Raw genomic sequence first — 226,841 nt, 5'->3', positions numbered from 1 at the left:
CCAGTTCGGTCTCCAGGAGCTGCTTGCCGAGGAGCTCGGGGTCGGGAAGCTCCATCGGGTACTCGCCGTCGAAGCAGGCGCGGCACAGGTTCGGCTTGGCGATGGTGGTCGCCTCGATCATGCCGTCGATGGAGATGTACGCCAGCGAGTCGGCGCCCAGCGAGGTGCCGATCTCGTCGATGGTCATGCCGTTGGCGATGAGCTCGGCGCGGGTGGCGAAGTCGATGCCGAAGAAGCAGGGCCACTTCACGGGCGGCGAGGAGATCCGGATGTGCACCTCGGCGGCACCCGCCTCGCGCAGCATACGGACCAGGGCGCGCTGGGTGTTGCCACGGACGATCGAGTCGTCGACCACGACCAGGCGCTTGCCCTTGATGACTTCCTTGAGCGGGTTCAGCTTCAGGCGGATGCCGAGCTGCCGGATGGTCTGCGAGGGCTGGATGAACGTACGGCCGACGTACGCGTTCTTGACCAGGCCCGCGCCGAAGGGGATGCCGGAGGCCTCCGCGTAGCCGATGGCGGCCGGGGTGCCCGATTCCGGGGTCGGTATGACCAGGTCGGCCTCGACCGGGGACTCCTTGGCGAGCCGGCGGCCCATCTCGACGCGCGAGAGGTACACGTTCCGGCCGGCGATGTCGGTGTCCGGGCGGGCCAGATACACGTACTCGAAGACACAGCCCTTGGGCTTTGCTTCCGCGAATCGGGAGGTGCGCAGACCGTTCTCGTCGATGGCGACGAACTCGCCCGGCTCGATCTCGCGTACGAAGCTCGCGCCGCAGATGTCGAGGGCGGCGGACTCGGAGGCGACGACCCAGCCGCGCTCCAGGCGGCCGAGGACCAGCGGACGGATGCCCTGCGGGTCGCGGGCCGCGTACAGGGTGTTCTCGTCCATGAAGACGAGACTGAAGGCACCCCTGACCTTGGGCAGGACCACGTGCGCGGCCTGCTCCACGGTCACCGGTTCGCCGTCGGCGGCGCGCTGGCCGGCCAGCAGGGCGGTGATCAGGTCGGTGTCGTTGGTGGCCGCCACCTTGGGGGCGCGGCCGTTCTCCTTGGGGAGCTCGGCGACCATCTCGGCGAGCTGCGCCGTGTTGACCAGGTTGCCGTTGTGGCCGAGCGCGATGGATCCGTGCGCGGTGGCTCGGAACGTCGGCTGGGCGTTCTCCCACACGGAGGCACCGGTGGTCGAGTAGCGGGCGTGTCCGACCGCGATATGACCCTGGAGCGAACCGAGAGAGGTCTCGTCGAAGACCTGGGACACGAGGCCCATGTCCTTGAAGACGAGGATCTGGGAGCCGTTGCTGACCGCGATTCCCGCGGATTCCTGGCCCCGATGCTGGAGGGCGTAGAGCCCGAAGTACGTCAGCTTGGCGACCTCTTCGCCCGGCGCCCAGACACCGAAGACGCCGCAAGCGTCCTGGGGGCCCTTCTCGCCGGGGAGCAGGTCGTGGTTGAGTCGTCCGTCACCACGTGGCACGTCCCCGAGTGTAGGCGAGAGCGGCCACTGGTCCGAATGCGGGATATGACCCCCGAGGTGGATCAGCGTTGCGCGACGGCCCGCACACTGGTGCCGTTTTCGCTGGTCAGCGTGAGGCTCTGGCCTTCGATTCGGTAGCTCACGGTGCCGTTGAACAGCTGTGTCAGGGCCCGCTCGCTGTCCATGAGTGAGTCTTCGCACATCATTCGGGTCAGTCCCGGCACGCCGAGGGTGATACGGCCGTCGCGCACGGTGGCCTCGGCGTTCACATGGTTGCAGCCGAGGCTGCCGGCGACGGTGCCCTCCTTCTTGTCGAAGGTGAGGTGGGCGCGCCGGTCGACGGCGGGGGTGGTGACGGTCCACTCGGTGCCGTACAGCGGGCTGTCCTCGGCCCTGCTGAGACGTACGGTGTCGCCGCCCTCGGTGGTGAGGGTGAGGCGGCCGTCGTCCACCTCGGTCCTCAGGGCGCCGTCGCCGAGGGTGCGGGCGAGGGTGCCTTCCAGGTCCATGACCTGCTTCTCGCAGGCCCGCAGAGTGGTGTCCCGGTCGGCGAGCCGGATCCGGTCGCCCTCGAACGTGGCCCGGCCCTTGAACAGGTTGCATCCGTAGGTGCCCTCGACGCTGCCGTCGTCGTCGACGGTGAGGTTCGCGCCGTCGGGAGCGCGCCGCGTGGTGCCGTCGACGGTGACGCTGTCGATGCTCCAGCGGATGCCGGTGACCGGCTCGGCCGGCTCGGCGGCGCCGCTGCCCGCCCCCGCCTTCTCGCTGCCACAGGCCGCCGCGAGCGGGACGGCGAGCACGGCGACGGCCGTCAGGGTCATGCGCTGCTTGTGCTTCTGCCTGTACATGACGATTCGACGGACCCCAGGAGCGGACGGTTCCCCTTCCGTCCGGGGCTCAGCCCAGCAGCGGCAGATACGGTCCGAGGTCCGCCCGTTCCCCGCTGGCGCCGACCCGGGCGCCGGCCACGGCGTCCCGCCAGGCCGTCCGCCCCGCGGCCAGCCGGATCCAGGTGAGCGGGTCGGTCTCGACGACGTTCGGCGGGGTGCCCCGGGTGTGCCGCGGTCCCTCCACGCACTGCACGACCGCGTACGGCGGCACCCGCACCTCCGTGGAGCCGCCGGGCGCCTTCGCGGCGAGCGCGTCGGCCAGCAGCCGGGTGCAGGCGGCCAGGGCCTGACGGTCGTACGGGATGTCCAGGCCGGGGACGGCGGCGTTCAGGTCGTCGGTGTGCACGACGAGCTCGACGGTGCGGGTGACGACGTAGTCGGCCAGCGTCAGGGCGCCCGCGCTGGTGGGGAGCAGCCTGCCGCCCGGGTGGGCGTCGAGCCGGGCGGTGAAGCGCCGCTCGACGTCCGCGAGGTGGGCGTCGAGGTCGGGGTGGTCCGCCGCGAGCCGGCGCGCGGTGCCGGCGATGGCGTCCGCGTCGGCGGCGATGGCGGACGGCCAGTCGGTCGCCCGCGCGTCCTGGCGCGCGGGCTCGGGCTCGTCGAGCAGCCGGTCCACGGCCGTCAGCGCCATCCCGATGTGCGCCACCAGCTCCCGTACGGTCCAGTCGCCGAGCCGCGTCGGCAGGGCGAGCTGCTCGGGGGTCAGGGTGCGGACCGCCGCGCGCACGTTCCCGAACTGGACCAGGACGGCGGCGCGGGTCCTGGCGGGGTCGTAGGAGCGGGTGCGCTTCTTGGCCGGTGGCATGACGGCAGCCTATGCGGGGAGTGGAAGTGCGGGTGCGGCTCGGTGGAGTTGCCGGAGTTGCCGACGCGGGCGACCGGAAACGCCGCAGCCCCCGCCCGGCGGACCGGAACGGGGGCTGTGAAGCGACGCAGGTGCCGGCGTGGGTGCCAGCCGGGGGTGGGTTGCGCAGCCCGGCGCGGGCGGGGTGCCGTCGCCCGTGCTGCCCTGGGGGTACCTCCCAGGCCCTTAAGGCACTGAGGGAGGCACGACTGCCCGCGGATGGCGGCGGCAGGTCGCCTACGGCGCGCCTACGCCAACAGGGTTGGGATTGTCTGCTCGTGGGCTGTGCGGAGCTGCTCCAGGGTGAGGGTGAACTCGCCCTGGACATCGATCGTGTCGCCGTCGACGACGCCGACGCGGGTGGTCGGGAGGCCGCGTGCGCCGCACATGTCGTTGAAGCGGAGCTCCTCCGAGCGCGGCACGGCGACGATCGCGCGGCCGGCCGACTCCGAGAAGAGGAAGGTGAACGCGTCCAGGCCGTCCGGGACGACCAGGCGTGCGCCCTTCTGCCCGAGCAGCGCCGACTCGACGACCGCCTGGATCAGACCACCGTCGGACAGATCGTGCGCGGAGTCGATCATGCCGTCCCGGGAGGCGGCGATCAGGATCTCGCCGAGGAGGCGTTCGCGCTCCAGGTCGACCTTCGGGGGCAGCCCGCCGAGGTGGTCGTGGATCACCTGCGACCAGGCCGAGCCGCCGAACTCCTCGCGGGTGTCGCCGAGGAGGTACAGCAGCTGGCCCTCCTCCTGGAAGGCGACCGGGGTGCGGCGCGCCACGTCGTCGATGACACCGAGGACCGCGACCACCGGCGTCGGGTGGATGGCCGCCTCGCCCGTCTGGTTGTACAGCGAGACGTTGCCGCCGGTCACCGGGGTGCCGAGCTGCCGGCAGCCGTCCGCCAGACCGCGTACGGCCTCCGCGAACTGCCACATGACGGCCGGGTCCTCCGGGGAGCCGAAGTTCAGGCAGTCGGAGACGGCGAGCGGCTTGGCGCCGGTCGTCGCCACGTTGCGGTACGCCTCCGCGAGCGCCAGCTGCGCGCCCGTGTACGGGTCGAGCTTGGCGTAGCGGCCATTGCCGTCGGTGGCGATCGCCACGCCGAGGCCGCTCTCCTCGTCGATGCGGATCATGCCGGAGTCCTCCGGCATCGCCAGCACGGTGTTGCCCTGCACGAAGTGGTCGTACTGCTGGGTGATCCACTGCTTGGACGCCTGGTTGGGTGAACTGACCAGCTTCAGGACCTGGTCCTTCAGCTCCTCGCTCGTCGCCGGGCGCGGCAGCTTGTTCGCGTCGTCCGCCTGGAGCTCGTCCTGCCAGGACGGACGGGCGTAGGGGCGCTCGTAGACCGGCCCGTCGTGGGCGACGGTGCGCGGGTCGACGTCGACGATCTTGCCGCCGTGCCAGAAGATCTCCAGCCGGTCGCCGTCGGTCACCTCGCCGATGACGGTGGCGATGACGTCCCACTTGTCGCAGATCTCGAGGAAACGGTCGACCTTGTCGGGCTCCACGACGGCGCACATGCGCTCCTGCGACTCGCTCATGAGGATCTCCTCGGGCGAGAGCGTCGAGTCGCGCAGGGGGACGTCGTCCAGCGTCACGCGCATGCCGCCGGAGCCGTTGGAGGCCAGCTCGGACGTGGCGCAGGACAGGCCGGCCGCGCCGAGGTCCTGGATGCCGACGACCAGCTTCTCCGCGAACGCCTCCAGGGTGCACTCGATGAGGAGCTTCTCCTGGAAGGGGTCGCCGACCTGGACGGCGGGGCGCTTCGACGGCTTGGCGTCGTCGAAAGTCTCGGAGGCGAGGATCGACGCGCCGCCGATGCCGTCGCCGCCGGTGCGGGCGCCGTACAGGATGACCTTGTTGCCGGCCCCCGAGGCCTTGGCGAGGTGGATGTCCTCGTGCCGCATGACGCCGATGGCTCCGGCGTTGACCAGCGGGTTGCCCTGGTAGCAGGCGTCGAAGACGACCTCGCCGCCGATGTTGGGCAGGCCCAGGCAGTTGCCGTAGCCGCCGATGCCGGCGACGACACCCGGGAGGACGCGCTTGGTGTCGGGGTGGTCCGCGGCGCCGAAGCGCAGGGGGTCCACGACCGCGACCGGGCGGGCGCCCATGGCGATGATGTCGCGGACGATGCCGCCGACGCCCGTGGCCGCGCCCTGGTAGGGCTCGACGTAGGAGGGGTGGTTGTGGGACTCGACCTTGAAGGTGACCGCGTAGCCCTGCCCGACGTCCACGACGCCCGCGTTCTCGCCGATGCCGACGAGCAGGGCGTCGGACTCGGGGGCCTTCTCGCCGAACTGGCGGAGGTGCACCTTGCTGCTCTTGTACGAGCAGTGCTCGGACCACATCACGGAGTACATGGCGAGCTCGGCGCCGGTCGGGCGGCGGCCGAGGATCTCCACCACCCGCTTGTACTCCTCCTTCTTCAGGCCCAGCTCGGCCCAGGGCAGCTCGACGTCGGGGGTCGCGGCCGCGTGCTCGACCGTGTCCAGGGGCGTCTTGCTCATGCGTTGACCAGCTTCTTGAGGATCGACGTGAAGAACGGCAGGCCGTCGGTACGGCCCGTACCGATCAGCGACTCGACGGCGTGCTCGGGGTGCGGCATCAGGCCTACGACGTTCCCGGCCTCGTTGCTGATGCCTGCGATGTCGTTGAGCGAGCCGTTGGGGTTGAAGTCGAGGTAGCGGAAGACGACCCGGCCCTCGGCCTCCAGCTCGTCCAGCGTCCGCTGATCGGCGACGTAGCGGCCGTCCATGTTCTTCAGCGGGATGTGGATCTCCTGGCCGGCCGTGTAGTCGGTGGTCCAGGCGGTGTCCGCGTTCTCCACCCGCAGCTTCTGGTCGCGGCAGATGAAGTGCAGATGGTCGTTGCCCAGCATGCCGCCGGGGAGCAGGTGCGCCTCGGTGAGGATCTGGAAGCCGTTGCAGATGCCCAGCACCGGCAGACCGGCCTTCGCCTGGTCGATGACGGTGTCCATCACCGGCGAGAAGCGCGCGATGGCGCCGGCGCGCAGATAGTCGCCGTACGAGAAACCACCGCAGAGCACCACGGCGTCGACCTGTTTGAGGTCCTTGTCCTTGTGCCAGAGGGCGACGGGTTCGGCGCCGGCGACGCAGATCGCGCGCTGGGTGTCCCGGTCGTCGAGGCTGCCCGGGAAAGTGACGACGCCAATACGAGCGGTCACTTCACGGCCTCCGCGACTTCCTCGACCCGTACGGTGAAGTCCTCGATCACGGTGTTGGCGAGGAAGGATTCCGCAAGATCGTGGATACGGGCGAGCGCGGCCTCGTCGACCGGCCCGTCAACTTCCAGTTCGAATCGCTTTCCCTGGCGGACGTCCGAGATCCCTTCGAAACCCAGTCGCGGCAGTGCGCGCTGCACCGCCTGGCCCTGGGGGTCGAGGATCTCCGGCTTGAGCATGACGTCGACTACGACGCGTGCCACTGGCACTCCCGGTGTGTGGTGCTGAGCAGGTTCCTTCAGACTACCCGTACAAAATTTCTACGCGGGTAGAGTTGGAGGAATCTACGTGACCCCCATCACGATTCGGCATCGCGGGCAGGCGTCAGCGAAAAGATCCGGGAAAGATCCGTGTTCGCTCGTACATCTCTATTGCGCACCGGACACGCGGACAGATTTAGTCGGGCTTCACATTGCAATGCCGGGCACTGTACAAATGAATTGTCATTAGCAGGTACTTTGCCCGATTAGGGGCGGACAGCCGACATCTCGGCGACGTACCGGCACGTCATCACGGACGTCCGGACGAGAGGTGTCGCACGAAGGGACCGATATTCGTGGCGCAGAAGGTCGTGGTCACTCTCTTTGACGACATCGACGGCTCGGAAGCGGCGGAAACGATCGCCTTCGGACTGGACGGCAAGTCGTACGAGATCGACCTCAATGAAACCAATGCCAGGAAACTGCGGAAGGCCCTCGAGCCCTACGTGGACGCCGGCCGCAAGCGGTCGCGTTCCGGCAAGGCCTACCGGCAGACGGAGGTCGCCCCCGACCCGTCCGCCGTGCGCGCCTGGGCGCAGGCGAACCGGATGGACGTGCCCGCGCGGGGCCGGATCCCCAAGAGGGTGTACGAGGCATTCGCCGCGGCGCGGTGAGCCGACCGGGTGACCGTCCCGAGCCGGGTGCCGGCGATCCGCCCGACGGCCGGTCACCCACCCCCCGCGTCAACCGACTTGCGCAGCACCCCCGCTGATCAGCTAGAGTCTGGAGCACGCCGAGGGGCGAGGCCGAAAGGTCCGGCCCACGGAGTACATGCGGGTGTAGTTCAGTAGTAGAACGTCCCCCTTCCAGGGGGAAGGCGCAGTGTGCAATTCCTGTCACCCGCTCTGCATCGCCGTACCGACGACCCCGGTCGATCGGGTAGGCTGGTGCCCGCGCCGATCGGTGAGAGCCGGTCGGAGGCAATGCGGACGTAGCTCAGTTGGTAGAGCGCAACCTTGCCAAGGTTGAGGTCGCGAGTTCGAGCCTCGTCGTCCGCTCGGTAGTGAGACCCCGGTCCCTCGGACCGGGGTCTTTCGCATGCCCGGACGCGCCCGTCTGACATTTGTCATGTCCGGTGGTGACAGCACGCACTGCCCCCGCGCCCCGGTGACCGGGATGCTCGAGGCGTGGAAGCGAACGAGCACGAACACGTGATTGAGGTCACCGGCCTGCGACGTGTCTATGGGGGCGGCTTCGAAGCGGTGTGCGGCATCGACTTCTCCGTACGGCGCGGGGAGGTCTTCGCCCTGCTGGGGACCAACGGCGCGGGCAAGACCTCCACCGTCGAACTGCTGGAGGGGCTCGCCGCCCCGGCCGCCGGACGGGTCCGGGTCCTCGGCCACGACCCGTACAGCGAGCGCGCCGCCGTACGGCCCCGCACCGGCGTGATGCTCCAGGAAGGGGGCTTCCCCTCCGAGCTGACCGTCGCCGAGACCGCCCGGATGTGGGCGGGCTGTGTCAGCGGCGCCCGGCCCGAGCGGGAAGTGCTGGCGCTGGTCGGCCTGGAGTCCAAGTCCGGTGTGCGGGTGAAGCAGCTGTCCGGGGGCCAGCGGCGCCGTCTGGACCTCGCGCTCGCGCTGCTCGGTGACCCCGAGGTGCTCTTCCTCGACGAACCCACCACCGGACTCGACCCCGAAGGCCGCCGTGAGGCCTGGGACTTGGTCGCCTCCCTGCGCGACGCCGGTACGACCGTGCTGCTCACCACGCACTACCTGGAGGAGGCCGAGCAGCTCGCCGACCGGCTCGCGATCATGCACGAGGGCCGCATCGCCGTGACCGGCACACCGGCCGAGGTGACCGCCACCGAGCCGTCCCGCATCTCCTTCGACCTGCCCGACGGCTATCACCTGGGCGATCTGCCGCCGCTCGCCGAACTGGGCGTGAGCGACCACACCACCGACGGCCGGACCGTCCGGCTGCGCACCCGCGAACTGCAGCGGGCTGCCACCAGACTGCTGGTGTGGGCGCAGCACGCCGGGGTGGAGTTGCACGGACTGGACGTGCGGTCCGCATCCCTGGAGGAGGCCTTCCTCTCCATCGCCAAGGACGCCTCCGCGGACGCGGCGGCCACGAAGGAGTACGCGGCATGAGCACGACCGTGACCACACCGATGAGCCGGATGGCCGCGCTCGCCCGCGCGGAACTCACCCTGCTGGGACGGAGCAAGGGCACACTCGTCACCGCTCTGTTCGTGCCGCTGGTGCTGCCGGTCAGCGCCCACGAGGCGGCCAAGGAGATGGACCTCGCCGAGGCCGGGCTCACCATCGGCGAGATGGTGCTGCCGGCCGCGATCGGTTTCTCGCTTCTGTTCGCCGTCTACGCGGCGCTCGTCGGGTCCCTCGTCGCCCGCCGCGAGGAACTGGTCCTCAAGCGGCTGCGCACCGGGGAGCTGCGGGACACCGAGATCCTGACCGGGGCCGCGCTGCCCGCCGCCGCGACCGGTCTGGCCCAGTCCCTGGTGCTGGCGGCCGGCTGCGCGGTCCTGCTGGACATGAAGGCCCCGCCGGCCGTGCATCTCTCCGTGCTGGGGCTGCTCCTGGGACTGGTGATGTGCGCGGGACTCGCCGCCGTCACCGCCGCCTTCACCCGGACCAGCGAGAGCGCGCAGGTCACCACGCTGCCGCTGCTGTTCCTCTCGATGCTGGCCTCCGGGATGATGGTCCCTCTCGAAATCCTGCCCGACCGGATCGCCTCCTTCTGCGAACTGCTGCCCCTGACGCCGGTCATGACGCTGGTGCGCGGCGGCTTTACCGGCGACCTGTCGGCGTCCGAGACACTGGAGGCCGTGGCGGTGGCGGTGGGCTGGGTCCTGCTGTCGGTGTACGCCGTACGACGCTGGTTCCGCTGGGAGCCGAGGCGCTGACACGGGCGAGAGCAGGGGACGCGAGGACATGAGCAGGCCGGGCGGCTGGTGGGAGCGCAAGAGCACACCGGCGAAGTTCGAGACGTACACGCGGTGGTCGTTCCACCTGCTCGCGCTGACCGAACTGTCGGTGGCCGGCGGGATGCTGATCGGTCAGGTCGGTCCGCGGCTGGCCGTTCCGCTGGTGTCCATGGCGGCCCTGCACAGTGTGGTGTGCGGCGTCACCGCCTCGCGCGCCCTGGACTGGCAGCGCGGGCAGCGGGACCGTCCGGTGCGGACCCTGTGGGTGTTCGGTGTGACGACGGCGGTGATGGCCGTGGCCGCGCTCGTCGTCGCCCGGCACGGCCAGGGCGACGACGACGTCGCGGGCGCCGCCGGCGGGGTCTACGGGATCGTGATGATCTTCGGTGCGGGTGCGGCCGGGGTCTGTGTGCGCGGGCGGCGGCGGGTGTCCGCCGTGACGGTGGGCTTCGCGGCGGCGGCGGGAGCCACGTCGGTCGGCGTCGGACTGCCGTGGCTCGTCGCGCTGGTCACGAGCCTGTTCGTGCTGGCCGGCGGCGGCTTCTTCGCCTTCACTTACGCCTTCTCCGCGTGGCTGCTCAACGCTGTCTACGAACTCGACGACGCCCGTGAGACCCGCGCCCGGCTCGCCGTCGCCGAGGAGCGGCTCAGGTTCGGACGCGACCTGCACGATGTGATGGGGCGCAACCTCGCGGTGATCGCGCTCAAGAGCGAGTTGGCCGTCCAGCTGGCCCAGCGGGAGCGGCCGGAGGCCGTGACCCAGATGGTCGAGGTGCAGCGCCTCGCGCACGAGGCGCAGCGGGAGGTGCGCGAGGTGGTGCGCGGCTACCGCGAGGCGGACCTCGCCGGCGAACTGGCGGGCGCGCAGGGGGTGCTGTCCGCCGCCGGTATCGACTGCACGGTCACCGGACCGGCGACCGGATTCCCCGCACCGGTGCAGTCCGCACTCGCGTGGGTGGTGCGGGAGGCGGCCACGAATGTGCTGCGGCACGGCGACCCACGGCGGTGCGCGATGGAACTGCGGGTACGGGAGGGGCATGTGGTGCTGACCGTGGAGAACGACGGGGCACCGGCGCCCGGCGGTTCGGGCGCCCGGGGATCCGGGCTGATCGGGCTGCGCGAGCGGCTGGCGGAGATCGGGGGGACGCTGCGGGCCGGACCGGCCGGCGACGGGCTGTTCCTGCTGACCGTCGAGGTCCCGCTGCCCGCGCATCCCGGCGAGGCCCCTCCCGCCGCCGTACCGGTCCCCGCTCCCGCGCGTGAGGCGACATCCGTTCCTGTGAGCGAGGCGACAACGTGACCGGTCCCCGGCAGGTGCGGCTGCTGCTGGCCGACGACGAGCACCTGATCCGGGGCGCGCTGGCCGCGCTGCTGTCGCTCGAGGACGATCTGACGGTCGTCGCCGAGGCGGCGTCCGGACCGGAGGCGCTGGCGATGGCACGGGCGCACGCCCCCGATGTCGCCGTACTGGATCTGCAGATGCCCGGCGCCGACGGTGTGAAGGTCGCCACATCCCTGCGGGCGGAGCTGCCCGGCTGCCGGGTGCTGATCGTGACCAGTCACGGGCGGCCCGGCCATCTGAAGCGGGCGCTCGCGGCGGGGGTGCGCGGGTTTGTCCCCAAGACGGTCAGCGCTCAGCGCCTCGCGGAGATCATCCGCACGGTGCACGAGGGAAACCGTTACGTCGACCCGGAGTTGGCCGCCGACGCGATCGCCTCCGGTGACTCGCCGCTGACCGCGCGCGAGGCCGAGGTGCTGGAGTTCGCGGCGGACGGGGCACCCGTGGCGGAGATCGCGGAACGGGCCGCGCTGTCCCAGGGGACCGTGCGCAACTACCTCTCCTCCGCCGTCTCGAAACTCGGGGCGGAGAACCGTCATGCGGCGGTGCGCCTCGCACGGGAGCGAGGTTGGGTATAGTGGGGGCCGCGCTATGGCGCATGCGAACGTAGCTCAGTTGGTAGAGCGCAACCTTGCCAAGGTTGAGGTCGCGAGTTCGAACCTCGTCGTTCGCTCAGGAACAAGGCCCCGGTCATCGACCGGGGCTTTTGTCGTGGGCCGAGCCACGAAGGTCAGGGGGCCGGGCCCACGGAGGTCGTGGGGCGGCGCCCCCGCGGGCCCGCCCCTCCGGCGGGTGCTCAGCTCCAGGTCGTGCCGGTCAGCCGCTCGTACGCCTCCACGTACTTGGCCCGGGTGGCGTCCACCACGTGCTCCGGCAGCGGCGGCGGGGGCTGCTCGCTCCTGCGGTCCCAGCCCGACTCGGCCGAGGTGAGCCAGTCCCGCACGAACTGCTTGTCGAACGACGGCTGCGGGCGGCCCGGCTCCCACTGATCGGCCGGCCAGAAGCGGGAGGAGTCCGGGGTGAGCACCTCGTCCGCGAGGACCAGGTTCTCCCCGTCGAAGCCGAACTCGAACTTGGTGTCCGCGAGGATGATGCCGCGGTCACGGGCGATGGTCCGGGCCCGGAAGTAGGCGGCGAGGGTCGCCTGGCGCAGCCGGGCCGCGGTGTCCGCGCCGACCTGGCGGGCGACCTCCTCGTAGGGGACGTTCTCGTCGTGTTCGCCGACGGCGGCCTTGGTGGCCGGGGTGAAGATCGGGGCGGGCAGCTCCGAGCCGTCCACCAGGCCCTCGGGGAGGGCCAGACCGCAGACCGTGCGGGACTCGTCGTACTCGGCCAGGCCCGAGCCGGTGAGATAGCCGCGGGCCACGCACTCCACGGGGACCATGTTCAGCGACTTGCAGACGAGGGTGCGGCCCGCCCAGTCGTCGGGGGCGCCGGGCGGCAGCTCGGTGCTCAGCACATGGTTGGGGAGCAGGTCGGCGAGCTGCTCGAACCACCACAGGGAGAGCTGGGTGAGCACCCGGCCCTTGTCGGGGATCTCGGTCGGCAGCACCCAGTCGTAGGCGGAGATGCGGTTGCTGGCGATCATCACGAGGTCGCCCGCCTCGTTCCGGTACAGCTCGCGCACCTTGCCGGTGTGCAGATGCACCAAACCCGGAACCTGGATCGGCTCGGGCTTTTCGACGAATCCGGACACGGTTCCTCCCCGTGGTTCTGTCTGAATGACTTGATTCTCCCGCACGGAGGGAAGAGTCGCGGCCGGGGGTGGGTCAGTCGCGTTTGCAGATGCGGTCCAGAAGGTTGGCGGTGGCGCGCTGCACGCGGGGGTCGACATGGCCCGGCCGGTCCAGGGCCGGGGACCAGGCGAAGGTGCCGGATGCGAACACCCAGGCGCCGGAGGGGGCGCGGTAGAGGGAGGTCTCCTGGTGCCGACGGGCGCCCGCCCGGTCGGTGTACGGGGAGTGGGCGAGCAGGACGCGCTCCTCGTAGGCGGGCAGCGGGGTGCGCGGGTAGTAGCGGTCCGCCTCGCCCGCGACCAGGCCCTCGATCCGGTCGCCCTCGCGGGCGCCGGTCGCCTCCCACATCCAGTGGTCCGCGTTGCGGACGATCAGCGGGTGCGGTTCCGGGACGTGCCCGGCGTACTGGATGCCTAGCAGCTGCTGCTCCGCCCGGTCGATCTCCCGCCAGAGCGCCGGTTTGCCCGGGCCCTGGCGTTTGCGGCAGGTCAGCAGGCGGTCGGGGCCGGACGGGGAGGGGGCGAGCTCCACCTGCCAGTACAGCGTGTTGGCGGAGAGGAAGACCAGGGACGTGCCGTGCTCGCGGGCGCGCTCCACGGCGGTGCGCATGGACACCGACCAGTACTCGTCGTGGCCGGGGAAGATCAGGCCCCGGTGGCGGGTGGGGTCGATCCGGCCGGCGTGCAGATCGCGGGCGTCGGCGTAGGCGAGGTCGTAGCCGTAGCGCTCGGCCCAGCGGATGACGTCGTAGGCGTGCCCGACGTGCAGCGGGAGGCCGGCGCCCGCGTAGGGGCGGTCGAAGGAGACGGTGGTGGCGGCGTCGGACTCGCCGAGCAGCCGGCCGTCGTCGTCCCACGCGTGGTAGAGGCTCGCGCCGGTGCGGCCGTCCTCCGGATAGAGGTTGTAGGCCTGCCAGGTGATGTCGGGCAGGACGAGGAGGAGGTCCGCGGGGCGGTCGTCGCGGACGGTGAACGGGACGTGCGAACGGTAGCCGTCGGCCGTGGTCAGCACGGCGACATACGCGCCGACGCTCCAGTACGACGGCACCGGTAACCGCCAGGACAGCCACCAGTGGTGACAGGAGACCGTGCGGTCGGCGGTGAGCGGCGGGGGCTGCACGATGCCGGACAGCCGGGGGCTCGAGGTGATCTTGATGGCGCCGTCCCCGGCGTAGTGGCCGATGCGGTAGACGTCGACGCCGAACTCCTGGGGCGGGTCGACGGTGATGTGGAAGTCGATGGCCTCACCGGGGGCGACCGCGCCGGTGGAGGTGAAGCCCTTGATCTGGCGGTGCACGTCATCTGCGGCGCGGGGGCCGCCGGAAGACCGGGGGGCGGGCACCCTGGGGCCGCCCTGCCGGGGGAGGCGGGGGGCGGCCGCCCGGCCCGTGCCCGGTCCGGTGTCCGGGTGCGCCGGGTCGGGGTCCAGGTACCACGGGACGACCTGGCCGGTGTCGCCGAAATAGGTCTCACTGCCGCGCAGCCACGGGAGGGGGCCCAGCCCGAAGGGATCGTCCACGGCGTGCGCCAGCGCTCCCGACTCCCAGCGGCGGATCTGCTCCGAGCCCATGATCGCTCCCCTCCCTCATGCCCCCGTTGCGATGCGGTGCGTGGTGCTGTCCGGCAGGCGCCTGACGGGTGAGGCCCGGCGACGTTTATGTGCTTGTCGTATGTCCCGAGCCCTTGCCCACGGGTCCGAACGGTCCAAGCACATCACATAACGCGCGCACTCCGTCACCGTTCGTTTTGAATTGACCGAAAGCGGAAGGGTCTGCTCCGGGCGGGGTGGCGGGGCCGGTGGCTCAGACGAGCCGTACCGGCTTCTCGGCGCGTATGCCGTGCTCGGTCAGCCATCCGCGGAGGGCCGAGGGATCGCCGTCCTCGATCAGGGCCAGGACCTGGCGTGACAGATCCGCCGCTCGTACGCCGCCCAGCACCAGGGCCGGGCCGTCGAGCCAGTCGAGGCTCGGGGTGGCGCCCGCGGTGTCCATCGCCGCACAGCACACCATCGCCGTGATGTGGTCGGCGAGCAGCTCACGGCCGGTGCGCGCGGGCTGGAGGGGGAAGAGCGGGAGCGCGCGGTCGTCGCGGTGGGAGGCCGGGTCGGCCGCACCGGGGGCGGCGGTGGTCGGCCCCGCCTCCTCGCGCGCCAGCTCGGCCGTCAGCCGGGCGGCCAGGGCGGCACTGCGCGCCGTGGTGCCGGACAGGTCCTCGTCGTCGCCTGCGAGGGGACACGGAGGTGGGGCCGGGGGCGGGGCGAGCGGTTCCCCGGGGCCGGGGCGGGCCGCCAGGTGGGTGAGGACGCGGGTGAGGGTCGGACCGTCCGGGGCCGGGGTGTCTCCGGGGGCCGGGGGCGCCTGGAGGGCGTCCAGGACCCGGTGCAGGCGGGCGGCGTCGGTGCGCCACTTGCGGTCGACGACCTCCTCCGCATAGCCGCCCCAGTGGACCGGGGCCCACTCGGGTCGCGTCTCCGCGGGCTCCCCGTGGAACAGACGGGCGGCGAGCAGCGAGGCGGCCTGGTCGACCGCGCCCGGCTCCTCGAGCAGATCACAGGCGGGACGCTCGCCGAGACGGGAGGCGAACCCCTCCGCCAGCCGGTCCCGGCGGGACAGCTCGGTGAGCGCCGCCACCACGCCCGCGTTGAGCCGGGAGGGCCAGCGGCCCATCCGCCAGGCGGGCAGCGCGACCCGGGTGAGCAGCCGGTCCCAGCCCGCGTACGCCAGGCCCACCTGCTCCTGGGCGACGATCCGCAGTCCGTAATCCACAGCCTGTGCACGCTCGGCGGCCGCCGCGGCGACCCCGCGCTCCATCTCCGCGGCGTGTATCCGGCAGCCGCGGAGCAGCAGCCGGGCCACCCGGCCGACGGTCGCGAACACCCAGCGGGTCACCGGCCCGCGGTGCGGGGCCGACGTCACGGCCACCGCGGCGTCCAGCCCCTGCACAAAGCGCCGCGCGGCGGCTATGTCCGGGTGCGCCGACGGTCCCGTACCGGCGACGACCGGGGCGAGGACCGCGCGCAGCTCCCCGACCCGCATCCACCACAGGAACGGGGAGCCGATCACCAGCACCGGCGGCACGGGCGTCCGGCGCGGGGGCCGCCCCGCGCCCGCTATGTCGTCGTACTTCTCCGCGGGCGGAGGGCCGTGGGCCGGATGGGTGCGGTCCTCCAGCCAGCTGTCGCAGTCCGGGGTGAGCGCTATGGCGGACGGCGGGGGAACGTCGAGACGGTCGGCGAGGTCGCGCACCATCCGGTACAGGTCCGGGGCCGCCTCCTCGGCGATCGGCACGGTGGGGCTCATCGCGGGCCGCGCGCGGGCGACGACCAGGGCGACCCCGGCGGCGAGGAGCAGGACGAGCACCGCGGCCGGGGTGACGAGCCTGCGGGCCACGTCCCAGCCGGTGCCCGGCAGATGCCCGGTGGAGCCGCCGACGAGCAGGATCACGGCGACGGCGGCCGGCAGCAGCGCGACGGCCAGGGCCCGGCTGCGGACCCGCAGCACGGCAAGCGCACGGGACCGTGCGCTCTGTCCGCCCGCGTGAGCTCCCATTCCGCTTCCGCTCATGGCCCGACCTCACCCCCTCCCCGCTCCGGACGCTGTCCTGGCGTTGCCCATGCCCCCCACTGTGACACCGGCCACTGACATCGCAATGCCGATGGGCCAAGTGCCGGACGCCTGCGCGGCACCCTAGTTGGGGCCCCGGGTCACGTCAGCCGGATGGGATATCGCTCACTCGATGGAATGGCTTTGGGGAAAGGTGGATGACGGACGGCAAGGGTCAGGCCCCGAATCCTGAGACGGGGCCTGCGGGGTTCATCGGCGCCGGGCGAACGGACCGGCCGTCCGGCGGACCGGCTAGCTATCCTGCGCAGCCTTCGCCGCGATGTCCGTGCGGTGCTGGGAGCCGTCGAGGCCGATGCGGGAGACCGCGCGGTAGGCCCGGTCGCGGGCCTCGGTGAGGTCCTTGCCGGTCGCCGTGACGGACAGCACCCGCCCGCCCGCGCTCACGATCGTCTCGCCGTCGCGCTTCGTGCCCGCGTGCAGGACGTACGCGTGCGGGCCGTCCTGGGCGGCGATCTCGTCCAGGCCGGTGATCGGGTCGCCGGTGCGGGGGGTGCCGGGGTAGTTGTGCGAGGCGACGACCACGGTGACGGCGGCCTCGTCGCTCCAGCGGGTCGGCTCCAGATGGGCGAGGTTGCCGGTCGCGGCGGCCATCAGCAGGCCGCCCAGCGGGGTCCGCAGCCGGGCCAGCACCACCTGGGTCTCGGGGTCGCCGAAGCGGGCGTTGAACTCGATCACGCGGACACCGCGCGAGGTGATCGCCAGACCGGCGTAGAGCAGACCGGAGAACGGGGTGCCACGGCGCCGCATCTCGTCGACGGTCGGCTGGAGAACCGTCTCCAGGACCTCGTCGACCAGCTTCGGGTCGGCCCACGGCAGCGGGGAGTAGGCGCCCATGCCGCCGGTGTTCGGGCCCGCGTCGCCGTCCAGCGCGCGCTTGAAGTCCTGGGCCGGCTGGAGGGGCACCACGGTCTCGCCGTCGGTGATCGCGAAGAGGGAGACCTCGGGGCCGTCGAGGAACTCCTCGATGACCACGCGCTCACAGCCGGCGGCGTGCGCGCGGGCCGCCTGGATGTCGTCCGTGACGACGACGCCCTTGCCGGCCGCGAGCCCGTCGTCCTTGACGACGTAGGGGGCGCCGAACGCCTTGAGGGCCGCGTCGGTCTCCTCGGCCGTCGTACAGACGTAGCTGCGGGCGGTGGGCACACCGGCCGCCGCCATGACGTCCTTCGCGAAGGCCTTGGAGCCCTCGAGCTGCGCGGCCTCCTTGGAGGGGCCGAAGACGGGGATGCCCGCGTCCCGCACGGCGTCGGCGACACCGGCGACCAGGGGCGCCTCCGGGCCGACCACCACGAGGTCCGCGCCGAGCCGCACGGCCAGCGCGGACACGGCCGCGCCGTCGAGGGCGTCGACCGGGTGCAGCTCGGCGACCTCGGCGATGCCGGCGTTGCCGGGCGCGCAGTGCAGCGCGGTGACATCGGGGTCGAGGGACAGGGAGTGGCACAGGGCGTGTTCGCGGGCGCCGCTGCCGATGACGAGGACCTTCACGGGGTCAGCCTAACGGGAGGCGGCGGGTTCCCTTTGTGCGGGCTGCCGAAGGCGCGGGGCGAAGGGGTTTGTGGCTTCCTCCATACGCCCCCTACGCCCTACTCGTTCGCGATCTCCTCGACGACCGTCGCGCCCAGCTCCCGTACGAGCAGGTCCTGGCCCGAGAGGGCGGACTCGTCCAGGTCGGGGTCGTCGTCCTCGGGGATGTCGTCCTCGGGCGAGACGGGCGGCGGCGGCTCCGGGGCGGAGGGGCGGGGGGCCGCCGGGGCGGGGCTGGGCGCGGGTGCGGGCGTCGGCTGCGCGGGGGCGGGCGGGGGGGCCGCCTGGGGTGTGGAGGGGCGCTGACCTCCGCCGGAGCCGCCGTACCCGCCGCCACCGCCACCGCCGTACCCGCCGCCGTTGCGACCGCTGGACGGTCCGGATGGTCCGGACGATCCGGACGGCGCGGGAGCCGCCGCACCGCCGCCGGACGGGTCGACGACCGCCTCGATCTTCCACTGCACATGGAACTGCTCGGCCAGCGCCTGGCGCAGGACGTCCTCGCTGCCACTGCTGAGGAAGTTGTCCCGGGCGCCCGCGTTCACGAAGCCGAGCTGGAGGGTCGTGCCGTCGAAGCCGGTCACCTGGGCGTTCTGGCTGAGCAGGATCCAGGTGAAGCGACGACGGTTCTTGACCGTTTCCAGGATGTTCGGCCAGAGGTTGCGGGGGTCGAGGCCACCGCCGCCGCCCGAGGGGGCGGGTGCCGGTGCGGGTGCGGGCGACGGGGCGGTCGGCGGTGCCGCGGCGGCAGGCCGGCCGCCGGCCGGGGTCGCCGTAGGCCAGCCGCCGGGCCGGCGTCCGCCACCGCCACCACCGGCGGAGGCGGCGGTGGGCCAGGCACCGGGGGCTCCCGCCGCCGGAGCGGCCGGGCTCTCGGCGGGCGCCGGTGGCGGAGCCTGGGCGGGAGTGGGCGCGGGCGGCGCAGGGGTGGGCGCGGGGCCGGGACCCGGGGCGCGCACCGCGGCCCGGGCGGCGGCGGCACCGCCCCCCGGCTCGATGTCGCCCTGCCCCTGCGCTCCTCCGTGGGCCTCCGGCCCGGGGACGTATCCCATGGCGGGCGCACCGGCGCCGCCGGCCCCGGCGGAGAAGTTCACGCCGCGCTCGATCCGGTCCAGCCGGGCCATGACCGAGCGCTCGTCGCCGTACGCGGCGGGAAGCAGCACACGCGCGCAGATCAGCTCCAGCTGGAGACGGGGCGAGGTGGCGCCGCGCATCTCGGTCAGCCCCTCGTTGACGATGTCGGCGGCACGGCCCAGCTCGGCGGGGCCGAAGGTGCCGGCCTGGGCCTGCATCCGCTCGATGACGTCGGCGGGGGCGTCGATGAGCCCCTTCTCTGCGGCATCGGGGACGGCGGCGAGGATGACAAGGTCCCGCAGCCGCTCCAGCAGGTCCGCGACGAACCTGCGCGGGTCGTTGCCGCCCTCGATCACCCGGTCGACGACCTCGAAGGCGGCGGCGCCGTCGCCGGTCGCGAAGGCCTCGACCACGGAGTCGAGCAGCGAGCCGTCCGTGTACCCGAGCAGGGAGGTGGCCATGGCATAGGTCACACCCTCGGCCCCGGCACCGGCGAGCAGCTGGTCCATGACGGACATCGAGTCACGCACGGACCCGGCACCGGCCCGCACGACGAGCGGCAGCACACCCTCCTCAACGGGGATGTTCTCCTTCCCGCACACCTCGCCGAGGTACTCCCGCAGGGTGCCGGGCGGGACCAGCCGGAACGGGTAGTGGTGCGTACGCGACCGGATCGTCCCGATGACCTTCTCGGGCTCGGTGGTCGCGAAGATGAACTTCAGGTGCTCCGGGGGCTCCTCGACGACCTTGAGCAGCGCGTTGAAACCGGCCGACGTGACCATGTGGGCCTCGTCGATGATGTAGATCTTGTACCGGCTGGAGGCGGGCCCGAAGAACGCCTTTTCTCGCAGGTCACGGGCGTCGTCCACACCACCGTGGGACGCGGCGTCGATCTCGATGACGTCGATGGAACCAGGTCCGTTGCGCGCGAGGTCGCGGCACGACTGGCACTCCCCGCACGGAGTCGGCGTGGGCCCCTGCTCGCAGTTCAGGCACCGCGCGAGGATGCGGGCACTGGTCGTCTTGCCACAGCCACGCGGACCACTGAACAGGTACGCGTGATTGACCCGGTTGTTCCGCAGCGCCTGCTGCAACGGGCCGGTGACATGTTCCTGCCCGATGACCTCGGCGAACGACTCCGGGCGATAGCGGCGGTACAGCGCGAGAGACGACACGCATACGAGGTTATAGGCGTCCACTGACAACCGGACCGGCCGCCGGAAACGCAAGCGCCCCCCACGCACCCGCCAGAGCCAACTTACCCTTGCTGCCTTCCGGCCCTGGGGGAGTTCAGTCAGATAGCGCCGCGTGGGGGGCTACACAGAGGCTACCGCATGTCGCGGGCAAGGAACGAGTTCGCGAGCACTCCTCTCGGTCATGTAATGTTTCCGGCGGAGGATTCGCCTAGAGGCCTAGGGCGCACGCTTGGAAAGCGTGTTGGGGGCAACCCCTCACGAGTTCGAATCTCGTATCCTCCGCCTCAGCCCATCAGGGCAGATGAAGGCCCCGACCGGTTCGCCGGTCGGGGCCTTCATCGTGCGTGGTCTCACTTTTGGTCTCTTTCGGCGCCGGGCGAGCCCCACAGCTTCTCGCCGACCTGATCCGCGACCTTCCGGAGCATGAGCCCTGTCACATGCATGTAGCGAGCCCGCATCCGTGCGGCGCCACCCGGCTCCCAGCCCATAATCGCGTCCACGATGACATCCGGAACACCGAGCACGAGGAGAACCGTGGCCGCCGTGTGGCGAGCGTCATGAAGGCGCCCATCCCGCACGCCCGCGTCCCGGAGAAGCCGCTTCCACACGTGGTAGTCGGTGTTCGGGCTCAGCGGCCCACCAGTCGACGACGTGAAGACGTAGCCCTTGTCCTCCCAGTCGGCTCCGGCTTCCGCGCGCTCCCGGTCCTGCTCCTCCTTGTGCTTGCGAAGCAGTTTGATCAACGGGTCGGGCAGGCCGACCGTCCGGCGACCGGAGCGTGACTTCGTGCTCTTGTGCTCACGCCGGGTCTGCTCACGCTTGGGGCAGTAGCCCGGCTTCTTGCCGCACGACTCGTTTCCGCAGCCATGCCGGTACCTGGGCCGGAGCCGGTTCCGCCGGATGCGCAGGTACCAGGCGTTCAGGTCCACGTCATCCCACTGGAGCGCGAGTGCTTCTCCCTGACGGAGGCCGAGTGCGAGAGCCACGACCCAACGCGCGCTGTTGCGGAGCTTGGATGCCTCCAGGAGCAGGCTTTGCACCTCCTCGATGGTGTACGGCTCCACCTCCTCCTCTTCGATCCGAGGAGCCCGGGCGATCTCGGCAACGTTCCGGGAGACGTGCCCGCGCCGCCTGGCCTCGGCGAGCGCCACACGCACGGTTCGGTGGACATGATGCGCCGTCCCGGCCTTGCTGCCCTCGCGCTGCATCTTGGCGTAGAAGGCTTCCAGGTGCTCCGGCTCCAGGCGGTCGAGCCGGTGAGCGCCGAGGCCCGGGACCAGGTGCACGCGTACGTCCACCTCGTATCCGGCGTACGTGTTCTCAGAGACGTACTTCTTCGCGATCTCGTGCACCCAGTGCTCCAGCCAGCTCCCAAGCGTCCACTTCTCGCCCGGCTTGCTGAGGTTCCCCGAGTCGCGCTTGTGCTCGATGTCCCGAACGGCTTTGACGACTTCAGCCTTGGTCTTACGGCCGACGTGCCGCCGGTCGGGTTTGCCGTCCGGACGGATGCCTACGGTCACACGACCGTGCCACCGGCCATCGGCACCCTTGTAGATCGAGGCCGCCCCGTTCGGCTCACGACTCCGCTTCGCCATCACGCATCCCTCATCGAGGAGGCAGGGGCGCCACGAAGGCGACCGACGTACGCAACGAGGGCATCCGCGGGGACACGCCGCAGGCTGCCGACCTTGACTGACTCCAGTTCGCCCGAGGCGATGAGCGCAAAGCACGTAGTACGGCCGATGCCCAGTCGGCGGGCAGCTTCCTCGACCGTGAGGAGAAGGAGCGTCGGATCAGCGGACGTCGGGGCAAGTGTGGCTGCGGCAGTGGTCACTTCTCCTCCTTGGAATCCAGACCGAGCAAGATCAAAACGGGGCGAGCCGGCACGATCGTGGAGCCAGCGCAGACGGGGCACGGGAAGCGCAGCTCGGTCGAGTGACGCCCGGACCCGCCGCACTCCAGGCAGGCCGTCCACTCGTTGACCGCGAAGGCGGCCCAGCAAGCGGCACAGTCGGCACAAGACAGTTCGTGGCACACCGGGCAGTCCGAGCCCGGCACCCACCGCAAGCGTTTACGCATGGTCGACTCCTCCCGAAGCGGCCAGTTCTTCACGGGCGGTTTGGCGATTGAGCTGGAGATCACGAGCGATCGAGGCGGCGAGGGCCGACTCACCGGGGGTGTGGCCGTGGCCTGCGTACTGCCAGTCGGCGAGGACCAGGACGGTGTCCGGCTCGCGGTCGTCCAGGCCGAGAGCGGCGTGTTCCTGGGCGGCGCGGTAGTCGGCGCGGGCCTGCCGGAGCTCCCCGAGCGTGGTGGAGTAGCGGCGGGACTTGGAGGAGAAGTGGCCGCGGAAGCCGAGCATGTGCGCCCAGGCCCACAGCCGCCGGTCGGGGTACAGCTCGTCGAGGTCGCGGCAGGCTCGGATCAGTCGGCGGGTGTGGTCGGGGACTCCGTGGCGGTCGAGTTCGGGCAGCTCGCCGATGCGGCGGTCGAGGGTGCCGGTGTTCTCGGCGGCTTTGGTGGCGTACTTGGCGACGTAGGAGGCGACGGCCTGTTCGGTGATGTCGGAGCCGTCGCCGAACGCCTTGACGGGGCGGATGTCGAGTTGCCGCCCCCATTGGAAGGTGCGGGCGGGTTGGTCCCCGGCGGCGGGCACGCTCACGCTGCTGTAGGAGTGCGCGGCAGCCGTGCGGATGGCGTCCGTGAGCAGGTTGGTGGTGGCCCAGGCGGGCGGTAGGGAGTCGGGTCCGTCGGGTCCGTCGAGGCGGATCACGGCGTGGAAGTGGACGGCGCCGCGCTTTTGGAACTCGGCGACCTTGCCGTAGGAGACCCGGCAGGCTTCTTTCAGTTCGCGCTGGGTCAGTCCGGCGCGCCTGGCGATTTCGCGGCGCAGCCGGTTGGCGAACCGCATCCAGAGCTCCCCGGCGTGGTTGTTGAAGAGCGCCGCGCCCGCGTAGTCGTATGTCGCCGGGTCCAGGGCCGTGCCGAGGGCGGGGTCGTCTTCGGCGTGGCGGGTGCCACAGCGGCAGGTCCCGCGGTCGGGCCGGTTGTGGACCGGGCCGAACGAGGGGGCGGTGAAGGTGGCGAAGACGCGGGGATGGTCGCGGACGGTGGCGGGGATGTCCTTGTCGTCGTCTCCGGCGAGTCCGGCGCGGATGAGGTGGTAGGTGTCGCCCGCGTAAGTCCAGGCGCAGGCGGGGCAGCGGGAGGCGCGCCGGTTGCCGCAGGCCACCCGGAGGCATCCGCCCGGTTCGTTCTCGGTGCTGTAGTGGTGCAGTACCTCGCCGGTGGTCTTGTCCTTGTGCAGGATCCAGCCGCGCAGGTGGATGGGGTCGGCACAGCCGCCGGTGCGGCGGATCTGGTCTTCCCACCGGTGGTAGTCGAGGGCCGAGGCCACCCGCAGCAGGTCGCTGAGGGTGGCCGGGTCGAGCAGCGTCTCAGGCACGGGCGCCCTCCCGGTCGCGGCGGGCGGGGGCGGTGCCGGTGCCGTGGCAAGCCGGGCAGTCGACGGTGAGCGTGTGCAGGTGGCCGCGGTCGTCGCGGCCGCCGGAGGAGATGGCGGCGGTGGCGAAGCCGTCGCAGTTGGGGCAGATCCGTGCCGTGGTGCGGGTGGCCGGGGTGGGACCAGTCATGATGGAGGTTCCTTCCGGTTTGGTGATCGGACAGGGACGGCACCCGGGCAGCGGATGCTTGGCGGTATCGAGGCCGCCCGTGGGCCGGTCAGCGTCGCTTGGACTCGGAGGCGAGCAGGGAGCGCAGGACGACGGCGCAGACGGCGACCGAGGTGGCGGTGATGGCGACCGCCAGGAGCATGGAGACCAGTACGGCGCCGACGACCAGGACCACGGCGGTGCCGCCGCCGACCAGGGCGAGCGCGGTGCCGGGGGTGAGCTGCACGACCGGCCGGGACGGCGCCGGGGCCGCCGGGGCGGTAGACGGGATCTGGGCGGCCGGGGTGATGGCGGTCGGCTCGACGACGGCGGGCGGGGTGACCGTGCCGGTGGGCTGGGGCATGGTCGGGAGCTTGGGCCGGAGCATGGCGTTTCTCCTTTCGCGGGTTACTTGACGGCGGTGTCGATGACCGGGGCCATGAGGCTGTCAGCGAGGAGGTATCCGCCCAGGAGGAGCACGGCGACGAGCCACCAGGGCGGGCGGATGAGCTTGACGCCGAGGACTCCGACGACCAGCAGGGCGAACCAGAGCGGGACGTCCACGGGTGGCCTCCTAGCGGACCTTGCAGCGGTGGGTGCGGGCGGCGAGCTGGGCGGCGGAGGCGCTGGTGTAGTCGGCGGACCAGCCGCAGCCGTCGGAGCTGCACACGGCGGCGTGCTTGGTCTGGCCGTGGCGGTCGCGGTGGGTGCCGATCTGCACCGGGCCGATCCGCATCACGGAGTGGAAGAAGTCGCGGGCGGGCATGTCAGTCGGTCTCCTCTCGGGTCGTGGCCGGGTCGGGAAAGGCGGCGCGGATCCCGGCGGCGGTGGCAGGGTCGGCGGTGCGCCGGGCGGCCTCCTCGGCGAGCAGGTGCGCGAGGAAGGGCCGGTCGGCCGCGGTCATCTCGCGGGCACCGTCGAGGTAGTCGGCGGCGGTCAGGTCGGCCGGGTCACGCGTCATGGCGGCGGTCTCCTTCCGGGTCAGGCGAGCTGGGCGGCGATGGCGTCGGCCAGGTGCGGCGGGACGCCGAGGCGGGCGCGCAGGGTGTCGGTGTCGATCCGGGTCCCGGTGCGGGCGTGGTGGTCGTCGGCGACCTTGCGGGCGTGGTCGACCAGTGCGGCCGGGACCGGCACCGCCGGTGCCGGGGTGGGCAGGGCCGGGGTCTCCTCGGGCGCCGGGACGGGTTCGGGCGCCGGGTCCGGCTCGGCGACAGCGGCCGGTTCGGGCTGCACCTCGGGCGCGGGGTCCGGGGCCGGGACGGAGGATGCCGCCGGGACCGGGGAACGGCCCGCGGGTGAGTGGGCGAGCAGGGTGCCGCCCATGAAGGCCAGGGCGGGCCAGGCGGCGACGAGGATGCGCAGCCAAGCGGGAACGTCGTTCAGGTCGAGCAGTCCGGCAGTGGCGACGTTCGCGCCGAGCGAGGCCGCCAGGGCGATCAGGAACCAGCACCAGGCCAGCCGGGACGGCCCGTAGGTGCGCAGCCGCCGCCAGGCGGCGACCAGCAGCAGGTCCACGCTGACCGGGTAGGCCCAGGCCTTCCAGCCGGTCTGTCCGGCGGCGGCAGCGAGGTCGTGCAGGTGGGCGAAGGACAGGGCTCCGGCGATCACGGCTTGGATGAGGACGGCGTCCGGGCGGATCGAGCGAGCCATGGGTGTTCACCTCCCTTCGGGTCAGAACAGGGGCAGCTGGGCGTGCGAGGCGTCGGGGCTGGTGGCCGGGGCGGGGCGGATGGCGTCGAGGACGCGGGTGCGCCAGCGCAGGGCGTAGTCGAGGCAGTTGGCGCAGTTCTTGTGCGGGTGGCCGGGCAGGGCGGGCCGGTGGCGGGCGTGGGAGCTCCAGGCGGCGGAGTCCGCGGAGGCCAGCAGGTGGCCGACCCGGGCCAGGCCGAGGGTCTTGAAGCCGAAGCCGTGCAGCTTCAGCCCGTGGGCGGCCATGGCGGTGACGATGGCGGCGCCCTCGCGGGTGGACTGCAACCGGCACACCGAGCCCAGCCCGACGACCGGTTCTCGGCGCAGGTCGACTCCGGCCCGCTCGTACAGGGCCAGGCAGCGTTCGTAGTCCGGGATGGTGCGGCCCTGCAGCACGGGGATGATCCGCAGGTCGGGGGCGAGGGAGCGCAGGTCGAGGAAGTTGGCCACGGTGCGGCGCTGGTGCTCGAGCACGCTCAGGTGGGTGCCGGTGAAGTGCAGCGGTCCGGCCGTGCCGCCGTGGATGATCAGGTCCTCGCACATCCAGTCCTGCGGGGCGGCCCAGTCGTACGGGCCGACGTGCTCCCAGATGCGGCACAGGTCGTCGACGTACTGGCGGGGGGTGCGGGTCCACCGGCCGTGGCGCTGCAGTTCGGTGAAGCCGCCGGAGTCCACCGCGTACGGGCCGAGCGCCTCGGGAAGGGTGCGGGCGGTGGCGAAGTGTTCCGACTTCAAGAACAGCGGGTGGCCGGTGAGCTTGATCCAGTGCCGTTTGTGGGTGGTCAGGTAGAAGCGCATCGCGGGAGCTCCCTCACACGGCCGGGTTCGGGTCGAGGCCGGAGCCCCAGCAGGTGGGACACAGACCGGTCTGGCGGTTCTCGGTGGCGCGGCCCTTGCGGGCGCCAACGCGGACGGCCTCGGTGGTCTCGCCGGTGCCGTCGCAGTCGGAGCACTTCGGCGGCTTGGGCGCCGGGCGGCGAGTGCGCTTGCCGGTGGCGGCCATGGCGATCACGCCTCCAGCTGGGGGTAGCCGTGGCCGACCGGCGGGTAGACGCCAGCCGCGCGGTGGGCGAACTCGGCGTCGAACGCGCTGCTCAGGGTGGTGACGAAGGCGTCCCGCTCGGGGTGGTGGTGCAGGTGGTTGAGCAGGGTCTCGAACAGGACACCGAGCCGGTTGGCGTCGTCCCGTTCGGCCGGGTCGTACTCGTACCAGGGCTTGCGGTGCATCGGGGTCCTCCCGGTTTCGGCATGGGCGGGGCAGGGACCTGGCGCGAAGGCGGTCGCGCCGACCGTGGAGCGGGGAAGGGTTCAGGCGGCGGCCGGGGCGGACTCGACGGCCGGGGCCGCAACCGGCTTCGGGGCGTCGAGGGCGGGCCGGAACGGGGCCAGGGCGGGCAGGTCCGGGACCAGGTCGGCGTGCCGGTTGCAGGTGTTCACGGCCTGCCGCAGCGAGGTGTGCGGGGCGCGGATGCGGGCCCAGCCGCCGCTGGAGTCGCCGGTGATGGCGACGCCCGGGGTGTCGGTGGGAATCTGGATCGCGGCCAGCACGGCGTCCGGGGCGATGTCGCCGAAGGCCATCTTGGCGCTGGTTTCGTCGTTGACCCGGTGGGCGGTGCGGCCGGTGAGCTGGGCGCGCAGCATGGTGATGCCGTCGCCGAGTTCGGAGCCGAAGCGCTGCCCGCAGACCTCCAGGTAGATGCCGGCGGCGCGGCCGAGCTGGGCCAGGCGGACCAGGGCCTTGACGATCTGGTCCCGGCGCGGGTCGTTCTTCTTCGTGCTCAGCGCGAGTTCGGCGACCTCGTCGACCAGGACCACGACCGGCACCGGCCGCACCTCTGCGGGCAGGTCCCAGATGTCGGCGGCGATCTCCGCATCCGGCACGTCGGCGGTGATGCGCTGCTCAGCGCGGATGAGCTGGTACACCTCCTCCATGTGGGACACCAGCGCGTCGAGGAGCTCGGCGGCGGTGTCGGGGTTGTCGGCCAGCGCGGAGAACCGGCGGGCCAGCGGGAACAGCTCCACCCCCTGCTTGCAGTCGATGCCGACCAGGGCCACCCTCTGCGGGGCGAGCGCGGCCACCAGGTTGCGCTGATAGACGGACTTGCCGGACTCGGTGGCGCCGATCGTGAGCGCATGCGGCACCGCCCGGTAGTCGCGGTAGTGCACCGCGCCGTCCTCGCGCAGGGCGACCGGGACCCGCATCGGGGCCGTGTCGGTCCGGGCGGGCATCTGCACCCGCTTGAGCACGTCGTAGCCGGTCATCCGCACCTCGACCACCCCCGAGCGGAGCTCCCGGGAGGTGACGCCGTACATCCCGAACGAGTGCCGCAGCCGGTCACACGAGGCGGCCACGTCGAAGGCGTCCTGTCCGGGGCGGAGCTTGAGCCGCAGGACCAGGCCGGTGCGGGTCGGCCGCAGCCGCAGGATGCGCGGCGGGCGGGACTCCGGTACCGGCCGGTTAGTCAGCCGGGCCAGCCGCAGACGCCAGCGCGAGGGCGGGACCGTCAGGCCGCAGGCCTCCATCACGGAGGCGTAGCGGGCCAGGACCCGTAACGTGGCCAGGGCAACGCCGAAGGTCAGCCAGTACCAGGCGGGGCGCCGCCACCGCAGGAGACCCGCAGCGGCGGCGACCAGCACCAGGGCGACGATCAGCCACGTCATGGCTCAGGCCGCCTTCGGCTTCGACGCGTCGGCCATCAGCGACGTGACGGCGACCGCGCGGAAGGCGATGCCGTGCCGCTTCTGGCCGTTGAACTCGTTCTCCCACGCCGAGGCGACCAGGCCGGTCAGCGCGACCGGGGTGCCCATGGTCAGGTCCTCGGAGACGCCGGGCTGCGGGACAGTGAGCTTGAGGATCTCGACCTCGTCGGGCGTGGAGAACATGACCTCCACGACCATCAGCGTGACGCCGTCCTTGTCGGTGGCGATCTCACCGGTACGGCGGTCCTTGACCTTGGGCTGCGGAGCCTTGGCGACCATCACGGTCGCGTTGGTGGTGTCGACAGGGATCTGACGCATGATGGAACTCCCTTTCCGGGGGCGGGAGCGGCGTACTTGCTTGGCGGTGGGTCGCCGCTCCTGTGCGTTGTCGGAAGCCCGTGGCAAAGCCACAGGCGCTTGCGCCTCCAACTGGTGCGCACCAGTAGGCTGCATCTGGTGCGCACCAGTTGTCAAGCGATGTCGCCGGATCGGCGCTTCAACTCGCCTGCCTGCGACGTTTCTAGGGAAGCGCTCACGGCAACGCCCCGGTAGACAACAGGGGTTAACAGCCGACCGGTTAACCCCTGCCGACCTGCGTTGATGTGAGGCATGCTGCTGATACGGCTCAACACCCATACGCAGGGCGGCACTACGTGATGAGTGGACTCAAGACGGCAAGGAGCGCACGGGAGTGGTCGCAGGAGCGTCTGGTTCGAGAGATCGAACGCTACGCGCGCCAGCACATGCTCATCGTCGCGTCAACAGCGAGCCTGCGAGTCTACGTCTCGGAGTGGGAGAACGGTCGACGAACGATCTCCGCCCATTACGCGAAGATTCTCCGTGCCCTGCTCGGGATCACGGATGACGAGCTGAACGGTAAGCCAGCGTCGTTGCCCGAGCTTGCAGTAGCCGACGGATACGACGAACTCATGAGCCGGATCGACGCGGCTCGGAGCGTCAGCCTGACCATGGTGAAGACGCTCATGGATCAGACGGAACTTCTCCGGACCATGGACCGGCAGATGGGTGCCGCAAGCCTCGTCGACCAGATGACCGCCCACCTGGCCACTCTCGAAGACGCCCTCACATTCGCTGTGCTCCCCGAGACACGCCGTCCGGTCGCCCTGGCATTGGCCGGAGCGGCGACCTTGGCGGCCTGGCAGGCACTCGATGTGGGAGCGGTCGAGCGGGCCTGGCGGCATTATGAGCTGGGCAAACGTGCGGCCCAGGAGGCCGGCGAACCGATGTACTTGGCGCACGCCACGGCCGAGCAGGCGTACGTGCTCTGCGATGCCGGACGCGCAGGTATGGCAGTGGAGCTGGTACGGGACGCGCAACGACTCGGAGGTAAGGCCATGTCCCCGCGTCTCACTGCCTGGCTGTACGCAGCTGAATCCGAGATCTGTGCCAGAGCTGGTCGCCAAGACGAATGCCGCCGGGCTCTAGAACAGGCGGCGCGACACTTGCCCGGCGGGACAGAGGCCCGAGACCCCGACATGCTGAGCATCTTCCTCAACGAAGGCCACCTTGCCAGGTGGCGCGGAAACGCGCTCGCGCTGATAGGCGACGACGAAGCAGTGGGCAGCCTCTACACCGCGCTCGAATCAACCGATCCGACCTTCATCCGCGCATCGGCAGGCCTGCGCTGTGATCTGGCACAGGCACACTTAGCGCGCGGCGAGTACGATCAAGCACACGAACACCTGCGGCAAGCCCGGCTAGTTGCAGGCCGCACCGGATCAGTTCGTCATCGGCGGCGGATCGAGCAGCTCACGCAGCGGTTGTAGGCGACACTCCGGGACTCCTCATGGCAAGTACATGCAGTAGGGCAACGAGGGTTCCAGAGCCCATCAGTTCACCGCGGGCCATCAGGCCGGGGATGTCGGAGAGAGGTACCCACGCGACGTGCCCGGCCTCTTCTGCGTCAGTGGGTTCGCCAACAAGCTTTGCCCCTCGGCCCACGTAGATCTCGTGCGGCGAGTCGACCATGCCGACCATGGGTTGATAGGTCACCACATGCTCCAAGGCGTGCGGCCGCCAGCCGGTCTCTTCCTCCACTTCACGCATCGCCGTCTGGAGGGGGTTTTCACCCTCGTCGACGATGCCGCCAGGGAGCTCCCACCCAAACGAGTCGGGAACGAAGCGGTAGCGCCACATCATCAGCACCCGGTCTTGGTCGTCGATGACGGCGGCGATAGCCACGTGGTGCAGCCGCACGACGTGATGCTCGAAGCGGTCGACTCCAGGCGGCTCGACATCGACGAGGCTGAGCTTTACCCACCGGTTGTCGTACAGCGTCCGCTCGCCATGGATCTGCCAGGGCTCGACATCGGTCGGTGCCTCAGTGGTCACGGTCCGATCCGGCACCCGGTAGGAGCTCCGTCCATGCACCTCCACGACGCCCTCGGCAACGAGCTTGTTCAGGACCTGACGCAGAGCTGTGCGGCCAATGCTCAGCTCTTCGGACATGGTCCGCTCGGACGGGAGTTTGGAACCTGGCGAGTACTTGCCCGCCGCGATCCACTCGCGAATCGTGCGGTAGACCCGCTCCGACTTCGGTCCCATCCGATGAGCACGCTCCTGAGGTTGAGTTGCAGTGACCGGCACCAGCGTAGCCGTGAAGCTACTCACGTGAGTAGGTTCGTGCCGATCTAGACGATCACCAAGAGAGCGCGGTGGAACTTTCTCTACCTCATCAAGGCCCGCGCACGGCGCGGGCGCGCGCCGCCTCTGCGGCGCGGCCTGCCTCCTGTCTTCGCCCCGGCTGGCCGCGCCCGGCGGCGCGCTGCGTGCATGCGGGCGGAGGTAGGAAACCCTCTGTGGCTGAGGCCGGTCGGCTCCACGGCTTTAGGCAGCCACTTTGGCGCGAGCCTCGAAGATCATGGCCCAAGATCGGACACTAACGGGCAGGCTCACAAACCTGCCCGATCCGCGGGCCAGCGTAATGGGCCATGATCACTCGCGCCAAAGCAGCTCCAGCCCAAAGCCGTTCCACCGACCTGCATGCAACTGACCCGGCGTCACACATCCGGAGAAGTTGTGGCATCCTGAGCCCCACAACTGAGGGGTCCAGGGGAGGGCAGGGGCAGCTATGCCGCGCGATATTCACCCACTCAACACGCTTACCAAGGCCGACACGCAATCCTGGATTAAGCAGCGGGTGATAAACGTCATCAAGAGCTACCACAACGCTGCAGACGTAATTGCAGAACCCATTCAAAACGCCGTGGACGAGGTACTGTCAGCCGAAAATATTGAAGGCACCGGTGAAGTAAGGGTAACTCTCGACACGGACGAAAACACGATCTCGGTTCGAGACAATGGCCGCGGCATTGCCAGCTCAGAAATCGAGAAATGGCTCGCCCCTGACGTGGGAAGCAAGCGCGCAGACTTTCTGGCTGGCCTCGTCAGAGGCCACAAGGGTGTTGGCTTGACATTCCTTGCATACGGCTTCAATTTCTTCGAGATTGAAAGCCGGACAGCGGAGGAGCACTACACCGTCCGCCTCGAGCATGGTCGATCATGGGTTGAAGATCCTGAAGACGTTACACCGCCAGTAGGGAAACTGGCGGAAATCACCGACGGAGGACGCCTTCAAGGCGCCGGAACCATCGTTACGATCAGGCTCAGCCCTCAGACTGAACCTCGCAGTCTGCGCCACGCCTTCCCTACGGTTGATTACGCAGCCACCGCAATCAGAAACCAAACGGCTGCGGGATTGGTTGAGCCTCCAGCGGTGCTCAAGAAGCGACAACTGAGCGTGACGCTCGAGTACAGGGCCAACGCAAAGACTACGTCAGTCGTCATTCCGGCCACTTACCGATACCCCCATGAAGACCTCGCTAAGGGGATTCGCGCACTCAACCTTGGCCAGTGGCTTAAATCCAACAAGAACTCCGAGCCTCAGGCCAAAGAGCGAAAAGCCTATCACGCGTGTTACTGGATCTTCACACCAGATGACCTGAAAGAGCTGATTGGCACTCGCGTAGGTGAGCAACTTACCGAGCCTGAGGAAGTAGCCGCTTTTCTAGACGAACATCAGGTGCATGTATACGCCCTCTTTTCATACAGCGCCTCATACCGGGATCAACTCGGTGAAACCTGGAAGATCCCGAAAAACCGAAAGCTGCTTCACTACCCGAGCCTGCGCGTGGCAACTGACGGGATGATCTCTTCCTGGAGTCGCGAGATCACACTGACGCACCGAGGATTCAACGTCGATAGGACGTGGCTGCTCTACAGCATGCAGGGCATTGAACCCGACCTCGGCAGGAAAGACTTCCCGCCAAAGGTGCACGATTTCCTGAGAATCTCGGAGGAGATCATTGCGAATCGAGTAGCGGAGCAGAGTCAGCCCTTCCTGAGGGTTAGCCCTCCGCGTACGGCTCCGACACCTACCGGCTATGTCGATCCCTCTGTTAAGGCGCACCTTCGTCGACAGGAACCCCTCTCTCCGAAGTTGCTGGTTGGGTTTGATGAGATCACACTTCAGACCCGTCCGCAGTCCGAGCAAGACGTCATCGCTCTTTACAGTGAGCTCGTTGGCTTGGGGGCCTTTCGGCACCTCCAGCCAGTGTTTTACAGCGGCTTCGACTTCTACGACTCCTACTTCCAGTACGTCCCTAGCCTCACGCATCTAGACGTCAGGGATAGGCTTCCAGGAATAGATGATGTCGACATCCGAGAAAAAGAGGGTGTGACTGAATTCAAGCTGACCGCTGACTCGATCCTCACGGATGTCGTTGCCGGAATCAAACAGTGGACCGACATGAAGTTTTTGGTCTGTTGGGAGGTCGGCAAGGACAAAAAATCCGGCGGAAACGAGGTGACGTTCACCGCGTGCGAGGAATCTGTTGAGCGCAAGTATCATGGCGTGACTCACCTCGCACGTCTCCAAAGCGGCGGTGACCATACCATTTTCGTGATCTCCCTCAGCGATTTCCTGCGAATCATGGCTGCCGAGGATTAATGCACTGAAGGGATCCTTCCGCTGAAATGGGTTTGAGGTCCCTTAGAGAAGCTGTCGGCTGGTTCAGGGGGGCCGCGACTGTGACATCATCGCGGCTCTCCTGCAAGGTGTGAGATCGACGGCCTACAACACCGGCAAGGTACGGGTAGCTGCATGCTAGTTAGAGTGCGGATCATGCCCCGACCTGTGGGTATAGGGGCTAAGCTGCCTGCACGATCTTGCCGGCCTGTGGGGAGGGCGCTGTGGCAGCGAAGGTGGGGAAGGATCCCAGAGCCGCTCTGTCGGACGTAAAGGTGACCGCGCAGCGGTACCTGAAGACCGTCGAGCAGATGCAGGACACCGAGCTCGACCAGGACTCATGGCTGGAGTCCGCCGCGGAGGCCGGTGTCATATCAGGGGAGATGCGTGAGGCGCTCTCACAGGTGAACCGAGCGTTCGGGATCACGTCGGGACGCGACGCCATACTGCTCTACCTGAGGAAACACATAGGCCAGTCGGTTCCGGCCGATGCACTTGCAGGAGTGGCGTGTATCGCGGAGTGGGCCCGGCGCGTCCGTGAACTCCGGGTCGAGTATGGCTGGCCTATCGAGTCGGGCATCACCCGAGACGACATGCCACACGATCACTACGTGCTCACCGCAGATCAGCCCGACGAAGACCTGGCCAAACGATGGAAGGTCGCCAAAGAGGCACGAAATCTGAAGGTTTCCGGGAAGAACCGGATTCTTCACTACCTTAAGGCCATCAGTCCACAACCGGCCGATAAAGAGCAATTGTCCTATGTCGGCCGAATCAAGTCCTACGCACGCAGAATCCGCGAGTTGGACGAAGAGGGTTGGCAGATCGTCTCGAGCATCGATGACCCGACCCTTCCACCCGGCTCGTACCAACTCCCCACTCTGAACAGGCGACCACCCCGAGCACGTGAGGCCATTAAGCTTCGGTACAAGATTCTGGAACGCGACGACATGACGTGTCAGGATTGCGGCCGGATTCCCGGCCAGGGAGCCACGCTCCAGGTCCATCACATCCTGCCCGTGCACCAAGGCGGGAAGAATGACATGGAAAACCTCGTGACCTTGTGCTCTGAGTGTCACGGCGGCCGCCATGCCCTGATGGGCACCAGCGTGAGGGATGAGCTACTCAATCCTGACCAGGAGCCGGACGTTCACACAGGCTGAGCGCCAGTAGGGGTGCCGCGAGGTTCAGGCCGCGGCACTCCAAGCCGTTACAGGTAGTTAAGCAGGTGGCGCGCTATGGCCTCAGCGAGGCCCGCGGGGACGGCATTGCCGATCTGCCGAGCAATCTCGATCTTCGACCCACACCAGAGATAGTCCTCGGGGAAGTCCTGCAACCGCGAAGCCTCGAAGTGCGTGATCGGCCTATTCACACGGTTCTCGGGGCTGTCCGCTTCCCACTGAGGGTGCAGGTACTGCCCCTTCTCCGGCTTGAAGAACTCTGTACGGATGGTAAGCGACGGGCGATCCCAGGCCATCCGTCCCATGACGTCCGTCGTACCAGACTTCTTGTTACGCCAGCAGTTCGGCAGAAGGTGGTCCGGAAGATTGAACCGGCCGCCGCCCGGAGGGATGTGGTTGTACCGCTCCAAGGACAACTGGGTGGGACGTCGTCCAAGGTGGATGTCGAGGCCCTTGAAGACCCCAGGAATCTTCTGGCCGAAGAACTCGACCTCAGAGTCCGGAAGGTCCGTAGTAGCCGGAACCTTCGGCAGACCGTCGATTGCATTCCGCACCGTGCGCCAGGGCAGCACCTCGTGCTCCACGCTGTCCAGCGTGAGGTCCTTGGCGTGGGTCTGCCGAGGGATCGGGATCACACCGACTCGTGAGCCGATCACGATCGTGCGCAGACGCCGCTGTGGCACTCCGTAGTCCGCCGCCAGCATGTGGGCATGCTGAAGCCTGTAGCCCTCCAGAAGGCCACCCGGCTCAACCTCCTTGAGAAGGAGCTCGAACTCGCTGGAAGACCGGAACCTGTCCACGTTCTCGATGACGAAGGCCTTGGGCTTCGCGCGCCGTACGAAGCGGATGTACTCCTTCCAGAGTGTGTTCCGCGGGTCGTTCACATCGCGACTGCCCAGGTTGGAGAAGCCCTGACATGGCGGGCCGCCGATGATGACGTCAGCTCGGGGAATCTCGGAGTTTTTGATCTCCGCGATGTCGCCCCACCTCATGTGATCCTCGCCGAAGTTGGCGGCGTAGGTCGCTGCGGCATGCAGGTTCCACTCGACTGCCATGGTCGGCTGGTAGCGACCCGTCCGCACGAAGCCAGCGGTCATACCGCCGCATCCAGCGAACAAGTCGATCATGGTCAAAGGCTGAGTCACGCCGGCAAGCTTACGTCCCAGCACTGACAAAGCCCCCAGTGCGACTACGTCATACCTTGGGCAACTGTCGCCGTTGCTGCACCACCTCAGCGACTTTGCGAGCGGCCACGGCCGGGTCCTCGTGCTCCCAGACCCTCACCGGAACCCAGCCAGCATCGATCAGCTTCCGATCAGTATCGCGATCCCGTTCCTGGTTGCGAGTGATCTTCGTGCGCCAGAAGTCAGCGTTGGTCTTGGGCCACGTCGCATGCTCAGGGCAACCGTGCCAGTAGCAACCGTCTACGAAGACAGCCACACGCGCAGGGCCGAAGACCACGTCGGCCTCTCGACGCAGGTTGGGCAGAGGCCGCCGATGCACCCTGTAGCGCAGCCCAGCGCGATGGAGCTCCTTGCGGAGCAGAACCTCCACCTCGGTGTTTCGGCTCCGCTGACGACTCATGCGGCGACTCACCGTGGCAGTCGTGGTCAAGGGCTGCATCAGAGCGTCCCGTCCTCCAGAAGGGAGCGCATGGCGTCCTCGGCCCGCCTCAGGACGATCCGTCCGTCCCCGTCGCTGTAGGCCAGTAGCGAGCTCCCCGGCGATAGGCCCGCCTCGGCCAACAGCCCGAGCGGCAGGACGACCGTGCCGTTTTCTCCGATGGTCAGCTGCGCAGGCTCTCTGATCACGAGACCAGCCTCCCACAGCAGGGAAGCAGGTACGAGAAAAGCACCTCAGCCCTGGACAGCGCGAGTGGTCGCGGTCTCATTTCTGGTCTCATTCGCATGCGTCCGCCTCCGTGCGGATGCGTCGTGCCCCAGTCCGGGACTGCGGGAAGCGGGCCGCCGCGAACGCGGACGATCGAGCCCGTACGCGGAAAGGAGACGCACCAACACACTTGGAAAGCGTGTTGGGGGCAACCCCTCACGAGTTCGAATCTCGTATCCTCCGCCAGTGCCTCACCGGGCACGATGTCGAAGGGCCCCCTGGAAACAGGGGGCCCTTCGACGTTGTCCCTACGCCTCGCTGTCCTGGTTTTTGTCCACAGCGAGGTTTTCCGCAGCTCCCCAGATGGCGCGCTCCATCTTCCGGACCGCCTCCTTGCCGCATGAGGTCGGTCACATGCAGGTACCGCGCCCTGATCCGGGCGGCGCCGCCCGGATCCCAACCGCCGGTCGGGGGCGGGTTCCGTCGGTGGGGGGTGGGGTGCAAGCTGGAAGGGAGGCCGGGTCGTCGTGGCGGGCGCGGGCTCGTGGGCGTGCGGTCTTGCCACTCCGAGTGAGCCCTCCGGCTCGGCAGGAGGGGAGCGAGATGACCGATCAAGTCACTACCGGTACCCGCTGGCATCTGACCGGCGACTGGTTCGACGTGTGCAAGTGCGCCATACCGTGCCCCTGTACGTTCGCCCAGCCCCCGACCTACGGCGACTGCGAAGGCGTGCTCGTCTGGCACATCCGGGAAGGCAGCTTCGGTGACGTGCGGCTCGACGATCTGAACGTTCTGATGCTCGGCTCCTTCACCGGCAATCCCTGGGCCGGTACCCATACCGATCCGTATGCCGCGGTGTTCCTCGACGAGCGGGCCGACGAGCGGCAGCGTGCCGCGCTCGGCGCCATTTTCGGCGGTGAGGCGGGCGGATGGCCGGCGGAGTTCGGGGAGATGTTCCACCCGGAGATGCGCGGAATGGACGTCGCCCCCATCCATGTCGAGATCGACGAGGACCTCGCCACCTGGCGGGCCGAGATTCCCGGCCGGGTCACGGCCACCGCCGAGGCGCTCACCGGTCCGACGACGCCACAGGGCGCCCGCGTCCAGGTGCACAACGCCCCAGGGGCCGAGGTCGGACCGGGGCAGGTCGCCACCTGGGGACGGGCCACCGCCGACCGCGCCGACGCTTTCGGCTTCTCCTGGGAGCGCTCAGGGAAGTCGAGCAAGCACTTCCCGTTCGAGTGGAGCGGTCCCGATTCGTGAGGGCGCGCCGCCCGCGTCACATGTCGTCCGTCATCGGCATCGTCCCCTGCAGCCCCGGCAGCAGCCAGTCCTGGAACGGTGCGAGCACGGCCAGCACGAGGAACGCGATGCCCACGGCCCGGGCGAGCAGCGGGCCGCGGGACCACAGCTTCTCGACGAAGATCACCACAGCCAGCCCGGCCATCGCCGCCACGTTCATCACGCCGAGCGGCACCAGGACCACCATCAGTCCCGCGCAGCAGCCGACGCAGTAGGCGCCGTGGTGCAGGCCCACCCGGAGGTCGCGGACCGGTCGGCGGAACCCGGCGTAGCGCACCAGGTGGCCCATGGGATCGCGGCAGTGCCGCAGACAGACGTTCTTGAGGGGGCCGAGCTGGTACAGGCCCGCGAGCAGGAAGGCCGCCGCGCCGATCCAGCGCCCGGCGGTCGGATGGTCCTCCACCAGGTCGCCGGTGAGGGCCAGGGCCGCGTAGGCGAGCAGGCCGACGGCGGTCCACAGCAGCAGATATCCGCCCACGAATTCGACGGTGCGCGCGGTCCGCGTCCAGCCGGAGGACCGGCGGCCGATCGCACGGACCCAGGTGACAGCCACCGGCGCCATGGACGGCAGCATCATGGCCGCCATCATCGTCACCCACAGCAGCAGGAACAGCGGCAGGGCCATGCCCATGGTGCCGGGCCCGACCCCCATGTCCCGGGCCTGCCCGATCGTCAGCGCCCAGGCGGGCACCGCGATCAGCACGATCAGCAGCCAGGCGGCGGCGAGTTCCCGGGCCGGCAGCAGGCCTCCGCCCGCTCCGGTCGGCGCGGGCGGCGGGGCGGAGGTGACGGTGGTGGTCCGGCTCTGACGCATCGGCGCGTACTCCTGCGACTGCTTCCAGCACAGCACGGATGCCGCGGCGTCGCGACCGCGCGGATCATGCGGTTGGCGGGCAGTCAGGTGATCAGCGGGTGATCCTCACCTGCCGGGTCTCGCTCACCTGGTCCAGTTCCGAGACCCGGATCGTCAGCTTCATGGTCCAGGTGCCCTCAAGAGGGAGGTTGAGGTCGTTGGTGGCCCAGTAGCCGCCGCGGTCGGTCACCTTCGCGTCGAGGGGGCCGATGTCCTCGGCGGCGAGGGTGAAGGAGATCCGGACCTCGGGTACGAAGGTCAGGGCGCCGTTGGGGCCGAAGACGACAGCCTGGATGCCGTTCTCGCCGACCCGGCCCGGGTCCATCGTGATCTGCACCGTGCCGCGACCGCCGGGGGTGCCGACGTCGTAGGGGACGGTGAACGCCTCCGCCCCGGGGAGCCCGGCCACCTGGGGCCGGGGCGCGCCGGCGGCCTCCGCCTCGGCGCGGGCGGGGAGGGTGCCGGTGAGCACCGTGGTGATCAGCAGGACGACGACGGCGACGAGCACCTCGGCCAGCACGGACCGGCGCAGGGCGCGGCGGTAGTGACCGGCCGTCGGTTCCGGCGGCTCCGGCGCCGTACCGGGCGCGCCCGGTCCGTCCGAACCCGGCGCGTCGGGAGTGTCAGGTCCGTCCGTCACCGTCTCCCCCGCCCCCTGCCCGGGAGTGGCGGCACCGGACACGCCCACCAGCTCGGGCACCCGCGCCTCCACCGTCGCCGGGTCCTGCGCCGCCCTGCGCACCAGGAGTGCCGTCCAGCGGCGCGACAGGCCCGCCGCCAGCAGCAGGAAGACCGTCGCGGTGAGTTTGGCCGTCAGGGTCCGGCCGTACGACGAGTCCGTGAGGGCGGTCCAGGAGCCCAGGCCGCGCCAGGACTGGTAGACGCCGGTGACCACGAGGACGGTCACCGAGAGGAAGGCCAGGCGAGAGAAGCGGGCCACCGTGGCGGGCGGCGGCGGGGTCTTCGCGCGGTACAGGGTGAGGAGCAGCGCGGTCAGGCCGCCGAGCCAGCATGCCATCGCCAGCAGGTGCACGACGGACGACGTCATCGCGAGCGGGACCTGGATCCCGGCGGAGGCGTGCTCCGCCGCGGCCCAGGTCAGGGCGAGCGCGACGGACACCGCGGCGCCGGTGGCCAGGCGGGACCGGGGGCCGCCGCGCCGGGCGAGCGGTACGAGGACCACCGCGGTCAGCAGGAGCAGGGCCAGCCGGGTCAGCAGGGCCAGGCCCGGGCGGCCGGTGAGGGTGCCGGTGAACGCGGAGAGGTCGAGGGCGGTAGTGGGTGACGTGCCGTTCTCGTAGGGGGCGCGCAGGACGAGCAGCGCGACGGTCGCCGTCAGCAGGGTCCACCAGCCGGTGAGCAGCGGCAGCCGCAGCGGGGAGGTGTCCGGGGGGCGGCACAGCCCGGCGAAGGCGGCCGCGCCGATGAGCAGGGCGGCGGCGATGTACGCAAGATAGCGGCCGGTGTCGTAGAGGCTCTTGGTGACCGGGTGCTCGGCGTGGTCCGCGGGCGCCGCGGGCGGGTTTGGGGAGGGCTCGCCGATGGAGAAGGTGAAGGCTCCGGAGACCGGGTGGCTGTCCGCCGACACCACCCGCCAGGCCACCGTGTAGGTGCCGTCCTCGAGGCCGCCGGGCAGTTCGGCGCGGGCGGTGTCGGAGGCGCCGTCCGCGTGCCGCGGCTCGCCCAGGTCGACACGGCGGTTGTCGGGGCTGTAGACGCGGAAGGAGTCGTCGAGCAGGCCGACGGACTCGGTGAAGGTCAGGGTGATGTGCCGCGGCGCGGACTCGACGACGCTGTTGTCCCCGGGGTCGCTGTCCGCGAGCGCGGCGTGGGCGCTCGCCGGGGCGGCGCTGCCGAGGAGGAGCAGGACCAGCACGGTGCCCAGCAGCACCAGCCCTTGAAGTCGCCGGGTTCCGCGGCCCGCGCCCTCGCCTCGTCGGCCATCGCCCGCGGCCCCCTTCCGCCGTCGCTCCACGTCGTACCCGCCTCCCGGCAATCCGGCTACGGGTTATGTACGGATACGAACACCGGACTGCTCACCGGCCCCCGCGCGGATGTGCGACGAACGCCGACCCCTGCACGCGGGGCGCGCCCCAATCAGCACCCCACAGGACCGCCACCCGGACCGGTCACCGCTTCCGCCCACGTGATGCGCCGTCCCGGCCGCGACGAGGCCGTCCGACATGCTGCCTCCGGCTCTCCGGCGCTGCCGTCGACCGTTCGGGGCGCGGACGGCGGATGTGTGGGCCAGGTGTCGGCCCTGCCGATCGCAGCGAGCACCGGGCTCGGGCCGCTCACCAGGTCGGGCGGGTCGAGGCTCCTCCGTCCACGAGGAGGTCGTGGCCCGTCACCCAGGACGCGAGCCGGGAAGCCAGGAACACGCAGGCGTCCCCGATGTCCTCCGCGCGGCCGAGGCGGCCCACGGCGGACGCCTCCCGCCATCGGCGTACGCCTTCCGGCCAGGCGTCGTTCAGGCCCTCCCGTTCGATCAGCCCGGGCGAGACGGTGTTGATGCGGACGCCCCACGGCCCGTACTCCGCGGCCGCCGCGCGGGCGTGCATCACCACCGCCGCCTTGGCCGCGCTGTAGTGGGCGTGGCCGGGTGCCGGACTGCGGCCCTCGACGGAGGCGATGTGGGTGACGGAGCCGCCGCCTTCCTGGTCGCGCATGTGCCGGGCCGCCGCCTGGGTGCAGGCGAAGACACCGGTGAGGTTGGTGTCCACGACCGTGCGCCACTCGGCCGCGGTCATCCCGGCGAGCTGCTGGACGGGCTGGATTCCGGCGTTGTTGACCAGCGCGGTCAGCCGGCCGCCGCCCCACTCGGCCGCCTCGGCCACCACGCGGTGGCAGGCGTCCTCGTCGGTGAGGTCCGCGCGGAGCACGACGGCCGCGCCGCCCGCCTCCCGGATGCGCTCGGCGGTGTCCCGCGCGGACGCCGCCGACGTACGGCAGTGCAGCGCGACGGCCGCGCCCTCCTCGGCGAACCGCAGCGCGATGCCCCGGCCGATGCCGCCGCCCGCGCCGGTGACCAGGGCGACCTGCCCCCGGAGCAGTCCCTGACCGCTCATGGGCGGCACAGCTCCGCGATGAGCGCCGCCCGGTCGGGGTGGCGTGCCGTCAGTTGCGCCGCGTCGCCGTGCTCGTAGCCGTCGAAGGTGAACCCGGGCGCCATCGTGCAGCCGAAGAACGTCCAGGAGCCGCCCGCCGCCACCCGCGCGCCCATCCAGGTACCGGCGGGGACGGTGAGCTGGACGTGCTGGCCGCCGAGGACGTCCGGGCCCAGGACGGGAGTGCGGGAGGTGCCGTCGGGGGCGAGGAGGAGCAGGTGGAGTGGGTCGCCGAGGTAGTGGTGCCAGATCTCGTCGGAGGGCAGCCGGTGCAGGGCGGAGTGGTCGCCGGGGGCGTCGGTGAGCAGGGCGACGATGGCGGTGCCCTCGGGCCGGCCGTCGGGGAGCTCGGGACCTGCCCAGGTCTGGCGGAACCGCCCGCCTTCCCGGGGGAGCGGCTCCAGACCGTAGTGGGCGACGAGGTCGTCGGGGGTCACCCGCCGAAGGCTACCTGGCGGGTGAGGAGGGCGAGCTGCGCCTTGTTCTCCGGGATGTGCACGTCGTGCACATCCAGCGCGTAGGTGGTGATGGCGGCCAGCAGCCCGCCGTCCAGCCGGGGCGCCGGCCCTCCGGGTCCGGCAGGGGCGAGGAGGTTGGAGGGCACCCTCGACGGACTGCCCTGCCGCGCCGCATCCCGTCGGCACGAGGTGCGCCAGGTGCCCCGGCGGCAGGCGGGGCACCTGGCTCGGCGAGCGGGTGCGGGCCGGACTGCCCGTACTGCTGCAGGCCGGCCCCGACCCGTACGTGTGGATCGCCTGCGACACCACGACCACCCGGGTGCTCTCGGCGTTCGTACGCAAGGAGCTCGGCGTGCCCAAACAGCGGCTGCAGGGGTACTGGCGCGCGGCCCGAGCCGCGACGCGCGATCATCGGGGCATGGACGTCACTCTTCACCTCGCCCAGGACCCCGACGCCGACGCCCTGCTGGGCCGCAGCCCGCTCGCCGCGCTGACCGGGATGCTGCTGGACCAGCAGGTCCCGATGGAGTGGGCGTTCAAGGGCCCGGCGACGATCGCCGAGCGGCTCGGCGCGGACGATCTGGACGCGCACGAGATCGCCGCGTACGACCCCGACGCCTTCGCGGCGCTGCTCTCCGACAAGCCCGCCGTGCACCGCTACCCGGGCTCCATGGCGGGCCGTATCCAGCAGCTGTGCCGGTACCTCGTCGAGCACTACGACGGTGACGCCGAGGCCATCTGGCGGGACGTCGACGACGGCAGGGAGCTGCTGAAGCGGCTGCAGGACCTGCCGGGGTTCGGCAAGCAGAAGGCGCAGATCTTCCTCGCCCTGCTCGGCAAGCAACTCGGCGTCCGGCCCACGGGCTGGCGGGAGGCCGCGGGGGCGTACGGCGAGGAGAAGGCATTCCGCTCCGTCGCCGACATCACCGGGCCGGAGTCGCTGTCCAAGGTGCGGGCGCACAAGCAGGAGATGAAGGCCGCGGCCAAGGCGGCCAAGGCGGCGAAGAAGCCGGGCGCCTAGCACCGAACCCTTTCGGGGGAATGGGCGGCGGGGGGCATGCGATGGGGCCCGGAACACCGCGGAGGCGTCGCCGAACAGCGGACGCGCCCGACCTCGGAAGCCCGTTTCCACCCGTTTTCGCGTGCCTTTTCCGGCGTCGCACTGCGTCGCCATGGCTGCGCCCGGAACGTCTTGACCGGTAGGCTTTCCGTGTGATCTTCAAGCGCATCGGAAACGGCCGGCCGTACCCCGACCACGGCCGGGAAAACACCCGGCAGTGGGCGGACGTCGCGCCACGCCCGGTCCGCCTCGATCAGCTCGTGACGACCAAGCAGCAGCTCGATCTCGAGACCCTGCTCGCCGAGGACTCGACCTTCTACGGCGACCTCTTCGCGCATGTCGTGAAGTGGCAGGGCGATCTCTACCTCGAGGACGGGCTGCACCGCGCGGTGCGGGCGGCGCTCCAGCAGCGCCAGGTGCTGCACGCGCGCGTGCTCGAACTGGACTGAGGCCCCCGCGGAACCGGTCCGCCTCATACCCGCCCGGGGTCCGTTCCGCCCGCCCAGACGCCCGTTCGGGAGCCTTCCCACGGCCGGTTTGGCCCTTTCGGGTCGGACTGCACCCAGTCGAATGATCATCTGGTAGGCACGGACGCCCAGGCGCACTACGCTGCGCTCATGAGCATGCTCACTCCACCTGGCATGGGCGGCCAGTACCGGATCACGGGCGACAGATATCCGCGCATGCGCCGGCCCCGGCGGCGCGGGAGGATCGTCGCGCTGGCCGTCGCCTCCGTCGCCGTACTCGGCGTCGGCGGCTGGGGCACGATGCAGCTCATCGACGTGTTCACCAGCGGCGACGACTCCGTGTCCGCGGCCGGCACCAAGGCCGGCTGCGCCACCGGGGCGACCCCCGCGGCGGCCCCCGCGGCCACCCCCAGGGCGTTCCCGGTGCCCGGCACGATCACGGTCAACGTCTTCAACGCCACGACCCGCAGCGGACTGGCCCAGCAGACGGCCGACGAGCTCAAGAAGCGCGGCTTCAAGGTCGGCAAGGTTGCCAACGCGACCGAGGAGTACGACAAGAAGGTCAAGGGCACCGGTGTGCTGCTCGGCCCCTCCTCCGCGCTCGACACCTCGCTGCCGGTGCTCGGCACCCAGCTCCCCGGCGCCGAGCGCCGCACCGACCCCGCCCGCACGGGCGGCGAGATCGACCTCATCATCGGTGACGGGTTCCGGGAGCTGTCGAAGAAGGCGGACGCCGACCGGGCCCTGACCGCACTGGCCACCCCCGAACCGACGCCCGCCCCGAAGAAGAACTGCTGACGGGACCGCGGTCTACTCGGCCGCCCCGTACATCCGGTCCCCCGCGTCGCCGAGGCCCGGCACGATGTAGCCGTGCTCGTTCAGCCGCTCGTCGACCGACGCCGTCACGACCGTCACCGGCGTGCCGGCCAGCTCGCGCTCCATGACCTCGACGCCCTCGGGCGCGGCCAGCAGCACCACGGCGGTCACATCGTCCGCGCCACGCTTGATCAGCTCCTGGATCGCCGCGACCAGCGTGCCGCCCGTGGCGAGCATCGGGTCCAGGACGTAGACCTGGCGCCCGGAGAGGTCCTCCGGCATCCGGGTGGCGTACGTCGAGGCCTGCAGCGTCTCCTCGTTGCGGATCATGCCGAGGAAACCCACCTCGGCGGTCGGCAGCAGCCGGACCATGCCGTCCAGCATGCCGAGACCGGCCCGCAGGATGGGCACCACCAGCGGGCGCGGGTGGGAGAGCTTGACGCCCGTGGTCAGCTCCACCGGCGTCCGGATGTCGACCTGTTCGGTGCGCACGTCACGCGTGGCCTCGTAGGCGAGCAGGGTGACCAGCTCGTCGGCCAGGCGGCGGAAGGTCGCGGAGTCGGTGCGCTGGTCGCGCAGCGTGGTGAGCTTGTGGGCGACCAGGGGGTGGTCGACGACGTGGAGACGCATGCCGTCAACAGTAACCGGGCCCCGAGAGCTCGATGTCCCCGCGTACGGCAAGCGCACCGGGGCCCGCGTCACTCCTTCGCTGGCGTCAAACCGCCCGTCCGGGGAAAGTGGGAGGGACGGACTGGGGTGATGAACCAATGCCTGAGCAGGAAGAGCGGGATCCGTCGCCGCGCGAAACGCCCGGCCGGGCCGGGAACGGGACCGGCCGTGCGGCCGGTGCCGAGACCGAGCCGGAGGCCGAACGACGACGGCGCCGCGCCCGGTTCCTGCGTGACCTCGCCGAGGCCCGCGCGCTGCGCGACCGGGTCCAGCCGCGCCGCGCCAAGGCCGCCCGGCTGCGGCACGCGATGCGCATGCGCACCTTCCGCTGGTAGATGCGGATGCGCGCCTTCCGCTGGTAGAAGGCACCTCCCGAGTGCCGCGCGGGTGCGGCGGGCGGGGCCGCGTACGATCCGCACGTGGCCGCAACGAGCATGCCGGTGAGCCCTTTGGGTGCGCACATGGCGTACTGCGATCAAAACTGGCGGACACAGGGAGTGGAAGGCATCCCCTGATGGCCTTGTTTCTGCCACGATTCCGAGTGGGCGGGGCTCGGCGCGCCGACCTCGCCCGCACACCTCCGCCGGGGGGATTCCCAACCGGCACGCCTATGACCAGTGGGAGAGTCACGGTGTACTTCGCCGCACTGCTCGCGCGCACCGAAGACGGGTGGGAAGCGAGCGACACGGAGCTCGACGATGTGGAAACCCTGTCGGATCTGGCTGACCTGGCCCGGGAAGCCTCTCCCGACGAGGACACGGTGCTCGTGCTGATCGAGCAGGAGGAGGGCTGGTTCGGCGTCGTCCGCGTGGACGGCGAGGAGGACCCTCGGGTGTACGTCTCCGACGCCGCCGCGGCCGCCCGCAGCAGCTACGGGGAGATCCTGCTCACCGACGAGCTGCTCGGCCGTGAGCCCGGGGACGACGGCACCGACCTGGACGCCCTCGACCTCGACGGCACGGAGGACGGTGAACCGGACGACGAGGACGCCGACGACGGCGCCGCGACGGCGGGCTCCGCCGACGCCGTACCGCACGGACCGGTCGGTGACGCCCAGGTCCTGGAGGACCTGGGCGTGAGCGAGAAGGAGTTGCGTTCGATGACCGGGGACGCCGTCAACGAGATCGCCGAGGCCCTGGGCGCCTCGGAGGTCCTGGAGACCGTCCGCTGACCGTGCCGACCACCACCACCGTGTCCGGACCGCCGGATCCGGTACGCGACCGCTGGCGGCCGGCGATGCGGCTCGCCCTGGAAGAGGCCGCACGGGCCGTCCCGGGCGGGGACGTCCCCGTCGGCGCCGTCGTGCTGGCCCCGGACGGCAGCACCCTGCTGGCCGCCGCCCACAACGAACGCGAGGCCGCCGGCGACCCCACGGCCCATGCGGAGGTCCTCGCCGTGCGGCGGGCCGCCGCTCGGCTCGGGGAGTGGCGGCTGGCCGGCTGCACCCTGGTGGTGACGCTGGAGCCGTGCACGATGTGCGCGGGCGCGATCCAGCAGTCCCGGCTGGACCGGCTCGTCTACGGCGCCCGGGACGAGAAGGCGGGCGCGGTCGGCTCCCTGTGGGACCTCGTCCGCGACCGGCGGCTCAACCACCGGCCCGAAGTGATCGGGGGAGTGCTGGCCGAGGAGTGCTCCCGGCAGCTCACGGACTTCTTCCGCAAGCGCTGAATACCGATTTCAAACCACGCGCCACCTTGCTGTAAGGTCTCCCTCGGTAGCGTGTCCGAGCGGCCGAAGGAGCTCGCCTCGAAAGCGAGTGTGGCGCAAGTCACCGAGGGTTCAAATCCCTCCGCTACCGCTGGTGAAGGGCCCCGTCGTCGGACGGGGCCCTTCGTGCGATCATGGGCCCGCTCGACGTGTGTGACGACAGCACACATCTGCGACAGGGAGGGCCGCGATGGCGGTGAACGCGAAGAAGGCCGCCGTCTACGTCGTCGTGGTCTTCGTGCTCTATCTGATCATCACGGACCCGGAGAAGGCCGGCGACTACGTCACGGTCGGGTTCCAGGGCATCTCGGACGCCGCGCAGGCCATCGGCGACTTCATGACCTGGCTCGCCAACGGAGGTAAGTGATGATCCGACATCTGGTGCTCTTCCGGCTGAACGACGGCGTCGGGCGCGACGATCCGAGGGTCCTGGAGGGCGTGGAGGCCTTCCGTTCGCTCGGCGGCAGGATCCCGGAGATCCGCTTCTGGGAGTGCGCCTGGAACATCAGCGACCGTCCCAACGCCTACGACTTCGCCATCAACTCGGCGTTCGACGACGCGGGCGCCCTGCGCCGCTACGTGGAGCACCCGGAGCACCAGGCGGGTGTCGGACTGTGGCGCGAGTTCGCCACCTGGGTGATCGCCGACTACGAGTTCTGAGACTCCGCCCGGTCGCATCCCGGACGTCTCCCGAGGCCCCCTGTGGTGACGACAGGGGGCCCCGGTGCGTCCGAGGGCCGATGTCCTCTCTCACCCTCACCCAACACGGGATATGCGGTGCTTGCACACAGTGAGTCAGTCTTGTGATGCTATGACCGCTTTTGACGGATGTCGACGGACGATGTGAGCGATGAAGAGGTGGCGTTGACCGATGTCGGCCAGTACTGCGCCGCCCCAGGACGAGGTGCCCCCCGACACGATCCAGACGCCCGCCAAGCGACGCGGCGCCGACACCCGGGCGCTGACCCAGGTGCTCTTCGGCCAGCTCAAGGATCTGGAGCCGGGCACGCCGGAGCACACCCGCGTGCGCGCGGCGCTCATCGAGGCGAACCTCCCGCTCGTGCGCTACGCGGCCGCCCGGTTCCGCTCCCGCAACGAGCCGATGGAGGACGTCGTTCAGGTCGGCACCATCGGACTCATCAACGCCATCGACCGCTTCGACCCGGAGCGGGGCGTGCAGTTCCCGACGTTCGCGATGCCGACGGTGGTCGGCGAGATCAAGCGGTACTTCCGCGACAACGTCCGCACCGTCCACGTGCCGCGCCGACTGCACGAGCTCTGGGTGCAGGTCAACAGCGCGACGGAGGACCTCACCACCGCCTTCGGGCGCTCCCCGTCGACTGCCGAGATCGCCGAGCGGCTGCGCATCAGCGAGGAGGAGGTGCTGTCCTGCATCGAGGCGGGGCGCTCGTACCACGCCACCTCGCTGGAGGCCGCGCAGGAGGGCGACGGGATGCCCGGCCTGCTGGACCGGCTCGGCTACGAGGATCCCGCCCTGGACGGCGTCGAGCACCGCGATCTGGTCCGGCATCTGCTCGTCCAGCTGCCCGAGCGGGAGCAGCGCATCCTGCTGCTGCGTTACTACAGCAATCTCACCCAGTCGCAGATCAGTGCGGAACTCGGCGTATCGCAGATGCACGTGTCCCGCCTACTGGCGCGTAGCTTCCAGCGGCTGCGGTCAGCAAACAGGATCGACGCGTAACCGGAACGAGTGAATCACTCAAGAGTGCCGTTCTGTGCACTTCTGGTCCGAAACCCCGTCAGACCCCTTGCTTGCAGGGCTGATTCGTATCTCAGATGTCGACATGTCACTACAGCGCGTTGCCGACATGTGACATTCTGCGGGAAGCGCGTTTGCCGGGGCTTCGGCGCCGGTATTCAGGGTGAAGGCTGCGTTCCTCGGATCGGGAGCGTTCGCCGCGACCGTCCCGCGACCCAAAGGGGGTGGCATGTCCGCAGAACAGGGCAGCTCGAAGGTGCTCACGCTCGCGGAGAGCGAGGCAGCTCCCCATGCTCTCGACGCACTCGGCCCCATCGACGAAGGCCCGGCCACACCGGTCCCCGAACTCCCGGACACCACGGAGCTTCCGGACACGGCGGCCCTCGACACCCGCACCCTGTCCCGCTCCCTGTTCCTGCGACTCGCCGTACTCGCCGAGGACAGCCCCGAGCGTGCCTACGTCCGGGACACGCTGATCGAGCTCAACCTCCCGCTGGTGCGGTACGCGGCGGCCCGGTTCCGCTCGCGCAACGAGCCGATGGAGGACATCGTCCAGGTCGGCACCATCGGCCTGATCAAGGCGATCGACCGCTTCGACTGCGAACGGGGCGTGGAGTTCCCGACGTTCGCGATGCCGACGGTGGTCGGCGAGATCAAGCGGTTCTTCCGCGACACGTCGTGGTCGGTGCGGGTGCCGCGCCGGCTGCAGGAGCTGCGGCTGGCGCTGACGAAGGCCAGCGACGAGCTGTCCCAGAAGCTGGACCGCTCCCCGACGGTTCCCGAACTCGCCGCCGTGCTGGGCGTGTCCGAGGAGGACGTCGTCGACGGTCTCGCGGTCGGCAACGCGTACACGGCCTCCTCGCTGGACTCCCCCACCCCCGAGGACGACGGCGGCGAGGGCTCCCTCGCGGACCGCCTCGGCTACGAGGACACGGCGCTGGAGGGCGTGGAGTACCGGGAGTCGCTCAAGCCCCTGCTCGCCAAGCTGCCGCCGCGCGAGCGGCGGATCATCATGCTGCGCTTCTTCGCCAACATGACCCAGTCACAGATCGGCGAGGAGGTCGGCATCTCCCAGATGCATGTCTCGCGGCTGCTCACCCGGACCCTCGCCCAGCTGAGGGAGGGCCTCATCTCCGACTGAGGCACCACGCGGCGCGGGGCGTCCCCCGGACGCTCCGCGCGTGAACTCCCCGTATCCGGGATGCGGTTTCGTGGCCGCCGGGGCGCCCGCAGGGGCGCAACGGCGGCCGCCGTGCTGTGCGCGGGCGCGCCCGTTACTTGAGCGCGAGCCAGGCCACCGCGGCCACGACCGCCACGGCCACGACGATGCCGACGATCAGCCCGATCCGGGGCCCGCCGCCCGTGGACGCGGCCTGCCGGCCCTGGGGTGCCTCGTCGACGAACGCGCGGAACATCTGGGTGCTGCCGGCGGGGTCGTGCTGGCCCTGCGGGCCCTGGGTGTCAGCCATGGCACGAGACCCTAGCGAATCCCCGACGGGCGGCCCAAGCGGGGCGGTGCAGGGGCGGGGTAGGGGTGCACGGGCGGCGGCGGGGGAGCACGGCCGGAACCGGCCCGGCCCGCCCCACCTGCGCGTTTACTCTCGCGATTACTTGCCTTTGCCAACTTTTTGAGCCTTCCCGCCGGTTTTTATTTGCCTGTGGCAACCATCAATCTCTACGGTTGCTTTAAGCAACGAAATGGGAGGTGCCATGGCCCAGTCGGCGCAGTACGAGGAGCTGGTCCGGCAGTTCAGCGCCTTCGGCGCCGTCAGGCGCGAGATGAACCGGCTCATGCCGGCCGACTGCCACGGCGGCTCCGCGTCCGTGCTGACGCTTCTCGGCCGCCACGGTGCCATGCGTATGAGCAGACTCGCCGAGCTGCTCTCCGTGGACATGTCCGTCACCAGCCGCCACGTCGCCCATCTGGCCGAGCGCGGCTGGATCGAGCGCTCCCCCGACCCGGCCGACAAACGGTCCCGCATCCTGCGGCTCACCCCCGCCGGCCAGGAGCGGCTCGACGAGCTGTTCCGGCGGACCACCGAGCTGCTCGCCGAGCGCCTGGGCGACTGGTCCGACGAAGAGGTCGGCCGCCTCACCCAGCTGATGGCCCGGCTCAGGGACAGCTTCGGCGAGGGCCGCACCGTACCCCGGCCGGCGCCTCCCGCAGGCGAAGAGGCCCTGCGTACACCCGCAAGCACATAAGAGAAGGACGCCCATGGCAACGACCACACCCACCGGTGTGCGGGCTCATGCCAAGCACGGGGGAGGCTCCTTGGGAGACGCTCCGATGACCCACCGGCAGATCATGGAGGCGCTGTCCGGGCTGCTGCTCGGCATGTTCGCCGCCATCCTGTCGTCGACCATCGTCACCAACGCCCTGCCCGAGATCGTGGGCGACCTCGGCGGCGGCCAGAGCGCCTACACCTGGGTCGTCACCGCCTCGCTGCTGACGATGACCGCTTCCACCCCCCTGTGGGGCAAGCTCGCCGACCTGTTCAGCAAGAAGGTCCTGGTCCAGATAGCCCTGTGCGTCTTCGTCCTCGGCTCCGTCGTGGCCGGACTGGCACAGAACCCGGCGATGCTGATCAGCGCGCGTGCCATCCAGGGACTGGGCGCCGGCGGTCTGTCCGCCCTGGCCCAGATCATCATGGCCGCGATGATCTCCCCGCGTGAGCGCGGACGCTACTCCGGCTACCTCGGCGCCACCTTCGCCGTCGCGACCGTCGGCGGCCCGCTGCTCGGCGGTGTCATCACCGACACCAGCTGGCTCGGCTGGCGCTGGTGCCTCTACGTCGGCGTGCCCTTCGCGCTGGTCGCGCTGCTCGTGCTGCAGAAGACGCTGCACCTCCCGGTGCTCAAGCGCCAGGTCAAGGTCGACTGGGCGGGCGCCTTCTTCGTCACCGCCGCGGTCTGCCTGCTGCTCGTGTGGGTCACCTTCGCGGACGACAGGTACGCGTGGATGTCCTGGAGACCGGTGCGATGGTCGGCGGCTCGATCGTGCTCACCCTGGTCTTCCTGTTCGTCGAGAGCAGGGCCGCCGAGCCGATCATCCCGCTGCGTCTGTTCCGTAACCGCACCATCACCCTGGCCTCGCTGGCCTCGCTGTTCGTCGGTATCGCGATGTTCGCCGGCACCGTCTACTTCAGCCAGTACTTCCAGCTGGCCCGGGACAAGTCCCCGACGATGTCGGGCGTCATGACGATCCCGATGATCGGCGGCCTGTTCGTGTCGTCCACGGTCTCCGGAATCATCATCACGCGGACCGGCCGGTGGAAGCGCTGGCTGCTGGCCGGCGGCGTGCTGCTCACGGCGGGCCTCGGCCTGCTCGGCACCATGCGCCACGACACCCCGTACTGGCAGATCGGCGTCCACATGGCGCTGATGGGGCTCGGCGTCGGCATGATGATGCAGAACCTCGTGCTGTGCACGCAGAACCAGGTGGCGCCCGGCGACCTGGGCGCGGCGTCCTCGGTGGTGACCTTCTTCCGGTCCCTCGGCGGTGCGGTGGGCGTCTCGGTGCTCGGCTCGGTGATGTCCGGCCGTATCAGCGGCTACGCCCAGGACACCATCGGGCAGCTCGGCCCGCAGGAGCGGGCGGCGGCCGCCAAGGCCTCCGGCAGCGGCGCGATCCCCGATATGGATCTGCTGCCGCCGTCCATCCGCACCTGGCTGGAGAGCGCCTACGGGCACGGGATCGCCGACATCTTCCTGTACGTCGCCCCGGTCGCCCTGCTCGCCTTCCTGGTGACCCTGTTCATCAAGGAGGTCCCGCTGCGGACCACGGGGGCGCTCGCCCAGGCGGCGGACGAGAATGCAACGGCGCCGTCCGGGGAGAGCGAGAGCGCTGTGTCCGCCGGCGGCTTCGCGGTACGCGGGATCGTGCGCGGCGCGGACAGCGCGCCGGTGCCCCAGGCGGCCGTCACGCTGATCTCGCTGGGCGGGCGTCAGCTGGGGCGCTCGGTGGCGCAGGCCGACGGCTCGTACGCGGTGGACGCACCCGGAGCCGGGTCGTACGTCCTGATCGCCGCCGCCGGCGGCCACCAGCCGCAGGCGTCCACGGTCGTGGTGGACGGCGCACCGGTCGCCCACGACATCCTGCTCGGCGGCACCGGCGGGCTGACCGGTCCGGTGCGCACCGCCGGCACCGGAGCGCCGGTACCGGACGCCATGGTGATCGTCACCGATGCGCGCGGGGACGTGCTGGCCACCGGCGGCACCGGTGAGCAGGGCGAGTTCTCGTTCACCGGGCTGGTGCCGGGCGCGGTGACCGTCGCGGTGAAGGCCGCCGGTCACCGTCCGCGCGCGCTGCCCGTCGAGGTGGGCGGCACCGGCGTGACCCGGGTCGAGGTCGACCTGGAGACCGGCGCCCGCGTACAGGGCGTGGTCCGCGGCCGGCACGGCCCGCTGGCCGATGCCCGGGTCACCCTGGTCGACGCGGCGGGCAACGTGGCCGGCACGGCGACGACCGGTGCGGACGGGGCGTACGCCTTCGCCGGTCTGGACGGCGGCGAGTACACAGTGACCGCCACGGGCTACCCGCCGGTGGCCACCACCGCGACGGTCACCGACGGCGGACCCGGCGACCACGACATCGAGCTCGCCCATCCCGGCGACCAGGTGGAGTGACCCGCAGGGCTGATCGGTCAGACGGCCGCGAAGTCCGGCCGTCTCAGGAACCGTCAGGGGCCGTCGACGGTGCCCGTCTCAGGGCTTGTTGGGGGCGCCGACGATCCGCCGGGCGAGGTCGCGCAGCTTGACGTTCTCCCGCTGCGAGGCCCGTACCAGGCTGTCGAAGGCGCCGGCCGCGTCGATGTCCAGGCGCTCCATGAGGATGCCGGTGGCCTGGCCGATCAGGTCCCGGGTGCGCATCGCCTCGGTGAGCTGCTGGCGCACGGTGGCGGAGTCGAGGGCGATGCCGACGTGCGCGGTGAACAGCCGGCCCACCCGCAGCGCGGCCTCGTCGAAGGCGTGCGGCTTGCGGGCGTACGCGGTGAGCACGGTGAGCCGGCGGCGGTCCTCCCGCAGCCGCAGGGACAGCACGGACCGCAGGCCCAGCCCGGACAGGGCGTCCTCGCCCCTGTCGCCCCCGCTGTCCTCGACCTCGGCGACCGGGGCGGTCCACAGACGGTGCCAGTACGGCTGCTGCCCGGCCGGGGGGTCGCCGTTCTCGGCGGCGCGGACCACCTCGTCGGTCCAGGCGAGCGTGGTGCGCCGGTTGTCGCGCTCTATCACCGAGATGGCGGCGTGGTCGGCGCCCGGCACCAGGTCCACCGCGAGCCGGACGGCCGTGTCCAGGGTGCTGTCCGGGGTCGACGTCTGGTGCAGTCGGCAGGCCGCGGCCGTCAGCGCTTCCGCCAGCTCCCCACCGGCAGGAAAACGGGGCAAATCAGAAAACCGGGACGCAGCCACCACGAACCTCTTCGGCATGCACGGCCTAACGGCCGTGCGCAGGAGAGCTCCGCAGCACATTCCTGACTGCGAGCACAGGACGTACAGAACCTTAACCGCTTTTCACGGACGTGCCTTCACGTGGTGCGGGGGTGGACGGGTGAGGCAGCGGCCCGGGTCCGCCCCGCCCAAGCGAAGGCGGCCTAGGCTGACGCCATGGCAGCGAACATCGCGACGAACACCCGTGTCTCCCTCGACGAGTTGCTGGACTTCGTGCGGCCCCGGCACCGGGCGGTCCTGCTGACCCGGCGGGCCGACGGCGGCCCCCAGGGCTCTCCGCTGACCTGCGGGGTCGACGACTCGGGCCGGATCGTGGTCTCCACCTATCCGGAACGCGCCAAGACCCGCAACGCCAAGCGGGACTCCCGGGTGAGCCTGATCGTCCTCAGCGACGAGTGGAACGGGCCCTGGGTGCAGATCGACGGGACCGCGGAGGTCGTCGACGCGCCCGAGTCCGTGGAGCCGCTGGTGGAGTACTACCGGAACATCGCGGGCGAGCATCCCGACTGGGACGAGTACCGGGCGGCGATGGTCAAGCAGGGCAAGTCGCTCATCCGGATCACTCCGGAGCGCTGGGGCCCGGTCGCGACCGGCGGGTTCCCGGCGCGGCTGGCCGAGAGGGAGTAGCCGGGAGGCCGGCCCTCCCGGCCTCAGTCCCGGTCGCGGGCCACCATCGCCTCGATGCCCGCGATCAGCAGGTCCAGGGCGAAGACGAAGTCCCGTTCCAGCATCTCCTCAACGGTGTCGCCGCCTCGGGCCTTCATCATCCTGGCCGACTCCTCAATGACCTCGGAGGCGTCCGGCGCCTGTGTCACCTCGCTCATGGCGTGCCGGTGGTACTCGTCGGCGGTCATGCCGGTGGCGGCGACGCGGGCGTGGAAGTGGCCCTCGATGGTGCCGTAGCCGTACACGAACTGGAAGACGGCCGAGATGGCCCCGGTCACCCCGTGGGCGGGCAGTCCCGTCTTGCGGATGACCTGCTGGATCACCCGCGAGAACGCCAGGGCGTTGGGCCCGATGTTGAGGAACCGCCCGGCCAGCGGCGACAGCCAGGGGTGGCGCACCAGCAGCGTGCGGTACTCACGGGCCAGGGCGCGCAGTTGGTCGCGCCAGTCCTCGTCGGCGCCGGGATCGGGCAGGGTGAGTTCGCCGAAGGTGCGGTCCAGGGCGAGTTCGAGAAGGTCGTCCTTGGTGTCGACGTACCAGTAGACGGACATCGCCGTCACGTTCAGTTCGGCGGCGAGGCGGCGCATGGAGAACTTGGCCGGGCCCTCGGCGTCCAGCAGCCGTACGGTGGCCTCGGTGATCCTCTCCCGGTCCAGTCCCGACGGCTGCCCGCCGCCGCCCCCGCGGGTCCTGCCCTCCAGCCAGACGCTGGTCCGCGGCGCACCGCCGGACCGCTGGGCTGCCCTCACCATGGCGCACCTTCCTCGACGTGCCGATACCGGTTCCTGCCGGGCGCGTGCCCGGGTCCGCGGGGATCCGGCTCTCAGGCCTTCTCCCCCGAGTCTGCCCGGTCCGCCCGGTGCAGCAACGCGGCCGCGATCAGTCCGCCGAGCAGCACGGCCACCGACCCCACCAGCAGACTCGTCTCCAGTCCCGCGGAGAACGCGTCGGTGATCCGCGCTCGCCCGCCGTCCGAGCCCGCCGCCGCCAGCGCCGCCGGGAGGGAGCCCGCTGCCACCGGTACCAGTGCCGCGAACCGCGCGTTGAGCACCGCGCCCAGGACGGCGACCCCGAGCCCGTTGCCGAACTCGGCGAGGGTGCCGTTGATCCCGGCGCCGACGCCCGCCTTCTCACGGGGCACGGAGCTCATCACCGCGTGCGCCATCACCGGGCTGCCGATCGCGGTGCCCGCCCCGATCAGGACCAGGCCGAGCAGCGTACCGGCGTAGCCGTGCTCGGTGAGCACCGCGATCGACACCAGCCCGGCCGCCATCAGCCCCATGCCGAGGGCTATGGCGAGCGGGGTGCCCAGCTTCGCCGCCCACTTGGTGCCCAGGCCCGTGAAGTTGAGGGCGACGACGGTCAGGGCCATGGGCGCGGTGCGCAGTCCCGCCTCCAGGGGGCCGTAGCCGAGGATGAACTGCAGGTACTGGGTGAGCAGGAAGAGCGCCCCGCCCATGCCGAAGGTGATCAGCACGAGACCGCCGACCGCGCCCGTGAACCGGCGGTTGCGGAAGAAGTGCGGGTCGAGCATGGGGTAGGGGATCCGGCTCTCCCAGTACGCGAAGGCGCCGAGGACCGCGGCCGCCACGGCCGCCGTGCCCAGGACCCGGCCGGAGGTCCAGCCGTGTCCGGGGCCCGAGATGATCGCGTACACCAGCGCCGCCATGCCGATGGTGGAGAGCACCGCGCCGACCAGGTCGGGACGGTCGCCCTGCCGGTTCCTGGACTCGGGGACGTAGGCGGCGACGGCGGCCAGGCCCAGGACCACCACGGGCAGGTTGACCAGGAAGATCGCGCCCCACCAGAAGTGGTTCAGCATGAACCCGCCGACCAGCGGACCGGCCGCGAAACCCAGCGAGTTGACGGCGCTCCAGATACCGATCGCCTTGGGCTGCTCCTCGGGCGTGAAGATCTGCATGACGACGGCGAGGGTCGTGGTCAGGAGCAGCGCACCGCCCACCCCCATGCCGGCCCGCGCCGCGATCAGCTGGCCCGACGACTGGGCCAGCCCGGCGACCAGGGATCCGGCACCGAACAGGGCCAGGCCCACGAGCAGCATCTTCTTACGGCCGTAGCGGTCGGCGGCGTTCCCCGCGGTGAGCAGCAGACCCGACTGCACCAGGGAGTACGCGTTGATCATCCACTGGATGTCGGCGGTCGACGCGTCCATCTCCCGGGTGAGCGAGGGGATCGCCACGTTCAGGACGGTGTTGTCCAGCAGCACGGTGAGCTGCGCGAGACAGATGACGCCGAGGATCAGCCAGCGCCGCGCATGGCCCTGTGGCGGCCGGTCCGTCCGGTCGGGGGTCCGGCCGGGGGCGTGCTTCTGGGGGGACGCGGTCATGTCGTACACCGTATAACGACCCTCGTACGGCGTACAGCGCGACCGGGTGCCCGTCAGTCGTCGGTCTCTCCTCGTCCGGGGCGCGGTCGTCGGCGTCCGGTCACGACACCGCGGGCTTGAGCATGTAGCCGGCGCCTCGCCGGGTGTGGATCATCGGCTCCCGGCCCGCGTCGATCTTGCGGCGCAGATAGGAGATGTACAGCTCGACGACGTTCGCCCGCCCGCCGAAGTCGTACGACCAGACGCGGTCGAGGATCTGGGCCTTGCTGAGCACGCGTCGCGGATTGCGCATGAGGAAGCGCAGCAGCTCGAACTCGGTGGCGGTGAGGTGGATGCCGTCCCCGCCCCGGGTCACCTCGTGGCTGTCCTCGTCGAGGGTGAGGTCGCCGACGACCAGCATCGACGCGGAGCGGCGGTCGGCCGTCACTGAGCGGCGGATCAGCCCGCGCAGCCGTGCGACGACCTCCTCCAGGCCGAACGGCTTGGTGACGAAGTCGTCGCCGCCGGCCGTCAGCCCGGCGGTACGGTCCTCGACGGCGTCCTTGGCGGTCAGGAACAGGACGGGTACGTCCGGCAGCTCGCGGCGCAGCCGCCCGAGGACGGACAGCCCGTCCATGTCCGGCAGCATCATGTCCAGGACGACGGCGTCGGGCCGGAACTCGCGCGCGGTCCGGACGGCGCCCTGCCCGTCCCCCGCGCTGCGGATCTGCCAGCCCTCGTACCGGAGGGCCATGGAGAGCAGTTCGGTGATCGACCGCTCGTCGTCCACCACCAGCACGCGGACGGGGCCCCCGTCCGGCCTCAGCGGTTCGATGCGCGTTCGGGGCGAGGTCGTGGTCATACCGCACACGGTGTCGACGGCCTCTGAGAGCACCCTTTCGGCAACCTGTGTTTTCGCTGAGAAACACGTCGGCGGCGACGACCTACGCCGTGCGCCCCGGCAGCACGGCGCCACCGGGCGGCACGGCCCCGCCCTCACCGCCCCGAAGGCCGAAGAGTGCCGCCGCGTTGTCGTGGCACACCCTGCGCAGCCACTCCTCGCCGAGCCCCAGCCGCTCGAGCGCGTGCAGCTGGTGGACGTAGGGATAGGGGATGTTGGGGAAGTCCGAGCCGAGCAGGATCCGGTCGCCGAGAGCGGCCAGCCGGGGCAGGGCACGCCGGGGGAACGGCGCCATGCGTTCGCTGAAGTCGGTGAACGCCATCGTGGTGTCCAGCCGCACCTCGCCGTACCGCTCGGCGAGGTCCAGGAAGTCCTCGTACTCCGGCATCCCGAGGTGCGCGACCACCAGCCGCAGCCGGGGGTGCCGGGCCAGCACCCGGGCGACCGGCTCGGGGCCGGTGTACTTGCCGGGCGCGGGGCCGGAACCACAGTGGATCACCACGGGGACCCCCGCCTCGGCGAGCAGTCCCCACGCGGCGTCGAGCGCCTCGTCCGCCGGGTCGTACGCGCCCACCTGCACATGCGCCTTGAAGACGCGCGCGCCCGCCTCGACGGCGTCCCGCACGTAGTCCGTGACGCCCGGTTCGGGGAACAGCGTCGAGGTGTGCAGACAGTCGGGCGTGCGCCCGGCGAAGCCTGTCGCCCAGTCGTTCAGCCAGCGGGCCATGCCCGGCTTGTGCGGGTACAGCATGGCGGTGAACGCCCGCACGCCGAACGTGCGCAGCATCGCCGCCCGTTCGCCCTCCTCCTTCCGGTAGGTGATCGGCCACTCGACCCCGCCGGTCAGCGGACCGAGCGCGTCGAAGTAGGCCCACACCTTGTGGAGCACCCGTTCCGGCATGAAGTGCGTGTGCACGTCGATGAGCCCGGGCAGCCCCAGCCCTTTCCAGAAACGCCGCACGTCGTCCGCTTCGGCACCCGTGTCGCGGTGATCGTTCATCCCGACACGATCACCCGTGACCCCGCCCGCCGTCCAGGGGCCGGGTCAGAACAGCCCGTCCTGCGCCGCCGCCGTCTCCTTCAGCGCCCTGACCGGCACGGCGAACTCCAGTCCCCCGGCCGGGACCAGGTCCCACCCGGTCAGCAGCCGGGTGTCCAGCGCCACGACCCCCTTGTCCGTCAGCAGATGGAGATCGGGCCCGGCCGCGGCCACCAGCTCACCGCTGACCGCGCCCCCGGCGACCAGTCCGGCGACCTCCCCCACGGCCGCCGACGCCCCCGTCAGGCCGAACACCTCCATGTGGTCGGCCGGCCGGCACGGCGCCGGGTCGAGCGACTCCGGCCACCCGCTCAGGGCAACCGCCCGCGCGTGCAGCCCGACGATCTCCGCCGCCCGTTCCTCCCTCGTGGCCGGGAGAGCCGCCCTCGCCGCCCGCTTGCCCGCATAGGGGATCCGGTCGGGCACCCGAAGCGCGGCGCGCAGCAGTTCCTCGGTGCGCCGCGCCGCCATCAGCGGTCCGGTGCCCAGCCAGGTGAAACAGACCGCGCCCTGTTCCAGCAGCCGCGCCGGCCCCCGCTCGGCCGCGGTGATCCCGACCTTGACCATCCCGGGCCCGAACCACGCCAGGTAGACGCGGTAGGGCCGCGGATCGTCCGCGAGGGTGTCGGCGGCCACCGAGTGCGCCCGGTCCAGCCGGGCGCACTCCTCGCAGCGCGCCCCCGTGCTCCGCGCCGGCACCGGCGCACCGAGCGGACAGGCGTGCCCCCGCGCCCCCACGCAGGTCCGCACTCCCCCTTCCGCGACCGCGAAGGCCACCCGTTTCCCCCAGGTCAGCGCGGAGCGCCGGCCGCCGTCCCACAGCAGCACGGGACCCTCCGCCGACCACCGCAGCCCCGAGCAGCTCCATGCCTGTCCCATCCCTGCCGAGACTAGAGGGCACCACTGACAACGGGTCCGCCCCCGACGGTTCAGCTCCCTCTATTACGTCCGCAGCACCGCGCGCTTCGCCGACTACGCCCCCGAGGAGAACGCCGTACCGCACGACTCGTTAACCCGCACCGGCGCGGTCGCGGCGGACTACCCGGAGGAGCACTGCCGCACCGGCTGACGGCGGGCACGGGCCGAGGTGCCGGATGCGATCAGGGGTGCCAGTCTGGATGAGGCAGCGCACTGCTCGGGGACGTCCGAAAGGCCGACAACATGACGAGCAATGTCAGCGGTACGCACCACCGGTCCGGGTGGGAGGCGGAGAGCCCCTGGGCGACGAGCTGGACGGCCGCCGCCGCGGTCCTGATGACGTTCGGTGGGATCATGGCGATCTTCCAGGGCATCGCCGCCATCGCCAAGGACGACGTCTTCGTCGCCACCCGCAACTTCACGTACGAGTTCAGCCTCACCGGCTGGGGCTGGGTGCATGTGATCCTCGGCGCACTGGTGGCCGTCGCCGGTCTCGCCCTGTTCACCGGGGCCACCTGGGCCCGCGCGGTGGGCATCGCGCTGGCGGGACTCAGCATGATCGCCAACTTCGTGTGGCTGCCGTACGCGCCGGTATGGTCGATCGTCCTCATCGTCATCGACGGCTTCATCGTCTGGGCCCTGTGCGCACCGCGTCGCGGAAGCCGCGAGTCCCGCGCCTGAGGCGCGCGTCCACGGCCTGGGACGCCCTCTGGCCCTGGCTGCTCCAGGTGGCCGGGGTGACGGTGATGGTCACCGCCTACTTCCTGCTGCCCCTGGACGGGCTGGGCCCGCGGCGTCCGGTGCTGAGCTGGCTCCTCTTCGGACTCGCGCTGGGAGTGATCGCCCTCCTGCTGCTGCGCCAGGTCGTGCACGTGCTGCTGTCCGTCCCGGGCGTCCGCCCGGGGATGGTCATCCCGCCGTTGATGTGCCTGTCCATCCTGGTCTTCGCGACCGCCTACCAGGGCCTGGCGCAGCACCCCGGCGAAGTCGACGGCATCGCCACCCGCCTGGACGCCCTCTACTTCACGCTCGTCTCCCTGGCCACCATCGGGTACGGCGACATCACCCCCCGCGGCCAGGCGGCCCGTCTGGTGACCGTCCTGCAGATCCTCTACACCTTCGTCTTCCTCACCGCGGCGGCCACCTCCCTGACCCGCTACCTCCGCGACGAGCTCCGCCGCCGCGAGACCCCCCGCCGGCCGGGCTGACCCCCGCCATGTCGCGAGCCAGTGTGACGCGCGTGACACTGAATTGAGGGGGGTTTCGATCCCTGGACGCCGTCGGCCGGGACGCCGGTTCCGTCCGCCGCGGCCATCCGGTTCCGCCATCTTCCCGAGGGGTGTCCGTTCATGAGCGGCCTGGACACAACTGCTCTCGACAACCTCCGTACCGCCCTGCGAGGACGTGTCGTCGCACCGCAGGACCCGGACTACGACGAGGCCCGCAGCATCTACAACGCCATGATCGACCGGCGTCCCGCCGCCATCGCCCAGTGCAGGGGAGTGGCGGACGTACGGACCACCATCGCCTTCGCCCAGGAGACGGGCGTCGATCTCGCCGTACGCGGGGGCGGGCACAGCGGGCCGGGCCTGTGCCTGATCGACGACGGGCTCACGCTGGATCTGGCTCCCATGCGCTGGGTGCGGGTCGACCCGTTGACCGAGACCGTGCAGGTGGGCGGCGGCAGTCAGCTGGGCGACCTGGACCACGAGACCCACGCCTTCGGACTCGGCATCCCCTCAGGCATCAACTCGACCACGGGCGTCGGCGGTCTCACCCTGGGCGGCGGACACGGCCATCTGACCCGCAAGTACGGGCTGACGGTGGACAGTCTGATCGGCGCGGACGTCGTCCTGGCGGACGGCAGCGTGATCAGCGTCTCCGAGAAGGAGCACCCGGATCTGCTGTGGGCGCTGCGGGGCGGCGGCGGCAACTTCGGCGTCGTCACCTCCCTCACCTACCGGCCGCACCCGGTGGACACGGTCGGGGTCGCGGCGACCGTGTGGCCGGTCGACCGCACACAGGAAGTGCTGCGGTGGTACCGGGAGTTCCTGCCTGCCGCGCCGGACGACCTCAACGGGTTCTTCGCGATCATGGCCGTCCCGCCCGGGCCGCCCTTCCCGGAGCCGATCCACGGCCGGAAGATGTGCGCCGTGATCTGGTGCTACACCGGTGACCTCACGGACGGGCGCCTGGAGGACGTGCTGTCCGTGGTCAACGACCCGGCCCCGCCGGCCTTCCACTTCACCACGCCCATGCCGTACCCGGCCCTGCAGAGCATGTTCGACGAGCTGGTCCCCAAGGGTCTGCAGTGGTACTGGCGCGGCGACTTCTTCGACAGCATCCCCGACGAGTCCCTCCCGGTGCACGAGCGGTACGGCCGGGCCCTGCCCACCGCCCTGTCGATGATGCACCTGTACCCCGTGGACGGGGCCGCCCACCGCGTCGACCCCGGCGAAACGGCCTGGGCCTACCGGGACGCCATGTGGTCCGGTGTGGTCGCCGGCATCGACCCCGACCCGGCCAACGCGGACGTGATCCGGCAGTGGTGCGTCGACTACTGGACCGATCTGCACCCGTTCTCCATGGGCGGTTCGTACGTCAACTTCCTCGGCGAGGCCGAGGGCCCGGAACGCGTCCGTTCCACATACCGCGACCAGTACGACCGCCTCACCGCGGTCAAGCGCACCTACGACCCGCACAACTTCTTCCGCGCGAACCAGAACATCCCGCCGTCCGCGGCCTGAGACCTCCGAACCGGATCAGGTTGGCCAGGGCAGCTGCGGCGGCAATGATCGCCACCCATATCTCGGTCACGGGGATCATCCTCCGAGGCGAGCAGGAGAGCTCTCCCCACTTCTCCAAGAAATCACGCGCCCGGGTGACTCTCTCAGTCGGATGTCTCGAAACAACTAAGAGCAGAGGCCCTGTGGATCACTCCACAGGGCCTCTGCTCCACTGTGCACTCGGCAGGATTCGAACCTGCAACCTTCTGATCCGTAGTCAGATGCTCTATCCGTTAAGCTACGAGTGCTTGTCTCTTCAGTTTTCTCGCCGCTCCCGGCCCTTCCGGCCCGCTCGCGGCGACAGGAAGAACATTACATGACTGCCGCCGCCATGTGAAATCCGTTTCGCCCACCCCTTGTGACCTGCGCAAACGCGGTTTCGGAGGGAGTGCGACGAAGCCCCGGCCGCTGGGGCCGGGGCTTCGTGATGAGGGCGGAGGCGGAGGGATTTGAACCCTCGATGGGCTTTAAGACCCAAACCGCATTAGCAGTGCGGCGCCATAGACCGGACTAGGCGACGCCTCCATGCACAGGCCTCCCGCGCGTGAGCGCGAGCGGGTCAGTGCGTGCCGATGATGACACAACCATGTGGGGTGTCACCAATCGGTCCCCACGGTACTAGGCAGGAAGCCCGCAGGGCAAAGCCCTTCCGGTCGGCACGTCGGCGTGGCGCACCATCCCGCGCGGTGGCGCGTTGATCAGGTGATGCCTCAGCTCGCCGTCGCTGCCTAGGTGCGCTGCCGGCCAGGCCCCGGCGGCAGCCATCCCGACCCCGCCGGGGCCTGCGCGGCCGTCGAGCGGAACCTCCGGTGGGGGGAGGACCCGTTCGCCCCGGTGCCGCGCGGTGCCGTCTGCACCATGTAGTACGGCGGACCCGCCACCGCCCGTGTCACCGGCACCCGGGCCATACGTCCCGTCGACGCGACGTATGACCGTACGAACGGATGCGCGATCGCCCGCTGGGACCGGCTCGTCCCCCTGGTGCCCGAGGCGCGGCGGCGAGTCGGGGCACAGGGGACGTAAAGGTCCCGCGAAGGTTCCGGTCGCGTCGGTGCAGGCAGCGCGCGTTCGGGGCGTACCGGGCGTCACATTGCGGTCACTTCCTGATGCGATGTCCGTCCGATCCGGCGCCGCGGGCGCAACCCCAGCCCTTAGACTCCCTCGCGTGACACGCTGCGGGCAGGTTGGCAAGATGGCCCGAGCGGTCGGCACGTCGCGGTAACAGGGAGGAAGCGTCTCGTGAGCAGCAGGCCATCCCGAGGCGCTGCTCGCCTCGCAGCCATACTGGACGCGCTTCCCGACGCCCTGGTGCTGGTCAACGCCAACGGGACCGTCGTCAACGCGAACACCATCGCACTGGAGGCCTTCGAGGCCCCGGGCACGGCCCTGGTGGGGCGGGGGCTGCTGGATCTGCTGCCGCAGTTCGACAGCAAGCTCATCCCGGGATCCATGCGGCGTCCCGACCACATCGACCCCCGCGGGCGCACCAAGCCGACCCGGATGATCGCGCGGCGGACCGACGGCAGCGAGTTCCCGGTCGAGGTCACCAGTGCCAATCTGGAGACCGGCCAGCAGGCGTACGACAATTACGGCTACACCGCCGACGAACTGCTGATGCTCGTCGTCCGCGACCTCTCCGGCACCGTCGACACCGAGGCCGAGCTGGCGCGTTCGCAGCGGCAGACCGAGATGATCCTGCGCGCCGCCTCCGAGGGCGTCGTCGGCACCGACACCGACGGACGGATCGTCCTCGTCAACCCGGCCGCCGCCCAGATCCTCGGCTACCGGGCCGGCGAGCTCGGGGGACGCGAGCTGCACACCCTCGTCCTGCACTCACGCGCCGACGGCTCCCCCTTCCCCTACGACGAGTCCCCGCTCGCCGACACCCTGCGCTCCGGGCGCAAGCACCGGGTGCGCGGGCAGGTGCTGTACGCCAAGAACGGCGACAAGCTGCCCGTCGACCTGACAACCGCGCCGGTGCGCGATGGCGACCAGCTCGTCGGCGCCGTCATGACCTTCCTCGACCGCCGCCCCTACGACGCCCTCGCCACGGAGAAGGAGGAGGCCGAGCGGGAGCACGCCGAGGCACTGGAGCGCCTCGCCGAGGAACACGGCTCCGAACTCACCGCCCTGCGCCAGAGCCACGTCACCGAGCTGGAGCAGCTCAAGGAGCGCCACGCGGAGGAACTCGCCGCCAACGAGGAGCGCTACGCCGCGCTCGGCGAGCGGGAGAAGGACCGCTACGAGGCCCTCGCCGCCCGGCACGACCAGCTGCTCACCCTGCTCGGGCAGTCCCTGCGGGGCCCGCTGGACGAACTGCGCCGCGAACTGTCCGCCCTGGCCGCCGACGACGCCGGACAGCTGTGGCCCGAGGCCAACCAGGTGCTCCACCACCTGTCGGCCGGTTACTCCCGCATCACCACGCTGATCGACAACGTCCTCGGCTACCAGCGGCTCGACGTCGGCGCCGAGCAGATCACCCGTACGAAAGTGATGCTCGACGCCGTCGTCACCGCCGGGGTCGACGGCGCCGTGGAGCTGATCGGTCCCGGCCGGGTGCAGTTCGCCGTGCACGCGCCGCCGATCGAGGCAGAGGTCGATCCGCGGCTGCTCGCGACCGCCCTCGCGCATCTGGTCGCGGACGTCGCGGGCGTCGACGCGACCGGCAACACGCCCCTGTCGACGGGCGGTTACCTCGACAACACGGTCGTGGTGGCGGCGGCGCAGCGCGGCGAGGTCGTCCGCATCGAGGTGCGCGGGCCCTACAGCGGCGGCGACCCGGTGCACGAGCCGATTGTGCGCGGGATCGTCCGGGCGCACGGCGGTGTGCTGCAGACACACGAGGTGCCGGGCATGAGCGGCAGCGCGTTCGTCCTCGAGGTGCCGATCGGTGCCGGGGCGGGGGCCGTGGCGGCCCCCGAGGCACCGGCCCCGGCCGAGGAGCCGGCTCCCGCCGCTCCGGCTGCCGCCGGCGGACGGCGCCGGGCGCGGCGTTCCTCCGTGGACGCCTTCCTGGAGAGCGAGGTGCCCGGCGCGCACGAGGACGCAGGGACCGGGACCGGGACGGGGACCGCGCCGACCGGCCGGCGCAGGCGCCGCGCGGCCCCCGCCGAGCCCGCGCAGGCACAGCTTCCGGCCCAGGCGTCCGCCGAGGGCGCGGTGGTGTCGGGCGGTACCGGACGCCGGCGTGGCCGGCCCGCCGAGGACGTGCCGGCCGGCACCGCGCTCGAGCTCGCCGGTGCCGGGGTGTCCGAGGGGGCCGTCGTCACCGCCGCGGAGCACGCGGCGGGGGCCGCCGCGTCGAACACGGGGCTGGGCGGGACCGTACCGCCGCAGGGGGTGCCCGCGCCCTCCGGGCGGCGTGCCCGGCGCGCGTCCGGCGATCAGCACGCGCTGCCGCCGGCGCTGCCCGCGTCGGCCGGCGGCGGGGACGGGGCCGCTGAGGTGGCTGTGCATGTCCCCGCCCAGGGTCAGGCGCCGGAGGAGGGCGCGGGGCAGCCGACGGGACGGCGGCGGCGTGCCCTGGCCGCCGCCACCGAGCGCGCGGCGGCCCAGGAGGCGGCGCCCCGTACGGTGTTCGCGCTGCCGCCGGCCGAGGCGGATCAGCCGGAGCGGGCCGGGCAGGCCGAAGCCGTCGGGCAGGCCGCGCAGCCGGGCACGGAGGCATCCGTGCCGCCCGGCGACGTTTTGGTCGACCAGGGCCGCCACGACGCCGTACCCCACGACCAGGCCGGTGACCACACGCCGCCGCAGCCGCATCCCACCAGCGCCCCGACGGGTCGCCGGCGGCGGGCCGTCGCCTCGCCGGCGGAGGCCGGGCAGGCGCCGGGGGCTCCGGAGCAGTGGGCGGCGGCAGCTCCGCAGGCGGGTCCGGTGGCACCGCAGGGTGCTCCCGTCCCGCCGCACGGGGCGTCCGTGCCCGGACAGGGCACGCCGGGGGCCGTCCCGGCGCAGGTGCCGCAGAACCAGCCTCAGGTCCAGGCCGCCGACGCCCCGGCACAGGCACAGGCAGCAGCAGCACCGGCACAGCGTCCCGCCGCCCAGCCGCTACCCGCCGAGGCCGCGCCCGGGCAGGGCACTCCCGCCGAGGGCACCCCGGCCCCGCAGTCCTGGCCCGCGGCCGGTGATCCCTCCGGCGCCGGTACGCCCGTACCGCAGCCGCAGCCGCAGGCTCCCGCACCGCCACAGCCGACGCCCGCCTCCGGCACCCCGCTGCCGCCCGAGGGCGCACCGGCAGCGGCGCAGCGGGCCGCCCAGCCGCTGCCCGCGGAGGCCGCGGCGCCGGCGGACGCGGACTCCACGCAGGGGCGGGCGATCAGCGTGCGGACGCTGGGCCAGGGTGTGCCGTTCAACCGGCAGGCCGCCCAGGTGCAGCAGCCGCTGCCGTCGGCCACGCCTCCTCCGCAGCAGCCCGGCGGCTCCGGCCGGCGCCGCAAGCTCGGTACGCGGCCCGACCCGGCCGCGGGCAACGAGCAGAACGGGCGCCCGCACCCGGCGGCCGAATCCGCGCCCGCCGCACCGGCACCGGCCCAGCGGAACGGGACCCCGGCACCGGCGGTCGCCCAGGCTTCCGCCCCGGCGCCGGCAGGGCCCCAGCCGCAGCACTCGCTCGCCGGTCAGTCCCGGCTCGCGCCCGCCACCGAGGCCGCCGGACGTTCGTACGCCATAGGGGCGCCCGACGCGGACGCCGCCGAGGGTCCCGAGCCGCTGGACGGCCCGGGCGGGGCCGTGGAGGTTTCGGACACGCCGCGTCCGCAGCCGATGGACGACGAGCTGCCGCCGGAGCCGCTGGACAACCCGCGCCGGCTGCTGGTGTGGCCCGCGCCGGACGTGGCGACCCAGCAGGCGCTGAGCGACCGGGGCTACCGGCCGGTGATCGTGCACTCGCGCGAGGAGGTCGACGCGCAGATCGCGGCGTTCCCCGCCGCGCTGTTCGTGGACCCGCTGACCGGGCCGATCACGCGCACGGCGCTCCAGTCGCTGCGCCAGGCGGCGGTGGCCGCCGAGGTGCCGGTGCTCGTCACGGCCGGGCTGGGACAGGCCTCGCGCGATGCCGCGTACGGCGCCGACCCCGCCGTACTGCTGAAGGCGCTCGCGCCGCGCGACAGCGAACAGCACCCTCCGCGGGTGCTGCTGATCGAGGAGCACGCGGAGATCGCGCTGGCGCTGACCGCGACGCTGGAGCGGCGCGGGATGCAGGTCGCGCGGGCCGCGAGCGACGCCGACGCGGTGGCGCTGGCGGGGCAGTTCCGGCCGAACCTCGTGGTGATGGACCTGATGCAGGTGCAGCGCCGGCAGTCCGGGATCGTGGACTGGCTGCGGGCGAACGGGCAGCTCGACCGCACGCCGCTGGTCGTCTACACGGCCGCCGTCGACCAGGCGGACCTGCCGCGGCTGGCCTCGGGCGAGACGGTGCTGTTCCTCGCGGAGCGGTCCACCAGTGCCGAGGTGCAGGAGAGGATCGTCGACCTGCTGTCGCGGATCGGCACCAACTGACCGGCGTCCGCCCCGCGAACGACGCGCGCCGGGCGGTGAGGGGGCGTTTCCCCGCTCATCGCCCGGCGCGGCGCCGTACGGGCGTCAGATCTGTGTGACGTCCAGCGAGCCCTCGGCGTACTGCCTGCGGAGCACCTTCTTGTCGAACTTGCCGACGCTGGTCTTCGGCACCGCCTCGATCACCGTCCAGCGCTCGGGCAGCTGCCACTTGGCGATCTTGCCCTCCTCCTGGAGGAAGGCGCGCAGCGTGGTGAAGTCGGCGGTGGAGCCCTCCTTGAGGACGACCGTGGCCAGCGGGCGCTCGCCCCACTTGTCGTCCGGGACGGCGACGACGGCCGCCTCGGCGACGTCCGGGTGGGCCATCAGCGCGTTCTCCAGCTCCACCGAGGAGATCCACTCGCCGCCGGACTTGATGACGTCCTTGGCGCGGTCGGTCAGGGTCAGGAAGCCGTCCGGGCTGATGGTGCCGACGTCGCCGGTCTTCAGCCAGCCGTCCTCGCTGAACTTGTCGGCGGGGCGGAGCGGCTCGGCGTCGGGGCCGTTGTAGTAGGCGCCCGCGATCCATGCGCCGCGGACCTCCAGCTCGCCCGCCGACTCGCCGTCCCAGGGGAGGCGTTCGCCGCCGGGGCCGGTGAGGCGGGCCTCTACCGCGGCCGGGAAGCGGCCCTGGGTCAGCCGGTAGGAGAGCTCGTCCTCGGTGCCGACGGCGGCGGCCGGCGGGCGGGCGATGGTGCCGAGCGGGGAGGTCTCCGTCATGCCCCAGGCGTGGCAGACCCGCATGCCGAGCTTGTCGAACGCCTCCATCAGGGAGGGCGGGCAGGCGGAGCCGCCGATGGTGACCTGGGTGAGGGAGGAGACGTCGCGGGGCCTGGCGGTCAGCTCGGCGAGCAGGCCCTGCCAGATGGTGGGGACGGCGGCGGCGTGGGTCGGCTTCTGGCCCTCGATCATCTCGGCGAGCGGGGCGGGCTGCAGGAAGCGGTCCGGCATCAGCATGTTGACGCCGGTCATGAAGGTGGCGTGGGGCAGGCCCCAGGCGTTCACGTGGAACTGCGGGACGACGACCAGCGTGGTGTCCTGGTCGGTCAGGCCCATCGACTGGGCCATGTTGACCTGCATGGAGTGCAGGTAGATGGAGCGGTGGCTGTAGACCACGCCCTTGGGGTCGCCGGTGGTGCCGGAGGTGTAGCACATGGCGGCGGCGGCACGCTCGTCCAGCTCGGGCCAGTGGTAGGCGACGGGCTGTCCGGCGAGCAGGTCCTCGTACTCGTGCACCCGGACGGTGGCGTCCGCCAGCGCGGAACGGTCACCGGCGCCGGAGACGACCACGTGCTCGACGGTCTTCAGGTGCGGCAGCAGCGGGGCGAGCAGCGGGATCAGCGAGCCGTTGACGATGATCACCCGGTCGGCGGCGTGGTTGACGATCCACGCGAGCTGCTCGGGGGGCAGGCGGAGGTTCAGGGTGTGGAGGACGGCTCCCATGGACGGGATCGCGAAGTACGCCTCGACGTGCTCGGCGTTGTTCCACATGAGGGTGGCGACCCGGTCGTCGCCGGTGACGCCGAGGTCCTCGCGCAGGGCGTGGGCCAGCTGGGCCGCGCGGGCGCCGATCTCCGCGTAGGAACGGCGCTGTGGCTCGCCCTCGCCGGTCCAGGTGGTGACCTGCGAGGTGCCGTGGATCGTCGACCCATGGGTCAGGATCCTCGAGATCAGCAGCGGTACGTCCTGCATGGTGCTCAGCACGGCGTCCTCCTGGGCGACATCGCCTACGCGTCGGTAAAGGTTGCGCTGATTCTGCGCACATACCGCGTGGTATGTCACTAGGGGAGCGGATGATCGATCACTCCGCACCGGAGGACTTCCTCGCTCACATACCGCTCATTTTCGAACAAGTCCCAGCTCAGCGTCGTCGCGGAGTTTGCCGAGCGCTCTCGACACGGCGGACTTCACCGTACCCACCGATACGCCGAGCACCTCGGCCGTCTGGACCTCGCTCAGGTCCTCGTAGTACCGCAGCACGACCATCGCCCGCTGCCGCGCGGGCAGCCGCATGATCGCCCGCCACATCGCGTCGCGCAGCGCCTGCTGCTCGGCGGGGTCGTCGCCGCCGGGCACCGGGTCGGGCTCGGGCAGCTCGTCACAGGCGAACTCGTCGACCTTGCGCTTGCGCCACTGCGACGTGCGCGTGTTGAGCAGCGCCCTGCGCACATAGCCGTCGAGCGCGCGGTGGTCCTCTATGCGCTCCCAGGCGACGTACGTCTTGGTGAGCGCGGTCTGCAGCAGGTCCTCGGCGTCGCTCGGGTTCCCGGTCAGCGACCGGGCGGTACGCAGGAGCACCGGGTGGCGGGCTCTCATGTACGACGAGAACGACGGGTACGGGACGGTCTGCGTCGGTGGAACAGCGGCGTTCGAAGCGCTGGTGCAGACGGGTGTGGTCATGTCTCAACGCTAGAAGCGGGCCCCCTCCGGCGGATCGGCCCCAGGTCCCGAAGCCGGATCCCCCTCAGGTTGTAGGGGTGGGGTCCGCCGCACCTCCTGTAGGTGGACGAGCGGATGAGGGGTACTGCGGGTCGGCCCCCTGAGGAAGCCGCGCGGGAGGCGGGCCGCCGGCCAGAGTGCCGGGAGGCCGCGGGAGCGGCGGGCATCGCGGCGAAACGCCTGCGCGGCGGCACCGGAGCACCGCCGCGCAGTCATCTTGCACCCCACGAAGCACACACCCGGACGGTCAGGGGGCCGGCCTCATCACCACAGCGGGCTGAAGGTGATGGCCACGTTGTCGGTGCCCTGGTTGATGGCGGTGAAGGCGGAGCCGTTGACCTGGGCGGTGTTGCTCTGGTTCGTGGCGCCGGACCCGGTGGCCTGCTGCTGCGTGGTGGCCGAGTTGCCGAAGTTGTCGCCGCCGACACCGCTGCCGAGGGCGTCGGCCGCGGAGCTCGTCGCCGTCGCGTTCGATCCGTCGTCCGCGACGGCGCCGTTGTCCGCCGTCGCGACGCCGGTGAAGAGGGCGGCCGCGAGCGGAAGTGCCGAGACCGCGGCGATGACACGGGCGGTACGGATGCTTGCCATGTTGTGTTCCCTCCAGAACAAGGACGCACCGGCTCAGGGCCGTCTGTGCGTGAAGTACGGCTGTGACCAGGGACGTTGCCCCCCGCCCTGGTGCTGTTCACGACGTCGTCGAGATCAGACTTGCCCACCGGTTCACCACCGAACCGCCCCGGAAGCCGCCATCCCACGCAAGCGTGACGACCGGCCGATAAACCCCCAGACAACCTCCGAAGCGCGAAGTCCCCTCAGCGCGGACACCGGCATCCCAAGCACCGCAAGGGATGAAGCGTTCCGGCACCGGGCTCGTTTTACTGCCCTGCCCCGGCGCGTCGCGGCGCGCCCCTCTTCCCATACTCGAACATTTGTACGAACATAGAAGCATGGCCACCACCGACCGGCAGGCCACGACGCTGGCCCTCGCACACGCCCTGTCAGCCGCCGAACGCGGACTGGCCGTCATCCCCCTGTCCCGGACGAAACTCCCGGCCCTGCGCTCCCCGCACCGCGACACCCCCGACCCCGACCAGCCGCCCTGCCACGGCGAGTGCGGCCGCTTCGGCCACGGGGTCCACGACGCCTCCACCGACCCCGCCCGCATCCGCGCGCTGTTCGCCGCCGCCCCGCGCGCCACCGGATACGGAATCGCCTGCGGCCTTCCCCCGCACCACCTGATCGGCGTCGACCTGGACACCAAGACCGGCACGGACTCCTCCGCCGCCCTGCGCGAACTGGCGCTGCGCCACCTGTTCACGATCCCCGCCACGGTGGTCGTCCTGACCCCGAGCGGCGGCCGCCACCTGTGGCTGAGCGGCCCGCCGGACGTCGTCGTCCCCAACTCCGCCGGCCGCCTGGCCCCCGGCATCGACATCCGGGGCGCCGGCGGCTACCTCGTCGGCCCCGGTTCCCGCACCGCCCACGGCACCTACACGACCGCGCCCGGCACCGCACACCTCGCCCCGGCCACCTGCCCACCCGCCCTCCTGCGCCTGCTCCTCCCGCCGCCCCGCGCCCACCACCCGACGCCCCCGTCCACCGGCCGACACGGCCAGGGCCTGGTGCAGTTCGTCCTCGCCGCCCACCAGGGCCAGCGCAACACCCGCCTGTTCTGGGCCGCCTGCCGTGCCTACGAGGACGGCATCGGCCCCGCCCTGGTGAACCCCCTGGTCGACGCCGCCGTCAGCACGGGCCTGTCCGAACGCGAGGCCCGCGCGACGATCGCATCGGCGGCCCGCATGACGTCCCACCACCTCTGACCGCTCGGTCGACCTCTTCGAGCTGCGGATTCGTCGACGTACGGCGGACTCCTCGAGGGCTACCCGTGCAAGATCATCAACGACCGACGGATTGCTGCGCACGGCCGGACAGGCCTTCCCCGGCACCCCCGTCCACCTGATCCCGCCCCCGCGCGACGCCGTCCGTACCGTCGGGCTACGACGCGACGCGGAGCCCGTCCTCCGGGACCTGCCCTGGGACCAGCTCGCCACCGACGAGGAGCTGTGACCACGCCTGCGCCCGCCACGTTGACTCCTGAACGGTGCGCCGGTCCCCCGAGGGCACGTGGGTCCCAGACTGGGCGGACACCGACCCGACCCCGTACCCGTACCCGTGCCGACCACCGCCTGGCTGCGCACCCTGCGCACGGAATGGCCGGCGCCCCTCAACGGCCTCACGGACGCCGACCTGGACGCCACGGGCCAACGCGGAACTGATGAACAACGCCACGGAAATCGGCAGCTCTGCCTCCTGCTTGCAGCCTCCTGACCCAGCCTCCGACCCGCTGTCAGTGACGGCTGCGATGCTGCCTGCATGTCACCGTGGAACCTGCTCGACCTGGACACGGCCCTGAGGACCTGCTGGGCGGCCGACACCTGCTCACCCGACGACCTGCCCGACTGGCACCCGGACAACCCCGCCCTGGGCCACTGCGACATCACCGCCCTGGTCGTCAACGACCTCCTCGGCGGCGAACTCGTGGTCGGGGAGGTGCACCTGGACGGGACCCAGCGCGGCTACCACTGGTGGAACCGCCTCCCCAGCGGCATCGAACTCGACTTGACCCGCGAACAGTTCCGGCACGGCCAGACCATCACTGCCCCCCGCACCGTCGAACGCCCACCCGGCCCTCTCCCACGCCGCTGGCCCGAATACCTCCTCCTCCGCACCCGCCTCACCCCTCACCTCGGCCCCCTCCCACCTATCCGCTGACCACCCGGATCAGCGGGACACCGACAATTTCGTGTGAGACGCGGTGCACACAGGCCGAAGTCGTCGTTGCCGTGCCCGCTCCGTGCGCAGTGAGCCATCCGGCAGCGACTGTCCCAGTCCATCCGCGCGGTACACCGAAGGGTCAGCATGCTGTAGCCGACGAGCGCGCCCTGGCCCTTTGTCATAGGCACAGCATGCCGCCCCCGACCATCGAGGCAGGCAGGTCCCGAAGCTACTGGGAGCCGCTACGTCGCGGTCCGTCAGATGCACAACGCCCGTTCGAGCACATGGCGCGATATTTGTAGCGGGACGCTGCTAGAAAATGTCCCACCTACAGGACCCACAAGGATAGCTAGGCCATGTCCACGTTTGTTGACCAACGTATTCGTATCCGTTCTCCGTCTCCACCCATCCATCGCAGTGCTCTACATCTGTGCAGATCATTGTGCCGTACTCGCAGTTCGAGAAAGTTTCAGTCCGGCAATTTCCCAAAATTGTGGCGGGCCCAACTTCCACACCGTACGGGCTTACTCTCGATGCGGTTCTGGGATTCCGTTTCGGGAGGCGGTGCAACGGACTACCCGGCCGGGGTTTCGGCCAGTGTCGCTCGCAGGGACTGCCCTTGCCAGTGCGCAACGATTGCCCGCTAACTTGGGACCCGCAGTGCTTGCACTTGGTGGCGTCGGGCTTGATCTCTTCCTTGCAGTACGGGCAGATGCCCCCATGACCCGGTTCCTCGGGTAGGAGAAAGGAGCCGCAGTGCTTGCACTTGGTGGCGTCGGGCTTGACCTCTTCCTTGCAGTAGGGGCATTCACGGCCACTCGATGGGCTTGCATGTTGCTTCATGGGAGGCCTATAGACCTAGGTGAATTTGCTTAGGCTGCATTCGCCGCAACGTCACTCGATCGAATTAGCCCCAGTGGCTGGCCACCGAGCAACGAGTGATCGATATGCAAAAGGCGGTGGCCAGCCAGCCGTGCTGTACAGCAGCCAAATACGTCAGCCTGAGGTTCCCGTGCCACTCACCTGCCAGTTGGGAAGGGGAGTCACGGTCGCGGGCAGCGCCCACGACAACGACCCCTGACCGTTCGTGCTGGTCAGAGGCCGTTGATCTGCGGAGGCGGTGGGATTTGAACCCACGGTGACATCGCTGCCACGACGGTTTTCAAGACCGTTCCCTTAGGCCGCTCGGGCACGCCTCCCCGCGCCCGCCTGTGATCGGTGGCGCGGGGACAAGGGTAACGGGTCCGGGGTGCGGGGGTGTGGTCAGTTGTCGCCTACGCGGGCGCCCAGGGTGAGTTCCGTGGTGCGCTCCTTGCCGTCGCGCTCGTAGGTGATCGTGACCTTGTCGCCCGGCTTGTGGGTCCAGATCTCGCCGATCAGGGTGGGGCCGGAGTCGATGACGCGGTCGTCGAGCTTGGTAATGACGTCGCCGGGCTTCAGGCCGGCCTTGTCCGCGGGGCCGCCGGGGTCGACGGGCTCGGAGCCGCCCGCTCCCTGCTCGGTGATCTTCGCGCCGCCCGTCGTCTCCTCCAAGGAGACCGACGCGCCGATCTTGGCGTACACCGGCTTGCCCGTCTTGATCAGCTCCTGGGCGACGTACTTGGCCTGGTTGATGGGGATGGCGAAGCCCAGGCCGATGGAGCCGGCCTGGCCCGTGCCGAAGCCGCCGTTGCTGGTGGACTGGATCGCGGAGTTGATGCCGATGACGTTGCCCTGCGCGTCGAGCAGCGGACCGCCGGAGTTGCCGGGGTTGATGGAGGCGTCGGTCTGCAGGGCGCTCATGTAGGAGGCCTGGCTGCCGCTGCCGTCGCTGGAGGCCACCGGGCGGTTCTTCGCACTGATGATGCCCGTGGTCACCGTGTTGGACAGGCCGAAGGGCGCGCCGATCGCGATGGTCGAGTCGCCGACGACGACCTCGTCGGAGTTGCCCAGGGGGAGGGGTTTCAGGTCCGAGGGGGCGTCGTTCAGTTTGATGACCGCGACGTCGTAGCCCTGTGCGTGGCCGACCACCTCGGCGTCGTACTTCTTGCCGTCCTGGAAGGTCGCCGTCACCTTTCCGCCCTCGACGGCCTCCGCCACGACGTGGTTGTTGGTGACGATGTGGCCCTGCTTGTCGAAGACGAAGCCCGTGCCGGTGCCGCCCTCGCCGCTGCTGCTCTCGGCCTCGATGGTGACTGTGCTGGGCAGCGCCTTCGCGGCCACGGCGGCGACCGTGCCCGGTTCGCGCTTGACGTTGCCGCCGCTGGTGGAGGACGAGACGGTGGTCGAGCCGTTGGTGTCGTTCTCCTTGGCCAGCGTGTAGCCGAGGCCGCCGCCCGCGCCGCCCGCGACCAGCGCGGCCGCCAGGACCGCGGCGACCATGCGGCCGCGTCCGCCGCCGTTCTTCGGTGCCGGCTGCTGGTACGAGGAGCCCCATCCGCCGTGGCCCGCGCCGCCGTCGCCGTACGTCGGGGTGGACGGCGGCGGGGGCGGGGGCCAGGAGGCGTCGGGGGTGGAGGAGGAGTGGGCCCCGGACGGGGGGCCGGCGGGCGCGGCGCCGTGGGAGGCGGGGTCCTGGGCGCCGTCGCCGTCCCGGGGGCCGTACGCGTTCTCCGCCGCCGGGGTCTGCGGGGCTGCCGTGCCGTGGTACCCCTGGTGCGCCGAAGCAGCGGGAGCATCCACCGGCGCGGGCGGCGGTGCGGACGGGGCCGGGGGTACCGCGGTGCCCTCGTTCTCGGTGCTCACAGCTTCTCTCCTCGATCCACGGCTGTTGTTCTCGGTCGCACTCGGTCCCGCTCGTTCACGCACGTCCACGAGTCCGGCGCGATGCAGCTGTGCATGTCCCTTTGTATGACGTCAGCTTTTCCCACGGGCCGTCAGGGCACGATAAGCCGTTCCTGTGGGTCCGGGGCCATCCTTTATATAGGGCATTTCTCACATAAGGCGCGCTACATCGATGCCTCCGACCGGACGCCGACCCCGTGCACGCCACTCCGAGCGCCCGTCCCCGCGCGCGCGGTGGCACCATGACGCGGTGACCCACGCACATCAGCACCCGACCCAAGTCATCGCGCACCGCGGGGCCTCCGAGGACGCCCCCGAACACACCCTGGCCGCCTATCGCAAGGCGATCGAGGACGGCGCGGACGCGCTCGAATGCGATGTGCGCCTGACCGCCGACGGCCACCTTGTGTGCGTTCACGACCGTCGCATCAACCGTACGTCCAACGGGCGCGGTGCGGTGTCGGCGCTCGAACTCTCCGACCTCGCCGCCCTGGACTTCGGCTCGTGGAAGAGCCGTGACCCCGCCGAAGGGCCACGCGTCGAGGAGCCCGACTGGGAGCACCGCCCGGAGGACCGGGAGGCCACCTCCGTCCTCACCCTGGAACGGCTGCTCGAGCTGGTCTCCGACGCCGGGCGCCGGGTCGAGCTGGCGATCGAGACCAAGCACCCCACGCGCTGGGCGGGGCAGGTGGAGGAGCGGCTGCTGCTCCTGCTCAAGCGGTTCGGCCTGGACGCTCCCGCGACGCCCGAGGACTCGCCGGTGCGCGTGATGAGCTTTTCCGCGCGGTCGCTGCACCGGGTGCGGGCAGCGTCGCCGACGCTGCCCACGGTCCACCTCACCCAGTTCGTCACACCGCGGCTGCGTGACGGACGGCTGCCCGTCGGCGTGGGGATCGCGGGCCCCTCGATCCGCATCGTGCGCAGTCACCCGGCGTGCGTCGAACGCCTCAAGCGCTCCGGCCACCAGGTGCATGTGTGGACCGTGAACGAACCACAGGACGTGGACCTCTGTGTGAGCCTCGGCGTCGACGCCATCATCACCAACCGTCCCCGCGCGGTGCTCGACCGGCTCGGACGCTGACCGCGCGGTGGTCCCCTCGTGTCACATCCTCCCCATCCGCCCCGGAAATTCCCCGCAGGTGTCTTGACCGTGCGCTTCGGCGGGGAGCATCCTCACATCTCGGCCACACCGACGAATTCCAGCCACACGGCTACAAGGAGTGCTCCGGCGCGTTCGGCGCGTATTCGCTCGTTTCGTGTGCGTCACCGCTCATGGATTGGCCGGTTTCCGGTTCAGGCCAATGGGGCATCCACACCGTGGCGTGGGGCGAAGGAGGTCTCGGGGGTGGCGTTGGTGGTGGCACAGGAGGTGCCCACGTCGTCGAGCATGGCCGTACCCCATGGCCCTGCGGGCGTGGGGCAGGCGAGGCGCCGTATGCGCACGCAACTGCGCGACGGGGGCGTGCCGGACTCGGTCGTCGACGATGCCGTACTGATTCTTTCGGAACTGCTGAGCAACGCGTGCAAGCACGGCCGGCCCCTGGGCGACGCCCTGACCGGGGACGGCGACGTGCGGGCCGCCTGGCGGGTGGATCCGTGCGGCCGGCTCGTCGTCGAGGTCACGGACGGCGGCGGTCCGACCCGTCCGGCACCGGCCACCCCGTCGGTGACGGCGCACGGCGGCCGCGGGCTCAACATCATCACCGCGCTGGCCGACGACTGGGGCGTGCGCGACGAGGTGCCGGGCGAGGTCACGGTGTGGGTCGTCGTCCACGACGACGTCCACGACCCGGACGCCGGCGCCGGCCACCGGCGCGAGGACTTCGCCGCACGGGTGACGGCTCCCCCGGTCTCCCGCATACCGGGACTGGACTTCGCGGACGTCTTCGACGACCTGGGCTGACGGCTCACCGGCCACGGGAGAGGGCAGTCCGGCGCCCGCCGGTCACCGCGCCTGCGGGGACCACGGTCCGGCACGTTGTCCACAGGTTCCCGACGGTCGTGGCGCGAACGGCTAGGCTCGCGCCCGTACGAGACGAGCCGTAACCGGGAGACACCCACGATGGCCAAGAAGCGACCCCAGACGAAGGCCAAGCGCCCGCAGCTCACGGACGGGCAGATCCCGGTCGTCGGCGCCCGCGAGCCCTGCCCCTGCGGCAGCGGCCGCCGCTACAAGGCCTGCCACGGCCGCGCCGCCGCACACGCCGTGACCGAGCTGGTGCACCGCCCCTTCGAGGGGCTGCCCGGCGAGTGCGACTGGGTGGCGCTGCGCGAGCTGGTGCCGGCCGCCACTGCGGAGCTGACGCTCAAGGACGGACTGCCCGAGGGCATCCCGTCGGTCACTCTGGCCACGGTGCTGCCGATGGCCTGGCCGGCGCTGCGCCGCGACGACGGCTCGGTCCTGCTCGGCCTGCAGAACGACACCTCCTCCGGGGACATCAGCCGCGATCTCGCCGACACCCTCCAGCGCGCGCTCGGCGCCGACCCGGGCACGCCGGTGCAGGCCCGGCGCGCCCCCGCCGACGGTCCCCGGCTGCAGGACCTGCTGGCGCCCGGGAGCGCTTTCGAGCCGGTGGTGCACAGCGGGTTCGAGTTCTGGGTCCCGGACCCGGAGAACGCCACGCCGGACGTCACCGCCTCCCTGGAGCGCGCCAACGCCGCCGCCATCCCGACGGTCAAGCTGTCGGGTGTGGACTCCGCGTACTGGTGCGAGACGCCCGAGAAGAACCATCTGCGGTGGGTGATGCCGCATCCCGAGGAGCAGCTTCTGGACGCTCTCGCGCGGCTGCACGCGGCGGGGCGGTCCTCCCTCGGCGAGGGCACCCGTCTCGTGGGCTCCTTCCGCGCTCACGGGCTCACCGTGCCGGTCTGGGACCTGCCCAGCGGGGTCGGCGCCGAGGACGTGGAGAAGCCGGCGGCCGAGTTCGCCGAGCGGCTCGCCGAGGCCCTGGCCACGGACGCTCCGCTCACCGCCGACGAGCGCCGCGCGCGCGGAGGTCTGACGAACCGCCAGGTCACCCTCAGCTGAGGCACCGGCGGGACCAGCGGGTTCCGCCGGCGGCCGGCCGGCGGAACCGCCCGGGCGCGCACTGCCCGCCCCATGCGTAAGTCCCGGTGCGGACAAGCCAGTCGGTGACCGGAAACGCCGAGATCGAATTTGCGAACCGCGGATCTCTTGTTACCGTTCCAGTAGCCCGGTTGCTGGTGCATCCCCCGTCGCCAGCAACCGGGCCTTCGCATGCCGGTCTCCGGTCACTGCATACCGGTCTCCGCTCACTCGGCGCGACCATGGCGCGACCGCTCGTTGCCGGCCAGCCGGAATCGCCTTCCGGCTGGCCGGCGGGCCGCTGCCCCCACCGGCCAACCGCCCGTCCCGGCCGTTCAGTTGCTTCCGGAACGCAGCAGCAGCCCCCGCCCGGCGCGGTACGCGAACTCCGCGACGGCCGTGTGGCGAGCGAGGCCTCCGCGCTCGCGCGGCGTCTCGCACAGGGCCGGCTCGTCGCCGGCGTCCACGGCACAGTGCGTCCGCACGGTGCGGCCGCCCGGCCCCATGAAACTCAAGGCGGCGGCCCGCGGCTCACCCGTGGCGTTGCGGTAGTAGGTCCGCGACCAGACCTCCTCCCCCTGCGCGACCACGCAGGTCTGCGCCTCGATGCCGTCGGGGGAGGAGACCGCGGGACCGCAGCGCTGGGCGGTGGACAGGTGCGGGGCGGGTGACGCCGGGGCGCCGGCGGTCGGCGTCCGCGCGGTGCCGTCGCCGGGCGGGGCGGACCGTCCCGCAGGGGGGTCCGCGGGCCCGGAGGCGGAACGACGGCCGGCCGTACCGGCGGACTCCACCTTCAACGGCAGCGCGAACGCGCAGGCCGCCGCGACGCCCGCGACGCCCGCCAGGACGAGCGGACGAGCTCTGCGGAAGGCCGGGGCGCGGTCCCCGGCGTGGCGCGGCATGCCCCGGGAAGATAGCCACCCGGGCGCGGCACGCGCCTGCACCAGCTACATCTCGGGCGCGCTCACACCCGTACGAGTGAGGGCCTCGACCACGGCGTCCACCACGGCCTCGACACCCGGCACCCAGGGAGTGGCCGAGCCGGGCAGCGGCGCGCGCTCCCAGCGGACCCCGCCCTGTGCGGTCTCGGACGGGGGCAGGGCGAGGTAGCCGCCCTCGCCGTGGAAGCGCAGGGAGCCGGGGACGAAGTCCTTGGCGTACAGCAGCTCGCCCAGCTGCTCCATGGAGTACGGCTGCACGAGGATCGACCAGCGGTCGGGGGAGGCGACGACCGGGCCGAGCCGCATGCCCCGGCGGTCGAGCGCGGCCAGGGCGCGGGCGGCCGGCACGGCGGGCAGCGAGACCGCGCACGGGGCCTTGCCACCGGTGGCGAGGATGACGGGAGCCGTCGGCCGGTTGCTCCACCACCAGCGCACCATGCGGGCGTCGGTGGTGGCGGCGAGGAGGCCGGGGTCGAACGGGTGGGCGCCCGGCACTGTGCACTCGGGGTCGGGGCAGCAGCAGCGGGACCGGCCCTGCGGGTCGGCCGCCACGCCGGGGAGTACGGGCCACTGCCACTGCGCGGCGTAGGTGAGGGCCGCGCTCATCAGCTCAGGCCCTCCGTCGCCGCGTCGGGACAGGAGCCTGCGTCGCCTTCCGAGGATCTCGCGCATCAGCGCTCGTTCCTTTCCGTTGCACGCCTGGCAACACCGTGGTCCAGATCACGTCATGTGTCGATCACTTCACTGTGCGTACCTGTTGGCGCATCACACCCCCGCGCCGGGCAGGGGGAACCCCTAGGGGCCGAGCTTGGGCTGCCTCCGCGGCCGTTCCGCCCATACTGCGTGTATCAGAAATACGGGCGTGGCGTGGGGGTGGCGAAGTCTGGCGTTTACCGTCGCGCGTGTTTCTCTCCGCCTCCGCCACGGGAGGATGGGGCACGGTCGTCGGTGGTTAAGACGCCCGGGTCCGTCGCCAGGTTCCCGAGCGGTTTCCCACCAACCCTGGCCTTCACCGAGTACGTACCCATCACGACCGCTGTGACGCTTCCGTCGAGCAAGGCCAGTCGACCGCAATATGCCTCCCCCTGAGGCAGTTTCAAGCCAACTTCGCTTTTCGGCAAGGGGTCTGCGGGGAGTTCCCTTCAGTCCCACGGACACCAGGAATCCCAGCAGGACAATGCTGGACATCTCGTCACGAGTACGTGTACATGTGGAGACACTGCCGGCGACGCAGAATGACATGGGGGTTTGCGATGCTTTTGAGCAGTACGTACCGGTCGGAAAGCCGGACGCCATGAACGCCCCGCACCCTCCGAAAGTGGCCGGAATCGATTCTGTGGTTCCCGCACCGGCACACACTGTCGCGCCCGTCGCGGGTACCTCTCTGGCCCCATCGGCAAACCCCCAGCACGCGCCGGGCGCACTGCTCCAGGACCGTCTCGCCGGCTGGGTCTCCGACCTGACCACCCTCCATGAACTCACCGAACGCCTGGTCCGCGCCGGCACGCTCGACCAAGCGCTCCAGGAACTGCTGCGCGCGGGAGCCGCACTGGTCGGCGCGCGGCGCGGCCTCGTCGCCCTGGAACCCGCCGACGGACTCGGCCCGGTCACGACCATCGGCCTGGGACTGGCCCGCTCGGACCTCGGCCACATCGAGACGGTGCCGCGCAGCTGCCTGTCGCACGGCAGGATCCTCGACGGACTGCCCGGCGCCGACGACGGCATCGCCGAGCCCGACCTGCTCGCCGAGAAGGGGCTCGACCCGCGGCATCGCGCGGTCGCCGCCCGCCTCGGCTACGCCGCCAGCTTCGCCCTCCCCCTCACCACCGCGGCCGCCGGCCGGCTGGGCGCCGCGGTGTGGCTCTACGACGAGCCCGCCGAGCCGTCGGAGCGCCGGCGCCACCTCATCGGTCTGTACATCCGCCACGCCGCCGAGCACCTGGCCCGGCTCCTCGAGCTCGAGCGGACCCGCACGCGCATGGCCACGATGGCCGAGGAACTGCTGCCCTCCCGCCTCCCCCGCGTCGCCGGCGTCCAGCTCGCCGCGCGGCACCGCACCTCCCCGAGCGGGGGCGGCGACTGGTACGACGCGCTGCCGCTGCCGGACGCCGCGCTCGGCCTCGCGGTCGGGTCCGTCACCGGGTCGGGGCCCAGCGCCGTCGCCGCGATGGGACGGCTGCGGGCGTCGCTGCGCGCGTACGCCGTGATGGAGGGCGAGGATCCGGTCGCCGTCCTGTCCGACCTGGAGCTCCTGCTGCGGCTTACCGAGCCGGCCCGTTCGGCCACCGCCCTGTTCGGCTACTGCGAACCCGCGCTGCGCCGAATCACGCTCGCCGGGGCCGGGCACAGTCCGCCGCTGCTGCTCGGGGAGCACCGCACGGAGTTCGTCGAGACCTCGGTCTCCGCCCCGCTGGGCATGCTCGCCTGCTGGGAGGCGCCGAGCGTGGAGGTCCAGGCGGAGCCGGGCGAGACGGTGCTGGTCTACACCGACGGGCTGCTGCACCGTACGGGCGACCCGACGGACCGCGCCTTCGCGCGGCTGCACGCCGCGGCGGCCGGGGTGCCCAAGGCACTGCGCCGCGACCCCGGCGCCATCGCCGACCACGTCCTACGCGCGGTGCTGCCGGAGGGACCGGAGGGAACGGGCACCGGGCACTCGACGGAGGACGTGGTGCTGCTGGCGGCACGGTTCGAGTAGCCGCGTCCGGCCGCGGTCCGCGCGGCCTCTCTGCGTCCTCCGTAACAGGCCCTTCACCGATTCGTCCGTTTCCGCCCGACCGTACGATGGGGGTGGTCCAGTGCCCGTATCGAGGAGGATGACCGTGGCGGAGGAGCTGCCGGAGACCCCGGAGATCGCCGAAGAGGAACCCGTCAAGCAGCGCAAGAACGGACTGTACCCGGGCGTGTCCGACGAGCTGGCCGAGAACATGAAGAGCGGCTGGGCCGACACCGAGCTGCACGACCTGGAGCCGGTCGCGCAGGCCGCCGAGGCCGCCGCCCGCCGCGCGGCGCTGTCCGCACGCTTCCCGGGTGAGCGTCTGGTCGTCCCCGCGGGCAACCTGAAGACCCGCTCCAACGACACCGAGTACTCCTTCCGCGCGTCGGTCGAGTACGCCTACCTCACCGGCAACCAGACGGAGGACGGCGTCCTCGTCCTGGAGCCCACGGCCGACGGCCACCAGGAGACGATCTACCTCCTGCCCCGCTCGAACCGCGAGAACGGCGAGTTCTGGCTGGACGGCCAGGGCGAGCTGTGGGTCGGCCGCCGGCACTCCCTCACCGAGGCCGAGAAGCTGTACGGCATCCCCGCCTCCGACGTGCGCGAGCTGGCCGGGGCGCTGCGCGAGGCCACCGGCCCGGTCCGGGTGGTGCGCGGGTACGACGCCGGGATCGAGGCGGCGCTGACCGACAAGGTCACCGCCGAGCGGGACGAGGAGCTGCGCGTCTTCCTCTCCGAGATGCGGCTGGTCAAGGACGACTTCGAGATCGGCGAGCTGCAGAAGGCCGTCGACTCCACCGTGCGCGGCTTCGAGGACGTGGTGAAGGTCCTCGACAAGGCCGAGGCGACCAGCGAGCGCTACATCGAGGGAACGTTCTTCCTGCGCGCCCGGGTGGAGGGCAACGACGTCGGCTACGGCTCCATCTGCGCCGCCGGCCCGCACGCCACCACCCTGCACTGGGTGCGCAATGACGGCCCGGTCCGCTCCGGTGACCTGCTGCTGCTCGACGCGGGCGTGGAGACGCACACGTACTACACGGCCGACGTCACGCGCACCCTGCCGGTCAGCGGCCGCTACACCGAGCTGCAGAAGAAGATCTACGACGCCGTGTACGACGCCCAGGAGGCCGGCATCGCGGCGGTGAAGCCGGGCGCCAAGTACCGGGACTTCCACGACGCCGCCCAGCGCGTGCTGGCCGAGCGGCTCGTGGAGTGGGGCCTGGTCGAGGGCCCCGTGGAGCGGGTGCTGGAGCTGGGCCTGCAGCGCCGCTGGACGCTGCACGGCACCGGTCACATGCTCGGCATGGACGTCCACGACTGCGCCGCCGCGCGGACCGAGACATACGTCGACGGCACGCTGGAGCCCGGCATGGTGCTCACCGTCGAGCCAGGCCTGTACTTCCAGGCCGATGACCTGACTGTGCCCGAGGAGTACCGGGGCATCGGCGTCCGCATCGAGGACGACATCCTCGTCACCGAGGACGGCAACCGGAATCTGTCCGCGGCGCTGCCCCGGCGGTCGGACGAGGTGGAGGCGTGGATGGCGGCCCTGAAGGGCTGACGCACCGCACGACGACGGCCGGGTACGCGCGCGTGCCCGGCCGTCGCGCTACACCGCCACCAGCGGCGCGTTCTTGCGCCACTTCAGGATCTTGTCGAAGCTCACCACCGCGCCGCCCCGTCCCGGCTTGTTGCCGAAGTGGACGTGGTCGGCCAGCTCCTGGATGAGACACAGCCCCCGGCCGTGCTCCGCGTCCGACGACGCGGGGCGGGCCGCCGGACGAGCGTGCGCCGCTGCCACGGCCGGGAAGCCGGGGCCCGCGTCGGCGACCTCGATGCGGCACTTCTCCCCGTCGAGATAGGCGGTCACCCGGTACGCCTCCGAGGTGCCGCCGCACGCGGCGTCCCCGCCGTGCTCGACCGCGTTCGCGCACGCCTCGCTGAGGGCGACGGACAGGTCGTAGGAGATGTCGGGGTCGACGCCCGCGGTCTCCATGGTGCCGAGCAGCAGGCGCCGGGCGAGCGGCACGCTGGCAGCATCGCGCCGCAGATGGAGTGACCACCAGATGCTCATGCTCCAGCCTCCTGGCTGCGGCTCGACATACCGTTACGTATTGCCCTCAGTCGTCGCTCGTAAGCGTGGAGTTGACGTGACACCGCCCATATGGCGGGTGCGCGATGGATCCGAACGGTGTATGTGGGACGGCAGGTGGCAGAAGTGATCTACCGGTCGTAGCTCATCTTGCGGACCTGCCGTACGACGGCCGGGGGGCCGGTGCGATGATGAGGCCGCCATGTCTGCCCCCCACACGATGTGCTCCGGACCAGGGCTCCGGATTCTGCGGGCCGCGGTGTTCGCCGTGGTCTGCGTCGTGCTGGCCGGGGCAGGTCACTCGCTCGCCTCCTGCGACGCCGTTCCGCTGTGGACGCTGGGCGCGGGATTCCTCGGGACAGTCGCGGTCGCCGCGCCCCTCGCGGGACGCGCCCGTTCACTGCCGGGCATCGCGGCGACGCTGGCGTTCGGCCAGACGGCACTGCACACACTGTTCGGTCTGGGGCAGCACGGCGCACCCGGCACGGGTTCGTCGTCCGCGCTCTCCGATACCGCGCTGGTCGAGCAGGCCGCGCGGCTGCTGTGCGGGACCACCGCGGCGGGAATCAGCCCCGCCCGGGCCGAGCGCATCCTGGCCAACGCGCGGATCCACCCTGGCGGAGCGGACGCCCACGCGGCGGACGCCCTGTCGGCCGCCGGAGAGTCCCCGGCGGTCCTGCTGCCGTCGCTGCCCATGCTGCTCGGCCACCTCCTCGCCGCGACGGCCGCGGGATGGCTGCTGCGCCGCGGCGACCTGGCCCTGCTGCGGCTGGCCGAACTGTCGGCGCACGGTGTCGCCGAAGGCACCCTCATGCGGTCCCTCCGCGCGGCGCTCGCCCTGGTGCGTGCCCTGCGCGCCGGGCTCCCGGGAGCACCCGACTGGAAGCTGCGCACCCCGCGTACCGCGCTGCTCGCGGCCCCCGTACCCCGGACTCCCGTACTTCAGCACACGGTGATTCGCCGGGGCCCGCCCGCCGCCGTCACCGCACTCGCTCTCGCCGCCTGACGCGACCACCACTCCGCCACTGCCGGATCCCCCGGGGGAGGAGCGGGGCGCCGGCGTGCGGCACGCGCGGGTGCGTTCCGTCGCCGGTGTGTGTCCGGGCCGTCCGCGTGAGGACCCCTTCGGCCGCACAAAGGCGCCTCCCTCACCGTCAGTGAAAACCTCAATCGAAGCGGAGTGCTTCTGCCCATGAAGGCTTCCCGTATCGCCGCCGCCGGTGCCGTCGCCGGTGTCACCGTCCTCGCCGTGTCCTCCCCCGCCCTCGCCCACGTCAGCGTGCAGCCCGAGGGCCAGGCGGCAAAGGGCGGTTACGCGACCGTCGGCTTCAAGGTCCCCAACGAGCGGGACGACGCCTCGACCACCAAGCTCGAAGTCACCTTCCCCACCGACCACCCCCTGGCGTCGGTGATGCCCCAGCCGGTCGAGGGCTGGGACGTCAAGGTCACCACGTCCAAGCTGGACAAGCCACTCGAGATGCACGGCAAGAAGATCAACGAGGCCGTCTCCAAGGTCACCTGGACCGCCAAGGGCGACGGCATCGAGCCCGGCTTCTTCCAGAAGTTCCCGGTGTCCGTGGGCACGCTGCCCGAGGACGCCGACGAACTCGTCTTCAAGGCGCTGCAGACGTACTCCGACAAGGAGGTCGTCCGCTGGATCGAGGTGCCGCAGGAGGGCCAGGAGGAGCCGGAGCACCCGGCTCCCGTGCTCGCCCTCTCCGAGGCCTCCGGGGACCACCACGGCGCCTCGGGCGACGACAAGGCCTCCGACGACACCGCACAGGCCGAGAACGCCTCCGCCGAGACCACCGGCGCCTCAGACGAGGCAGACTCCGGCGGTACCGACACCACCGCCCGTGTCCTGGGCGTCGTCGGCATCGTGGTCGGTGCCGCGGGCGTCGCCTACGGCGTCCTCGCCGGGCGCCGGCGCACGACCGCCTGATCCTCCCCGCTCGTTCGACGGCGCGCACCGGGGCGTCCACGGCCCGCGTGGCCCCCGGTGTGCGCCGGAGCACTCACCTTCAGGAACTTCCATGCGCAAGAAGACCTTCGCGGCGGCGGCCCTGCTCGCCGTCGCCTCCCTCACCCTCTCCGCCTGCGGCAGCGGCGACAGCGGCCAGCCCGTCTCCGTGGTGTCCGAGGAGGCCGGCTCCGAGAGGGCGGCCACGGTTCTCGACAAGCCCTTCGAGAAGCCGGACCTCGTCCTCACCGACACCCAGGGCAAGAAGTACGACTTCCGCGAGGAGACCGCGGGCCGGCCCACGCTGATCTACTTCGGCTACACCCACTGCCCCGACGTCTGCCCACTGACCATGAACAACATCGCGGTGGCCAAGAAACAGCTGCCCCGGGACCAGCAGGACAAGCTACGGATCGTGTTCGTCACCACCGACCCGGAGCGGGACACCCCCGCCGCGCTCGGCAAGTGGCTCAAGGGCATCGACTCCCAGGTCGTCGGCCTGACCGGCGACTTCGACACCATCCAGGCCGGCGCCCGCAGCATCGGCATCTCGATCGATCCGCCGCGCAAGGAGGACAACGGCAAGACCGTCTCCGACCACGGCACCCAGGTGATCGCCTTCTCCCCGAAGACCGACGGCGGCTACGTCCTCTACGGCGAGGACGCCACCGTCGACGACTACACCAACGACCTCCCCAAGATCATCAAGGGGGAGAACCCGTGAGACGTCCGGCGGCCGTGGCCCTGGCCGTCGCCGGAGCGCTGGTCCTGGCCGGATGCGGTGGCTCGGACGGCTCGGGCTCCGGCGACGGCACGGCGGACCTGTCGGTGGGCTCGGCGTACATGCCCCAGCCGGTGTCGGACATGGCCGCCGGCTTCCTCACCATCACCAACGACGGTGACGCCCCGGACCGGCTCACCTCGGTCAGCAGCGACGTCGCCGGCCAGGTCACTGTGCACGAGACGGTCGACGGCGCCATGCAGGAGGTCGAGGCCCTCGACATCCCGGCCCACGGCAGCCTGGTGCTGGAGAGCGGCGGCAACCATCTGATGTTCGAGCAGCTGAAGAAGAAGCCGAAGCAGGGGCAGAGCGTCTCCGTCCAGCTGCGTTTCGAACGGTCCGACCCCGTCACGGTCGAGATTCCGGTGAAGCCGGCCACCTACACCCCGAAGACCGGACACTGAGGGAGACACCCCTGTGACCCACACCATCGCCCCCCGCGTGCGGACCCTGGTGCTGCTGTTCCTGGCCGTCACCGGCGCGCTCCTCGCCGGGGCCGCTCCCGCGTCGGCGCACGCCGCGCTGACCGGCAGCGACCCCGGGCAGGGCGCGGTGGTCGACACGGCGCCCAGCCAGGTCTCGCTCACCTTCTCCGAGCAGATCGCGGTCAGCGACGACGCCGTGCGGGTGCTCGACCCCAAGGGCAAGCGGGTCGACAAGGGCGACCCCGCCAGCCCCAGCGGCACGACCTACACCGTGGGTCTGGTCGGCGGGCTCCCCGACGGCACGTACACCGTGGCCTACCAGGTGGTGTCGGCGGACAGCCATCCTGTCGCCGGGGCCTTCACCTTCTCCGTCGGCGCACCCTCCGAGACGTCGGTCTCGGTCTCGGCGCAGGGCTCCGACGACGGGCTGGTGGGCCTGCTGTACGGCTTCGGCCGGTACGTGTCCTACGCCGGCTTCGTGGTCATGGCCGGCGGGGCGGCGTTCGTGCTCGCCTGCTGGGGGCGCGGTTCAGGGGTCCGGGCGGTGCAGCGGCTGGTGGTCTCCGGGTGGCTGGCGCTCACCGGGGCCACGCTGGGGCTGCTGCTCCTGCGCGGCTCCTACACCACGTCCGGGAACGCCGGCGACATCTTCGACCTGTCGCTGCTCGGGGACGTGCTCCAGACCAAGACGGGCGCGGCGCTGGTCTCCCGGCTGCTGTTGCTCGCCGCGGCGGCGCTGTTCATTGCGGTTCTGTTCGGGGCCTACGACAAGCGGGGGGACGAGGAGAAGCGGGACCTGTCCTTCGGGCTCGCGGTCGGGGGCACGGTGGTGGCGGCCGGGCTCGCGGCGAGCTGGGCCATGTCCGAGCACGCCTCCCAGGGACTCCAGCCGGGGGTCTCCATGCCTGTCGACGTGCTGCATCTGCTGGCCGTCGCCGCCTGGCTCGGCGGGCTCACCGCGCTGCTCGTCGCGCTCTTCCGGGCGCCCGCCGAGATGCCGGTCGGCCGGGACGCCGTCCAGCGGTTCTCGCGGCTCGCCTTCGGCAGCGTGGTCACCCTGGTCGTCACCGGGAGCTACCAGAGCTGGCGGCAGCTGGGCTCCTGGTCGGCGTTCACCGACACCCGGTACGGGCAGCTGCTGCTGGTCAAGATCGGGCTCGTGGTGGTGCTGGTGGGGATCGCCTCCATCTCCCGGCGATGGACCGCACGACTGGCGGAGGCACCCGCGGACGCCGTGCCCGCGCAGGATGCGGAGCAGTCCGAGGCGGAGGCGTCCGGAACGCGGGCAGGCGTGGCCTCCGCCGGGCGGACCGCGGAGGGCACACAGGCGGGGTCCGGGGACGGTGAGGCTTCGGGAGCGGGGTCCACACGGACCGCTCAGCTCGCCCGGCAGCGGGCCGCGATGGAGACCGCCCGGCAGAAGCGGCTGCGGGACGCCGATCCGCACCGGTCCGGTCTGCGGCGCTCCGTCCTCGCCGAGGCGGGCGTCGCCGTCGTTCTGCTCGCCGTCACCACCGTCCTGACGCAGACGGAGCCGGGACGCACAGAGCAGGAGGCCAAGGCGGCCGGCTCCGCCTCGTCCTCCGCGTCCAGCTCCACCGGCCAGGGCACCGGAGCGGTGACCCTGACCATGCCCTTCGACACCGGCGGCAGGAACGGCAAGGGTGTCGTGTCGATCGACCTCGATCCCGCCCGGGCCGGCGACAACGTCATGCACGTCTATGTCGACGGCCCGGACGGCCGTCCCGTCGACATTCCTGAGGTGAAGGTCGCCTTCACCCTCTCCGCCAAGGACATCGGGCCGCTGCCCGTCGTTCCCGACCACATCACCACCGGACACTGGTCGGCGAGCGGAGTGCAGCTCCCCATGACGGGCGACTGGACAGTCGAGGTGACGGTGCGCACCTCCGACATCGACCAGGTGACCGTCTCGAAGAACGCGCAGATCGGCTGAACGACCATGGCTGACCAGTCCATTTCGCAGACCCGTCCTCCGCAGGCGCCCCCGGAGGAGTCCGTCCGGACCGCCGGGGAAGGCATCTCCCGGCGCCGGCTGCTCGGCACGGCAGGCGCCACGGGGCTCGTCCTGGGGGCGGCGGGCGGGGCCGTGGGATATGCGTCGGCGCCCGTCGGGGCCACTCCGCTGTCCTCGGTGGGCGAGGGCCGGGTGCCGTTTCACGTGAAACATCAGCCCGGCATCACACAGCCGCTCCAGGCCCGGGGTCATCTCATCGCCTTCGACCTGGCGCCCGGCGCCGGTCGCAAGGAGGCGGCCGCACTGCTGCGCCGCTGGTCGGACACGGCCCGCCGCCTGATGGCGGGTGAGCCGAGCGCACAGGGCGACACCGGGGTGGCCCGCGACGCCGGTCCCTCCTCGCTGACCCTCACCTTCGGCTTCGGCCACAGCTTCTTCGGGCGCACCGGGCTGGAGAAGCAGCGCCCGGCCGCCCTGGATCCGCTGCCGGACTTCTCCTCCGACCACCTCGACAAGGCGCGGAGCAACGGCGACCTGTGGGTGCAGATCGGCGCGGATGACGCCCTCGTGGCCTTCCACGCCCTGCGTGCCGTCCAGAAGGACGCCGGCTCGGCGGCCAAGGTGCGTTGGCAGATGAACGGCTTCAACCGCTCACCAGGAGCCACCGCTCACCCCATGACCACCCGCAATCTGATGGGACAGGTCGACGGCACCCGCAATCCCAAGCCCGCCGAATCCGACTTCGACCGGCGGATCTTCGTACCGGAGAATGGCGAGCCCGCCTGGATGGCGAACGGCTCCTATGTGGTCGTACGCCGTATCCGCATGCTGCTGGACGACTGGGAGAAGCTGTCCGTCAAGGAGCAGGAGGGCGTCATCGGGCGCCGCAAGTCCGACGGGGCTCCGCTGTCCGGGGGCACCGAGACATCGGAGATGGACCTCGACAAGACCGACGCCCAGGGGAATCCGGTCGTGCCCATCAACGCGCACGCGAGAATCACCCGGCCCGACCAGAACGGCGGCGCGGCGATGCTCCGCCGCCCGTTCTCGTATCACGACGGCATCGGCGCGGACGGGGTGCCGGACGCGGGTCTGCTGTTCATCTGCTGGCAGGCCGATCCGCTGCGCGGCTTTGTGCCGGTGCAGCGCAAACTGGACCGCGGCGACGCCCTGACGCCGTACGTCCGGCACGAGGCGAGCGGTCTGTTCGCGGTTCCGGGCGGCGCGGCGCGGGGAGAGTATGTGGGCCAGGCGCTGCTGGAGGGGTGAGAACGGCCCCGGGTCACCCCTGAGGGTCTTCGGGGGGTTGCTCCCGGCGCGGGCCCATTAGGGTGAGGACATGCCAGCGAGCTACGCGTATCTCGGCCCTGAGGGCACCTTCACGGAAGTCGCCCTGCGCACGCTTCCCGAGGCGGCGACCCGTGAGCTGATCCCTTATGTGTCCGTGCAGTCCGCGCTGGACGCGGTGCGGGCGGGCGAGGCCGAGGCCGCTTTCGTCCCCATCGAGAACTCGGTCGAGGGCGGGATCACCACCACCCTCGACGAACTGGTCGCGGGCGCCCCGCTGATGATCTACCGCGAGGTGCTGCTGTCGATCACCTTCGCGCTGCTCGTCCGTCCGGGCACCAAGCTGTCGGACATCAAGACGGTCACCGCCCACCCGGCCGCGCAGCCGCAGGTGCGCAACTGGCTGAAGAGGCACCTCCCGCACGTCGTCTGGGAGTCGGCCGCCTCCAACGCGGACGGTGCGCGCCTGGTCCAGGAGGGCCGGTACGACGCCGCCTTCGCCGGTGAGTTCGCGGCGGCCCGGTACGGCCTGGAGGCGCTGGAGACGGGCATCCACGACGCCGAGAACGCCCAGACCCGGTTCGTGCTGGTGGGCCGCCCCGCCCGGCCTGCGGCACCGACCGGTGCCGACAAGACCTCGATCGTCCTCTGGCAGCGCGACGACCACCCCGGTGGGCTGCGCGATCTGCTGGGCGAGTTCGCCACGCGGGGCATCAACCTCATGCTGTTGCAGTCCCGGCCGACCGGTGCCGGCATCGGCAACTACTGCTTCTGCATCGACGCCGAGGGCCATATCTCGGACCGCAGGATGGCGGACGCGTTGATGGGGCTCAAGCGGATCTGCCTCCAGGTGCGCTACCTCGGTTCCTATCCGCGTGCGGATGTGCGGCCGGGGGAGGTAGGGCCTCCGTTGCCCGGGACGTCGGACAAGGAGTTCGGGGATGCGGCGGATTGGGTGGCCCGCTGCCAGGACGGCCGGTTCTGAGGAGGACGGCGCCCTTGGACGCCGCCCGGTCCTACCTGCCGATTGTCGTTATCCACAGGAGTTATCCACAGGTCCGCTTCTCGACCTGGGGACAAGTCGACACCAAAGCCCGATTCGGTCGACAAATCGCCCTGCAGGCCATGATCGCATTCATCGCCGCACACCTCACCCTTCGTTCACGCTTTTCCTTTGGTCAACCCTTTAGGGGGAACTCTTTCCACCCAAAAGTAGGGATCGAGGGGGTTTGTGCTGGGAATCCTCGGCAGATGCCCGGCGTTTCGGAGTGATCAATTCCGAAGTCCACAGATCTTCCCCACACCCTGTGGATAACTTTCGCCACGGCGGGGACTCCTGTGGACAAGGAACCCCAAGTCCCGGTCCGCACAAGGGATTGCCAGTCAACCGGAAGCCCGTGACCGACCCGTTTCAGGGGAGGCGCGTCCCTTATTGACCCCGAGATCGATCTCAGGGGACACAATGCGCATTTCCCCCATAGCGGAACGTGAGCCGGTCCCTGGCAATAGTCAGTCGTGGGTGGTCATCCCGCACCGGTAGCCTTGACCGCGTGATTGACCTTCGCCTGCTTCGTGAGGACCCTGACCGTGTGCGCGCTTCCCAGCGCGCCCGTGGAGAGGACGTCGCGCTCGTCGACGCCCTCCTGTCTGCCGACGAGCGGCGCAGGTCGTCCGGCGTCCGCTTCGACGAGCTGCGCGCCGAGCAGAAGTCGCTCGGCAAGCTCATCCCCAAGGCGACCGGTGACGAGAAGGCCGAGCTGCTGAAGAAGGCCGAACAGCTCAAGGCCGATGTGAAGGCGGCCGAGGCCGACCGCGACGCCGCCGCCGCCGAGACCCAGGACCTCCTGCTCAGGCTGAGCAACCTCGTCCACCCCGATGTGCCCGTCGGCGGCGAGGAGGACTTCGTCACGCTGGAGACGCACGGCACCGTCCGCGACTTCGACGCCGAGGGCTTCCGGCCCAAGGACCACCTGGAGCTCGGCCAGATCCTCGGCGCCATCGACGTCGAGCGCGGCGCCAAGGTCTCCGGCTCGCGCTTCTACTTCCTGACCGGTGTCGGCGCGCTGCTCGAGTTCGCCCTGGTGAACGCCGCGATCGCACAGGCCACCGCGGCCGGCTTCACACCGATGCTGACCCCCGCGCTGGTCCGCCCCCAGTCCATGGCGGGCACCGGCTTCCTCGGCCAGGCCGCGCAGGACGTCTACCACCTCGAGAAGGACGACCTGTACCTGGTCGGCACGTCCGAGGTGGCGCTGGCCGCCTACCACAGCGACGAGATCATCGACGCCGACCGGCTGCCACTGCGGTACGCGGGCTTCTCGCCCTGCTTCCGCCGCGAGGCCGGCTCCCACGGCAAGGACACCCGGGGCATCTTCCGCGTGCACCAGTTCGACAAGGTCGAGATGTTCTCGTACGTGATGCCCGAGGACTCGCAGGCGGAGCACCAGCGGCTGCTGGAGTGGGAGAAACAGTGGCTGACGTCGCTGGAGCTGCCGTTCCGCGTGATCGACGTCGCCTCGGGCGACCTGGGCGCCTCGGCCGCCCGTAAGTACGACTGCGAGGCGTGGATCCCCACCCAGGGCAAGTACCGCGAGCTGACCTCGACCTCGGACTGCACCGAGTTCCAGTCGCGCCGGCTGTCGATCCGGGTGCGTGAGGACAAGAAGGTGCGGCCGCTGGCGACGCTCAACGGCACGCTGTGCGCCGTACCGCGCACCATCGTGGCGATCCTGGAGAACCACCAGCAGGCCGACGGCTCGGTCCGCGTGCCGGAGGTACTGCGTCCGTATCTGGGCGGCCGGGAGCTCCTGGAACCGGTCGCCAAGTGAGCGCCGGCTTCCCCTACCGGCTCCTCGCCACCGATCTCGACGGCACGCTGCTGCGGGACGACCACTCGGTCTCCCGCCGCACCCGTGACGCGCTCGTCGCGGCCACCGCGGCGGGCGCGGCGCACATCGTCGTCACCGGCCGCGCGGTGCCGTGGGCGCGTCCCATACTCGACGACCTCGGCTACACCGGTCTGGCCGTCTGCGGCCAGGGCGCCCAGGTGTACGACGCCGGGGCCCACCGGCTGCTGACGTCGGTGACGCTGGACCGGCAGCTCGCCGGGGTGGCGCTCGCCAAGATCGAGGCCGAGGTGGGACCGCTGTACCTGGCGGCCAGCCGCGACGGCCTGAACGGCGAGGTGCTGGTCGGCCCCGGTTACGAGGTCGTGGGCGCGCTGCCCGCGACACCGTTCACGGACGCGTCGGACCTGTGGACGGCTCCCCTGAACAAGCTGTACATCCAGCACCCGACGCTGACCTCCGACGAGCTCGCCGAGGCCGCCACCCGCACCGCGGGCGGTTTCGTCACCGTCACCATGGCGGGCGAGGGCATCGTCGAGCTGCTCCCGCTCGGCCTGTCGAAGGCGACGGGGCTGTCACTGGCGGCCCGCCGGCTGGGCGTGAAGGCCTCGGAGACGATCGCCTTCGGCGACATGCCCAACGACCTCCCCATGTTCGCCTGGTCCGCGTACGGCGTGGCCATGGCCAACGCCCACCAGGAACTGCGTGCGGAGGCCGACGAGGTGACGGCCTCCAACGAGGAGGACGGGATCGCGGTGGTCGTGGAGCGGTTGCTGGGCTGACGCCCCGCGCTGTGCGGAGGATGCACGGATCGAACGTGCGCGGGCCGTTACGCCCGACCACGGCTTGAGCCAAGCCGGTGCCTTACCACTCGGCCAATCCTCCGGGTGGGCGGCCCGCGCGACACGAATGCGCGCGCTCGAAGCGGCCGCCCCGGGCAGCTCCCCGTGCGGGGCGGACTCGACGGAGCAGTAGGGACTACTCCGGAGTCCGCCGCGGGCTGCCCTGACGGGAGCTGGACGTACTGCCGTGCATGGACATCGTCCCGCTCCCTTCCCGGCACCTGGTCGCCGGACGTTCCCGGCGATGCGGACACCCTCACTCTGCCCGGCCGACCGTGCGAACGCCACCGAATAAACCGCAGGCGGCGCCGCTGACAGCGGCGCCGCCACCCCGCGTCGGCGGGCCTTGCGGAGTGGAAGCTCACTCCTCGCCGGCGAGCGTCAGCGAGCGCAGCTTCTGGCCGGCGTACCAGGTGGCCAGCACGGTGACCGAGGCGAGCAGGACCGTCGCGGTCGTCAGGCCCACGTCCGAGGTGACCAGGTCGGCGCCCGCCACCTTCTGCGCCACGGCCAGCGACCACTGCTGCACGCTCAGCGTGCGCGCGCCGGGCACCAGGGAGCCGAACAGCGCCTCCCAGACCAGCGCGTAGACCAGGCCGAAGACCACCGCGTGCCGCGAGACCGTGCCCAGCAGCAGGAACAGCGCCGCGTACGCGATGGAGGCGACCAGCGCGGCCACCGTGTAGGCAACCCCGACCTGCTGGCCGTTGCCGTTGAGGACGAAGCCCGCGACCAGAATGGGCAGCGCCGAGAACACCATGGTCACGGCGATGGCGACGATCAGCTTGGTGAAGATGATCGTGGGCCGCTTGATCGGCTTGGACAGCAGGTACACGACCGAGCCGTCGTCGATCTCGGGGCCGATCGCGCCGGTGCCCGCGATGACGCCGATGATCGGCACCATGGTGGCGAGCGCGAGCCCGCCGAGGATGTCGGCGGCGGTCTGGTCGTCCGCGCCGACGAGGGCGCGCACCGCCAGGGAGATCGTGATCAGCAGCAGGGGCAGCGCGCCCAGGATGAGGGCCCGGCGACGGCCGAGCAGGGCCCGGTAGGTGAGCCGGGCGACTGTGGGGTCGTACATCAGGGGCCTCCTACGCCGCGACGAGATACGAGAAGACGGACTCGAGGGACTCGTCGGACGGCGAGACCGTGAGCAGCCGGATGCCGTGGTCGCGCGCGACCTTGGGCAGCAGGGACGTGAAACGGCCGAAGTCGACGGCCTGGATGCGCAGCGCGCCCTCCGCCACATCCACCTCGATGCCGGATGTCGACGGGTCCGCGATCAGCGCGGCCGCGAGCGCGCGGTCGTCGCTGGAGCGCACCAGGTAGCGGTGCGGACGGTCCGTCATCAGACGGCGGATCCTGCGGAAGTCACCGCTGGCCGCGTGCCGGCCGGCGACGACGACCTCGATGTGCCAGGCGAGCTGCTCCACCTCTTCGAGGATGTGGGACGAGAACAGCACGGTGCGGCCCTCGTCGCCCATGCGCCGCAGCAGGTCCATCAGCTGCATGCGCTGGCGCGGGTCCATGCCGTTGAAGGGCTCGTCCAGCAGGAGCAGCGACGGGTCGTGGACCAGCGCGGAGGCCATCTTCACGCGCTGCCGCATGCCCTTGGAGTACGTGGCGATCCTGCGGTCCTGCGCGTACTCCATCTCGACCGTGGCCAGTGCCTTCTGGGCGGCGTTGGCGCCCAGGCCGTGGAGCTCGGCGTTGGCGAGGACGAACTCGCGGCCGGTGAGGAAGTCGTACATCGCCTCGCGCTCCGGGACGATGCCGATGTGCCGGTAGATGGCCTCGTTGCGCCACACCTGCTGTCCGTCGAGGGTGACGGTGCCGGTGGAGGGGGCGAGGAAGCCGCCCATCATGTTGATGAGGGTGGACTTGCCGGCTCCGTTGGGGCCGAGCAGGCCGGTGACCCCGGGGCCGATGGTCATGGTGACGTCGTTGACGGCGACCACGTTGCCGAACCAGCGGGAGACGTGGTCGATGCTGAGCGTGGTCACAGGCCCACCTTCTTGTAGCGGCGCGTCAGGAGGCCGTAGCTGGCGGCGATCACGCCGAGGGTGAACAGGATGTAGACGACGCCCTCGGCGTCGGTCGGGCCCCTTCCGCCCGGGAAGGCGGAGGTCGCGCCCAGGAAGGCGGACTGCACACCGTCGATGAGGGTGATCGGCGAGAACAGGCCGATCCAGGCGATGCCGTCGCCGGTGTTCTCCATATGCGCGATCGCCTGGAGGGTGGAGACCGCGCCGTAGGAGATGGTCAGCACGGCGATGACGGCCGCGATGCCGAAGCCGCGGCGCGGGGTGACCGAGGCGATGACCAGGCCGATGCCGGCGAAGAGCAGCGAGAGCAGTGCCACGGAGACGAGCCCCTGTGCGAATCCCTTGGTCTGGTCGGAGAAGTCGAGCTTGGCCAGCAGCGCGCCGATGTACAGGACCAGCAGGGGAGCGGCCGTGAGGATGAACAGCGCCGAGGCCAGCGCGGCGAACTTGGCGCGCACGTAGTCGGCGGTCTCGATGGGCCGGGAGAAGTACAGCGGCACGGTCTTGAAGCGCAGGTCGCGCGAGACGGACTGGGGCGCCTGCGAGGCGACGTACAGGCTGACGACGGCCTGCATGATGATCGCGTAGCGCGTGTAGTCGATGGGCAGCTCGTTGGCCTTGGTGGCGACGGCGACGGCCACCATGATGGCGGCGGGCACGCACATCACCACGAACAGCAGCATCGGCAGCACCTTGGACTTCACCGAGCGGCCGAGGCCGTAGGAGCCGCGCAGGGACTGCGTGTACAGCGACAGCCGGGCGTAACCGCGACCCAGGCGGGGGCCGTCGTAGGAGCGGTAGCCGATGTTGTGGATACGGGTGTCACCCGGTGCAGTGGCTGGTGTCTGCATGGACTGCTCAGCTGCCATGGCCGACCGCCTCCTTCCGCGCCTCGTCGCTGATCGGGTCGCTGTTCTCGTCGCTGTTCTCGTCGCTGTTCGTGAAGACCTCGGAGATGTGGTGCCGGCGCTGCTCCATGCGCACCAGGCCCAGGCCGAGGTCCGCGATCACGTCGCGGACCAGGTCGTACGTCTCCTCGCCCTGTGCGGTGAGCAGCAGGACGTGTCCGGCGCCCGGCAGCCCGCTGCCGTCCTCGACGTCCACCCCGCGCGCGTGGAGCGCCTCGCGCACCGCGCGGGTGCCGTCCGGGTGCTCGTCGGTGTCGGTGACCTCGATGGCGAGGGTCGTGGTGATCTGGGTGAAGTCAGTGGTGGAGCTGGAGCGCAGCAGCTTGCCGCCGTCGATGACGACGACGTGGTCGCAGGTGCGCTCCAGTTCCCCCAGCAGATGCGAGGTGACCAGGACGGAGATGCCGAAGTCGGTGTGGATCCGGCGGATCAGGCCGAGCATCTCGTCGCGGCCGACCGGGTCGAGGCCATTGGTCGGCTCGTCCAGGAAGACCAGCTGGGGGTCGTGCACAAGGGCCTGAGCGAGCTTCACGCGCTGCTTCATGCCGGTGGAGTAGCCGCCGATGGGGCGGTAGCGCTCCTCGTACAGGCCGACATGGCGCAGGGTGTCCGCGGTGCGCTCCCGCGCGGCGGTGGGCGGCAGGCCGGACATGCGTGCCATGTGAACGACGAACTCGGTCGCCGACACGTCCGGTGGCAGACAGTCGTGTTCCGGCATGTAGCCGACCCGCTCGCGGATGGCGGCGCCCTTGGTGGCGACGTCGAGGCCGAGCACTTCGGCGCGGCCCTCGGTGGCGGGGGACAGACCCAGCAGGATCTTGATCAGTGTGGACTTGCCGGCTCCATTGGCTCCGACGAGTCCGGTCACACCGGGCCCGACGTCCACGGAGAGCCGGTCAAGGGCGGTCACCCTGGGGAACCGCTTGCTCAGGCTTTCGGTCGCGATCACAGTCACGTTCATGACATTAGTGACCCCTGCCACGCCGGTCGTCAGACCGGAGAGCCGTCTTGGTGTCCACCTGGAGTCGTACGGGCCCGTAAGGGAAGCCCTGCCTGAGAGTTATGCACAGGGATCGAGGCACTGTTGACGGGCTCTCTCACCACTGCCAGATTCGCCGGTGTGACGGGACTGAAAGGCGCGCGAGAGCGCCGGGTGCGTACGGGCGGGGTCGAACTCTGCGTGGCCGAACTGGGCGACCCCGGGCGGCCGACGGTCGTCCTGGTGCACGGTTACCCGGACAGCAAGGAGGTGTGGTCCGAGGTCGCGCCCCGGCTCGCCGGCCGATTCCATATCGTGGCGTACGACGTCCGCGGCCACGGCCGGTCCACGGCGCCGCGTCCGCTGCGCGGCGGGTTCACCCTGGAGAAGCTGACCGACGACTTCCTGGCCGTCGTGGACGCCGTCAGCCCCGACCGGCCGGTGCATCTGGTGGGGCACGACTGGGGGTCGGTGCAGTCCTGGGAGTTCGTGACCGTCGGGCGCACCGCGGGACGGATCGCCTCCTTCACCTCGGTGTCGGGCCCGTCGCTCGACCACTTCGGGCACTGGATCAACCGCCGGGTGAAGCGGCCGACCCCGCGCCGGGTCGGCCAGTTGCTGGGCCAGGGCGCCAAGTCCTGGTACGTGTACCTGCTGCACACGCCCGTGCTGCCGGAACTGGCCTGGCGCGGGCCGCTCGGCAGGGCCTGGCCGCGGATCCTGGAGCGTCTCGAGAGAACGCCCGGGGACGGTTATCCGACCGCGTCCCTGCGGTCGGACGCGGCCCACGGCGCCTGGCTCTACCGGGACAACGTGCGGCGCCGGCTGCGCAGCCCGCGTGCGGACGCCTACGCGGACGTGCCGGTGCAGCTCGTCACGCCCCTGGAGGACGCGTTTCTCTCGGAGGGGCTCTCCGAGGATCTGGAGCAGTGGGCTCCGCGGCTGACCCGGCGGACGCTGCCGACCCGGCACTGGGTCCCGCGCAGCCGCCCCGATCAGCTGGCGGCATGGATCTCCGACTTCGTGACGTCGGTGGAGGCGGGCAGGCCGGAGGCGTCCGCCGCGGGTCGGTACGCCGACCGGTTCGGCGGGCAGCTGGTCCTGGTCACGGGGGCCGGCAGCGGCATCGGGCGGGCGACCGCGCTGGCGTTCGCGGAGGCGGGTGCGCGCGTGCTGGCGGTAGACCGGGACGCGGAGGCCGCGGTCCGTACCGCAGGGGAGGCGCGTCGTCGCGGCGCGGCGGCGGCCTGGGCGGAGACGGCGGACGTGTCCGACGAGCAGGCCATGGAGAAGCTGGCCGAGCGGGTGACCACCGAGCACGGGGTGGTGGACGTCCTGGTGAACAACGCCGGCATCGGGCTGGGCGGATCGTTCTTCGACACCACCACGGAGGAGTGGAAGAAGGTCCTGGACGTCAATCTGTGGGGTGTGATCCACGGCTGCCGGCTCTTCGGGAAGCGGATGGCGGAGCGCGGACAGGGCGGTCACATCGTGAACGTGGCCTCGGCGGCGGCGTTCCAGCCGTCCAGCGCGCTGTCCGCCTACGGCACGTCCAAGGCCGCGGTGCTGATGCTGAGCGAGTGCCTGCGTGCGGAGCTGGCGGGTCGGGGGATCGGCGTCTCGGCGATATGCCCCGGGTTCGTCGACACCGCCATCACCTCCACCACGCGGTTCGCGGGCGTGGACGCCGAGGAGGAGCGGCGCCTGCGGCGGCGGATGGCGCGCCTGTACGGGTTGCGCGGCTACCCGCCGGAGAAGGTCGCGGCCGCGATCCTGCGGGCGGTGGTGCGCGACGAGCCGGTGGTGCCGGTCACCCCGGAGGCGAGGACTGCGTATGCCCTGTCGCGGTGGATGCCGGGCGCGTTGCGGAGGATCGCGCGGGTGAAACCGCCGCTGCGGTGACGCCGTTGGGAGGCGGCGGTTGTCCACAGGATCCCCAAGTCCCCTGTGGATAAACGCACTTAGCTGTGGATCAAACTTCCGGGGCAAAAGCGATCGCATGATGCGCGTCTCTCCCGGCAGTCTGGACGGATGGACGAAAGACGCACCGTCAAGGTGTCGAAGTACCTCGCCCGGCATCTGCGCCATCAGCCCGGGAGGATCGGACTCACTCTCGACGAGGGAGGCTGGGTCGAGATCGATGCGCTGATCGCGGCGGCGTCCGCGCACGGCTTCCGGTTCACCCGGGAGGAACTGGACCATGTCGTCGCCACCAACGACAAGCGGCGCTTCGCCGTCGAGGGCACCCGGATCCGCGCCAGCCAGGGGCACAGCGTCGAGGTCGACCTCGAACTGCCGACCGCCACCCCGCCGCCGTATCTCTACCACGGCACCGTCGCCCGGAACCTGGAGGCGATCCGCGCCGAGGGGCTGCGCCCCATGAACCGGCACGCCGTGCACCTCTCGGCCGACCGCGAGACGGCCACCCGCGTCGGGGCCCGCCGGGGCAGGCCGGTCGTGCTGTCCGTGGACGCGGGTGCCATGCACCGCGACGGCCATGTCTTCCACGTCAGCGCGAACGGCGTGTGGCTGACGCAGGCCGTACCGAGCCGGTACCTGCGTTTCCCCGGCAGCCGCTGACCTGCATGATCCGCGGGCGCTGACGGACGCGTGGCCCAGGTGTTTCACGTGAAACATGCGGCGGCGGCATAGGCTCAGGGCCATGAGTCTGCGCCTGAGCACCGTGATCCTCCCCTACCGCCGCTGGCACGAAGGCAGCCGTATGGCATGGATGCGCGCCGAGGAACTCGGCTTCCACACGGGCTACACCTACGACCATCTGTCCTGGCGCAGCTTCCGGGACGGCCCGTGGTTCGGCGCCGTCCCCACCCTGACCGCCGCCGCGGCCGTCACCGACCGGATGCGCCTCGGCACGCTCGTGACCTCGCCGAACTTCCGGCACCCGGTCACCCTCGCCAAGGAACTGATCTCCCTCGACGACATCTCCGGCGGCCGTGTCACCCTCGGCATCGGCGCCGGTGGCACCGGCTTCGACGCCACCGCGCTCGGCCAGGAGCCGTGGACCCCGCGCGAGCGTGCCGACCGCTTCGCCGAGTTCGTGCCGCTGCTCGACCGGCTGCTCACAGATGACTCGGTCTCCTACGAGGGCGACTTCTACGCGGCGCACGAGGCACACAACATCCCGGGCTGTGTACAGCGGCCCCGGCTCCCCTTCGCGGTGGCGGCCACCGGACCGCGCGGACTGCGGCTCGCGGCGCGCCACGGGCAGGCGTGGGTGACCACGGGCGATCCCAAGCTGTACGAGAGCGGCACGCCCGAACAGTCTGTTCAGGCCATTCGCGGTCAGGCGGAGAGGCTGGCCGACGCGTGCGCCGCAATCGGCCGGGACATGACCGGACTGGACAAAATCCTGCTCACCGGATTCACCCCGGACCGGAACCGTCCGCTGGAGTCCCTGGACGCCTTCGTCGACTTCGCGGGCCGCCACATCGAGCTGGGATTCACGGAGATCGTTGTCCACTGGCCCATCCCGGACACGGACTTCGCCGCGGACCAGAAGGTCTTCGAACGCATCGCCATGGAAGCACCGGCACAGCTGCGGTGAGCCAGGACGGCAGCCCGCCCCGCCGCACCAGCGAGAAGACCGCTGGTGACGGCGGTAATCACTCAGATGCGCGGAGTCCCGAACGGTCGTGCGGGCATATGCGGGACAATGGCCGGGTGACTTCAGCGACCCGACAGCCCGAGACCCCGGCAGCCCTCACCCCACCGCGGCTCATCGCGACCGACCTCGACGGCACCCTGCTGCGCGACGACAAGTCGGTCTCCCCCCGCACCATCGCCGCACTGGCCGCCGCCGAGGAGGCCGGCGTCGAGGTCTTCTTCGTCACCGGCCGCCCGGCCCGCTGGATGGACGTCGTCAGCGACCATGTCCACGGCCACGGCCTCGCCATCTGCGGAAACGGTGCGGCCGTCGTCGACCTGCACGGCGGCCCCGGTACCCACCGGTTCGTGAAGGTCCGCGAGTTGCCCCGCAAGAACGCCCTCGACGTGGTCCAACTGCTGCGCGACGCAGCCCCCGGCACCGTGTACGCCGTCGAGCAGACCTACGGCTTCAACCAGGAGCCCGACTACCCGAAGCTGCACATGGAGATCCCGGACACCCTCGCCCCCGCCGAGGACCTGCTGGCCCCGGACTCCCATACCGCGGGCGAACCGGTGCTCAAGATCCTCGCCTACCACCCCGAGCTGGATCCCGACGCCTTTCTCACCCTGGCCCGGATCGCCATCGGCGACCGCGCCGACGTCACCCGCTCCAGCCCCAGCGCACTCCTGGAGATCAGCGGCCCGGGGGTGTCCAAGGCCAGCACGCTGGCCTTGTGCTGCGCCGAGCGCGGCATCTCCCATGAGGAGGTCGTCGCCTTCGGGGACATGCCGAACGATGTCGAGATGCTGACCTGGGCGGGCCGCTCCTACGCGATGGGCAACGCGCACCCGGACGTGCTCGCCGCCGCCTCGGGCCGCACCGTCGCCAACAACGACGACGGTGTGGCCGTGGTGATCGAGCAGCTGATCGACGGGCGCCTGTAGCCGCTCAGAGCGCCACCCCGTGCCGGGCCAGCCACGTCACGGGGTTCACGGCCGAGCCCATCTCGGGGGTGACCCGCACCTCGAAGTGCAGATGCGGCCCCGTGGAGTTGCCACTGGTACCGGACTGCCCGATCCACTGCCCGGGCGTCACCCGGTCGCCCTGGTCGACGGCGACCGCGGCGAGATGGGCGTACTGGGTGTAGTAGCCGCCCGCGTGCTGGACCACGATCTCGATGCCGAAGGCCCCTCCGCAGGACACCTTCACCACCTTGCCGGTCCCCACGGCCCGCACCGGCGTGCCGATCGGCACCGCGAAGTCCTGCCCGGAGTGCCGGTTCGCCCACCGCGCGCCGCCGCTGCCGTACGACGCGGACAGCGCGTACGTCTCCACCGGCGCCACCCAGCTGCGGTCGAACCGCGTCTCCGGCTGGTCCAGCCGGACCGCGCCGCGGCAGGCGCCCGCCGCGACCGAGGCGTCCGCCTGCCCCTGCAGCTTCCACCGCGCCGTTTCGAGCTTGGCCTCGATGCGCTGCTTCAGGCCGGCGAGTTCCTCGTTCCGCTTCTCCAGCCTCCGCCAAGCCGCCGCGGCCTTCGCCTCGTCCCGGACCAGCCGGGCCTCGGCCCGCTCGCTCCTGTCGATCGCCTTGTCCAGCGTCACCTCGGCCTGTGCGACCGCCCGCTGACTGCGCATCAGTTCGTCGGGATCGTCCGCGAGCAGCATGTGCGCGGTGAGGGGCAGCCCACCGCCGTCCCGGTACTGGGAGCTGGCGATGCGGCCCAGGCCCTTGCGCAGGCCGGCCATCTCCTGCCGCTCCCGGTCGATCCGCTTTTCCAGCCGCTGGGCCCTGGCCCGCTGCTGCTCCGCCTCACGGCGGCCGGCCTCGTACCGTTCCGTCGCCGTGGCCGCCTCCTCGTACAGCCGCGCCACCTCCGCGCCGATGCCGGAGGCGGAACCGTGGCCGGGGGCGTGGGAGCCGTCGCGGTCGGCGGGCCGGGCGGCGAGCACGGCAAGCGCGCACAGCAACACGGCGACGAGCAGCGGATGGCGGCGAGTGAAGCGCATGACTGCGATCCTGGACCCCGTCCCGGCACGCGGTCCTGTTCACGTCGTACACATGGGGGAGCACTCACCCCGGACGGCCCATCCATACCGCCGAACAGCCTTCGCCGGTAGGAGCTTGACGTCCTGTCACACACAACCGCCCTGTGACGCCGTCTGTCTAACGGGCCGCCACCAGCAGTTCCGCGTCCTCCTCCCGCCGCGCCATCTCCCGCAACGGGCCGTCCACAGCGCGGAGTTCCGCGTACGGTCCGCGCTGGACCACCCGTCCCCCGTCCAGCACGACGACCTCGTCCACCGCCTCCAGGCCGGCCAGCCGATGGGTGATGAGCAGGGTCGTGCGGCCCTCGGTGGCCGCGAGCAGATCGGCGGTGAGCGCGTCGGCGGTCCGCAGGTCGAGGTGTTCCGCGGGTTCGTCCAGTACCAGCACGGGGAAATCCGCGAGCAGTGCCCGGGCGAGCGCCAGCCGTTGCCGCTGTCCGCCGGACAGCCGCGCCCCGTGCTCACCGACGAGCGTGTCGAGCCCTTCGGGCAGGCCGTCGGCCCATTCCAGCAGCCGGGCCCTGCCGAGCGCGTCGCGCAGCTCGTCCTCGGTCGCGTCCTTCCGGGCGAGTAGCAGGTTCTCCCGTATCGAGCTGTTGAACAGGTGCGCGTCCTGCGCACACAGGCCGACCAGCCGCCGTACGTCGTCGCCGTCGAGGGCGCACGCGTCCACACCGGCCAGCGTGTACGAGCCCGCGCCCGGGTTCAGGAACCGCAGCAGCACCTGGGCGAGTGTCGTCTTGCCCGACCCGGAGGCGCCGACCACCGCGACACGGCGGTCCCGTTCCAGGGTCAGGTCCAGCCCGGCGAGTGCGTCCCGGCTCTGCCCGGCGTGCCGGGCGGCCAGCCCCTTGACGACGAGCGGGAACGGGGACACGGGCGCCTGCCGGGGCGGCTCCGGCTCCCGTACCGGCACCGGGGCGTCCAGAACCTCGTACACGCGCTCGGCGCTCCGGCGCACCCGCTGCCGGTATTGCACGGCGAGCGGCATTCCGAGGACGGCCTCGAACGCGGCCAGCGGGGTGAGGATCACGACGGCCAGGGCCACACCGTCCAGCCGCCCGGTGGCCACGGCCCCGACGCCGGCGACCGCGGCGGCCGCGACGGTCAGCCCCGAGATCAGTGCGGTGAGCCCGTCGCCGAGCGCGGTGGCGGTGGCCGCGCGCGAGGCGATCCGGGTGAGTGCGCCGTCGGCCCGGTGCGCCTCGGCGGTCCGTGCGGGCAGGGCACCGGCGACGGTCAGTTCGGCGGTGCCGGTGAGCACATCGGTCACCCGGGTCGCGAGGACGCCTCGGGCCGGTGCCAGCCTGCGTTCCGCACGGCGGGCCACGGCACCGGTCAGCAGGGGCACGCCGGCGCCCGCCGCGAGCAGCCCGGCCGCGAGCACGGCCCCGGCCTCGGGCAGCAGCCACGCGGTGAAGCCGACGGACAGGGCGGAGACGGCCACGGCCGCACCGGCCGGCAGCAGCCAGCGCAGCCAGTAGTCCTGGAGGGCGTCCACATCGGAGACCAGACGGGAGAGCAGGTCGCCCCGGCGGGAGCCGCGCAGCCCGGCGGGCGCCAGCCGTTCGAGGCGCCGGTAGACCGCGACCCGGGTGTCGGCCAGCATGCGCAGGACGGCGTCGTGCGACACGAGCCGCTCGGCGTAGCGGAACACGGCTCGCCCGATGCCGAAGGCCCGGGTGGCCGTCACGGCCACCATCAGATACAGCACGGGCGGCTGCTCCGATGCCCGCGAGATGAGCCATCCGGACGTCGCCATGAGCCCGACGACGCTGCCCAGGGCGAGGCTGCCGAGCAGCAGCGCGAGCGTGAGCCTCCCCCGCCGGGCGCCGGACAGGGCGCGGACGCGGGCCAGGACACCGCCCGGTACCGGGTCCGCCCCGGTCCCGGCGGAGGCGCCGGGGAGCGGACCGTCCGGCGGCGGCTCCACGGCGTACACACCGTCCTCGGCCGGCCCCACTGCCGGGTCCTCCGGGAGACCGGTCACCGGGCGCACGGGTTCTCCGTGGGACTGGGCAGGGGCCGGTTCCGCCAGCCGCACCACCCGGTCCGCGACGGCCAGCAGAGCCGGCCGGTGCACCACGAGCAGCACCGTCCGGCCGGCCGCCAGCCGCCGCACCGCCGCCACGACCTCCGCCTCGGTGGCGCCGTCCAGCGCGGCCGTCGGCTCGTCGAGCAGCAGGACGGGCCGGTCCGCGAGAAACGCGCGGGCCAGCGCGAGCCGCTGCCGCTGCCCGGCCGACAGTCCCGCTCCGTCCTCTCCGAGCACGGTGTCCGTGCCCTCGGGCAGCGCGTCCACGAACTCCAGCGCGCCCGCGTCCCGCAGCGCGCGCCGTACGGCGTCGTCGTCCGCCCCGGGCCGGGCCAGCCGTATGTTCTCCGCGATCGTCCCGGCGTACAGATGCGGCCGCTGCGGCACCCAGGCCACGCGGCTGTGCCATGCGGCGAGATCGAGCCCGGCCATATCGGCGCCACCGATCCGCACCCGTCCCTCCGCAGGCCGGACGAACCCCAGCAGTAGGTGCAGCAGGGTCGACTTCCCCGCTCCGCTCGGCCCGATGAGCGCGACGGTCTCCCCGGGGGCGACCGTGAAGGACACACCGGTCACGGCGTCCGTGTCCCGGCCCGGATAGCGGACCGTCACGTCCTCGAAGGAGACGGCGCCCGTCGGCACCGCGCCGGTTCCGGGGGCGGGGACGGGTGTCTCCAGTACGGCGAAGATCTCCTCGGCTGCCCCAAGGCCCTCCGCCGCCGCGTGGTACTGGGCGCCCACCTGCCGCAGCGGCAGATAGGCCTCCGGCGCCAGGATCAGGATGAGCAGGCCGGTGTAGAGGTCCATCTCGCCGTACACGAGCCGCATGCCGATGGTCACGGCGACGAGTGCCACCGAGAGCGTGGCGAGCAGTTCGAGCGCGAAGGAGGAGATGAAGGCGATCCGCAGCGTGCGCATGGTGGCCCGCCGGTACTCGGCGGTGATGCGCCGGATCGACTCCGCCTGGGCCTTGGCCCGTCCGAACACCTTCAGCGTCGGCAGCCCGGCGACGACATCGAGGAAGTGGCCGGAGAGCTGGGACAGCAGCAGCCACTGACGGTCCATCCGGGACTGGGTGGCCCAGCCGATCAGCACCATGAAGACCGGGATGAGCGGCAGCGTGCCGACGATGATCGCCGCCGAGACCCATTCCTCGGTGACGATTCGCGCCAGCACCGCCACCGGTACGACCACCGCGAGACCCAGCTGGGGGAGGTAGCGGGAGAAGTAGCCGTCGAGCGCGTCGACTCCCCGGGTCGCCAGGGTGACCAGCGATCCGGTGCGCTGTCCGGCAAGCCACTCCGGCCCCAGAGCCGTCGCCCGGCTCAGCAGCCGGCCCCGCAGCTCCGACTTCACCGCCGCGCTCGCCCGGTGCGCGGCCAGTTCGGTCAGCCAGCCGACCAGACCCCGGCCGGCCGCGACGACCGCGAGCAGCAGCAGGGGAGTGCTCAGGTCGCCGACGGACAGACCGTCCTCGAACGCGCCCACCACGATCTCGGCGATGAGCATGGCCTGGGCGATGACCAGCACCGCGCCGAGGGCGCCCAGGCCGACGACCGCCACCAGGAAGCCTCGGGTGGCACGCGCGTACCGGAGCAGTCGCGGGTCGATTGGTTTCACGTGAAACACACCTCAGTGCACGGGATCGGCGATGTGCTGGGTGCCGATCCGCTTGCGGAACACCCAGTACGTCCAGCCCTGGTAAAGCAGCACTACCGGTGTGGCGATCACCGCCAGCCAGGTCATGATCTTCAGGGTGTAGGGGCTGGAGGAGGCGTTGGTGACGGTGAGGCTCCAGTCCGCGTCGAGCGTGGACGGCATGACGTTCGGGAACAGGGTCAGGAAGAGCATCGCCACGGCGGCCACGATGGTGATGCCGGACAGGGTGAACGACCATCCCTCGCGTCCGGCCCGGTTCGCCAGCAGGGCGGCGACCAGCGCGGCGACCGCGACGGCCAGCGCGACCAGGCTGGTGCCGTCACCGTTGCCGGCCTGCGTCCACAGCAGGAAGGCCGACGCCAGTACGGCGGTGACGAGCCCCACGCGCAGGGCCAGCCTGCGTGCCCGTTCCCGGATCTCACCGACCGTCTTGAGCGCCGTGAACACCGTGCCGTGGAAGGTGAACAGCGTCAGGGTGACCAGACCGCCCAGCAGGGCGTACGGGTTGAGCAGATCCCAGAAGCTCCCCACATACTCGAAATCGGCGTCGATCTTCACCCCGCGCACGATGTTGCCGAAGGTCACACCCCACAGGAACGCCGGGAGCAGCGAGGTCCAGAAGATCGCCGTCTCCCAGTTGCGCTGCCAGCTCTCCTCCGGCCGCTTCGCCCGGTACTCGAAGGCGACGCCACGGATGATCAGGCAGACCAGGATGACCAGCAGCGGAAGGTAGAAGCCGGAGAAGAGCGTGGCGTACCACTCGGGGAAGGCGGCAAAAGTGGCACCGCCGGCCGTGAGCAGCCACACCTCGTTGCCGTCCCAGACGGGACCGATGGTGTTGATCAGCACCCGCTTCTCGGCCCGGTCCCGGGCCAGCAGCCGAGTGAGGATGCCCACCCCGAAGTCAAAGCCCTCAAGAAAGAAGTAGCCGGTCCACAGGACGGCGATCAGAACGAACCAGACGTCGTGCAGTTCCATGACAGTACGGCTCCCTCGGCCTAGTACGAGAAGGCCATCGGCTTGTCGGCGTCACGCACGTCGCCGCCGAGCCTCGTGGGCGGATTGAGGTCGGACTCGCTGAGCTCGGGCGGGCCGGCCTTGACGTACTTGGCGAGCAGCCTGACCTCGATGACGGCAAGGACGGCGTAGAGCAGGGTGAAGACGGACATCGAGGTGATGACCTCGGCGGTGGAGACACCGGGGGAGACGGCGTCCTCGGTCCGCATCACGCCGTAGACCACCCAGGGCTGACGGCCCATCTCGGTGAAGATCCAGCCCCAGGCGTTGGCGATGAGCGGGAACGCCATGGTCCACAGCGCCAGGAGCCAGTACAGCCGGGTGAGCCGGGAGCCGAGCGGCTTCTTCAGCAGCATCAGGTGCGGCACCTCATCCTCCCCGGTGCGGTGGGCAGCAGGCAGCAGGAACTTTCTGCGGGTGAGCCACAGACCGAACAGACCGAGCGAGAACGAGGCCATGCCGAAGCCGATCATCCAGCGGAAGCCCCAGTAGGCGACGGGGACGATGGGCTTGTAGTCCCCGGGGCCGAACTTCTCCTGGAGGGCCTCGTTGGTGTCGTTGATGCCGGGCACGTAGGACTCGAAGTCGCTATGGGCGAGGAAGGACAGCAGGCCGGGTACCTCCAGGGCGACCTCGTTGTGTCCCTTGTCGACGTCCCCGTAGGCGAACACGGAGAAGGGCGCCGGTTCCTCGCCGTCCCACAGGGCCTCCGCGGCGGCCATCTTCATCGGCTGCTGCTCGTACATGACCTTGCCGAGGGTGTCGCCGCTGACCGCGGTGAGGAGTCCGCCGACCGCCAGGGTGACGAGGCCGAGCCGGAGCGAGGTGCGCATCACGGGGATGTGCTTCTTGCGCATCAGGTGGAAGGCGGCGATGCCCACCATGAAGGCGCCGCCGGTGAGGAAGGCGGCCGAGAAGCTGTGGAAGACCTGGTTGAGCGTCGTGTTCTGGGTGAGCACCAGCCAGAAGTCGGTGAGCTCCGCGCGGCCCTTCTCCTCGTTGATCCGGTAGCCGACCGGGTGCTGCATCCAGGAGTTGGCGGCGAGGATGAAGTACGCCGACAGCAGGGTGCCGATCGAGACCATCCAGATGCAGGCCAGGTGGATCTTCTTGGGCAGCCGGTCCCAGCCGAAGATCCACAGGCCGATGAAGGTGGACTCGAAGAAGAAGGCGATCAGCGCCTCGAAGGCGAGCGGGGCCCCGAAGACGTCACCGACGAACCGCGAGTAGTCGGACCAGTTCATGCCGAACTGGAACTCCTGGACGATGCCGGTTACCACACCCATCGCGATGTTGATCAGGAAGAGCTTGCCCCAGAACTTCGTCGCCCTGAGGTACTTCTCCTTCCCGGTGCGCACCCAGGCGGTCTGCAGCCCGGCGGTGAGGGCGGCCAGCGAGATCGTCAGGGGAACGAAGAGGAAGTGGTAGACGGTGGTGATACCGAACTGCCATCGCGCCAGGGTCTCCGGCGCCAGAGCAAGATCCACGTCGTCGCTCCTTACTCAGCGGTGGTCACAGCGACCGCTTGTTACTCAGCGGTGGCTGTGACCGCTTGATCCCGTTCATCCCCGCGCATCTCGGGAAAACGGGATGCGCTTGTGAACGCGTTCACATTCACAAGCAATTATGACTTACTGCTTTTCCGACCAGGAAGGGGGGTCCCCTGTGATGTCAACCCCTTCGCGCCGTCTTCGGAACAACGGTCTCGAACACCGGCTCCGCCGGAACATGCGAAGGCGGCCGGCGGATGCCCGCCGGCCGCCTCAACGTGCGCGCTGATCAGACCTCCTTGCGGAAGTCCTCCGTGACCTTCAGGAAGATGTCGTTCGCCTCGGTCTCGCCGACGGTGACCCGCACACCCTCCCCGGCGAACGGCCGGATGACCACACCCGCCTGCTCGCACGCCTGCGCGAACGGCACCGTGCGCTCCCCCAGCCGCAGCCACACGAAGTTGGCCTGGCTCTCGGGCACCGTCCAGCCCTGGGCGCGTAGCCCTTCCATCACCCGGTTGCGCTCGCACACCAGCGAGCCGACCCGGCCGATCAGCTCGTCCTCGGCCTGCAGCGACGCGATCGCCGCGTCCTGCGCGATCTGGCTCACCCCGAACGGCACCGCCGTCTTGCGCAGCGCCGCGGCCACCGGCTCCTGCGCGATGGCGAAACCGACGCGCAGCCCCGCCAGGCCGTACGCCTTGGAGAAGGTCCGCAGTACACAGACGTTGGGCCGCTCCCGGTAGATCTCAAGGCCGTCCGGCACCTCGGTGTCCCGGATGAACTCGCGGTAGGCCTCGTCGAGCACCACCAGGACGTCACCGGGCACCCGGTCGAGGAAACGCTCCAGCTCGGCCCGCCGCACCACCGTGCCGGTGGGGTTGTTCGGGTTGCAGACGAAAATCAGCCGGGTCCGGTCGGTGATCGCGTCGGCCATCGCGTCCAGGTCGTGCACATCGCCCGAGGTCAGCGGCACCGGGACCGACGTGGCACCGCTGATCTGCGTGATGATCGGGTACGCCTCGAAGGACCGCCAGGCGTAGATCACCTCGTCGCCGGGGCCCGCGGTGGCCTGCAGCAGCTGCTGGGCGACACCGACCGAGCCGGTGCCGGTGGCCACGTGGGACACCGGCACGGCGAAGCGCTCGGACAGCTCGGCCGTCAGCGCCGTACAGGCCATGTCCGGGTAGCGGTTGAAGGAGGAGGCCGCGGCCGCCACGGTCTCCATCACGCCCGGCAGCGGCGGATAGGGGTTCTCGTTGGAGGACAGCTTGTACGCCACCGGTCCCCCGGCCGCAGCCGGCTTGCCCGGCTTGTACGTGGGAATCCCCTCCAGCTCGGCGCGCAGCTTGGGGCTCGTCTCGCTCACCGCAGTCCTCCTCGCGAAGACCGGCGGCCCAGGACCGCCGCCGACATCCAATACTCCTCACCTTATGAGGATTGGGCGCCGGTGCGTATAGGCGCGGTGATCGCTCCCGTCTGGCCTCGTCAGCTTCCGGGGCCTCATGAGTCACGCCAGCAACAGGCGCAACATCACCCGAAGAGGTACGAAGGGCGCGCGGGGCAGGGGCGCGCCGCACATATATCTATGCGCCGGTGGCTTGCGCCGTGGCGCGCATCCCCCGTGCAGGTGAGTTGAGACCTCTTCGCAACATCGCACCGTCGGCAGGCCCGCATGCGCCGACACGTCAGGTCCTGCCATGGAAACGTTCAACACCCTTTATTTCCAAGGGGCTTGACCATTAACGATCATGCAGAAACGTGCCTGTCAATGCGTGCATATGCGTCCGCCCTACCCCACCGCATGAGCCCTACTATCGGCTCGCCATGACAGCAGCAGGGAAGCACCAGGTGAGCCGCGCGGAAACCTCACGCCGAGGCAGCCGGCCGGGTCGAGCGGGCATCAGGGACGTGGCCGCCGCCGCCGGAGTCTCCATCACGACCGTCTCCGACGCCCTCAACGGCAAGGGCCGGCTCCCGGACGCCACCCGGCGCCACGTCCGCGAGGTGGCTGACAGACTGGGGTACCGCCCCTCGGCCGCCGCCCGTACGCTCCGCACCGGGAAGTCCGGGCTCATCGGCCTGACCGTGACGACGTACGGGGATGAACCTTTCACCTTCACCGAGTTCGCGTACTTCGCCGAGATGGCGCGGGCCGCCACCTCCGCCGCGCTCGCCCGCGGCTACGCCCTCGTCATCCTGCCCGCGACCTCCCGCCACGACGTGTGGTCCAACGTCGCGCTGGACGGCACGGTCGTCATCGACCCCTCCGACCAGGACCCGGTCGTCAGCGAACTCGTCCGCCAGGGGTTACCGGTCGTCTCCGACGGCCGCCCGGCCGGCTCGCTCCCGGTCACGGCCTGGGTCGACAACGACCACGAGGCAGCCGTTCTCGGCATCCTCGACCACCTCGCCGACTCCGGCGCCCGCCGCATCGGCCTGCTCACCGGCACGACCACCGACACCTACACCCACCTGTCGACCACCGCGTATCTGCGCTGGTGCGAGCGCGTGGGCCAGGACCCGGTGTACGAGGCCTACCCGGCGCACGATCCGTGCGCGGGCGCCGTTGCCGCCGACCGGCTGCTGGCCCGCCCCGACCGCCCCGACGCCGTCTACGGCCTCTTCGACCCCAACGGCACCGACCTGCTCGCCGCCGCACGCCGCTACGGCCTCCGCGTCCCGGACGACCTGCTGCTCGTCTGCTGCAGCGAGTCCACCGTCTACGCCAACACCGAGCCGCCCGTCACCACGCTGTCCCTGAAACCGCGCCGCATCGGCACGGCGGTGGTCCAGCTGCTGATCGACGCCATCGAAGGGGTCGATTCCGACCAACCGGTGGAGCAGGTCATACCGACCGAGCTGATCGTGCGCACCTCCTCACAGCGCCGTCCGCCCCGCAGGACGGTCAGCCCGCCGAGGTCGCCGAAGGGGAGGTGAGCCCGGGTCGCCGCCGGGTCGCACGGCGGACCGGAGCGTGGAGCCCCGCTTCCGGAGGCACGGAGCGAGGGCGTAGAGGGCGTCCACCGACAAGAACGGGCCGGCCACCCGGCATAGGCGGGCCGGCCACCGGCAGCGAGCGCGCGACAGGAACGGTCACAGGGCGGCCGTAAACCGCCCCAAACGGGACGAAAGCCGCAGCGAATCGGAGTCTCGCTCCGATTCACCACCCCTGGGTCATCACACAGCGCGATCCGCATTCCTATGATGGGCCCACGACACCGCGGGCCGCTGCGACCAGGCAGTCCGATGCGGTGCAGATGCGGCGCGATGGTGGAGGGGTCGATGACTCAGGGGGCCGGTCAGGGACCCGAGGTGGAGCGGACGGCGACGTTGCGCGACTTCCGGGTACCCGCTTACGTCCACGAGACCGGTCCGTATGCCCAGAGCACCCACCCCGGCAACACCGCCCCGCCCTCCGAGGAGACCTATCCGGAGGGGTACACGCCCACCCAGCGGGACCTCCCCGTCATCAATCGGGGCGACACTGTCCAGGTGACCGTCGACGCCGTGTCCGCGCCCGCCCCTCAGTCCACCACCGGCCACGGGCCGCTGTACGTGGTCGGTGACGTCCACGGATACCTCGACGAGCTGATCGCCGCCCTCCGGGAGCAGAACCTCGTCGACTCGGCCGGGCAGTGGTGCGCCGGCACCGCGCGGCTGTGGTTCCTGGGCGACTTCACCGACCGCGGCCCGGACGGCATCGGCGTCATCGACCTCGTGATGCGGCTGTCCGCCGAGGCCGCCGCGGCCGGCGGCTACTGCAAGGCCCTCATGGGCAACCATGAACTGCTGCTGCTCGGCGCCAAGCGGTTCGGCGACACCCCCGTCAACTCCGGGGCCGGCACCGCCACCTTCCAGGCGGCGTGGCTGCTCAACGGCGGCCAGAAGACCGACATGGACCGCCTCCAGGACCACCACCTCCAGTGGATGGCCCGCCTCGACGCCGTCGAGGAGGTCGACGGCCATCTGCTGCTCCACTCCGACACCACCGCCTACCTGGACTACGGCCGCTCCATCGAAGAGGTCAACGACACCGTCCGCGAGACGCTCACCCGCAACGACGCGGACGAGGTCTGGGACCTGTTCCGCAAGTTCACCAAGCGGTTCTCCTTCCGCGACGAGGGCGGCGCCGACGCGGTGCGCTCCCTGCTGGACACCTACGGCGGCACCCGGGTCGTGCACGGCCACAGCCCCATCCCGTATCTACTGGGCGAGGTCGGCTCCGAGGACGGCGAGGACGACAGCGGTCCCGTGGTCGCCGGTCCGCACGTCTACGCCGACGGACTGGCCATCGCGATGGACGGCGGGGTCACCATGGCCGGAAAACTGCTGGTCCAGCAACTGCCGCTGAGCGCCTGACCGTTCCACGGGCCGCTTGCCGGCGGCCCGCGACCGCACCGCGAGAGCGGCAATTTCGGTAAACCCCCTGTCACCGCGCGCCGTCACCGCTCTACCATCGGCTTATCCGTAGCAGGCTCCCCTCCGTTTCTGCCCGACGGCTCGTCAGCATGCCGAGCCCCAAGCCCTACGGAGCATCGGGGGATGCACATGAACAGCGTTCCGCAGCACCTGCTGAGCGAGGACCGCCAGGAATACGAGCGGATTCTCGATGAGGCGCTGCGCTCCGCACCACACAACCCGGAACTGGCCGCTGTCGGACAGCGGCTCAACTCGGAACAACTGCGCACCATGGCGCTCAACGCCACCGCGATCGTCGCGGCGGCCGCGGCGACCGAATACCAGCACTATGTGAAGGTCCGCGAGGAACTGCGCCGGCCGCCGACACCGTCCACCCCGGCCGGCCGAGACTCCGGCTCCGCCGAGCCGGACACGGGCGCGGCGGGGCTCGCCGCCACCATGGGAGAGGTCGCCGAGACCGCCGGTGCGGGCGTCGTGGCCGTCGTGGCCGTCCTGGCACCGGTGCTCGCCGGGACCGCGGCCGCGATATTCCTGCTCGTCGGCTACATCCTGCGCATGCTGGACCCCGAGGCGGCGTTCGCCCGCACCATGCTCACCACGGGGTGGGTGTTCGGCGCGGTGACGGCGGTCGCCATCCTCGTCGCCGCCGTGGGTCTGCTGCTCACCGCACTGCGCAACAAGCCCTCGGCGCTCGGCGGCCCGTACCGCGAACTCGACGGGGAGGTGAAGCGGGCCAGGGACGCCTGGCGGGAGGCGCTGCTGAAGCGGGGGATCATCCCGTTCCTGCGGGACGCGCTCGCCGACCCGGCGGCGGCCGCCGCGCTGCAGCACACGGCACCGCCCGCGCCGGCCAGCCGTATGCCACAGCTCGGGTACGACCGGCCGGGCTTCTCCAGCCCCGACGACGGCTCGACCCGCGGCACGCGACCGAGCTACACCAGTCCGGACTACTCCAGCCCGGACTTCGGCGGGCCGGAGCACCAGCCGGAGTAGCCGGACCGGCCCGGCCGGCTGTCCGGGGCCCGTCCGTCGGCTTGCGCTTCCCGCATCGGCGCCGGCGTACCCGCGGGCAGTCGTGCCGCTGGGGCTGCACGGGTGGGCGCGACGGCACCCCGCCTGCGCCGGGCTGCGCAACCACGCCCGCCCCAGGGGGCGCGAGCCGGGTGGATGGGACCGGCCGTCGTCCGGTCCTCGTCCGGTTTCGTTCGGCCCGTTCGGACCGTTCGGACCGTTCGGACCGTTCGGCCCTCAGAGGATGCCCGCGTGCCTCGCGGCCTTGATCCACAGCGGGAACTCGGACAGCAGACGGTCGTACAGCTCCGGGTCCGGCACGGTGGCGATGTCGTCGACGGCGAAGAAGCCGACGTTGTCGACGCGGCGACCGGGCAGCGTGTCGAACCGCTCCAGCACGCCGTAGTTTGACCTGCCCAGCCCCACGAACTGCCAGAAGACGGGTTCCTCGACCGCCTCCCGAAGCTCACGTTCGATCTCCTTGTTGCGGTAGACACCGCCGTCGGAGAAGAACAGCACGAGGGTCGGGGCGGACGCCGGGTTGTTCCGGACGAACGCGCGGACCTCGGCGATGACCTTCTGCTCCTCGTTCTGGATTCCGACGTCCCGCATGTCGACCTGGCTGGGCTCCAGTCCCTTCTTCCTGCCCCGACGGAAGAGGCCCATCTCCCCCACGCGCACGTGGAGCCGCAGCCACTCGGGAAGCTCGCCGAGCCTCAGATCCGGCAGCCGCGCCGGGTTCGAGGCGAACGTCCAGGCCTGCATCTCACCGTCGTCGTCCAGCTGCGCCGCGACGGCGGCCATCCGCTCGACGACATCGGACACGGTGCCCTTGGAGTACAGGAAGGACATCGACCCGGAGGCGTCCAGTACGAGGATGACGCGCGCGGTGATCCCGGCCGCCCCGTGCTTGCGCAGGCTGACCGCCACCTGCTCCTTGCGGAGGGACAGCCGCTTGCGCATGTCGACGGGCAGCCGCTCCTCGCCCTTGGTGAGCCTGGGGGCTTCCGGGTGGGGGTGAGGGGCGGGAGCCCGGTCGGGTACGGGCGGCGCGGGCGGCACAGACGCCGGGGCCGGCGGAACGGGAGCGGGCACTGGGGCGACGGCCGGCGGGGAGGGATCGTCCACGGTGATGCCGAAGTCCGTGGCCAGCCCGGCAAGCCCGGAGGCGTACCCCTGCCCCACCGCGCGGAACTTCCACTGTCCCTGCCGCCGGTACAGTTCCCCTCCGATGAACGCGGTCTCGGTCCCCGCGGCCATGTCGAACCGGGCGACCTCGGTCCCGTTGCCGGCGTCGAGAAGCCTGAGGACCAGCCCTGGTACCTGGCCGAACGTCCCGCCGTCGGCCGACGCGCACAGCACGATCCGTTCGACGGCCGCTTCGACCGCGCCCAGATCGACCTCCATGGTGTCGGTCGCGGCCCCGGTGGCACTCCGCTTCCCGAGATGCGTCACGGCGGCGGACTTGTGACGGGGCTGGTTGTAGAAGACGAAGTCCCCGTCGTCCCGCACCCGCCCGCCCTCCGTGAGAAGCAGCGCCGAGGCATCGATGTCGGGCACCCCGGGCCCCGCCGCCCAGGCGAGCTCGACACGCACCACGGAGGCACCGACGGACAGATTGGACCCCTTGCTCATCGAACTCGCTGTCATGGGGCCAGTCTGCCCATCCGCTCGGGCGAAGACGAGGGAAACCGTCCCACGGGAGCGGCACCCGCGACGGGCACCGCTCCCTGTTCCGCAGCCGGACGCTCAGTCCGCGATCGGCAGATACACGCGATGGCCCGCCGCCGCGAACTCCTGCGACTTCTTCGCCATTCCCTCCTCGATCTCGTCCCGGCTGCCACCGTGCTCCCGGCGGATGTCCTGGGAGATCTTCATCGAACAGAACTTCGGACCGCACATCGAGCAGAAGTGGGCCGTCTTGGCGGGTTCCGCCGGAAGGGTCTCGTCGTGGAACGCACGTGCCGTATCCGGGTCGAGGGCGAGGTTGAACTGGTCCTCCCACCGGAACTCGAAACGGGCGTCGGACAGCGCGTCGTCCCATTCCTGGGCGCCGGGGTGCCCCTTGGCGAGGTCGGCGGCATGCGCGGCGATCTTGTAGGTGATGACGCCCGTCTTGACGTCGTCGCGGTTGGGCAGGCCAAGGTGTTCCTTCGGGGTGACGTAGCAGAGCATGGCCGTTCCCCACCACGCGATCATCGCGGCACCGATGCCGGAGGTGATGTGGTCGTACGCCGGCGCGACGTCGGTGGTCAGCGGGCCGAGCGTATAGAACGGGGCTTCATCGCAGATCTCCTGCTGGAGGTCGATGTTCTTCTTGATCTTGTGCATCGGGACATGGCCCGGGCCTTCGATCATGGTCTGTACGTGGAAACGCTTCGCGATCGTGTTGAGTTCCCCGAGCGTGCGCAACTCCGCGAACTGCGCCTCGTCGTTGGCGTCCGCGATGGAGCCGGGCCGCAGGCCGTCGCCGAGCGAGTAGGTGACGTCGTATGCGGCGAGGATCTCGCAGAGCTCCTCGAAGTTCTCGTACAGGAACGACTCCTTGTGGTGCGCGAGGCACCACGCGGCCATGATCGAGCCGCCGCGGGAGACGATGCCGGTCTTGCGGTTGGCGGTGAGCGGCACATACGCGAGGCGGACGCCCGCGTGGACCGTCATGTAGTCCACGCCCTGTTCGGCCTGTTCGATGACCGTGTCCTTGTAGATCTCCCAGGTCAGTTCCTCGGCCCGGCCGTCGACCTTCTCCAGGGCCTGGTAGAGCGGCACGGTGCCGATGGGGACGGGGGAGTTGCGCAGCACCCACTCGCGGGTGGTGTGGATGTTGCGGCCGGTGGAGAGGTCCATGACCGTGTCGGCGCCCCAGCGGGTCGCCCAGGTCATCTTCTCCACTTCCTCCTCGATGGAGGACGTCACCGCCGAGTTGCCGATGTTGGCGTTGACCTTCACCAGGAACCGCTTGCCGATGATCATCGGTTCGGTCTCCGGGTGGTTGACGTTCGCGGGCAGCACCGCGCGGCCCGCCGCGATCTCCTCCCGGACCACCTCGGGTGAGACGTTCTCCCGGATCGCCACGAACTCCATCTCGGGCGTGATCTCACCGCGGCGCGCGTAGGCCAGCTGGGTGACCGCCTTCCCCGGCCGGCCCCTGCGCGGCTGGCGTGGCCTGCCGGGGAAGACGGCGTCCAGGTTACGCAGGCCCCCGCGCGGAGACGTGTGCTTGATTCCGTCGTCCTCGGGACGGACGGGACGGCCCGCGTACTCCTCCGTGTCACCGCGGGAGATGATCCAGTTCTCCCGCAGCGGAGTCAGTCCTCGGCGGACGTCGGTGTCGACGAGCGGATCGGTGTACGGCCCCGAGGTGTCGTACAGCGTGACGGACTGCCCGTTGGTGAGGTGCACCTGACGGACCGGTACCCGCAGGTCGGGGCGCGAGCCCTCGACGTACGCCTTGTGCCAGCCGTTGGACTTCCCGGCCTCGGCGTTCGCCGACGTCTCCGTCGGGTTCTGCGTGGAGGCAGGCGTGCTTGCGTCCTTGTTGGTCATGAGACCTACTCCCTACGCCGGCATTACCCGGTAACAGGTTCGGCGGTCGACGCAGCGGTTTCCGTCTGCCGACGTTCCGTGTGAAACATCACTCGACGTCGGTCATGTTTCATGTGAAACATCGCTGGGACGGAGGTCAGCGCCCTCTCAGCCCGGTGCTCCGAGCTCCCGCGTGTTCAAAAGGTGCCTTCACGCTAGCGTCCTTTCTGGCGCGGTGAACAGAGGGCCCCCTTCGTTCTTGGGATGATCGGGCGGTGACCCCGACTCAGCCTCCTCCGTATCCACCGCCCGAACCACCGCACGGCGCAGGCGCCGGCAGCGGACACGGGCATGGACACAGTCACAGTCACGGCCCGGCGGCTCCCGTGTCGCGGCATCTGCGCAGAGTCATCGCGGCGATCCTGATCCCGTTCGCCGCCGCGGTGCTGGTCGGACTCGCCGTGCTGTGGCCGGGCGGCGCGCCGGCGCACGAGCGCACCGGTGTCGGTTTCGACCGGCAGACGCAGCACGCCACGGTGACCGAGGTGGTGGAGGTGAGCTGCCAGTCCGTGAACGCCTCCGGAGGCGTCCCGACCGGCGATACCTCCACCGCCGAGGGTTCCTCCGCCCAGCAGCAGGCGGACGGTACCTGCAAGAAGGCGACGATCAGGGTCGACACCGGCGACGACAAGGGCCGTACGTTCAACGAGATCGTGCAGCCGGACCAGTCCCGTCAGCTGAGCGAGGGTCAGGAGGTCGTGGTCGCCTACGAGCCCTCCGCGCCCGAGGACCTGCAGTACTCGGTCACCGACGTGAACCGGCGCTTTCCCATGGCGCTGCTCGCCGGCGTCTTCGCGCTCGCCGTCGTGGCCGTGGGACGGATGCGCGGCGTCATGGCGCTCGTCGCCCTGGCCGTCAGCTTCCTGGTGCTGAACTTCTTCATCCTTCCGGCCATTCTGCAGGGGTCGAACCCGCTGGTCGTGGCGGTGGTGGGCGCGAGCGCCATCATGCTGCTCGCCCTGTATCTCTGCCATGGACCGTCGGCGCGCACCTCGGTGGCGGTGCTCGGCACCCTCATCTCGTTGCTGCTGATCGGCATCCTGGGGTCGGTCTTCATCGGCTGGGCCGCGCTCACCGGCAACACCGACGACAACACCGGTCTGATCCACGGGCTGTATCCCGGGATCGACATGAGCGGTCTGCTGCTGGCCGGCGTGATCATCGGGTCGCTCGGTGTCCTGGACGATGTGACGGTCACGCAGACGTCCGCGGTCTGGGAGCTGCACGAGGCCAATCCGTCGATGGGCCGGCGCGGGTTGTACCGGGCGGGCATCCGTATCGGCCGCGATCACATCGCGTCCGTGGTCAACACGCTGGTCCTCGCCTACGCGGGCGCCGCGCTGCCGCTGCTGCTGCTGTTCTCCATCGCGCAGAGCGGCGTGGGGACGGTCGCCAACAGCGAGCTGGTCGCGGAGGAGATCGTGCGCACGCTGATCGGTTCGATCGGCCTGGTGGCCTCGGTGCCGGTCACCACGGCCCTGGCCGCGCTGGTCGTCTCCGCCGACCGTCCGACGGCGCGGGCGCAGGGGCGGGGACAGAGCCCGGGTCGGGGACAGCCGCAGGTACCGGATGCCCGGTCGGCCACAGGCTCCGGGGGGCGGGGCAGGCGCCGCAGGCGCTGATGTCCGCGGAGCGGGGCGGAACGCGCTGAAGCGTTCCGTCACCGGCTCACCCGACGGGCGTAACGCTTCAGCCGGCGCTCTGCTCCGCCAGGATCCGGTCGAGCGCGTCGTCGAGGTGGGCGTCGAAGTCGGCGAGCGCTCCCTCCTGGCCCAGCGGCACCAGCTTGTCGGTGCGGTCGAGGAAGGCCACCAGCGGTGCGGTCGACGACCGGAACAGCGCCTGGTCGGGTCCGACCTGAAGCCGGATCAGCACCTCGCCCAGCAGGTCGCCGTCGACCGGTGAGACGCGTACATCCCCCTCGCCGCACGGCCGGCCGACGCCGTCGATCAGCAGTTCCCGGCCGAACGCCCAGGTCACGGGGGCATCTCCGGGCAAGTGGAAGGTGAGTCGCACGGCGTAGGGATCACAGGTGTCGTACCGCAGTTCCACCGGGATGCGGAAGGAGAGCTCCTCCGACACGAGAAAGCTCATCATGACCTCTGCCTGTACGGATGCGCGCATCGCCTACCCCGTCATTCGCCGCGGACTGGCCGGGCATAAACCCTGACACTAGAGGGAATCTTGCTGAACGTACACAGCAGATCACAAGGAGTGAGTTTTCAGATACTGATAGACAGCGTGAACGACCCGAGCAGACGCCCCAACTCGGCCTGCAGAAGCCGTGCCGCGGGGAGGAGCCGGTCGGCCTGGTGTGCGGGCAGGGAGATGGCCATCGAGGCCGCCGTGGTGCCCACGGTGATCGGGATGGCCGCGCAGACCGTCCCGAGGGCGTACTCCTGGCGCTCCGTCACCAGCTCCGCGCGCCGGTTCCGCTCGAGGCGCCTGAGCAGACTGTTGTCGTCGCGCACGGTGTACGGCGTGACGGGACGCACGGGATAGCGGTCGAGGTGGTCGCGGCGGGTCTCCTCGTCGAGCTGCGAGAGCAGGCACTGGCCGATGGCGTGCGCGTGGCAGGTCTCCCGGAAGTCGGCCCACTCCTCGACCGCGGGGTTGCCCGGGGTGTCGGAGACGCAGATGACGTCGATCTCCCCGTCGCGGTACACCGCGTAGTACACGGGGACACCGATCACGTCACGCCAGCGGGCGAGAGTCTCGACGACCTTGCTGCGACGTTTCTCCTCTGCTCCGCTGCTGCTCAGCCGCTCAGCCGCCTCCCCCAGGAAGAACAGTCCCTTGTCGCGGCGCAGATAGCCCTCGTGCACCAGGGTGCGCAGCAGGTGGTAGGTGGTGGGGAGCGCCAGCCCGGTCTCGCGGGCCAGTTGCTTGGCGGGGGCCCCGTAGTCGTGCCCGGCGACGGCCTCCAGCAGGCGCATGGCCCGCTGCACGGATCCGATGAGGGTCGCCGTGGGTGCGGGGGTCGCCGGCGAGCGGGGCTGTGAGGGGACCGCGGTCACCTGTGCGGAGGCGGTGCCAGTCGTGGCCAAAGGTCACTCCGAAACGCGAGGGTGCGGCCCGTGTGGTACACGGGCAGGAGGGTCGCCGCTCGCGGGGATCGTCCACCCCGCGTCGAGTTCCGGACTCTAACGGGCCCTCACCGCACGCAGACGGCCCGCCGGAGAAATGTCCCCCGCCCGAGGGAACCGGTGATTCCTGTTACCGCCTCACCGGTCCCTTTCGGCTCACCAGTCGCTGCGCGAGGAGGAACTCGACGTGAACTTGCGTACGACGTAGATCAGTCCGCCGACCAGGGCCACGAACACCAGCAGCTTGAAGAGCAGTCCGATCACGAAACCGACCACACTCGCTATCAGCCCGCCGAACACCACCAGAGCGATGACCGGCACCGCGATCCACTTCACCCACCACGGCAGTCCCGCGAAGATCTCTCGCATCGCCCTTGTCCTTACCTCTGCGCCCGTCCGTGCCGGGTCGCGCCATCATGTCCTGCACTCGATGCTAGGGCGGCGGGTGGTCCGGTGGGGGCGCCCGATCCCTTGTCCTCCCCTGACCGATCCCCTAGGGAACCCGGGGCGCCCGGCTCAGCTCTCGGGCGGAGAGAACACCACCAGAACCCGCAGGTCCTCGCTGATGTGGTGGAACTTGTGGGCCACCCCGGCCGGCACGTACACGACACTGCCGCGTGCCACCTGCGTGGTCTCCATGCCGACGGTGATCGACGCCCGGCCGCTGACGACGAAGTACACCTCGTCCTGGCTGTGCGGCTGCTGCGGGTCCTGGGCTCCCGCATCCAGGGCGTAGAGGCCGACCGACATGTTCCGCTCCCGCAGGAACTGCAGGTACGCCCCGTCGTTGGCGGCGCGTTCCGCCTCCAGTTCGTCCAGCCGGAATGCCTTCATCTCCTGGTCCCGCCCCTACCTCAATGCTCAAGCCCGATCGTGTCTGCCACGATCAGACACATGATGAATTTCCTAGTCAAGACGATCGCCAACGCGGGCGCCCTCGCCGTCGCGGTCTGGCTGCTCGACAAAATCACCCTGACCGGCGACAGCACGGGCAAGGAGATCGGCACCCTCCTCCTGGTCGCCCTGATCTTCGGTCTGGTGAATTTCCTGGTCAAGCCGCTCGTGAAGCTGTTGAGTCTTCCCCTGCTCATCCTGACGCTCGGACTGTTCACCCTGGTCGTGAACGCGCTGATGCTGCTGCTGACCTCCTGGATCGCCGACCAGTTCGACCTGAGCTTCCACGTGGACGGTTTCTGGACGGCCGTCCTGGGCGGTCTGATCATCTCCGTCGTCTCCTGGGCGCTGAACGTCGTCCTGCCGGACGGGGACTGAGCGCGATGGCCTACCGCGTCTGCTTCGTCTGCACCGGCAACATCTGCCGTTCCCCGATGGCCGAGTCCGTCTTCCGGGCGCGGGTGGCCGAGGCCGGGCTCGACGGCCTGGTCGAGGTGGACAGTGCCGGTACGGGCGGCTGGCACGAGGGCGACGGCGCCGACCCGCGCACGGTGACCGTGCTGCAGGAGCACGGGTACGACTCCGGACACACCGCCCGCCAGTTCGACCGGTCCTGGTTCGCCCGCCTCGACCTCGTCGTCGCGCTCGATTCCGGCCACCTCAGAGCGCTGCGGCGGCTCGCCTCGACGGACCAGGACGCGGAGAAGGTCCGTCTGCTGCGTTCGTACGACCCCGCCGCCGGCGACGACCTCGACGTGCCCGACCCCTACTACGGGGGCCCGGAGGGCTTCGACGAGTGCCTTGAGATGGTGGAGGCGGCGAGCACCGGGCTGCTCGCCGCGGTACGCGCGCACGTGGAAGGACACGCGGCATGAACGATGCGACGACCGACGCCGGCACCGGCCGGACGCTCCCCGACGGCACGGGTGACGGCACCCGCGCGGTGCGCGCCGGACTGCCCGAGCCGGTGAAACACGAGCCGACCCTGCCCGGCCCCGTGTTCGCCGCCCACTTCCACCTGCCCGGCGACCCCACCGGCCCGTACACCTACGGCCGGGACGAGAACCCGACCTGGACCTTGCTCGAACGGGCCATCGGCGAGCTGGAGGCACCGGGGCAGGACGGTGTCGAGACCCTGGTGTTCGCCTCCGGCATGGCCGCGATCTCGTCGGTGCTCTTCTCCCAGCTGCGCACCGGGGACGCGGTCGTCCTGCCGGACGACGGCTATCAGGCGCTGCCCCTGGTGCGGGCCCAGCTGGAGACGTACGGCATCGAGGTGCGCACCGCGCCGACCGGCGGCGATGCCCAGCTCGAGGTCCTCGACGGCGCGAAGCTGCTATGGATCGAGACGCCCTCGAATCCGGGGCTCGACGTGTGCGACGTGCGCAGGCTCGCCGATGCGGCCCACGCGCGGGGCGCACTGGTCGCCGTCGACAACACCCTTGCGACGCCGCTCGGCCAGCGGCCGCTGGAGCTCGGCGCCGATTTCGCGGTGGCCAGCGGCACCAAGCAGCTCACCGGGCACGGCGACGTGCTGCTGGGCTACGTCACCGGCCGCAACGCCGAGGCCATGGCCGCCGTCCGGCGCTGGCGCAAGATCGTCGGTGCGATCCCCGGTCCCATGGAGGCCTGGCTCGCACACCGCTCGATCGCCACGCTCCAACTGCGCGTCGACCGGCAGAACGCCACCGCTCTCGGGCTCGCCCAGGCGCTGCGGGAGCGGCCGGAGGTGACGGGGCTGCGCTATCCCGGACTGCCCGACGACCCCTCGCACACGATCGCCTCGCGGCAGATGCGGCGCTACGGATGCGTGGTGTCCTTCACGCTGCCCACGCGCACGCACGCGGACCGTTTCCTCGACGCGCTGCGGCTCGTGGACGACGCGACGAGTTTCGGCGGCGTACGGTCCACGGCGGAGCGGCGCGGGCGCTGGGGCGGGGACGCGGTGCCGGAGGGCTTCATCCGCTTCTCCGTCGGCGCCGAGGACCCCGAGGACCTGGTGGCGGACGTGCTGCGGGCCCTGACCGCATCAGCCTCCTGACCAGCCGTCGTACAGACACCGGGGCACTGCGGCGGACGGTCCGAGCCTCCCCCCTCGTGGCTCGGACCGTCCTCGGTTCCGCGCGCGAAGAACCGCGCGACCAAGGCTAGTTGACTCAGTGTCAGTGTCCAATCACAGTAGCGACAGCGACCTATCGACTTATTTATAGTTGGCCGCATCCGGCCTGCGGCGGGGGCTGACAAGGGAGGGTGTGCCGTGGATCTGGCCTTGCTGCGGACCTTTGTGACCGTGCACCGGGCCGGCTCCTTCACCCGTGCCGCCGCCCTGCTCGGCCTCTCCCAGCCGGCTGTGACCTCGCAGATAAGGACGCTGGAACGGCAGCTGGGGCGTCCCCTGTTCCTGCGGCAGGCGCGCGGTGTGACACCGACGACCATCGGCGACGAGCTCGCCCACAAGGCCGCACCGCATCTCGACGCCCTGGTGGAGATAGCGGAGTCCGGGCTCGAGGAGGACTCCTCGTTACGGACCCTGCACCTGGCCGGCCCTCCGGAGTTCACCGCCGAGCGGGCGCTGCCCGCGCTCACGGGGCTGGCCGGTGAGGACGGTCAGGGCTTCGCCCTGCGTGCCTCCTTCGGCACCGCCGAGGAAGCGCTGGAAGGGCTTGCCGCCGGACATCATGATCTGGCCATCAGTACCGCCCGTCCACGGGGCGCCCTTCTCTCGGCGACTGCGCTCTGTGACGAGGAGCATGTCCTGGTTGCCTCCCCGCGCTGGGCCGAGCGGATCGGCGCCGTCGGCCGCACCGGCCCGTCCGCCCTTGAGCAGGTTCCCGTGGTCGAAGTGCATGAGACGCTGCCGTTCGTCGCCCGCTACTGGGCGTCCGTCTTTGACTCCCGTCCCGTCGCTCCGGGCACCGTCATCGTTCCGGATCTACGCGCGGTGCTGGCCTGCGCCACGGTGGGAGCGGGGCTGGCGGTGCTGCCGCGGTACTTGTGCACGGGCGCACTCGAGCGGGGCGAAGTGGTCGCCCTGCACGAACCGACGGTGCCACCACTGCGCACATACTTCCTGGTGGTCCGTACCGGCACGCTGGCGATGCCCCACATCGCACGGGCCCACGAGTGGCTGGAACAGGCCGCCGCCGACTGGTGCTGACCCGCCGGCGTGCGTCTCGTCGCGTGAAACCGGCCGGTGGGACCGCACGATGTTTCACGTGGAACCAGCCGGGCCACATTTCCCCCATGACCGTCCGACCCGTGGTCAAGCGCACCGCCCGAGCCGTTCTGCTCGACGGCGAGAACCTGATTCTGATCAAGCGCACCAAACCCGGCATGGATCCCTACTGGCTCACCCCGGGGGGCGGAGTCGAACCTGACGACCCGACCGTCGTGCACGCCCTGCACCGGGAGGTGTACGAGGAACTCGGCGCGAAGATCACCGATGTGGTGCCCTGTTTCGTCGACACCGTGGAACACATCGGCGAGGACGGCGGCGCCACCGGCGTGAAGGTGCAGCACTTCTTCGTATGCCGCCTGGAATCGATGGACCCGTCCCTGCGGCACGGCCCCGAGGTCGACGAACCCATCGGCGAGTACGAGATCGTCCGTGTGCCGTTTACCCGGGTCGGCATCGCCTCCGTCCACCTCGTGCCTCTCTCGCTGCGCCACTATCTGGACGCCAACATCGAGGGTGTGCGCGCCATGCACGCGCCCGACCTGGGCTGACCTCCGGCCCTCTCGGGTATGGCCAAAAGCTCGCACGAGTCCGTGGAAACTGGTGGACGCCGACGGCCGCTGTCGGACAGCCTGACCTGCGTGCCGACACCTTCCCTTGACTCTCTGCCCATCCGCCGTCTGACGCTCCGCGATCTCACCGCCTGCGCCGACTTGTCCGAGGACCGGGGGTGGCCACGGGAGGAGCACAAGTGGGGACTCCTGCTGGCGTCCGGGAAGGGGTACGGCATCGACGACCCCGGCGGCGGTCTGGTGAGCGCCTGTGTCGTCACCGAGTACGGGCCGCAGGAGCACCCGGCACTCGCGGCCATCGGCATGGTCCTGGTCGCCGAGCGGTATGCGCGCCGGGGTGTGGGGCGCCGGTTGATGCGGCACATCCTGTCGGAGGCGGGAACCACGCCGCTCACCCTGCACGCGACCCCCTCAGGCCGGCCGCTCTACGAGGAACTCGGTTTCAAGGTCACCGGCCGGGCCGAGATGCTGCGGGGCCGGTTCGTCGGTACGGACGCCCGGCCGGAGGTCGCCACCCGTACCGCGACCGCCGAGGACCTCCCGTCGACCCTCCGGCTCGACGAGGAGGTGTTCGGGGCGAACCGGACGCATGTCGTCACCAGGCTGCCCGCCTTCGCCGATCAGTTGCGCGTCGCCGAGGAGGACGGACAGCTCATCGGTTACGCGGCCGCCTGGCCCACCACGGACACCCATGTCGTGGGCCCGCTGATCGCACGTGACACTACGACGGCCAAGGCACTCCTCGCTTCCCTCGCCGCCCATACCGTCCGGCCCCTGCGCACCGACATCGATGTGCGGCACGAAGAGCTGCTGGACTGGGCGAAGGGCCAGGGCCTGGCGTCGGTCGAGTTCAACGCCGTCATGACATACGGGACCGCGGAACTGCCCGGGGACCCGAGCCAACGGTTCGCCCCGGTGACGGTCGCGGCGGCCTGACGGCGGCCCCCGCACGCTGGCGACCGGCGTCGTCGTGCGTCACGGGGCACGTCGTCAGACGAGGGCCTCCACGGCGGCGGTGGCGAAGGCGTGGTGCTGCTCCGGAGCAGCACCGCCGACACCCATCGCACCGATCAGCCTGCCGTCGCGCCGGACGGGCACGCCCCCGGCGATGAACAGCAGCGGGCGGTCAAGGGCGGTGGGCAGGGTGTGGAAGAGGCCTCCGGGCTGCACGGCGCCCACGAGCTCGGCGGTCGGCGCGTTCAGCTGGAGAGCGGTGTACGCCTTGCGGATGCTGGTCTCACCGGAGATCAGTACGGCGCGGTCGTCCCTGCGGAAGATGAGCAGGTGCCCGCCGGTATCGACCACGGTGACGCTGACCGTGACACCGGCCGCTTCGGCGGCCCGGCGTGCGGCGGTGACGAGGGTTGCGGCGTGTGCGGTGCTGCTCAGCCAGAGCGCCACTACCCGTCTGGTCACCCGGCTCGAGGACCGAGGGCTGCTGGAGCGCTATCTCTGCCCCACCGACCGGCGCGGCATCTACACCAATGTCACCGAGTCCGGCCTCGAGCTCCTGGAACAGGCACGGCCGACCAATGACACCGCCCTGCGCGAGGCGCTCGACGAGGCGGCGAAGAACCCGGTCTGGCACCTCTGGTCCGGGCGGTGGAGACACTGAAGGCACCGGTGCCCGCATAGGGTGCCGGCATGGCCGATCTTGAAATACGCGCCGCGGTCGCCGACGACATCCCCGTGATCGTCGGCATGCTCGCGGACGACCCCTGGGCGCGTAGCGCGAGTCACCGGACGACCTCAGCCAGTATCTGACCGCCTGGGAACGGCTCGGCTTCACGGCCTCCCACGTGGGTTTCGAACTTCCGCTGTGACGAAGTGCTCGGGCCATGTTTCACGTGAAACGGGCACCTCGCCCGCACCGGTGCCCGGCAGGTGCCATCGACGGCGGCAGCCGGAGGTCAGATCTGTGCCATGTCCACGAATCGTGAGTAGTGGCCCTGGAAGGCGACCGTGATCGTTGCCGTCGGGCCGTTTCGGTGCTTCGCCACGATCAGGTCGGCCTCACCCGCCCGCGGTGACTCCTTCTCGTAGGCGTCCTCGCGGTGCAGCAGGATGACCATGTCGGCGTCCTGCTCGATGGAGCCGGACTCACGCAGGTCGGAGACCATCGGCTTCTTGTCGGTGCGCTGTTCCGGGCCACGGTTGAGCTGGGAGAGCGCGATGACCGGGATCTCCAGCTCCTTGGCGAGCAGCTTGAGGTTACGGGACATGTCCGAGACCTCCTGCTGGCGGCTCTCGGCCCGCTTGGATCCGCCGGACTGCATCAGCTGGAGGTAGTCGATGACCACGAGCTTCAGATCGTTGCGCTGCTTCAGACGACGGCACTTGGCGCGGATCTCCATCATCGACAGGTTCGGAGAGTCGTCGATGTAGAGCGGTGCGGCGGAGACGTCCGGCATCCGGCGCGCCAGACGGGTCCAGTCCTCGTCGGTCATCGTGCCGGAACGCATGTGGTGCAGGGCCACGCGCGCCTCGGCGGAGAGCAGACGCATCGCGATCTCGTTGCGTCCCATCTCCAGCGAGAAGATGACGCTGGGCAGATTGTTCTTGATGGACGCCGCCCGTGCGAAGTCCAGGGCGAGCGTCGACTTGCCCATCGCCGGACGCGCGGCGATGACGATCATCTGTCCCGGGTGGAGGCCGTTGGTGAGCGAGTCGAAGTCGGTGAACCCGGTGGGCACGCCGGTCATCTCGCCACTGCGCGACCCGATCGCCTCGATCTCGTCGAGGGCGCCCTCCATGATGTCGCCCAGCGGCAGATAGTCCTCGCTTGTGCGCTGCTCGGTGACGGCGTAGATCTCCGCCTGCGCCCGGTTGACGATCTCGTCGACGTCGTCGTCGGCCGCGTATCCCATCTGCGTGATGCGCGTACCGGCCTCCACCAGGCGCCGCAGCACGGCGCGCTCGTGCACGATCTCGGCGTAGTAGGCCGCGTTGGCCGCGGTGGGAACCGTCTGAACGAGGTTGTGGAGGTAGGAGGCCCCGCCGACCTTGTTGATCTCACCGCGCTTGGTCAGCTCCGCGGCGATCGTGATGGGGTCTGCGGGCTCGCCCTTGGCGTAGACATCGAGGATGGCCGTGTAGACGGTCTCGTGGGCCGGCTTGTAGAAGTCGTGGCCCTTGAGGATCTCGACGACGTCGGCGATGGCGTCCTTGGACAGCAGCATGCCGCCCAGCACGGACTGCTCGGCGTCGAGGTCCTGGGGCGGCACCCGCTCGAATGCGGAGCCTCCGCCGTCCCACCCTCCGCTCTCCCGGCCGCGGTCGTGCTGCTCGTCGCGGCCCCTGCCGTGGTCCTCACGACGGCGGGCGGCGGGCAGACGATCACTGGGACCGCTGTCGGCCCACGGGTCGTCCAAGGGCTCGGAAATGCTCACCGAGCCACCTCCTCCCGTCCGCCGAGCGGACCTCGCCGTGCCTCTCTGTTCTACGGCACGGCACTGACAAATAAGAGGCCCAACTCCGTTTGTCGCGCGCCGGATTTGTGACGTTTCTGAAACCGGCGGAAGGAGCGGGCGCCGGACCACCGTAGGCCCGTCAGCAGCGTCAGCCAATCTGGTTATCCACAGGCCATGTGGACGACGGGCCCAATGCTGTGGAGAACTCCGGGAAACCTGTGCACGAGGCGGTGGACAGTCCTGTGAACAAGCCCGGCACCTCCGCTTAACAAGCTCCCTGACCTGCACCTTTGCCGTCCACCGGCTGTGCAGAAGAAAAACTTGCCCAGCAGGATCAAGATCGCTTGATGCGGTGCACGCAAGCCCGCACGCTACGCCATGAAGTAAGCCCCGCAGATGCTTTGCATCTCTTACCTGTGGACGATTAGATTGGTGCACATGACACAGGCCCCCGCGCGCTCCAAAGCCGCTCGACGGCAGCACGACCGAGAGATCGTTCTGCTGGCAGTCCCGGCCTTCGGCGCCCTCGTCGCCGAGCCACTGTTCGTCATGGCCGACAGCGCCATCGTCGGCCATCTCGGAACGGCACAGCTCGCCGGCCTCGGAGTCGCCTCGGCGCTCCTGATGACCGCGGTCAGCGTCTTCGTTTTTCTCGCCTATGCCACCACGGCCGCCGTCGCCCGGCGGGTCGGCGCGGGCGACCTCCCGTCGGCCATCCGTCAGGGCATGGACGGAATCTGGCTGGCGCTGCTCCTCGGCGCCACTGTCATGGCCGTCGTCCTGCCCACGGCACCCGACCTCGTAAGCCTCTTCGGCGCCTCCGACACGGCTACCCCCTACGCGACCACGTATCTGCGGATCTCCGCGCTCGGCATACCCGCCATGCTCGTCGTGCTCGCCGCGACCGGTGTCCTGCGCGGACTGCAGAACACCAAGACACCGCTCTACGTCGCCATCGCCGGCTTCATCGTCAACGCCGTACTCAATGTCGCCCTGGTCTACGGCGCCGGCCTCGGTATCGCGGGATCCGCCTGGGGCACCGTCATCGCCCAGTGGGGCATGGCCGCGGTCTATCTGACCGTGGTACTTCGCGGAGCGCGCAGGCACGGGGCCTCACTACGCCCGGACGCCGCCGGGATCAGGGCGTCGGCCCAGGCAGGCGTCCCCCTGCTGGTGCGGACCCTCTCTCTGAGGGCCATCCTGATGATCGCGACGGCCGTCGCCGCCCGCCTCGGCGACGCCGACATCGCGGCGCATCAGATCATCCTGTCGCTTTGGAGCCTGCTCGCCTTCGCGCTGGACGCGATCGCCATTGCCGGGCAGGCCATCATCGGGCGTTACCTGGGGGCCGGAGACGCCCAGGGAGCCCGCGCGGCATGCCGTCGCATGGTCGAGTGGGGCATCGCCGTCGGTGTCGTCCTCGGTGTCCTGGTGATCCTCGCCCGGCCTGTGTTCCTTCCCCTGTTCACCAGCGACGCCACGGTGAAGGACGTGGCACTGCCCGCACTGGTGATCGTGGCGCTGTCCCAGCCGATCTGCGGCATCGTCTTCGTCCTGGACGGAGTGCTGATGGGCGCGGGAGACGGACCGTACCTGGCCTGGGCGATGCTGGTGACCCTCGCGGTGTTCACTCCGGCCGCCCTGCTCGTTCCTGCACTCGGCGGCGGACTCACCGCGCTGTGGGCCACGATGACGCTCATGATGACTGTCCGCATGCTGACCCTGTGGGTGCGTACCCGCTCGGGCCGCTGGATCGTCACGGGCGCGGCGCGCTGAGACTGACTGTTTCACGTGAAACACGACTTCAGGTCAAACACGACCATGGGGGCCGCATCCCGAAGGACGCGGCCCCCATGCTCACTGCTTCAGCGAGCCCGGCACTCAGCTGGGGACGACCTCGATGCTGACCTTGGCGTCAACCTCGGGGTGCAGACGCACGGACGTCTCGTGAGAGCCCAGCGTCTTGATCGGCGCACCGAGCTCGATGCGGCGCTTGTCGACCTCGGGACCACCAGCGGCCTTGATCGCGGAAGCGATGTCGGCCGGGGTGACGGAACCGAAGAGACGACCGGCGTCGCCCGAGCGGACGGCCAGGCGGACCTTGACGCCCTCGAGCTGGGCCTTCACCTGGTTGGCCTGCTCGATGGTCTGGATCTCGTGGATCTTGCGAGCACGACGGATCTGCTCGACGTCCTTCTCGCCACCCTTGGTCCAACGGATCGCGAGCTTCCGCGGGATCAGGTAGTTGCGAGCGTAACCGTCCTTGACGTCGACGACGTCGCCCGCGGCACCGAGGCCGGAGACCTCGTGGGTGAGGATGATCTTCATGAGTCGGTCACCCTTCCCTTATCGCGCGGTGGACGTGTAGGGCAGCAGCGCCATCTCACGGCTGTTCTTGACGGCCGTGGCGACGTCACGCTGGTGCTGGGTGCAGTTGCCGGTCACGCGGCGGGCACGGATCTTGCCGCGGTCGGAAATGAACTTCCGCAGCATGTTCGTGTCCTTGTAGTCCACGTACGTGACCTTGTCCTTGCAGAATGCACAGACCTTCTTCTTCGGCTTGCGCACAGGCGGCTTCGCCATGATGTATCTCCTGTGTGATCAAGAAGTGTGGGTACGGCCCCGCCTAGAAGGGGGGCTCGTCCGAGTAGCCGCCGCCGCTACTGCCGCCGGAGCCACCGCCCCAGCCGCCACCGCCGCCCTGCTGGCCACCGGCGGGAGCGCCGGTCGCCCACGGGTCGTCGGCGGAAGCGCCGCCGCCCTGCTGGCCGCCGCCGGGACCGCCGCCCCAGCCGCCACCACCCTGGCCGCCGCCACCGCCGCCGTAGCCGCCCTGGGCACCGCGGCCGGTGGTCTTGGTGACCTTGGCCGTGGCGTTGCGCAGGCTGGCGCCGACTTCGTCGACGTCCAGCTCGTAGACCGTGCGCTTGACGCCCTCACGGTCCTCGTAGGACCGCTGCTTCAGCCGGCCCTGCACGATGACGCGCATGCCTCGCTGGAGCGACTCGGCGACGTTCTCCGCCGCCTGGCGCCAGACCGAGCAGGTCAGGAACAGGCTCTCGCCGTCCTTCCACTCGTTCGTCTGACGGTCGAAAGTGCGGGGGGTCGACGCGACACGGAACTTCGCGACGGCCGCACCGGACGGGGTGAAGCGCAGCTCGGGGTCGTCGACAAGATTGCCGACGACCGTGATGACGGTCTCGCCTGCCATGGGGGAACCTCTCGGCGGGTTTGCTGCTGGCTGCTTGTGCTGCTACTCGAGTCCTGAGATCAGCTGAGCGGGAGAGCTCAGTGGGTCTCGGGACGGAGGACCTTGGTCCGGAGGACCGACTCGTTCAGGTTCATCTGGCGGTCGAGCTCCTTGACGACCGCAGGCTCGGCCTGAAGGTCGATGACCGAGTAGATGCCCTCGGGCTTCTTCTTGATCTCGTACGAGAGACGACGACGGCCCCAGGTGTCGACCTTCTCGACCTTTCCGCCGCCGTCACGGACGACAGAAAGGAAGTTCTCGATCAGCGGGGAGACAGCACGCTCCTCGAGATCGGGGTCGAGGATGACCATCACCTCGTAGTGACGCATGTGGAACCCACCTCCTTTGGACTCAGCGGCCACGGTCGTTCCGTGGCAGGAGGGTCGTGATGCGTTGCGCAACGATGCCTGTCAGTAAAACAGCCGCCACTGACAATCGAGGCCGGGCGGCGGTTCCAGGCCGGCCGGGACGGGCCGTGGCCCTGCCCTGCTCGTGCCTGGCTCTGTCCGGACAGACACCGGTGCAGACGCTACAGAGTACCCGCACTGCGGCGTGCGGTTGAAATCCGGCCGCCGGCACCCCCAATCTGTACACATCGGGTGTGTACGGCGCTACGATCCGACGCCTTTCGCAGGAGGTGCCCCATGGCACAGGCAATGCGACCCAACACCGCCGGAGGCCTTTTCGCCACGGACGGCAAGCCCCACCCCCTCCAGGACACACTGCTCGCGGTGACCCTGGTGCTGGGGATCACGTCCTTCATCACGGCGATGTTCCACCATCTGCACCTGCTCAGCTCCTGGACCGGCCTGGTGGGAATCCTCACCGGCGCGTACGGCCAGTGGATCTCGGTGACGACGCGCGAGCGCTTCGGGCTCGTCCTGGGCCTCGGTGCGTCGGCGGTCGGGTTCTTCCTGGGCATGGCGCACGGCGGCCTCTTCGGCGGGCTCGGCTGACCGGCTCCGGACGCCACTCCTTCCGCACATCCCCCGGCGCCCCGGCCGGCTGCAGGCCGGGGCGAAGGTCCCGTGTGCCCAACCGGGGCGCACCCGAGGCGCAGTAGGCTTCGCGCGAGAGCCGGAGCCCCTGACCCATGGGGACACACCAGCCCGAGGAGCGCCCCGAATGAGCCTGACCCTGAGGACCATCAGTCGAGAGCAGCATCTGGCCTACATCCAGAGTCTGCCGTCGGCGAGTCACATGCAGGTCCCGGCCTGGGCTGATGTGAAGGCGGAATGGCGCTCGGAGAACCTCGGCTGGTTCGACGACCGGACCGGCGAGCTGGTCGGTGCGGGTCTCGTCCTCTACCGGCAGCTGCCCAAGATCAAGCGCTACCTTGCCTATCTGCCCGAGGGCCCGGTCATCAACTGGTTCACACCGAACCTTCAGGAGTGGATCGAGCCCATGCTCGCGCACCTGAAGCAGCAGGGCGCCTTCTCCGTGAAGATGGGTCCGCCGGTGATCATCCGGCGCTGGGAGGCCTCGACCATCAAGAAGGGCATCCAGGACCAGGACGTGAAGCGCCTGCGCGACCTGGAGGCCGACTTCATCGAGCCCCGCGCCTTCGAGGTCGCCGACAAGCTGCGCCGTATGGGCTGGCAGCAGGGTGAGGACGGCGGCGCCGGCTTCGGTGACGTCCAGCCCCGCTACGTCTATCAGGTGCCGCTGGCCAACCGCTCCCTGGAAGAGGTCCACAAGAACTTCAACCAGCTGTGGCGCCGCAACATCAAGAAGGCGGAGAAGGCCGGCGTCGAGGTCGTCCAGGGCGGCTACGACGACCTGCCCGAGTGGCAGCGGCTCTACGAGATCACGGCCGTGCGCGACCATTTCCGGCCCCGCCCGCTGTCGTACTTCCAGCGCATGTGGACGGCCCTCAACACCGAGGACCCCAACCGCATGCGGTTGTACTTCGCCCGGCACAACGGCGTGAATCTGTCCGCGGCGACGATGCTGATCGTCGGCGGTCACGTCTGGTACTCCTACGGCGCCTCCGACAACATCGGCCGTGAGGTCCGGCCCTCGAACGCGATGCAGTGGAGGATGCTGCGCGACGCCTACGCGCTGGGTGCCACGGTCTACGACCTGCGCGGCATCTCCGACTCGCTGGACGAGACCGACCATCTCTTCGGCCTGATCCAGTTCAAGGTGGGTACCGGCGGCCAGGCCGCCGAGTACCTCGGCGAGTGGGACTTCCCACTGAACAAGCTGCTCCACAAGGCACTCGACATCTACATGTCGCGCCGCTGACCCGCTTTTCGTCACGGTCTTTGTCTTCGTAGCCCCGCGGGCTTCGTTGGCTCCCATACCTTTGATACACCGCAGCCACGAGAAAGGTTCCAGGTCCGGCCATGGCGCTCACGCTCTACGTCGACACCGCGCGCTGGCGGGCGCATCACAAGCACGTGCAGGAGCAGTTCCCGGGGCTGGTCCCGGTCTGCAAGGGCAACGGCTACGGCTTCGGCCACGAGCGCCTCGCCGAGGAGGCCACCCGGCTGGGCTCCGACGTCCTCGCCGTCGGCACGACGTACGAGGCCGCCCGGATCAAGGACTGGTTCGGCGGTGATCTGCTGGTGCTGACGCCGTACCGGCGCGGCGAGGAGCCGGTGCCGCTGCCCGACCGGGTCATCCGCTCGGTGTCGTCCGTCGACGGCGTGTACGGCCTGGTGGGTGCCCGGGTGGTCATCGAGGTGATGTCCTCGATGAAGCGGCACGGAATCAGCGAGCAGGACCTGCCCCAGCTGCACTCCGCGATAGAGAACGTCCGGCTGGAGGGCTTCGCCATCCATCTGCCGCTGGACCGTACCGACGGCTCGGACGCCGTCGAGGAGGTCATCGGCTGGATGGACCGCCTCCGGGCGGCCCGCCTCCCGCTGCACACGATGTTCGTGAGCCATCTCAAGGCCGACGAACTCGCCCGGCTCCAGCAGCAGTTCCCGCAGACCCGCTTCCGCGCCCGGATCGGCACCCGGCTGTGGCTCGGTGACCACGATGCCACCGAGTACCGGGGAGCGGTTCTGGACGTCACGCGGGTCGCCAAGGGGGACCGGTTCGGCTACCGGCAGCAGAAGGCCGCCTCCGACGGCTATCTGGTGGTCGTGGCGGGCGGTACGTCGCACGGAGTGGGCCTGGAGGCCCCCAAGGCCCTGCACGGGGTGATGCCGCGTGCCAAGGGCGTCGCCCGTGCCGGCCTCGCCACGGTCAACCGGAACCTTTCGCCCTTCGTCTGGGGCGGCAAGCAGCGCTGGTTCGCCGAGCCGCCGCACATGCAGGTGTCGATCCTGTTCGTGCCGTCCGACGCACCGGAGCCGAAGGTCGGCGAGGAACTGGTGGCCCATCTCCGGCACACCACCACGCAGTTCGACCGGCTCGTCGACCGCTGACCCGGCGGAAAAGGCCGGGCACGGAACTCCCGTGTCCGGCCTTTGCCGTGTGCAAAGTGACCCTTTCGGCGAGCTGTTCGCTCACAGCGAACTCCCGGTGGCCTCCGTCCTGCCCCACTCGACCCGGGGGCCCTCGAAGTGGGCCGCGTGTCGGGCGGGGCGGGCCGCGGGACCGAGCACGAAGACATCCTCCGCCCCGTCGAGCACACCGCCCGAAGGGTCGTCGTCACCGGACCGGCGCACGGGATCCCGCTCCGGCATCAGGATGTCGCGCACGACCATGACGCACAGGTAGAGCGTCCCCAGCAGATGCATGCCGATGGCCCAGTGGTAGCCGTCGGTCGGCAGGCCCTTGTGGGCGTCGCCGCTGGTCGTGTACGCGAGATACATCCAGATGCCCAGGAAGTACGCCACCTCGCAGGCCTGCCAGATGAGGAAGTCACGCCACTTCGGCCGGGCGAGGGTGGCGAGCGGCACCAGCCACAGGACGTACTGCGGCGAGTAGACCTTGTTGGTGAGGATGAACGCGGCGACGATCAGGAAGGCGAGCTGGGCGAAACGCGGACGGCGGGGAGCCGTGAGCGCGAGTGCCGCGACACCCGCGCAGCACAGCAGCATCAGCGAGGTGGCGAGCGTGTTGACCGTGTCGGTGCTCAGAGGGTCGTCCGAGTTCTGCCCAAGGATCAGCCAGAAGGACCCGAAGTCGACGCCTCGCTCCTGGCTGAACGTGTAGAACTTCGACCAGCCGTCGAACGCGAACAGCATCACGGGCCCGTTCACGACGAGCCACGCGACAGCCGCGCCCGCGAGGGCCGTTCCGTACTGCCGCCAGCGACCCGCGCGCCAGCACAGCACCATGAGCGGTCCCAGCAGCAGTACGGGATAGAGCTTGGCGGCCGTCGCCAGGCCCAACAGGACGCCGAAGGCGAGGGGACGCCCCCGTGACCACATCAGCATCGCGGCGGCCGTCAGAGCGACAGCCAGCAGATCCCAGTTGATGGTGGCGGTCAGCGCGAAGGCCGGTGCCAGCGCGACCAGCAGTCCGTCCCAGGGCCGCCGTGCGTGCGTGCGGGTCACACAGACGGCGATGACAGCCGCGCACGCCATGAGCATCCCGGCGTTGACCATCCAGTACCACTGCTCCTGGTCCTGAATGCTGCCGCTTCCCGGAGTGAGCCAGGCGGCCACCTCCATGAACACGCCGGTCAGGACCGGGTACTCGAGGTACTGCATGTCCCCGGGGAGCTTGTCGAAGTAGGGCACCAGCCCGTCGGCGAAGCCGCGCCCCTGGTAGAGGTGGGGAATGTCCGAGTAGCAGGCGTGTGTGTACTGGGAGCTGGCGCCGAAGAACCAGGCACCGTTGTAGCAGGGCGCCTTCTGCACCAGGCCGAGGGCGAACATGCCGATCGCCACGAGCGCGATCACCCGCACCGGTGTCCACCATGACCTGCCGGGCAGGGCACGCCGTCCGAGCGGGCCGCCGATCAGCTCGCTGCCGGCCGCGGCGATCCGGTCCTCCTCGGTCGGCCGCACCGGCTCCGGCTCGTGGACGCTCGCTTGCGTCGATTCTCCACTGGGCATGCAGCACATCCTGCCGTACGAGGCCGGGGATACGCCGAGGGCCGCCGTACCCAGTGGGTACGGCGGCCCGTGTTTCACGTGAAACGCCCAATCCGGTCGATGGGCGGACTAACCGGCCGGGCCTCCGAAGAGACCACCGTTGCCGTTGCCCCGGCTGGTCCCGGGGTCACCACTCTCTGTGGGGTCGGGCGAGCTGGTCACACCTCCGTCCGTACCGCCGGAGTCGGTCCCGCCGGGCCCGGTGCCGCCCGTCTCCTCTTCGTCGTCGTCCTTGCAACGGAAGTCCAAGGGCGCACACGTTTCGGTCTCCGCGGGCGGCGGAGGGGTGGTCTGGGTCTCCGTGGGTGCGGGCGGCGTCGAAGGAGTCGACTCCTCGGTCTCTGTGGCGGTCGGGGTCGGGGACGGCACGCCGACCCCGTCGGCGATCTCGCCGATCTTCTCGGCCTCGGGGAACCCGGGGTCGTTCTTGCCCTTCAGCGCGGCCTTCATGTACTCGGTCCAGACCTGCGTGGGGACGTCACCACCGTGGATGGAGTCCTCACCCGCCGTGCCGTTCATGGAGAGCAGCTTGTGGCTCTTGGGGTCCTCGCGGAACATCGCGACCGAGGTCGAGAGCTGCTGGGTGTAGCCGACCCACCAGGCCGACTTGTTCTCGTCCGTCGTACCCGTCTTGCCGGCGGCCCTGCGCCCCAGCTCCTTCGCGTGGTAGCCGGTACCGTTCTCGATCACGTTCTCGAGGGTCTTGGTGACGTTGTTCGCCACGTTCTCGGGCATCGCCTGCTTGACTCGCGGCTTGTCGAAGCCGGGCAGCTCCGAGCCCCTGTGCTTGACGGCCGTCACCGAGTACGGGTCGGCCTGCTTGCCGGATGCCGCGAACGTCGCATAGGCGTCGGCCATGCGGATCGCACTAGGAGTCGAGGTACCCAGGGCGAACGACGCGTTCAGGCCGGCGAAGCTGTCCTTCAGGATGCCGGACCTCTCCGCGACATCCGCCACGTTCTTCATCCCCACGTCCATGCCGAGCTGGACGAACGGCGTGTTGACGGACTGCTCCATCGCCTTGTGCAAGGTGATGTAGCCCCACGGGTAGTCGCTCTCGTTCTCCTGGAAGAAGGGCGTGTTGTCCTTCTTGAGGACGTAGGAGCCGTCGTTGTTCCTGATCTTCAGGTGGTCGTCACCGTTGTACTTGCTCTGCGGCGAGACGCCCTCGCCGTTCGTCTTGTACGTGCCGTGCTGCATCGCGGCGGCCAGCACGAACGGCTTCCAGGTCGATCCGACGGGGATACCCGAGGTGTCCGCGTTGTTGTTGAAGTGGCCGTTCTCGAAGCCGGCACCACCGTAGAGGGCCACGATCGCGCCGTCGTTGGGCTTCACCGACGCCGCGCCGAACTGGACGTGCTTGTCCTCCTCGCGCTTCTTCGGGTCGATCTTCTCCTTCTCAACCCTCTTGACCGCCTTGGCCAGCGCATCGACCTTGCTCTTCTCGAAGGTCGTGTAGATCTGGTAGCCGCCCTGGTCGAACTGCGCCTCCGTGATGTCGGAGTTCTTCAGGACGTAGCGCTTCGCCGTGTCGACGAGGTAGCTGATCTGTCCGGTCATGCCCTTGGTCGCCTTGCGGCCCTGCGGCATGGGGTACTTAGCGGTCGCCTTCTGGTACTCGGCGTCGGACAGGTGTCCGTCGTTGTGCATCTGCTCGAGGATCCAGCCCCAGCGATCCTCGGAGCGAGCGAGGTTGGCCTTGGCGTTGGCGGCCTTGTCGAGGTTCTCGTTGCCCGCCGGGTCGTAGTACGTCGGGCCCTTGAGCAGCGCGGCGAGGAAGGCGCACTCGCTCGGCTTGAGGTCGACCGCGTCCTTGCCGTAGTAGGTCTGGGCGGCGGCCTGGATGCCGTAGGCGCCGCGACCGTAGTACGAGGTGTTCAGGTAGCCCTGGAGGATCTCGTCCTTGCTGAGCTTCGTGCCCACCTTGATCGAGATGAACATCTCCTTGAACTTCCGGGAGAGCGTCTGCTCCTGGCTCAGGTAGGTGTTCTTCACGAACTGCTGGGTGATGGTCGAGCCACCCTGGGTGTCACCACCGGTGGCCATGTTGCCGAGCGCCCGGGCGATACCCATGGGATCGATACCCGAGTCCTGGTAGAAGCTCTTGTTCTCGGCAGAGATCACCGCCCACTGCATGGCCTCGGGGATCCGGTCGATCGTCACGTTCTGCCGGTTCTGGCCGGCACCGGTGGCGACCATCTGGCTGCCGTCCGCCCAGTAGTAGACGTTGTTCTCGGACAACGCCGCGGCGTTCTCCTCGGTGGGCACACTCACCATCGCGTACCCGATGCCGGCCACGGCGACCAGGCTGCCGAAGAAGGCGAGCAACAGGCCGGACACGAACTTCCAGGACGGCGTCCAGCGACGCCAGCCGTCCTCGTCGTAGCGCGGATAGTCGATGATCCGCTTCTTGCCGGGCGGGGCCGCACGTCCTCTGCCACGGCCGGGCGGGGCGGCACCCGCACGGCGGGCCCCGCCCCGCTGGGCCGCGCGTCGCGCCTCGGCGCGGCTGCCGTATGGACGGTCCTCGACCCCCGAGCCGCGGGATCCCGACCCATAGGCATCGGACGGAGATCCGGTGGCGCCTCGCGGTGCCGCGCGGCGGCCGGAGGACGAGCCGGACTGGCCGCGTCGGGCCGCGGCACGTCCGCCTCCCTGCGGCTGCTGCGGTTTGCGACGGTGCTCGCTCATCGAACGACTACTCCTCGGGCAGGCGCACCCTTGCGCGCCTGGAAACGGCGGCTGGTTTCCGGTCCCCCCGAAGTACGGATGCGGCGCTTTCCGCATTCACCCGTACCGCACCGGGGACAGAGACGCCCCCAGGCGTCACTCGGTTCCCGGTGGCGTGCATGGCGCACAGACTACGCACCGCCAAAACCCACCGAGCACCGAAGTTCACCTCAAATCAGGCAACTTGGTCGCAACGATTCGACGATGTGATCCCGTTCACTCTTGCCCCCCTTGTCGCTTCCGCAACGTCGTTCTATCGTCGTGATGTATCGAGTCGATACATCAGCTCGGCATAAGGACGGCGACGGCTGTACACGAGGCCGTCATGGCATGACCGCGGCAGAGGGGAGGCGACGATGAGCCGGCGTTCCGGGATCCTCGAGTTCGCCGTACTCGGCCTGCTTCGCGAGTCTCCGATGCACGGCTATGAGCTGCGCAAACGACTCAATACGTCACTGGGTGTCTTCCGTGCGTTCAGCTACGGGACGCTCTACCCCTGCCTCAAGACGCTGGTCGCCAACGGCTGGTTGATCGAGGAGCCGGGGAACACCACCGAGGACGCCCTCGCCGCTCCGCTCGCGGGGCGCCGCGCCAAAATCGTCTACCGGTTGACGGCGGAGGGTAAGGAGCACTTCCAGCAGCTGCTCTCCCAGACGGGACCGGACGCGTACGAGGACGAGACCTTCGCCGCGCGGTTCGCATTCTTCGGGCAGACGTCGCGCGACGTACGAATGCGCGTGCTCGAGGGCCGCCGCAGCCGGCTGGAGGAGCGCCTCGAGAAGATGCGCGCCTCCCTGGCCCGGACCCGGGAGCGCCTCGACGACTACACGCTTGAGCTCCAGCGCCACGGGATGGAGTCCGTGGAGCGCGAAGTGCGCTGGCTGAACGAGCTCATCGAGAGCGAGCGGGCCGGGCGGGACCTGAAGGGGTCCGCCACCGGGGGGCCCGCTCAGCAGGACACCACATCTGGAGCGCCGGGCGGCCTGCCCCGGCCGGGGGACGACCCACGGCCGGATACGCCCGACGACACCGCCACGTGAGACCCGCTCAGGGCCTCACTCGTACACACAGGGAGCAACCGGAATGGGTTCGGTTCGCGTAGCCATCGTCGGCGTGGGCAACTGCGCCGCATCGCTGGTGCAGGGAGTCGAGTACTACAAGGACGCCGACGCGGCGGCCAAGGTGCCGGGCCTGATGCACGTCCAGTTCGGTGACTACCACGTCGGTGACGTCGAGTTCGTCGCCGCCTTCGACGTGGACGCCAAGAAGGTCGGCCTCGACCTCGCGGACGCCATCGGCGCCTCCGAGAACAACACCATCAAGATCTGCGACGTCCCCAGCACCGGTGTGACGGTCCAGCGCGGCCACACCCTCGACGGTCTCGGCAAGTACTACCGCGAGACCATCGAGGAGTCCGCCGAGGAGCCGGTCGACGTCGTCCAGGTCCTCAAGGACAAGCAGGTCGACGTCCTCGTCTGCTACCTGCCCGTCGGCTCCGAGGACGCGGCGAAGTTCTACGCCCAGTGCGCCATCGACGCCAAGGTCGCCTTCGTCAACGCCCTCCCGGTCTTCATCGCCGGCACCAAGGAGTGGGCGGACAAGTTCACCGAGGCGGGCGTCGCGATCGTCGGCGACGACATCAAGTCCCAGGTCGGCGCCACCATCACGCACCGTGTCATGGCGAAGCTGTTCGAGGACCGGGGCGTCATCCTGGACCGCACGATGCAGCTGAACGTCGGCGGCAACATGGACTTCAAGAACATGCTCGAGCGCGACCGCCTCGAGTCCAAGAAGATCTCCAAGACGCAGGCCGTCACGTCGCAGATCCCCGACCGGGAGCTCGGCGAGAAGAACGTCCACATCGGCCCGTCCGACTACGTCGCCTGGCTGGACGACCGCAAGTGGGCCTACGTCCGGCTCGAGGGCCGCGCCTTCGGTGACGTTCCGCTGAACCTGGAGTACAAGCTGGAGGTCTGGGACTCCCCGAACTCGGCCGGTGTCATCATCGACGCCCTGCGCGCCGCGAAGATCGCCAAGGACCGGGGCATTGGCGGCCCGATCCTCTCGGCATCCTCGTACTTCATGAAGTCCCCGCCGGTGCAGTACTTCGACGACGAGGCCCGCGAGAACGTCGAGAAGTTCATCAAGGGCGAGGTCGAGCGCTGAGACCTCCCCATTGCGGGCAGTTGAGGGTCTCCGGGTCGTATGTCCCGGAGACCCTCTACGTATGTGAGGCTGTGCCCCATGGCCGTCGTTCGTGACCTGCGCGTTCTGCTGCGCTTCCAGGGCTTCCGGCGCCTGCTCGCCGTCCGGCTGCTCTCCCAGGGCGCCGACGGTGTCTTCCAGGTCGCGCTCGCCTCGTACGTGGTCTTCTCACCGGAGAGACAGACATCGGCCGCGGCGATCGCCTCCGCAATGGCGGTTCTGCTTCTCCCGTACTCCGTGGTCGGGCCCTTCGCCGGGGTCCTGCTGGACCGCTGGCGCCGCCGTCAGGTCTTTCTGTACGGCAACCTGCTGCGCGCCCTGATGGCGGCCGTGACCGCCCTCCTCATCCTCGGCCGGGTGCCCGACTGGCTTCTCTTCGTCTCCGCCCTTTGCGTCACCGGCGTCAACCGCTTCGTCCTCGCGGGACTGTCCGCCGCGCTGCCGCGCGTGGTGGACGGAGAGCGGCTGATCATCGCCAACTCCCTGTCCCCGACCGCTGGCACGCTCGCCGCGACCGCGGGGGGCGGCCTCGCCTTCCTCGTCCGTCTGGTCGTCGCCGACTCCGACGCGGCGGTGGTACTCGTGGGCGCCGTGCTGTATCTGAGCGCGGCCATGGCCTCCCTGCGCATGGCGAAGGATCTGCTCGGACCCGACCGGGCGTTGCTGCGCCCTCGCCTCACCGAGGCGCTCACCGGAACCGCCCGCGATCTGAAAGACGGAGTACGCCATCTCGCCGCACCTCCGCGCCGGGAGGCTGCCTGGGCGCTGACGGCGATGTCACTGATGCGGTTCTGCTACGGCGCCATGCTCGTCCTGCTGCTGATGCTGTGCCGGTACGCGTTGACCTCGACCACCGACGAGGGACTTGCCCTGCTGGGGCTGGCGTTGGGGGCTTCGGGCGCCGGATTCTTCGTTGCGGCCGTCATGACTCCCTGGGCCGCGGGACGGCTCGGTCCCGGACGCTGGATGGTGGTGTGCGCGGCGTCAGCCGCGGTACTGGTGCCCGCGTTCGGGCTGTCGTTCGCCACCGGCCCGCTCCTGGCCGGGGCATTCGTCCTGGGGCTGACCACACAGGGCGCCAAGATCGCCGCGGACACCATTCTCCAGGCCGCCGTCGAGGACGGCTTCCGCGGCCGGGTCTTCTCTGTGTACGACGTCCTGTTCAACGTGGCCTTCGTCGGCGCCGCCGCGGTGGCCGCCCTGATGCTGCCGCCGGACGGCCGGTCGGTTCCGCTGGTCGTAACGATCGCCGTTATCTACGGCGCAGTAGCTATGTCTTTGGCCCGTTTTGCACATCAGTAAGTGTCACATCAGCGCCACAGAGCCTTGGAGGGCTACGAAGTTGTCAGCGCGGGCCGGTAGCTTACGGGCGTCTTAACAGCGCAGCTTTCGCGCCACACACCTATGTTCAGGGGGACTCCCAAGTGACCACTCCGCCGCCCCAGGGCAACCCGTTCGCACAGGGCCAGCAGCAGCCCTACGGCCAGCCCCAGGGCCAGGCCCCCTACCCGCCCCAGGGCGGCTTCCCGCAGCAGGCCGGCCAGCCGGGCTTCCCGCCGCCGGGTGCTCCCGTTCCGCCGCAGCAGGGTCGCAAGCTGAGCTTCAAGACGATCAAGAACATCGTCATCGTTCTGATCGTCGCGGGTGTGGCGATCGGCGGTTACATCACCAGCCGGGACGACGCCAACACCGCCGCCGTCGGTGACTGCATGCACCGTGGCAGCACCAACGACAGCGACCCGGACCTTGAGGTCGTCGACTGCGGTGACACCAAGGCGGAGTACAAGGTGATGGCCAAGATAGAGGGCAACTTCTCCGGCCTCACCGCTCAGAGCAAGTGCGACGCGGAAGCCAAGGGCTTCCAGTACGTGTACACGGAGACCAACGGCAGCAAGAGCTTCCTGCTCTGCCTGAAGGACAAGTAGGACACGCCATCGAAGGGCGGTGTAGGGCGGTGTTTCACGTGAAACACCGCCCTCGTCATGTCGGCGGGGTCATGTTTCACGTGAAACGTGACCCCGTTCGCGCTGTCAGCTCTGCTGCATGGCCCACCATTCCTTGAGCGCCGCCACCGCCGCATCGTGCTCCATCGGACCGTTCTCCAGCCGGAGCTCCAGCATGTGCTTGTAGGCCTGTCCGACGGCCGGGCCTGGCTTGATGCCGAGAATCTCCATGATCTCGTTGCCGTCGAGGTCCGGACGCATGGCGTCCAGCTCCTCCTGCTCCTGAAGCTGCGCGATCCGCTCCTCCAGGCCGTCATACGCACGGGAGAGCGCGGCGGCCTTCCGCCGATTGCGCGTGGTGCAGTCCGAGCGGGTCAGCTTGTGCAATCGGCTGAGCAGCGGTCCGGCATCACGCACATAGCGACGGACGGCGGAGTCCGTCCACTCTCCTGTGCCGTAGCCATGGAAACGCAGATGAAGCTCGACGAGACGTGAGACGTCCCTCACCAGCTCGTTGGGGTACTTCAGCGCCGTCAGGCGCTTCTTCGCCATCTTGGCCCCCACCACTTCATGGTGGTGGAAGGAGACACGGCCGTCCTGTTCGAACCGGCGCGTGCGGGGCTTGCCGATGTCGTGCAGCAGGGCAGCCAGCCGAAGGGTCAGGTCGGGGCCCTCCTCCTCCAGCGCCATCGCCTGCTCCAGAACGATCAGCGTGTGCTCGTAGACGTCCTTGTGGCGGTGGTGCTCGTCCGTCTCCAGGCGCAGGGCCGGCAGCTCGGGCAGTACGTATTCGGCGATGCCGGTGTCCACGAGCAGGGACAGCCCCTTGCGGGGGTGCGGGGACAGGATCAGCTTGTTCAACTCGTCCCGTACCCGCTCGGCGGACACGATCTCGATGCGCGCGGCCATCTCCGTCATCGCCGCGACAACCTCGGGTGCCACCTCGAAGTCGAGCTGCGCCGCGAACCGGGCGGCCCGCATCATCCGCAGCGGGTCGTCGGAGAAGGACTCCTCGGGCGTACCCGGAGTGCGCAGCACCTGCGCCGCGAGATCGTCGAGACCGCCGTGCGGGTCGATGAACCGCTTCTCCGGCAGGGCGACGGCCATCGCGTTCACGGTGAAGTCGCGACGGACGAGATCCTGCTCGATCGAGTCGCCATACGACACTTCCGGCTTGCGTGAGGTGCGGTCGTACGCCTCCGACCGGTACGTGGTCACCTCGATCTGGAAGTTTCGATCAACGCCTTCCACACACCCGTTTTTCTGCGCACCCACCGTGCCGAAGGCGATCCCGACCTCCCACACGGCATCCGCCCAGGGGCGCATGATGTTCAGCACATCCTGCGGACGGGCGTCCGTGGTGAAGTCCAGGTCATTGCCGAGGCGGCCGAGCAGCGCGTCCCGCACCGAGCCGCCGACCAGGGCGAGGGAGAACCCGGCCTCCTGGAAACGGCGGGCGAGGTCGTCGGCAACGGGGGCGACCCGGAGCAGTTCGTTCACGGCGCGGTCCTGCACCTGGCTCAGGGCAGTGGTTTCTTCTTTGGCGTTCGGCACAACAGAAGAGGGTACGTGGCCCGCACGGCCGGAAGCTCCTCCATTACGTGCGCGAGGACACCCCCGGCGATACACGGACAAGGCCCACGTCCCCTGATCTTGTGCGCCGGTCCGCGGCACTTCCCCTCAGCGCGCATCGTTACCATGCCTGGACGCACATTCCGACGACCACTGACGATGACGAGGGACGGGCGAGCGCGTGGCCGAGGCGGCAGACTTCCAGGGGACGAGTCCCTCACCTGCCCGTCGCTGGCTGCGGCGCACCGGAGCCCTGCTCACCGGAGTGCCCCTGCTGGCCGGGCTTCTTCAGCTGCCGGCGGCCTCACCGGCGAACGCCGCCGCCCCCGACGCGTCGCAGGCACCCACCGGTGCGGGCTCGGTCTCTGTGTCGGTCGACTCCCTGAGCCCCGGCGCACCGACCGAGGGCGACACCGTCACCGTGTCCGGAACGGTGACCAACAAGGGCAAGCAGACCGTCACCGACGCCCACGTGGGCCTGCGCCCCGGGCCCCTGCTGAACACCCGCTCGGGGATCGACTCCATCGCCAGGAACAGCGACGACATCCAGACCACCGTCGGTCCGGAGATCGACGACAAGTACTCCGAGAAGTTCTCCAAGCTCACCCCGGGTGTCTCGCAGCCCTTCACCCTCCAGGTGCCGGTGGACGAGCTGAATCTGGGGCAGGACGGCGTCTATCAGCTGGCCGTCTCACTCACCGGGGAGACCTCGGCCCAGCCGTGGGAGCAGACGCTCGGCGTCCAGCGGACCTTCCTCCCGTGGCAGCCCGAGGGCGCCGACACAAAGACGAAGACGACGTTCATGTGGCCGCTGATCTCCACCGTCCACATGACGGCGGAGACGGGATCGGACGAGCAGCAGACACCCGTCTTCCACGACGACGACCTGGCCAAGGAGATCTCGCCGGGCGGTCGGCTGGACCGGATGGTGGCGCTGGGCAAGGACCTGGACGTCACCTGGGTGATCGATCCGGACCTGCTCGCGAGCGTCGAGGCGATGACCGGCCGGTACGAGATCCCCGGTGAGGGTGACGACAACCTCGTCGGCGGCCATCAGGAAGTCGCCAAGCGATGGCTCACCGAGGTACAGGAGGCGGTGGCGGACAAGGAAGTCGTCGCGCTGCCGTTCGGCGACCCCGACCTGGCCTCCCTCGCCCACAACGGCACGTCCGTGACCGGGTCGCTGAGCCACCTCAAGGAAGCCACCGACGTCGCCTCCAGTACCGTGGAGTCGATCCTCCATGTGACGCCCACCACGGACTTCGCCTGGCCCGTCAACGGAGCCGTCGACCCCTCGGTCGTCAGGGTCGCCACGTCCGCCGGAGCGGACAAGGTGATCGCCCGCAGCGACACCTTCAGAGAGAGCGGTCTGACGTACACGACCACCGCGCCCCGCCCCATCGGCGGCGGCACCACGGCCGTCGTCGCGGACGCACGACTGTCCACGGCGTTCCAGGGCGACATGACCATGGCCTCCACATCGACGCTCGCGGTGCAGAGGTTCCTGGCCCAGAGCCTGACCCTCGGCCTGCAGACCGACCGGCAGCGCAGCGTCGTCGTCGCACCGCAGCGCACACCGTCCGCGAGCCAGGCCCAGACGATGGCCGAGGCCTTCGGGATCCTCCAGGACGGCACCTGGTCCGAGTCCCAGAACCTCACGGCGGCCGCCAAGGCCAAACCGGACCCGGCAGCCGCCACCAAGGTCCCTCCGGCCTGGTCCTACCCCTCCGCACTGCGCAAGCAGGAGCTCCCGAAGTCGACCTTCGAACAGATCGCGAGGACGCAGGACAAGCTCGACAGGTTCAAGGTGATCCTCTCCGCCCCCTCCCGGGTGGTGACCCCGTTCGGACGCGCTCTCAACCGGGGCATGTCCGTGTCGTGGCGGGGCCGGGAGTCCGAGGCGGCGATCTACCGCAGCGGTGTCGAGTCCTATCTGGACGGGCTCATCAGCCAGGTGCGACTCATCGACAAGTCGGAGACGAAACTCTCCGGCCGGAGCGCCACGATCCCCGTGACGGTCCAGAACAACCTGGTGCAGGGCGTCGACCACCTGATGCTACGGCTCACCTCCACCAACCCCACCCGGCTGGAGATCGACGGGGACGCCTACGAGGAGCAGCCCGTCGCCGTCTCCGGCGGCCACAGCCAGTCGGTGAAGTTCACCACGAACGCCAACGCCAACGGCCGGGCCACCGTGGTCGCCCAGCTGTACACGCAGGACGGCCGGCCCTACGGTCAGCCCGTCACGTTCGACGTGAAGGTCACCGAGATCACCGCGACGGTGATGCTGGTCATCGGCGGTGGTGTGCTGCTGCTCGTCCTGGCCGGCTTCCGTATGTACACGCAGCGCAAGCGCGCCGCGGCCCGCCAGGCCGAGGAGCGGGATCAGGAGGACGCGGCGGACGAGGCGGACTCCGGGACCGACGCCGACGACGCGAAGAACCCCGAAGCCTCCGGGAGGCGTCCCACCGAGGAGTCCGCTCCGGACACCCGGGAGGACGCCCCGAAGCAGCCGAGTGACCCGGCCCCGGACACCGCTCCGGAAAGCGCCGACCCGTCCGGCACGGGTGAGAGAGTGGACCGTTGAGAAGGTCATGGCCGGTGGGCCAGGGACGATGAGGTGGGGTAACCATGAACGCGCCGTACGACGGTGACCGCGGCGACGCCGCGGCCAACTCGGGCCATCCCGAGTCGGACCCCGCCGGGGGTCCGCCGCCCGGGCACGACCAGGCGTCACAGCCACCCGCCGACCCGTACGTCCAGGACGCCTACGCCCAGGACCCCTACCGGGCGCAGGACATCGACACCCAGGACCCGGTCGCGGAGGCGCTCTACGACCGGTCGGCGCACCCGCCGCCCCCGCCCGGCGCGCAGCAGCCGCAGCAGCCCCTCTACGGGCAGCCGCCGCAGTCGCCGTACGCGCCCGACCCCCGGGTGTGGGCCCGGACGCCCGCCCCGGAGCCGGACGGCCCCACCCAGCACCTGCCGTACGGCGACGACCCGCGCACCACGCAGTACGTCGGCGTGGACGACCTCGTCGGCCAGGCGGGGGAGCAGCGCCACGGGCCGGACGCGTTCGCACACCTCTTCCGCGACCAGCAGCAGAGCGGCGCCTTCCCCGACCAGCACGGCGGCCAGGCCCGTCCCCAGGGCGGCCCGCCCCAGTACGCCTCCGCCCCGGTGCCCGGACCCGCGGCCCCGACGCCCGGCCACTACGCGGGCGCCACTCCGCCCCCCGCGGCGGAGCCGGCGGCCCCGGAACCCGCGTCCGCGCCCGCCCCGAAGAAGGGCGGCCGCGCCGGCGGTCTGCTGAAGTCCAGCGCCGTGATGGCGGCGGGCACGATGGTGTCCCGCCTCACGGGCTTCATCCGGTCCGCGCTGATCGTGTCGGCCCTGGGCCTCGGCCTGCTCGGCGACTCCTTCCAGGTCGCCTACCAGCTGCCGACGATGATCTACATCCTCACCGTCGGCGGCGGCCTCAACTCCGTCTTCGTGCCGCAACTCGTGCGCGCCATGAAGGACGACGACGACGGCGGCGAGGCCTACGCCAACCGGCTGCTGACGCTGGTGATGGTGGCGCTGGCGGTGCTCACCGCGGCCGCCTGGCTGGCCGCCCCACTGCTGGTGCGCGCCCTGTCGAACCCCGTCGCCTCGGATGCCGCGGCCAACGAGGTCGCCGTCACCTTCACCCGGTACTTCCTGCCCTCGATCTTCTTCATGGGCGTGCATGTGGTGATGGGTCAGATCCTCAACGCGCGCGGCCGGTTCGGCGCGATGATGTGGACCCCGGTCCTGAACAACATCGTCATCATCGTCACGCTGGGCACGTTCATCTGGGTCTACGGCACCGCCGCGGACTCGAAGATGCAGGTCTCGAACATCCCGCCGGAGGGCCTGCGGCTCCTCGGCATCGGCGTACTGCTGGGTCTGGTCGTGCAGGCCCTCGCGATGATCCCGTACCTGCGGGAGACCGGCTTCCGCATGCGGCTGCGCTTCGACTGGAAGGGCCACGGCCTCGGCAAGGCGGCGATGCTCGCCAAGTGGACCATCCTGTTCGTCCTCGCCAACCAGGCGGGCGCGCTGGTCGTCACCCAGTTGTCCACCGCCGCGGGCCTGGACTCGGACGTCGAAGGCACCGGTTTCGCCGCCTACGCCAACGCCCAGCTGATCTGGGGTCTGCCGCAGGCCATCATCACGGTGTCCCTGATGGCCGCCCTGCTGCCGCGCATCTCCCGCTCGGCGGCGGAGGACGACGGGGGCGCCGTCCGCGACGACATCTCCCAGGGCCTTCGCACCACGGCCGTCGCGATCGTGCCCATCGCCTTCGGCTTCCTCGCGCTCGGCATCCCGATGTGCACCCTGATCTTCGGGTCCTCGGGCACCAGCGCGGCCACCAACATGGGCTACATGCTGATGGCGTTCGGCCTCGGCCTGATCCCCTACTCCGTGCAGTACGTCGTCCTGCGCGCCTTCTACGCCTACGAGGACACCCGGACCCCCTTCTACAACACGGTCATCGTGGCCGCCGCGAACGCGATCGCCTCCGGCCTCTGCTTCCTGGTGCTGCCGGCCCGCTGGGCCGTCGTCGGCATGGCCGCCTCGTACGGCGTCGCCTACGCCCTCGGGGTCGGCGTCGCCTGGCGCCGGCTGCGCAAGCGGCTGGGCGGCGACCTGGACGGCGCCCGGGTGCTGCGGACCTACGCCCGCCTGTGCATCGCCTCCGTCCCGGCCGCCCTGCTCAGCGGCGCGGCCTGCTACGGCATCAGCAACGCGCTGGGCCAGGCGGTCCTCGGCTCGTTCGCCGCGCTGCTCGGCGGCGGGGCCGTCCTGCTGGGCATCTTCTACGTCGCCGCACGCCGGATGCGGATCGAGGAGGTCAACTCGCTGGTCGGTATGGTCCGGGGACGCCTGGGACGCTGAGGCAGGGGGTAGGCGCACAACCATCATCGGCCCCCGCGTGTCGTGCATAGCGGCGGACTGTGGGCACAATTGGGTTCGGCGTCGGACTGCGCGCGATGGACGCCGGGCCGACGCGCAATGGATGGGGAGGCAGGGAACGACGGTGGCGGAACGGAGCACAGCTGCCGTCGACGTGGCAGACAACAGCGGCGAGCAGCCGCTGACCGCAGAGGCGGACCAGTCCACGGCCGACGGGGTGGCCAAGAACCGGGAGCGGGACACGGACAGCGACGAGGCACAGGAGAGCACCGGGGCCGAGGGCTCCGGGAAGACCTCGCCGCCCGAACTGCACAGCGGCCACAAGCTCGCCAGACGCTACCGCCTCGAAGAGTGCGTCACCCGTCTGGACGGATTCAGCAGTTGGCGTGCCGTGGACGAGATGCTTCGCCGCGCCGTCGGTGTGCACATCCTGCCCGCCGATCACTCGCGTGCCCGTTCCGTGCTGGCCGCGGCGCGCTCCTCCGCCCTGCTGGGCGACCCGCGCTTCGTCCAGGTGCTGGACGCCGTCGAGGAGAACGACCTCGTCTACGTCGTCCACGAATGGCTGCCCGACGCCACCGAGCTGACCACCCTCCTCGCCTCCGGACCGCTGGAGGTGTACGACGCCTACCAGATGGTCAGTCAGGTCTCCGCCGCCATGGCGGCTGCGCACCGCGAGGGCCTCGCCCATCTGCGTCTCAACCCCAACGCGGTGCTGCGTACCTCGACCGGCCAGTGGCGCATCCGCGGCCTCGCCGTGAACGCGGCACTCCGCGGCGTCAGCTCGGACACCCCGCAGCGCACCGACACCGAGTCCATCGGCGCCCTGCTCTATGCGGCGCTCACCCAGCGCTGGCCGTACGAGAGTGACGCCTACGGCATGTCAGGTCTGCCGAAGGACATCGGTCTGATCCCGCCCGACCAGGTCCGGGCCGGCGTCCACCGCGGTCTGTCCGAACTGGCCATGCGCGCCCTCGCCAACGACGGCGCCACCGCCTCCCGCCACGAGTCGCCGTGCACCACTCCCGAGGAGCTGGTGAAGGCGATCGGCGAGATGCCCCGCATCCGTCCGCCGGAGCCCGCCTTCACCGCCCCGCCGGACTACCAGCGAACCACGTACCAGCAGGGCTCCTACGGGCGCCCCGCCACTCCTCCCCACGCCACCCAGCCCACGCCGGTGCCGCCTCCTCCGCTGCAGAGCCGCACCGGCAAGGCGTTGAAGTGGGCCGTCTCGGCCCTGCTGATCGCCGCGCTGGGTCTCGGCAGTTGGCAGCTCGCGGACGCGCTCATGGACCAGGGCGGCAAGGCGGAGGACACCAACAAGACCCAGACGACGGAGGGCGACGACAACAGTCCCAAGAAGCCCGCCGGCAAGCCGATAGCGATCCAAGGCGCACAGGACTTCGACCCGTTCGGCAGCGACGGCTCCGAGAAGCCGGGCGACGTGGGCAAGGTGTACGACAGCGCATCCGGTACGTACTGGCAGACGGATTACTACCTGAGCACGGACTTCGGACGACTGAAGTCCGGTGTCGGTGTGATCCTCGATCTCGGCAAGAGCCAGAACATCGGGAAGGTCACTGTCTCCTTCGTGGGGGGCACCTCGGTCGAACTGCGCGCGGCCTCCGGCGACACACAGCCCACGTCCTTCGACGGTTACTCCAAGGTCGCCGAGGGATCCGGCTCCACTGTGACCCTCAAGCCCCAAAAACCGGTCGAGTCCCGGTACCTTCTGGTGTGGCTGACCGAACTGCCGCAGACCAGTGACGGCAACTTCCGTGGCCGTGTCGTGGACGTCAAGGTGAGCAGCTAGGCCTTCTGCGACAAGGGGAGGACGGCCGATGGCGGACGGCGCCGCATTCGAAGGGGCGAGTGACCAAGAGCTGCTCACTCGCCATGTGGAGGGCGACCCGGATGCCTTCGGCGAGATTGTGCGGCGGCACCGCGACCGGCTCTGGGCCGTGGCCCTGCGCACGCTGGGCGACCGCGAGGAAGCCGCTGACGCCGTGCAGGACGCCCTCGTCTCCGCCTACCGGGCCGCCCACACGTTCCGAGGCCAGTCGGCCGTCACGACGTGGCTGCACCGGATCACCGTGAACGCCTGTCTGGACCGTGCCCGGAAGGCTGCATCCCGGAAGACCGCGCCGGTCGACGACCCGGAGCGCCTGGAGCAGCTGCTCGAGCCCCACGAGTCCGCCTCGGCGCCCGCGGAACGCAACGATCTGCACCGCCAGCTCATCGAAGCGATGGGCACCCTCCCGCCCGATCAGCGGGCCGCGCTCGTTCTCGTGGACATGCAGGGCTACCCGGTGGCGGAAGCCGCCCGCATCCTCGATGTGCCCACCGGCACGGTGAAGAGCCGCTGCGCTCGCGGCAGAGCCAGACTCCTGCCCCTGCTCACTCATCTACGGCCGGACGGCACCGGTGAGGGCAAGCGGGGGGAGTCGCGGAACCGGACCCCGGGTTCCTCCGTCCCACCCGCAGCGGGTCCCCGGCGACCGGACCCGCAGGACGCAGGATCGAATGACCCGGCTGGAGCGAAGGGCGGAGGTGGGCGAGCGTGACGTCGACGAAAGACATGGCGGAGCACCCGGATGTCGCGGAGATCTCCGACCTCACCGAGGGGCTGCTCCCGTCGGCCCGGAGCGCGGACGTACTCCGGCATCTGGACGCGTGCGAGCTCTGCGCGGATGTCCATGCCTCACTCGAGGAGATTCGGGACCTGCTCGGTGCGGTGCCGGGGCCGCCCCGCATGCCCGCCGACGTAGCGGGCCGTATCGACGCGGCTCTGGCCGCGGAGGCATTGCTGCACTCCACCGCTCCTCAACCCGAGACGGCCGGGGAGCTCCCGGCTACGTCTCCCGCATCGCCCGACACCGATCAGGCGCATGTTTCACGTGAAACATCGACGCCTTCGAACGGGCCGACCGGACGTCCTCGCCCCTCCACGACAGGCCCGGGCCGCAAGAACCGCCTCCGCAGCGGACGCCGACGGATCGCGGTCCTGGGCACCGTGTTCACCGTCGCGGCGCTGGGGCTCGGATCGGTGGTGCTGTCCATGAACGACGACACGGGTCCCGGCGACGGGCATCGGACCACTGCCTCGGACACCTTCTCCGAAGAGACACTGGAGAGGCAGGTCACCGACCTTCTGGCGCGGAGCCAGGAGAAGGGCAACGGTTCCAGCTCCCCGCACACCTTCGGACTGGAATCGGAGTCCGGCGCGGCAAACCCCAGGGTTCTCAAGGCGCCCCCGGTGCCGGAGTGCGTCCGCGAGGGCATCGGCCGCAATGATGCCGCCCTCGCCACCGAACAGGGCACCTTCAAGGGAGAGCAAGCACTTCTCGTGGTGCTTCCCCATACGTCGGACGACACCCGCGTGACCGCGTACATCGTCGAGGCGACGTGCGTCAGCAATCCGTCCTCGTCCGCTACGGCGAAGGTTCTGCTGAAGCACTCCTACACGCGCTGACGATCGACGCTTGGACCCTGCGTGGTAGCCCGTACGGTGTGGCCCATCCCTGGGGACTAGGGGTTGCTCCGTGTGCCCCGTCACGGCGGGAATGCCTGCCCCTTAGGATCCGTTGGGTGGGGTGAGAGGTCCGACAATGATGCTCCCCCGGTCGAACGACGCAGACCAGAGACGAGGAATCAAGCCGTGAGCGACGTCCGTAACGTGATCATCATCGGCTCGGGGCCCGCCGGCTACACGGCGGCGCTCTATACCGCCCGTGCGTCGCTGAAGCCCCTGGTGTTTGAGGGCGCTGTCACCGCCGGCGGTGCGCTGATGAACACCACCGAGGTCGAGAACTTCCCCGGCTTCCAGGACGGCATCATGGGCCCCGAGCTCATGGACAACATGCGCGCCCAGTCGGAGCGCTTCGGTGCCGAGCTCGTACCGGACGACGTGGTCTCCGTCGATCTGACCGGCGAGATCAAGACCGTGACCGACACCGCCGGCACGGTGCACAAGGCCAAGGCCGTCATCGTCGCCACCGGCTCGCAGCACCGCAAGCTCGGCCTGCCGAACGAAGACGCCCTCTCCGGACGCGGTGTCTCCTGGTGCGCAACGTGTGACGGCTTCTTCTTCAAGGACCAGGACATCGCCGTGATCGGCGGTGGCGACACCGCGATGGAGGAGGCCACCTTCCTCTCCCGCTTCGCCAGGTCCGTGACCATCGTCCACCGCCGTGACACCCTGCGCGCCTCAAAGGCGATGCAGGAGCGCGCCTTCGCCGACCCGAAGATCTCGTTCGTCTGGCACAGCGAGGTCGCCGAGGTCCAGGGCGACCAGAAGCTTTCGGGTCTGAAGCTGCGCAACGTGAAGACCGCCGAGCTCTCCGATCTGGCGGTGACGGGCCTGTTCATCGCGATCGGCCACGACCCGCGCACCGAGCTCTTCAAGGGCCAGCTGGACCTGGACGAAGAGGGCTACCTCAAGGTCGAAGCGCCCTCGACCCGCACGAATCTCCCGGGTGTCTTCGGTGCCGGCGACGTGGTCGACCACACCTACCGGCAGGCGATCACTGCGGCCGGCACAGGCTGTGCCGCCGCCCTCGACGCCGAGCGCTTCCTCGCCGCTCTCGCGGACGAGGGCAAGCCCGAGCCCGAGAAGACCCCTGCCTGACCCCCACCCGCCCCACGCACCAACCAGTTAAGGAGCCCGCCGTGGCCGGCACCCTGAAGAATGTGACCGACGATTCCTTCGAGCAGGACGTCCTCAAGAGCGACAAGCCCGTCCTGGTGGACTTCTGGGCCGCCTGGTGCGGCCCGTGCCGCCAGATCGCTCCGTCCCTCGAGGCCATCGCCTCGGAGTACGGAGACAAGATCGAGGTCGTCAAGCTGAACATCGACGAGAACCCGGGTACGGCCGCCAAGTACGGCGTCATGTCCATCCCGACCCTGAACGTGTACCAGGGTGGCGAGGTCGCCAAGACCATCGTCGGTGCGAAGCCGAAGGCCGCGATCGTTCGCGACCTTGAGGACTTCATCGCCGACTGATGGCTGACCGCCCTCCGGCGGTACATGTTTCACGTGAAACACGAATCGGCCGGCCCCCTAAGGGGCCGGCCCATTCGCATGAGGCGCGGAGCGTGCGCGGGATGTGTCAGAGCGGGCGCAGGACAGGCTCCTTCTGCACGGCTCCGAGCAGCCGGTCCAGCGCCATCTCCACGTCTTCCTTCCAGGAGAGTGTCGTCCTCAGCTCCAACCTGAGCCGGGGGTACGCGGGGTGCTGGCGCACCGTCTTGAATCCCACGGCCAGCAGATGGTCGGCGGGCAGGACACAGGCCGGTTCCTTCCAGCGCGCATCGCCGAAGGCTTCGATCGCCTTGAAATTGCGGCGCAGCAGGTCCTTCGCCACCGTCTGCACCATCACTCTCCCCAGTCCCTGACCCTGGTACGCCGGCAGGATGAACGCTGTCATCAACTGCACAGCATCGGGCGACACAGGGCTGGTGGGGAACGCCGTGGAACGGGGCACATAGGCGGGCGGGGCATAGAGGACGAAGCCCACGGGGACGTCGTCGACATAGACGACCCTTCCGCAGGATCCCCAGTCCAGGAGGACGGCTGAGATCCAGGACTCCTTCTCGAGCGCGGAGGTTCCCGCCTTTACCGCTGCCTCGCCGCTGACGGGGTCGCGCTCCCAGAAGACACACGAGCGGCAGCGCTGGGGGAGATCCTGAAGGTTGTCCAGCGTGAGCGGTACGAGCCGACGGCCCATGAAGGCTGTTCCTCGCTTCCTTCGCCCGCTGCCTCGCGGGCGGCTGTCAGAGCGCTCCGTTCTCTGAGCAGGCTGCCGACGAAGCCGCTGACGGCGCCCACCCCCAGTCCCGCATACAGCAGTCCGGTGCGGCTCGTCATTCGCATGGCCCCTGCCTTGGTCTCAGAGGTACTGCCCGGGAGGATGCGCCATATCCGAACGCATCGTATCCATGAAGCGATTGCGTCGATACCGCCAAAAAGCAAAGGGCGGACCGTGTTCCGGCACACACCGGACACGGACCGCCCTCCTCGGCTGATCGGGGGCCGCCGAGCGCTCAGGATTCGTCCTCCGCGGAGTCCTCGTCCATCAGACTCTTCTGCAGAACGGGGCCCTCACCCGGGGCGAGTGTGCCGAGGATGCGTTCCAGGTCTTCCATGGAGGCGAACTCGACGGTGATCTTGCCCTTCTTCTGTCCCAGGTCGACCTTCACCCGCGTCTCGAAGCGATCCGAGAGACGCGTCGCCAGATCACTCAGTGCCGGGGACACCAAAGCGCCGGCACGCGGGCCCTTTGAGCGTTGAGCCTTCTGGGGCCGTGAGCCCATCAGGGTCACGATCTCCTCGACTGCCCGCACCGACAGGCCCTCAGCCACAATCCGGTGGGCCAGCCGGTCCTGCTCCTCGGAGTCCTCGACGGACAGCAGGGCACGTGCGTGTCCGGCGGACAACACACCGGCGGCGACCCGGCGCTGAACGGTCGGCGACAGCTTCAGCAGACGCAGCGTGTTGGACACCTGCGGACGAGACCGGCCGATGCGGTCAGCCAGCTGATCGTGCGTGCAGTTGAAGTCTTTCAGCAACTGGTCATAGGCGGCCGCCTCTTCGAGAGGATTCAGCTGAGCGCGGTGCAGGTTCTCCAGCAGCGCATCCAGAAGGAGCTTCTCGTCGTCCGTCGCCCGCACGATGGCCGGGATGGCCTCCAGCCCTGCCTCGTGACAGGCACGCCAGCGCCGTTCACCCATGATGAGCTCATAGCGCCCAGGTCCCACCTGCCGTACGACCACGGGCTGGAGGAGACCGACCTCCTTGATGGAGGTGATGAGCTCGGACAGAGCATCCTCGTCGAACACCTCACGCGGCTGCCGGGGGTTCGGGGTGATGGCGTCGAGGGGAATCTCGGCGAAGTGAGCACCCATGGGAGGCGCGGGCACAGCCGCAGCGGCCATCGCCGAGGACTCCTCCGTTTCACGTGAAACAGTGGGCAGCGTCGCCACCTTCGCGGCGGCCACCCCACGGTCGTTCGGCATCACCGGGACCGCCGCAGGAGACGTCGAGGCCGTACCTCCCAGCGTGGCCGGGGGCACCGTCTTCTCTGTCGGGGCAACAGGGATCAGGGCACCGAGACCACGGCCCAGCCCCCTCCGTCGATCACTCACTGGACGCCCTCCACCATGTTCGGATCATTTTGCTGTGCGCCGATGTGCGCCTGCGATGCGTCATACCTGACGCCGACACCTCGCAGCGCGATCTCTCGTGCCGCCTCGAAGTAGGAGAGGGCACCGCTCGATCCAGGATCGTAGGTCAACACCGTCTGCCCATAGCTAGGCGCCTCCGAGATACGGACGGATCGAGGGATGCTCGTTCTCAGGACCTCATCACCGAAGTGGGTGCGCACCTCGTCGGCGACCTGGGACGCGAGCCGCGTCCGGCCGTCGTACATGGTGAGCAGGATCGTCGATACATGCAGGGCGGGGTTGAGGTGCCCCCGTACCAGATCGACATTGCGCAGCAGCTGCCCCAGGCCCTCCAGCGCGTAGTACTCGCACTGGATCGGAATCAGGACCTCCTGGCCGGCCACCAGGGCATTGACCGTGAGCAGACCGAGTGAGGGCGGGCAGTCGATGAGGATGTAGTCCAGCGGCTGCTCGTAGGCCTGGATGGCCCGCTGCAGCCGGCTCTCCCGCGCCACCAGTGACACCAGCTCGATCTCCGCACCGGCGAGATCGATGGTGGCGGGTGCGCAGAAGAGTCCCTCGACGTCGGGGACCGGCTGGACGACCTCTGCCAGAGGCTTACTCTCCACCAATACGTCGTAGATGGAGGGAACTTCGGCGTGATGGTCGATCCCCAGGGCTGTGGACGCATTGCCCTGAGGGTCGAGGTCGACAACCAGGACACGGGCACCGTGCAGCGCAAGCGACGCGGCAAGGTTGACCGTCGTCGTCGTCTTGCCGACCCCGCCCTTCTGGTTGGCGACCACGATGACGCGGGTCTGCTCGGGCCGCGGCAGGCCCTCACCGGCACGGCCCAGAGCCTCCACCGCCAGCTGGGCAGCACGACCGATGGGAGTGTCGTCCATCGGAGGCGGTGTTTCACGTGAAACATCCGCCCCCGTCGATTCGGTACGGGGACCGGGGACCGGGTCGGTCATCGGTCCCGCGATGTTGGCGTCGGACCGCAAGGATTCACTCTCCTCGACTTCAGGCTCGCGATGAACAGAGCCTCCCATGCCTTCGGGGTGGTGAACCAGTGAGGCCTGACGTTCTGTGGAGAAATCCACCTCTGTGGACAACTCCGTGACCCTTGGGGAGGCCAATGTCTCATCGGGACCGGGGTCCTCTCCGAGCGAACCAAGAGGTTTCCGGTCACGGGGTTCGGCCGCAGCGCGGCCCCGACTGATGATGCCGTGCAGCAGTGAGCGACGTTTCACGTGAAACACGATGCACAGCAGCCGAGGCGGCGCTGTCGCGACACTCCGGTATGCATGGGTTTGGCAGCTTGTGTGGAGTACGTCTGGCCCTCAGGGCAGGCCATATTTCCGTCGGACTGCCCGTCGTCGGTCCCCGCTCGCTATCCGCGCCGTCGTCGGGCCCGTCCTGTGCGGGCCGCCTTCGCACGCTTGGCGGCGAACCGCACACCTCCAGGACTCTCACCGACCTCGACACGCACCACGGTGGACATCGGGTCCACGACCCCCTCGCCCACATGCACGATCGATGTCGCCACGGCACCGAGCTTGCTCAGGGCCGTGGAGGCGCTCTTCAGCTCCTCCTCGGCAGCATCACCCTTGAGCGCGAGCATCTCGCCGTACGGCCGCAGGAGAGGAATGCCCCAGGTGGCAAGGCGGTCGAGCGGAGCAACGGCTCGAGCGGTCACCACATGCACCGACGGCAGCTTCCCCATGACCTCCTCGGCGCGGCCGCGTACGACCGTCACATGGTCCAGGCCGAGCAGCTCCACGACCTCGGTCAGGAAGTTGGTGCGCCGCAGCAGCGGCTCCAGCAGAGTGATCTTGAGATCCTCCCGGACCAGCGCCAGAGGGATGCCCGGCAGACCTGCCCCAGAGCCGACATCGCACACCGTCACCCCCTCGGGTACGACCTCCGAGAGCACCGCACAGTTCAGCAGATGCCGCTCCCACAGGCGGGGTACCTCGCGCGGACCGATCAGGCCGCGCTGCACGCCCGCCTCGGCGAGCAGCTCCGCGTAGCGGACCGCGTCCGCGAAGCGATCACCGAACACCTCGCGGGCCTGCTCGGGCGCAGGGGGAAGCTCCGCTGCCTCCGTCACGGGGGACCGTCCTTCCGTACCGTGCCGGCACGGGGCGCCGACACCAGAACCAGAACTATCAGGCTGACAACATTCGGCCCCGTCTGCGCAACAGACGGGGCCGGTGAAATATGGGACCGATCAGGCGGGAAGCACGACGACGAAGCGCTGCGGCTCCTCGCCCTCGGACTCGCTGCGGAGGCCGGCTGCCTTGACCGCGTCGTGCACGACCTTGCGCTCGAACGGCGTCATCGGGTCGAGCTTCACGGGCCGACCGCTGCTCTTGGCCTCGGCGGCGGCCTTCGCGCCGATCTCGGACAGTTCGGTCCGCTTCGTGGCCCGGAAGCCCGCGATGTCGAGCATGAGGCGGCTACGGTCCCCGGTCTCCCGGTGCACGGCCAGACGCGTGAGCTCCTGAAGTGCTTCCAGCACCTCACCGTCACGGCCCACCAGCTTCTGCAGGTCACGGCTGCCCGTGTCGCTGATGATCGAGACAGAGGCGCGGTCGGCCTCGACGTCCATGTCGATGTCGCCGTCGAGATCGGCGATGTCGAGCAGACCCTCCAGGTAGTCCGCCGCGATCTCGCCCTCCTGCTCCAGGCGGGTCAGGGTGTCTGCGCCCTCGGCAGCGGCGGCAGTGGTGCCTTCCGTCACGGGATGGACTCCTTCTTACTTCTTGGACGGGGACTTGGGCCGCTGCGGACCCTTGCGCTGTCCGGACTGGGCCTTGCTGCGGGTAGTTCCGCCGGGCTTGGCGTTGCCCTTCTTGGCAGCGGAGGCGGGCTTGGCGTCCTGAGGCTCGTCGGACTTCGTCAGCGAGGTGGACTCACCCGCCGCCTTGGCCGCCCCGGACTGGCGCTGGGACTTGCTCTGCCTCTTGGGCTGCTGTCGCTTGGGAGCGGCGCCGGTGCCGGCCCGCGTGCCGTCCTCCGCCTGGGCCTCGGCAGAACTCTCGCTCTTGATCACCGCGCCGTCGGTCTGTGCGGCGAGACCCGCCTTGTTCAGACCGTTGATGAACTTGCGCTCGTACTCGTTGCGATCCCGCCCCTTGGCGACGATGGCCTTGACGATGGCGCGCTCGCGGCGATTGCGGGTCTTGCCGTGCCGGGTGACGTGCTTGGACAGGCGCTCCAGGTACGCGGCCTGAGCCTTGGAACCCGGCGTGGGGTTGTTGTGGATGACGTACATCTGCTGGCCCATGGTCCACACGTTGGTGGTCAGCCAGTAGACGAGAACACCGACCGGGAAGTTGATGCCGAAGACCGCGAAGATGACGGGGAAGATGTACATCAGCATCTTCTGCTGCTGCATGAACGGCGTCTTCACGGAGGTGTCGACGTTCTTCGTCATCAGCTGGCGCTGCGTGTAGAACTGCGACAGCGACATCAGCACGATCATGATCGCCGTGACGACGCGGACATCGGTCAGCGATGAGTTGAGCGCCTCGACCTTGTCCGAGCTGTCCGTGAACTTCGCGGCGAGCGGAGCACCGAAGATGTGGGCCTTCTGCGCGCTCTCCAGCAGACGCTCGTTGATCACGCCGACGGTGTCGTTCGACGCGATGCTGTTGAGCACGTGGTAGAGGGCGAAGAAGAACGGCGACTGGGCCAGGATGGGAAGGCACGAGGAGAGCGGGTTGGTACCCGTCTCCTTGTAGAGCTTCATCATCTCTTCGGACTGGCGCTGCCGGTCGTTCTTGTAGCGCTCCTGGATCTTCTTCATCTCCGGCTGGAGCGTCTGCATCGCGCGTGTGGCCTTGATCTGCTTCACGAAGAGCGGGATCAGGCAGATACGGATCAGGATCACCAAGGACACGATGGACAGGCCCCAGGCCCATCCTGTGTCAGGCCCGAAGATGGCGCCGTACACGCTGTGGAACTGGACGATGACCCAGGAGACAGGTGTCGTGATGAAGCTGAAGAGGCTGGCAATCGTGTCCACTAATCATGCTCCTTGGGCATGGGACGAAGTCTCTGCGGCCGGGCTCGAAGGACTCGTCGGACGTGTGGGAGGAGTCTGTCCTTCGGTGGCCGGTTCGGCGGCGGAGGTCCCGCCCTTGCGTGCACGCCAGGCGTTACGCAGCATTTCGTGCCACCGCGGACGCTTACGCGGCGGGACATGGTCCACACCGCCCAGCGACCACGGATTGCACCGCAGGATGCGCCAGGCCGTGAGTGCGGTGCCCTTGACGGCACCGTGCCGGTCGATGGCCGTGTAGCCGTAGTGGGAACACGACGGGTAGTACTTGCATACCGGCCCCAGCAGTGGACTGATCGTCCACTGGTAGAGCTTGATCAGAGCCAGCAGCGGGTACTTCATCGCGCGCCCCCTCCCAGCAGCCGCTGCAAGGCGGCATCCAGGTCTCGGGCCAGCTGTGCGTGGTCGGCGTCGCCCGCACCGGGCAGCGCTCGTACGACTACCAGGCTACCGGGGGGCAGTCGGTGGACTCGCTCGCGCATCAGGTGGCGAAGCCTGCGCTTCACCTTGTTGCGCACCACCGCGCCGCCCACGGCCTTGCTCACGACGAAACCCGCACGCGATGGGGGAGCGCTCTCCCCAGGCGCATGCGGGTCCGTTGCACCGCTACGAAGGTGGACGACGAGATGCGGGCGCCCGGCCCGGCGCCCTCGTCGTACCGCGGTCGCGAAGTCCTCGCGCCGCCTCAGCCGGTTCTCGGTGGGCAGCACGACGTCATGACCTGACCGGGATCAGGCGGACAGGCGGGCGCGACCCTTGCTGCGGCGGGACGCGAGAATCGCGCGGCCGGCACGGGTGCGCATACGCAGCCGGAAGCCGTGGGTCTTGGCGCGGCGACGGTTGTTCGGCTGGAAGGTGCGCTTGCTCACTCGGGGGCTCCAGAAGAAATCGGTTCTTGCGGGGTGCCGTCCTGGCTGTCACCGTGCGCCCACGAGTAGCTCGCGTTACGCCCCAGTGCACCGCTGACCGATCACCTTGAGCGATCTGTGCCCATCGGAGGCAGGCGGCAGCAGCCATCGACAACTCGACCTCGTTACGGTACGCGCGGCTGCGTCATTCGGTCAAACCAACGGCCGCCGGGAGACACTTGTCCACAGCCTGGGGACAACAACTTGAACCGTACCGGCCGCGCTGACTACCGTGACTGGACTCCGATTCGTTCCCTTGACCCTCCACCACCCGATTTACATCCCGACCCGTCCTTCGCATCACACGATCGAGGGACCTGTGAGAGAGCGTGCCCTGTGGCTGACGTACCTGCCGATCTTGCCGCAGTGTGGCCACGCGTACTGGAACAGCTACTCGGTGAGGGCCGCGGACAAGGGGTCGAGGGCAAGGACGAGCACTGGATCCGGCGCTGCCAGCCGCTGGCCCTGGTCGCCGACACCGCACTGCTCGCCGTACCGAACGAGTTCGCCAAGGGTGTGCTCGAGGGCCGCCTGGCCCCCATCGTCAGCGAGACCCTGACCCGCGAGTGCGGCCGCCCCATCCGGATCGCGATCACCGTCGACGAGACCGCCGGGGAGCCCCCGTCGGTCCCGGCGCCCCGTCCACAGCCGCGGTACGAGGAGCCGGAGCTCCCCTCCGTCCGCCAGGAACGCCCCGACCGCCCAGACCGCCCCGACCGCTCGTCCGATCACCGCGAGGGGCCGGACCGGCAGGAGCGCAAGTCGTACGAGGGATACGAGGCATACGAGGGGTACGGCCGGCGCCGGGGCGACCAGCAGCCGGGCCCGTCCGGTGACCAGCTCCCCACCGCACGCCCCGCCTACCCCTCGGAGTACCAGCGCCCGGAGCCCGGGCCGTGGCGGCCGTCGCAGGAGGAGTACGGCTGGCAGCAGCAGCGCCTCGGCTTCCCCGACCGGGATCCGTACGCCTCGCCGCCGCAGGACGCCTACGGCTCGCAGGACACCTACGGCAGCCAGGACGCGTACGGCTCACAGGACGGCTACGGCGGGTCGCCTTCGCAGGACTACCGCCCGCAGCCGATGGAGCGGCCGTCCTACGACCGGCAGCGCTCCGACTACGACGCGTCGCGCGGCGACTACGACCACCGCGACGCCCGGCGCCGCGAACTGCCCGAACCGCCCACCGGCTCGGGCCACGTCCACCGCGGCGGTCCCGTGGGCCCCAACCTGCCCACCACCGGGGCTCCCGGCCCCCTTGCGGCGCAGCCCGCCCCGGCACCCGGCCCCGGTGAGCCGACCGCGCGGCTGAACCCGAAGTACCTGTTCGACACCTTCGTCATTGGTGCCTCCAACCGTTTCGCGCACGCGGCCGCGGTGGCCGTCGCCGAGGCACCGGCGAAGGCGTACAACCCCCTGTTCATCTACGGGGAGTCGGGGCTGGGCAAAACGCATCTGCTGCACGCGATCGGACACTACGCGCGGAGCCTCTACCCGGGCACGCGCGTGCGGTACGTCAGCTCGGAGGAGTTCACCAACGAGTTCATCAACTCCATCCGCGACGGCAAGGGCGACAGCTTTCGCAAGCGCTACCGCGAGATGGACATCCTGCTCGTCGACGACATCCAGTTCCTGGCGGACAAGGAGTCGACGCAGGAGGAGTTCTTCCACACCTTCAACACCCTCCACAACGCCAACAAGCAGATCGTGCTGTCCAGCGACCGGCCGCCCAAGCAGCTGGTCACCCTGGAGGACCGGCTGCGGAACCGTTTCGAGTGGGGCCTGATCACCGATGTCCAGCCGCCGGAGCTGGAGACGCGCATCGCGATCCTGCGCAAGAAGGCGGTTCAGGAACAGCTCAACGCCCCTCCGGAGGTGCTGGAGTTCATTGCTTCCCGGATCTCACGGAACATCCGTGAGCTCGAGGGCGCGTTGATCCGGGTGACGGCGTTCGCCTCGCTCAACCGGCAGCCGGTGGATCTGGGGCTGACGGAGATCGTGCTGAAGGACCTGATGCCCGGGGGCGACGACTCCGCTCCGGAGATCACCTCCACCGCCATCATGGGCGCGACCGCCGACTACTTCGGGCTGACGGTCGAGGACCTGTGCGGGACCTCGCGCGGGCGCGCCCTGGTGACCGCCCGGCAGATCGCCATGTACCTGTGCCGGGAGCTGACGGATCTCTCACTGCCGAAGATCGGCGCGCTGTTCGGGGGACGCGACCACACGACGGTGATGCACGCCGACCGGAAGATCCGCAATCTGATGGCCGAGCGGCGCTCCATCTACAACCAGGTCACGGAGCTCACCAACCGCATCAAGGCCGGCTGACGGCCGCAGGACGGACGAGGGCGCCTCCGGAGGGATCCGGAGGCGCCCTTCTTCGTGCGCCGGCGCCCGAAGAAGGGCGCCGGGCGCTGTTCGATTACGGAGCCGGGTTACGGCCGCCCTCCACAGATTCGGTGACTTTTTCCCGTCCACATCCTGGGGACCGGAAAGTTGTCCCGATCTTGTCCACAGCAGGGGCTGCCGCGAAGCCATCGAACCAGGTCAACCGCCTGTGGATTCGTGGACAAACGGTCTCCACAGACTGTGGACGAAGCCGTGGTCCACACCCTGTGCATCAAGTTGTCCACGGACAACCCACAGGACGAGGCCGGTTGTCCCCAGTGATCGGCCGGTTCTCCACATGACTGTCCACTGTTCGGCAACGCGACGCGCCCTCTCACCGGGGCGAGTGAAAGGCGTCACATCAGGCTGCCGCAGGGGGCTGTGGGAAAGGCCCGCGAACCTGGGGACGGATCTGGGGAGAACTGGCCCCCGCCTGTGCACGGGGTGTGCAGAACTTTCTGTTCTCCACAGACGGCCCTGGTTGTCCACCGGCTCCGCCCACAGGGCCCGTGGACAAAAAACCCGCGCTGAGCTGGGCAAACAAGGTTATCCACGGTATCCACAGGCCCTACTACTACTCCCGACCATAGAGAGCGAGGAATTCGTTTCGAAGGGGGTCCTGTGCACAACTCGCTGTCTCGGCCCCGGCTGCCACTCGTCACGACTTGACCCCGAGGGGCACCTACTGTCAGTGCGGTACGTCAGACTGGTCCCCGGTGTCCTTCCCTTCACAGGGGCCGACGACACCGAGTCAGACGACGAAGCCAGGCAGGGCGAGAAGCGCCGGCAACAGCAGGAGGCGGCAACAGTGAAGATTCGGGTGGAACGCGACGTACTCGCGGAGGCAGTGGCCTGGGCGGCGCGCAGCCTCCCGGCCCGTCCGCCGGCCCCTGTCCTCGCCGGCCTGCTGCTGAAGGCCGAGAACGGCCAGCTGAGCCTGTCCAGCTTCGACTACGAGGTCTCCGCGCGGGTGTCGGTGGACGCGGAGGTCGAGGAGGAGGGCACGGTTCTGGTCTCCGGCCGGCTGCTGGCCGACATCTCCCGGGCCCTCCCCAACCGGCCGGTGGAGATTTCCACAGACGGTGTACGGGCGACGGTGGTGTGCGGCTCCTCGCGGTTCACCCTGCACACACTGCCTGTGGAGGAGTACCCGGCCCTGCCGCAGATGCCGAACGCGACGGGCACGGTCCCTGGCGAGGTCTTCGCCTCCGCCGTCCAGCAGGTCGCCATCGCGGCCGGCCGTGACGACACGCTGCCCGTGCTCACGGGTGTGCGCATCGAGATCGAGGGCGACACCGTCACGCTCGCCTCCACCGACCGCTACCGCTTCGCGGTCCGCGAGTTCCTGTGGAAGCCGGAGAACCCGGAGGTCTCCGCGGTCGCCCTGGTTCCCGCCAAGACGCTCCAGGACACCGCCAAGGCGCTGACCAGCGGTGACCAGGTCATCCTGGCGCTGTCCGGCTCGGGTGCCGGCGAGGGCCTGATCGGCTTCGAGGGCGCCGGCCGCCGTACCACCACGCGGCTGCTGGAGGGCGACCTGCCGAAGTACCGCACGCTGTTCCCGACCGAGTTCAACAGCGTCGCCGTGATCGAGACCGCCCCCTTCGTGGAGGCCGTCAAGCGTGTGGCCCTGGTCGCCGAGCGCAACACCCCGGTGCGGCTGAGCTTCGAGCAGGGCGTGCTCATCCTGGAGGCCGGGTCCAGCGACGACGCACAGGCTGTGGAAAGGGTCGACGCCCAGCTGGAGGGCGATGACATCTCGATCGCCTTCAACCCGACGTTCCTGCTGGACGGCCTGAGCGCCATCGACTCCCCGGTGGCCCAGCTGTCGTTCACCACGTCCACCAAGCCCGCGCTGCTCAGCGGCCGCCCGGCGGTGGACGCGGAGGCGGACGAGGCCTACAAGTACCTGATCATGCCGGTGCGGCTCAGCGGCTGAGGTGCGCCCGCCGCGCGGCTGATCACCCTGCGCGCGGAAAGCCGCAGGTGAGGGCGTGCGTGTGAGCGCGTATGCCCACAGATGTGCGCGAGCGTCCGGGTTTAGGCTCGGACGCCGGTACGTAAGTGCCGTCACGCCACATCGCATACCTAAGGAACACAACTGATGGAGCTCGGTCTCGTCGGCCTCGGCAAGATGGGCGGCAACATGCGCGAGCGGATCCGCCGCGCAGGCCACACCGTCCACGGATACGACCGCAACCCGGACCTCGCCGATGTGCACAGCCTGCGGGAGCTTGTGGACAAGCTCAGCGGCCCGCGTGTGGTGTGGGTGATGGTCCCGGCCGGTGAGCCGACCCAGTCCACGATCGACGAGCTCGCCGGGCTCCTCGAGCCGGGCGACGTCGTCGTCGACGGTGGCAACTCCCGCTGGACGGACGACGAGAAGCACGCCGAGGAGCTGGCGGCCCAGGGCATCGGCTTCGTCGACTGCGGCGTCTCCGGCGGCGTCTGGGGCCTGGAGAACGGCTACGCGCTGATGTACGGCGGCGACAAGGAGAACGTCGCCAAGGTGCAGCCGATATTCGACGCCCTCAAGCCGGAGGGCGACTTCGGTTCGGTGCACGCCGGGAAGGTCGGCGCGGGCCACTTCGCGAAGATGGTCCACAACGGCATCGAGTACGCCATGATGCAGGCCTACGCCGAGGGCTGGGAGCTGCTCGAGAAGGCCGACTCGGTGACCGACGTCCGGGAGGTGTTCCGCTCCTGGCAGGAGGGCACCGTCATCCGCTCCTGGCTGCTGGACCTCGCGGTCGACGCCCTCGACGAGGACGAGCACCTGGACGGGCTCCGGGGTTATGCACAGGACTCCGGTGAGGGACGCTGGACTGTGGAGGCCGCGATCGACCACGCGGTCCCGCTGCCGGCGATCACGGCCTCGCTGTTCGCGCGGTTCGCCTCCCGTCAGGACGACTCGCCGCAGATGAAGATGATCGCGGCGCTGCGCAACCAGTTCGGCGGCCACGCGGTCGAGAAGAAGTAGTCCACAGAGCACGTACGCATCCACAGGACCGCTGGGCGGTCCACAACGCCGGGGGAGGTCGGCGGAACGATCATGCACGTCACGCATCTGTCGCTGGCCGACTTCCGCTCCTACCCCCGGGTCGAGGTCCCGCTCGACCCGGGGGTGACGGCCTTCGTCGGCCCCAACGGGCAGGGCAAGACGAACCTCGTCGAGGCGATCGGCTACCTCGCCACCCTCGGCAGCCACCGGGTCTCCTCCGATGCCCCGCTGGTCCGCATGGGGGCCGACCGCGCGGTCATCCGCGCCCAGGTCCGCCAGGGCGAGCGGCAGCAGCTGGTCGAGCTGGAGCTCAACCCGGGCCGCGCCAACCGTGCCCGCATCAACAGGTCCTCGCAGGTGAGGCCCCGGGACGTGCTGGGGATCGTACGGACCGTGCTGTTCGCGCCCGAGGACCTGTCCCTGGTCAAGGGCGATCCGGGCGAGCGGCGTCGTTTCCTGGACGAGCTGATCACCGCGCGTGCGCCGCGCATGGCCGGTGTCCGCTCCGACTACGACCGCGTGCTCAAACAGCGCAACACCCTGCTGAAGTCGGCGGCGCTGGCCCGCCGGCACGGCGGGCGCGCCCTGGACCTGTCCACGCTCGACGTCTGGGACCAGCACCTCGCCCGCGCGGGTGCCGAGCTCCTGGCCCAGCGTCTGGATCTGATCGCCGCGATGCAGCCGCTGGCCGACAAGGCATATGAACAGCTCGCACCCGGCGGTGGACCGGTGGCGCTGGAGTACAGGCCGTCCGCGCCCGGCGAGGCCCACACGCGCGAGGACCTGTTCGAGCAGCTGATGTCCGCCCTCTCCGAGGTCCGCAAGCAGGAGATCGAGCGGGGCGTCACCCTGGTCGGCCCGCACCGGGACGATGTGCTTCTCAAGCTGGGGCAGCTGCCCGCCAAGGGGTACGCCTCGCACGGTGAGTCCTGGTCCTACGCGCTGGCGCTGCGCCTGGCGTCGTACGACCTGCTGCGCGCCGAGGGCAACGAGCCGGTGCTGGTCCTGGACGACGTCTTCGCCGAGCTCGACACGCGCCGGCGGGAGCGGCTGGCCGAGCTGGTCGCGCCTGGTGAACAGGTGCTGGTCACCGCCGCCGTCGACGACGACGTACCTCATGTGCTGGCGGGTACGCGGTTCGCCGTGGCCGACGGAACGGTGGAGCGCGCATGAGCGAGCAGGAGCAACCCGCGGGCGGTGCCGGCAAGGCGCCCGAGCCCTCCGGTGTCGACCTGGCGCGCGTGGCGTTGCGCGCGGCCAGGGAAGCGGCACGCGCGCGGGGGAATGCGGCGCAGCAGAAGAAGCAGGCGCGGCGCGGCGGACTGCGCTCCGGCGCGCGCGCCGACCGGCGCGACCCGATGGCGCTCGGCGCGGCGATCAACCGGCTGCTCACCGAACGCGGCTGGGAGGCCCCGGCCGCGGTGGGCGGGGTGATGGGGCGCTGGCCCGAGATCGTCGGCGAGGACGTGGCCAAGCACTGCGAGCCGGAGCGCTACGACGAGGACGAACGGGTGCTGGTCGTGAGCTGCGACTCCACGGCCTGGGCGACCAATCTGCGGCTGCTCGCGCCGACCCTGGTGGCGCGGCTCAACGAGGACCTGGGGCACGGCACGGTGCGGCTGATCAAGGTCGTCGGCCCCGCCGGTCCCGCCCGTCGCTTCGGCCCTCTGCGCGCTCCCGGGAGCACCGGACCCGGTGACACGTACGGGTGACGGGGCGGCCTTTTCGCCCTCTCCGGCGACACGTGACCGACATCACAGAAATGCTTCTCAACCGTGCGTTCATGCCGCCGGTACCCGTTTCGCCGTACGACCGCACACGGTTGCGAATCGCCACCTGACTCATAAGTAGCAAAGGGTTGACGGCCGGAAGCGCTGAGTGCCCTCGTGGGGCCTCTGGGGCCCCCATCCGCATATCGGGAGTCGGACGAGACCGGTTGAGGGCGGCACATGCGGACTCAGGTGCCCGCAAACCCCCATCGATGTCAGCGCTACCGGTAGAATGGAAGACAATCCCGCCCCGATCGTGGGGACCGCCCGGGAAAAGCTGAGCAACGCTGATCAAGGCTTACCAACGCAACATGCCGCAGCCGCTCCGGCAACCTGCCGACGAGCCCGGCTCGTGCTGTGCCAGAAAGGGCGCTTCGTGGCCGATTCCGGCAACCCCAACGAGAACATCCCGTCCACCGACACCGGCGTCAGTGACGCGGCGAGCACCCCGGCCGGCGACTCCGCCGCGTCGTACGACGCGACCGCCATCACCGTCCTCGAGGGCCTGGACGCGGTCCGCAAGCGACCCGGTATGTACATCGGGTCGACCGGCGAGCGGGGACTGCACCACTTGGTGCAGGAGGTCGTCGACAACTCGGTCGACGAGGCGCTGGCCGGCTACGCGGACACCATCGACGTGACGATCCTGGCCGACGGCGGCGTCCGCGTCGTCGACAACGGCCGTGGCATCCCCGTGGGCATCGTCCCCTCCGAGGGCAAGCCCGCCGTCGAGGTCGTCCTCACCGTGCTGCACGCGGGCGGCAAGTTCGGCGGCGGCGGTTACGCGGTCTCCGGCGGTCTGCACGGCGTGGGCGTGTCCGTGGTCAACGCGCTGTCGACGCGCCTCGCCGTCGAGGTGAAGACGGACGGCTACCGCTGGACGCAGGAGTACAAGCAGGGCGTCCCCACCGCGCCCCTGCAGCGGCACGAGCCCACCGAGGAGACCGGCACGTCGGTCACCTTCTGGGCCGACCCCGACATCTTCGAGACCACGGACTACTCGTTCGAGACGCTCTCCCGGCGCTTCCAGGAGATGGCGTTCCTGAACAAGGGCCTGCGGATCAACCTCACCGACGAGCGCGAGTCGGCGAAGGCGACCGCCGGCGCGGACGAGGCGGGCGAGGACGAGAAGCACGAGGTCAAGAGCGTCTCGTACTGCTACGAGGGCGGCATCGTCGACTTTGTGAAGTACCTCAACTCCCGCAAGGGAGAGGTGATTCACCCCACCGTCATCGACCTCGAGGCGGAGGACAAGGAGCGCCACCTGTCGCTCGAGGTCGCCATGCAGTGGAACGGCGGCTACACGGAGGGTGTGTACTCCTTCGCCAACATCATCCACACCCACGAGGGCGGTACGCACGAGGAGGGCTTCCGTGCGGCGCTGACCTCGGTGATCAACAAGTACGCGCGGGAGAAGAAGCTGCTGCGCGACAAGGACGACAACCTCACGGGTGACGACATCCGCGAGGGTCTGACCGCGATCATCTCGGTCAAGCTGAGCGAGCCCCAGTTCGAGGGCCAGACCAAGACCAAGCTGGGCAACACCGAGGTGAAGACCTTTGTGCAGAAGGTCGTCTACGAACACCTCAGCGACTGGCTGGACCGCAACCCCAACGAGGCCGCGGACATCATCCGCAAGGGCATCGCGGCGGCCACCGCGCGCGTGGCGGCCCGCAAGGCCCGTGACCTGACCCGGCGCAAGGGCCTGCTGGAGTCGGCGTCCCTGCCGGGCAAGCTGTCCGACTGCCAGTCGAACGACCCCACCAAGTGCGAGATCTTCATCGTCGAGGGCGACTCCGCCGGCGGTTCGGCCAAGTCCGGCCGCAACCCGCAGTACCAGGCGATCCTGCCGATCCGCGGCAAGATCCTCAACGTCGAGAAGGCGCGCATCGACCGGATCCTGCAGAACCAGGAGATCCAGGCGATGATCTCCGCGTTCGGCACCGGCGTGCACGAGGACTTCGACATCGAGAAGCTCCGCTATCACAAGATCATCCTGATGGCGGACGCCGACGTCGACGGCCAGCACATCAACACCCTGCTGCTGACGTTCCTCTTCCGCTTCATGCGGCCGCTGGTCGAGGCCGGACACGTGTTCCTCTCCCGCCCCCCGCTCTACAAGATCAAGTGGGGCAGGGACGACTTCGAGTACGCGTACTCCGACCGCGAGCGCGACGCGCTGATCGAGATGGGCCGTCAGGCCGGCAAGCGCATCCGTGAGGACTCCGTCCAGCGCTTCAAGGGTCTCGGCGAGATGAACGCCGAGGAACTGCGCATCACCACGATGGACCAGGAGCACCGCGTCCTCGGCCAGGTGACCCTCGACGACGCCGCGCAGGCCGACGACCTGTTCTCGGTCCTGATGGGCGAGGACGTCGAGGCCCGCCGCGCGTTCATCCAGCGCAACGCCAAGGATGTCCGCTTCCTCGACATCTGAGTCGGTCTCAGCTGACCGCACCAGGAAGGACTTTCACCAGCAATGACCGACGAGAACACTCCCGTCACGCCCCTCGAGGACCCGGACGCGGCCGGCATGCGCGTAGAGCCCGTCGGGCTCGAAACCGAGATGCAGCGCTCGTACCTCGACTACGCGATGTCCGTCATCGTGTCGCGTGCGCTGCCCGACGTCCGTGACGGCCTCAAGCCCGTCCACCGCCGCGTGCTGTACGCCATGTACGACGGCGGCTACCGCCCCGAGCGAGGCTTCTACAAGTGCGCCCGCGTCGTCGGCGACGTCATGGGCAACTACCACCCGCACGGTGACTCCTCGATCTACGACGCGCTGGTCCGCCTCGCGCAGCCGTGGTCGATGCGGATGCCGCTCGTGGACTCCAACGGCAACTTCGGCTCGCCGGGCAACGACCCGGCGGCGGCCATGCGCTACACCGAGTGCAAGATGGCGCCGCTGTCGATGGAGATGGTCCGGGACATCGACGAGGAGACCGTCGACTTCACGGACAACTACGACGGCCGCTCCCAGGAGCCGACCGTCCTGCCGGCCCGCTTCCCGAACCTGCTGATCAACGGCTCGGCCGGTATCGCGGTCGGTATGGCGACCAACATCCCGCCGCACAACCTGCGCGAGGTGGCGGCCGGCGCCCAGTGGTACCTGGAGAACCCCGAGGCGTCCCACGAGGAGCTTTTGGACGCGCTGATCGAGCGCATCAAGGGCCCCGACTTCCCGACCGGCGCCCTCGTGGTCGGCCGCAACGGCATCGAGGAGGCGTACCGGACCGGCCGTGGATCGATCACCATGCGCGCGGTGGTCGAGGTCGAGGAGATCCAGAACCGCCAGTGCCTGGTGGTCACGGAGCTGCCCTACCAGGTCAACCCGGACAACCTCGCGCAGAAGATCGCCGACCTGGTGAAGGACGGCAAGATCGGCGGCATCGCGGATGTCCGCGACGAGACCTCCTCGCGCACCGGCCAGCGCCTGGTCATCGTGCTGAAGCGGGACGCGGTCGCCAAGGTGGTCCTGAACAACCTCTACAAGCACACCGACCTGCAGACCAACTTCGGCGCCAACATGCTGGCCCTGGTCGACGGCGTTCCGCGCACCCTCTCCCTGGACGCGTTCATCCGCCACTGGGTGACGCACCAGATCGAGGTCATCGTCCGCCGTACGCGTTTCCGGCTGCGCAAGGCCGAGGAGCGGGCGCACATCCTGCGCGGTCTGCTGAAGGCCCTGGACGCCATCGACGAGGTCATCGCGCTGATCCGGCGCAGTGACACCGTCGAGATCGCGCGCGGCGGCCTGATGGACCTCCTCGACATCGACGACATCCAGGCCAACGCGATCCTCGAGATGCAGCTGCGCCGACTGGCCGCACTGGAGCGCCAGAAGATCGTCCAGGAGCACGACGAACTCCAGGCGAAGATCAACGAGTACAACGAGATCCTCGCCTCCCCCGTGCGCCAGCGCGGCATCGTCAGCCAGGAGCTGGCGGCGATCGTCGAGAAGTTCGGCGACGACCGCAAGACGAAGCTGATCCCCTACGAGGGCGACATGTCCATCGAGGACCTGATCGCCGAGGAGGACATCGTCGTCACGGTCACGCGCGGCGGCTACATCAAGCGCACCAAGACCGACGACTACCGGGCCCAGAAGCGCGGCGGCAAGGGCGTACGCGGCACGAAGCTCAAGGAAGACGACATCGTCAACCACTTCTTCGTGTCCACCACCCACCACTGGCTGCTGTTCTTCACCAACAAGGGCCGGGTCTACCGGGTGAAGGCCTACGAGCTCCCCGACGCAGGCCGGGACGCGCGCGGGCAGCACGTGGCCAACCTGCTGGCCTTCCAGCCGGACGAGACCATCGCGCAGATCCGTGCCATCCGCGACTACGAGGCGATGCCCTACCTGGTGCTGGCCACCAAGGCCGGGCTGGTGAAGAAGACACCGCTGAAGGACTACGACTCGCCGCGCTCGGGCGGTGTCATCGCGATCAATCTGCGTCAGCGGGAGGACGGTACCGACGACGAACTGATCGGCGCCGAACTCATCTCTGCCGATGACGATCTGCTGCTGGTCAGCAAGAAGGCACAGTCGATCAGGTTTACGGCGACGGACGAGACGCTGCGGCCCATGGGCCGTGCGACCTCCGGCGTCAAGGGCATGAGTTTCCGCGAGGGCGACGAGCTGCTCTCGATGAATGTTGTTCGACCCGGTACGTTCGTGTTCACTGCCACAGACGGCGGGTACGCGAAGCGGACCTCCGTCGACGAGTACCGCGTCCAGGGGCGCGGCGGCCTCGGTATCAAGGCCGCCAAGATCGTCGAGGACCGCGGCTCCCTCGTCGGCGCGCTGGTGGTCGAGGAGACCGACGAGATCCTCGCCATCACGCTGTCGGGCGGCGTGATTCGTACGCGAGTCAACGAGATCAGGGAAACCGGCCGTGACACCATGGGCGTCCAACTGATCAATCTGGGCAAGCGCGATGCCGTGGTCGGCATCGCTCGTAACGCCGAGGCGGGACGCGAGGCGGAGGAAGTCGACGGCGACGTGGCCGTGGACGAGACCACCGACGGGGACGCGGCCACCGGCACGGACGAGGGTGAGGCGCCCTCGGCCGAGTAGCACGAGGAGTGAGTCAGCGTGAACGGAGCCACGGGCGCCGGACCGGCCGGTACCAGTTCGGGAACGGACGGCGGTGGCCGTGGCTCCGCCGCGCGGGCGGCAGATCCGCACACGACCAATCTCAAAGCGATCAAGGCGCCCGCCAAGGACGCCTCCTCGTCCGGCAGGCAGGGATCCCAGGGGGGAACCGTGACGGACACTCGAGGCCCGCAGGCCGCGCCGGGCCAGGGCGCGGCCGCTCAGCCGGCCTCACCGCTGCCGGGGGAACGGCAGCCGCAACAGCAGGCGGGCCCGTACCACCCGCCGCAGGCCTACCCCGCACAGGCCGGTACGGCAGCCGGCCAGACCGGCGCGGTGCGGCGTCCTCGCACCGGGGCGAGCACGACCCCGCGCGTGCGCAAGGCGCGCCTGCGCGTGGCCAAGGCCGACCCCTGGTCGGTGATGAAGGTCAGCTTCCTGCTCTCCATCGCGCTCGGCATCTGCACGATCGTCGCGTCCGCGGTGCTGTGGATGGTCATGGACGCCATGGGCGTGTTCTCGACGGTCGGCGGCACGATCGCCGAGGCGACCGGCTCCAACGAATCGAACGGCTTCGATCTTCAGTCGTTCCTGTCGCTGCCCAATGTGCTGATGTTCACGTCGATCATCGCGGTCATCGACGTCGTCCTGGCGACGGCTCTCGCGACGCTCGGCGCGTTCATCTACAACCTTTCGGCGGGCTTCGTGGGTGGCGTCGAGGTGACGCTGGCCGAGGACGAGTGACCTGCTCAGGACGCTTTCCCCGCCGCCTGCGACGGTTCCCCGGCAATCGATTTTGGGACTGCCCGGGTCGTGCGCTAATCTTCAGGAGTCAGCGCGCGGGACACACCGCAGAGCGCGGCGGGGCTATAGCTCAGTTGGTTAGAGCGCATCCCTGATAAGGATGAGGCCACAGGTTCAAATCCTGTTAGCCCCACCAGCGAGAAGACCCCCAGTCGGTAACGGCTGGGGGTCTTTGACATGCACGGCTGACATCAGCCGGTAAGCAGGTGCTCCAGAGGCGAAAGGACCCCCGTCGGATGCCGACGGGGGTCTTCTTTCTGGCGTCGAGGCTGTCACCAGCCGGGGAGTCGTCGTCGTGCCGTGGTGCTGTACGCAAGTTCGCCAGGACTTATGAAGCAGCGACGGTATGAGGAGGGCTCCGGAGTGTTCGCCGAGGGGCTCAGCGCTGGAGGGGGATGAGTCCGGTGACGGATTCCGGCCGGGAGGACGCCGTGTCGTCGGAGCAGTCGGCTGAGCCGGACCCCTCCATGGTCGCCGTGTGGGGGCTGTGCCGGCAGCTGGGGGACTTGCCGTGGGCCTCGGCGTGGATGCGCTGTTTCATCGTGGGCGGCAGGGCCCTGATCAGTGACCAGGACCAGAGGGGCGTGGCCGGTGCCGTCGTCCTGGACGTGCTGTCGCTGTTGCGCGTCTTCTCGGTCTGCGGTACGGCCGCGGAGGCAGTCGTGGTGATGAGTCCGAGTGCCGTGCACAGCGCGAGGAAGGCGGTGACGACGGCGTTCCACAGCTTCATGACCTTGTTCCGGGCCATGGCCCCTCACTTTCGGGTCGGGCGATTTGCGTACTTTCCTCATGATGTGTATGGGGACCGCGAAGTGGTGGACCAACGCCCGTGACGCGTGGATGTTCAGATGAACACCACCCGGATGGGGGCGTGAAGGTTGAAAATGTGGAGAGACGTAAGCAAAAGGCGCAAAGTGGCCGTACATGGAGGTGTGATCACCCTCCGATCGGATCGCCGTACTCAGCTTCTGCCGCGCCTGACCCAAAGGCAGTTCAAGGGGTCGACGCAGGTCACCGATCGGTATCGACCGGTGTGTATAGTCGGGCGCCAGAGGTCCCCTACGTCAACGAAAGACGAGGTCGCGCGGTGAAGAAGCTTCTCCTGGTCGCACTGGCCGCCATCGGCGGGCTCCTCGTGTACCGCCAGATCCAGGCGGATCGCGCCGAGCAGGATCTGTGGACGGAGGCGACTGACTCCGTGCCCACGGGTTCGTGAGTACCGATATCCAACGCTGAACAGACCCCGGCCGCCCTCGCGGTCGGGGTTTTGTGTGCGCCAGGATGGGCGACACGGTGCGACGTCCGGGCAGCGACGAGGGGTGGCGCGTGAGGGGACGGCAGTGGACGGCGCGGGGGCGGGCCGGAGCCGGGCTCGGCCGGCGTCCGGTTGCCGGATGGGTGGGTGTGGCGGTCGTCCTGGGGCTGGGTGTCCCGCCGGGGCAGGTGGCGGTCGCCGTCGAGGCCGCCGGGACCGGCGTCACCAGCACCGCCGGTGACGCGGCCCTCCGGTCTGTCGGAGATGCCGGGGACTACGGCTTCGCCGAGGACGCGCGGAGGATCGACGGTGCCGTGAGCACCGCGGACGCCGCGGAACTGGTGCCGGGCCGGACCTATCGCAGCACCCTGCCGGCCACCGGCAAGGTCCACTACCGCCTCGAACTCGACGGCACCACGAACACCTACGCCTCCGCCACGGCCGCTCCGCCGGCCGGCCGCGACACCTCCGTCATCGACGGTCTCAAGATCTCCGTGCAGGACGGTGACGGCCGGTCCTGCGATGCCGACACGGCGACCTTCGGCGCCGGCGGCAGCCCTCATCCGGTCGCCGCATGGGCCGTGCGGGACATCTCTCCCAGGAGATCACTGTGCAAGGACGCGGGCACGTACTACGTGACCGTCGAACGCGCCGACCCGGACGGAAAGAACTCCTCCCCCGTCCCCTGGGAGCTGGAGCTCACCACGGTGTCGGAGCCGGCGCTGGAGAAGACCGGTCCCACGAAGGCACCCGAGGAGTGGAACTCCGCGTCGCCCCAGCCCGTCGCGGGCCGGCCGGAAAGGCGCGCGGGCGGTGCGGGCTTCGCCCGGGCCACCTCCATCGGCCACGGTGTGTGGCGGGATGACATACGCCCGGGCCAGACCCTTTTCTACAAGGTCCCCGTCGACTGGGGGCAGCAGCTGCACGCCACCGCTGAACTGGGCAGTTCCAGCTCGGCCGGCAGGGGCTACGTCGCCGCCGCACTGGACCTGGACCTCTACAACCCGGTCCGGGCCCACGTCGAGGACCTGGGCGTCGGCTACGACGGCGGCCAGAAGTCGAAGAGCCTGGCCCCCCTGCCGCCGGTGCAGTACGTCAATCGCCACGCCGCCGGCCGGCAGGTCTCGGTGATGCGGTTCGCCGGTTCCTACTACCTCGTCGCGCACCTCTCCGCGGAGGTCGCGGACGACTTCGGCGACGGGCCCGTTCCGCTGACGCTGAGGGTTCGGCTGAGCGGTGCGGAACAGGACGGGCCCGGCTACGCGGGGCGGCCCGTGCCGGCGGACGTCTTCACGGTCACGGGGGAGGACCGGGACATGGCAGCCCAGGAGGGCGGAGCGGCCGGTGACGACGCCGCGTACCGGGCGCTCGCGGTGGGCGGCATCGGCACCGGAAGCGCGCTGCTGGCGGGGCTCGGCGTGTGGACCCTGGTGGCACGGCGGCGGGCCCGTCCGTAAGCGGCGGTGGATCAGATGCGGGTCAGGGCCCAGAACCCCACGGCGTAGCAGACCAGGGCCAGGAGCAGGACCGGGACGGCCACCTGTGCGGGAGGGCCGGGCCGACGGCTGCGACGGCGGTGGGACCGGGCAACCGTGCCGTGCCGGGAAACCGCCCCGCCCGGAGGCGGAACCTGCGGGCCTTGGGCGGTGTATTCAGCAGTAGAGGCGTCGGGAGGCGCGGTCGGCCGTGGCAGGGGGGAGCGCAGCGCATGAGTGGGGTCGTGGGGCGAGACGTGGGGAGCGGGGTGTGCCGGCTGGTACGGGCTGCCGTTCGCTGCCTCTTCCGGGGGCTGAGGAGTCCCGGGCGCGTGCGCCGGAGGAGGCGGTGCGGGTACGGGGGAGGAGATGACCGTGGAGTGGGGCGGCGGGAGATGGAAGCTGCCGGTGTCCGACATGCTGGGCGGCTGCGGGGAGGCTCCGGACGGCGTCGCGGGGGAGGCGGCGCTCCGACGGGGATCGCCGGCGGCGGCATCTCTCCCCCCGCCCGTGTCACGGTGCGTACCGACAGGGCCTGGACCGGTTGTGGCACCGGCGCCGGTCACACCTCCGGAACCCTCCGTGGCGCCCGTGCCCCGGCCGGGCCCGGCATCGTCTCCCCCGGCCGGACCCGCTTCCGTGCCCGGCCACGGGACGGCACCGCCGGTCGGTGGCCGGTGTTCCTCCCCGGACGCGAGCCTTTCGGCGACCGGACCGCCCCGGCCGTCCGGTCGTACCCCCGAAGCCCTCTTCAGCGGGCCGTCGGCGGCGAAGCCCGGGGGCAGGGGGCCCAGTTGGTCGAAGATCTCGATCAGTTCGTCGTCGGGGCCGGGATCCGGCAGCAGCTCCGCGGCAGCGGCGAGCGCCTTGCGCGCCCCCGTGGCCGTGCGGAACCGCGCCGACGGATCCGGCTCGAGCAGCGTGGCGACGACCTGCCACAGCGGCTCTGGAATGCCCTGGGGAGGGCCGGGTGTCCCGTGGTCGACGAAGTACTGGATGAGGGCCTTGGTGTCCGGCTTGGCGCCCTCGAGCAGATACAGGGCCACCAGTCCTACGGCGAACAGGTCGGCGGGGAAGTCGGGTTCGGAGCCCATCATCAGCTCCGGTGCGAGATAACCCGGCGTACCCACCACCAGGTTGGTCTCCGTCAGCCGGGGCTCGCCCAACCGCATCGCGATGCCGAAGTCGGACAGCCGCAGCCGCGGCCTGCCCGTACCGGTGGCCTCCAGGAGCACGTTGGCTGGCTTGATGTCGCGGTGCACGACGTCTTCCGCGTGCACCGCGGCCAGCCCCGCCAGCAGCTGGTCGAGCAGGGTGCAGACGTAGCGCGGCGGCAGGGGGCCGTAGTCGCCGATCAGGTGGACCAAAGAACCGCCGGCGACCAGGTCCATGGTGAAGAGGACCTTGTCGTCGTCGGCGGCCCAGCTGGTGGGGGCGAGGACATGGGGGTGATCGATCCGCAGAGCCTGTTCACGGACGAAGCGGAGGAGGGAGTGGGCGTCGCTCTGCAGCAGGACCTTGGCGGCCACATAGCGACCGCGACGGTGGTCCCAGGCACGCCATACGGCACCGACGCCCCCGCGTCCGATTGGATCGACCAGTTCGTACCGGCCGGCGAAGACCTCACCCATGGCTGTACGTCGCTCCTCCGCCTGCGATGTCCCCCAGTCCCTCCCCCTCGACGAGCTATACGACTCCCCCTGCGCCTCTGATCTCTCTCCTGTGCCCGGCTTGCTCCGTGTCGCCGGCACGTGGCTTCCCGCGGACACCCGGCAGCCGACCCCCTTCGGTCGCCGGGCGGAAGGTCAGTTCTGGTGCGCCTGGTAGTGCGTGACCGCGTCGGAGGTGCGGCCGGCGCCGTAGACACGCAGGAACTCGGCCAGTTCGGGATGGGTGGGAGCGAGCGAGTCGGCGGCATCGATGATGTCGCCGGCGGCCGCCACCGAACGCAACAGGGACTGGATCTCGCGGACCACCCGCTTGACCGTGGGAGCTCCCGAACTGCTCGTCGTCTGCGTGGTGTTGCTGAGCACCGAACCCCCCTGGGACTTCTTGATCTCCTCCATGCGCTCGGTCGCCTCAGCCGCGCTGACGCTGCCGTCCGCGACCTGCCCCGCCAGATCCTGCAGCAGCTGCACCCGCTGAACCACCGCAGGGTTGCCGATTTTCGCCCGCTGCCCGCTCATCAGCTGCGAGAGCATCGGCGCGGACAGTCCCAGTACGCCCGCGAGACGAGCCTGATTGAGGCCCAGGTCGTCTATGAGCCTACGGAAGAGCGCCCCCAGCGGCTCCCCATACCAATTCCGCTGCAGTTCCCGCGCTCTGGCGGTGGCTTCCTGCTGTGCGGCGTCCATTGCGTCTCCCCATCGCTTCCCCATGAACCGCGGTTCGCTGTAGCGAACCCCGCCGAGCATCTTACGGAGAGTGGTCGGCCACGGGGACCCCCAATCCTTTTGTGGAATCCCCCGGGGGACCCGGTACTCTGGTGTCGGGCGCCCACCGGGATGTGTTCTTCCAGGTGGACGCTTCGCTTCCGGGGCCTTAGCTCAGTTGGTAGAGCGCTGTCTTTGCATGGCAGATGTCAGGGGTTCGACTCCCCTAGGCTCCACATCTGGACCCCTCCCACCTGCGGAGACGTGGTGGGAGGGGTCCTGTTTCACGTGAAACGGCGCGGTGGGGCAGAAGACTGTCAAGTCGTCTGCCCCACCGCGCCGTTGGTGTCTTGCGCCCCTTAGGGCTCGTCGCGCCTGGCCTCTTCCGCGGCCTCCTTGGCTTCGACCTCGGGGTCGAGCGCGCTCACGTCGCTGCCGTCCACCGACGTCAGCTTGCTCGAGCCCGACACATCCGTCGCGGTCGGCGGCTCCACCAGCCAGTCCGGGTTGGCCTGCTTGTCCCACCACTTCCAGGCGGCGAAGGCACCGCCTGCCACGGCGCCCATGATCAGGACCATCCGCGCGATACGGCCGGCCTTCGCCCGACGCTGCTGCCTGCGGACGATCTTCTGGATCTGCTCGGCCGACACGCCGCCGCGCAGAGCGGCCAGCGCGGCGGCGCTGCGGGCCACGGCCTCCTCCCGCGCGGGACCGGCGGCGGCGACCGCCTGCTCGATCACCGGCCGGGAGTAGTCCGCCGCTTGCCGAGCGGCCATGCGGGTGCGGACGGCGGCCTGCTGGGCGGCCTTGTCGACCTTCGGCGGCACATGCGTCCGGGCCTGTTCCAGATACGGCTGCACATGGGCGCCGTACTGGGTGCGGGCGTGCCCGGCGGCCTGTGTCACCTTGGGCGCCAGCCGTACGCGGGCCTCCTGTGCGTAGTGCGCGGCCCTGACCTTGGCCGTGTCGGCGTAGGGCGCCACCACTTCCGCGGCGTGCAGCACGCTGTCCTTCGCCGAACCGGTCGCGGCGCGCACGCTGTCGATGCGGGTCACGGGTTCCTCCTCCTCGGTGGCGTACGGTATTTCGACTTTCCACCCTTTTACGGATCATGCCTGCCGGGTCGCCGTGGGGCATGCGCGGACGCGCATACGGGTGCCGGTGTGCCTGATCGACGGTGATATCGAGTGCGATAGCAGATCAATCCGGGGCAACGGGAGCTTGTCGTCGACAATGCCACGGATCGCCGCCATGCGCCCCCGCCACGGGGCTACTGGCCCCGTTTTGCGCAAGCCGTTCGGCCCTGTTGACCTCCTGTGCACGCAGGTCGGGCGACTGGGCGTCCCGTCCGTGCGAGGATCGGGGAGTCACGGAAAGACAACGGAAGGCACATCGTGGCTGAGCAGCTCTACGCCACCCTGAAGACCAATCACGGCGACATCGAGGTCCGGCTCTTCCCGAACCAGGCGCCGATCACGGTCAAGAACTTCGTCGAGCTCGCCAGGGGCGAGCGGGAGTGGACCCACCCCCAGACCGGTGAGAAGACCACCGACAAGCTCTACGACGGCACGGTCTTCCACCGGGTGATCAGTGGCTTCATGATCCAGGGCGGAGACCCGCTGGGCAACGGCACCGGTGGACCCGGCTACCAGTTCGAGGACGAGTTCCACCCGGACCTGCGCTTCGACAAGCCCTACCTGCTGGCGATGGCCAACGCGGGCCCGGGCACCAACGGCTCGCAGTTCTTCATCACCGTCGCCCCGACGGCGTGGCTGAACCGCAAGCACACCATTTTCGGTGAGGTCACCGACACGGCGAGCCAGAAGGTCATCGACACGATCGCGTCGACGCAGACCAACCCGCGTACCGACCGCCCGGTGAAGGACGTGGTCATCGAGTCTGTCGAGGTCCGCGAGGGCTGAGCACCTCGTCCCCCGAGTGCGAAAGCGCTCGAAGGGAACCAATCGCCCCGCTCATCCGTAAGGATGGGCGGGGCGGGCCTTTTTCCATACGACCGAGGGGATCCCATGGACGACCAGGCTGCCGGCAGCCCGCAGGGCGCCCAGCGTGTCCCTGTCTGCTATCGCCATCCGGACCGCGAGACCGGTATCCGCTGCACCCGGTGCGAGCGGCCGATCTGCCCGGAGTGCATGGTCGACGCCTCGGTCGGTTTCCAGTGCCCGGAGTGCGTCCGGGGCGGTTCCGGTGCGGGGCACTCGCCCTCGGCCTCCATGCCCCGCACGCTCGCCGGCGGAACCGTTGCCGCCGATCCCCGGCTGCTGACCAAGATCCTCCTCGGGATCAATCTCGCGGTGTTCATCGCCGTGCAGATCCGGCCGTCGCTGGTGCGTGATCTGTATCTGATCGGTGAGTGGCGGCCGACGCCGTTCCTGCCGACGGAGGGCGTGGCGGCGGGCGAGTGGTATCGCCTGTTCACCTCGATGTTCGCCCACCAGGAGTTCTGGCACGTCGGGTTCAACATGCTGGGTCTGTGGTGGCTCGGCGGACCGCTGGAGCAGGCCCTCGGCCGGGCCCGCTATCTCGCGCTCTACCTGATCTCGGGTCTGGCGGGAAGCGCGCTGACCTATCTGCTGGCCGCGGGGACCACGGCGTCGCTCGGCGCGTCCGGTGCCATCTTCGGACTCTTCGGCGCGACTGCCGTGCTGATGCGCCGGCTCCAGTACGACATGCGGCCGATCATCGCCCTGCTGGTGATCAACCTGATCTTCACCTTCGGCTGGAGCAACATCGCCTGGCAGGCGCATATCGGGGGACTTGTCGCAGGTGTCGTGATCGGATACGCCATGGTCCACGCCCCGCGGAAACGGCGGGCACTGGTGCAGTACGGCACCTGTGCGCTGGTGCTGGCCGTGGTCGTGCTGATGACCGTGCTGAGGACGGCGCAGCTCACCTGAGCGCCAAGGTTGTCCACAGATCGTGGCGGATCTTGTGCACACGGTGCGGGGAGGCCGGAGTTCCCGCCCACCGACCCATATTTCCGCAGGTCAGACGGTGGGCGAACATGCTTTCGGGTGCCGGTGTTTCTGTCACACCGGCGTCAACCTTCGGAGGGTTATCCACAGATCGGGTTGCCTATCCACATGTGGACAAGGCCTGTGGATAACTCAGGGGATAGTCCTGCCCAGAGCTGTGGGACAGCTCTGGGCAGAGCAGCGCTCACCGTGGGGAACGCGCTACTTCCACTGCGTGGAGACGCCGAATCCGGCGGCGATGAACCCGAAGCCCACCACGATGTTCCAGTTGCCCAGGGCATCGATGGGCAGGGTGCCGTCGGTGACGTAGAAGACGACGATCCAGGCCAGGCCGATGAGGAACAGCGCCAGCATCACGGGCGCGACCCAGGCGCGGTTGGTCAGCTTGAGGGCGGTCGCCTGCTTCGCGGGCGGCGGCGTGTAGTCGGCCTTCTTGCGGATACGTGACTTCGGCACGAGGGTCTCTCCTGTCGATGCGCTGCGTGGCCGCGCAGGGAACTGGGTCGGGCTCGGAGCAGCGTACAAGGGGACTCCGATGGCTCCCCCGGGCGTCCGTTAGCGTAGTGCTTCCGCGGCGCCGAAGGAGATAAGGGTACGTTGAGCAATTCTGCCGACTTCCCCGGACCGGAATCCAGTCCTGCCCGCCGACGCCGTGTCCGGCCCGTGCGGATCCTCACCGCGGGTGTCTTCGCCCTGGCGGGTCTCATCTTCTTCACCAGCTTCGACACGGCCAAGGGCACCAATATCCGCACGGACGCCTCGCTGCTGAAGCTGTCCGACCTGATCCACGAGCGCAGCCGCAAGAACGGGGAGCTCGAAGAGTCCAACGGCGCGTTGCGCGAGGACGTCGAGTCGCTCGCCGAGCGGGACGACGGCAGCACCGAGGCCGAGGACGAGAAGCTCGCCGACCTGGAGAAACGCGCCGGCACCCAGAAGCTCACGGGCGAGGCGATCACGGTCACCCTCAACGACGCCCCGCCGGACGCCACCGCCAAGCTGCCCGGCTACCCCGAGCCGCAGCCCGACTATCTGGTCATCCACCAGCAGGACCTCCAGGCCGTGGTGAACGCGATGTGGCAGGGCGGCGCCGAGGGCATCAAGGTCATGGACCAGCGGCTGATCTCCACCAGCGCGGTGCGCTGCGTGGGCAACACCCTGATCCTCCAGGGGCGCGTCTACTCACCGCCGTACAAGATCACGGCGGTCGGGGACCCGGAGAAGCTGAGGAAAGCGCTCTCCGTCTCCCCGGCGATCCAGAACTACATGGTGTACGTCAACGTCTACGGGCTCGGCTGGAAGGTCGAGGACGAGGGGACGGTGACCCTGCCCGGCTACTCGGGCACCGTGGATCTGCACTACGCGAAGCCCGTGGAGTAGCGGCCTGGCTGCGGCGGACGCGTCCCCCGCCGGTGTTTCACGTGGAACATCCGCGGAGGAGTCCCCGCCGATGTTTCACGTGGAACATGGCCGGACATCGAGGCGTTCCGCCCCGCGTCACGTACATAGGGGTGCGCGGCGGGACTCGTACGGACTTCGCACACCCCGCGGAGGCCGGGAAACCGGAGGGGTCGCGCCGTTAGTCTGTTGGCGTACGGCGTGGGGTCTGGTGCCGTGGTACGACGGAAGGGACGGCATGTACAGCTGGATCTGGCGGCATCTGCCGGGCAACGGATGGGTGCGGGCACTCCTCTCACTGGTGCTGATCGTCGCCGTGGTCTACGTCCTCTTCCAATACGTCTTTCCGTGGGCCGAGCCGCTGCTGCCCTTCAATGATGTGACGGTGGACAACCAGTGAGCGCGCGCATTCTCGTCGTCGACAACTACGACAGCTTCGTCTTCAACCTGGTCCAGTACCTGTACCAACTGGGCGCCGAGTGCGAGGTCCTGCGCAACGACGAGGTGTCGACGGAGCACGCCCAGGACGGTTTCGACGGGGTGCTGCTGTCCCCGGGCCCCGGCACTCCCGAGGAGGCCGGTGTCTGCGTGGACATGGTGCGGCACTGCGCGTCGACCGGGGTTCCGGTGTTCGGCGTCTGTCTCGGTATGCAGTCGATGCAGGTGGCGTACGGCGGCGTGGTGGGCCGGGCCCCCGAACTGCTGCACGGCAAGACCTCGCCGGTGACGCACGAGGGCAAGGGCGTCTTCGCCGGCCTGCCCTCCCCGTTCACGGCGACCCGCTACCACTCGCTGGCCGCCGAACCGGCCACGGTACCGGCGGAGCTGGAGGTCACGGCCCGGACGCCGGACGGCATGGTGATGGGTCTGAGGCATCGTGAACTGCTCGTCGAGGGCGTGCAGTTCCACCCCGAGTCCGTGCTGACCGAGCACGGCCACCGTATGCTGGCCAACTGGCTGGTGGAGTGCGGGGACCAGGGCGCGGTGGCGAGATCGGCGGGGCTCGCCCCGGTGGTGGGCAGGTCCACGGCGTGACGGCGCTGCGCCCCGAGCGCGAGTCCGGCGCCTACGGTGCCGGCGACCAGGGCACCTCGTACGGCGGGCAGCCGTACGGGGCGCCGGGTGCGTACGGAGCGCCAAGTGCGTACGGAGCGCCCGGTGCATACGGAACGCCCGGTGCGTACGGGGACGGCTGGTACGACAGCGCGCGGCCCGACGCGTACGGCGGCGTCCCCGACGCCACCGCCCAGCTGCCGCCGGTCGACGAGGAGACCGTGGCGCTGCGCATCCCGGAGCCGCCGCAGCGGACGGCGCGTGCCGCGTCCGCGCCGGTGTCGGGCGGTCGGGCGGCCCGCAGGAAGGCGGCCAGGAAGCGCCAGGGACGCCGTGGAGGCTCCCACAAGGCCGCGGAGACCCACGGAGCCGCCGGAGGCCGGGAAGGGGCGTCAGGGCCCTCTGAGGAGGCCTCCCGGGCGCCCCTGTCCCGTGTGGAGGCGCGCCGACGGGCGCGGGCGCGCAAGGCGAGTCCGGCGGCTGTCGCCAGCCGGGCCATCGGTGAGGTGTTCATCACCTGCGGTGTGCTGATGCTGCTGTTCGTCACCTACCAGCTGTGGTGGACGAACGTGCGGGCACAGGCGCAGGCCGGCAGGGAGGTCAGCGACCTCCAGAACGACTGGGCGAACGGCAAGCGCCGGCCGGGGGCCTTCGAGCCGGGACAGGGCTTCGCTCTGCTGCACATACCGCGGCTCGACGTGGTGGTGCCGATCGCGGAGGGCATCAGCAGCAAGAAGGTGCTGGACCGGGGCATGGTGGGCCACTACGCGGAGGGCGCGCTGAAGACGGCGATGCCGGACGCGAAGACCGGCAACTTCGGGCTCGCGGGCCACCGCAACACGCACGGGGAGCCGTTCCGGTACATCAACCGGCTGGAGCCGGGCGACCCGATCGTCGTGGAGACACAGGACGACTACTTCGTCTACAAGATGGCGTCGATACTGCCGGTCACCCCGCCGAGCAATGTGAGTGTCCTGGATCCCGTACCGAAGGGGTCGGGCTTCACCGGGCCGGGCCGCTACATCACGCTGACCACGTGCACCCCGGAGTTCACCAGCAAATACCGCTTGATCGTCTGGGGCAAGATGGTCGAGGAACGGCCGCGCAGCAAGGGCAAGCCGGATGCGCTCGTCAGTTAAGGGCAGAGGAAACGTGGCAGCGACCGCCGACGACACCGCACAGCACTCCGACCCGCCCGCGTCCTCGCCGACGCGTCGCCGCCGCCGCATGGGGCCGGTGGCGATGGTGATCAGTTTCTTCGGGGAACTCCTCATCACCGCGGGTCTGGTGCTGGGGCTGTTCGTCGTCTACTCGCTGTGGTGGACGAACGTCGTCGCGGACCGTGCGGCGGACAAGCAGGCGGACAAAATCCGCGACGCGTGGGCGCAGGAGCCGGACCGCGGCGGGAGCAGCGGCGGGCCCGCCGCCTACGACAGCGGGAACGGCGTCGGATTCCTGCATGTGCCCGCGATGACCGGTGACGAGATCCTCGTCGAGAAGGGCACCTCGATGAAGGTCCTCAACGACGGTGTCGCCGGCTACTACACCGACCCCGTGAAGGCGACGCTGCCGACCTCCGGCAAGAAGGGCAACTTCGCGCTGGCGGCCCACCGGGACGGTCACGGCGCCAAGTTCCACGGCATCCACAAGATCGAGAAGGGCGACCCGATCGTCTTCGAGACGAAGGACACGTGGTACGTCTACAAGACCTACGCGATCCTTCCCGAGACCTCGAAGTACAACGTCGAGGTGCTCGGAAAGATCCCGAAGGGGTCCGGCAAGAAGAAGGCCGGCCACTACATCACGCTGACCACCTGCACGCCGGTGTACACGAGCAAGTACCGCTACATCGTCTGGGGCGAACTGGTCCGCACGGAGAAGGTCGACCAGGACCGCACCCCGCCTGCGGAACTGCGCTGACGTCACGCGGGGCGACCCGCGCAGGCAAGGAGCCCCGGCCCTCTCCGTGGAGGGCCGGGGCTCCTGTCGTGCGGGGGCTGCGGTCAGTTCTTGTCGCCGCCGGTGAGGCCGCCGAAGATACCGCCGTTGTTGCCTCCGTTGTTACCGCCGCCCTGGTCCGCGGTGAACAGGGTGACCGCCGACCCCTTCTGCACCGGGGTGCCCTGGGGCGGGTTGGAGCCGAAGACGCGGGAGTTGGGGTCCTGCGAGCCCGCGACGTTGCCGACCGCGAGCCCGGCCTCCTGGAGCATCCTCTGGGCGTCCTTGAGAGTCTGCCCGTTCACGTTCGGCACGGCGACCTGCTCGTTCTGCTTGGCCTTGCCGACGACGATCTGGACCTGGGAGTTCTTGTCGACCTGGGTGTTCGCTCCCGGCGTGGTGCGGATGACCTTGCCGATCTGGTTCGGGTCGTCGGTCTCCTCCTCGGTGCAGTTGCCGGTGAGGTTGTTCGCCGTCATCTGCGCCTTGGCCTCGTCACAGGTCTTGCCGAGGACGTCCGGGACCGTCGACTTGGCCTCTTCCTTGGCGACGGTGAGGGTGATGGTGGTGCCCTTCTCCACCTCCTCGCCGAGACCCGGGTCCTGTTCGAGGACGGTGCCCGGCTCCTGGGCGTCCACCTTCTCCTCGACCTCGACGACGAACTCGTACTTGTCGCCCTCGAGCTCGGCCCTGGCGTCGTCGAGCTTGTCGCCGACGACGCTCGGCACCGCGACCTTCGGCGCCCCGGTGGAGACGACCAGGTTGACCGTGGAGTCCTTGTCGACCTTCGTGCCGGCCGTCGGGTTCTGCGAGCAGATCTTGCCCTTGCTCTGGTTCTCGCAGGGCTTGTCCTCGAAGCTGAGCTTCAGGTCGCCGTTGACGGCGAGTTTTTCGGCGTTGGCTTTGGTCTCGCCGACGAAGTTCGGGGTCGCGACGGTGTCGTTGCCCACGCCTCCGCTGCCGCTGATGGCCCAGCGGCCGATCAGGATCGCGCCGATGAGGACCAGGACACCCGCCACGACCAGCAATATCGTCGAGGTGTTGTTGTTCTTCGGCGGGCGCCGGCGGCTCTGGCGGTCGTCGTAGCCGAAGCCGCCATCGTCCGGGTTCATGGGCGGCAGCATCGACGTGGCGGCGCCGGCGTCCGGGCGCAGGGCCGTCGTCGGCTGGTCGTCCGGGTAGCCGCCGTAGCCGACCGCGCCCAGTGCGGCGGTGGCCGCGACGGGCTGGCCGTCGAGGCAGGCCTCGATGTCGGCGCGCATCTCGTCGGCCGACTGGTACCGGTAGTCGGGGTCCTTGACCAGCGCCTTCAGCACGATCGCGTCCATCTCGGGCGTGATCTCGGGATCGAAGACGCTCGGCGGCTGCGGTTCCTCCCGGACGTGCTGGTAGGCGACCGCGACCGGGGAGTCGCCCACGAAGGGCGGGCGGACGGTCAGCAGCTCGTACAGCAGACAGCCGGTGGAGTACAGGTCGGAACGCGCGTCGACCTGCTCGCCCTTGGCCTGCTCCGGCGACAGGTACTGCGCGGTGCCGATGACGGCGGCGGTCTGCGTCATCGTCATGCCGGAGTCGCCCATCGCACGGGCGATGCCGAAGTCCATGACCTTGACCTGGCCGTTGCGCGTCAGCATCACGTTCGCGGGCTTGATGTCACGGTGGACGATCCCGGCCCGGTGGGAGTACTCCAGCGCTTGGAGGATGCCGATGGTCATCTCCAGCGTGCGCTCCGGAAGCAGCTTGCGGCCGCTGTGCAGAAGCTCACGGAGCGTGGAGCCGTCGACGTACTCCATGACGATGTACGGGATGGAGACCCCGTCGATGTAGTCCTCGCCCGTGTCGTAGACCGCGACGATCGCGGGATGGTTGAGCGAGGCGGCCGACTGGGCCTCCCGGCGGAACCGGGCCTGGAAGGACGGGTCGCGCGCGAGATCGGCGCGCAGCGTCTTCACTGCCACGGTGCGGCCGAGCCGGGTGTCGTGGGCGAGGTAGACCTCCGCCATTCCACCGCGACCGAGCACCTGGCCCAGTTCGTACCGGCCGCCGAGGCGACGCGGCTCTTCCATAGCTACCTACCAGCCCTCTCCGTCGGTCCCGCGCGGCACAGGTGTGCCGCCGGAGGCTGCCGTCCGGGCCTACCGTACCCGGCTCGCTTTGTGTGACCTGGCCAAGTGCGTCAGCCGATACAGGACCGGTACCGCAACGTGCACCGATGTGAAGCAGACGTGATCGGGGTCACTGCTTGCTCTTGATGACCGCCTCCATCACGCTCTTGGCGATCGGTGCCGCGAGGCCGCCACCGGAGATGTCGCCCCGCACGGCGTCCTCGTCCTCGATGACGACCGCGACCGCCACGGGTGAGCTGTTGTCGTCGCTCTTGGCGTAGGAGATGAACCACGCGTAGGGGTTCTTGCTGTTGTTCTCACCGTGCTGGGCGGTGCCCGTCTTGCCGCCGACCGTGACGCCGGGGATCTGCGCGTTGCGGCCGGTACCGTCGTTGACGACGGTCTCCATCATCGACTGGAGGATCTGGGCGTTCTTCGCCGACATCGGCCGGCTGAACTCCTCCGGGTCCGTCTTCTCGATGGTGTCGAGGCCGGGGGACTGCAGTTCGTCGACCATGTAGGGCTTCATCAGTGTGCCGTTGTTGGCGACGGCGGCGGAGACCATGGCCATCTGCAGGGGGGTGGCGGCGGTGTTGAACTGGCCGATGGAGGAGAGCGCGACCTGCGAGGGCTCCATGTTGTCGGAGAACACGGAGGCGCTGGAGCGGACCGGGGTGAAGTGCTCCTCGGTGAAGCCGAACTTCTTGGCCGTCTCCAGCATCTTGTCGTTGCCGAGGTCGGCGCCGGCCTTGCCGAAGACGGTGTTGCAGGACACCCGCAGCGCCTCGCGCAGGGTGGCGTCCTTGCAGGGCAGGTCGCCGTCGTTCTTCAGCTCGGTCCTAGTGCCGGTCATGATCCACGGCAGCGGGGTGTCGGTCTTCTGGTCCGCGTCCTGGACCAGCTCGTGCTCCAGTGCGGCGGCCGCGGTGACGACCTTGAAGGTCGAGCCGGGCGGGTAGACCTCGCGCAGCGCCCGGTTGAGCATCGGGTCGTCCGGGTTGTTCTTCTTCTGCAGCTTCTGCCAGTTCTTGGTGTCCGTGTCGAGGCTGTTGCCGGCGATCGTGGACGGGTCGTACGACGGGAAGGAGGCCAGCGCGAGGATCTTGCCGGTGGACGGTTCCAGAGCCACGACGGAGCCCTTGCCGCCCTGCTTCTTCAGGCCCTCGTAGGCGGCCTTCTGGGCGGCGCCGTTGAGGGTGGTGACGACGTTGCCGCCCTCCTTGTTCTTGCCCGTCAGCATGTCGAGCGTGTTGCGGAAGAACAGGCGGTCGTCGTTGCCGGTGAGGATGCCGTCCTCGATGGACTCCAGCTGGTTGGCGCCGAAGGCCTGGGAGACGTAGCCGGTGACGGGCGCCCACATGGCGCCGTCCTTGTAGGTGCGCTTGTACGCGAAGTCGCCCTTGGTGGCCTTGTGCCCGGTGATGGGCTCGCCGTCGACGATGATGTCGCCGCGCGGTGAGGAGTACCGCTCGATGGCGACACGGCGGTTGTTCTCGTCGGTCCGCAGCTTGTCGGCCTGGGCGTACTGAATCCAGTTGTTGCGGACGAGCAGAGCGAGCATGAGCAGGCCGCAGAAGATCGCGACCCGGCGCAGGGGCTTGTTCACGGGCGGACCACCTGGGTCATCTCGGCGTCGGGGTTGGCGGCAGGAGCGGGCGCCGGGCGGCGGGCGGTGTCGCTGATCCTGAGCAGGATGCCGATCAGTGCCCAGTTGGCGATCACGGAGGAGCCTCCGTACGCCAGGAAGGGCATCGTCATACCGGTCAGCGGGATGAGGCCCATGACGCCGCCGGCGACGACGAAGACCTGGAGCGCGAAGGCGCCGGACAGGCCGATGGCGAGCAGCTTGCCGAACGGGTCACGGGCGGCGAGGGCGGTGCGCACGCCGCGCTCCACGATGAGCGCGTAGAGCAGGAACAGCGCCATCACCCCGGCCAGGCCGATCTCCTCGCCGAAGGTGGCGAGGATGAAGTCGGAGTTGGCGGCGAAGCCGATGAGGTCGGAGTTGCCCTGGCCCCAGCCGGTGCCGAGGGTGCCGCCGGAGCCGAAGGCCCACAGGGCCTGCATGGCCTGCTCGGAGTGGACGATGCCGTCCTGGACCCCGGCGCGGCTGAGCTCGAACTCGCGCATCGGGTCGAGCCAGGCCTGCACACGTGTCTGGATGTGCGGCTCGAAGCTCGCCACGCCGACGGCGCCGACCGCGGACATCAGCAGGCCGAACACGATCCAGCTGGTCCGCTCGGTGGCGACGTACAGCATGATCACGAACATGCCGAAGAACAGCAGCGAGGTACCGAGGTCGGTCTCGAAGACCAGGATCAGGATGGAGATGATCCAGACGACGATGATCGGACCGAGGTCACGGCCGCGGGGCAGGTAGAGCCCCATGAAGCGGCGGCTGGCCAGGGCCAGGGCGTCGCGCTTGACCATCAGGTAGCCCGCGAAAAAGACCGCCAGGACAATCTTGGCGAACTCGCCGGGCTGCAGGGTGCCGAGACCGGGGATCTTGATCCAGATCCTGGCGCCGAAGACGTTGTGGCCGAGGCCCGGGACCAGCGGCAGGAGCAGCAGCACCAGCGCGCCGGCCATGGAGATGTAGGTGTAGCGCTGCAGGACGCGGTGGTCCTTGAGGAAGAACAGCACGGCCACGAACAGGGCGACGCCGAGCGCCGAGTACATCAGCTGGCGCGGTGCCGCCTCGACGAACGTCCGGCTCGCCTGGAGGCGCTCCGACTGGTCCAGGCGCCAGATGGCGACCAGTCCGATGCCGTTCAGCAGCGTCGCGATGGGCAGCAGCAGGGGATCCGCATACGGGGCGAACTTCCGTACGGCGAGATGGCCGACGCCCGCCATCAGACCGAGACCGATTCCGTAGCTCAGCAGCCCGGCGGGCACCTGGTCGTCGAGGGCCAGGCCCACGTTGGCGTAGGCGAAGACCGGGATGACGACGGCGAACACCAGGAGTGCCAGTTCGGTGTTGCGGCGGCTGGGTGCGCCGATCGCGCCGATCGTGGACGTGTGCTGCGTCGACGGGTTCGTAGTACTGCTCATCGTGTGACAGGGCCTCTCACGGCTTGCCTACTGCTTACCGCACAGCGAGACGACCTTCTGCTCTTCCTCCGAGAGGCTGGGGCCGGGGCTGGGAGTGGGTGCGGTCGTGGACGGGGGCGTGGACTCCGGGGCCTTCGTCGAGCCCGAGGGGTTCGGCGTCGGCGATGCCTTGGACGTGAAGGAGACGGGCGTGGTTCCAGTGGTCCCTCCGGCCTCGCCCTCACCGGTCTTCGCGTTCTTCTCGCTTTCGGCGGCGCGCCGCTCGGCCTGCTTCTTGCACGCCGAGGCCTGCACCGACAGTTCCTCGATCTTCTCCCGCGCGCCGTACAGGTCGCCTTCGACGATGGTCGACTCGACCAGCTTCTGCTGGTAGGGCGGCAGGTACTTGAGTTCGATCTCGGGGTGGTCCTTCTCGACCTTCGAGAGCGAGACCCAGGCGAGGTCCTGGTTGATGCCCCGGTACAGCGCGACGTGTTCGCCCTTGGTGCCGACGTAGTACTGCGTCTGGGTCCAGCGCCAGCCGCCGTACAGGCCGCCGCCGAGGACGGCGAGCGCGAGCAGGCTGTACACGGACCGCTTGAGCCACCTGCGGGGCCTGGCGGGTTTGACGAAGTCGTCGTCGCCGTAGGAGAAGCCGTCGGTGGGGATGAAGCCGGTGACGTCGCCGCTGCCGGGCGGGCCGAACTCGCCGCCGCCCTGGGAGCGACGGCGGCCGAGCCCGGAGGCGCGGCCGGCCGGGGTCTGCATGATGCCGTTGTCGTGCGGCTGGTTCTGGTTCTCGGCGACGGCGCCGACCACGACCGGGGTGTCGGACAGCTGCCCGGCGAGGGTGTCACCGGTGTCGAGGTCCAGGACGTCGGCGACGATCACGGTGATGTTGTCGGGGCCGCCGCCGCGCAGCGCCAGTTCGATCAGGTTCTGGACGGTGTCCTCGGGGCCCTGGTAGCTGGCCAGGGCCTCCTCGAGGGTCTGGTGGGAGACGACGCCGGACAGACCGTCGGAGCAGATCAGGTACCGGTCGCCGGCCCGCACCTCGCGGATCGACAGATCTGGTTCGACGTGCTCGCCACTCCCGAGTGCCCGCATCAGCAGGGAGCGCTGCGGGTGGGTGGTGGCCTCCTCCTCGGTGATCCGGCCCTCGTCGACCAGACGCTGCACCCAGGTGTGGTCCTGGGTGATCTGGGTGAGGACGCCGTCGCGCAGGAGGTAGGCGCGGGAGTCGCCGACATGCACCATGCCGAGGCGCTGACCGGTCCACAGCAGGGCGGTCAGGGTGGTGCCCATGCCCTCGAGCTGGGGGTCCTCCTCGACCATCATGCGCAGCTGGTCGTTGGCCCGCTGGACGGCGGTGCCGAGCGAGGTGAGCAGGTCGGAACCGGGGACGTCGTCGTCGAGCGCGACGATGGTGGAGATCGCCTCGGAGGAGGCGACCTCCCCGGCCGCGGCGCCGCCCATGCCGTCGGCGATCGCGAGCAGGCGGGGACCGGCGTAACCGGAGTCCTCGTTGCCCTCCCGGATCATGCCCTTGTGCGATCCGGCGGCGAAGCGCAGGGACAGACTCATGCGCACCTCGCCCGTCGGCTCCGGATACAGCCGGTCGTGTCGAGCCACACTGCCCACCCTCCGGTCGGGAGCGCGCCGGGACCCTGGGTGGGGACCCCCACTGCGTGCTCGCTCCGCTCGCGCTCATTCATTGGTGTAGCACTACTTCCGCAGCTCGATGACGGTCTTGCCGATGCGGATCGGGGCGCCCAGCGAAATCGGTGTGGGGGTCGTCAGCCGGGTCCGGTCCAGGTAGGTGCCGTTGGTGGAGCCCAGGTCCTCCACGATCCACTGACCGTCGCGGTCCGGGTAGATCCTGGCATGGCGGCTGGAGGCGTAGTCGTCGTCCAGCACGATCGTGCTGTCGTGTGCCCGGCCCAGGGTGATGGTCTGGCCCTGGAGGGCGACGGTGGTGCCGGTGAGGGTGCCCTCGGTCACAACCAGCTTGGTGGGGGTGTTGCGGCCGCGGCGGCCGCCGCCGGCCTGCTGGCGCTGCGGCGGCGGTGCCTGGCGGGCCGCCTGCTGCGCCCGGCCGGAGTCCCGCCGGGATGATCCGCGCTGGGTGACGCGGGTTCCGAACAGGTCACTCCGGATGACCTGCACGGCCACGATCACGAACAGCCACAGTACGGCCAGGAACCCCAGCCGCATGACCGTGAGGGTCAGCTCTGACATTGCCCCCGCTTCACCCTTCGGCTTGCCTATAGATAACGGTGGTGCTGCCCACGACGATCCGCGAGCCGTCGCGGAGCGTAGCGTGAGTGGTGTGCTGTCCGTCCACCACGATGCCGTTGGTGGATCCGAGATCCTGGATCGTCGAGGGCGTTCCGGTCCGGATCTCGCAGTGCCGGCGGGAGACGCCGGGGTCGTCGATCCGTACGTCGGCGTCGGTGCTGCGGCCCATCACCAGGGTGGCGCGGGAGATCTGGTGGCGGGTGCCGTTGATCTCGATCCAGTAGCGGGTGCGTCCGCCGGGCACCGGTGCCGCGGCGGGGGGCCTCCGGCCGCCCGCGGGCTGCGGGTAGCCGTAACCGCCGGGCCTGCCGCCGGGGGGCGGCGCGGCGGGCATGGGCGGGGCGCCCGCGGGGGCGGCCGGCGGGTAGCCGTAGCCACCGGGACGGCCGGCCGGCGGGGCGCCGCCGGGGCCCGCTCCGGGGGCCGCCTGGCTGGCGGAGGAGGCGAGCGTACGGCTGCGCACCCGGTACAGGCCGGTGTCGAGGTCGTCCGCCTTCTCCAGGTGCACCTTGATGGGGCCCATGAAGGTGTAGCGCTGCTGCTTGGCGTAGTCGCGCACCATGCCGGCGAGCTCGTCGCCGAGTTGGCCGGAGTACGGGCTGAGGCGCTCGAAGTCAGGAGTGCTCAGTTCGACGATGAAGTCGTTGGGCACGACGGTGCGGTCGCGGTTCCAGATGGTGGCGTTGTTGTCGCACTCCCGCTGGAGTGCTCCCGCGATCTCCACGGGCTGCACCTCGGACTTGAACACCTTGGCGAAGGTGCCGTTGACCAGACCTTCGAGACGCTGCTCGAACTTCTTCAGGACTCCCATGGGGCACCTCCTCCGTCGCTGCTGTCCTGTGTACTGCCCCGTGCACAGTTTTGTGCACCGCTTACCTGGTACTGCTTACTGATCGTATCCACGCGCCGCTGGATCGGCTGGTTCCCCCTGTCCGTCCGCCCGGTCGACGGTGTCGACGCCCTGACGAGGTTCCCTCGGGTGCTTTCGTTCGAACTCCTCGGGCCGTGCTCGTGCGCGTCTTTCCGCCATGGATCGTAGAGGGGGCCGCAGACCAGTGTCCCGCACCCGGCTGTGGACTCCGTACGGCTCCTGGGGAGACGGGGGTGACCGGTACGAGGTTGATACGAGAAGCGGCCGCGGTCGTTGCACGGCGGGCCTTGGGGCGCCCCGGGGCGCGGGGGTGTTCCGTGGCCGGTCGTGGGGCGTCGTGGCCGGTCGGGACGGTGGCGGGGGAAAGGGATGTGAATCCATCCCGGCCAGCGTGCTAATGTTCTGCGTGTCGGAAGGCGCAAGGCCCCCAGCGGGGCAAGGGCTTGAAGACACACCCAATGCGCGGGTGGCGGAATAGGCAGACGCGCTGGATTCAGGTTCCAGTGCCCGCAAGGGCGTGGGGGTTCAACTCCCCCCTCGCGCACACCGTCGAACGGGCGGCATCCATCGGATGCCGCCCGTTTCGCATGCTTGGGGGTGGTGGGGGGGGCGGGGGCTCGTGTGAGGAACATCTCATGATCCTTTTCGCCTGGGGTGGCGCGCTGGCCGGTTGCGGTGGCGTGCGGGAGGGCCTGCTCGTCGACCGCAGCGGGGGTCTGTGCTCCCGGGCGCACTCGCGGGTCTGGCTCCGCTTGGTGGAGGACCGGGACGGCTGTCGCGCGGGGACGGTGCCGCGCGGGGGCGGTGGCCGGTGCCGGCCGGTCGGCGGGCGGCCGCCGGGACGGCGGGCGGGGGGATCGGCAGCCCTGCTCGGGTCTCCTTCTGGAGGGAGCGGGCCGGGGTCCAGGGGTAGCAGCCCGGCGTTTGCGGGGTGCCGCTGCGCCCACACAGGCCTTTAAGGCACTGGGGACCGTCCGCGAGGGCGACGTCGATCCGGTCCACGCGCGCGCCGGGCGCGTTGGCGTGGGTGACGTAGACGCCGTTGCCGCCGGTGCCGGTGGCCATCACCGCGGCGATCCCCAGCGTCCGCTCCGTGCCGTCCCCGAGCCACACCCGTACGCGCTGCCCAACGGTGTGCCGCTCCCACTCCTCGTTGACGATGACCGAGCCGTCGTCGAGGTCGGTGGCCTTCCCCGCGGTGAGCGGCAACCGCGCGGTGACCGCCTGCGCCCCGGGGTCGACGGCACGGGCCTCGGACCTGATCAGCGCCGTGCCCTCCTCGAGGACGTACACCGCGCTCGGCGCGCTCGCCGACACCCGCGCCCCGGGCACCGCGCGGAGCCGGTCCAGCGTCCGTGAGCCGATCGCCCCGCCGTGGGCGGCCGTGACGACGAACGCCGCGGTGGTCCGCTTCCGCGTCTCGGCGGCCCCGGCCCGGTCCAGCGTCTCGGTGGCGCCGAGCAGCGAGCCCGCCAGCGCCACCGTGACCAGGACGGGCGCGGCGACCGCGGCCGTGCGCCGCACCCCGGCGGACGCGTGCTCGCGCACCAGCATGCCGCCCGCCCCCGGGAGCCGGGCGGGCAGCCAGGCCAGCAGCCGGACGGCGGGGTGCACCACCGGGGGCGCGAGCAGCGCCGCGGCGGTGATCAGCAGCATGGGCAGGCTGACGTAGGTCTTGCGGTGCAGCAGATCGCCGGGATCGCTCAGCAGGGCGATGACGAGCGTCACCACGGCCGTCAACAGCAGACCCGTACCGCAGAGCCACCGCCCCCCGGTCATGGCGCCGGGGCCGGCGGACGCCTTGCGCAGCGCCTGGAGGGGTCCCGTGCGCCCCGCCCGCCAGGAGGCCGCCACGACGCCGCACAGGGCGACGAGGAGACCCGTCCAGAACGCCGCGTGGTACGGCCAGGACGCGTCGCCGATCGCGAACCAGCCCGGCGCCAGCTCCACGTCGACCACCCACGCGGCCAGCCGGGGCGCCGCTCGCGCGCCGAGCGCGCAGCCGGCGGCCGAGGCGAGTACCCCGACCAGCAGGGCCTCGAGGACCACCATCCGCCGTAGCTGTCCCGGAGTGGCCCCGGCCGTGCGCAGCAACCCGAACTCCCGGCGTCGCTGTTCGACGGCGAAGGCGAAGGTGGACGCCACCACGAACACCGAGACGAACGCGGAAACGCCGCCGGCCGTGCCGAACAGGGCGTTCAACGCGGTCAGCGCCTCCTTGTCGCGCAGGGGATCCGCGTCGGCCCACCGACGGTCGTCCCCTGTGAGGACCCGGACGCCTTCGGCGCCGCGCACCGCCTCCCGTACGTCAGCCGGGCGGGCGTCGACGATCAGCTGGTGCACGGGCGGGGACAGCTCGGCGGCGCGCGCGTCAGTGTGGAAGACGGCGTGTTCGAAGCCGCGAGCGGCCACGGTGCCCACCACCCGCACGCTCCCGCGGTCCGTGCGCAGCCGCTCGCCGGGCCGCGCCCAGTCACCACTGACGACGATCTCGTCGTCCGCGCGGGGCGCGCGGCCCGACTCGAGCGCGTACGAGGCGTACCGGGCGGTGGACCAGGGATGGCCGGTCAGCTCGCCCGGGCCGCCCTCCGCGCGGACGGGGTAGGAGCGGTCGGCGACGACGGTGCCGAGCCGGCGCAGCTTCGCCATGGTCGCCCGGGGCACCGCGCGGGGGTGCACCAGCTGCTCGGTCCGGTCGCCGTTCGGCGTCGGTACGCGCAGGGTGTGCGCCCCCTTGACCACGACCGGGGCGGCGGAGAACCGTTCCGGCTTCCGGGCGGGAGCGTCCAGGGACGAGGCGAGGGCGAGCCCCATGACGGTCAGCAGGGCCACGCCCAGCGACAGGGCGGTGAAAGTGCCGGCGAAGGTGATCCACCGGGCGTGCAGGGTGCGCAGGGCGAGGCTTAGCACGGCAGGGTCTCCAGCCCGGTCATCCGCGCGGCGACGGCGTCGGCGCCGGCCCCCGCCAGCTCGCCGTGGACGCGGCTGTCGACCAGGAACACCACACGGTCCGCGCGGGCGGCGGCCGCCGGGTCGTGGGTCACCATGACCACCGTCCCTCCCTCGCGGTCGGCGATCCCGCGCAGCAGGGTGAGCACATCGTGCCCGGTCCGGGAGTCGAGCGCGCCGGTCGGCTCGTCGGCGAACAGCACCTCGGGGCGGGTGATCAGGGCACGGGCCAGCGCGACCCGCTGCTGCTGGCCGCCGGACAGCTCGGCGGGCCGGTGCCGGGCGCGGTCACCGAGGCCGACCTCTTCCAGCGCCTCGCGGACCCGGGCGCGCGGTACGCGCCGGCCGGCCAGCCGCAGCGGCAGGGCGACGTTCTGCTCGGCGGTCAGCGCCGGCAGCAGGTTGAACGCCTGGAAGACGAACCCGATCCGCTCGCGCCGCAGCAGCGTCAGCCGCCGCTCACCCAGCCCGGTCAGTTCGGTGCCGCCGACGGAGACCGAACCCGAGGTGGGCCGGTCGAGCCCCGCGGCACACTGCAGCAGCGTGGACTTGCCGGAGCCGGAGGGGCCCATCACGGCGGTGAAGCTCCCGCGCGGGAAGGCGAGTGAGACCTCGTCCAGCGCGCTCACCGCACTGTCGCCCGATCCGTACCGCCGGCTCACCCGACGCAGGGCGACCGCGTCGCCGTTCCTCTGGTCGATGTGCCCACTCTCCTGTCCGTCCCGGCCGTTCCGGGGTGACCGCCTGGGGAAACGAAACCGTCCGGGGGCCCGGCGGCGCAGTGCGGCAGGGGCGAGAAAGGGGGTAGGGCCAGGCATACCCCGGGACCTCCGTCAGGGCCCATGGCCGCGGACGACGCCGACTCCTACGGTGATCCGCATGCAGCCTCGCAACCCCTGGCAGGCCATGTCCCGCCCCCGCTACGCGCTGTCGGCGTGGCCGTGGCGCTCGGCCGGGTATCTGCTCACCGGCGCGGTGACCGGCGCGGCCGTGCTCGTGGGCCTTGTGGTGTCGGTGGTGGCCGGCGGTGTGCTGGCGCTCGCCCTGGTGGGGCTGCCGCTGCTGCTCGGCACCGTCCTCGCGGGCCTGCCGGTGGCATGGCTGGAACGGCGGCGGCTGCGGCTGGTCGACGGAGAACCGGCGCACGACCCGCATCTGCCGCCCGCGGCCCCGGGACCGCGCGCCTGGCTGACCACCCGGCTACGCGAGCGGGCCACCTGGCGGGAGCTCGGTCACGCCCTGCTGTTCGCGGGCCTGCTGTGGCCGGTCGACGCCCTCGTGCTCACGGCCGGCCTGCTCCTCCCGGCGGCCGTGACCCTCACCCCGCTGCTGATGGCGACGACGGGTGACGGCAGGGAGGCGAAGATCGTCAAGCTGTGGACGGTCACCAGCTGGCCCGCGGCGTTCGGTGCCGCCCTGCTCGGGATCGTCCTGCTCGCCCTGGGGACCTATCTGCTGGGTGTCGCGGCGGGTGCCCGCGCGGGGCTGACCCGGCTGCTGATCGCCCCGCGCGAGGACCAACTCGACGCCCGGGTCATCGAACTGACGCAGTCACGGGTGCGCCTGGTGGACGCGTTCGAGGCGGAACGGCGCCGCATCGAACGGGATCTGCACGACGGCGCCCAACAGCGCCTGGTCGCCCTGACGATGACGCTCGGTCTGGCCCGCCTCGACGCGCCGCCCGGCCCGCTCGCCGATCAACTCGCGCGGGCGCACGACGAGTCGGGGCGGGCGCTGCAGGAGTTGCGGGAGCTCATCCACGGCATCCATCCCCAGGTGCTCGCCGACTACGGACTCGAGGCCGCCGTCGCCGACGCCGCCGACCGGTCCGCCGTACCCGTGGACGTGGACCTGCGCCTGCCCGCGCGGCTGCCCGCCTCCGTGGAGGCCGCCGGGTACTTCGTGGTGTGCGAGGCCCTCGCCAATATCGGCAGGCACAGCGGGGCGAGCCGCGCGCGAGTGGCCGGCGGGCACCGCGACGGACGGCTGCTGCTGGAGATCCACGACGACGGGCGGGGCGGGGCACGGGCCGGCGCGGGCAGCGGGCTGACGGGACTGGCCGACCGGGTGTCGGTGCTCGATGGCAGACTCACCCTGTCCAGCCCGGTGGGCGGACCGACCCTGCTGCGTGTGGAGATCCCTTGCGCCCCCTGACGGATGGCCGGGCGCTGCGCGTCGTGCTGGCCGAGGACAGCGTGCTGCTGCGGGAAGGCCTGATCGGTCTGCTCCAGCGGTGCGGGCACGAGGTCGTGGCGGCGGTCGGCGACGCGGAGGCGCTGGTCGCCGCGGTCGGGGAGCACGACCCGGACATCGTGGTGACCGATGTCCGGATGCCCCCGGGCTTCCGGGACGAGGGCCTGCACGCGGCCGTGCGGCTGCGCGCGGGGCGGCCCGCCCTGCCCGTGCTGGTCCTCAGCCAGTACGTCCAGCGCCGGTACGCCGCCGATCTGCTGGACTCGGGCGACGGCACGGGCGTGGGCTATCTGCTGAAGGACCGGGTTGGCCAGGTCGAGGAGTTCGTGGCCGCGCTGCGCGACGTCGCGGCGGGCGGCACGGTGGTGGATCCCGAGGTCGTACGGCAGTTGCTGCGCCGCCGGCGTGATCCGCTGGAGCGGCTGTCCCCGCGGGAGCGGGAAGTGCTGGCGCTGATGGCCGAGGGCAAATCCAACGGCGCGATCGCGCGTGCGCTGGTGGTGTGCGAGGCGGCCGTCGGCAAGCACATCGGCAGCATCTTCACCAAGCTGGACCTGCCACCCGAGGACGGGACGCACCGGCGGGTGCTGGCCGTGCTCGCGTATCCAAGGGCGTGAGTCGGCCCGCGACGCGGTAATGAAAACCGACCGGACGGTTCTATGTTCCGGAGGAGGCCAGATAGGCCCGGTACCAGGGTGCCGACCGCGCAAAGGCCGTGGCGAAGCCCTCGCCCGGTGAGCAGTCCAGGTCCTTCCAGAAGGCGTCGTCCGCGAACCAGTGGTCCACGGTGAGCATGTCCAGATGATGCAGCGCGCGCGGGGAGCCGGTGGCTCGCGCGCGGGCAGTGGCCACGTCCACCGACGCGCCGTCGCCGGGCCGCTCCACCTGCTCGTACACGGCCGTGAGCAGTTCGGAAGCGGGTACGGGGTCCGGGTGGCCGACGTAGTGGGCGCCGGGCCCGTGCTTCGGGGACAGGGCGGCGGCCAGGACCGCCCGGCCGAGGGTTTCGACGTCGATCATCGAGTGGAGTGCCGCGCAGCCGGCCAGGGGCGCGGACAACTCCCGCAACAGCCCCACCAGCCCGGGGACCACCCAGCGGTCGCCCTCGCCATGGACCAGATGCGGGCGCAGCACCAGTCCGCCCGCGTCGAGCACATGCCGTTCCGCCGCCGCGCGGGAGCGGCTGGTGGCGGAGACCGGAGCGATCGGGGCCTCGCCGGGCCGGACACCGCTGAAAGGGCCCCGGCCGTGGACGGCGGCGGTGCTGACGTACACGATCCGGCGCACCCCGCTGCGTGCGGCCTCCTCTACCAGGGCCTTGGTGCCGAGGTCGTTGACGGCTGCGACGGCCTCCGGGTCGCCGCTTACGCGGGAGGCGCAGTGGACGAGGACGTCGATGCCGTCGCACACACCGTAGAGCGCGCGGGGGTCGGTGAGATCACCGGGCACCGTCCGGGCGCCCCGGGGTTCGCCCGGCGTGCGGCGGGACAGGGCGCGGACACGGACACCGGGGCGCCCATGGGCCGCTGCGGCGACCCGGCTGCCGACGAAGCCGGTCGCGCCGGTCAGCAGGAGGCCGACGGTCACAGGAGCGGCCGTACCGGGGCGGTGGGGGCGCAGGTGAGGGTGGCGGCGAAGACGGGTTGGTCGTCCTGCCGTCCCGTCACCCGGACCGTCACCTCGTCCTCGTCCTTCTCCAGGACGTCCGTGTCGATCCAGCAGGGGCTGTCCAGTTCGGCGTAGCGGCTGAAGGAGACGGACAGCTCGGACGGCAGGAAGGGCAGCCGGCCCGATGCCGCGGCCGCCGCCTGGCGGGCGGCCTCGAACAGGACCATGCCGGGGACGTGGTCGTTGGGGCGCGGGAAGAGCACCGGGTGACCGGTGTCGACGCGCAGAAGCCAGGTGTCGGGTCGGTCGGCGGGGGCGAGGACGACGTCCTCCGCGCGGTGGCGACCCACTTGTTCGGGCGGAACCGGTGCCGGCGGTGGTATTCGCACGCCCAGGGCGGCCAACTGGCGTGCCCGCAGGCGGCGGTAGGCGGCCGGTGAGGTGCAGCCCGTACTGCCGGTGCCGCTGGCGACGAGTCTGCCCGCGCGGTGGAACTCCATGGTCGTGCGCATGCTGTTCAGGCCGCGGCCGCGGCGGCGCACCTCGGAGCACACGACGTCGACGGTGACCGGCTCTGCCGCCTCGGCGAGCGGTAACGCGGCGGGATCGGTGAAGACATCCAGGTCACGCATGACGAAATGGGTGTCGGCGGGGGCGCCGAACTCGGCGTGGGCGAGGGCCAGCGATATCTGGCGCACCGTTTCCCCGACGATCATCGGATCGTGGTGGTGTTCGTCGACCGGGCCGAAGAAACTGTGGTCGGCGGGCCAGCGTGCGGTGACGCGGAACCGGTCGTCCGAGAACCGGACCCACTCCACCGGGAAGACGTCCGCCGCGCGGGAGCGGTGGGCGAGTTCCGGTGTGACGCGGGTGCGGGAGGGGGTGGTTGCCGCGGCGTTTGCGGGCAGACCCTGCTCTCCGGTCTGATCCTCCATGGGTGCGCCAAAGGAATCCGGTCGCGGCATGAGAACCCCCGGGAATCGGCCATCTGGTTTAGGTTCGCACTAAGATACGGACGAGACGGTTTTTTTCAAGGGTGATCCACATCGCCGGATGCAAGCCCGAGCGCGCCGGACAGCGCGACGGACCGCACGGCGGCCGCACGCCGACAGCACGGTGACCGCACGGTGCGACCCACCAGACCCACGAGGATCCACGCAGATCAGGAGGCACCCGATGGCGCGACAGGAGCGCGCGATCCGCACCCGGCGGACCATCTTGGAGGCGGCGGCGGCCGTCTTCGACGAACGTGGCTACACCTCGGCGACCATTGGGGAGATCCTCGAGCGGGCCGGGGTCACCAAGGGCGCGCTCTACTTCCACTTCGGCTCCAAGGAGGAGCTGGCCCTCGGCGTGTTCGAGGAGCAGCTGGCGTTCTCCCTGCCGCCCCAGGCCGCCAAACTGCAGGAACTGGTCGACTCCGGCCTTGTGCTGGCGTTGCGGCTGCGGACCGAGCCGCTGGTGCGGGCGAGTGTCGGACTGGCGCTGGACCAAGGGGCGCTGGGGCTGGACCGGACGCCGGCGTTCGGCATGTGGATCGACCAGACCACCCGGACGCTGGCCGAGGCCAAGGCGGGGGGCGAACTGCTGCCCCATGTCGACGCGACGGAGACCGCGGAACTGCTGGTCGGCAGCTTCTCGGGGGTGCAGCTCTTGTCCCAGCTGCGCTGCCAGCGGCAGGATCTGGAGCACCGGGTGGTCGTGCTGTTCCACCACATGCTCCCGGGCATCGCGGTTCCCGCGGTGCTGGCCCGCCTGGACATCTCGCCCGGCCGTGCCGGGCGGTTGCTCGCCGAGGGGCGGGCGCTTCCGGTGGCCGGGGACGTCGCGGAGGCCGGGTAGGCGCGGCCCGGTTGTCCACAGGCGGGGAGTTGTCCACAGGGGCCTGACGAGTTTCGGCCACCGGCGGTACGGTCGGCACGATCGATGTTGTCGCGTGTGTACAGCGCGCATGTGGACGGGGGAGGCGGTCGCCATGACCGAGTTCAATGCCGGTACGGCCGGGGCCCGAGGGGTGCCCCAGGCGCCGGAGGCCGGAGACACGGGCGCCGCGGGACGGGTACGGCGGCTGCCGCGGGTGCCCGGGTTCGCCGAGTGGCCGGCGGCGGGCACGCCCAAGGCCGAGGGCAAGGCCCTGCGCAGGCAGGTGCCGCGCGGCGCACACGCCGCCCTCGACCTGGACGCCTCCCGTCCCGACGCCGTGAGCGCCGTCGAGGAGTCCAGCCGCGGCCGGCTGCCGGAGCTCACCCCGATCCGCGTGGGCAGGATGGCGGCCACACCGTTCGCCTTCCTGCGCGGCTCGGCGGGCCTGATGGCATACGACCTGGCCCGCACCCCCATGACGGGCATCGGTGCCCAGATCTGCGGCGACGCCCACGCGGCGAACTTCGGTCTCTACGGGGACGCGCGCGGCGGCCTCGTCATCGACCTGAACGACTTCGACGAGACCGTGTACGGCCCCTGGGAATGGGACCTCAAGCGGCTCGCCGCCTCCCTGGTGCTCGCCGGGCGGGAGGCCGGCGCGGACGAGGACACTTGCCGCGCGGCGGCCCACGACGCCGTCGGCGCCTACCGGCGCACCATGCGGCTGCTCTCCAGGCTGCCCGCCCTGGACGCCTGGAACGCCATCGCGGACGAGGAACTCGTCTCCCACACCGACGCGCACGATCTGCTGGGCACGCTGCGGCGGGTCTCCGAGAAGGCCCGCGCCAACACCAGCGGCCGGTTCGCGGCCAAGTCGACCGAGCCGACCGACGACGGCGGGCGCCGCTTCGTCGACGCGCCCCCGGTGCTGCGCCGGATACCGGACGCCGAGGCCGCGCAGGTGGCCGCCTCCCTGGAGGAGTACCTCGGCACGCTCCCGCCGGACCGCCATCCGCTGCTCGCCCGGCACGCGGTGCACGACGTGGCGTTCCGCGTCGTCGGCACCGGCAGCGTGGGCACCCGCTCGTATGCGGTGCTGCTCCTCGACCACCGGGGCGAGCCCCTGGTGCTCCAGGTGAAGGAGGCCCGTCCCTCGGCGCTGGTGCCGCATCTGCCGGCGGCCGGCTTCGACACCCCCGAGGCGGGGCACGAGGGCAGGCGCGTGGTGCACGGACAGAAGCGCATGCAGGTCGTCAGCGACAGCCTGCTCGGGTGGACGACGGTCGACGGCCGCCCCTTCCAGGTGCGCCAGTTCCGCAACCGCAAGGGCAGTGTGGACCCGGCGGCGCTGGCCGCCGACCAGATCGACGACTACGCCCGGATGACCGGCGCCCTGCTGGCCCGCGCCCACTCCCACAGCGCCGACCCGCGCCTGATCGCCGGCTACTGCGGCAAGAACGACGAGCTGGACGAGGCGGTGGCCGCGTTCGCCGTCGCTTACGCCGACCGCACGGAGGCGGATCACACGGACCTGGTGACGGCCGTGCGCTCGGGGCGCATCGCGGCGGAGACGGGGGTCTGAGCGGCCGTCCGCGGAAGGCACGGCTTCCCGGGACGGACCCTGAGCCGCGGGCGCGCGGCGTGGGCCCCGGCGGGTGGCCTACGCTGTCCGGGTGACGACCTCGGAAGGTGAGCAGGGTGGCGGCGGCGCCGGCGCGGAGCGGACGCCCGGCGAAGGTGCGGCGCGGCCCGAGGACCGGCTGGAACAGGCCGTACGGGCGGCCGAGCAGGCGCTGATCGAGTTCGAGATCGCCGTGGAGACCTTCCGCGTCGAGGTCGAGAACTTCTCCCGGCTGCACGAACAGAAGCTCGGCCCGATGTACGCCCGCCTCGAGGAACTCGACGCCCGGATCCTGGAGGCCAAGGCCGCTCGCAGTGAGGATCCGGAGGACCGGCGGCGGGCCGACGAGGCGCGCGCCCGGCTCATGCCGATCCCCGGGGTCGAGGAACTGATGAACGGCTGGATGGACGGGGACGGCCTGTTCCCCGAGGCCACCGCCATGCTCACGGACCGGCCGGTCCGGCCCCCGCAGCGGGTGCGGCCCAGCGAGGAGGCCCGCAAGCTCTACCGCGAGCTGGCCCGCAAGGCCCACCCCGACCTGGCGCAGGAGGACAAGGAGCGGGTCCGCCGCGAGGAGTTCATCACCCGGGTCAACGCCGCCTACGCCCGTGGCAGCGAGGCCGAGCTGCGGGAACTCGCCGAGGAGTGGGCAGCGGGACCGGAGCTGAAGCGCGTGCCCAGCGCCGGCGAGGAGCTCTACGCCCGCCTCGAATGGCTCTCCCGGCGCAAGGAACTGCTCACGCTCGTCGCCAGGGAACTCGAGGAGAGCGCCATCGGCTCGATGCTCCGCCTCGCGCCCGACGACCCGGACGCGCTGCTCGAGGAGATCGCCGGACAGCTGAAGGCCCAGGTCAGTGAACGCGAGGCCGAGCTGGAGGCCCTGCTGAGCTGAGGCAACGCACGCCCGGTCGGGTAGCGTCGGGGGTATGAGCTTTGGAGCTGGTGTGCCCACGGTCCAGGTCGCGGACCTCAAGGACGGCGACTTCCTGCTGGACGTCCGTGAGGCCGACGAGTGGAAGGCCGGCCACGCCGAAGGGGCGCTGCACATCCCCATCAGCGAGTTCGTGGCCCGCTACGGCGAGCTGACCGAGGCCGCCCCGGGGGACGGCCGGATCCATGTGATCTGCCGGTCCGGCGGACGGTCGGCCCAGGTCACGATGTACCTGGCCCAGCAGGGCATCGACGCCGTCAATGTGCACGGCGGCATGCAGCTGTGGGAGTCCGCCGGCCGTCCTGTCGTCACCGACGAGGGAGAGCCGGGGCACGTCCTGTAGCGGCCGCGGGCGGATGACCGGCGCCCGCCCGGCGTCCGCCCGATATCCGCTGCTGCCGGTCGCTGCCCGTCGCAACCGGTCGCTACCGGTCGAAGTCGAGCTCCACCGTCTCCGTCACCGGATGCGACTGGCAGGCCAGGACATAGCCCGCCTCGGTCTCCTCCGACTCCAGCGCGAAGTTGCGGTCCATCCGCACCTCGCCCGCGACCAGGAAGGCGCGGCATGTTCCGCACACGCCGCCCTTGCAGGCGTAGGGCGCGTCGGGCCGGTTGCGCAGCACCGTGTCCAGCAGGGACTCCCCTGACCGGACGGGCCAGGTGCCGCCGCGTCCGTCGAGCCGGGCGGTGACCGTGCTGTGCGCCGGCGCGGACGCCGTGACGGCAGGTGCCGTACGGGCGTCGACGTGGAAGATCTCCTCGTGGATGCGGGCGCGGGCGACGCCCAGGTCGCGCAGCGCCCGCTCGGCGCCCTCGACCAGGCCGTAGGGCCCGCACAGGAACCAGCCGTCCACCTGTTCCACGGGCAGCAGCACCGGAAGCAGCCCTGCCAGCCGCCCCCGGTCCAGCCGCCCGGACGGCAGCCCGGCCTGCTGCTCCTCGCGGGAGAGCACCGTCACCAGCTGGAATCGCTCGGGGTACCGGTCCTTCAGGTCGGCGACCTCCTCCAGGAACATCGTCGAGGCGGTCGTGCGGTCGCTGCGGATCAGGCAGAACCGGGCTCCGGGCTCCCGGGCCAGGAGCGTGGAGACGATCGACAGCACCGGGGTGATGCCGCTGCCGCCGACGATCGCCGCGTACCGGCCCGGGGCGGGAGGGAGCGTGAAGCGGCCGGCAGGGGTCATCACCTCCAGCTCGTCGCCGAGGGCGATCTCCTTGAGCGCGTAGGTGGAGAAGGCGCCGCCCTCGACCAGTCGCACTCCGACCCGCAGTGTGCTCGGCGCCTCGCCGTCGGGCGCGGGGGAGCAGATGGAGTAGGTGCGCCGTATCTCCTGGCCGTCGGCGGTGTGACGCAGAGCCAGATGCTGACCGGGTGCGTAGCGGTACTCCTCGCGCAGCTGCGGGGGGACGTCGAGGGTGAGGGCGACGGAGTCGTCGGTGAGCCGGTCGACCGCGGCCACCCGGAGCCGGTGGAAGCGGGCCATCACAACTCCTTGAAGTGGTCGAACGGTTCACGGCAGGCCAGGCAGCGGCGCAGTGCCTTGCACGCGGTGGACGAGAAGCGGCTGAGCAGCTCGGTTTCGGCGGACCCGCAGTGCGGGCAGCGGACGGGGGCCGGATCGCCCCCGGGCAGCCGGGCCTCCCGGGTGCGGGTCGCCCCGAGCTCCACGGCGACCGGCCCGGAGGCCGCCCGGGTGCGCGGCGGGGCGATGCCGAACTCCCGGAGCTTGCGGCGCCCTTCTTCCGTGATGTCGTCGGTCGACCAGGCGGGTGCGAGCACCGTGCGCACGGTGACCTCGCGCATGCCGTGCTCGCGCAGCACCCGCTCTATGTCGAGGCTCATCGCCTCGATGGCCGGGCAGCCGGTGTACGTCGGGGTCAGTTCGACCTCGACGGTGTCCGCCCCGCGGGCATGCACCGCCCGCACCACGCCCAGTTCACGCAGGGTCAGCACCGGCAGTTCCGGGTCGGGCACCGAACCGGCGAGTTCCAGGAGCTCCGCCTCCAGGGGGGTGGCGGTCACCATGACGCCCCCGGGTGGCTGCGGTGCAGGTGCTGCATCTCGGCGAGCATCCGGCCGAAGGGCTCGGTGTGCAGGCCCTGCCGGCCCGCACCCGCCGCCCACGCTCCCGTGCGCGGACCGTCGGGCACCGTGAGGGTGGCCTGGCGCAGCACCTCCGAGGTCCACTCCAGCCAGGCCGTCTCCAGGCCGGTCCAGTCGACGTCGATGCCCTCGACCGGCTGGAACATCTCGCCGGTGTAGCGCCACAGGGCGTCCACGGCCCGCTGCATCCGCGTGTGGCTCTCGTCGGTGCCGTCCCCGAGCCGCAGGGTCCACTGCCGGGCGTGGTCGCGGTGGTAGTCGACCTCCTTGACGGCCTTGGCGGCCAGCGGGGCGAACGGTCCGTCCCCGGCGGCCAGTTCCGCGTACAACAGGTACTGGTGGGCGGAGAAGAACAGCTGACGGGCGATGGTGTGGGCGAAGTCGCCGTTGGGCTGCTCCACCAACTGGAGGTTGCGGAAGGCGCGCTCCTCGCGGAGAAAGGCCAGTTCGTCCTCGTCGCCGGCCATCGACAGCAACACCCGGGCCTGCCCCAGCAGGTCCAGCGCGATGTTGGCGAGGGCGACCTCCTCCTCCAGCACGGGGGCGTTGCCGGCCCACTCGCCCAGCCGGTGGGAGAGGACCAGCGCGTCGTCACCGAGGGCGAGCGCGGCCGCCGTGACGGCGGTGTCCTTGGCGGGTGTCGTCGTCACAGGTGCTGCACCCCCTTGGGGATCTCGTAGAACGTCGGGTGCCGGTAGGGCTTGTCGGCGGACGGTTCGAAGAACGGGTCCTTCTCGTCGGGGGAGGAGGCGGTGATCGCGGACGACGGCACGACCCAGATCGAGACGCCCTCGCCGCGCCGGGTGTACAGATCGCGGGCGTTGCGCAGGGCGAGCTCCGCGTCCGGCGCGTGCAGGCTGCCGGCGTGGGTGTGGGACAGTCCCCGGCGCGAGCGCACGAAGACCTCCCACAGAGGCCAGTCGGTGTGGGTCATGCTCGCATCGCTCCTGTCTCGCCGTTCATGTGCTTGGCCGCGTGGGCCGCTGCCGCCTCCCTGACCCAGGCGCCCTCTTCGTGTGCCTTCCTGCGCCGGTCCAGCCGCTGTTCGTTGCACGGGCCGTTGCCCTTGAGGACGTCCCAGAACTCCGACCAGTCGATCGCGCCGAAGTCGTGGTGCCCGCGCTCCTCGTTCCACTTCAGGTCGGGGTCGGGGAGGCTGAGGCCGAGGGATTCGGCCTGGGGGACGCAGATGTCGACGAAGCGCTGGCGCAGCTCGTCGTTGGAATGCCGCTTGATCTTCCAGGCCATCGACTGCGCGGAGTGCTGCGACTCGTCGTCGGGCGGGCCGAACATCATCAGCGACGGCCACCACCAGCGGTCCACCGCGTCCTGCGCCATCGCGTGCTGCTCGGGGGTGCCCTTGCTGAGGGCGAGCAACAGCTCGTAGCCCTGGCGCTGGTGGAAGGACTCCTCCTTGCAGATGCGGACCATGGCGCGCGCGTACGGACCGTAGGAGCAGCGGCACAGGGGGACCTGGTTGGTGATGGCCGCGCCGTCCACGAGCCAGCCGATGGCGCCGACGTCCGCCCAGGTCAGGGTGGGGTAGTTGAAGATCGAGGAGTACTTCTGGCGGCCGGTGTGCAGCTTGTCGAGCAGCTCCTCGCGGCTGGTGCCGAGTGTTTCGGCGGCGCTGTAGAGATACAGGCCGTGCCCGGCCTCGTCCTGCACCTTGGCCATGAGGATCGCCTTGCGGCGCAGTGAGGGCGCGCGCGTGATCCAGTTGGCCTCCGGCTGCATGCCGATGATCTCGGAATGCGCGTGCTGGGCGATCTGCCGGACCAGCGTGGCCCGGTAGGCGTCAGGCATCCAGTCGCGCGGCTCGATCCGCTCGTCGGCTGCCACGGCCGCGTCGAAGGCGTGCTGGTGGGCGGCGGTGTCGTCCGCGGCCAAGACGTCGTACGCCCGGCTGCCGGCCGTATCGCGGGCGGCTGCTGTCGCCATGAGGTCCCCCTCGACCTGGATGCTTCCCGGAGCACGCTCCCGACCGATCGTTCGGTTCGTGCGATTCCATGGTGAGACGGGCGCCGCGAGGTGTCAACCGCTGTGGATAACCTGCGGGGGGCTTTCCGTGGACAACGGGTGCTCGCACGGGGATGTGGTGACGGCCACGGAAACGGGTTCCGAGAGGACTGTGTCCGGGCGGCCGGTGCTGAGTACCGTTCGTGCGACGCGGCGCAGCGGACGCGCGCGGCGGCACGGGGGCCTCGCGGCGGGGGCGGAAGCAGGGACGGACCGGGATCGGTGGATCGGGGCGGGATGGACGCGTACGACAAGGGCTCGGACGCCCGGCAGGAGCCTGCCGGGCGGGGCCTGCCGCACCCGCGCCCCGCCTCCTCCGACCCCGCCTCCTCCGACCCCGCCTCCACGACCGGCCCGCCCGTCGCCCCCCGTACCGGTGTGGCCGCCCTCTCCCTGCGCTACCAGATCGGCGCCGCGGTGGCCCTCGCGCTCGTCGCCGTCGCGGTCTGCGTGCACCTCGGCATGACGTTCCTGCACGTCGCCCCCGCGAACACGGTCAGCAAGCAGCACCGCGAGAGCATCGAGAACTGGATCTACCCGGAGTTCGAGCAGAACTGGAAGCTGTTCGCGCCGAACCCCCTGCAGCAGAACATCGCCGTCCAGGTGCGCGCCGAGATCCGCACCGCGGACGGCGCGTCCCGGACCACCGGCTGGTACGACCTGTCCGCGCAGGACGGCCGGGCCATCGACGGCAACCTGGCGCCCAGCCACACCCAGCAGAACGAACTGCGTCGCGCCTGGGACTTCTTCGTCTCGACGCACGACAACGACAACCGCCCGGTGGGCCACCGCGGAGCACTGTCCGAGGCGTATCTGCGCCGGATCATGGTGATGCGCCTGGACCGCGCGGACGCCGCCGGCCCTGACGGCACCCTCGCGCGGGTCCAGGTCCGCTCCCGCACCACCAACGTGCCGCCGCCGGACTGGAGCGACGAGAAGATCTCCACCACACCCGTGTACCGCACCCTGCCCTGGTGGTCCCTGCCCGACGACGAGACCCGGGGAGGCATCGGGTGAACCGCCTCTCGCTGGCGCTCTCCCGTGTGATCGCCCGCGTCACCGACTCCGCGCTCGGCCCCCACCAGACCGCCGTGATCCGCATCGGCTTCGCACTGACCTGGCTGCTGTTCCTGCTGCGTGAGTTCCCCCACCGCCAGGAGCTGTACGGTCCGGACGGGCCCTGGGAATGGGACCTCGCCGATCAGCTGGTCACGACGAACGACGCCTTCACCGTGCTGCTCTGGTCGGAGAGCGCGCTCTGGTTCGAGTCCGTCTACGCGCTCGCCGTGCTGTGGAGCCTGCTGCTCCTGCTGGGCTGGCGCACCCGCACCATGTCGGTGCTCTTCATGGTGGGTGTGCTCGCGCTGCAGAACCGCAGCGTCTTCGTGGGGGACGGCGGCGACAACGTCCTGCACCTGATGTCGATCTACCTGGTGTTCACCCGCTGCGGCCAGGTCTGGTCGCTGGACGCGCGGCGGGCGCGCCGCCTGAAGGAGGCAGGCGCGCGCGGGGAGTGGCCGCGCGACCGGGTCGGCCCGGTCCTGTGGGCCGTGCTGGGCCTCCTACTGGTTCTGGCCACGCTGGCGGGCCGGACGGACAGCGACTGGTTCATACCGGCGCTGCTGTGGACCGTGTGGCTCGCGCAGGCGCTGTGGTGGCTGGTCGGGCGCCGCGCGAGGACCGGGGAGCCGCGGATCCTGCTGGACGTCGTGGCGAACATCGTGCACAACGGCGCCCTGCTCGTGATCATGGCCGAGGCCTGTCTGGTCTACGCCACGGCCGGCTGGTACAAGGTGCAGGGATCCCGCTGGCAGGACGGCACCGCGGTGCACTACCCGCTCCAGCTGGAGTACTTCTCCCCCTGGCCGGCTCTGGCGGACCTGCTGTCGGCCAGCGGCACCATGGTGATGCTGGTGACCTACGCGACCGTCGCCGTGCAGGTCGCCTTTCCGTTCACGCTGTTCAACCGGCGGGTCAAGAACGTCCTGCTGTCCTTCATGATCTTCGAGCACGCGGTGATCGCCGTCGCGCTCGGGCTGCCCTTCTTCTCCCTGGCGATGATCGCCGCCGACGCGGTCTTCCTGCCGACGTCCTTCCTGCGCCGCCTGGGCGATCTGGCGGCACACGCGTACGGGCGGCTGCGCCCGCGCGGGGGCCGGGCACGGGTCCCGGGGCCGCGCTCCCCGGCGGACGTCCCTGCGGACGGGGTCCCGGTGGAGGCGGCCGCCCCGGCGCCCGGCGGAGCACCGGGCCCGCGCACGTAGGCTGCACGCCATGAACGACCCCGCCCGCACCACGGGACCCGAGAACCCGGCCGACCCGGTGTCCGACTGGCGCCGGCTGGCCGACGGCGCCGTCCTGCTCGACGGCTTCCATGCCCTCAAGCACGCGGTGCGCTTCGGGGCCGAGGTACGGCTGGCGCTCGCCGCGGACCGGGGTGCCGCGCTGGCGCTCGCCGACGAGCTGGCCCCGGATGTGCGGGAGACGCTGGCGGGGCTGCTGACCGAGGTGCCGCACGCCACGTACGCCTCGCTGCTGCCGCGCCCGCATCCCACCGCCGTGGCCGCCTTGGCTGTACGCCCCTCCCGCGCGGGTCATCTCGCGAAGCTGTCGCACACGCCGCGCACTGCGCCCGTGGTGGTCCTGGACAACCCGCGCAACCTCGGCAACGCGGGGGCCGTCATCCGGCTGGCCGCCGGCTTCGGCGCGACCGGGGTGGTCACCACCGGCACCCTCGACCCCTGGCACCCCACGGTGGTGCGCGGCGGGGCGGGGCTGCACTTCGCCACCGCCGTGGAGCGGCTGACCGTCGACGAGCTGCCGCCGGGGCCGGTCTTCGCGCTCGATCCCGAGGGCGAGGACATCCGCTCGCTGAAACTGCCGGACGACGCGCTGCTCGCGTTCGGCTCCGAGCGCAGCGGGCTGTCGCCCGAGCTGCGCGCGCGGGCCGACCACCTGGTGGCGCTGCCGATGCGCCCCCAGGTCTCCAGCTACAACCTCGCGACCAGTGTCGCCATGACGCTGTACCACTGGAGCGCCATCGGGGGCGCACCCTTCTGAGGCGGCTCAGGCCTCCCGGCGCACCTCGACCACCCGGAAGCGGTTGGCCACGAACGCGCCGTCGCACAGGGCCGCGTTGGCCGCCGGGTTGCCGCCGGAGCCGTGGAAGTCGGAGAAGGCGGCCGTCTGGTTGACGTACACCCCGCCGGTGAGGTTCAGGGAGAGCTGGGCGGCCTCCTCCAGGCACACCTCCTGGACGGTCTTCTCGACCTCCGGCGAGGTGGTGTAGGCGCCGACCGTCATCGCGCCCTTCTCGCGGATCGTGCGCCGCAGCAGCTCCGCCCCGTCGTCGGCCGAGTCGACGGCGACGGCGAAGGAGACCGGGCCGAAGCACTCGCTCATGTAGGCCGCCTCGGCGTCCGGCTTCGATCCGTCCAGCTTCACGATCACCGGCGTGCGCACCACCGCGCCCGGGAACTCCGGGTTGGCGATCTCCCGGGAGGCGAGGGCGACCTCACCGAGCCCGGCGGCGGCCTCCAGGCGGGCCTTGACGTCCGGGTTGACGATGGCGCCCAGCAGCGCGTTCGCGCGCGCGTCGTCACCGAGCAGGCCGTCCACCGCCTTCGCGAGGTCGGCGGTGACCTCGTCGAAGGACTTGGGGCCCTGGTCGGTGGTGATGCCGTCGCGGGGGATGAGCAGGTTCTGCGGGCTGGTGCACATCTGGCCGCTGTACAGGGAGAGGGAGAAGGCCAGGTTGGCCAGCATCCCCTGGTAGTCGCCGGTCGACTCCACCAGCACCGAGTTGACGCCGGCCTTCTCCGTGTACACCTGTGCCTGGCGCGCGTTGCTCTCGAGCCAGTCGCCGAACTCGGTGGAGCCGGTGTAGTCGATGATCCGGATCTCCGGGCGGGTGGCCAGCGTCTTGGCGATGCCCTCGCCGGGCCGCTCGGCGGCCAGCGCCACCAGGTTCGGGTCGAAGCCGGCCTCGGTGAGTACCTGGCGGGCGGCCTGGACGGTGAGCGCGAGCGGCAGCACCGCGCGGGGGTGCGGCTTGACCAGGACCGCGTTGCCGGTGGCGAGCGAGGCGAACAGGCCCGGGTAGCCGTTCCACGTCGGGAAGGTGTTGCAGCCGATGACCAGGCCGATGCCGCGCGGCACCGGGACGAACCGCTTGGTGAGCGCGAGCGGGTCGCGCTTGCCCTGCGGCTTGGTCCACTCCGCGGTGTCGGGCGTGCGGGTCTGCTCCGTGTACGCGTAGGCCACCGCCTCCATGCCGCGGTCCTGCGCATGCGGGCCGCCGGCCTGGAACGCCATCATGAAGGCCTGGCCGGAGGTGTGCATGACCGCCTGGGCGAACTCCATCGTCCGGTCGCTGATCCGCTTGAGGATCTCCAGACAGACCACCGCGCGGGTCTCCGCGCCCGCGTCCCGCCAGGCCCGCATGCCGGCCTTCATGGCGGGCAGCAGCGCGTCGAGGTCCGCGTGGGGGTAGCTGACGCCCAGCTCGATGCCGTACGGGGAGGTCTCGCCGTCCACCCAGCCGTCCGTGCCCGGCTGGCCGAGGTCGAGGCGGGTGCCGAGCAGGGCGTCGAAGGCGGCCTTGCCCGCCGCCATGTCCAGGCTGCCGTTCTCCCCGTACGCCTTGGGGTGCTCGGGGTGCGGGGACCAGTACGCGCGCGTACGGATCGCTTCCAGCGCCTGGTCCAGCGTGGGACGGTGCCGGGCGATCAGCTCGTGCGCGGTGAGTTCGGCGGCCATGGGGGACCAACTCCTCGTCTCAGGAACTCTTCGTCGAGCTCATGGACCTGTGCGGAAACGTAGTCAGGAACGGGCGGTCAGAGTTAGAGTAACCGAACGATCGGTCGGGACAAGGGGGTCCGCCGCATCTGTGGAAAACCCCGTGCGGGAGGATCGCGCACATGACAGCACTCGACCTCAGCAGTCCCGTGGCCGTGGTCGGCACCGGCACCATGGGGCAGGGAATCGCCCAGGTCGCGCTGGTCGCGGGCCACCCCGTGCGGCTGTACGACGCCGCTCCCGGCCGGGCCCGGCAGGCGGCTGACGCGATCGGCGCCCGGCTCGACCGTCTGGTGGAGAAGGAGCGCCTGACCGCCGCCGAGCGGGACGCGGCGCGCGCCCGTCTGCGACCCGTCGAGGAGCTCACCGGACTCGCCGGCTGCTCCCTGGTCGTCGAGGCGGTCCTGGAGCGTCTCGACGTCAAGCAGGAGCTGTTCCGCGCGCTGGAGGACATCGTCTCCGAGGACTGTCTGCTCGCCACCAACACCTCCTCCCTGTCGGTCACCGCGATCGGCGGAGCCCTGCGGCTGCCCGGCCGTTTCGTGGGCCTGCACTTCTTCAACCCCGCGCCGCTGCTGCCGCTCGTCGAGGTCGTCTCCGGGTTCGCCACCGACGACACCAGCGCCACGCGCGCGTACGAGACGGCCCGCGCCTGGGGCAAGACGCCCGTGGCCTGCGCCGACACTCCCGGGTTCATCGTCAACCGCGTCGCCCGGCCCTTCTACGCCGAGGCCTTCGCGGTGTACGAGTCCCGGGGCGCCGACCCGGCCACCATCGACGCGGTGCTGCGCGAGTGCGGCGGTTTCCGGATGGGCGCGTTCGAGCTGACCGACCTCATCGGCCAGGACGTCAACGAGTCCGTTACCCATTCCGTGTGGCAGTCCTTCTTCCAGGACGTGCGCTTCACCCCGTCGCTCGCGCAGCGCCGTCTGGTCGAGTCCGGGCACCTCGGCCGCAAGACCGGACACGGCTGGTACGACCACAGGGACGGCGCCGAGCGCCCCGAGCCGCACACCGCGCGGCCCGCACGGCCGCCCGCGTACGTCGTCGCCGAAGGCGGTCCTGGACCCGCCTCGGAGCTGCTCGCCCTGATCCGCGAGGCGGGCATCGAGGTGCGCGAGGAGAACGAGGCGGACGAGGACAACGGCACCCGGCTGGTGCTGCCGGGCGGCGGTCGGCTGGTGCTCGCCGACGGGCGGACCTCCGCGGAGTTCCGCGATGTCGTCCACTTCGACCTCGCCCTGGACTACCGCAGGGCCACGCGCATCGCCCTGTCGCACGCCTCGCACACCTCCCCGGTGACCGTCGCCGAGGCCACCGGGCTGTTCCAGGCACTCGGCAAGAAGGTCAGCGTCATCGGGGACGTCCCGGGGATGATCGTCGCGCGGACGGTGGCCCGGATCATCGACCTCGCGGTGGAGGCCGTCGCCAAGGGCGTAGCCACGGAGGACGACATCGACACCGCGATGCGGCTGGGCGTGAACTACCCCCTGGGGCCCTTCGAGTGGAGCCGCCGCCTCGGCCGCGGCTGGGCCCACGCCCTGCTGGACGAGATGCACAAGGTCGACCGGTCCGGCCGCTACGCGCCCTCCCTCGCGCTCCACCAGTGCGCGTGCGCCACCCGCGAGAGGGAGGACACCCCGTGACCACCGCCAAGCGCGACACGTACACCCCGGAGACGCTGCTGAGCGTCGCCGTCCAGGTGTTCAACGAACGCGGCTACGACGGCACCTCCATGGAGCACCTCTCCAAGGCCGCCGGCATCTCCAAGTCGTCGATCTACCACCACGTGGCCGGTAAGGAGGAACTGCTGCGCCGCGCGGTCAGCCGGGCGCTGGACGGGCTGTTCGGCATCCTCGATGAGGAGCGGGCGGCCACGGGGCGCGCGGCCGAGCGGCTGGAGTACGTCGTACGGCGCATGGTCGAGGTCCTCATCGCCGAGCTGCCGTATGTGACGCTGCTGCTGCGGGTGCGCGGCAACACGGACACCGAACGGTGGGCGCTGGAGCGGCGGCGTGAGTTCGACCACCGGGTGGCCGCGCTGCTGAAGGCCGCGGCGGCCGACGGCGACGTGCGCGAGGACATAGAGGTGCGCCTGGTGACCCGGCTGGTCTTCGGCATGATCAACTCGATCGTGGAGTGGTACCGGCCGGACGGGCGCGGCATGAACGAGCGCGAGGTGGCCGACGCGGTGACGCAGCTGGCCTTCGAAGGGCTGCGCAAAGCGGGCTGAAAACGTTCCGTCCCGTCCGGGCGTCCGCCCCTCCGGCGGGCGGCGGTCCTCAGCCCTGCGGCTCCAGGTCCTCCTCCTCGAATACCAGCAGGGTGCGCGTGCTGAGCACCTCGGGGATCGCCTGGAGCCGGGTCAGCACCAGCTCGCGCAGCGCCCGGTTGTCGGGCGTGTGCACCAGCAGCAGTACGTCGAAATCACCGCCCACCAGCGCGATGTGCGAGGCGCCGGGAAGCTCTCTGAGCTGCTCGCGGACCGTGCGCCAGGTGTTCTGGACGATCTTCAGGGTGATGTACGCGGACGTCCCGTGACCGGCCCGTTCGTGGTCGACGCGGGCCCCGAAGCCCCGTATGACACCGTCCTCGACGAGCCGGTTGATCCGCGCGTATGCGTTCGCGCGGGAGACGTGGACCCGTTCGGCGACCGAGCGGATGGACGCGCGGCCGTCCGCCTGGAGCATCCGCAGGATGTCCTGGTCGATGGCGTCCAGAGGCCGTGCGGGAGGCAGCGACCCGATCCCCTCCTGGCCCTCGGCCATTTGTTCAGATGCCACCCGCCCCCACCTTTCCGCCGTGGACGTACTGCATCCATCTCAGGCTGTGGAGAACCGTTTGTCCACAGCCTGGTGCCACCCATAGCCAAAATGTGCCGACGACCGAACAATCGGTTGGGTGAGGCGCGTCACAGACGCCGCGCCTCCGGGATCCCACGAGGAGGTGCCGTCATGACGGTCATGGAGCAGCGGGGGGCCTACCGGCCGACCCCGCCGCCCGCCTGGCAGCCCCGCACCGACCCCGCGCCGCTGCTGCCGGACGCGGAGCCGTACCGCGTCCTCGGTACCGAGGCGGCCGTCAAGGCCGACCCGGAGCTGCTGCGCCGGCTGTACGCCGAGCTGGTGAAGGGCCGCCGCTACAACGCGCAGGCCACCGCCCTCACCAAGCAGGGCCGTCTCGCGGTCTACCCCTCCAGCACCGGCCAGGAGGCCTGCGAGGTCGCCGCCGCCCTCGTCCTGGAGCAGCGCGACTGGCTCTTCCCGAGCTACCGCGACACCCTCGCCGTCGTCGCGCGCGGTGTGGACCCCGTCGAGGCCCTCACCCTGCTGCGCGGCGACTGGCACACCGGCTACGACCCTTACGAGCACCGGGTGGCACCGCTGAGCACCCCCCTCGCCACCCAGCTGCCGCACGCCGTGGGTCTCGCCCACGCCGCCCGCCTCAAGGGAGACGACGTGGTCGCCCTCGCCATGGTCGGCGACGGCGGCACCAGCGAGGGCGACTTCCACGAGGCGCTGAACTTCGCCGCCGTATGGCAGGCGCCGGTGGTCTTCCTCGTCCAGAACAACGGCTTCGCGATCTCCGTACCGCTCGCCAAGCAGACCGCGGCCCCGTCGCTGGCCCACAAGGCCGTCGGCTACGGGATGCCCGGCCGCCTGGTCGACGGCAACGACGCCGCCGCCGTGCACGAGGTGCTGTCCGACGCCGTGCGGCACGCCCGCGCGGGCGGCGGACCAACCCTGGTGGAGGCGATCACCTACCGCGTGGAGGCCCACACCAACGCCGACGACGCCACCCGCTACCGCGGCGACTCCGAGGTCGAGACCTGGAAGCGGCACGACCCGATCGCGCTGCTGGAGCGGGAGCTGACCGGGCGCGGACTGCTCGACGACACGGCCGTCCAGACCGCCCGCCAGGACGCCGAGACCATGGCCGCCGACCTGCGCGCCCGCATGAACCAGGACCCGGCGCTCGATCCCATGGACCTCTTCGCCCACGTCTACGCCGAGCCCACCCCCCAGCTGCTGGAGCAGCGGGAGCAGCTGCGGGCCGAGCTGACGGCCGAGGCCGAGCAGGAAGGGGCGCAGCGATGACCACGGTCGCCGCCAAGCCGGCCACCATGGCGCAGGCCCTCACGCGCGCCATGCGCGACGCCATGGCTGCCGACCCGTCCGTGCACGTCATGGGCGAGGACGTCGGCACGCTCGGCGGTGTCTTCCGGGTCACCGACGGACTCGCCAAGGAATTCGGCGACGACCGCTGCACCGACACGCCGCTGGCCGAGGCGGGCATCCTGGGCACGGCCGTGGGCATGGCCATGTACGGGCTGCGCCCGGTGGTGGAGATGCAGTTCGACGCGTTCGCCTACCCGGCGTTCGAGCAGCTCGTCTCGCACGTCGCGAGGATGCGCAACCGCACGCGCGGGAAGATGCCGCTGCCCCTCACCATCCGCGTCCCCTACGGCGGCGGCATCGGTGGCGTCGAGCACCACAGCGACTCCTCCGAGGCGTACTACATGGCGACTCCGGGGCTCCACGTCGTCACGCCCGCGACCGTCGCGGACGCCTACGGGCTGCTGCGCGCCGCCATCGCCTCCGACGACCCGGTCGTCGTCCTGGAGCCCAAGCGGCTCTACTGGTCGAAGGACGCCTGGAACCCGGAGGAGCCGACGGCCGTTGAACCGATAGGCCGTGCGGTGGTGCGGCGCTCCGGCCGGAGCGCCACCCTCATCACCTACGGGCCGTCCGTACCCGTCTGCATGGAGGCGGCGGAGGCGGCCCGGGCCGAGGGCTGGGATCTCGAGGTGGTCGATCTGCGCTCCCTGGTGCCGTTCGACGACGAGACGGTGTGCGCCTCGGTACGGCGGACGGGACGCGCGGTCGTCGTCCACGAGTCGGGTGGCTTCGCCGGCCCGGGCGGGGAGATCGCGGCCCGGGTCACGGAGCGCTGCTTCCACCATCTGGAGGCGCCGGTGCTGCGTGTGGCCGGGTTCGACCTGCCGTACCCGCCGCCGATGCTGGAGCGCCACCACCTGCCCGGTGTGGACCGGATCCTGGACGCCGTGGGGCGCCTGCAGTGGGAGGCCGAGAGCTGATGGCACAGGTGCTGGAGTTCAAGCTGCCCGACCTCGGTGAGGGACTTACCGAGGCGGAGATCGTGCGCTGGCTGGTCGAGGTCGGCGATGTCGTCGCCGTGGACCAGCCGGTCGTCGAGGTCGAGACGGCCAAGGCGATGGTCGAGGTGCCCTGCCCCTACGGCGGTGTGGTCACCGCCCGGTTCGGTGCCGAGGGCACGGAGCTGCCCGTCGGCGCTCCGCTGCTGACGGTCGCGGTGGGAGAGGCGGCCGAGGGCCGCCCGGCCGGCGGTGCGGACGCCGCCGGGGCCGTCGACGCCGCACCCGCCGCGGACGCTGCGGAGGCACGCGGCGGTGCACCGGCCACGGAGGGCTCCGGCAACGTCCTGGTCGGCTACGGCACCTCCGAGGCACCGGCCCGTCGCCGCCGGATCCGTCCGGCAGGTCCCGTGTCCGCCGCGTCCGCTTCCGCCGCGTCCGCCACACCCGCGGCGAACGGGCAGCTCAGGCCCACCGGGGTGACAAAGCCCGCGGAGCCGGCCGACACACGGACCCGCACCTCCGGGGCCGGGGACGGACCCGTCCCCGTGATCTCCCCACTGGTGCGCCGGCTGGCCCGGCAGAACGGTCTGGATCTGCGGGAGATGACCGGTTCCGGGCCCGACGGGCTGATCCTGCGGGCCGACGTGGAGTACGCGCTGCGTGCCGCCGCCACACAGGGCCCCACGAACCCCGAGGCAGGCCAACTACGGACGCACGCCGCCCCGGCGGCTGCCACGCCGGCCGCCGCCCCCGCGGGCGCCCCGGCCGTCACCCGCATCCCCCTCAAGGGCATCCGCGGTGCCGTCGCCGACAAGCTCTCCCGCAGCCGCACCGAGATACCGGACGCGACCTGCTGGGTGGACGCCGACGCGACCGAACTGATGCGGACCCGCGCTGCCATGAACGCGGCCGGCGGGCCGAAGATCTCCGTCCTCGCCCTGCTGGCCCGGATCTGCACCGCCGCGCTGGCCCGCTTCCCCGAGCTCAACTCCTCGGTGGACTCCGGGGCCAGGGAGATCGTCCGGTACGACGCCGTGCACCTCGGTTTCGCCGCGCAGACCGACCGGGGGCTCGTCGTCCCCGTCGTCCGGGACGCGCACACGCGGGACGCGGAGTCGCTCACGGCGGAGTTCGCCCGGCTGACCGAGGCCGCCCGGGCCGGGACACTGACACCGGCGGAACTCACCGGCGGCACCTTCACGTTGAACAACTACGGCGTGTTCGGTGTCGACGGTTCCACACCGATCATCAACCACCCCGAGGCCGCCATGCTCGGCGTCGGCCGCATCGTGCCCAAGCCGTGGGTGCACGAGGGCGAGCTGGCGGTGCGCCAGGTCGTGCAGCTCTCGTTCACCTTCGACCACCGCGTCTGCGACGGCGGTACGGCGGGAGGCTTCCTGCGCCATGTGGCGGACTGCGTGGAGCAACCGGCGGTGCTGCTGCGGACCCTGTGAGTCCACCGGGCATCCCCGGCCTCCCTGGCCTCCCCGGCCGTGTCCGCGTGCCCCCGCATTCCCCTGTGATCGCGGGGGCACGCATACTCGGGGGGTGACCGAGTTCCAGCCGCCCGGTGATCCCTCCGGCGACCCTCCCGGGGGGCCCGATACCGCGTACGACGCCGTCGTGCTCGCCGGTGGTGCCGCCCGGCGGCTCGGCGGCGCGGACAAGCCCGGTGTGCGCGTCGGCGGACGGGCGCTCCTGGACCGGGTGCTCGCGGCCTGTGCCGACGCCCGGACCACGGTGGTCGTCGCCGGTCCCCGCCCCACCGCCCGGCCCGTGGTCTGGGCCCGCGAGGAGCCCCCGGGCGGCGGGCCCCTGGCCGCGCTCGACGCCGGGCTCCGGCACATCACCGCCGGCCATGTCGTCCTGCTCTCCGCCGACCTGCCCTTCCTCGAACGGGACACCGTCGAGGCGCTGTTGGCGACCCTGCGCCGCGGCACGGCCGACGGTGTGCTGCTGACCGACTCCGACGGCCGGGACCAGCCGCTCGTGGCCGCGTACCGGACCTCGTCCCTGCGCCGCGAACTGGCCGTGCTCACCGGACGGCACGGCGATCTGACCGGACTCCCCCTGCGCCGGCTGACCCGCGCGCTCGGCCTCACCCGTATGTCCGACCCGGTGGCGTCCTTCGACTGCGACACCTGGGACGACATCGCCACTGCCAGGGCACGGATCAGGGAGCATGGACACGTGTTGGACGAATGGATCTCCGCAGTCAAGGACGAGCTGGGCATCGACCTGGACGTCGACACCGGCGTGCTGCTCGACCTGGCCCGCGACGCCGCCCACGGCGTGGCCAGGCCCGCCGCACCGCTGACCACCTTCCTTGTCGGCTACGCGGCCGCCCGGGCGGGCGGCGGCCCGGACGCCGTGGCCGAAGCTGCCCGCAAGGCAGCGGCGCTCGCCGGACGCTGGGCGGAGGAGGACACCCCGGATGCGGCGTCCTCCGCCGGCGCGGCACCCGCCGCCGCACCCGACCCCCGCCCGGAAGCAGAATGACCGCGCATGTCACCCGGGCCGATGAGGACGCCGATGACCTCGACGTCGAGGAGGCGCTCGCCCTCGTGAACGAACCACGCGACCGCCCCGGCGGCGACCACACCCCCGGCGGCACCGGCCGCCCTCCACATGACCACGCCACCGACTGGGCCGAGGCACGGGCCATCGCCGAACGCGCCCCGCGCCACGGTCCCGCCGGGCGCACCGGCCATCTGCCCACCGAGGCCGTTCCCCTCGACTCCGCCCTCGGTCTCACCCTGGCCGTCCCGCTCACCGCCCTCACCGACCTGCCCCCGTTCGACACGTCGGCGATGGACGGCTGGGCGGTCTCCGGCCCCGGCCCGTGGGACGTACGGGAGGAAGGCGTCCTGGCCGGGCATGCCGAGCAGGCACCGCTCGCCGACGGCGAGGCCGTCCGTATCGCCACCGGCGCCCGTGTCCCCCCGGACACCACCGCCGTGCTCCGCAGCGAACACGGACGCCGCGACGACAAGGGTCGGCTGCACGTCACCGCCGCCGACCGGGCAGCGCACACCGTCAGCCACGGCCAGGACATCCGCCCCCGCGGCCAGGAGTGCCGCAGGAGGGACCAGCTGCTCCCCGCGGGCACGCTCGTGACCCCGCCCGTCCTGGGCATGGCCGCGGCCGCCGGGTACGACACCCTCATGGCCGTTCCGCGCCCCCGCGCCGCCGTGTTCATCCTCGGGGACGAGCTGCTCGGCGGGGGATTGCCGCACGACGGGCTGATCCGGGACGCGCTGGGCCCGCTGCTGCCGCCCTGGCTCC

Annotated in this window: 208 protein-coding genes, 12 tRNA genes, 1 other RNA gene, 7 pseudogenes and 1 riboswitch (2 of these 229 cut by a window edge); of the genes and pseudogenes, 118 read left to right on the top strand and 110 right to left on the bottom strand. The window is 70.4% G+C overall.

The annotated features are described in order from the left end of the window. From purF to purS, 6 genes are all read right to left on the bottom strand, one after another. Positions 1-1,477, bottom strand: the 5' portion of a protein-coding gene (gene purF / locus AB0L56_RS07140; RefSeq protein ID WP_365419853.1) for an amidophosphoribosyltransferase. It extends 50 nt beyond the left edge of the window; the window shows 1,477 of its 1,527 coding nt (coding positions 1-1,477); its start codon is at positions 1,475-1,477; its stop codon lies off the left edge, out of view. Between the two features lie 62 nt (positions 1,478-1,539). Beyond that, positions 1,540-2,325 (bottom strand): META domain-containing protein, encoded by a 786-nt coding sequence (locus AB0L56_RS07135; protein ID WP_365419850.1) that lies wholly within the window; start codon positions 2,323-2,325, stop codon positions 1,540-1,542. A 49-nt stretch (positions 2,326-2,374) separates the two neighbouring features. After that, positions 2,375-3,172 (bottom strand): sterol carrier family protein, encoded by a 798-nt coding sequence (locus AB0L56_RS07130; protein ID WP_365419847.1) that lies wholly within the window; start codon positions 3,170-3,172, stop codon positions 2,375-2,377. A gap of 287 nt (positions 3,173-3,459) precedes the next feature. Beyond that, positions 3,460-5,718, bottom strand: a complete 2,259-nt coding sequence (gene purL, locus AB0L56_RS07125; protein WP_365419844.1) for a phosphoribosylformylglycinamidine synthase subunit PurL — start codon at positions 5,716-5,718, stop codon at positions 3,460-3,462. Further along, positions 5,715-6,395, bottom strand: coding sequence for a phosphoribosylformylglycinamidine synthase subunit PurQ (gene purQ / locus AB0L56_RS07120; RefSeq protein ID WP_365419841.1), 681 nt, complete (start codon positions 6,393-6,395; stop codon positions 5,715-5,717). The genes purL and purQ overlap by 4 nt, the downstream gene beginning before the upstream one ends. After that, entirely contained in the window at positions 6,392-6,655 is a 264-nt protein-coding gene (gene purS, locus AB0L56_RS07115) for a phosphoribosylformylglycinamidine synthase subunit PurS (RefSeq protein WP_010045045.1), read from the bottom strand. Before purS ends, purQ begins: the two co-directional genes overlap by 4 nt. A gap of 353 nt (positions 6,656-7,008) precedes the next feature. Here purS and AB0L56_RS07110 point away from each other — a divergent pair, with 353 nt between their 5' ends. The 8 genes from AB0L56_RS07110 to AB0L56_RS07075 all read left to right on the top strand — a co-directional run bounded on the left by AB0L56_RS07110 (position 7,009) and on the right by AB0L56_RS07075 (position 11,608). Continuing rightward, positions 7,009-7,326 (top strand): Lsr2 family protein, encoded by a 318-nt coding sequence (locus tag AB0L56_RS07110; RefSeq protein ID WP_361027046.1) that lies wholly within the window; start codon positions 7,009-7,011, stop codon positions 7,324-7,326. A 159-nt stretch (positions 7,327-7,485) separates the two neighbouring features. Then, positions 7,486-7,557 (top strand) — tRNA-Gly (locus AB0L56_RS07105). Between the two features lie 80 nt (positions 7,558-7,637). Then, positions 7,638-7,710, top strand: a tRNA-Gly gene (locus AB0L56_RS07100). Between the two features lie 129 nt (positions 7,711-7,839). Further along, complete coding sequence (locus AB0L56_RS07095; RefSeq protein WP_365419838.1) at positions 7,840-8,802, top strand: ABC transporter ATP-binding protein; 963 nt, start codon at positions 7,840-7,842, stop codon at positions 8,800-8,802. Next, positions 8,799-9,575: an ABC transporter permease gene (locus tag AB0L56_RS07090; protein ID WP_361027040.1), complete on the top strand. Its 777-nt coding sequence runs from the start codon at positions 8,799-8,801 to the stop codon at positions 9,573-9,575. The genes AB0L56_RS07095 and AB0L56_RS07090 overlap by 4 nt, the downstream gene beginning before the upstream one ends. Before the next feature lie 28 nt (positions 9,576-9,603). Next, positions 9,604-10,896 carry a sensor histidine kinase gene (locus AB0L56_RS07085; protein WP_365419835.1) on the top strand — a complete coding sequence of 431 codons (1,293 nt, stop codon included), beginning with the start codon at positions 9,604-9,606 and terminating at the stop codon, positions 10,894-10,896. After that, positions 10,893-11,513, top strand: a complete 621-nt coding sequence (locus AB0L56_RS07080; protein WP_365419832.1) for a response regulator transcription factor — start codon at positions 10,893-10,895, stop codon at positions 11,511-11,513. The genes AB0L56_RS07085 and AB0L56_RS07080 overlap by 4 nt, the downstream gene beginning before the upstream one ends. 22 nt (positions 11,514-11,535) lie before the next feature. Continuing rightward, positions 11,536-11,608: transfer RNA gene (locus tag AB0L56_RS07075), tRNA-Gly, on the top strand. 123 nt (positions 11,609-11,731) lie between these two features. Here the strand turns inward: AB0L56_RS07075 and AB0L56_RS07070 are convergent. The 6 genes from AB0L56_RS07070 to ffs form a co-directional block, all read right to left on the bottom strand. Next, positions 11,732-12,631 (bottom strand): phosphoribosylaminoimidazolesuccinocarboxamide synthase, encoded by a 900-nt coding sequence (locus AB0L56_RS07070; protein ID WP_365419830.1) that lies wholly within the window; start codon positions 12,629-12,631, stop codon positions 11,732-11,734. Between the two features lie 73 nt (positions 12,632-12,704). Then, entirely contained in the window at positions 12,705-14,240 is a 1,536-nt protein-coding gene (locus AB0L56_RS07065) for a N,N-dimethylformamidase beta subunit family domain-containing protein (RefSeq protein WP_365419827.1), read from the bottom strand. A gap of 232 nt (positions 14,241-14,472) precedes the next feature. Then, positions 14,473-16,233, bottom strand: coding sequence for a hypothetical protein (locus AB0L56_RS07060; protein WP_365419824.1), 1,761 nt, complete (start codon positions 16,231-16,233; stop codon positions 14,473-14,475). 291 nt (positions 16,234-16,524) lie between these two features. Next, positions 16,525-17,778, bottom strand: coding sequence for a phosphoribosylamine--glycine ligase (gene purD, locus AB0L56_RS07055; protein ID WP_365419821.1), 1,254 nt, complete (start codon positions 17,776-17,778; stop codon positions 16,525-16,527). A gap of 98 nt (positions 17,779-17,876) precedes the next feature. Next, positions 17,877-20,066 (bottom strand): DNA polymerase III subunit gamma and tau, encoded by a 2,190-nt coding sequence (locus AB0L56_RS07050; RefSeq protein WP_365419819.1) that lies wholly within the window; start codon positions 20,064-20,066, stop codon positions 17,877-17,879. A gap of 47 nt (positions 20,067-20,113) precedes the next feature. Then, positions 20,114-20,212, bottom strand: an RNA gene (gene ffs, locus AB0L56_RS07045) — signal recognition particle sRNA small type. A 72-nt stretch (positions 20,213-20,284) separates the two neighbouring features. On the opposite strand from ffs, the gene AB0L56_RS07040 reads away from it, so the two are divergent. After that, positions 20,285-20,369: transfer RNA gene (locus AB0L56_RS07040), tRNA-Ser, on the top strand. Positions 20,370-20,437: 68 nt separating this feature from the next. Here AB0L56_RS07040 and AB0L56_RS07035 read toward each other — a convergent pair. From AB0L56_RS07035 to AB0L56_RS06970, 14 genes are all read right to left on the bottom strand, one after another. Beyond that, complete coding sequence (locus AB0L56_RS07035) at positions 20,438-21,682, bottom strand: tyrosine-type recombinase/integrase (RefSeq protein WP_365419816.1); 1,245 nt, start codon at positions 21,680-21,682, stop codon at positions 20,438-20,440. After that, entirely contained in the window at positions 21,682-21,921 is a 240-nt protein-coding gene (locus AB0L56_RS07030) for an excisionase family DNA-binding protein (RefSeq protein WP_365419813.1), read from the bottom strand. Before AB0L56_RS07030 ends, AB0L56_RS07035 begins: the two co-directional genes overlap by 1 nt. Positions 21,922-22,158: 237 nt before the next feature. Continuing rightward, positions 22,159-23,532: a replication initiator protein RepSA gene (gene repSA, locus AB0L56_RS07025; protein ID WP_365419810.1), complete on the bottom strand. Its 1,374-nt coding sequence runs from the start codon at positions 23,530-23,532 to the stop codon at positions 22,159-22,161. Then, a complete protein-coding gene (locus AB0L56_RS07020; RefSeq protein WP_365419807.1) occupies positions 23,525-23,719 on the bottom strand; it encodes a hypothetical protein in 195 nt (64 codons plus the stop codon). Before AB0L56_RS07020 ends, repSA begins: the two co-directional genes overlap by 8 nt. Positions 23,720-23,807: 88 nt before the next feature. After that, positions 23,808-24,125, bottom strand: a complete 318-nt coding sequence (locus AB0L56_RS07015) for a SpdD-like protein (protein ID WP_365419804.1) — start codon at positions 24,123-24,125, stop codon at positions 23,808-23,810. Between the two features lie 20 nt (positions 24,126-24,145). Beyond that, positions 24,146-24,301 (bottom strand): hypothetical protein, encoded by a 156-nt coding sequence (locus AB0L56_RS07010; protein WP_365419801.1) that lies wholly within the window; start codon positions 24,299-24,301, stop codon positions 24,146-24,148. 10 nt (positions 24,302-24,311) lie between these two features. After that, a complete protein-coding gene (locus AB0L56_RS07005; protein WP_365419798.1) occupies positions 24,312-24,503 on the bottom strand; it encodes a mobile element transfer protein in 192 nt (63 codons plus the stop codon). 1 nt (position 24,504) lies between these two features. After that, positions 24,505-24,699: a hypothetical protein gene (locus AB0L56_RS07000; RefSeq protein ID WP_365419796.1), complete on the bottom strand. Its 195-nt coding sequence runs from the start codon at positions 24,697-24,699 to the stop codon at positions 24,505-24,507. 20 nt (positions 24,700-24,719) lie between these two features. Further along, on the bottom strand, positions 24,720-25,388 hold the full coding sequence (locus AB0L56_RS06995) for a DUF2637 domain-containing protein (protein WP_365419793.1): 669 nt from the start codon (positions 25,386-25,388) through the stop codon (positions 24,720-24,722). A gap of 21 nt (positions 25,389-25,409) precedes the next feature. Further along, positions 25,410-26,225, bottom strand: coding sequence for a hypothetical protein (locus tag AB0L56_RS06990; RefSeq protein ID WP_365419790.1), 816 nt, complete (start codon positions 26,223-26,225; stop codon positions 25,410-25,412). A 13-nt stretch (positions 26,226-26,238) separates the two neighbouring features. Continuing rightward, positions 26,239-26,430, bottom strand: coding sequence for a hypothetical protein (locus tag AB0L56_RS06985; protein WP_365419983.1), 192 nt, complete (start codon positions 26,428-26,430; stop codon positions 26,239-26,241). Between the two features lie 5 nt (positions 26,431-26,435). Next, positions 26,436-26,654: a hypothetical protein gene (locus AB0L56_RS06980; protein WP_365419788.1), complete on the bottom strand. Its 219-nt coding sequence runs from the start codon at positions 26,652-26,654 to the stop codon at positions 26,436-26,438. A gap of 81 nt (positions 26,655-26,735) precedes the next feature. Continuing rightward, complete coding sequence (locus AB0L56_RS06975) at positions 26,736-28,088, bottom strand: FtsK/SpoIIIE domain-containing protein (protein WP_365419785.1); 1,353 nt, start codon at positions 28,086-28,088, stop codon at positions 26,736-26,738. Between the two features lie 3 nt (positions 28,089-28,091). Continuing rightward, the gene (locus AB0L56_RS06970; RefSeq protein WP_365419782.1) at positions 28,092-28,445 is read right to left on the bottom strand and encodes a hypothetical protein; all 354 of its coding nucleotides are present in this window, start codon (positions 28,443-28,445) and stop codon (positions 28,092-28,094) included. 425 nt (positions 28,446-28,870) lie between these two features. On the opposite strand from AB0L56_RS06970, the gene AB0L56_RS06965 reads away from it, so the two are divergent. Then, positions 28,871-29,914: an XRE family transcriptional regulator gene (locus AB0L56_RS06965; RefSeq protein ID WP_365419981.1), complete on the top strand. Its 1,044-nt coding sequence runs from the start codon at positions 28,871-28,873 to the stop codon at positions 29,912-29,914. On the opposite strand, the gene AB0L56_RS06960 is transcribed toward AB0L56_RS06965, so the two are convergent. After that, the gene (locus AB0L56_RS06960) at positions 29,898-30,692 is read right to left on the bottom strand and encodes an NUDIX domain-containing protein (RefSeq protein WP_365419978.1); all 795 of its coding nucleotides are present in this window, start codon (positions 30,690-30,692) and stop codon (positions 29,898-29,900) included. The two genes, AB0L56_RS06965 and AB0L56_RS06960, sit on opposite strands and share 17 nt — an antisense overlap. A gap of 526 nt (positions 30,693-31,218) precedes the next feature. Between AB0L56_RS06960 and AB0L56_RS06955 the strand changes: the two genes are divergently transcribed. Both AB0L56_RS06955 and AB0L56_RS06950 read left to right on the top strand, forming a co-directional pair. After that, positions 31,219-33,096, top strand: a complete 1,878-nt coding sequence (locus AB0L56_RS06955; protein WP_365419780.1) for an ATP-binding protein — start codon at positions 31,219-31,221, stop codon at positions 33,094-33,096. A 242-nt stretch (positions 33,097-33,338) separates the two neighbouring features. Beyond that, positions 33,339-34,277 (top strand): HNH endonuclease, encoded by a 939-nt coding sequence (locus AB0L56_RS06950; RefSeq protein ID WP_365419777.1) that lies wholly within the window; start codon positions 33,339-33,341, stop codon positions 34,275-34,277. 47 nt (positions 34,278-34,324) lie between these two features. On the opposite strand, the gene AB0L56_RS06945 is transcribed toward AB0L56_RS06950, so the two are convergent. From AB0L56_RS06945 to AB0L56_RS06935, 3 genes are all read right to left on the bottom strand, one after another. Next, positions 34,325-35,422, bottom strand: a complete 1,098-nt coding sequence (locus AB0L56_RS06945; RefSeq protein WP_365419774.1) for a DNA cytosine methyltransferase — start codon at positions 35,420-35,422, stop codon at positions 34,325-34,327. Positions 35,423-35,489: 67 nt separating this feature from the next. After that, positions 35,490-35,918, bottom strand: coding sequence for a very short patch repair endonuclease (locus AB0L56_RS06940; RefSeq protein WP_365419771.1), 429 nt, complete (start codon positions 35,916-35,918; stop codon positions 35,490-35,492). Next, complete coding sequence (locus AB0L56_RS06935) at positions 35,918-36,106, bottom strand: AbrB/MazE/SpoVT family DNA-binding domain-containing protein (protein ID WP_365419768.1); 189 nt, start codon at positions 36,104-36,106, stop codon at positions 35,918-35,920. Before AB0L56_RS06935 ends, AB0L56_RS06940 begins: the two co-directional genes overlap by 1 nt. A gap of 622 nt (positions 36,107-36,728) precedes the next feature. Here AB0L56_RS06935 and AB0L56_RS06930 point away from each other — a divergent pair. Beyond that, a complete protein-coding gene (locus tag AB0L56_RS06930; protein WP_365419765.1) occupies positions 36,729-37,388 on the top strand; it encodes a DUF1326 domain-containing protein in 660 nt (219 codons plus the stop codon). A 16-nt stretch (positions 37,389-37,404) separates the two neighbouring features. On the opposite strand, the gene AB0L56_RS06925 is transcribed toward AB0L56_RS06930, so the two are convergent. From AB0L56_RS06925 to AB0L56_RS06905, 5 genes are all read right to left on the bottom strand, one after another. Next, positions 37,405-38,241 carry a DUF2182 domain-containing protein gene (locus tag AB0L56_RS06925; RefSeq protein WP_365419762.1) on the bottom strand — a complete coding sequence of 279 codons (837 nt, stop codon included), beginning with the start codon at positions 38,239-38,241 and terminating at the stop codon, positions 37,405-37,407. Positions 38,242-38,332: 91 nt separating this feature from the next. Further along, the gene (locus AB0L56_RS06920; protein ID WP_365419975.1) at positions 38,333-40,171 is read right to left on the bottom strand and encodes a copper resistance protein CopC; all 1,839 of its coding nucleotides are present in this window, start codon (positions 40,169-40,171) and stop codon (positions 38,333-38,335) included. A 403-nt stretch (positions 40,172-40,574) separates the two neighbouring features. Beyond that, a complete protein-coding gene (locus tag AB0L56_RS06915; RefSeq protein ID WP_365419759.1) occupies positions 40,575-41,348 on the bottom strand; it encodes an SDR family oxidoreductase in 774 nt (257 codons plus the stop codon). Beyond that, on the bottom strand, positions 41,345-41,824 hold the full coding sequence (locus AB0L56_RS06910) for a cupin domain-containing protein (RefSeq protein WP_361027009.1): 480 nt from the start codon (positions 41,822-41,824) through the stop codon (positions 41,345-41,347). Before AB0L56_RS06910 ends, AB0L56_RS06915 begins: the two co-directional genes overlap by 4 nt. Next, on the bottom strand, positions 41,821-41,991 hold the full coding sequence (locus tag AB0L56_RS06905; RefSeq protein ID WP_365419756.1) for a hypothetical protein: 171 nt from the start codon (positions 41,989-41,991) through the stop codon (positions 41,821-41,823). Before AB0L56_RS06905 ends, AB0L56_RS06910 begins: the two co-directional genes overlap by 4 nt. A gap of 92 nt (positions 41,992-42,083) precedes the next feature. On the opposite strand from AB0L56_RS06905, the pseudogene AB0L56_RS06900 reads away from it, so the two are divergent. The 4 genes and pseudogenes from AB0L56_RS06900 to AB0L56_RS06885 form a co-directional block, all read left to right on the top strand. Then, positions 42,084-42,221, top strand: a pseudogene (locus tag AB0L56_RS06900) (SIP domain-containing protein); the annotation flags it as partial. Between the two features lie 42 nt (positions 42,222-42,263). Further along, positions 42,264-42,866 (top strand): HhH-GPD-type base excision DNA repair protein, encoded by a 603-nt coding sequence (locus AB0L56_RS06895; protein WP_361027174.1) that lies wholly within the window; start codon positions 42,264-42,266, stop codon positions 42,864-42,866. A gap of 191 nt (positions 42,867-43,057) precedes the next feature. After that, on the top strand, positions 43,058-43,354 hold the full coding sequence (locus AB0L56_RS06890; protein ID WP_361027006.1) for a type II toxin-antitoxin system VapB family antitoxin: 297 nt from the start codon (positions 43,058-43,060) through the stop codon (positions 43,352-43,354). A 192-nt stretch (positions 43,355-43,546) separates the two neighbouring features. Continuing rightward, positions 43,547-44,170, top strand: a complete 624-nt coding sequence (locus AB0L56_RS06885; RefSeq protein ID WP_365419972.1) for a LytR C-terminal domain-containing protein — start codon at positions 43,547-43,549, stop codon at positions 44,168-44,170. Positions 44,171-44,182: 12 nt separating this feature from the next. Here AB0L56_RS06885 and upp read toward each other — a convergent pair whose 3' ends face one another. Beyond that, positions 44,183-44,818 carry a uracil phosphoribosyltransferase gene (gene upp / locus AB0L56_RS06880; protein WP_361027003.1) on the bottom strand — a complete coding sequence of 212 codons (636 nt, stop codon included), beginning with the start codon at positions 44,816-44,818 and terminating at the stop codon, positions 44,183-44,185. 137 nt (positions 44,819-44,955) lie between these two features. Between upp and AB0L56_RS06875 the strand changes: the two genes are divergently transcribed. From AB0L56_RS06875 to AB0L56_RS06840, 8 genes are all read left to right on the top strand, one after another. Further along, the gene (locus AB0L56_RS06875) at positions 44,956-45,192 is read left to right on the top strand and encodes a hypothetical protein (protein WP_361027000.1); all 237 of its coding nucleotides are present in this window, start codon (positions 44,956-44,958) and stop codon (positions 45,190-45,192) included. A gap of 296 nt (positions 45,193-45,488) precedes the next feature. Then, positions 45,489-46,028 (top strand): hypothetical protein, encoded by a 540-nt coding sequence (locus AB0L56_RS06870; RefSeq protein WP_365419969.1) that lies wholly within the window; start codon positions 45,489-45,491, stop codon positions 46,026-46,028. Between the two features lie 65 nt (positions 46,029-46,093). Continuing rightward, complete coding sequence (gene tadA / locus AB0L56_RS06865; protein WP_361027165.1) at positions 46,094-46,525, top strand: tRNA adenosine(34) deaminase TadA; 432 nt, start codon at positions 46,094-46,096, stop codon at positions 46,523-46,525. Between the two features lie 45 nt (positions 46,526-46,570). Then, positions 46,571-46,655: transfer RNA gene (locus tag AB0L56_RS06860), tRNA-Ser, on the top strand. 99 nt (positions 46,656-46,754) lie between these two features. Further along, on the top strand, positions 46,755-46,931 hold the full coding sequence (locus tag AB0L56_RS06855) for a hypothetical protein (RefSeq protein ID WP_361026997.1): 177 nt from the start codon (positions 46,755-46,757) through the stop codon (positions 46,929-46,931). Then, positions 46,931-47,224, top strand: coding sequence for a Dabb family protein (locus AB0L56_RS06850; protein WP_361026994.1), 294 nt, complete (start codon positions 46,931-46,933; stop codon positions 47,222-47,224). The genes AB0L56_RS06855 and AB0L56_RS06850 overlap by 1 nt, the downstream gene beginning before the upstream one ends. A gap of 211 nt (positions 47,225-47,435) precedes the next feature. After that, complete coding sequence (locus AB0L56_RS06845) at positions 47,436-48,266, top strand: RNA polymerase sigma factor SigF (RefSeq protein ID WP_365419751.1); 831 nt, start codon at positions 47,436-47,438, stop codon at positions 48,264-48,266. Between the two features lie 247 nt (positions 48,267-48,513). Beyond that, positions 48,514-49,425, top strand: a complete 912-nt coding sequence (locus AB0L56_RS06840; RefSeq protein WP_361026988.1) for an RNA polymerase sigma factor SigF — start codon at positions 48,514-48,516, stop codon at positions 49,423-49,425. Positions 49,426-49,558: 133 nt separating this feature from the next. Here the strand turns inward: AB0L56_RS06840 and AB0L56_RS06835 are convergent, their stop codons facing one another. After that, a complete protein-coding gene (locus tag AB0L56_RS06835; RefSeq protein WP_361026985.1) occupies positions 49,559-49,753 on the bottom strand; it encodes a hypothetical protein in 195 nt (64 codons plus the stop codon). 241 nt (positions 49,754-49,994) lie between these two features. On the opposite strand from AB0L56_RS06835, the gene AB0L56_RS06830 reads away from it, so the two are divergent. Further along, positions 49,995-50,486 carry a MarR family transcriptional regulator gene (locus AB0L56_RS06830; RefSeq protein WP_365419748.1) on the top strand — a complete coding sequence of 164 codons (492 nt, stop codon included), beginning with the start codon at positions 49,995-49,997 and terminating at the stop codon, positions 50,484-50,486. A 13-nt stretch (positions 50,487-50,499) separates the two neighbouring features. After that, positions 50,500-52,910 (top strand): annotated as a pseudogene (locus tag AB0L56_RS06825) (MFS transporter). A 78-nt stretch (positions 52,911-52,988) separates the two neighbouring features. Here the strand turns inward: AB0L56_RS06825 and AB0L56_RS06820 are convergent. Next, entirely contained in the window at positions 52,989-53,711 is a 723-nt protein-coding gene (locus tag AB0L56_RS06820; RefSeq protein WP_365419745.1) for an ANTAR domain-containing protein, read from the bottom strand. 177 nt (positions 53,712-53,888) lie between these two features. On the opposite strand from AB0L56_RS06820, the gene AB0L56_RS06815 reads away from it, so the two are divergent. Further along, a complete protein-coding gene (locus tag AB0L56_RS06815; protein WP_365419742.1) occupies positions 53,889-54,359 on the top strand; it encodes a PPOX class F420-dependent oxidoreductase in 471 nt (156 codons plus the stop codon). A gap of 23 nt (positions 54,360-54,382) precedes the next feature. On the opposite strand, the gene AB0L56_RS06810 is transcribed toward AB0L56_RS06815, so the two are convergent. The 5 genes from AB0L56_RS06810 to AB0L56_RS06790 form a co-directional block, all read right to left on the bottom strand. Next, positions 54,383-55,150 (bottom strand): TetR/AcrR family transcriptional regulator, encoded by a 768-nt coding sequence (locus AB0L56_RS06810; protein WP_361026973.1) that lies wholly within the window; start codon positions 55,148-55,150, stop codon positions 54,383-54,385. A gap of 71 nt (positions 55,151-55,221) precedes the next feature. Then, a complete protein-coding gene (locus tag AB0L56_RS06805) occupies positions 55,222-56,745 on the bottom strand; it encodes an MFS transporter (RefSeq protein WP_361026970.1) in 1,524 nt (507 codons plus the stop codon). Positions 56,746-56,845: 100 nt separating this feature from the next. Continuing rightward, positions 56,846-57,586 carry a response regulator transcription factor gene (locus AB0L56_RS06800; RefSeq protein WP_361026967.1) on the bottom strand — a complete coding sequence of 247 codons (741 nt, stop codon included), beginning with the start codon at positions 57,584-57,586 and terminating at the stop codon, positions 56,846-56,848. An 82-nt stretch (positions 57,587-57,668) separates the two neighbouring features. Beyond that, positions 57,669-58,625 (bottom strand): amidohydrolase family protein, encoded by a 957-nt coding sequence (locus AB0L56_RS06795; RefSeq protein ID WP_365419737.1) that lies wholly within the window; start codon positions 58,623-58,625, stop codon positions 57,669-57,671. 45 nt (positions 58,626-58,670) lie between these two features. After that, entirely contained in the window at positions 58,671-59,543 is an 873-nt protein-coding gene (locus tag AB0L56_RS06790) for a DUF2797 domain-containing protein (protein WP_365419734.1), read from the bottom strand. Positions 59,544-59,825: 282 nt separating this feature from the next. Between AB0L56_RS06790 and AB0L56_RS06785 the strand changes: the two genes are divergently transcribed. From AB0L56_RS06785 to AB0L56_RS06775, 3 genes are all read left to right on the top strand, one after another. Further along, entirely contained in the window at positions 59,826-60,263 is a 438-nt protein-coding gene (locus tag AB0L56_RS06785; protein ID WP_361026961.1) for a hypothetical protein, read from the top strand. 65 nt (positions 60,264-60,328) lie between these two features. After that, positions 60,329-60,790: a potassium channel family protein gene (locus tag AB0L56_RS06780; RefSeq protein WP_361027163.1), complete on the top strand. Its 462-nt coding sequence runs from the start codon at positions 60,329-60,331 to the stop codon at positions 60,788-60,790. A 141-nt stretch (positions 60,791-60,931) separates the two neighbouring features. Continuing rightward, positions 60,932-62,329: an FAD-binding oxidoreductase gene (locus tag AB0L56_RS06775; RefSeq protein WP_365419731.1), complete on the top strand. Its 1,398-nt coding sequence runs from the start codon at positions 60,932-60,934 to the stop codon at positions 62,327-62,329. A gap of 214 nt (positions 62,330-62,543) precedes the next feature. On the opposite strand, the gene AB0L56_RS06770 is transcribed toward AB0L56_RS06775, so the two are convergent. Both AB0L56_RS06770 and AB0L56_RS06765 read right to left on the bottom strand, forming a co-directional pair. Continuing rightward, a tRNA-Arg gene (locus AB0L56_RS06770) sits at positions 62,544-62,616 on the bottom strand. Positions 62,617-62,802: 186 nt separating this feature from the next. Continuing rightward, positions 62,803-62,893 (bottom strand) — tRNA-Ser (locus tag AB0L56_RS06765). Between the two features lie 207 nt (positions 62,894-63,100). Between AB0L56_RS06765 and AB0L56_RS06760 the strand changes: the two are divergent. Both AB0L56_RS06760 and AB0L56_RS06755 read left to right on the top strand, forming a co-directional pair. Beyond that, positions 63,101-63,391: pseudogene (locus AB0L56_RS06760) on the top strand (SSI family serine proteinase inhibitor); the annotation flags it as partial. A 216-nt stretch (positions 63,392-63,607) separates the two neighbouring features. Beyond that, positions 63,608-67,864, top strand: coding sequence for a PAS domain-containing protein (locus AB0L56_RS06755; RefSeq protein ID WP_365419728.1), 4,257 nt, complete (start codon positions 63,608-63,610; stop codon positions 67,862-67,864). Positions 67,865-67,948: 84 nt separating this feature from the next. Here the strand turns inward: AB0L56_RS06755 and AB0L56_RS06750 are convergent, their stop codons facing one another. From AB0L56_RS06750 to AB0L56_RS06740, 3 genes are all read right to left on the bottom strand, one after another. Further along, complete coding sequence (locus AB0L56_RS06750) at positions 67,949-69,592, bottom strand: long-chain fatty acid--CoA ligase (RefSeq protein ID WP_365419965.1); 1,644 nt, start codon at positions 69,590-69,592, stop codon at positions 67,949-67,951. 147 nt (positions 69,593-69,739) lie between these two features. Further along, positions 69,740-70,300, bottom strand: coding sequence for a SigE family RNA polymerase sigma factor (locus tag AB0L56_RS06745; protein ID WP_361026952.1), 561 nt, complete (start codon positions 70,298-70,300; stop codon positions 69,740-69,742). Between the two features lie 303 nt (positions 70,301-70,603). Then, positions 70,604-70,927: a hypothetical protein gene (locus tag AB0L56_RS06740; RefSeq protein ID WP_361026949.1), complete on the bottom strand. Its 324-nt coding sequence runs from the start codon at positions 70,925-70,927 to the stop codon at positions 70,604-70,606. 359 nt (positions 70,928-71,286) lie between these two features. On the opposite strand from AB0L56_RS06740, the gene AB0L56_RS06735 reads away from it, so the two are divergent. The 4 genes and pseudogenes from AB0L56_RS06735 to AB0L56_RS06720 all read left to right on the top strand — a co-directional run bounded on the left by AB0L56_RS06735 (position 71,287) and on the right by AB0L56_RS06720 (position 73,111). Next, a complete protein-coding gene (locus tag AB0L56_RS06735) occupies positions 71,287-72,159 on the top strand; it encodes a bifunctional DNA primase/polymerase (RefSeq protein ID WP_365419725.1) in 873 nt (290 codons plus the stop codon). Between the two features lie 22 nt (positions 72,160-72,181). Continuing rightward, positions 72,182-72,406, top strand: a pseudogene (locus tag AB0L56_RS06730) (hypothetical protein). A 31-nt stretch (positions 72,407-72,437) separates the two neighbouring features. Further along, positions 72,438-72,598 (top strand): annotated as a pseudogene (locus tag AB0L56_RS06725) (DinB family protein); the annotation flags it as partial. A gap of 114 nt (positions 72,599-72,712) precedes the next feature. Beyond that, positions 72,713-73,111 (top strand): hypothetical protein, encoded by a 399-nt coding sequence (locus AB0L56_RS06720; RefSeq protein WP_365419722.1) that lies wholly within the window; start codon positions 72,713-72,715, stop codon positions 73,109-73,111. A 315-nt stretch (positions 73,112-73,426) separates the two neighbouring features. Here AB0L56_RS06720 and AB0L56_RS06715 read toward each other — a convergent pair whose 3' ends face one another. The 3 genes from AB0L56_RS06715 to AB0L56_RS06705 form a co-directional block, all read right to left on the bottom strand. Further along, a complete protein-coding gene (locus AB0L56_RS06715) occupies positions 73,427-73,957 on the bottom strand; it encodes a zinc ribbon domain-containing protein (RefSeq protein WP_365419719.1) in 531 nt (176 codons plus the stop codon). Positions 73,958-74,226: 269 nt separating this feature from the next. Beyond that, positions 74,227-74,313 (bottom strand) — tRNA-Ser (locus AB0L56_RS06710). Positions 74,314-74,377: 64 nt separating this feature from the next. Further along, positions 74,378-75,838 carry a trypsin-like peptidase domain-containing protein gene (locus AB0L56_RS06705; protein ID WP_365419717.1) on the bottom strand — a complete coding sequence of 487 codons (1,461 nt, stop codon included), beginning with the start codon at positions 75,836-75,838 and terminating at the stop codon, positions 74,378-74,380. Positions 75,839-76,127: 289 nt separating this feature from the next. On the opposite strand from AB0L56_RS06705, the gene AB0L56_RS06700 reads away from it, so the two are divergent. From AB0L56_RS06700 to AB0L56_RS06690, 3 genes are all read left to right on the top strand, one after another. After that, positions 76,128-76,958: a glycerophosphodiester phosphodiesterase gene (locus AB0L56_RS06700; RefSeq protein WP_365419714.1), complete on the top strand. Its 831-nt coding sequence runs from the start codon at positions 76,128-76,130 to the stop codon at positions 76,956-76,958. Positions 76,959-77,135: 177 nt separating this feature from the next. Beyond that, positions 77,136-77,780 carry an ATP-binding protein gene (locus AB0L56_RS06695; RefSeq protein ID WP_361026931.1) on the top strand — a complete coding sequence of 215 codons (645 nt, stop codon included), beginning with the start codon at positions 77,136-77,138 and terminating at the stop codon, positions 77,778-77,780. 159 nt (positions 77,781-77,939) lie between these two features. Then, positions 77,940-78,905 carry a DUF5926 family protein gene (locus AB0L56_RS06690; protein ID WP_361026928.1) on the top strand — a complete coding sequence of 322 codons (966 nt, stop codon included), beginning with the start codon at positions 77,940-77,942 and terminating at the stop codon, positions 78,903-78,905. 353 nt (positions 78,906-79,258) lie between these two features. On the opposite strand, the gene AB0L56_RS06685 is transcribed toward AB0L56_RS06690, so the two are convergent. Further along, a complete protein-coding gene (locus AB0L56_RS06685; RefSeq protein WP_365419710.1) occupies positions 79,259-79,825 on the bottom strand; it encodes a hypothetical protein in 567 nt (188 codons plus the stop codon). A 45-nt stretch (positions 79,826-79,870) separates the two neighbouring features. After that, a complete protein-coding gene (locus tag AB0L56_RS06680; RefSeq protein ID WP_365419707.1) occupies positions 79,871-80,536 on the bottom strand; it encodes a bifunctional DNA primase/polymerase in 666 nt (221 codons plus the stop codon). Positions 80,537-81,041: 505 nt separating this feature from the next. Here AB0L56_RS06680 and AB0L56_RS06675 point away from each other — a divergent pair. Both AB0L56_RS06675 and AB0L56_RS06670 read left to right on the top strand, forming a co-directional pair. Further along, a complete protein-coding gene (locus AB0L56_RS06675; protein WP_365419704.1) occupies positions 81,042-82,562 on the top strand; it encodes a PP2C family protein-serine/threonine phosphatase in 1,521 nt (506 codons plus the stop codon). 124 nt (positions 82,563-82,686) lie between these two features. Further along, the gene (locus AB0L56_RS06670) at positions 82,687-84,144 is read left to right on the top strand and encodes an aminopeptidase P family protein (protein WP_365419701.1); all 1,458 of its coding nucleotides are present in this window, start codon (positions 82,687-82,689) and stop codon (positions 84,142-84,144) included. Between the two features lie 48 nt (positions 84,145-84,192). Here AB0L56_RS06670 and AB0L56_RS06665 read toward each other — a convergent pair whose 3' ends face one another. Continuing rightward, on the bottom strand, positions 84,193-84,657 hold the full coding sequence (locus AB0L56_RS06665) for an ATP-binding protein (protein WP_365419699.1): 465 nt from the start codon (positions 84,655-84,657) through the stop codon (positions 84,193-84,195). A gap of 220 nt (positions 84,658-84,877) precedes the next feature. Between AB0L56_RS06665 and AB0L56_RS06660 the strand changes: the two genes are divergently transcribed. The 9 genes from AB0L56_RS06660 to AB0L56_RS06620 all read left to right on the top strand — a co-directional run bounded on the left by AB0L56_RS06660 (position 84,878) and on the right by AB0L56_RS06620 (position 94,731). Next, positions 84,878-85,681, top strand: coding sequence for a hypothetical protein (locus AB0L56_RS06660; RefSeq protein ID WP_365419697.1), 804 nt, complete (start codon positions 84,878-84,880; stop codon positions 85,679-85,681). Positions 85,682-85,867: 186 nt separating this feature from the next. Beyond that, positions 85,868-86,617, top strand: a complete 750-nt coding sequence (locus AB0L56_RS06655; RefSeq protein WP_365419694.1) for a YcnI family protein — start codon at positions 85,868-85,870, stop codon at positions 86,615-86,617. 91 nt (positions 86,618-86,708) lie between these two features. Further along, entirely contained in the window at positions 86,709-87,359 is a 651-nt protein-coding gene (locus AB0L56_RS06650; protein ID WP_365419692.1) for an SCO family protein, read from the top strand. Beyond that, complete coding sequence (locus tag AB0L56_RS06645) at positions 87,356-87,820, top strand: copper chaperone PCu(A)C (RefSeq protein WP_365419690.1); 465 nt, start codon at positions 87,356-87,358, stop codon at positions 87,818-87,820. Before AB0L56_RS06650 ends, AB0L56_RS06645 begins: the two co-directional genes overlap by 4 nt. 13 nt (positions 87,821-87,833) lie before the next feature. Next, positions 87,834-89,795: a copper resistance protein CopC gene (locus tag AB0L56_RS06640; RefSeq protein WP_365419687.1), complete on the top strand. Its 1,962-nt coding sequence runs from the start codon at positions 87,834-87,836 to the stop codon at positions 89,793-89,795. Positions 89,796-89,801: 6 nt separating this feature from the next. Further along, on the top strand, positions 89,802-91,085 hold the full coding sequence (efeB, locus tag AB0L56_RS06635) for an iron uptake transporter deferrochelatase/peroxidase subunit (protein WP_361026895.1): 1,284 nt from the start codon (positions 89,802-89,804) through the stop codon (positions 91,083-91,085). 70 nt (positions 91,086-91,155) lie between these two features. Continuing rightward, complete coding sequence (gene pheA, locus AB0L56_RS06630; protein ID WP_361026892.1) at positions 91,156-92,088, top strand: prephenate dehydratase; 933 nt, start codon at positions 91,156-91,158, stop codon at positions 92,086-92,088. A gap of 565 nt (positions 92,089-92,653) precedes the next feature. Then, positions 92,654-93,931, top strand: a complete 1,278-nt coding sequence (serS, locus tag AB0L56_RS06625) for a serine--tRNA ligase (RefSeq protein ID WP_361026889.1) — start codon at positions 92,654-92,656, stop codon at positions 93,929-93,931. After that, positions 93,928-94,731: an HAD family hydrolase gene (locus AB0L56_RS06620; protein WP_365419682.1), complete on the top strand. Its 804-nt coding sequence runs from the start codon at positions 93,928-93,930 to the stop codon at positions 94,729-94,731. Before serS ends, AB0L56_RS06620 begins: the two co-directional genes overlap by 4 nt. 14 nt (positions 94,732-94,745) lie before the next feature. On the opposite strand, the gene AB0L56_RS06615 is transcribed toward AB0L56_RS06620, so the two are convergent. The 5 genes from AB0L56_RS06615 to AB0L56_RS06595 form a co-directional block, all read right to left on the bottom strand. Continuing rightward, positions 94,746-94,834, bottom strand: a tRNA-Ala gene (locus AB0L56_RS06615). Between the two features lie 318 nt (positions 94,835-95,152). Beyond that, a complete protein-coding gene (locus tag AB0L56_RS06610) occupies positions 95,153-95,872 on the bottom strand; it encodes an ABC transporter permease (protein ID WP_361026883.1) in 720 nt (239 codons plus the stop codon). 10 nt (positions 95,873-95,882) lie between these two features. Next, entirely contained in the window at positions 95,883-96,794 is a 912-nt protein-coding gene (locus tag AB0L56_RS06605; protein ID WP_361026880.1) for an ABC transporter ATP-binding protein, read from the bottom strand. Next, complete coding sequence (locus AB0L56_RS06600; RefSeq protein ID WP_361026877.1) at positions 96,791-97,705, bottom strand: ABC transporter permease subunit; 915 nt, start codon at positions 97,703-97,705, stop codon at positions 96,791-96,793. Before AB0L56_RS06600 ends, AB0L56_RS06605 begins: the two co-directional genes overlap by 4 nt. Continuing rightward, positions 97,695-98,705 carry an ABC transporter ATP-binding protein gene (locus tag AB0L56_RS06595; RefSeq protein ID WP_361026874.1) on the bottom strand — a complete coding sequence of 337 codons (1,011 nt, stop codon included), beginning with the start codon at positions 98,703-98,705 and terminating at the stop codon, positions 97,695-97,697. The genes AB0L56_RS06600 and AB0L56_RS06595 overlap by 11 nt, the downstream gene beginning before the upstream one ends. Positions 98,706-98,864: 159 nt before the next feature. Here AB0L56_RS06595 and AB0L56_RS06590 point away from each other — a divergent pair, with 159 nt between their 5' ends. From AB0L56_RS06590 to AB0L56_RS06575, 4 genes are all read left to right on the top strand, one after another. Next, positions 98,865-100,625: an SDR family oxidoreductase gene (locus AB0L56_RS06590; protein WP_365419677.1), complete on the top strand. Its 1,761-nt coding sequence runs from the start codon at positions 98,865-98,867 to the stop codon at positions 100,623-100,625. A gap of 129 nt (positions 100,626-100,754) precedes the next feature. Then, positions 100,755-101,303 carry an RNA 2'-phosphotransferase gene (locus AB0L56_RS06585; protein ID WP_361026868.1) on the top strand — a complete coding sequence of 183 codons (549 nt, stop codon included), beginning with the start codon at positions 100,755-100,757 and terminating at the stop codon, positions 101,301-101,303. 82 nt (positions 101,304-101,385) lie between these two features. Beyond that, complete coding sequence (locus tag AB0L56_RS06580) at positions 101,386-102,288, top strand: LLM class flavin-dependent oxidoreductase (RefSeq protein ID WP_361026865.1); 903 nt, start codon at positions 101,386-101,388, stop codon at positions 102,286-102,288. 98 nt (positions 102,289-102,386) lie between these two features. Continuing rightward, a complete protein-coding gene (locus tag AB0L56_RS06575) occupies positions 102,387-103,274 on the top strand; it encodes an HAD family hydrolase (RefSeq protein WP_361026862.1) in 888 nt (295 codons plus the stop codon). Between the two features lie 4 nt (positions 103,275-103,278). On the opposite strand, the gene AB0L56_RS06570 is transcribed toward AB0L56_RS06575, so the two are convergent. From AB0L56_RS06570 to hisC, 5 genes are all read right to left on the bottom strand, one after another. Next, a complete protein-coding gene (locus tag AB0L56_RS06570) occupies positions 103,279-104,337 on the bottom strand; it encodes a peptidoglycan DD-metalloendopeptidase family protein (RefSeq protein WP_365419672.1) in 1,059 nt (352 codons plus the stop codon). A 157-nt stretch (positions 104,338-104,494) separates the two neighbouring features. Beyond that, the gene (gene cydD / locus AB0L56_RS06565; protein ID WP_365419669.1) at positions 104,495-108,031 is read right to left on the bottom strand and encodes a thiol reductant ABC exporter subunit CydD; all 3,537 of its coding nucleotides are present in this window, start codon (positions 108,029-108,031) and stop codon (positions 104,495-104,497) included. 12 nt (positions 108,032-108,043) lie between these two features. Continuing rightward, positions 108,044-109,048, bottom strand: a complete 1,005-nt coding sequence (gene cydB, locus AB0L56_RS06560) for a cytochrome d ubiquinol oxidase subunit II (protein WP_365419667.1) — start codon at positions 109,046-109,048, stop codon at positions 108,044-108,046. Positions 109,049-109,068: 20 nt separating this feature from the next. Further along, the gene (locus AB0L56_RS06555; protein ID WP_365419666.1) at positions 109,069-110,574 is read right to left on the bottom strand and encodes a cytochrome ubiquinol oxidase subunit I; all 1,506 of its coding nucleotides are present in this window, start codon (positions 110,572-110,574) and stop codon (positions 109,069-109,071) included. Between the two features lie 292 nt (positions 110,575-110,866). Further along, positions 110,867-111,946 carry a histidinol-phosphate transaminase gene (gene hisC, locus AB0L56_RS06550; RefSeq protein ID WP_361026847.1) on the bottom strand — a complete coding sequence of 360 codons (1,080 nt, stop codon included), beginning with the start codon at positions 111,944-111,946 and terminating at the stop codon, positions 110,867-110,869. A 458-nt stretch (positions 111,947-112,404) separates the two neighbouring features. Between hisC and AB0L56_RS06545 the strand changes: the two genes are divergently transcribed. From AB0L56_RS06545 to AB0L56_RS06535, 3 genes are all read left to right on the top strand, one after another. Continuing rightward, positions 112,405-113,517, top strand: coding sequence for a LacI family DNA-binding transcriptional regulator (locus AB0L56_RS06545; RefSeq protein WP_361026844.1), 1,113 nt, complete (start codon positions 112,405-112,407; stop codon positions 113,515-113,517). Between the two features lie 330 nt (positions 113,518-113,847). Further along, positions 113,848-114,939 carry a metallophosphoesterase gene (locus tag AB0L56_RS06540; protein ID WP_361026841.1) on the top strand — a complete coding sequence of 364 codons (1,092 nt, stop codon included), beginning with the start codon at positions 113,848-113,850 and terminating at the stop codon, positions 114,937-114,939. Between the two features lie 183 nt (positions 114,940-115,122). After that, on the top strand, positions 115,123-115,992 hold the full coding sequence (locus AB0L56_RS06535; RefSeq protein WP_365419661.1) for a hypothetical protein: 870 nt from the start codon (positions 115,123-115,125) through the stop codon (positions 115,990-115,992). A gap of 255 nt (positions 115,993-116,247) precedes the next feature. Here the strand turns inward: AB0L56_RS06535 and AB0L56_RS06530 are convergent, their stop codons facing one another. Next, positions 116,248-117,660: a VWA domain-containing protein gene (locus tag AB0L56_RS06530; RefSeq protein ID WP_365419658.1), complete on the bottom strand. Its 1,413-nt coding sequence runs from the start codon at positions 117,658-117,660 to the stop codon at positions 116,248-116,250. Between the two features lie 99 nt (positions 117,661-117,759). Beyond that, positions 117,760-119,556, bottom strand: a complete 1,797-nt coding sequence (gene thiC, locus AB0L56_RS06525) for a phosphomethylpyrimidine synthase ThiC (RefSeq protein ID WP_365419655.1) — start codon at positions 119,554-119,556, stop codon at positions 117,760-117,762. After that, a riboswitch (TPP riboswitch) is annotated at positions 119,549-119,738 on the bottom strand. It overlaps the preceding gene by 8 nt. 72 nt (positions 119,739-119,810) lie before the next feature. Here thiC and AB0L56_RS06520 point away from each other — a divergent pair. Then, the gene (locus AB0L56_RS06520; protein ID WP_361026829.1) at positions 119,811-121,217 is read left to right on the top strand and encodes a YibE/F family protein; all 1,407 of its coding nucleotides are present in this window, start codon (positions 119,811-119,813) and stop codon (positions 121,215-121,217) included. 67 nt (positions 121,218-121,284) lie between these two features. Here the strand turns inward: AB0L56_RS06520 and AB0L56_RS06515 are convergent, their stop codons facing one another. The 4 genes from AB0L56_RS06515 to AB0L56_RS06500 form a co-directional block, all read right to left on the bottom strand. Continuing rightward, positions 121,285-121,719, bottom strand: coding sequence for an SsgA family sporulation/cell division regulator (locus tag AB0L56_RS06515; RefSeq protein ID WP_361026826.1), 435 nt, complete (start codon positions 121,717-121,719; stop codon positions 121,285-121,287). 98 nt (positions 121,720-121,817) lie between these two features. After that, positions 121,818-122,543 carry an IclR family transcriptional regulator C-terminal domain-containing protein gene (locus tag AB0L56_RS06510; RefSeq protein ID WP_361027157.1) on the bottom strand — a complete coding sequence of 242 codons (726 nt, stop codon included), beginning with the start codon at positions 122,541-122,543 and terminating at the stop codon, positions 121,818-121,820. Between the two features lie 294 nt (positions 122,544-122,837). Beyond that, positions 122,838-123,050, bottom strand: a complete 213-nt coding sequence (locus AB0L56_RS06505; RefSeq protein ID WP_030857134.1) for a DUF5326 family protein — start codon at positions 123,048-123,050, stop codon at positions 122,838-122,840. 147 nt (positions 123,051-123,197) lie between these two features. Further along, positions 123,198-123,515, bottom strand: coding sequence for a cupin domain-containing protein (locus AB0L56_RS06500; RefSeq protein ID WP_176117699.1), 318 nt, complete (start codon positions 123,513-123,515; stop codon positions 123,198-123,200). Positions 123,516-123,575: 60 nt separating this feature from the next. Here AB0L56_RS06500 and AB0L56_RS06495 point away from each other — a divergent pair, with 60 nt between their 5' ends. The 6 genes from AB0L56_RS06495 to AB0L56_RS06470 all read left to right on the top strand — a co-directional run bounded on the left by AB0L56_RS06495 (position 123,576) and on the right by AB0L56_RS06470 (position 128,258). Continuing rightward, the gene (locus AB0L56_RS06495; RefSeq protein WP_190164570.1) at positions 123,576-123,953 is read left to right on the top strand and encodes a phage holin family protein; all 378 of its coding nucleotides are present in this window, start codon (positions 123,576-123,578) and stop codon (positions 123,951-123,953) included. A 5-nt stretch (positions 123,954-123,958) separates the two neighbouring features. Next, the gene (locus tag AB0L56_RS06490; RefSeq protein ID WP_361026819.1) at positions 123,959-124,450 is read left to right on the top strand and encodes a low molecular weight protein-tyrosine-phosphatase; all 492 of its coding nucleotides are present in this window, start codon (positions 123,959-123,961) and stop codon (positions 124,448-124,450) included. After that, on the top strand, positions 124,447-125,616 hold the full coding sequence (locus AB0L56_RS06485) for a cystathionine gamma-lyase (RefSeq protein WP_365419648.1): 1,170 nt from the start codon (positions 124,447-124,449) through the stop codon (positions 125,614-125,616). The genes AB0L56_RS06490 and AB0L56_RS06485 overlap by 4 nt, the downstream gene beginning before the upstream one ends. A gap of 216 nt (positions 125,617-125,832) precedes the next feature. Continuing rightward, entirely contained in the window at positions 125,833-126,732 is a 900-nt protein-coding gene (locus AB0L56_RS06480; protein WP_361026814.1) for a LysR family transcriptional regulator, read from the top strand. A gap of 86 nt (positions 126,733-126,818) precedes the next feature. Beyond that, the gene (locus tag AB0L56_RS06475; protein WP_361026811.1) at positions 126,819-127,301 is read left to right on the top strand and encodes an NUDIX hydrolase; all 483 of its coding nucleotides are present in this window, start codon (positions 126,819-126,821) and stop codon (positions 127,299-127,301) included. Positions 127,302-127,391: 90 nt separating this feature from the next. Continuing rightward, complete coding sequence (locus AB0L56_RS06470; protein ID WP_365419643.1) at positions 127,392-128,258, top strand: GNAT family N-acetyltransferase; 867 nt, start codon at positions 127,392-127,394, stop codon at positions 128,256-128,258. Positions 128,259-128,312: 54 nt separating this feature from the next. On the opposite strand, the gene AB0L56_RS06465 is transcribed toward AB0L56_RS06470, so the two are convergent. Then, positions 128,313-128,723: a heme-binding protein gene (locus AB0L56_RS06465; RefSeq protein WP_365419640.1), complete on the bottom strand. Its 411-nt coding sequence runs from the start codon at positions 128,721-128,723 to the stop codon at positions 128,313-128,315. On the opposite strand from AB0L56_RS06465, the pseudogene AB0L56_RS06460 reads away from it, so the two are divergent. Beyond that, a pseudogene (locus AB0L56_RS06460) lies at positions 128,698-128,957 on the top strand (MarR family transcriptional regulator); the annotation flags it as partial. The gene AB0L56_RS06465 and the pseudogene AB0L56_RS06460 overlap by 26 nt on opposite strands. 9 nt (positions 128,958-128,966) lie before the next feature. Next, a pseudogene (locus AB0L56_RS06455) lies at positions 128,967-129,049 on the top strand (GNAT family N-acetyltransferase); the annotation flags it as partial. Between the two features lie 183 nt (positions 129,050-129,232). Here AB0L56_RS06455 and dnaB read toward each other — a convergent pair. Beyond that, positions 129,233-130,711, bottom strand: coding sequence for a replicative DNA helicase (gene dnaB, locus AB0L56_RS06450; protein ID WP_361026802.1), 1,479 nt, complete (start codon positions 130,709-130,711; stop codon positions 129,233-129,235). 459 nt (positions 130,712-131,170) lie between these two features. Here dnaB and AB0L56_RS06445 point away from each other — a divergent pair, with 459 nt between their 5' ends. Further along, a complete protein-coding gene (locus AB0L56_RS06445; RefSeq protein WP_365419636.1) occupies positions 131,171-132,508 on the top strand; it encodes an MATE family efflux transporter in 1,338 nt (445 codons plus the stop codon). 105 nt (positions 132,509-132,613) lie between these two features. On the opposite strand, the gene rplI is transcribed toward AB0L56_RS06445, so the two are convergent. The 4 genes from rplI to rpsF all read right to left on the bottom strand — a co-directional run bounded on the left by rplI (position 132,614) and on the right by rpsF (position 134,311). Beyond that, positions 132,614-133,060, bottom strand: a complete 447-nt coding sequence (gene rplI, locus AB0L56_RS06440) for a 50S ribosomal protein L9 (protein WP_361026796.1) — start codon at positions 133,058-133,060, stop codon at positions 132,614-132,616. An 18-nt stretch (positions 133,061-133,078) separates the two neighbouring features. Then, positions 133,079-133,315: a 30S ribosomal protein S18 gene (rpsR, locus tag AB0L56_RS06435; RefSeq protein WP_003949403.1), complete on the bottom strand. Its 237-nt coding sequence runs from the start codon at positions 133,313-133,315 to the stop codon at positions 133,079-133,081. Between the two features lie 43 nt (positions 133,316-133,358). Next, complete coding sequence (locus tag AB0L56_RS06430; RefSeq protein ID WP_361026793.1) at positions 133,359-133,943, bottom strand: single-stranded DNA-binding protein; 585 nt, start codon at positions 133,941-133,943, stop codon at positions 133,359-133,361. A 77-nt stretch (positions 133,944-134,020) separates the two neighbouring features. Then, the gene (gene rpsF, locus AB0L56_RS06425; protein WP_004985983.1) at positions 134,021-134,311 is read right to left on the bottom strand and encodes a 30S ribosomal protein S6; all 291 of its coding nucleotides are present in this window, start codon (positions 134,309-134,311) and stop codon (positions 134,021-134,023) included. A gap of 315 nt (positions 134,312-134,626) precedes the next feature. On the opposite strand from rpsF, the gene AB0L56_RS06420 reads away from it, so the two are divergent. From AB0L56_RS06420 to AB0L56_RS06410, 3 genes are all read left to right on the top strand, one after another. After that, the gene (locus tag AB0L56_RS06420) at positions 134,627-134,938 is read left to right on the top strand and encodes a hypothetical protein (protein ID WP_361026790.1); all 312 of its coding nucleotides are present in this window, start codon (positions 134,627-134,629) and stop codon (positions 134,936-134,938) included. A 169-nt stretch (positions 134,939-135,107) separates the two neighbouring features. Continuing rightward, on the top strand, positions 135,108-136,229 hold the full coding sequence (gene femX / locus AB0L56_RS06415) for a peptidoglycan bridge formation glycyltransferase FemX (protein WP_361026787.1): 1,122 nt from the start codon (positions 135,108-135,110) through the stop codon (positions 136,227-136,229). Between the two features lie 101 nt (positions 136,230-136,330). Continuing rightward, a complete protein-coding gene (locus tag AB0L56_RS06410) occupies positions 136,331-137,362 on the top strand; it encodes an alanine racemase (RefSeq protein WP_361026784.1) in 1,032 nt (343 codons plus the stop codon). Positions 137,363-137,443: 81 nt separating this feature from the next. Here the strand turns inward: AB0L56_RS06410 and AB0L56_RS06405 are convergent, their stop codons facing one another. Continuing rightward, on the bottom strand, positions 137,444-138,952 hold the full coding sequence (locus tag AB0L56_RS06405) for a glycosyltransferase 87 family protein (RefSeq protein WP_365419962.1): 1,509 nt from the start codon (positions 138,950-138,952) through the stop codon (positions 137,444-137,446). 99 nt (positions 138,953-139,051) lie between these two features. Further along, a complete protein-coding gene (locus AB0L56_RS06400) occupies positions 139,052-141,673 on the bottom strand; it encodes a transglycosylase domain-containing protein (protein WP_361026781.1) in 2,622 nt (873 codons plus the stop codon). Between the two features lie 395 nt (positions 141,674-142,068). Between AB0L56_RS06400 and AB0L56_RS06395 the strand changes: the two genes are divergently transcribed. The 4 genes from AB0L56_RS06395 (at position 142,069) to AB0L56_RS06380 (ending at position 145,842) form a co-directional block, all read left to right on the top strand. Further along, positions 142,069-142,752 (top strand): helix-turn-helix transcriptional regulator, encoded by a 684-nt coding sequence (locus AB0L56_RS06395; RefSeq protein WP_361026778.1) that lies wholly within the window; start codon positions 142,069-142,071, stop codon positions 142,750-142,752. A 43-nt stretch (positions 142,753-142,795) separates the two neighbouring features. Continuing rightward, a complete protein-coding gene (locus tag AB0L56_RS06390; protein WP_365419629.1) occupies positions 142,796-143,878 on the top strand; it encodes an inositol-3-phosphate synthase in 1,083 nt (360 codons plus the stop codon). 78 nt (positions 143,879-143,956) lie between these two features. Next, positions 143,957-145,219, top strand: coding sequence for an MFS transporter (locus AB0L56_RS06385; protein ID WP_365419626.1), 1,263 nt, complete (start codon positions 143,957-143,959; stop codon positions 145,217-145,219). A 122-nt stretch (positions 145,220-145,341) separates the two neighbouring features. Further along, positions 145,342-145,842, top strand: a complete 501-nt coding sequence (locus tag AB0L56_RS06380) for a hypothetical protein (protein WP_365419623.1) — start codon at positions 145,342-145,344, stop codon at positions 145,840-145,842. A gap of 105 nt (positions 145,843-145,947) precedes the next feature. Here AB0L56_RS06380 and AB0L56_RS06375 read toward each other — a convergent pair whose 3' ends face one another. Further along, positions 145,948-147,414: a CCA tRNA nucleotidyltransferase gene (locus AB0L56_RS06375; RefSeq protein WP_365419620.1), complete on the bottom strand. Its 1,467-nt coding sequence runs from the start codon at positions 147,412-147,414 to the stop codon at positions 145,948-145,950. A 199-nt stretch (positions 147,415-147,613) separates the two neighbouring features. On the opposite strand from AB0L56_RS06375, the gene AB0L56_RS06370 reads away from it, so the two are divergent. The 7 genes from AB0L56_RS06370 (at position 147,614) to trxA (ending at position 157,371) form a co-directional block, all read left to right on the top strand. Beyond that, entirely contained in the window at positions 147,614-150,019 is a 2,406-nt protein-coding gene (locus AB0L56_RS06370) for a DUF6049 family protein (RefSeq protein ID WP_365419617.1), read from the top strand. Positions 150,020-150,063: 44 nt separating this feature from the next. Further along, positions 150,064-152,352, top strand: a complete 2,289-nt coding sequence (gene murJ, locus AB0L56_RS06365; RefSeq protein ID WP_361026761.1) for a murein biosynthesis integral membrane protein MurJ — start codon at positions 150,064-150,066, stop codon at positions 152,350-152,352. 142 nt (positions 152,353-152,494) lie between these two features. Further along, positions 152,495-154,183: a protein kinase family protein gene (locus AB0L56_RS06360; RefSeq protein ID WP_365419614.1), complete on the top strand. Its 1,689-nt coding sequence runs from the start codon at positions 152,495-152,497 to the stop codon at positions 154,181-154,183. A 28-nt stretch (positions 154,184-154,211) separates the two neighbouring features. Then, positions 154,212-154,934, top strand: coding sequence for an RNA polymerase sigma factor SigM (sigM, locus tag AB0L56_RS06355; RefSeq protein WP_365419612.1), 723 nt, complete (start codon positions 154,212-154,214; stop codon positions 154,932-154,934). Further along, positions 154,931-155,842 (top strand): hypothetical protein, encoded by a 912-nt coding sequence (locus tag AB0L56_RS06350; protein ID WP_365419608.1) that lies wholly within the window; start codon positions 154,931-154,933, stop codon positions 155,840-155,842. The genes sigM and AB0L56_RS06350 overlap by 4 nt, the downstream gene beginning before the upstream one ends. 186 nt (positions 155,843-156,028) lie before the next feature. Beyond that, entirely contained in the window at positions 156,029-156,997 is a 969-nt protein-coding gene (trxB, locus tag AB0L56_RS06345; protein WP_365419605.1) for a thioredoxin-disulfide reductase, read from the top strand. A 41-nt stretch (positions 156,998-157,038) separates the two neighbouring features. Next, positions 157,039-157,371, top strand: a complete 333-nt coding sequence (trxA, locus tag AB0L56_RS06340) for a thioredoxin (protein ID WP_037936319.1) — start codon at positions 157,039-157,041, stop codon at positions 157,369-157,371. Between the two features lie 106 nt (positions 157,372-157,477). Here trxA and AB0L56_RS06335 read toward each other — a convergent pair whose 3' ends face one another. From AB0L56_RS06335 to rpmH, 9 genes are all read right to left on the bottom strand, one after another. After that, positions 157,478-158,095 (bottom strand): GNAT family N-acetyltransferase, encoded by a 618-nt coding sequence (locus AB0L56_RS06335; protein WP_361026744.1) that lies wholly within the window; start codon positions 158,093-158,095, stop codon positions 157,478-157,480. Positions 158,096-158,411: 316 nt separating this feature from the next. Then, on the bottom strand, positions 158,412-159,512 hold the full coding sequence (locus AB0L56_RS06330; protein WP_365419600.1) for a ParB/RepB/Spo0J family partition protein: 1,101 nt from the start codon (positions 159,510-159,512) through the stop codon (positions 158,412-158,414). Continuing rightward, the gene (locus tag AB0L56_RS06325; RefSeq protein WP_361027151.1) at positions 159,509-160,585 is read right to left on the bottom strand and encodes a ParA family protein; all 1,077 of its coding nucleotides are present in this window, start codon (positions 160,583-160,585) and stop codon (positions 159,509-159,511) included. Before AB0L56_RS06325 ends, AB0L56_RS06330 begins: the two co-directional genes overlap by 4 nt. 341 nt (positions 160,586-160,926) lie before the next feature. Beyond that, the gene (gene rsmG, locus AB0L56_RS06320) at positions 160,927-161,646 is read right to left on the bottom strand and encodes a 16S rRNA (guanine(527)-N(7))-methyltransferase RsmG (protein ID WP_190164601.1); all 720 of its coding nucleotides are present in this window, start codon (positions 161,644-161,646) and stop codon (positions 160,927-160,929) included. A 120-nt stretch (positions 161,647-161,766) separates the two neighbouring features. After that, positions 161,767-162,279, bottom strand: a complete 513-nt coding sequence (locus AB0L56_RS06315) for a R3H domain-containing nucleic acid-binding protein (protein WP_361026737.1) — start codon at positions 162,277-162,279, stop codon at positions 161,767-161,769. Between the two features lie 15 nt (positions 162,280-162,294). Continuing rightward, entirely contained in the window at positions 162,295-163,566 is a 1,272-nt protein-coding gene (gene yidC / locus AB0L56_RS06310; RefSeq protein WP_365419596.1) for a membrane protein insertase YidC, read from the bottom strand. Positions 163,567-163,569: 3 nt separating this feature from the next. Continuing rightward, positions 163,570-163,944: a membrane protein insertion efficiency factor YidD gene (yidD, locus tag AB0L56_RS06305; RefSeq protein ID WP_361026731.1), complete on the bottom strand. Its 375-nt coding sequence runs from the start codon at positions 163,942-163,944 to the stop codon at positions 163,570-163,572. Next, the gene (gene rnpA, locus AB0L56_RS06300; RefSeq protein ID WP_365419592.1) at positions 163,941-164,312 is read right to left on the bottom strand and encodes a ribonuclease P protein component; all 372 of its coding nucleotides are present in this window, start codon (positions 164,310-164,312) and stop codon (positions 163,941-163,943) included. Before rnpA ends, yidD begins: the two co-directional genes overlap by 4 nt. Positions 164,313-164,333: 21 nt before the next feature. Further along, positions 164,334-164,471: a 50S ribosomal protein L34 gene (gene rpmH / locus AB0L56_RS06295; RefSeq protein ID WP_003956500.1), complete on the bottom strand. Its 138-nt coding sequence runs from the start codon at positions 164,469-164,471 to the stop codon at positions 164,334-164,336. A gap of 375 nt (positions 164,472-164,846) precedes the next feature. On the opposite strand from rpmH, the gene dnaA reads away from it, so the two are divergent. The 9 genes from dnaA (at position 164,847) to AB0L56_RS06250 (ending at position 177,703) form a co-directional block, all read left to right on the top strand. Next, the gene (gene dnaA, locus AB0L56_RS06290) at positions 164,847-166,838 is read left to right on the top strand and encodes a chromosomal replication initiator protein DnaA (RefSeq protein ID WP_365419589.1); all 1,992 of its coding nucleotides are present in this window, start codon (positions 164,847-164,849) and stop codon (positions 166,836-166,838) included. Positions 166,839-167,706: 868 nt separating this feature from the next. Beyond that, complete coding sequence (gene dnaN / locus AB0L56_RS06285; protein ID WP_190164605.1) at positions 167,707-168,837, top strand: DNA polymerase III subunit beta; 1,131 nt, start codon at positions 167,707-167,709, stop codon at positions 168,835-168,837. Between the two features lie 165 nt (positions 168,838-169,002). After that, positions 169,003-169,878: a phosphogluconate dehydrogenase (NAD(+)-dependent, decarboxylating) gene (gnd, locus tag AB0L56_RS06280; RefSeq protein WP_365419586.1), complete on the top strand. Its 876-nt coding sequence runs from the start codon at positions 169,003-169,005 to the stop codon at positions 169,876-169,878. A gap of 72 nt (positions 169,879-169,950) precedes the next feature. Further along, positions 169,951-171,072, top strand: coding sequence for a DNA replication/repair protein RecF (recF, locus tag AB0L56_RS06275; RefSeq protein ID WP_365419584.1), 1,122 nt, complete (start codon positions 169,951-169,953; stop codon positions 171,070-171,072). Then, positions 171,069-171,611, top strand: a complete 543-nt coding sequence (locus tag AB0L56_RS06270; RefSeq protein WP_365419582.1) for a DciA family protein — start codon at positions 171,069-171,071, stop codon at positions 171,609-171,611. The genes recF and AB0L56_RS06270 overlap by 4 nt, the downstream gene beginning before the upstream one ends. A 433-nt stretch (positions 171,612-172,044) precedes the next feature. Continuing rightward, positions 172,045-174,105 carry a DNA topoisomerase (ATP-hydrolyzing) subunit B gene (gyrB, locus tag AB0L56_RS06265; RefSeq protein ID WP_361026713.1) on the top strand — a complete coding sequence of 687 codons (2,061 nt, stop codon included), beginning with the start codon at positions 172,045-172,047 and terminating at the stop codon, positions 174,103-174,105. Positions 174,106-174,147: 42 nt separating this feature from the next. Then, the gene (gene gyrA / locus AB0L56_RS06260; protein WP_365419579.1) at positions 174,148-176,745 is read left to right on the top strand and encodes a DNA gyrase subunit A; all 2,598 of its coding nucleotides are present in this window, start codon (positions 174,148-174,150) and stop codon (positions 176,743-176,745) included. Between the two features lie 18 nt (positions 176,746-176,763). After that, a complete protein-coding gene (locus AB0L56_RS06255) occupies positions 176,764-177,507 on the top strand; it encodes a DUF3566 domain-containing protein (RefSeq protein ID WP_361026706.1) in 744 nt (247 codons plus the stop codon). A gap of 119 nt (positions 177,508-177,626) precedes the next feature. Further along, positions 177,627-177,703 (top strand) — tRNA-Ile (locus AB0L56_RS06250). Between the two features lie 243 nt (positions 177,704-177,946). Here AB0L56_RS06250 and AB0L56_RS06245 read toward each other — a convergent pair. Next, complete coding sequence (locus tag AB0L56_RS06245) at positions 177,947-178,315, bottom strand: DUF6344 domain-containing protein (protein ID WP_361026703.1); 369 nt, start codon at positions 178,313-178,315, stop codon at positions 177,947-177,949. A gap of 339 nt (positions 178,316-178,654) precedes the next feature. On the opposite strand from AB0L56_RS06245, the gene AB0L56_RS06240 reads away from it, so the two are divergent. Together AB0L56_RS06240 and AB0L56_RS06235 are read left to right on the top strand one after the other, a co-directional pair. Then, complete coding sequence (locus tag AB0L56_RS06240) at positions 178,655-178,783, top strand: DLW-39 family protein (RefSeq protein WP_003999697.1); 129 nt, start codon at positions 178,655-178,657, stop codon at positions 178,781-178,783. Between the two features lie 110 nt (positions 178,784-178,893). After that, positions 178,894-180,279, top strand: a complete 1,386-nt coding sequence (locus tag AB0L56_RS06235; RefSeq protein ID WP_361026700.1) for a hypothetical protein — start codon at positions 178,894-178,896, stop codon at positions 180,277-180,279. Positions 180,280-180,290: 11 nt separating this feature from the next. Here the strand turns inward: AB0L56_RS06235 and AB0L56_RS06230 are convergent, their stop codons facing one another. Both AB0L56_RS06230 and AB0L56_RS06225 read right to left on the bottom strand, forming a co-directional pair. Beyond that, positions 180,291-181,928 carry a protein kinase gene (locus tag AB0L56_RS06230; protein WP_361026697.1) on the bottom strand — a complete coding sequence of 546 codons (1,638 nt, stop codon included), beginning with the start codon at positions 181,926-181,928 and terminating at the stop codon, positions 180,291-180,293. A 174-nt stretch (positions 181,929-182,102) separates the two neighbouring features. Then, entirely contained in the window at positions 182,103-182,651 is a 549-nt protein-coding gene (locus tag AB0L56_RS06225; RefSeq protein ID WP_361026694.1) for a DNA-binding protein, read from the bottom strand. A gap of 181 nt (positions 182,652-182,832) precedes the next feature. On the opposite strand from AB0L56_RS06225, the gene AB0L56_RS06220 reads away from it, so the two are divergent. Continuing rightward, positions 182,833-182,905, top strand: a tRNA-Ala gene (locus tag AB0L56_RS06220). Between the two features lie 123 nt (positions 182,906-183,028). Here AB0L56_RS06220 and AB0L56_RS06215 read toward each other — a convergent pair. Continuing rightward, complete coding sequence (locus AB0L56_RS06215) at positions 183,029-183,724, bottom strand: DUF5324 family protein (protein ID WP_365419575.1); 696 nt, start codon at positions 183,722-183,724, stop codon at positions 183,029-183,031. 339 nt (positions 183,725-184,063) lie between these two features. On the opposite strand from AB0L56_RS06215, the gene AB0L56_RS06210 reads away from it, so the two are divergent. Both AB0L56_RS06210 and AB0L56_RS06205 read left to right on the top strand, forming a co-directional pair. Next, positions 184,064-184,591 carry a peptidylprolyl isomerase gene (locus AB0L56_RS06210; RefSeq protein ID WP_361026688.1) on the top strand — a complete coding sequence of 176 codons (528 nt, stop codon included), beginning with the start codon at positions 184,064-184,066 and terminating at the stop codon, positions 184,589-184,591. A 105-nt stretch (positions 184,592-184,696) separates the two neighbouring features. Further along, on the top strand, positions 184,697-185,584 hold the full coding sequence (locus AB0L56_RS06205) for a rhomboid family intramembrane serine protease (RefSeq protein ID WP_361026685.1): 888 nt from the start codon (positions 184,697-184,699) through the stop codon (positions 185,582-185,584). A gap of 279 nt (positions 185,585-185,863) precedes the next feature. On the opposite strand, the gene crgA is transcribed toward AB0L56_RS06205, so the two are convergent. Beyond that, positions 185,864-186,118: a cell division protein CrgA gene (gene crgA, locus AB0L56_RS06200; RefSeq protein ID WP_190164619.1), complete on the bottom strand. Its 255-nt coding sequence runs from the start codon at positions 186,116-186,118 to the stop codon at positions 185,864-185,866. Positions 186,119-186,259: 141 nt separating this feature from the next. Between crgA and AB0L56_RS06195 the strand changes: the two genes are divergently transcribed. The 5 genes from AB0L56_RS06195 to AB0L56_RS06175 all read left to right on the top strand — a co-directional run bounded on the left by AB0L56_RS06195 (position 186,260) and on the right by AB0L56_RS06175 (position 190,030). Then, the gene (locus AB0L56_RS06195) at positions 186,260-187,039 is read left to right on the top strand and encodes a DUF881 domain-containing protein (protein WP_365419570.1); all 780 of its coding nucleotides are present in this window, start codon (positions 186,260-186,262) and stop codon (positions 187,037-187,039) included. A 256-nt stretch (positions 187,040-187,295) separates the two neighbouring features. Beyond that, complete coding sequence (locus tag AB0L56_RS06190) at positions 187,296-187,457, top strand: hypothetical protein (protein WP_361026679.1); 162 nt, start codon at positions 187,296-187,298, stop codon at positions 187,455-187,457. Next, entirely contained in the window at positions 187,454-188,092 is a 639-nt protein-coding gene (locus AB0L56_RS06185) for an aminodeoxychorismate/anthranilate synthase component II (RefSeq protein ID WP_361026676.1), read from the top strand. The genes AB0L56_RS06190 and AB0L56_RS06185 overlap by 4 nt, the downstream gene beginning before the upstream one ends. Beyond that, positions 188,089-189,249 carry a class E sortase gene (locus AB0L56_RS06180; protein ID WP_365419566.1) on the top strand — a complete coding sequence of 387 codons (1,161 nt, stop codon included), beginning with the start codon at positions 188,089-188,091 and terminating at the stop codon, positions 189,247-189,249. The genes AB0L56_RS06185 and AB0L56_RS06180 overlap by 4 nt, the downstream gene beginning before the upstream one ends. A 13-nt stretch (positions 189,250-189,262) precedes the next feature. Beyond that, entirely contained in the window at positions 189,263-190,030 is a 768-nt protein-coding gene (locus AB0L56_RS06175; protein WP_365419563.1) for a class E sortase, read from the top strand. Positions 190,031-190,113: 83 nt separating this feature from the next. Here the strand turns inward: AB0L56_RS06175 and pknB are convergent, their stop codons facing one another. From pknB to AB0L56_RS06145, 6 genes are all read right to left on the bottom strand, one after another. Beyond that, entirely contained in the window at positions 190,114-192,114 is a 2,001-nt protein-coding gene (gene pknB, locus AB0L56_RS06170) for a Stk1 family PASTA domain-containing Ser/Thr kinase (RefSeq protein WP_365419560.1), read from the bottom strand. Between the two features lie 169 nt (positions 192,115-192,283). Continuing rightward, on the bottom strand, positions 192,284-193,759 hold the full coding sequence (locus AB0L56_RS06165; RefSeq protein ID WP_365419556.1) for a penicillin-binding protein 2: 1,476 nt from the start codon (positions 193,757-193,759) through the stop codon (positions 192,284-192,286). Then, positions 193,756-195,204 (bottom strand): FtsW/RodA/SpoVE family cell cycle protein, encoded by a 1,449-nt coding sequence (locus AB0L56_RS06160; protein ID WP_361026661.1) that lies wholly within the window; start codon positions 195,202-195,204, stop codon positions 193,756-193,758. The genes AB0L56_RS06165 and AB0L56_RS06160 overlap by 4 nt, the downstream gene beginning before the upstream one ends. Positions 195,205-195,231: 27 nt before the next feature. Further along, positions 195,232-196,767: a Stp1/IreP family PP2C-type Ser/Thr phosphatase gene (locus AB0L56_RS06155; RefSeq protein ID WP_361027145.1), complete on the bottom strand. Its 1,536-nt coding sequence runs from the start codon at positions 196,765-196,767 to the stop codon at positions 195,232-195,234. Positions 196,768-196,908: 141 nt separating this feature from the next. Continuing rightward, positions 196,909-197,421, bottom strand: coding sequence for an FHA domain-containing protein (locus tag AB0L56_RS06150; RefSeq protein ID WP_365419552.1), 513 nt, complete (start codon positions 197,419-197,421; stop codon positions 196,909-196,911). Between the two features lie 10 nt (positions 197,422-197,431). Then, entirely contained in the window at positions 197,432-198,292 is an 861-nt protein-coding gene (locus AB0L56_RS06145; protein WP_361026655.1) for a DUF3662 and FHA domain-containing protein, read from the bottom strand. A 520-nt stretch (positions 198,293-198,812) separates the two neighbouring features. On the opposite strand from AB0L56_RS06145, the gene AB0L56_RS06140 reads away from it, so the two are divergent. Further along, positions 198,813-198,896 (top strand) — tRNA-Leu (locus tag AB0L56_RS06140). An 89-nt stretch (positions 198,897-198,985) separates the two neighbouring features. On the opposite strand, the gene AB0L56_RS06135 is transcribed toward AB0L56_RS06140, so the two are convergent. After that, entirely contained in the window at positions 198,986-201,262 is a 2,277-nt protein-coding gene (locus tag AB0L56_RS06135) for an FtsX-like permease family protein (RefSeq protein ID WP_365419548.1), read from the bottom strand. Further along, positions 201,256-202,002, bottom strand: a complete 747-nt coding sequence (locus AB0L56_RS06130) for an ABC transporter ATP-binding protein (RefSeq protein WP_365419957.1) — start codon at positions 202,000-202,002, stop codon at positions 201,256-201,258. Before AB0L56_RS06130 ends, AB0L56_RS06135 begins: the two co-directional genes overlap by 7 nt. 205 nt (positions 202,003-202,207) lie before the next feature. On the opposite strand from AB0L56_RS06130, the gene AB0L56_RS06125 reads away from it, so the two are divergent. Together AB0L56_RS06125 and AB0L56_RS06120 are read left to right on the top strand one after the other, a co-directional pair. Continuing rightward, positions 202,208-203,455, top strand: a complete 1,248-nt coding sequence (locus tag AB0L56_RS06125) for a sensor domain-containing protein (protein WP_365419954.1) — start codon at positions 202,208-202,210, stop codon at positions 203,453-203,455. 23 nt (positions 203,456-203,478) lie between these two features. Next, complete coding sequence (locus AB0L56_RS06120) at positions 203,479-204,111, top strand: response regulator transcription factor (RefSeq protein ID WP_365419951.1); 633 nt, start codon at positions 203,479-203,481, stop codon at positions 204,109-204,111. 40 nt (positions 204,112-204,151) lie between these two features. Here AB0L56_RS06120 and AB0L56_RS06115 read toward each other — a convergent pair whose 3' ends face one another. Together AB0L56_RS06115 and AB0L56_RS06110 are read right to left on the bottom strand one after the other, a co-directional pair. After that, positions 204,152-205,081, bottom strand: a complete 930-nt coding sequence (locus AB0L56_RS06115; protein WP_361026652.1) for an NAD-dependent epimerase/dehydratase family protein — start codon at positions 205,079-205,081, stop codon at positions 204,152-204,154. Continuing rightward, complete coding sequence (locus AB0L56_RS06110; protein ID WP_365419544.1) at positions 205,078-206,037, bottom strand: ScbA/BarX family gamma-butyrolactone biosynthesis protein; 960 nt, start codon at positions 206,035-206,037, stop codon at positions 205,078-205,080. The genes AB0L56_RS06115 and AB0L56_RS06110 overlap by 4 nt, the downstream gene beginning before the upstream one ends. A gap of 241 nt (positions 206,038-206,278) precedes the next feature. Between AB0L56_RS06110 and AB0L56_RS06105 the strand changes: the two genes are divergently transcribed. The 4 genes from AB0L56_RS06105 (at position 206,279) to AB0L56_RS06090 (ending at position 209,860) form a co-directional block, all read left to right on the top strand. Then, a complete protein-coding gene (locus AB0L56_RS06105; protein WP_361026646.1) occupies positions 206,279-206,944 on the top strand; it encodes a ScbR family autoregulator-binding transcription factor in 666 nt (221 codons plus the stop codon). A 133-nt stretch (positions 206,945-207,077) separates the two neighbouring features. Next, positions 207,078-208,547, top strand: a complete 1,470-nt coding sequence (locus AB0L56_RS06100) for a DUF2252 domain-containing protein (RefSeq protein ID WP_365419539.1) — start codon at positions 207,078-207,080, stop codon at positions 208,545-208,547. A 91-nt stretch (positions 208,548-208,638) separates the two neighbouring features. Beyond that, on the top strand, positions 208,639-209,478 hold the full coding sequence (locus AB0L56_RS06095) for a J domain-containing protein (RefSeq protein ID WP_365419536.1): 840 nt from the start codon (positions 208,639-208,641) through the stop codon (positions 209,476-209,478). A 52-nt stretch (positions 209,479-209,530) separates the two neighbouring features. After that, on the top strand, positions 209,531-209,860 hold the full coding sequence (locus AB0L56_RS06090; protein WP_361027142.1) for a rhodanese-like domain-containing protein: 330 nt from the start codon (positions 209,531-209,533) through the stop codon (positions 209,858-209,860). A gap of 82 nt (positions 209,861-209,942) precedes the next feature. Here the strand turns inward: AB0L56_RS06090 and AB0L56_RS06085 are convergent, their stop codons facing one another. Genes AB0L56_RS06085 through paaA form a run of 5 tightly spaced genes read right to left on the bottom strand, consistent with a single transcriptional unit; the run spans position 209,943 to position 213,562 of the window. Then, positions 209,943-211,001 carry a 2Fe-2S iron-sulfur cluster-binding protein gene (locus AB0L56_RS06085; RefSeq protein WP_365419533.1) on the bottom strand — a complete coding sequence of 353 codons (1,059 nt, stop codon included), beginning with the start codon at positions 210,999-211,001 and terminating at the stop codon, positions 209,943-209,945. After that, positions 211,001-211,543 carry a 1,2-phenylacetyl-CoA epoxidase subunit PaaD gene (gene paaD, locus AB0L56_RS06080; RefSeq protein ID WP_365419530.1) on the bottom strand — a complete coding sequence of 181 codons (543 nt, stop codon included), beginning with the start codon at positions 211,541-211,543 and terminating at the stop codon, positions 211,001-211,003. The genes AB0L56_RS06085 and paaD overlap by 1 nt, the downstream gene beginning before the upstream one ends. Next, a complete protein-coding gene (paaC, locus tag AB0L56_RS06075) occupies positions 211,537-212,271 on the bottom strand; it encodes a 1,2-phenylacetyl-CoA epoxidase subunit PaaC (RefSeq protein WP_365419527.1) in 735 nt (244 codons plus the stop codon). The genes paaD and paaC overlap by 7 nt, the downstream gene beginning before the upstream one ends. Continuing rightward, on the bottom strand, positions 212,268-212,555 hold the full coding sequence (gene paaB / locus AB0L56_RS06070) for a 1,2-phenylacetyl-CoA epoxidase subunit PaaB (RefSeq protein WP_361026628.1): 288 nt from the start codon (positions 212,553-212,555) through the stop codon (positions 212,268-212,270). Before paaB ends, paaC begins: the two co-directional genes overlap by 4 nt. Next, positions 212,552-213,562 (bottom strand): 1,2-phenylacetyl-CoA epoxidase subunit PaaA, encoded by a 1,011-nt coding sequence (gene paaA / locus AB0L56_RS06065; protein WP_365419523.1) that lies wholly within the window; start codon positions 213,560-213,562, stop codon positions 212,552-212,554. Before paaA ends, paaB begins: the two co-directional genes overlap by 4 nt. Before the next feature lie 315 nt (positions 213,563-213,877). Between paaA and AB0L56_RS06060 the strand changes: the two genes are divergently transcribed. The 3 genes from AB0L56_RS06060 to AB0L56_RS06050 are packed head-to-tail and all read left to right on the top strand — an operon-like array spanning position 213,878 to position 216,700. Further along, positions 213,878-214,657, top strand: coding sequence for a DUF5819 family protein (locus tag AB0L56_RS06060; protein WP_365419520.1), 780 nt, complete (start codon positions 213,878-213,880; stop codon positions 214,655-214,657). Then, positions 214,654-215,904 carry an HTTM domain-containing protein gene (locus AB0L56_RS06055; RefSeq protein ID WP_365419517.1) on the top strand — a complete coding sequence of 417 codons (1,251 nt, stop codon included), beginning with the start codon at positions 214,654-214,656 and terminating at the stop codon, positions 215,902-215,904. The genes AB0L56_RS06060 and AB0L56_RS06055 overlap by 4 nt, the downstream gene beginning before the upstream one ends. Before the next feature lie 10 nt (positions 215,905-215,914). Then, positions 215,915-216,700 (top strand): TrmH family RNA methyltransferase, encoded by a 786-nt coding sequence (locus AB0L56_RS06050; protein WP_361026616.1) that lies wholly within the window; start codon positions 215,915-215,917, stop codon positions 216,698-216,700. 6 nt (positions 216,701-216,706) lie between these two features. Here AB0L56_RS06050 and paaN read toward each other — a convergent pair whose 3' ends face one another. Further along, complete coding sequence (gene paaN, locus AB0L56_RS06045; RefSeq protein ID WP_365419514.1) at positions 216,707-218,398, bottom strand: phenylacetic acid degradation protein PaaN; 1,692 nt, start codon at positions 218,396-218,398, stop codon at positions 216,707-216,709. Positions 218,399-218,559: 161 nt separating this feature from the next. On the opposite strand from paaN, the gene AB0L56_RS06040 reads away from it, so the two are divergent. Further along, positions 218,560-220,083: a 3-hydroxyacyl-CoA dehydrogenase gene (locus tag AB0L56_RS06040; protein WP_365419511.1), complete on the top strand. Its 1,524-nt coding sequence runs from the start codon at positions 218,560-218,562 to the stop codon at positions 220,081-220,083. Continuing rightward, positions 220,080-220,670 carry a TetR/AcrR family transcriptional regulator gene (locus tag AB0L56_RS06035; protein ID WP_361026607.1) on the top strand — a complete coding sequence of 197 codons (591 nt, stop codon included), beginning with the start codon at positions 220,080-220,082 and terminating at the stop codon, positions 220,668-220,670. Before AB0L56_RS06040 ends, AB0L56_RS06035 begins: the two co-directional genes overlap by 4 nt. A 49-nt stretch (positions 220,671-220,719) precedes the next feature. Here AB0L56_RS06035 and AB0L56_RS06030 read toward each other — a convergent pair whose 3' ends face one another. Beyond that, positions 220,720-221,205, bottom strand: coding sequence for an Lrp/AsnC family transcriptional regulator (locus AB0L56_RS06030; protein ID WP_361027139.1), 486 nt, complete (start codon positions 221,203-221,205; stop codon positions 220,720-220,722). Positions 221,206-221,391: 186 nt separating this feature from the next. On the opposite strand from AB0L56_RS06030, the gene pdhA reads away from it, so the two are divergent. The 5 genes from pdhA to AB0L56_RS06005 form a co-directional block, all read left to right on the top strand. Beyond that, the gene (gene pdhA, locus AB0L56_RS06025) at positions 221,392-222,534 is read left to right on the top strand and encodes a pyruvate dehydrogenase (acetyl-transferring) E1 component subunit alpha (RefSeq protein ID WP_365419507.1); all 1,143 of its coding nucleotides are present in this window, start codon (positions 221,392-221,394) and stop codon (positions 222,532-222,534) included. Next, positions 222,531-223,535, top strand: coding sequence for an alpha-ketoacid dehydrogenase subunit beta (locus tag AB0L56_RS06020; RefSeq protein WP_365419504.1), 1,005 nt, complete (start codon positions 222,531-222,533; stop codon positions 223,533-223,535). The genes pdhA and AB0L56_RS06020 overlap by 4 nt, the downstream gene beginning before the upstream one ends. Further along, the gene (locus AB0L56_RS06015) at positions 223,535-225,010 is read left to right on the top strand and encodes a dihydrolipoamide acetyltransferase family protein (RefSeq protein WP_365419501.1); all 1,476 of its coding nucleotides are present in this window, start codon (positions 223,535-223,537) and stop codon (positions 225,008-225,010) included. The genes AB0L56_RS06020 and AB0L56_RS06015 overlap by 1 nt, the downstream gene beginning before the upstream one ends. 94 nt (positions 225,011-225,104) lie before the next feature. Then, complete coding sequence (locus tag AB0L56_RS06010) at positions 225,105-226,055, top strand: NTP transferase domain-containing protein (protein WP_365419498.1); 951 nt, start codon at positions 225,105-225,107, stop codon at positions 226,053-226,055. Next, on the top strand, positions 226,052-226,841 hold the 5' portion of the coding sequence (locus AB0L56_RS06005) for a molybdopterin molybdotransferase MoeA (protein ID WP_365419495.1). Its footprint extends 581 nt past the window's final position; the window shows 790 of its 1,371 coding nt (coding positions 1-790); the start codon lies at positions 226,052-226,054; its stop codon lies off the right edge, out of view. The genes AB0L56_RS06010 and AB0L56_RS06005 overlap by 4 nt, the downstream gene beginning before the upstream one ends.

This window comes from Streptomyces sp. NPDC052079, assembly GCF_040680275.1.
Lineage (GTDB): Bacteria > Actinomycetota > Actinomycetes > Streptomycetales > Streptomycetaceae > Streptomyces.
The sequence above is the reverse complement of the archived record's forward strand: the minus strand, read 5'-3'. Positions and strand labels throughout refer to the sequence as shown.

Excerpts from the sequence above, each read along its gene's own strand:
- AB0L56_RS06675 (WP_365419704.1), top strand. The coding sequence starts at position 81,042 with ATGCTGGACATCTCGTCACGAGTACGTGTACATGTGGAGACACTGCCG.
- paaD (WP_365419530.1), bottom strand. The coding sequence starts at position 211,543 with ATGGTGACCGCCACCCCCCTGGAGGCGGAGCTCCTGGAACTCGCCGGT.
- AB0L56_RS06845 (WP_365419751.1), top strand. The coding sequence starts at position 47,436 with ATGTCGGCCAGTACTGCGCCGCCCCAGGACGAGGTGCCCCCCGACACG.
- AB0L56_RS06795 (WP_365419737.1), bottom strand. The coding sequence starts at position 58,625 with ATGAACGATCACCGCGACACGGGTGCCGAAGCGGACGACGTGCGGCGT.
- AB0L56_RS06390 (WP_365419629.1), top strand. The coding sequence starts at position 142,796 with ATGGGTTCGGTTCGCGTAGCCATCGTCGGCGTGGGCAACTGCGCCGCA.
- AB0L56_RS07020 (WP_365419807.1), bottom strand. The coding sequence starts at position 23,719 with ATGACTGGTCCCACCCCGGCCACCCGCACCACGGCACGGATCTGCCCC.
- AB0L56_RS06420 (WP_361026790.1), top strand. The coding sequence starts at position 134,627 with ATGGCACAGGCAATGCGACCCAACACCGCCGGAGGCCTTTTCGCCACG.
- AB0L56_RS06540 (WP_361026841.1), top strand. The coding sequence starts at position 113,848 with ATGGTGGAGGGGTCGATGACTCAGGGGGCCGGTCAGGGACCCGAGGTG.
- paaB (WP_361026628.1), bottom strand. The coding sequence starts at position 212,555 with ATGACCCACACCGACTGGCCTCTGTGGGAGGTCTTCGTGCGCTCGCGC.
- AB0L56_RS06575 (WP_361026862.1), top strand. The coding sequence starts at position 102,387 with ATGCGGGACAATGGCCGGGTGACTTCAGCGACCCGACAGCCCGAGACC.
- AB0L56_RS06585 (WP_361026868.1), top strand. The coding sequence starts at position 100,755 with ATGGACGAAAGACGCACCGTCAAGGTGTCGAAGTACCTCGCCCGGCAT.
- AB0L56_RS07130 (WP_365419847.1), bottom strand. The coding sequence starts at position 3,172 with ATGCCACCGGCCAAGAAGCGCACCCGCTCCTACGACCCCGCCAGGACC.
- AB0L56_RS06955 (WP_365419780.1), top strand. The coding sequence starts at position 31,219 with ATGCCGCGCGATATTCACCCACTCAACACGCTTACCAAGGCCGACACG.
- AB0L56_RS07060 (WP_365419824.1), bottom strand. The coding sequence starts at position 16,233 with ATGAGCGGAAGCGGAATGGGAGCTCACGCGGGCGGACAGAGCGCACGG.
- AB0L56_RS06985 (WP_365419983.1), bottom strand. The coding sequence starts at position 26,430 with ATGGCCGCCACCGGCAAGCGCACTCGCCGCCCGGCGCCCAAGCCGCCG.
- AB0L56_RS06125 (WP_365419954.1), top strand. The coding sequence starts at position 202,208 with ATGTCCCGCCCCCGCTACGCGCTGTCGGCGTGGCCGTGGCGCTCGGCC.
- AB0L56_RS06580 (WP_361026865.1), top strand. The coding sequence starts at position 101,386 with ATGAGTCTGCGCCTGAGCACCGTGATCCTCCCCTACCGCCGCTGGCAC.
- AB0L56_RS06145 (WP_361026655.1), bottom strand. The coding sequence starts at position 198,292 with ATGGGAGTCCTGAAGAAGTTCGAGCAGCGTCTCGAAGGTCTGGTCAAC.
- AB0L56_RS06805 (WP_361026970.1), bottom strand. The coding sequence starts at position 56,745 with ATGACCGCGTCCCCCCAGAAGCACGCCCCCGGCCGGACCCCCGACCGG.
- AB0L56_RS06595 (WP_361026874.1), bottom strand. The coding sequence starts at position 98,705 with ATGAACGTGACTGTGATCGCGACCGAAAGCCTGAGCAAGCGGTTCCCC.
- AB0L56_RS07005 (WP_365419798.1), bottom strand. The coding sequence starts at position 24,503 with ATGCCCGCCCGCGACTTCTTCCACTCCGTGATGCGGATCGGCCCGGTG.
- AB0L56_RS06445 (WP_365419636.1), top strand. The coding sequence starts at position 131,171 with ATGACACAGGCCCCCGCGCGCTCCAAAGCCGCTCGACGGCAGCACGAC.
- femX (WP_361026787.1), top strand. The coding sequence starts at position 135,108 with ATGAGCCTGACCCTGAGGACCATCAGTCGAGAGCAGCATCTGGCCTAC.
- AB0L56_RS06745 (WP_361026952.1), bottom strand. The coding sequence starts at position 70,300 with ATGACCACACCCGTCTGCACCAGCGCTTCGAACGCCGCTGTTCCACCG.
- AB0L56_RS06665 (WP_365419699.1), bottom strand. The coding sequence starts at position 84,657 with ATGAGCATCTGGTGGTCACTCCATCTGCGGCGCGATGCTGCCAGCGTG.
- AB0L56_RS06475 (WP_361026811.1), top strand. The coding sequence starts at position 126,819 with ATGACCGTCCGACCCGTGGTCAAGCGCACCGCCCGAGCCGTTCTGCTC.
- AB0L56_RS07090 (WP_361027040.1), top strand. The coding sequence starts at position 8,799 with ATGAGCACGACCGTGACCACACCGATGAGCCGGATGGCCGCGCTCGCC.
- AB0L56_RS06800 (WP_361026967.1), bottom strand. The coding sequence starts at position 57,586 with ATGACCACGACCTCGCCCCGAACGCGCATCGAACCGCTGAGGCCGGAC.
- AB0L56_RS06190 (WP_361026679.1), top strand. The coding sequence starts at position 187,296 with ATGTACAGCTGGATCTGGCGGCATCTGCCGGGCAACGGATGGGTGCGG.
- AB0L56_RS06155 (WP_361027145.1), bottom strand. The coding sequence starts at position 196,767 with ATGAGTCTGTCCCTGCGCTTCGCCGCCGGATCGCACAAGGGCATGATC.
- AB0L56_RS06505 (WP_030857134.1), bottom strand. The coding sequence starts at position 123,050 with ATGCGAGAGATCTTCGCGGGACTGCCGTGGTGGGTGAAGTGGATCGCG.
- rplI (WP_361026796.1), bottom strand. The coding sequence starts at position 133,060 with ATGAAGATCATCCTCACCCACGAGGTCTCCGGCCTCGGTGCCGCGGGC.
- paaA (WP_365419523.1), bottom strand. The coding sequence starts at position 213,562 with ATGGCGACAGCAGCCGCCCGCGATACGGCCGGCAGCCGGGCGTACGAC.
- AB0L56_RS06060 (WP_365419520.1), top strand. The coding sequence starts at position 213,878 with ATGGACGCGTACGACAAGGGCTCGGACGCCCGGCAGGAGCCTGCCGGG.
- AB0L56_RS06740 (WP_361026949.1), bottom strand. The coding sequence starts at position 70,927 with ATGGCAAGCATCCGTACCGCCCGTGTCATCGCCGCGGTCTCGGCACTT.
- AB0L56_RS06975 (WP_365419785.1), bottom strand. The coding sequence starts at position 28,088 with ATGACGTGGCTGATCGTCGCCCTGGTGCTGGTCGCCGCCGCTGCGGGT.
- AB0L56_RS06945 (WP_365419774.1), bottom strand. The coding sequence starts at position 35,422 with ATGATCGACTTGTTCGCTGGATGCGGCGGTATGACCGCTGGCTTCGTG.
- AB0L56_RS06110 (WP_365419544.1), bottom strand. The coding sequence starts at position 206,037 with ATGGAGGATCAGACCGGAGAGCAGGGTCTGCCCGCAAACGCCGCGGCA.
- AB0L56_RS06855 (WP_361026997.1), top strand. The coding sequence starts at position 46,755 with ATGGCGGTGAACGCGAAGAAGGCCGCCGTCTACGTCGTCGTGGTCTTC.
- AB0L56_RS06830 (WP_365419748.1), top strand. The coding sequence starts at position 49,995 with ATGGCCCAGTCGGCGCAGTACGAGGAGCTGGTCCGGCAGTTCAGCGCC.
- AB0L56_RS07065 (WP_365419827.1), bottom strand. The coding sequence starts at position 14,240 with ATGGGCTCGGAGCAGATCCGCCGCTGGGAGTCGGGAGCGCTGGCGCAC.
- AB0L56_RS06030 (WP_361027139.1), bottom strand. The coding sequence starts at position 221,205 with ATGGCCGAGGGCCAGGAGGGGATCGGGTCGCTGCCTCCCGCACGGCCT.
- AB0L56_RS06410 (WP_361026784.1), top strand. The coding sequence starts at position 136,331 with ATGGCGCTCACGCTCTACGTCGACACCGCGCGCTGGCGGGCGCATCAC.
- AB0L56_RS06960 (WP_365419978.1), bottom strand. The coding sequence starts at position 30,692 with ATGGGACCGAAGTCGGAGCGGGTCTACCGCACGATTCGCGAGTGGATC.
- AB0L56_RS06940 (WP_365419771.1), bottom strand. The coding sequence starts at position 35,918 with ATGCAGCCCTTGACCACGACTGCCACGGTGAGTCGCCGCATGAGTCGT.
- gyrA (WP_365419579.1), top strand. The coding sequence starts at position 174,148 with ATGACCGACGAGAACACTCCCGTCACGCCCCTCGAGGACCCGGACGCG.
- AB0L56_RS06930 (WP_365419765.1), top strand. The coding sequence starts at position 36,729 with ATGACCGATCAAGTCACTACCGGTACCCGCTGGCATCTGACCGGCGAC.
- AB0L56_RS06385 (WP_365419626.1), top strand. The coding sequence starts at position 143,957 with ATGGCCGTCGTTCGTGACCTGCGCGTTCTGCTGCGCTTCCAGGGCTTC.
- AB0L56_RS06885 (WP_365419972.1), top strand. The coding sequence starts at position 43,547 with ATGGGCGGCCAGTACCGGATCACGGGCGACAGATATCCGCGCATGCGC.
- AB0L56_RS06530 (WP_365419658.1), bottom strand. The coding sequence starts at position 117,660 with ATGACAGCGAGTTCGATGAGCAAGGGGTCCAATCTGTCCGTCGGTGCC.
- AB0L56_RS06925 (WP_365419762.1), bottom strand. The coding sequence starts at position 38,241 with ATGCGTCAGAGCCGGACCACCACCGTCACCTCCGCCCCGCCGCCCGCG.
- murJ (WP_361026761.1), top strand. The coding sequence starts at position 150,064 with ATGAACGCGCCGTACGACGGTGACCGCGGCGACGCCGCGGCCAACTCG.
- AB0L56_RS06050 (WP_361026616.1), top strand. The coding sequence starts at position 215,915 with ATGAACGACCCCGCCCGCACCACGGGACCCGAGAACCCGGCCGACCCG.
- rpsR (WP_003949403.1), bottom strand. The coding sequence starts at position 133,315 with ATGGCGAAGCCGCCTGTGCGCAAGCCGAAGAAGAAGGTCTGTGCATTC.
- pknB (WP_365419560.1), bottom strand. The coding sequence starts at position 192,114 with ATGGAAGAGCCGCGTCGCCTCGGCGGCCGGTACGAACTGGGCCAGGTG.
- AB0L56_RS07000 (WP_365419796.1), bottom strand. The coding sequence starts at position 24,699 with ATGACGCGTGACCCGGCCGACCTGACCGCCGCCGACTACCTCGACGGT.
- AB0L56_RS06495 (WP_190164570.1), top strand. The coding sequence starts at position 123,576 with ATGATGAATTTCCTAGTCAAGACGATCGCCAACGCGGGCGCCCTCGCC.
- AB0L56_RS06915 (WP_365419759.1), bottom strand. The coding sequence starts at position 41,348 with ATGAGCGGTCAGGGACTGCTCCGGGGGCAGGTCGCCCTGGTCACCGGC.
- rpsF (WP_004985983.1), bottom strand. The coding sequence starts at position 134,311 with ATGCGTCACTACGAGGTGATGGTCATCCTCGACCCCGATCTCGAGGAG.
- AB0L56_RS06780 (WP_361027163.1), top strand. The coding sequence starts at position 60,329 with ATGGTCACCGCCTACTTCCTGCTGCCCCTGGACGGGCTGGGCCCGCGG.
- tadA (WP_361027165.1), top strand. The coding sequence starts at position 46,094 with ATGCGGCTCGCCCTGGAAGAGGCCGCACGGGCCGTCCCGGGCGGGGAC.
- AB0L56_RS06990 (WP_365419790.1), bottom strand. The coding sequence starts at position 26,225 with ATGCGCTTCTACCTGACCACCCACAAACGGCACTGGATCAAGCTCACC.
- AB0L56_RS06600 (WP_361026877.1), bottom strand. The coding sequence starts at position 97,705 with ATGGCAGCTGAGCAGTCCATGCAGACACCAGCCACTGCACCGGGTGAC.
- AB0L56_RS06405 (WP_365419962.1), bottom strand. The coding sequence starts at position 138,952 with ATGTGCTGCATGCCCAGTGGAGAATCGACGCAAGCGAGCGTCCACGAG.
- AB0L56_RS06545 (WP_361026844.1), top strand. The coding sequence starts at position 112,405 with ATGACAGCAGCAGGGAAGCACCAGGTGAGCCGCGCGGAAACCTCACGC.
- AB0L56_RS06680 (WP_365419707.1), bottom strand. The coding sequence starts at position 80,536 with ATGCGCGAGATCCTCGGAAGGCGACGCAGGCTCCTGTCCCGACGCGGC.
- AB0L56_RS07015 (WP_365419804.1), bottom strand. The coding sequence starts at position 24,125 with ATGCTCCGGCCCAAGCTCCCGACCATGCCCCAGCCCACCGGCACGGTC.
- AB0L56_RS06970 (WP_365419782.1), bottom strand. The coding sequence starts at position 28,445 with ATGCGTCAGATCCCTGTCGACACCACCAACGCGACCGTGATGGTCGCC.
- AB0L56_RS06655 (WP_365419694.1), top strand. The coding sequence starts at position 85,868 with ATGAAGGCTTCCCGTATCGCCGCCGCCGGTGCCGTCGCCGGTGTCACC.
- AB0L56_RS06500 (WP_176117699.1), bottom strand. The coding sequence starts at position 123,515 with ATGAAGGCATTCCGGCTGGACGAACTGGAGGCGGAACGCGCCGCCAAC.
- AB0L56_RS06490 (WP_361026819.1), top strand. The coding sequence starts at position 123,959 with ATGGCCTACCGCGTCTGCTTCGTCTGCACCGGCAACATCTGCCGTTCC.
- AB0L56_RS06400 (WP_361026781.1), bottom strand. The coding sequence starts at position 141,673 with ATGAGCGAGCACCGTCGCAAACCGCAGCAGCCGCAGGGAGGCGGACGT.
- AB0L56_RS06430 (WP_361026793.1), bottom strand. The coding sequence starts at position 133,943 with ATGGCAGGCGAGACCGTCATCACGGTCGTCGGCAATCTTGTCGACGAC.
- AB0L56_RS06720 (WP_365419722.1), top strand. The coding sequence starts at position 72,713 with ATGTCACCGTGGAACCTGCTCGACCTGGACACGGCCCTGAGGACCTGC.
- AB0L56_RS06150 (WP_365419552.1), bottom strand. The coding sequence starts at position 197,421 with ATGTCAGAGCTGACCCTCACGGTCATGCGGCTGGGGTTCCTGGCCGTA.
- AB0L56_RS06535 (WP_365419661.1), top strand. The coding sequence starts at position 115,123 with ATGCACATGAACAGCGTTCCGCAGCACCTGCTGAGCGAGGACCGCCAG.
- AB0L56_RS06225 (WP_361026694.1), bottom strand. The coding sequence starts at position 182,651 with ATGGACGCCGCACAGCAGGAAGCCACCGCCAGAGCGCGGGAACTGCAG.
- AB0L56_RS06230 (WP_361026697.1), bottom strand. The coding sequence starts at position 181,928 with ATGGGTGAGGTCTTCGCCGGCCGGTACGAACTGGTCGATCCAATCGGA.
- AB0L56_RS06245 (WP_361026703.1), bottom strand. The coding sequence starts at position 178,315 with ATGGCCCGGAACAAGGTCATGAAGCTGTGGAACGCCGTCGTCACCGCC.
- AB0L56_RS06980 (WP_365419788.1), bottom strand. The coding sequence starts at position 26,654 with ATGCACCGCAAGCCCTGGTACGAGTACGACCCGGCCGAACGGGACGAC.
- AB0L56_RS06685 (WP_365419710.1), bottom strand. The coding sequence starts at position 79,825 with ATGCCGCGCCACGCCGGGGACCGCGCCCCGGCCTTCCGCAGAGCTCGT.
- AB0L56_RS07135 (WP_365419850.1), bottom strand. The coding sequence starts at position 2,325 with ATGTACAGGCAGAAGCACAAGCAGCGCATGACCCTGACGGCCGTCGCC.
- AB0L56_RS06205 (WP_361026685.1), top strand. The coding sequence starts at position 184,697 with ATGGACGACCAGGCTGCCGGCAGCCCGCAGGGCGCCCAGCGTGTCCCT.
- AB0L56_RS06485 (WP_365419648.1), top strand. The coding sequence starts at position 124,447 with ATGAACGATGCGACGACCGACGCCGGCACCGGCCGGACGCTCCCCGAC.
- AB0L56_RS06815 (WP_365419742.1), top strand. The coding sequence starts at position 53,889 with ATGGCAGCGAACATCGCGACGAACACCCGTGTCTCCCTCGACGAGTTG.
- AB0L56_RS06270 (WP_365419582.1), top strand. The coding sequence starts at position 171,069 with ATGAGCGAGCAGGAGCAACCCGCGGGCGGTGCCGGCAAGGCGCCCGAG.
- AB0L56_RS06160 (WP_361026661.1), bottom strand. The coding sequence starts at position 195,204 with ATGAGCAGTACTACGAACCCGTCGACGCAGCACACGTCCACGATCGGC.
- AB0L56_RS06570 (WP_365419672.1), bottom strand. The coding sequence starts at position 104,337 with ATGCGCTTCACTCGCCGCCATCCGCTGCTCGTCGCCGTGTTGCTGTGC.
- AB0L56_RS06085 (WP_365419533.1), bottom strand. The coding sequence starts at position 211,001 with ATGGCCCGCTTCCACCGGCTCCGGGTGGCCGCGGTCGACCGGCTCACC.
- upp (WP_361027003.1), bottom strand. The coding sequence starts at position 44,818 with ATGCGTCTCCACGTCGTCGACCACCCCCTGGTCGCCCACAAGCTCACC.
- AB0L56_RS06840 (WP_361026988.1), top strand. The coding sequence starts at position 48,514 with ATGTCCGCAGAACAGGGCAGCTCGAAGGTGCTCACGCTCGCGGAGAGC.
- pheA (WP_361026892.1), top strand. The coding sequence starts at position 91,156 with ATGCCAGCGAGCTACGCGTATCTCGGCCCTGAGGGCACCTTCACGGAA.
- AB0L56_RS06735 (WP_365419725.1), top strand. The coding sequence starts at position 71,287 with ATGGCCACCACCGACCGGCAGGCCACGACGCTGGCCCTCGCACACGCC.
- AB0L56_RS06015 (WP_365419501.1), top strand. The coding sequence starts at position 223,535 with ATGGCACAGGTGCTGGAGTTCAAGCTGCCCGACCTCGGTGAGGGACTT.
- AB0L56_RS06660 (WP_365419697.1), top strand. The coding sequence starts at position 84,878 with ATGTCTGCCCCCCACACGATGTGCTCCGGACCAGGGCTCCGGATTCTG.
- paaN (WP_365419514.1), bottom strand. The coding sequence starts at position 218,398 with ATGGCCGCCGAACTCACCGCGCACGAGCTGATCGCCCGGCACCGTCCC.
- AB0L56_RS06750 (WP_365419965.1), bottom strand. The coding sequence starts at position 69,592 with ATGCAGGACGTACCGCTGCTGATCTCGAGGATCCTGACCCATGGGTCG.
- AB0L56_RS06335 (WP_361026744.1), bottom strand. The coding sequence starts at position 158,095 with ATGGGCCGTCGGCTCGTACCGCTCACGCTGGACAACCTTCAGGATCTC.
- AB0L56_RS06395 (WP_361026778.1), top strand. The coding sequence starts at position 142,069 with ATGAGCCGGCGTTCCGGGATCCTCGAGTTCGCCGTACTCGGCCTGCTT.
- AB0L56_RS07085 (WP_365419835.1), top strand. The coding sequence starts at position 9,604 with ATGAGCAGGCCGGGCGGCTGGTGGGAGCGCAAGAGCACACCGGCGAAG.
- gnd (WP_365419586.1), top strand. The coding sequence starts at position 169,003 with ATGGAGCTCGGTCTCGTCGGCCTCGGCAAGATGGGCGGCAACATGCGC.
- AB0L56_RS06810 (WP_361026973.1), bottom strand. The coding sequence starts at position 55,150 with ATGGTGAGGGCAGCCCAGCGGTCCGGCGGTGCGCCGCGGACCAGCGTC.
- purL (WP_365419844.1), bottom strand. The coding sequence starts at position 5,718 with ATGAGCAAGACGCCCCTGGACACGGTCGAGCACGCGGCCGCGACCCCC.
- AB0L56_RS06105 (WP_361026646.1), top strand. The coding sequence starts at position 206,279 with ATGGCGCGACAGGAGCGCGCGATCCGCACCCGGCGGACCATCTTGGAG.
- yidD (WP_361026731.1), bottom strand. The coding sequence starts at position 163,944 with ATGAAGTACCCGCTGCTGGCTCTGATCAAGCTCTACCAGTGGACGATC.
- AB0L56_RS06650 (WP_365419692.1), top strand. The coding sequence starts at position 86,709 with ATGCGCAAGAAGACCTTCGCGGCGGCGGCCCTGCTCGCCGTCGCCTCC.
- efeB (WP_361026895.1), top strand. The coding sequence starts at position 89,802 with ATGGCTGACCAGTCCATTTCGCAGACCCGTCCTCCGCAGGCGCCCCCG.
- cydB (WP_365419667.1), bottom strand. The coding sequence starts at position 109,048 with ATGGAACTGCACGACGTCTGGTTCGTTCTGATCGCCGTCCTGTGGACC.
- recF (WP_365419584.1), top strand. The coding sequence starts at position 169,951 with ATGCACGTCACGCATCTGTCGCTGGCCGACTTCCGCTCCTACCCCCGG.
- sigM (WP_365419612.1), top strand. The coding sequence starts at position 154,212 with ATGGCGGACGGCGCCGCATTCGAAGGGGCGAGTGACCAAGAGCTGCTC.
- AB0L56_RS06875 (WP_361027000.1), top strand. The coding sequence starts at position 44,956 with ATGCCTGAGCAGGAAGAGCGGGATCCGTCGCCGCGCGAAACGCCCGGC.
- AB0L56_RS06835 (WP_361026985.1), bottom strand. The coding sequence starts at position 49,753 with ATGGCTGACACCCAGGGCCCGCAGGGCCAGCACGACCCCGCCGGCAGC.
- AB0L56_RS06040 (WP_365419511.1), top strand. The coding sequence starts at position 218,560 with ATGACAGCACTCGACCTCAGCAGTCCCGTGGCCGTGGTCGGCACCGGC.
- AB0L56_RS06325 (WP_361027151.1), bottom strand. The coding sequence starts at position 160,585 with ATGGGAGGCTCTGTTCATCGCGAGCCTGAAGTCGAGGAGAGTGAATCC.
- AB0L56_RS06850 (WP_361026994.1), top strand. The coding sequence starts at position 46,931 with ATGATCCGACATCTGGTGCTCTTCCGGCTGAACGACGGCGTCGGGCGC.
- AB0L56_RS06895 (WP_361027174.1), top strand. The coding sequence starts at position 42,264 with ATGGACGTCACTCTTCACCTCGCCCAGGACCCCGACGCCGACGCCCTG.
- AB0L56_RS06820 (WP_365419745.1), bottom strand. The coding sequence starts at position 53,711 with ATGCCGAAGAGGTTCGTGGTGGCTGCGTCCCGGTTTTCTGATTTGCCC.
- AB0L56_RS07035 (WP_365419816.1), bottom strand. The coding sequence starts at position 21,682 with ATGGCGAAGCGGAGTCGTGAGCCGAACGGGGCGGCCTCGATCTACAAG.
- AB0L56_RS06995 (WP_365419793.1), bottom strand. The coding sequence starts at position 25,388 with ATGGCTCGCTCGATCCGCCCGGACGCCGTCCTCATCCAAGCCGTGATC.
- pdhA (WP_365419507.1), top strand. The coding sequence starts at position 221,392 with ATGACGGTCATGGAGCAGCGGGGGGCCTACCGGCCGACCCCGCCGCCC.
- AB0L56_RS06100 (WP_365419539.1), top strand. The coding sequence starts at position 207,078 with ATGACCGAGTTCAATGCCGGTACGGCCGGGGCCCGAGGGGTGCCCCAG.
- AB0L56_RS06020 (WP_365419504.1), top strand. The coding sequence starts at position 222,531 with ATGACCACGGTCGCCGCCAAGCCGGCCACCATGGCGCAGGCCCTCACG.
- AB0L56_RS06515 (WP_361026826.1), bottom strand. The coding sequence starts at position 121,719 with ATGCGCGCATCCGTACAGGCAGAGGTCATGATGAGCTTTCTCGTGTCG.
- AB0L56_RS06785 (WP_361026961.1), top strand. The coding sequence starts at position 59,826 with ATGACGAGCAATGTCAGCGGTACGCACCACCGGTCCGGGTGGGAGGCG.
- AB0L56_RS06775 (WP_365419731.1), top strand. The coding sequence starts at position 60,932 with ATGAGCGGCCTGGACACAACTGCTCTCGACAACCTCCGTACCGCCCTG.
- AB0L56_RS06690 (WP_361026928.1), top strand. The coding sequence starts at position 77,940 with ATGGCCAAGAAGCGACCCCAGACGAAGGCCAAGCGCCCGCAGCTCACG.
- AB0L56_RS06715 (WP_365419719.1), bottom strand. The coding sequence starts at position 73,957 with ATGAAGCAACATGCAAGCCCATCGAGTGGCCGTGAATGCCCCTACTGC.
- thiC (WP_365419655.1), bottom strand. The coding sequence starts at position 119,556 with ATGACCAACAAGGACGCAAGCACGCCTGCCTCCACGCAGAACCCGACG.
- AB0L56_RS06790 (WP_365419734.1), bottom strand. The coding sequence starts at position 59,543 with ATGGGACAGGCATGGAGCTGCTCGGGGCTGCGGTGGTCGGCGGAGGGT.
- AB0L56_RS06610 (WP_361026883.1), bottom strand. The coding sequence starts at position 95,872 with ATGTACGACCCCACAGTCGCCCGGCTCACCTACCGGGCCCTGCTCGGC.
- AB0L56_RS06965 (WP_365419981.1), top strand. The coding sequence starts at position 28,871 with ATGCTCATCGTCGCGTCAACAGCGAGCCTGCGAGTCTACGTCTCGGAG.